Origin of the sequence: Streptomyces sp. NPDC052773 (genome assembly GCF_044547145.1) — a bacterium.
In the GTDB taxonomy this organism is placed as follows: domain Bacteria; phylum Actinomycetota; class Actinomycetes; order Streptomycetales; family Streptomycetaceae; genus Streptomyces.
The window spans coordinates 55886-286571 of the sequence record NZ_JBITZX010000002.1 but is presented as its reverse complement, the minus strand read 5'-3'; the positions used below and the strand labels follow the sequence as shown (position 1 = coordinate 286571).

Genomic DNA, 230686 nt, shown 5'->3' with positions numbered 1-230686 from the left:
CTGTGCACCGCCTCCGCGTAGGCCCAGGAGTCGACCGCGCGCGCCGCGTCCCGCAGGACACGGTTGTGGGGCTCGACCCGGTCCGGGTCGGCGAGCGGGACCCCGGCGCCGCCGAGGTTCCAGAGGGTGGTGAAGGCCGTGAGCAGTTCGTCGGCCGGGGGCAGCGGCAGGGGTGTGGCCACGACGTGCCCGCCGGCCCCTTCGAGCGCCCGCAGGGTGACGTCGACGGCCGCCACGCACGCCGGGTCCACGGCGATCCCGTCGACCGGGGAGTCGGTGAGGACACCGATCCGCAGCCCGGCCGGCAGGTCCTCCGCCCGCAGCGCCGCGGTGAAGGAACGGCGCGGGGCCGGGGGCGACCACCACGCGCCCGGGTCGTGGCGGGCGAGCACGTCGAGGACGGCAGCGGTGTCCGCCACCGAGCGGGTGACCACACCGCTGGTGGCGAGCCCTTCCAGTCCGACCACCTCGTTGGTCACCAGGCCGCGGGTGGGCTTGAGCCCGACGAGGCCGTTGCACGAGGCGGGGATGCGGATCGACCCGCCGCCGTCCTCGGCGTGCGCGAGCGGCGCCATCCCGGCGGCGACCGCGACACCCGCCCCGCTCGACGACCCGCCCGGCGTGCGCTCCGGGTCCCACGGGTTGCGCGAGATCCCCAGGGCCGGGCTCTCGGTGAAGGGCAGGGTGCCGAACTCGGAGGTGGTGGTCTTGCCGAGCGGAATGAACCCCGCGTCCAGGAACCGCCGCACGACCGGGTCCGACGCCGCGGCCGGCGCCCGGTCGGCGCCCGCGGACCCGTGCGTGGTGGGCCAACCGGCCACATCCAGAAGGTCCTTGACCGGCAGCGGAACGCCGAGGAACGGCGGCAGGTCCTTGGAGGAGGATGAGGGTGACCCGGCCCGCGCCAGTGCGTCGGCCGCCTCCGCCGCGGCCTTGCGGACGTCGTCGTCGGCCCGGTGACAGAAGGCGTTCAGGCGCGGGTCGAGCGCGTCCATCCGCTCCAGGAAGACCTCCGCCACCTCCACCGGGCTCACCTCCTTCCGGCGTATCGCCGCGGCGAGTTCGACAGCCGGCGTGAACGGGTCGATCGGCGAGCGCATCACGAACGCCCCTTTCTCCTACGGGTGTTACGGCCGCCGCCAGTGTCCGGGCGCCGTCCCCGCCCCGTCTTGGACGAATGTCCCGTAGCCTGACGCCATGCCATCCGCCGAGCGGGCCCCGGACGCCGCAGCGGTGTGGGACATCGCCACCCCGTCGCGGCCCGGTCGGCTGCCCGGGGTCGACATGGCCGGGTTCCGCGCCCGTACGCCGGACTTCGTCGACCTGAGCGTCGTCCCGTACCCGGCGGTCACGGTGGCCGTCGACCTGGGGGACGGGACGCTCGCCGTCGACGACCCCGGCGGCGGGCGGCAGGCCGGCAGCGTCGTCGTCGGGCTCGGACCCAGCGGGGTCCGGGGGCGCGGTAGTGCCATCGAGTGTCTGCAGGTGCGGCTGTCGCCGCTGGTCGCGCACGCGGTGCTGGGCCCGCCGCCGGAGCCGGCCGGAGCGGTGCTCTCCCTGGACGACTTGTGGGGCCGCGACGGCGCCCGGACCGGGGAGCGGCTGCGCGCGGCCGGGTCGTGGGAGGAACGGTTCGCGATCGCGGAGACCGCCCTCGCCCGGCGTCTCGACGAGGGCCGGTCGGCCGATCCGGAAGTCGCCCACGTCTGGGGGCGGATGGTGGCGAGCCGGGGCCTGGTCCGGGTCGAGCCGCTGGCGGCCGAGGTCGGGTGGAGCCGCAAGCGACTGTGGTCCCGGTTCCGGTCCCAGATCGGGCTCACCCCCAAGCGCGCTGCCCGGCTGGTCCGTTTCGACCACGCGGTCCACCGCCTCGCCGCCGGGCACAGCGCCGCCCTGGTCGCGGCGGAGTACGGCTACGTCGACCAGTCCCACCTGCACCGGGAGGTCCGGGCCTTCGCCGGGGTGACGCCCGGCGCGGTCGCGGACGCACCCTGGCTCGCCGTCGACGACGTCGCCTGGGCCGCACCCGCCTATCTCTCCACGTCACCGGCCACGACTCCGGCCACGGCTTCCTCCATGACCCTGTCCACGGCTCCTGTCATGCGTTCCTCCACGACTCGGTCCACGGCTCCGGTCGCGGCTCCGTCCGCGCCCTGACCCGGCGATCACCCCTCGAAGAAGTCGGTCACGAGCTTGACGAAGGCGTCCTCCTGCTCGAAGAACATCACATGCCCCGCGTCGATCTCGGCGTAGGAGCTGCCCGCGATGGCGGCGTGCAGCGCGCGGCTGTGTTCGACGGGGACGGTGATGTCCTGGGTGGCGCCGACGACGAGGGTGGGGGCCTGGACGCGGGGCAGCAGGTGGCGGATGTCGACCCGCAGGTCGTAGTCGATGTGCCGCAGCGTGCCCTCGGTGGGCGGCATGTTGGGGATCAGCGCCTCGAATCGTTCCCGCCCGATGGCGTTGAGGAAGCCGCGGCTGAACCCGGTCGTCGCCACGGCGCGGCCGAACGCGGCCGGGGAGGCGGTGCCGAGTTCCTGCCAGAGGGTGAACAGGCTGCGCAGATAGGCGTCGCCGTCGGTGTGGGCCCAGCCGGCCGCCAGCACCAGACGCCGTACGAGGTCGGGGCGCAGGGCGGCGACGGCGGCGGTGACGGAGGCCCCCATGGAGAAGCCCAGCAGGTCGACCGGCCCCTCGGCGGCGTCCTCGACGACGGCGACGACCTGCGCGGCCAGCCCCTCCGCGGTCAGCGGACCGCCGTCGTCGACGGTGGCCTCGGTGCCCGACAGATCGGGGGCGATCACCGTGCGGTGCCCCGCGAACCGGGGAGTGATCTGGCCCCAGTTGACGGCCGCGCCCGCCGAACCGGTGCCGTGCACCAGGACGAGCGCGGGGCCCTCGCCGGTCCGGTGGTAGTGGACCCGGGCGCCGTCGACGGTCAGGGTGGGCATGGGACGCTCCTCGTGTCATCCGCCGGGCCTCGTGCTCCGGCCCCGCCCACACTGCCGCCGCGGCGGACGGGCCGGGAGAGACCTCCTCAGCCTGGGACCGGGAATCCCTGGCTGCGCCGACCAGGGGTGCTGCAGGATGGCCGGCATGACGATCGACCGTGCCGGACTCGCCGACTTCCTGCGCCGCTGCCGCGACCGAGTGCGTCCCCAGGACGCCGGGCTGCCGGTCGGTCCGCGTCGCCGCACCCCGGGACTGCGCCGTGAGGAGGTCGCCCAGCTCGCCGGCATGTCGGCCGACTACTACATACGTCTCGAACAGGGCCGCGGCCCCCAGCCGTCCCCCGAGATGCTGACGGCCCTGGCCCGCGCGCTGCGCCTGTCCGACGACGAGTCCGACCACCTCCACCTCCTCGCCGGCCGGCGCCCGCCCGCCGCCCGCGGCTGCGGCGACCGCGTCCACCCCGGCCTGCTGCACCTGCTGGACCAACTGCCCACCACCCCGGTCCAGGTGCTGAACGACCTGGGGGACGTACTGGCCCAGAACCCGATGGCCGAGGCGCTGCTCGGCGGGGTCTGCGGGGTGTCCGAGCACGGCCGCAACATCGTCTGGCGCTGGTTCACCGACCCCGCCCAGCGCGCCGCCTACCCGGCCGACGAGCATGCCTACTACAGCCGGCTGCACGTCGCCGACCTGCGGGCCGCCGTGGGCCGGCGCACGGGCGACCCCGCGGCGGCCCGTCTGGTACGGCGCCTGCGTGAGGCCAGCGAGGAGTTCGGCGCCCTGTGGGAACTGCACGAGGTCGCCGTACGCCGGTCGTCCAGGATGCGGGTCCTGCACCCGCTGATCGGCCCGGTCGACCTGGACTGCCAGGTCCTGCTCGCGCCCCGCGGGGACCAGCGGGTGATCCTCTACACCCCGCCCGCCGGGAGCGACGCGGCCGAACGCCTCGCGCTGCTGAAGGTGGTGGGCAACGGCCAGTTCACCTCCGCGGACAGCGCCTGAGGCGGCGGCAGGGGAGCGTATCGGCCGTGACCGCCCCACGCGGTGGCCCGCCCCGCGAGACCTCAGCCGCCCACCTGGTTCGCGGGGGCAGGCGCGGCGCATATGCCGCTGGTATGGGGATATGGGTGCCGCCGTACGGGTGGGGTGCGCTTGAATCCGGTCCGTCCGGGAATCTGGTCTGCATGGCGCTGGTGAGTGAGGTGACCGACGAGTCCGCGGAACGTCTCGTGTCACCGGTCGGTTCGCACAACGAATGGGATCCGCTGGAGGAGATCATCGTCGGGCGGCTCGACGGGGCACGGATCCCCCCGACCCATCCGGTGGTGACCTGCAACGTCCCGCCGTGGGCCGCGCGGTTGCAGGGGGTCGCCGGCGGGTTCCGGTACCCGCGGCTGCTGCTGGAGCGGGCGCAGCAGGAGCTGGACGGGTTCGTCGCGCTCCTGAAGTCCCTCGGCGTCACCGTCCGGCGCCCCGACGCCGTCGACCACGGACGGCGCTACGGCACGCCGGACTGGTCCTCACGCGGCTTCTGCAACAGCTGCCCCCGCGACAGCATGCTCGTGATCGGCGACGAGATCATCGAGACACCGATGGCGTGGCCGTGCCGGTACTTCGAGACGCACTCCTACCGCCCGATCCTCAAGGACTACTTCCGGCGCGGCGCCCGCTGGACGTCGGCGCCCAAACCGCAGCTCACCGACGACCTCTTCGTCGAGGACTTCCGTGTCCCCGGGCCGGACGAGCCCATGCGCTACATCCTCACCGAGTTCGAACCCGTCTTCGACGCGGCGGACTTCGTGCGCGCCGGGCGGGACCTGTTCGTCACCCGCAGCAACGTCACCAACCGCATGGGCATCGAGTGGCTGCGCCGCCACCTCGGCCCCGGCTACCGCATCCACGAGGTCGAGAGCCGCTGCCGCACGCCCATGCACATCGACACCACGTTCGTGCCGCTGGCGCCCGGAAAGGTCCTGGTCAACCCCGAGTACGTCGACGTCGACCGGCTGCCCGAGGTGCTGCGCTCCTGGGACGTCCTCGTCGCCCCCGAGCCCACCCCCATCAGGGACCCGCTCCTCAAGATCACCTCGATGTGCGGGCGCTGGCTCAGCATGAACGTGCTCATGGTGGACGAGAAGCGGGTGATCGCGGAGCGCCACCACACCGAGATGCTGCGCGCCCTCGAACGCTGGGGCTTCGAGCCGATCCCCTGCGACCTGCTCCACTACGCCCCGTTCGGCGGCTCGTTCCACTGTGCGACGCTGGACGTACGCCGGCGGGGGACGCTGGAGTCGTACTTCGACTGACGGGCCCGCGGTTCAGGTCTCAGTCGCAGCAGGTCCCGCCGGGACGGCAGGCGCACGGGTTCGCCTCGGGTCCGGCGGACGGTGCCGGTGCCGTGGGCGGGGCGCAGCAGCCCTCGCCTCGCCAGGCGGCGCGGCCTTCCCTGACGGCGACGGCGGCGATGACGAGGGCGGCGACGGGGTCGGCCCAGGACCAGCCGAGGGTGGCGTTGAGGAGCAGTCCGGCCAGCAGGGCGGCGGACAGGTAGGTGCACAGCAGGGTCTGCCGGGAGTCGGCGACCGCGCTGGCGGACCCGAGCGCGCGTCCCGCCCTGCGCTGCGCGGCGGACAGGACCGGCATCACGGCCAGGGAGAGCGCCGCCAGCGCGATGCCGGTGAGGGAGCGCTCGGCCTCTCCGGCGCCCAGCAGGGCGCGTACGGCGTCGACGGTGACGTAGACGGCGAGCGCGTGGAAGGACACGGCGATGATCCGCAGCGTGCGCCGCTCCCGCGCCTCCCGCACCGCGTGCTCACGGGCGGAGAACTGCCAGGCGACCGCTGCGGCGGAGGACACCTCGATCACCGAGTCCAGCCCGAAGCCGATCAGGGCGGTGGACGAGGCGAGCGCGCCGGCGGTGAGGGCGACGGCCGCCTCGACGAGGTTGTAGGCGATGGTCGCGGCGACCAGCAGCCGTATGCGCCGGGTGAGCGCGTCACGGCGGTCCGGGCCGGCCCCGAGCGGCGTCACGCTCATCAGCAGCACCCCTTCGCGTCCGCGTCCGCGCACGTCCGGTCCGTCTCGACGGCGACCACCGCGGTCCGCAGGCCGTCCAGAGCCTGCCCGAAGCGGGCGTCGGCCAGCTCGTAGCGGGTGCGGCGGCCGTCGGGGACGGTGACGACCAGGCCGCAGTCCCGCAGGCACGCCAGGTGGTTGGAGAGCCGGGTGCGCGAGACGCCGAGCGCGTCGGCGAGGTCCGCCGGGTACGCGGGGGCGTCGCGCAGGGTGAGGAGGATGCGGCAGCGGATCGGGTCGGCGAGCGCGCGGCCGAACCGGGTCAGCACGTCGATGTCGGAGGCAACGGTCAGCACACCGGGAGAGTACACCGATTGATGAATTCAGGAAATCCTGAATCCTGTGCGCCGCGGCTCAGGCGTAGTGCCGGTACACCGCGCGGGCCACGCACGCGGGCTTGTCGGCGCCCTCGACCTCGACCGTGAAGGTCAGGTCCATCTGCGCCCCGTCGCCCCTGACCTCCGCCACGGAGTCGACCGTGGCGTGCAGCCGGATCCGCGCGCCGACGGGCACGGGAGCGGGGAAACGGACCTTGTCCAGCCCGTAGTTGACGCTCATCGAGATGCCGGTGATCTCCAGCAGCTCGCCGAAGAGCGGGATGATCAGCGACAGGGTGAGGTAGCCGTGGGCGATGGGCCCGCCGAAGGGGCCGTCCTTGGCGCGTTCCGGGTCGGTGTGGATCCACTGGTGGTCGTCGGTGGCGTCGGCGAAGGTGTCGACGCGCTTCTGGGTGACCTCCAGCCAGTCGGTGCGGCCGAGGTCCTGGCCGGCGAGGCGCTTCAGCTCGTCGAGGCCATGGGCGGTGCGGGTCATGAGGGTCTGCCTTTCAGGGGTGCCGGGAGGGGCGGAGAGCGGCTTTGACGATCTTTCCGGTGGCCGTACGGGGCAGGGCGTCCGCGAAGACGAGGGACTTGGGGATCTTGTACTTGGCCAGACGGCCCCGGAGGTGGGCGAGGATCTCGTCGGCGTCGGCCCGGCCGCCGGGCTCGGTGACGACGACCGCGTGCCCGACCTCGCCCCAGACCTCGTCGGGCACCCCCACGACGGCGCACTCGCGCACCGACGGGTGACCGAGCAGCGCGTCCTCGACCTCGGCCGGGTAGACGTTCTCCCCGCCCGAGACGTACATGTCCTTCACCCGGTCGACGATGTAGGCGTAGCCGTCGGCGTCGACGCGGGCGACATCTCCGGTGCGCAGCCAGCCGTCCTCGGTCAGCGCCGCCGCGGTGTCCCGCGGGCGGTTCCAGTAACCCGCCATGACATGGGGGCCGTTGACGAGGATCTCGCCGTGCTCCCCGGGTGCGGCCTCGCGGCCGTCCGGCAGGACCACGCGGGTGTCGGTGAAGAAGTGCGGCACGCCCGCCGATCCGGCCTTCGCCGCGGCCTGTTCCCGGTCCAGGTACAGCACGCCGGGCGACGCCTCGGTCATGCCGTAGCCCTGGCTGAAGGCCAGCCCCCGGGCGAGGTACGTCTCGATGGTGCGGGCGGGCACGGGGGCGCCGCCGCAGTTGAGGGTGCGCAGGCTCGACAGGTCCGCTGTCGCCCACCGGGGCCGGGCGGCCATGGCGTCGTACATCGTGGGGACACCGAACAGGTACGTCACCCGCAGGCGCTCGATGGTCTCCAGCACCCGCTCGGGGTCGAAGGCGCCGAGCAGCACCACCCGGCCGCCCTTGAGGAGGGTCGGCAGACACGTCATGTTGAGCCCGGCGGTGTGGAACAGCGGGGCGACGACCAGGGTGACCTCGTCGCCGGACAGGTCGGTGTCGACGAGGACGTTGACGCTGTTCCAGACGATGTTGGCGTGGGAGAGGACGGCCCCCTTGGGGCGTCCCGTGGTCCCCGAGGTGTACATGATCATGCAGGGGTCGTCCGGGGCGACGGGCTCGTCCAGCGGTTCCGGTTCGGTGCCGGCGAGCAGTTCCTCGTAGCCGAGCGCGTCCGCGTCGGGCGCGCCGACGACCACGCGCCGCCGTACGCCCGCGTCCGCCGCGGCCGTCACGGCGGCCTCGGTGTGCTCGGCGGCGTGCACCAGCACGGTGCTTCCCGAGTCGGCCAGGTTGTACGCCGACTCGGGCGCGGTGTGCCGGGTGTTGAGCGGGACGAAGACGGCGCCGAGCACCCCGGCCGCGAACAGCGTCTCCAGGAAGGCCGGGTGGTTGGGGCCCAGGTAGGCGACGCGGTCTCCGCGGGCGATTCCCAGGGCGCGCAGCGCGTGGGCGAGGCGCAGCACCCGCCGGTGGAGGTCCCGGTAAGTGAGTTCGGTGGTCTCAGAGGTTTTGGTGGCCCCGGTGATCCTGTTGTCCTCGTGGACGATCGCGATTCGCTCCGGGGTCTTGCGGGCCCGGCGTGCGGGCCAGGAGCCGATGCCTTGGTTCAGCACGGCGTGTCCCTCCGTCCTTTCTCACTCCTCGACCAGGCCGAGCAGGCGGGCGGCGTTGTCCTTGAGGATCCCGGGGCGGACCTCGGGCTTGATGTCGAGGCGGGCGAAGTCGGCGAGCCACCGGTCGGGGGTGATCACCGGGTAGTCGGAGCCGAAGAGCACCTTGTCCTTGAGCAACGTGTTGGCGTAGCGCACCAGTTGGGGCGGGAAGTACTTCGGCGACCAGCCCGACAGGTCGATGTGCACATGCCGCTTGTGCGTGGCGACGGCCAGGGCCTCGTCCTGCCAGGGGAACGACGGGTGGGCGAGGATGATCCGCAGTTCGGGGAAGTCGGCGGCGACGTCGTCGACGAGCAGTGGGTTGCAGTACTTCAGCCGGATGCCGGCGCCGCCCGGCAGCCCGGCACCGATCCCGGTCTGGCCGGTGTGGAACAGCGCGGGCACGCCCAGTTCCTCGATGGCCTCGTACAGCGGGTACGCCATCCGGTCGTCGGGGGAGAACGCCTGGAGGCCGGGGTGGAACTTGAAGCCGCGCACGCCGTGTTCCCGCACCAGGCGGCGCGCCTCCCGCACCCCCGCGCGGCCCTTGTGCGGGTCGACGCTCGCGAACGGGACGAGAACGTCGGCGTGGGCGGCGCAGCTCTCGGCGATCTCCTCGTTGGAGATCCGCGGATGGCCGGTGGCGTGCTCGGCGTCCACCGTGAACACCACGGCGGCCATGCGGCGTTCCCGGTAGTACGCGGCCATCTCGTCGACGGTCGGCTGCCGGTGGCCGTGCGCCTTGAAGTACTCCTCGGAGGCGCCGAGGAGTTCGGGGCTCAGTGACGCATGGCCGTCCCGGGAGATCTCGGCGTGGGTGTGGACGTCGATCGCGGTCAGCGCGGCGACGTCGATCGTCCGGCCGGACATGTCAGGCCTCCCGCGGCCGCGGCGCCGGGATGCCGTAGGTCTCGGGCTCGGCGCCCACCCCGCCGTGCCACTGCTCGGCGATCGCGTCGGCGCTCCAGCCACCGTCGGCGAACGCGACGGCCTTCTCCCGCGGATGCGCCCACAGGGCGAGGCGGTCGCCGCCGATGCCGATGGCCTGGCCGGTGACGTCCTTGGCGGCGTCCGAGGCCAGGAAGGTGACGAGGCCCGCGACGTCGTCGACGGTGCCGAGCCCTTCGTCCTTGCGCAGCCAGTCCGGCAGGGGAGCGCCGGTGCGCTCGGACTCCTCGATGACCGGGGCGAAGGCGGGAATGGTCTTGGTCATCTCGGTCGCGGCGACCGGGACGACCGCGTTGACGGTGATGCCGGCCCTGGCCAGTTCCAGGGCCCAGGTGCGCGCCATCGCCACGATGCCCGCCTTGGCGGCGGCGTAGTTGGTCTGCCCGAAGTTGCCGCGCTGTCCGGCGGGGGAGGAGATCAGGATCAGCCGGCCGCCGGTGCCCTGTTCGCGCATCCGGACGGCCGCCGCGCGAGCGCAGGTGAAGGTGGCGCGCAGATGCACATCGACGACCGCGTCGAAGTCGTCGTCCGTCATCTTCCACAGCACCCGGTCGCGCAGGATGCCCGCGTTGGTGACGAGCACGTCCAGGCGGCCGAACTCCCTTACCGCGGTGGCGACGAGTCGTTCGGCCGCCTCCGCCCCGCCCACCGCCGCTACGACGCCCACCGCCCTGCCGCCCTCGGCGGTGACCGTGTCCACCGCCGCGTCGACCGCGTCGGCGTCGACGTCGTTGACGACGACGGCCGCTCCGGCCGCGGCGAGGGCCCTGGCGTACGCCAGCCCCAGTCCACGACCGCTTCCGGTGACGACGGCGACCTTTCCGTGCAGATCCATGCGGGCCTCTCTCGTTGCCGTGCGGGAGTGCCGGCCGGGCGGCACCCTCCGCCTCGATCGCTTGATTGACAGGAATCCTGTTGATTGCGGGCCGCCAGTCTTCTCATCATCAGGATTCCTGTCAATGGCTTAGGCTGGCTTCCGCCAGATCCGTACGGCGGCACTCAGGGAGACGTGGCATGACGAGACCGGCCGAGCCGGGGGGCGAACGCGGCCCCTCGCTGCTCTATCTGCTCAAGCGGGCCGAACTCGTCGTCCGCGCCCGCCTGGAGGAACTGGTCCGGCCCGCCGGTATCACCGCATTGCAGTACACCGCCCTCACCGTGCTGGAGCGGCACGACGGGGTGTCCGCGGCCCAACTGGCCCGGGACTCCTTCGTCACCGCCCAGACCATGGCCGACATGGTGCGCGCGCTGGAGGGTCGCGGCCTCATCCGGCGCGAGCCCAACCCCCGCAACCGCCGGGAGAAGGTCATCCTGCTCGCCGACGCCGGCCGCCGGCTCCTGGCCGAATACGCCGAGCCGGTACGCGCGCTGGAGGAGCGCATGGTCGAGGAACTCCGGCCCGAGGAGGTGGCCGGTTTCCGGGAGGCGCTGAAGAGCGCGCACCGGTCGCTGTCCTGAACTCCAGGGTGACGTGGGCGAGGTGGGGAGGGCGGCTCGGGGCCCCGTACCCCGGATGGCTGCCCCTTGAGAAGTTGAGCGAAATCATCTCTTTACGGGGCATTTTGCGTGAATCATCCCAATCCGGTTGCATGGGGTGGGCGAGGTACACGCAAGCCTCAAGGGAGATGATGCAGGTGGCTTCCGTACACGAGACGATCGAAGAGGTCATCGGGATCCAGGACACCGACATCGAAGCGGCCCTCGACCCGGCCGAGCCCGACGGTGTCTTCCGCGACAGCCGGGAGTGCGGCGCCCTGGCGCTGGATGGCGGCGCAATCTCGCTCCTTCTGTCCCCGCCCACCCCTCGCCCCAAGAAGGGCTGAGCGACGCCGGGAGAGCAGCCGAATGGAGCAATCAGGCACTTCGGCTCTCTTGCAGGGCGCAGTGCAGGATCTCGCATCAGGTGTGGTCTTGGCCCTCAGCGGTGGAGACCACGTCGTCGTGTCCGGCGCCGACGCCGACGACATCCCTTCGGCGGGCCTCGTCCTGCCGGCCGTACGCGTCCTGGGCGCGGACCTGCTGCTGCCGCAGGTGCTCTTCCGCACCCTGCCGGACATGGCGGAACTCGCCGTGTTCCGCAAGGCCGTGGAGAGCTTCCCGCCCCGTGCGGACGCCGCCCCCGCCGTGCGCTGGAGCCACTGGGCCATGCGCCGCACTCTGCGGCGGTTCGAGGCCGCCCCGGACGGCGTCATGCCCGGCGACCGGGCCCAGGAACCCGACGCCTCCTGGCTGGACGGCGCGTCCTGGCAGTTCCTCACGCACCAGCTGGCCGTGCTCGCCCCGCTCGCGGTACCGGGCGAGGACTGCGCGGTCACCCAGGCCGCCCGCCGCCGCCCCGTCGACCTGGCCCGCGGCTTCGTCCGCGCGGTCCGCCGCCGGGACTGGCAGCAGGCCGCCGGAGCCGGACGCTGGCTCACTCTGCTGGACGGGGTGCCCCCGGAGCTGGGCCTGGAGACCGGCCTGGACTTCGTGGAGCTGATGGGCGGCACCGACGCACGCGTCACGCTCCAGATCCGGGCGGCCCGGGTGATGCGCGCCGCCGGAGCCCGCGTATGACGGCCCCGGACGCCGGGGGCATCCGGGCGGCCGGGGACGCGGGGGACGCCAGGGCGGCCGGGGATGCCGGGGACGCCGGGGACGCTGGGAACGCCGGGGACGCCAGGGCGGTGGAGTCCGCCGCGCTCGCGTGGCTGTCCGCGCACCGCGACGGCTTCACCCTGGGAGAGGACGCGCTCAGCGCCGACGGCCAGGTGAACTTCACCTGGAAACCGCTCGGCGAACTGGCCCAGGTCTGCGTGACCGTCCTGCAGCACACCCCGCCCTCCGACCCCGCGCACGCCCGCGCCGACGAGCTGCTGCGGCACGCCTGGGCGCAGACGGACCACGGGGACCTGTTCGTCGAACTGCAACGGCTGGAGCCCTTCGCGACGTACCCCCTGGAGGTGTACTCCGTCTTCGCCACGGCCGGACTGCGCCACCCCGGATTCGAGGCCGCCGCCGCGACCGTCGCCCGCAGCCGGAGCCGGCGGCTCACCGAACAGGAGCCCACCCGGCGGCTCGGCGTGCCGCGCGCCGAGCGGCGCAGCGGCATCCAGCGGCCGGAGGACGCCGAGCGGATCCTGCGCGGCACCTGGCTGGGCGGACTGGCCGAACCCTGGGCCTTCGAACGCGCCGCCGGTTACTCGCTCACCCACGTGGTCTTCCACCTCACCGACTGGGGCCGCGACCCCCAGGGCGTCCCCGCCGACCTGGCCGACTACCTGGCCGACTGGCTGCCGCCCTGGCTCGACACCTGTCTCGACGCCGGGATGTGGGACCTGAGCTGCGAACTGCTGGTCGTCGCCGCGAGCCTGCCCGGCCCGCCGGACCAGGCGCTGCTGAAGGACTCCTGGGCCCGGCTCGCCGTAGCGCAGTACCCGTCGGGCGCGCTGCCCGAGGAGGAACCGGCCCGCGGCCCGGACGGCGAACGAGCCCCGGAGCCCGACTTCCTGCACTGCTACCACTCGACCCTGATGGCCACCTTCGCGGCGTCACTGACCCTCGCGCGCCTCGCCGACGACGCGGACGCCGAGGCGCGCGGTGCCGCGACGCACCGGTACGGCGGACAAGGAGTGCCCGGATGACCGCCACCCGTCTGATCCACACCGTGGGCGTACGCGCCCTCGAATGGCTCTGGGCCCACCGCGACGGGTTCCGCCTGGAACCCGGCGTCGACCCGGACGTGGGCTTCCTGGAGCGGTTCAAGCCGATCGGTGAACTCGCCCTGATCTGCAAGGTGCTGCTCCGCGAGGGCGTCGCCGGATCACGCCAGGCCGAACTGGCGCGCCGGCTGATCGACCACACCTGGCGCGAGACCCTCGACGGCGGCCGGATGCTGGTGCGCGGCCAGCGCACCGAACCGATCTCCCCCATCCCGTTCGAGGTCTACCTCCCCTACAAGGAACTCGGGTACAGCCAGCCCGAGGTGGAGCGCCACACCGTCCTCAACCACCGGCTGGAGAGCTGGACGTCCTACGAGGTGACCCCGACGCGCCGGCTCGGCCTGTCCGCCTTCCAGCGCCGCTTCGGCCTCACGCCCCGCCCGCTCGAGGCCGACCTGATCGACTCCACCTGGCTGGCCCGCACCCCCGAGCCGTGGACGGTCACCGGGCGGATCGCCTACGGCTTCACCCACACCGTGTTCCACCTCACCGACTGGGGCGAGCGGCCCGAGGGACTGCCTCCCCGCCTCGCCGACTACCTGGCCACCTGGCTGCCGGTCTGGATCGACGACTGGCTGAGCCTCGAACGCTGGGACCTGCTCGGCGAACTCCTCGTCGTCGACGCCTGCCTGCCCCGGCCCACCTTCGACGAGCGGGCCTGGGAGACCTTCGCCGCCGTCCAGCAGCCCGACGGCGCCATGCCCGCCGTACGGGAGATGCCCGTGGGCGACCCCGACGAGGTCTTCGACATCGTCTACCACCCCACCCTGGTCGCCGCCTTCGCCTCCGTGATGGCCACCTCCCGCGCCCTCACCGAGCTGGCCCACACGGCGACCTGAGCGCACCCCACGACCGAGCACACCCCACGACCGAGCACACCCCACGACCTCAGCGCACCCACGATCCGAGCGCACACACGAGCGGACGCGACGACATGGGCGAACACGACGACACGAGCGGGCCGAGCGTGCCCTGGCCGGGTGAACCCGGTGAACCCGGTGAACCCGACGACCCCGGTGCCACTCGCCCAGCTCATCCGACGCGGCGTGCTGACCGGCGGGGAACCGGCCGCCACCTGCCTCGATCCGGGCCGGGACCCCGGCGCGCATCCGGTGACGCTCGCGCACCAGATCACCCACACCTCCGGGCTGCCGAAGCTGCCGGGCGACTTCTACGTGCGCTGCCTGCCCGCCCGGCGCACCAACCCCTACGCCCGCTACCCCGCCGACCGGGTCACCGACGCCTTCCTGCGTCACCGGCCGCGCCACCGGCCCGGCACCAGGTGGCGGTACTCCAACTTCGGGGTCGCCGTCCTCGGGCACGCCGTCGCGGCGGCGACCGGAACCCCCTGGGAGGACCTGCTCACCGCGCAGGTGCTGCGCCCGCTCGGCATGCACGGCACCGCGCTGCGCGCCGAGGACCCCGAAGACCGACGCCACCGGGCACCGCCAGGACGGCCGTACGCCCGTGCCCGCGTTCGACGCCGGGGGCTTCGAGGCGGCGGGCGCGCTCCGCGCCACCCCGCACGATCTGCTGACCTTCCTCGAAGCCCATCTCGACCCGGTGGGCGCGCTGCGCGCGGTGCGCACGCCGGTGCTCCGCCGCGGGCTGGGGTACCGGCATGCGCACACCGTGGCCTGGTTCCGTCATCCGACGCCGGGCGGGCCGATGTACTTCCACAGCGGCGCCACCCTGGGCCGGCAGGCGTTCCTCGGCTTCCGGCCCGACACCGGCACGGCCGTGGCCGCGGTGTGCAGCCGCCGCTTCCGGCACGGCGACCCGTTCGTCACCACGGCCTACGGGATCCTCGCGGAGCCGTGAGCCGGCAGCGCCCGGCCGGTCACAGCCGCTGCCACAGCGCAGGGGTCGCCTCGGGCGCCCAGGAGCCCTGCGCCTGGTGCCGCTGCAGGCACTGGTAGCGCACGCCGGCGACGGTCACGGTGGCGCCGACCTCGTAGACCCGGCCCGACTTCCACGCGTCCGCCGCCGTGCCGTCCTGCGGCGCGGGCGCGGCCTGCTGCGAGGCCGTCTTCAGGATGAGGGCGAAGTCGCTCAGGATCGGGTTGACCGGCTGGTAGAACGTCGTGCCGCCGTTGGTGCAGTCGCCGCTGCCGCCGGAGGTCACGCCCTGCGCCTGGACGCCCGCTACGTACGGTCCGCCGGAGTCGCCGGGCTCGGCGCACACCGTCGTCTGGGTGAGACCGTCGACGGTGCCCTCGGCGTAGCTGACGCTGACCTCGTGCTGCTCGACGGTTCCGCAGTGCCAGCCGGTGGTCGAGCCCGAGCGGCACACCGACGCCCCGACCAGCGCCTCGACCGAGCCGGCGACCTGCACCTTCTGGTCGCCCTCCGCCTTCACCTCGGGCCTCGCGGTCCAGTCGGCGTTGGCCGCCACCCACGCCATGTCCTTGCCGGGGAACACGGAGGCCTGGAAGGTGCCCTGGTCGGCCTTGTTGAAGCCGGTGGTCTTCGAACCCTGCTTGCCGCAGTGGCCCGCGGTGACGAAGCCCTGCTGCTGGTCCTTGGTGACGGAGAAGCCGATGGAGCAGCGGGCGGCGTTGTCGATGTAGAAGGCGTCACCGCCGGTGATGTTCTCGAACAGCCGCGGCCGGTTGCCCGTCACCCGGATGGCGACCTGCTCCGGACGGAGCCCGGCGGCCAGGACGAACGCGTCCCCGGAGGCCTTGTCCGCGGCCTCCAGCACCACCCGGTTGCCCGGCACGTCGACGTACCACAGCGGGGTGTTGCGGGTGTCGTACAGGATGTCCGTGCTGTCCAGCCGCGCCTTCACGGCCCGCAGGGCGGCCAGGGTGTTCTTGACGACCACGGGCTTCGCGCCCTCGGCCTCGATGGCGGCCACGTCGTCGGCACTGGTGGTCGCGACGGTCAGCTCGGCGGCGACCGGGCCGCGCAGCCAGGCGCCGGCGAACCGCTCGCCGAGCGCGTTGCGCAGCCGGCCCGCCCGCGTCCCGGCCTCCGCCTCGTTCACCAGCCGCTCCCGCGCCTGCGCCGCCGTCAGCTTCAGGTCGCGCTCCAGTGCGAGGAGCAACTGCTGTGACGGCTTGTCCGCGCCGAGCGTCTGGGCCGCCGTGGCGGTGGACCCGGCGGAGGGCTCCGGATCGGCCGCCTCGGCCGAGGGGATCGCGCCGAGGACGAGCGCGCCGAGCACGGTGAGGGCGGCCCCGTGCCGGGCAACGGTGTGTCTGTGGGCCATACGAGCTGTCTCCTTCGCTCCTGGGGAAGCTGCCGTGAGGCCATAGGCCTTGCCCGGGCGGCCCCAGGGGATGTCGCCGACGGCTCGCTTTCGCGCTTTTGGTGACGCGGCGGCACGCCATGTGCAGTACGCGGCGGAGCCCGCCCGCTCACCCGGGCTTCAGTCCGGGCTGCCCCACCTCGGTGACGAAGGACGCGGAGGTCGTGACGGGCGCCCCGGGTGTGGACACGGCCGGGACGGTGCGGAAGTCGGCTTGCGCCCGGGCCCGGTTCAGATGCACCCGGAGGTAGCCGCGCCTGCCGTCGTAGAACCGCATGTGCGGGTTGGCCCGCAGATGCGACTCCCAGTTGGGCAGCCTGGCGGCGCCGTCCTTGCCGCTGGTGATGGAGGTGCAGGCGAGTTCCGTGCCGAGGGTGCGGGACTGCGGGTCGTCGAAGTCGTCCTTGATGTCGAGGGCGTAGCTCACATGCACGTCACCCGTGAGCACGAGCCAGTTGGCGAGCCCGGCGTCCTTCGCCCCGGCGACGACCCGGTTGCGGGAGGCGCGGTAGCCGTCCCAGGCGTCCATGGAGATCTTCGGCGGATCGGTCACGTCGAAGTTGCGCCGGCAGAACAGCACCTGCTGGGGCACCACGTTCCACAGCGCGTTCGACGCGTGCCAGCCGTCGATCAGCCAGCGTTCCTGCTCGTCGCCGGTGAGGGTGCGCGCCGGGTCGTCGGACTCGGGGCCCGGGACGTGCGGGCGGTCGCCGTAGGCCTGGTCGGAGCGGTACTGGCGGGTGTCGAGCAGGTCGAACTGGGCGAGGGTGCCCCAGTGGAGCCGCCGGTACAGCCGGGCGTCCGGGCCCTGGGGGAGCTGTGCGGCGCGCAGCGGCTGGTTCTCCCAGTACGCGCGGTAGGCGGCGGCCCGCCGCAGCAGGAACTGCTCGGGCGGGCTGCCGTTCTCGTCGATGGCGCCCGCGTAGTTGTTCTCGGTCTCGTGGTCGTCCCAGGTGACGACGAACGGGTGGGTGGCGTGCGCGGCCCGGAGGTCGGCGTCGGTCTTGTACAGCGCGTACCGCATCCGGTAGTCCGCCAGGGTCATGGTCTCCCGGTCGAAGACGTCCGGGAGGGTGCCGTCGGCGTATCCGCGCTCGCCGCCGGAGGAGTTGACGGCGTACTCGTACAGGTAGTCGCCGAGGTGGAAGACGAGGTCGACGTCCTCGTTCGCCAGGTGCCGGTAGGCGGTGTAGTAGCCGTCGTGGTACGCCTGGCAGGCGACGGCCGCCAGCCGCAGCGACGTGACGGGGGTGCGCGCGGCGGGCGCGGTGTGGGTGCGGCCCACCGGGCTGATCCAGGCGCCGGTGCGGAACCGGTAGTAGTACGGCGTGTTGGGGTTCAGGCCCTTGACGTCGACGTGCACGCTGTGGCCGTACTCCGGGTGGGCCGGGGCGACGCCGTCGCGCACGACGATGGCGAACCACTCGTCCAGGGCGACCTCCCACTGCACGGCGATCCGCTGCTGCCCGAGTCCGCCGTCCGGCTCGTACGGGGCGGGCGCGAGCCGGGTCCACAGCACCACCGAGTCCGGCAGCGGATCGCCGGAGGCGACCCCGAGGGTGAAGGGGTCCTCGGTGATCCGGGCGGCGTCGAGCTGCGGCGCGGCCATCGCGCCGCGGGCCGGCAGGCCGGTGCCGAAGGCGAGGGTGGCGGCCGCCGCGGCGACGGTGAAGAAGCGGCGGCGGGCGAGGTGCGGGACCGCGGCACGCCATACGGCGTCGGTGGGGGCCGAGGGGTGCTCGGGCAGGCCTGTGCGACGGCCTGTGGGCGCCATCTGATGTCCTCTCATCACACGGAGTACGCATGCTAAGCAGACAAAATGCGCAATTCGGGTGCGCCTTGCGGGGGCGTCACACGGGGGACGTACGGACTGGTGCTCGAGTGCCTTCGTGACCTTTAATTGCCAACGCTATGCAACAACGTGAAACAGGCAACAAGGGTGTGAGGTACATGACGGCCCGACGGATACGAGGTGCCGCCGTCACGGCGGCGTTGACCGCCGGGGTCGCCGCCTGTTCGGCACCCGGCGCCGCGACGGACGACGGAAAGGCCGCCGACTCCGTCGTGATCGGCGTGGCCACCGAGCCGGAGACGCTCAGCCCGCTGCTGGGCTACGGCAAGGACGGCAACTCCAAGATCTTCGACGGGCTGCTCGCCCGCGACGCCGGCCTGAAGCTGAAGCCCGCCCTCGCCACCGCGCTGCCGAAGGTCACCGACGGCGGCCGTACCTACACGTACACCCTGCGCCACGGGGTCAAGTTCAGCGACGGCGAACCGCTGACCGCCGACGACGTCGTCTTCACCTACCGGACCGTCCTCGACGCCGAGACCAACAACACCGCCAAGAGCGAGCTGGACGCCGTCGACAGCGTCAAGGCACGCGGCGACGACACCGTCGTCTTCCGCCTCAAGTACCCCTACGCGCCCTTTGCCGCCCGCACGGTGCTGCCCATCGTCCCCGAGCACATCGCCGGCAAGCAGGACCCCAACACCGGCTCCTTCAACACCAGGCCCGTCGGCACCGGACCGTACGTCCTCACCGACTGGCGCAAGGGCGAGAAGCTCACCTTCAAGGCCAACCCCCACTACTGGGGCCCCAAGCCGAAGGTGAGCTCGTTCACCATGGCGGTCGTCGCGGACGACGACGTCCGCGCCACCCGGCTGCGCTCCGGCGACCTCGACGGCGCCGTCCTGCCGCCCAACCTCGCCGCCACCTTCGCCGAGGACGGCGACAAGCGGACGTACGAGGCGAAGTCCTACGACTTCCGGGCCGTCACCCTCCCCACCGGCAACGAGGTCACCGGCGACCGCGCGATCCGGCGGGCCCTCGACGCCGCCGTGGACCGCGAGGCCATGGTCGACAAGATCCTCGACGGCGCCGGCCGCCCCGCGTACGGGCCGCTGCCCGCCGACGACCCCGCGTTCGCCCCTGGCATCGAACGCTCCCGGGACCTCGCCAAGGCCAAGAGGATCCTCGACGAGGCGGGCTGGAAGACCGGCGACGACGGCATCCGCGCCAAGGACGGCCGCCGCGCCTCCTTCACCCTGCTCTACCCCGCCGGCGACAAGGTCCGCCAGGACCACGCCCTCGCCTACGCCTCCGACGCCAAGAAGGCCGGCATCGAGGTGAAGGCGGAGAGCGCCACCTGGGAGGTCATCGAGCCGCGCATGGGCGAGGACGCGGTCCTCGCGGGCTTCGGCAGCGTCGGCGACCCCGACTTCGGCCTCTACACCCTGCTGCACTCCTCCCTCGCCGGCGACGGCTTCAACAACATGGCCCGCTACCGCAACCCGGCCGTGGACAAAGCCCTCGACACCGCCCGCCGCACCCAGGTCCCCGACGAGCGCAAGGCCGCCTACGGCACCGTCCAGCGCGCCCTCGTCGACGACCCCGGATACACCTTCCTCACCCACATCGACCACCTCTACGTGCTCGCCGACCGCTGGGACGGCCTGACCACCCAGCTCGAACCGCACGAGCACGGCTTCGCCAGCGGCCCCTGGTGGAACATCGAGGACTGGCGGCCCAAGCGATGACGACGCCCCCCTGGGGGGCGATGGCACGCCTGGCGGGACGACGGGCCCTGTTCGCGGGGCCCGTCCTCCTCACCGTCACCTTCGGCGTGTTCGCCGTCGCCGCCGCCTCCCCGTTCGACCCCGTCAAGGCCTACGGCGGCACCGCCGCGCTCGGCGCCGACCAGGAGACCCTGGACCGGCTGCGCGCCAACCTCGGCGTGGACCAGCCGTTCTGGGCCCGCTGGTGGGACTGGCTGACCGCCGCCCTCACCGGCGACCTCGGCCACTCCAGCGTGCTGCGCCAGCCGGTCACCCAGGTCATCGGCGAGCGCCTGGTGTGGTCCGCGCTGCTGTGCGCGGTCGCGTTCGCCGTCGCCGTACTCCTCGGCACCGTGCTCGGCGTCCTCGCCGCCCGCCGCCCCGGCTCCCTCCCGGACCGGGCCGTCACCTTCCTCGCCTACGTGCTGGAGGCCGCCCCGGTCTTCTGGATCGCCCTGCTCGCCGTCTGGCTGTTCGCCCTGCGCTGGGACCTCCTCCCGGCGGGCGGCCTCACCGACACCGGCAGCGCGCACGTCACGTTCGGGCAGGTCGCCCACCATCTGGTGCTGCCCGCCGGGGTGCTCGCCGTCTCCCAGCTGCCCTGGTTCACGCTCTACGTCCGCCAGGGCGTCGGCGACGCCCTCGCCGAGGACCCCGTGCGCGGCGCCCGCGCCCGCGGCCTCGCCGAACGCACCGTGCTGCTCGGGCACGCCCTGCGCTCCGGACTGCTGCCCGTGCTCACCCTGATCGGCTCCCGCGTGCCCGAACTCATCACCGGCGCCCTGCTGGTGGAGAGCGTCTTCAGCTGGCCCGGCATCGCCGCGGCCACCGTCCAGGCGGCCACCGCCGTCGACTTCCCGCTGCTGGCCGCCCTCACCACGCTCGCCACCGCCGCCGTCCTTCTCGGCAACCTGCTCGCCGACCTGCTCTACGGACTGTTCGACCCGAGGGTGAAGCTCAGTGACATGTGACGCACCCGCGCCCGCCGCCGCCGAATCCCCGGCCGGGCGCGTCTGGCGGTCGTACGGCACGAACCGCCGCACCACCCGCACCCTGCGGGTCCGCGTCTCGGCCGCCGTGCTGGCCGCGACCGTCCTCGCCGTGCTGCTCGTCCCGCCCCTGGTCCAGCTCGACCAGCAGGCCGTCGACCTCGCCGCCGAACTCCAGGCCCCCTCCTGGCAGCACCCGTTCGGCACCGACGACGTCGGCCGCGACCTGCTGCTGCGCTGCGTCTACGGGCTGCGGGTCTCGCTGCTCGTCGGCGTGGCGGCGGCACTCACCGCGACCGTCATCGGCACCGCCGTCGGCGCCACCGCCGGAGCGCTCGGCGGCTGGGCCGACCGCGCCGTCATGCGCATCGTCGACACCGTCTCCTCCGTGCCGCACCTGCTGCTCGGCATCTTCATCGTCGCCATGTTCCGGCCCGGCGTCTGGCCGGTCGTGGTGTCGGTGGCGCTCACCCACTGGCTGTCGACCGCGCGGATCGTGCGCGCCGAGGTGCTGTCGCTGCGCTCCCGTCCCTTCGTCGACGCCGCCGTCAGCGGGGGAGCGTCCCGGTGGCGGGTGACCGTACGGCACCTGCTGCCCGCCGTGCTGCCGCAGGCCGCGCTCGCCGCCGTGCTGATGGTGCCGCACGCCATGTGGCACGAGTCCGCGCTGTCCTTCCTCGGCCTCGGCCTGCCCGCCCACACCGCGAGCCTCGGCAACCTCGTCCAGAGCGCCCGCGGCTCCCTGCTCGCCGGACAGTGGTGGCCCACCGTCTTCCCCGGCCTGTTCCTCATCCTGCCCACCCTCGCCATCGCCGGACTCGCCGGCGCCTGGCGGGAGCGGATCAACCCCCGCCGCCGATCGGAGCTGATGCTGTGACCGAGCGTGCCCCCGCCCCCGTGCTGTCGGTGCGCGGTCTGTCGGTGCGTTTCCTGATGCCCGCGGGACGCCGGATCGCCGCCGTCACCGACGCCCACGTCGACGTGGCGCCCGGCGAGTGCCTCGCCCTGATCGGCGAGAGCGGCTGCGGCAAGTCCGTGCTGGCCTCCGCCCTCCTCGGCCTGCTGCCCGGCAACGCCCAGACCGCCGGGCAGGCCCTCCTCGGCGGCCTCGACCTGCTCGCCGCCGACGAGCGGACCCTCGCCCGCACCGTGCGGGGCCGCCTCGTCGGCCTCGTCCCGCAGAGTCCCGCCGCGCACCTCACCCCGGTGCGCACCATCCGCTCCCAGCTGGAGGAGACGATCGCCGCGCTCACGCCCGTGCGCGGCCGGGACGCCCTGCGCTCCGCCGCCGAACGGGCCGCCGAACGCGCCGCGTTCCCCGCCGGCCACCTCGACCGCCACCCGCACGAGCTCTCCGGCGGGCTCGCCCAGCGCGCCGCCACCGCGCTCGCCCTCGTCGGCGACGCCCCGCTGCTGCTCGCCGACGAACCGACCACCGGGCTCGACCGCGACCTGGTGGACCGCACCGTCGACGAACTGCGGCGACACGTGGACGAGAAGGCCGCCGACGGCACCGGCCGCGCGCTGCTGATGATCACCCACGACCTGGCTGCCGCGGAGCGCATCGCCGACCGGGTCGCCGTGATGTACGCGGGCCGCATCGTCGAACTCGCCGACGCCGCCGCCTTCTTCGGCGCGCCCGGGCCCCGCCACCCCTACAGCCGCGGCCTCCTCGACGCCCTCCCCGACCGCGCGTTCACCCCCATCCCCGGCCTGCCCCCGGAACTCGGCGCCCTCCCCGACGGCTGCGCCTTCGCCGCCCGCTGCACCCGCGCCAGCGACCTCTGCGCCACCCGGCCGCCGACGGCCGGCACCGTCGCCTGCCACCACCCGTACGCCGTGGAGGACGCCCGTGTCTGACCCCCGCTCCCGCGCGGCCCCGAGTGCCGCCCCGAGGAACCCCGTGCTCGAACTGCGCGCCATCAGCGCCGGATACGACCGCCGCGCCCCCGTCGTCCGGAACGTCTCGCTGACCATCGCACCCGGGGAGGCCGTCGGGCTCCTCGGGCCCAGCGGCTGCGGCAAGTCCACCCTCGCCCGGGTCGCCGCGCTGCTGCACCGCCCCGACGCGGGCACCGTCGTGCTCGACGGCACCCCCGTGCGTGGATGGCGGCACCGCGCGCCCCGCGAACAGCGCACCGCCTTCGGCGTCGTCTTCCAGCAGCCGCGGCTTGCCGCCGACCCCCGGCTGCGGCTGGCCGACCTGATCGCCGAGCCTTTGCGCGCCACCGGCCGCCGCGCCCAGGTCCCCGAGCGGGTCGCCGAACTCGCCGCCACCGTCGGCCTGACCGCGGACCTGCTGACCCGGCGCCCGCACGAGGTCAGCGACGGCCAGCTGCAACGCGCCTGCCTCGCCCGCGCCCTGGTGCTGCGCCCGCGCCTGCTGGTGTGCGACGAGATGACCGCGATGCTCGACGCCTCCACCACCGCCGCCCTGGTCGCCGTCGTGGAGGACTACCGGGCCGCCACCGGCGCCGGACTGCTCGCCGTCGGTCACGACCACGTCCTGCTGCGCCGCTGGTGCGACCGGACCGTCCACTGGGACGAGCTGACGGCGGGCTGAACCTCATCGGGCCCCTCCATCACGAGCACCGGCGATTCGGCCAACTCGGGTACGGCGCCCGACCCGAGCGGGGCCCGCCGCGAGATGCGGCGCTCTCCCCGCGGGCGCACCATGGAGGAAGGAGACCCGCGCGGCCGGGCGACGGCGGGCGGCGGGGGTCTCACCTCGCACGTCTCCCGTGGAGACGCCCATGTCGCAGCTCATCCGCACCTCGCACGGGCCGGGCCAAGCGGCCCGGCGGGCGCCCTTCCCGCGGCGGAGCCGCCGCCGGGACGGCCCGACGTGACCAGGCTGTTCCCGCGCGGCGTGGCCGACGCGCCCGGCCTGCGGGCCGTGGTGCACGACCGCCACGGCACACTGACCGCGCTCGACCCGAGGACCGGGCGGGTCGCATGGCGCGCGGGACACCGGCTGCGGCCCTGCGCGCTCGTCGGCCGGACGGTCGTCGCGGTCCGGATCGGCGCCCCCGGCGAGCAGGACGTCCCGCTCGTCGTCGTCCTGCTCGACGCGCGGGACGGCGACGAGCGCTGGACCTCGCAGCCCCTCCCGCTGCCCCCGTGGGCGCGCCCCGCCCTGGACGACACCGACGAGTTCACCCTCGCCGCCGACGACGGCGACGACCACGTCGTCCTGCACTGGACCGCCCGCACCTCCTACCGGGGCGGCGCCGCGCCCGGCCCCGGACGGCTCGCCGCCGCACGGCGCGAGGCGAGCGGCGCCGTCCGCGTCGACCTGGCCGGCCGGCCCGCCGTGACCCCGCTGCCCGAGCCGCCGCCCCGGCCCGCCTTCGCCGGCTTCGCCCAGCGCACCGCCGCCACCGCCCGCGTCGGCGACCTCACCGTCGAACTCGCCGTACGCCCCGGCCCGGCCTCCGGCACCGACATCGTGCTGCGCGGACTCGACCCCCACACGGAGGTCCCCGTGTGGGAGCTGGTCCTCGACGAGACACCCCCGCCCCGCGCGCCCCCGCTCCGGCCCTGACCTGCGCGCCCCCGCTCCGGCCCTGACCTGCACGCACCCCGCCATCCCGAGGACGACACCATGACCATCTCCGACGAAGACCTCGCCCACGCCAAACGCATCAGCGTCGAACAGGTCGCCCTCCTCAGGATGTCCCGGGGCTGCACCAACGAGACCCTCGAAGGGCTCCCCGAGGCGTCGGTGCACCGGGCCCTGCGCCGGCTGGAGTACCCCGACCTGCCCACCGCCCGCGGCATGTTCCGGCTCGCCCAGGAACGCGGCGACGACGGGCAGGTGCCGGCGCACGCCCTCACCGGCGCCCTGGATCAGCTGCACGCCGCCCTCGAGGCCGACCGGCCGGCCCGGTTCACCGCCGGGGTGCCGACCGGCCTGGCCGACGCGGAGGGACGGACGGGACCCTCACCCACGGCCGGTATGTCGCTCACCGCCTGGGACTGGCTCGGCCCCGGCAACATCGGCGGACGCACCCGCGGCCTGGTGATCGACCCGGAGCGACCGGACCGCATGTGGGCCGCCAGCGCCGGCGGCGGCGTCTGGCACACCGAGGACGGCGGCGGCGAATGGCAGCCCGTCGACGACTTCCTCGGCAATCTCGCCTGCGCCTGCATCGCCCAGGACCCCGCCCGCCCCGCCACCCTCTACGTCGGCACCGGCGAGGGCTTCTCCAACGGCGACGCGCTGCGCGGCAACGGCCTGTTCACCACCACCGACACCGTCACCTGGGCACCCGTCGACGCCACCCAGACCCCCGACTTCCGCTTCGTCAGCCGGATCGCCGTGTCCTCCACCGGCGAGGTGCTGCTGGCCGCCACGAACAGCGGCGTCTTCCGCAGCGCCGACCCGGGCCGCGCCACCTGGACGCCGGTGCTCACCGGAGTCGCCGTCGCGGACGTCAAGTTCCACCCGGCCGACGACCGCCTGGCCGTCGCCGGATCCATGCGGGCCGGCGAGGCCTGGTTCAGCCGTGACGGCGGCCGCACCTGGGTCACGGCGGGCCGCGGCCCGTGGGAGGGCCGCGTCGAACTGGCCTACGCCGCCGCCGACCCGGGCACGGTGTACGCCTCGGTCGAGATGTCCCGCGGCGGCCAGATCTGGCGTTCGACGGACGGCGGCGAGACGTACGAGCCCCGCAAGACCCGCGACCCGGCCGGGCGCACCGCCGCCTACCTCGGCGACCAGGGCTGGTACGACAACGCGATCTGGGCCGGCGACCCCACCGACGCGGACCTGGTCCTCGTCGGCGGCATCGATCTGTGGCGCAGCACGGACGGCGGCGACAGCGTCGCCGAGATCAGCACCTGGTGGGAGCCCCGCTCGGTGCACGCCGACCACCACGCCATCGTCTCCCACCCCGGCTACGACGGCCGCACCAACCGCACGGTGTTCTTCGGCAACGACGGCGGCGTCTTCAAGGCCGACGACCTGTTCGCCGTAGGCACCGAGGACGAGCCCCCCTTCGTGCGCGGCTGGACCGAATTGGTCAACAACTACGGCGCCACCCAGTTCTACGGCGGCGCGGGCCACACCGCCGGCGGGAAGATCATCGGCGGTGCCCAGGACAACGGCACCCTGGTCTTCGACCCCGCGCTCGGCACCGAGCGGTGGCGGGAGTTCTTCGGCGGCGACGGCGGCTGGTGCGCGGCCGATCCGGACGACGAGAACGTCTTCTACGGCGAGTACGTCTTCCTCAACATCCATCGCTCCACCGACGGGGGCGCCACCGACGACACCCGCGGCGACCGCTACATCAGCGGCCAGTTCTTCAACCCGGTGGTGCGGGACTGGGACTGGAAGCCGGTTCCCTTCCGCATCCCCGACGCCAAGAACCGGCAGGCCGAGTTCATCGCTCCCTTCGTGATGGACCCGAACAACCCGCAGCGGCTGCTGGCCGGCGGCCGGTCCCTGTGGGTGACGGACGACGCGAAGACCCGCAACACCCCCGGCTCCGGTCCGAGATGGCGGGCGATCAAGGGCAACGCGGGCTCCCTCATCACCGCCCTCGCGGTCTCCCCGCGCGACTCCGACGTCATCTGGGTGGGCCACGAGGACGGCCTGGTCTTCCGCACCACCGAGGGCACGAACACCGCCCCCGCCTGGGACCGGGTCGGCGCGACCGGCGCCCGCCGCCTGGAGCCGCGCCGCTACTGCACCGGGCTCACCGCGCATCCCGACGACCCCGACACCGTGTACGCGACGTTCGGCGGCTTCGAACCCGGCAACCTGTGGGTCACCCGGGACGGCGGCGCCGAGTGGACCGACCTGGCCGGCGGCCTGCCCGCCGTGCCCGTCCGGGCCCTCGCCGTGCACCCGGGGCGCCCCGGATTCCTCTACTGCGGCACCGAGATCGGCCTGTTCGCCAGCGAGGACGAGGGCGCCACCTGGTCACCGACGAACGAGGGACCCACCAACTGCTCCGTCGACGACCTGTTCTGGATGGACCGCACGCTGGTCTGCGTCACGCACGGGCGCGGCATGTTCCGCATCGACTTGTCGGACGTGGCGTGACTGCCGGCTGTCGTCTCAGCAGCCGTCTCAGCTGTCGTCTCAGCTTTCGGCGGTGGTGCCCGTGGTGGCGAACGCGGCCAGGTCCTCCGCCGTGCGCGGGCCGTCCGCCGGGTCGGGCAGCAGGCCCCGCGCGTGCAGCAGCCGGGCCGCCGCGACACCCCACGGCAGTCGCAGACCCGCCTGCTCCAGCAGGTCCGCGCGGGCGAGGAGTTCGGGTGCCGGACCGGTCCGCACGCCCGCCGGGGTGAGCAGGGCCGCGTCGTCGGCCCAGCGCAGCGCCAGGTCCACGTCGTGGGTGGCCATCACCACCGTGGTACCGCTCGCCCGCAGCCCGTCGAGGGTGGCCAGCAGCCGCTCCTGGCCGTCCGGGTCGAGCCCGGCGGTCGGCTCGTCGAGGATCAGCACCCGGGGCCGCATCGCGACCGCGCCCGCGATCGCGGTCCGCTTGCGCTGCCCGTACGACAGCAGATGGGTGGGCCGGTCGGCCAGCGCGGCGATGTCCAGCGCGGCCAGCGCCTCCGCGACCCGCGCCCGCACCTCCGGGTCGGGCAGGCCCAGGTTGAGCGGCCCGAACGACACGTCCTGCGCGACGGACGCCGCGAACAGCTGGTCGTCCGGGTCCTGCACCACCAGCTGGACGGTCGTCCGCAGCCGGGTCAGCCCCTTGCGGTCGTAGCGCACCGGCGTGCCCTCGACCGCCAACTCGCCCTCGCGCGGGCGCAGCCCTCCGCTGAGCAGCCGCATCAGCGTCGTCTTGCCGCTGCCGTTGCGGCCCAGCAGCGCCAGCGCGCGCCCCGCGCGCACCTCGAAGTCCAGCGCGCTGAGCACGGCGGGGCCGTCCTCGTACGCGAACGAAGCGCCCCGCAGGGCGACCAGGACGGCGGCCTCGCTCATGTCAGCGTGCCCTTCCCGTACGCATCCAGTACGAACGTGAGCGCGACCAGCGCCGCCAGCAGGGCGCAGCTCGCGGCGGTGAAACGGACGGAGATCCGGGCCTCGGGGACCAGGACCCGCAGGGTGCCGTCGTAGCCGCGCCCGGCGAGCCCGGCCTGGAGCCGCGTGGCCCGGTCGAAGGCGCGGACGAACGCGGTGGCGCCCAGCCCGCCCAGCGAACGCCAGGTCGCGGCCCGCGTGGTGTGCCCCAGCCGGGCGGCCTGCGCGTCCCGGATCAGCCGCACCGAGTCCAGCAGCAGAAAGCTCATCCGGTACGTCACCAGCGCGACGTCGACGACCGGCGCGGGCACTCCGGCCCGCACCAGCCGGGGCAGCAGATCGGACATCGGCGTGGTGAAGGCGAACAGCAGCACCCCGAGGGAGGCGGCCGAGGTGCGCAGCAGCAGCTCCCCGGCCCGCACCGCGCCACCGGGGGCGAGCGCGACGAACCCCCCGGGCCCGCCGACCTGGACCAGCAGCGTCGCCGCGCCGGTCACACAGAACCCGAGCGGCACCCGGTACGCCCGCCACAGCCGCCGCCCGGGCACCCCGGCCGGGCCGAGCAGCACGACCAGCGCGGCGAGCAGCACCAGCGCCGCACCCGGCCACGGCGGCAGCGAGATCGCGAGCACCGTCAGACCGAGGCCGAGCACGGCCTTGTCCACGGGGTGACGGCGGCGCCAGCGGCTGCCGTGCGCCGCCGCGTCGATCGGCAGCACGCGCGCTCAGGCCCCGGACTCGCGCTCGGCACCCGCGGCGGCGTCCTGCGGCACCCCGGTGTCCTGCGGCACCCCCGCGTCCTGCGGCACCCCGGCGTCCCGTCGGGCCAGGGCGCGCTGCTCGCCCTGGCGCCGCCCGCGCCGCAGCCCGAAGTAGTACGCGAGGACACCCGCGCCGATCGCCGCCTGCACGGCGAACAGCGCCGACTCGATCTCCCCGGACGGCGGCTCGTACAGCGGCGAGAACCACGGCTCGTAGTCCGGGTCGATCTCGGTGATCGCCGTCTCCGCCTGGGCGTCGGCGCCCGTGAACGGCTCCTTCTCGTCGTCGCCGAGGCCGAGTGCCAGCGGCAGCACGGCGAGCGCGACGACGACGAGCAGCAGCAGAACGTTGATCCTCGTGTTCCTGCTCATCCCGCCACCGCCTCGGTCCCAGCCGGCTTCTCCGCGGCCCGCTTGCCCGCCACCAGCACGCCCAGCCGGGTCAGTTCACCCTTGCTGGACTGCACCAGCAGCCGCATGACCAGCACCGTCAGCAGCCCCTCGCTCACCGCGAGCGGGATCTGCGTGACGGCGAAGATGGCACCGAACTTGCCGAGCGCGCCCAGGAAACCGCTGCCCGGGTCGGGGAAGGCGAGCGCCAGCTGGACGCTGGTGACGCAGTAGGTGGACAGGTCGGCGACGAACGCGCCGAAGAACACGGCGACCATCAGCGGCACGTCACAGCGCCGCAGCAGGCGGTAGACGGCGTATCCGGCCCACGGTCCGGCGATCGCCATCGAGAAGACGTTCGCGCCGAGCGTGGTCAGCCCGCCGTGCGCGAGCAGCAGCGCCTGGAAGAGCAGGGTGATCGTGCCGAGCACCGCCATCGCGGGCGGGCGGAACAGGATCGCGCCCAGACCGGTGCCGGTGGGGTGCGAGCAGCTGCCGGTGACCGAGGGCAGTTTGAGGGCGGACAGGACGAACGTGAAGGCGCCCGAGGCGCCGAGCAGCAGCGTGCTCTCGGGATGCTCACGCACCTCACGGGTCAGGGAACGGACGCCGTGGACGACGAAGGGCGCGGACGCGACGCCCCAGGCGACCGCGTGCGCCGGAGGCAGGAAACCCTCGGCTATGTGCATGGCTCGAACAGACCCTCTCCAGCACCTCGTGGATGGTTGACGCGCCTTGGCCGGTCTCCTGGCTGACGGGTACCACCGCCCGAACTCCGCCTTCCCGGGTCCCGGAGGACCCAGTGGCTGCCCGCGAGGGCCGGAGCCGGACTTCCCGATCACAGTGGCGAGGGCCGCACCGGCATCACACCGGATTTCCCGTTCACCAAGGCGTGGTGACAGTAATGCCAGGCTCGGGGTGGTGACAAGCGCACCCCAGGGGCGCCCGGCGGCACCCTCCGCCCACCGGCGCACGCCCCTGGCGGCCCCGAGGCCCGCCCCGCCCGGCCACAGCACGCCCGCCGCCGCTCACCGCGGCGGCGCCGGTGACCACCGCACCACGACCAGCGTGCTCAACACCACACGGCTGTCTCCCCCGAGGCAGGGGGCGCCGGCCTTCGGGCGGCCGTCAGCCGCGCGGAGGGTACTGCTTGGGCAGCCGCATGCCCCGCTCGGCCATCAGCGCCCGCACCCGGTCCGGACGGTTCGTGATGACGCCGTCCACACCCAGGTCCATCAGCGCGGCCACCGTCGCCGGGTCGTCACAGGTCCACGGGATCACCCTCAGCCCGCGCGCGTGGGCGTCGGCGATCATCGCGCGGTCCGGGTAGAAGCGGAAGCCCGGGTCGCCGATCTTCCCGTTCTGCGGGAAGCCGTAGTTCGGAGACAGGGCCCGCAGGCCGGGGACGGTGGCGGCGGCCCTCACGAAGTCGCCGCCGTAGTCGTCGGCGTCGATCCCGCCCAGCCACGGGGAGGCGCCCTCCTTGCCGACCTGGAGGAAGTCGTGGTTGGTGAGGGCGACCAGCGGCCAGTCGGGCGCGAGCCGGTGCATCACCTTCAGCGCGCCCCAGTCGAACGACTGGATCGTGACCTGCTCCTCGATGCCCGAGGCGCGGATCTCCTCGTACACCCTCCGCACGAACAGCTCCCGCGGCGCGGTCTGTTCCGGCGCGCCCGCCTCGACCTTCGTCTCCACGTTGAGCGTGACCTGCCGCGCCTTGGACCGCTTCACCAGGTCCAGAACGTCCCGCAGCTCGATCATCCGGGCGCCCGGGACGCGCTCCTGCTCGGGATGGCCCGGCAGCTGCCGATAGCCGCAGTCCATCGTCTTGATCTGCGCGAGCGTCAGGTCCTTGACGTACTTGCCGACGTACGGGAACTGCGGGTCGCCGGGCACGACCGGGGCGGTGTCCCGGCACTTCTGGGCGCTGACCTGCCGGTCGTGGGTGACGACGACCCTGCGGTCCCGGGTGACCTGGGTGTCCAGCTCCAGCGTCGACACCCCGAGGCGCAACGCCTTCGCGAACCCCTCCAGGGTGCTCTCGGTGGTCATCCCGAGGCCGCCGCGGTGGGCCTGGAGGTCGAAGTGGGTCTTCGGGGGCGGAACGCCGGGGCCGGTGGTCGCGTGAGCGGGTACGACGGCGGGGGCGAGGGTAATCAGGGCGGGGGCGAGGGTCAGCGCGGCGAGGAAGCGCCTGGTGGAATGTCTGGCGGACATCGAGACCTCACTCGTTCGTCGGAGGGGGCGCCTCTTGGACGCTAGTTCGACCTCGGGCGGGCCAGAAGAGCGGGGGAGTGAGGGGGACGTGAACGCTCGGGGAATCCGAACCGGTCACTCCCGCGCCGCCCATATCCCCCGTACATGCCCCAGATGCCGCGTCATCACCTCGCGCACCGCCGTCTCGTCCCGCGCCAGCAGCGCGTCCAGCAGTTCCAGATGCTCCTCGGCGGACGCGCGCAGCCGCCCCGCCTCCGCGAGGGCGGTCAGGCCGTAGAGCCGGGAGCGCCCGCGCAGGTCGCGGACGACCTCCACGAGGTGAGCGTTGCCCACGAGCGTCAGCAGCTGAAGGTGGAAGCGGGTGTCCGCCTCGACGTAAGCGATGAGGTCACCCGCGGCCGCGGCGGTGACGATCTCGCGGGCGGCCGGGCGCAGCGCCTTCAATGCGGCCGGTGCGGCGGTGCGCGCCAGCTCCGCCACGGTCGGGATCTCGATCAGCGCGCGGATGTGCGTGTACTCGTCGAGCTGCCGCTCCGACACGGCCGTCACCCGGAACCCCTTGTTGGGGACCGTGTCGACCAGCCCCTCCTTCACCAGGTCCAGCAGAGCCTCCCGCACCGGCGTCGCCGAGACACCGAACCGGGCGGCCAGCGCGGGCGCGGAGTACACCTCGCCCGGCCGCAGCTCACCCGCGATCAGCGCGGCCCGCAGGGCGTCACCGACGCGCTCGCGGTAACTGCTGCGTCTGCCGCCGAGCACGGGCAGGTCGGGGTCGGAGGGCGCCGGGGTCGCGGGGGTCGGCCGGGTGGGCATCGGAGGTCTCCAACAAGGCGAGGTCGAAACGGTCGTACGACGCATCAGAGCACGGACCGACGGACGGTCAGAGCACGAATCCCGCCGGGAACGGGTCGGTCGGGTCGAGCAGATACTGGGCGGTGCCGGTGATCCAGGCGCGACCGGTGATGCTGGGCAGCACCGCCGGCGTCCCGGCGACCTCCGTGGTGCCGAGCAGCCGGCCCGTGAACCGCGTACCGATGAACGACTCGTTGACGAACTCGGTGTCCAGGGGCAGTTCGCCGCGCGCGTGCAGCTGGGCCATCCGGGCGCTGGTGCCGGTGCCGCACGGGGAGCGGTCGAACCAGCCGGGGTGGATGGCCATCGCGTGCCGGGAGTGCCGGGCGGTGGAGCCGGGGGCGGCCAGGTACACGTGGTGGCAGCCGCGGATCGACGCGTCCTCCGGGTGCACGGGCTCGTCCTCGGCGTTGACGGCGTCCATCAGCGCGAGTGCTGCCCGCAGCAGGTCGTCCTTGCGGGCCCGGTCGAACGGCAGGCCCAGCTCGGTCAGTGGCAGGATGGCGTAGAAGTTGCCGCCGAACGCCAGGTCGTACGTCACCGTCCGCCCGTCCGGGAGCGTCGCCCGGCGGTCCAGGCCCACGCAGAACGACGGTACGTTCCGCAGCGTCACCGCCCGCGCCGCGCCCTCCTCGACGGCGACGTCCGCGACCACCACCCCCGCCGGGGTGTCCAGACGGATCGTGGTGACCGGCTCGGTCACCTCGACCATGCCGGTCTCCACCAGTACGGTCGCCACCCCGATCGTGCCGTGCCCGCACATCGGCAGATAGCCGGAGACCTCGATGTAGACCACGCCCCAGTCGCAGTCCGGCCGGGTCGGCGGCTGGAGGATCGCGCCGCTCATCGCGGAGTGCCCGCGCGGCTCGTTCATCAGCAACTGCTTGACGTCGTCTCGGTGTTCACGGAACCACAGCCGCCGCTCGTTCATCGTCGCGCCGGGGATCGTGCCGATCCCGCCGGTGATCACGCGGGTGGGCATGCCCTCGGTGTGCGAGTCGACGGCGTGCAGGACGATGCTGCTGCGCATGAGCGGGTCCCTTCTGTGCGGCATGCGTGGGGCGTTGCGGGCGGGTGTGCGGCCAGGGGGTGTCTCGCCGATCATGCCGGGCTCCCGGCGCCTGGCACCGCGCCTCGCCGCGTTGTCGTCGGTCGCCAACTCCCCCACGCTCGGCTGCGCTCGCGCGGGGGCACCCCCATCGCGCTGACTCCCTCCTCCGCCTTGCGATGCACGGCACCAGACGCCGCTCGCTGATCCGGCCTGATCGACGAGACACCCCCTAGCTCAGGCCCGCGGCCAAGGCCTTCTCGGTGGCGGCGCGCACGGTGGCCTCCTGCTCCGGAAGCAGCGGCATCCGCGGCGGCCGTACGGAACCGCCGTACCGGCCGGCGAGGTCCATCGACAGCTTGATCGCCTGCACGAACTCCACCCGGGAGTCCCAGCGCAGCAGCGGGTGCAGCTGCCGGTACAGCGGTGTCGCCGTGGCGAGATCCCCGGCCGTGGCCGCGCGGTACAGCTCGGCGCAGGCGCGGGGAAGCGCGTTCGGATACCCGGCGATCCAGCCCTTGGCGCCCGCGACGGCCAGCTCCAGCAGCACATCGTCCGCCCCGGCCAACAGATCCAGCTCGGGGGCGAGTTCGGCGATCCGGTAAGCTCGCCGGACATCGCCGGAGAACTCCTTCACCCCCTGGATCCAGCCCTCGCCGTGCAGCCGCGCGAGCAGCCCCGGTACGAGATCCACCTTGGTGTCGACCGGGTTGTTGTACGCCACGACCGGCAGCCCGGCCCGCGCGACCTCCGCGTAGTGCGCCAGCACCGAACGCTCGTCGGCCCGGTAGGCGTTGGGCGGCAGCAGCATCACCGCCGCACAGCCCGCCTCGCCCGCCTGCTCGGCCCAGCGCCGGGCCTCCGCCGAGCCGTACGCGGCGACCCCCGGCATCACCCGCTCGCCGCCGACCGCCGCCACCGCCGTCTCCACCACGCGGGCGCGTTCCCGCGGCGTGAGCACCTGGTACTCGCCGAGCGAGCCGTTCGGGACGACGCCGTCGCAGCCGTTCTCCAGCAGCCAGGCGCAGTGTTCGGCGTAGCGGTCGTAGTCGACGGAGAGGTCGGGGGTGAGGGGGAGGGCGGTGGCGACGAGGATGCCGTGCCAGGGGCGGCGGGGGCCGGTGGGGCCGGTGGGGCCGGCCGGGGTGGCGTTCGCGGTGCCATTCGTGGCCATGGGCGGGCCTTTCGATGGGTGAGGGGACATGGCACTGGCTGTTCTGTTGTCGGTGTTGTCGGTGTTGTCGATGTGTCGGTGTATCGATATGAGGGCGTCAGTCGTGGCTGCCGCGATTGCGGTGGTCGCCGTGGTCGCCGTGGTCGCCTTGGTCGACATGCTCGTCGTGCTCGCCGTGGTCGCCTTGGTCGACATGCTCGTCGTGCTCGTCGTGCTCGTCGTGCTCGTCGTGCTCGCCGTGTTCGTCTTGTGTGTCGTTCTCGCTGTGCTCGTCGTGCTCGCCGTCGGCCAGGACGCCGAGCGGTACCGGACGGGCGAACGGCCGTCGCGTGTCGGCCGGTTCGCAGCCGGCGAGCGCGGCCACGCCGGGCGCGCACATCCGGCCCTGGCACCAGCCCATCCCGGCCCGGGTCAGCAGCTTGACGGTGCGCAGGTCGCCCGCGCCGAGCGCGCCGGCGGCCTCCCGGACGGCCCCGGCGGTGACCTCCTCGCAGCGGCACACCACCGTGTCGTCGGGGATCAGCTCAGGCCGGGGCGCGGGCGGGACGTACACCTCGTCGAGCGCGGCGAAGAACCGGCGCAGCCGGGTGCGGGCGCGGTCGGCCGCGGCCCACGCGCGCGGGTCGGGCTCGGCGCCCCGCAGCCGCGCGGCGAGGGAGCGCCCGGCGATGTGCCCTTCGGCGAGGGCCAGGGCCGCACCGCCGATGCCGGTGGCCTCGCCCGCCGCCCACACGCCCGGAACGGTGGTGCGCTGTTCGCCGTCGACCTGGACGGCCTGCCCCGCCAGACGGCAGCCGAGGGTTTCGGCCAGGTCGGTGTGCGGCAGCATGCCGTGGCCCACGGCGAGGGTGTCGCAGGCGATGCGGCGCCGCGTGCCCGGTCGCTCCCGGCCCGCCGGGTCGAGGGCGGCGACCGTCGCGGAGCCGAGCCGCTGCCGCCGGTCCCCGTGGGCGGCGACGACGATGTGACGGAACATCAACTCGGTGCGCCGGCCGAGCAGCCGGACCGCGTATCCCGCGCCCTCGACGAGCTTCGCGGGCTCGGCGGCCAGGGTCCGGGCGTGCCGTAGGAAGGCGACCGGGGCGGCGGACTCGACCAGCGCGGCCACCTCGGCGCCCGCCGTGGCGAGCCCGGTCGCCACCGGCAGCAGCAGCGGTCCGGTGCCCGCCACGACCACCCTGCGCCCGGGCAGGACGAGCCCGCCCTTCAGCATGGCCTGCGCCCCGCCCGCGGTGACCACACCGGGCAGCGTCCAGCCGGGAAACGGCAGCACCCGCTCGTACCCGCCGGTGGCGAGCAGCACGGCGTCCGCGCGCACGGTCACGGACTCCGTCTGCGCCGGTCCCGGCAGCGCGTGCACGGCGAAACCCCGGGACTCCCGTTCGGCGAACCAGACGTGATGGTCGCTCAGATGGGTGATCCAGCCGGCGGCCAGGTGCGCGGCGAGTCCGGCCCGCAGCCGCTCCCAGGTACGCCACTGGTGGTGCAGCCGCTGCGGGGCGCGGGCGCCCAGACCGGGGGCGGGCTGCCGGTAGAACTGCCCGCCCGGCTCCCCGCCGGAGTCGACCAGCAGCACGTGGACGCCCCGGGCGGCTGCCGCGAGCGCCGCGGCCAGGCCCGCCGGACCGGCTCCGATCACGGCCACGGACGGCCGCCGCCGCTCAGCCATCGTGACCCGCCCCCTCCTGCCCCGCCCCCTCCTGCCCCGTCCCCTCTTGCCTTGCTGTCCCTTCCTGCCCCGTCCCCTCCTGGGTGCGGACCTCGATGCCGGGCTCGACCGGGACCAGGCAGGCCCGCTGGTTGGGCCGGCCGTCCACCGTCACCAGACAGTCGAAGCACACGCCGATCCCGCAGAACACGCCCCGCGGGTCGCCGGTGTCCCGCGTGGTGCGCCAGCTGGTGACGCCGGACGACCAGAGCGCGGCGGCGACGGTCTGGCCGGGCAGCGCGGGGAGCGTGCGCCCGTCGAAGGTGAAGGAGAAGGCGGCGCCGGGGCGGGCCCGGGCCAGGCGCGGCGGACTCGTACGGCTCCCGCGACCTGGGCGGCCCCACCGGTGACTCATGCTCTCTCCTCCTCCAGGAAGCGGTCCGGGCGGAACGGCGCGAGGTCGAGTTCCGGCCGCTCACCGGCCAGCAGGCGGGCGATCGACTGCCCCGTGCCGGTGGCCAGCCCGATGCCCGCGCCCTCGTGCCCGCAGGCGTGATAGAGCCCCGGCACCCGGGGATCGGGCCCGATGGCCGGTAGATGATCCGGCAGATACGGCCGGAATCCGACGTAGGTCCGCATCGCCCGGACCTCCGCCAGGAACGGGAAGAGCCGTACGGCGCCCGCCGCCAGCGCCCGGACGGCCGGCAGCGAGACCGAGCGGTCGAAGCCGACGCGTTCCCGGCTCGCCCCGATCAGCACCGGTCCGGCCGCCGTCGACTCCACCACCGGCGAGGTCTGCAGGGCCGCCGAGTCGCTGGCCACGTCGGCCACATAGTCGGCGGCGTACACCTTGTGCCGGACGCGCCGGGGCGGCAGCGGCTCGGTGACCAGGACGAAGCCGCGCCGCGGGAGCACCGGCAGCGAGACGCCCGCCAGCGCGGCGACCTCGCCGCCCCAGGTCCCGGCCGCGTTCACGACGGCCGGGGCGTGCAGCTCACCCCGGTCGGTGCGTACGCCGCGCACCACGCCGCCGGAGGTACGCAGCACCCCCGTGACCGTCGTCCCGGTCAGCAACCTTGCGCCCGAGACACGGACCAGATGCGCGGCGGCCAGAGCGGGCATGACCTGCGCGTCCTCGGGATACAGCACACCGCCCGCAAGCCCGGGCGCCAAGTCCGGCTCCAGCGCACGCAGTTCGTCGGCCCCGACGCTTATTGCCCGCACCCCGGCGGCCTGTTGAGCGGCGGCGAAGTCGTCGAGGGCGGCGAGTTCCGCGGGTCCGGTGGCGACGACCACCCCGCCCTTGGGCTCGTACTCGAACGCCGTACCGAACTCCTCGGCCAGCTCCGCCCACAGGCGACAGGAGTGCAGCGCGAGCAGCAGCTCCGGGCCGGGCGCCTTGTCGGACACCAGGAGGTTGCCCTCACCGGCACCCGTGGTGCCGCCGGCCACCGGGCCACGGTCCACCAGGGCCACATCGAGACCCGAACGGGCCGCGTACAGCGCGCAGGCGGCGCCCACCATGCCGGCGCCCACGACGACGACGTCGTAGCTCGGTTGCTTGGCCACGCCAGTAATATGTCACATGGCGCTCCGCGTGGGGAGAGGGCGAAAAGCGCGTGAGGGAACCGGGGGAGCACTGCATCATGACGCGGATGACCGTGAACAACATCCTGCTGTCCGGCATCGTCGGTTCGACCGCGTACGGACTCGCCCACGAGGACTCCGACGTGGACCGGCTCGGCGTGTTCGCGGCGCCCACCGAGTCCCTGCACGGACTGCACGCGCCGAAGGAGTCCCACGTCTCCACGGCCCCCGACCGCACCCTGCACGAAGCCGCCAAGTGGTGCCGGCTCGCCCTCGCCGGCAACCCGACCGTCATGGAACTCGTCTGGCTGCCCGACGAGTTGTACGAGGTGCGGACCCCGCTCGGCGACGAACTGATAGACATCCGCACCTCACTGCTGAGCGCCCGCCGGGTGCGCGAGGCCTACCTCGGCTACGCCACACAGCAGTTCAGGAAACTCCAGAACCGCTTCGCCGCCGACGAGAACGGCACCCCCGTCCGCAGGCGCTCCGCCAAACACGCCCGCCACCTCAAGCGGCTGTGCCAACAGGGCTACGAGCTGTACACCACCGGCCGGCTGACCATCCGGCTCGAAGACCCCGAGAGCTACCACCGCTTCGGCGAGGAGGTCGCCGCCGACCCCACCGCCGCGCTGCCGCTGCTGCGCCACTACGAGGCCGCCTTCGACCGCACCCGCAGCGTCCTGCCGGAACAGCCGGACGAGCACGCGGCCGAGGCGTGGCTGCGGCGCGTCCGGGCGCACTTCTACACACCGGAGACGGCGGAGACCGGCTGAGACCGGCTGAGACCGGCCGAGAAAAACCCGGTGCTCCGCACGGGGCGCCTTCCCTACACTCGCCGGAGTGATCGCGCACCGTCGACTCGTGGTGGTGCGCCGCGTCTCCACGTGAGGCGTCGTCAGTCGAGTGAGGGGAGCCGGGCCGTGCGTGACCGCACCGCTGTCGCCGTTCCCCGCTCCCGCTACGAGGTGATCCTGGTGTCCACGGCCGTCCGGTGCCCGCTGCGCGGCGGCCACCGGATGCCGTGACGATACGAGACGACACGCGACGTAACACTTACGCGATGAGGACGGTGGCGTAGCCACCCCTACGCGCGTGCCGTGCCCCGTCGTGCACCCCTGCATCAGCGGGACCCTCGTTTCCGCCGTCCGGCCAATCGCGCTGCCCTTTCACACGAAACGAACTCCGAAAGGCCACGGGCCGTGCGCACGAACGCCGTCAACACCCTCGCCTCCGTCCGCAACCTGGGCATCCTCGCCCATGTGGACGCGGGCAAGACCACCGTCACCGAGCGGATCCTCTACGCCACCGGCACCACGCACAAGCGCGGCGAGGTGCACGACGGCACCACCGTCACCGACTTCGACCCGCAGGAGCGCGACCGCGGCATCACCATCTTCGCGGCAGCCGTCAGCTGCGCCTGGGACGGCCACCGCGTCAACCTGATCGACACCCCGGGCCATGTCGACTTCGCCGACGAGGTGGAGCGCTCGCTGCGGGTGCTGGACGGGGCGATCGCGGTCTTCGACGCCGTGGCGGGCGTGGAGCCGCAAAGCGAGTCGGTGTGGCGGCAGGCGGACCGGCACGGCGTGCCCAGAATCGCCTTCGTCAACAAGCTGGACCGTGCCGGCGCCGACCTCGACACGGCGGTCGCGTCGATCCGGGACCGGCTGCACCCGGCACCGCTGGTCGTCCAGCTGCCGATCGGAGCGGAGGACGCCTTCCGGGGCGTCGTCGACCTGGTGCACATGCGCGCGCTGACCTGGGACGAGGCCGGCGAGGCCATGGCAGAGGGCCCGGTCCCGGAGGACCTGCGGGAGGAGGCACTGAGGCGCCGACGAACACTGGAGGAGACGGTGGCCGAACTGCACGCGGGCGCGCTGGAGGCGTTCTGCGCCCGCGAGACGCTGTCCTCCACGACGCTGTCCTCCACGACGCTGTCCTCCGCGACACTGCGCGACGCCCTGCGCGACCTCACCCACACCGGCGACGGCGTGGTCGTCCTGTGCGGCTCGGCGTACCGCAACCGCGGCATCGAACCCCTGCTGGACGCGGTGGTGGCGTACCTCCCCTCACCGGCGGACGTCCCACCGGTGCGAGGCGTCAGCGCGGAGGACGAGACGGCAGAAAAGCAGCCGACCGAACGCCCGGCCGACCCCAACGCCCCCCTCTCCGCCCTCGCCTTCAAGGTGAACGCGACCCCCACCGGCCGCCTCACCTACCTCCGCGTCTACTCCGGCACCATCGAGAAGGGAGACACCGTGTGGGACGCGACCGCCCACCGCGCCGAGCGCGTCGGCCGCATCCTGCGGGTCCAGGCCGACCGGCACGCCCAGTTGGACCGCGCGGTGGCCGGCGACATCGTGGCCGTCGTCGGCCTGAAGTCCGCGAAGGCCGGCACGACCCTGTGCGACCCGCACGCCCCGCTCGTCCTCGAACCGCCCAGTGCCGCCGACCCGGTGGTCTCGGTGGCGGTCGAGGCACGCCGCTCCACCGACACCGACCGGCTGGCCACCGCCCTGGCCCGGCTCGCCGAGGAGGACCCGTCCCTGGTGGTGCGGACCGACCCGGAGACCGGCCAGACGGTGCTGTCGGGCATGGGCGAACTGCACCTGGAGGTAGCCGTGGAGAAGATCCGCCGCACCCACGGCCTGGAGGTCGCCATCGGCCGCCCGCGGGTCGCCCACCGCGAGACGGTCGTACGCGGCGTCAAGGGCCACGTCCACCGGCACGTCAAACAGGACGGCGGCGCGGGCCAGTTCGCGCACGTCGTCCTCGACGTCGAGCCCCTGCACCCCGAACCGGGCGGCACCGGCTTCGAGTTCCGCTCCACGGTCGTCGGCGGACGCGTTCCGCAGGAGTACGTCCGGGCGGTCGAGGCGGGCTGCCGTGACGCGCTGGCCGAAGGCCCGCTCGCCGGCCACCTGGTGACGGGTCTGCGGGTGACCCTCACCGACGGAGCGACCCACGTGAAGGACTCCTCCGAGATGGCCTTCCGCACCGCCGGCCGCGCGGCCCTCCTCAGCGCCCTGCGCGCCTCCGCCATGGCCATCCTCGAGCCGGTCGCCGACGTCACGGTGACCGTCCCCGAGGACGCCGTGGGCAGCGTCCTCGGCGACCTCTCCGCCCGCCGCGGCCGAGTCACCGACTCCACCGTCCGCCCGGGCACCGCGGTCGTCACAGCCACCGTCCCCCTGGCCGAACTCTTCGGCTACGCAACCCGCTTGCGCGGCCGCACGCAGGGGCGGGGGACGTTCACGGCTCGGCCGACGGGGTATGCGCCGACGCCGGCGGGGACGCCGACGCGCTAGCGCCGTAGAGGGCACCCCCGAGCGCCTCCCGGGGAGGTCCTTCCCCAGTGGGGGAGGGCCTCCCCGGTCTCCCCGCTCAACCAGGCCCCCCGACCCGTAACCCTGTCGTTGCCCCTCGCAACCCTCCAGGTAGTCTCTAGAGACTCATCGTCATCGCGGCCCGACGGGCTTCCGCTCCGCCTCGGCGGAGTCTCGAAGGACATGCCCCCACCCGCACGAGTCACTTCGTGCTGCCCGGGGGAAGTCTTGCTGTTCCGCGCGTCTGCGAAATCGGTCGCTGCCATGGCGCTCGACAGTTCGCTCTATTTCCACCTCACCGAGCAGTTCGTGCACCTGCACGGTTATCAGCCGGGCCCCTCGGAGGCGCGCTCCTGGCAACGCAGCATTCCCGCGCTGGCCACGGCGCTGAACGACGCGGGCCTCGGCGATGTCGAGGTGATGCTGGAGTATGCCCTGCCGCTGAACAGCAAGCGCGCCGACGCCGTGCTGGCGGGGATCCATCCCCGCACGGGTGAGCCCTCGTACGTCGTGGTGGAGCTGAAGCAGTGGAGCCAGGCCGAGCCGGACGAGGACGATCCGACGCTGTGCCACGTCGATCCCTACGCGCATCCCGTTCTCAACCCGATCGAGCAGGTACGCCGCTATTGCCAGTACCTCGTCGACTTCAACGGCGCGGTGTCCGAGCACCCACACCGGGTCAGCGGAGTGGCGTTCCTCCACAATGCCACCGCGTTCGGTGTCGGTGGCCTGTTCGACGTCGAGTCGGACGAACGAGGCCGGCTCTTCACGAGTGACCGGCGCGGAGAGTTCCTGGACTACCTTCGTGCCAGGCTCAGCGACCGGCACGCCGGTGCCCGCGCCGCCGACGAACTCCTCGCCGGCAAGACGGTCCCGTCGAAGCAGCTCATGTCGGTCGCCGCCAAGGAGGTTCGGGAACGCGAGCAGTTCGTGCTGCTCGACGAGCAGCAGGTTGCCTATCGGATGGTACTCAACGCAGTGCGCAGGGCACGGCGATCCGATCACAAGGAGGTCGTGGTCGTCACCGGCGGCCCCGGCACGGGCAAGAGCGTCATCGCGCTCGCCCTGCTCGGCGAGCTGTACCGGCAGGGCGTGCCCGCTCTTCACGCCACCGGCTCCCAGTCGTTCACGAAGACGATGCGCAAGGTCGCCGGTTCCCGCAAACGGGAGGTCCAGGAGCTGTTCAAGTACTTCAACAGCTTCATGACAGCGGAGAAGAACAGTCTCGACGTGGTGATCTGCGACGAGGCCCACCGCATCCGCGAGACGTCCGCCAACCGGTACACACCGGCCGCCCACCGGACCGGCAAGCGGCAGATCGACGAGCTGATCGACGTGGCGAAGGTGCCCGTCTTCCTGCTCGACGAGCACCAGGTCGTCCGACCGGGCGAGATGGGAACGGTCGGTGACATCCGTGCCGCAGCGGCCCGACGAGGCCTGACCTGCCATGTCGTACCGCTCGACAGCCAGTTCCGGTGCGGCGGGAGCGACGCCTACCTGCGCTGGGTGGTGCGCCTTCTGGGGCTGGAGCCGGGCGGGCCGGTGGTATGGGACCCCGACGACCGCATGCGGCTGCTGCTGGCGGAGAGCCCGGAAGAGATGGAAGCCTTCCTGGACGAGCGACGCGGCCAGGGATACGGCGCCCGGATGTCCGCCGGGTACTGCTGGCCCTGGTCCCCGGAGCCGAAACCGGGTCAGCCTCTCCCCGCGGACGTGCGGATCGGGGACTGGGCGCGGCCATGGAACCTGCGCGGTGAGCGCTCGGTCTCCGGCGCGCCACCGTCGGCCCTGTGGGCGACGGACCCGGCGGGCTTCGGCCAGGTTGGCTGTGTCTACACCGCCCAGGGATTCGAATACGACTGGTCCGGCGTCATCATCGGCCCGGACCTGGTGTGGCGCGGGGACCGCTGGGTCACCGACCGGACGGCTTCGAAGGACCCTGTGTTCAAGCGGTCGACGCCGGACACGGATGTCGACCGGTTGATCCGCAACACGTACAAGGTTCTCCTGACCCGGGGAATGGTGGGGACGGTGCTGTACTCGACGGATCCGGAGACCCAGGACAAGCTCCGGGAGCTGGTGGGCATGCCGCTGGCCGCGGCCATGAGCGGCTGAGTTCTCCGCCTGCGGGCGCGCGTTTTCCGCCAACCTGCCACGTGGCCCGGCACGGACTGTGGTTCGGTGGCCGATCGAGTGGCCCGGCTCCTTAAGATCACTTGTACCTACTGCGGCCCGACGGGCTTCCTCCACACGAGGACACGCCCCCACCCGCACGAGTCACTCGTGCCCTGGGGGAACCACCTCGTGTCCATGCTCCTGCTGAGACTGTCGGCGCAGGATCTGCTCACCCTTGACTCGAGGCGAGCCATGGTGCCTCACCTCGCTGCCCGCTACCGGTATTTCCAGGGGCGCGATGTGTCCGCGTCGGAACGCGAGGCGTGGGCCGAGAGCCTGGTCGAGCTGGCGGAAGACCTGGTCGCGGCCGGCCGGGGAAACGTCGAGATGATCGTCGAGTGCGCGGCGACGGTCGACGAACCGGAGAGAGGAGAGCCACGCCTCATCGATGTGGTGCTCGCCGGACGGCACCCCGAGTCACACCTCCCGTCCTTCCAACTCGTCGAGCTTAAGCGGTGGTCGACGGTCACGCGGGTGGAGGCGGCCACCGCGGAGCTGGTGCGCGTGCCCGGCATCGGGAAACCCAAGCGGCATCCGGCACTGCAGCTGCGGGACACCTTCCAGCTGTTCACCGGGGAGCGGGGACCGCTGCGTGACATCGAGATCGAGTGCGGAGGATTTGCGTACCTGCACAACGCCACCGACGCGTCGGTGCGACCACTGTTGGACACACTGGCACCGACCGGTGCCTACGAGCGGGTGTACACCCAGGACAGCCGCGACCTCCTCTTCGAGGACTTGCGTCGGCATTTCGCGGAGGACGGTGCCGCCTCCGAGGCGGAGCGACTCCTGCGCCTGATGAACCTGCGCAACACCCCACTCCTCGACGCCATGATCCGATCCCGGGGTGAGGACACGGTGTTCACCCTGCGGAGGCAGCAGAAGAAGGTGGCCAGGAGCGTACTGGAACGCGCCGACCGCATCCTGGGCCGACCCGGCGAGGAGACCCCGCCGAACGACGGGGAGCGAGCCGTGTTCATCGTGACGGGCGGCGCGGGCACCGGAAAGAGCGCGGTGGGTCTACAGCTGAGGGCCGACTTCGAGGCGGCCGGCCGAACGGTGAAGTACGCCAGCGGCAGCCGGGCGTTCAACGGAGCACTCAAAGAGCAAGTGGGGTACAGCGAGGACGACTTCAAGAAGAGATTCGCCTACTTCAGCCACTTCGTGACACCCCCGGACCCGCCTTTGGACGTCCTCATCTGCGACGAGGCGCATCGCATCAGGGAAAAGACCGTCGATATCTACCAGCGGGAGGAGATGACCGGGAAACAGCCCCAGATCGACGATCTGCTGGACGCCGCCAGACTCACGGTCTTCTTCCTCGACGAGAGCCAGTCGGTGCGCCCCAAGGAAGTCGGAACGGTGAGTCTGATCGAGGAGGCGGCCAAGGCCCGGGGGATCGTCCCGCTGCGATACGGGCTGCGGGAGGAATGGCGCTGCGGAGGCAGCGACGCCTACATCCGGTGGGTGCGTGCCGTGCTCGGTATCGAACCGGGAAGCACCGAGTGGACCCCCGACGGACTGATGCACGTCGAGGTGGCCGACAGTCCGGAGGAACTCGAGCACATCATCCGGACCGAGGCGGAGGCCGGCGCGACGGCTCGGATAGTGGCCGGTTTCTGCTGGCCGTGGACCGCTCCACGCGGAAAGGGCAAGTCGGCCCGGCTGGAAGCGGACGTCAGGATCGGTGACTGGCACCGCCCATGGAACGCCAAGAGCAGTCACTTCTGTGAAGGCGGAAGGGTCCCACCGTCCACGATCTGGTCCGTGCATCCCTCCGGTATCAACCAGATCGGCTGTGTCTACACGGCCCAGGGCCTGGAATGGGACTGGTGCGGGGTGATCCTCGGCGGCGACATGGTGAGGCGCGGTGACCGCTGGGTCTATCGCAAAGGCAAGTCGTACGAGGAGCCGGAAACAGGTGTGAAGCGTGTCAAGGTTTCCGGTTCCTTCGACAGGAAGCTCCGAGAGGCAGTGGGTGGGGAGGAGGAGAAGGCAGAGGCGTTCGCGCGGTGTGTCCGGCACGCCTACCACGTGCTCATGACCCGGGCGAGCCGGGCGACGGTGCTCTATTCGACGGACGAGGAAACACAGGACTATCTGAAGGCCTGTGTGGGTGAGGTGCAGATTCACGGGCTCCGTCCCACCTGGGAAAGCCTTCCGCCCGAGGCGAGGACGCCGCACCTGCCGAGCCCGAAGAGAGGGGGCAAGGGCATTCCTCCAGGGCAGGAGCCCCTCTTCTGAGCCACCTGTCGCCCTTGGACGGGCATTTCGGTCGGAGAAGAGTGGCGGGCTCGCCGGACCCGCCACATGGTGCCTGCCTCAGATGAGGTGGCGCGCTGCCGCCGCCAGCGTCTCCAGCACGAGGTTGGAGACGACGCCCGCGGCGACGCCGACCAGGATCTCGCGGATCCAGGGTCGACGCGCAGGCTCACACTCGTACGGCTCCATGAGGACCACCCCTGTCGTGGGATCGGAATGGTAGGACCGCCCTACCGGGCATCCGCCTCATTCGTCACTCACGGTCAGTGGGCTGACCCAGGCTCCGCCTTCGTGTCCTCCGGGAAGGTGCGCAGCGAGCAGGAAGCCTATCGCACCAGGCCGGATCGTGATCAACCAATTGCCCAGCCCCGCAACAGCGTTGGAGCCGACTGGCGCGGCATGGTGTCCGAGACAGTCCCGGCGCTCAAGCGGATGGCCTATTGCATATGATGTGCAAGTGCAACGTCGTGACTACACCATCAGGCCGGCCACCCCAGCAGACCTGGACGCCGCCCGGGCGGTGATGCTCGACACCGTGTACCGCGACTTCGGTACGGGGTACGTGCCCCGCTGGCACGGCGACATCATCGATCCGGCCGCCGCCTACCTGGCCCCCGCGCGCCACACCCTGCTGGTGGCGGTCGAAGAGGACAGCGGGGACGTCGTCGCCACCGCCGCGCTCGACGCCCGCGGGCCCGCACATCCGCCGAACCCGAGGGAGGTCGCCGAGCGGTTCCCGTCGGGGACGACCGCGCAGGTGCGGCGGGTGTACGTCCGGCCGGAGCACCGCAGGCGCGGGCTCGCGCGGCGGCTGGTCGCGGAGTTGGTGGCGTTCGCGGAGGCGGACGGCGGGTATCGGGCCGTCTATTTGCACACGGATCCGTCGGTGCCGGGTGCGGAGGGCTTCTGGCGGTCGCTCGCCAAGGTCGTGTGGGACGAGCGCGAGGACGTCGGCGGCGGGCAGGGGATCGTCCACTTCGAGATACCGATGGGGCGGTAAGGTGCTGCGTTCCCAGGGCTTGGGCAGCTGTCCGTGGGGCCGAGACGGCTTCCTCGGCCGCCGGCCCGATCATGCCGGCGGCAGCCCGGCCACCAGCACCCTGCTGGACGCGGGGTTACCCGCGGCCGTGCCGTGGCTGGTGCCGGCCGCCGTACCGGTGGGGGCGGTGGCGCTGCTGCCGCGACGGGCCCATCCGGTCGCTCGCGTAGCATCCGCCGGGTGAAGCGCGATCTGCCCGACGGCCTGACCCGGCGTGCCCGGTCCTTCCTCGGTGCGCACGCGGTCCGCCTTGACGCCAGGCCGATCCGGGAGGAGCGCCAGTGGTACCTGGACCGGGGCGTTCCGGCGGCGGTGGTCGACCGGATGACGGCGTTCCACGAGCGCTGGGGTGGCCTGGTGCTGCCACCCGCCCCAATGTACGACGGCGGCCCTCTGCCCTTGAGCGCCCACTCGCCCGAGGAACGGGCGCCCGACGGCTGGTGGTTCGAGGTCGGGTCACAGCGGACGGCGGTCCCGTACTCCTTCATGATCGGGCCCGCCGGTGAGTTCGGCCTCGACGGCGAGCGATGGGCGCCGCTGCACGCCGGCGTCGAGGGCTGGGTGGAGTCGGTAGCCCTGCACCACCACGCGTCCCTGGAAGCCAAGCGCATCACCCGGGTGGTCGGCGAGGACGTGGAACGTATCGACCTCGACGGCTATGAGCCCGTGCGCGAGGTCCGCGGGCTGGCCGACGCCTGGTGGCGCGGCACGGACACGCTGGTGGCCGTCTACCGAGGAGAGGCCGACTGCCTCGACTTCCCCCGCGGCCGCACCGCCTGGATGTACTCCGGCCTGGACTGGTGGGGGCTACGGGGCGGAGTGGACGACGACGAGGTGGTGGTCTGAGGCCAAAGACATGGCCGTCACCTGTCCCGCCGACTGCACTTGTGCCATGGCCGCCACGGATTCCGCGCCCGCGAGTTGCGTCACGGTGGCCGTCGACTTCCTCTGCGCCGGGGCCGCCACCGGTCCCGCCGAGACTCCCTCCGCTACGGCCGCCACCGGTCCCGCCGAGACTCCCTCCGCTACGGCCGCAGCCGACCCCGCCGACGCCTCCTGCACAACGCCCGCAGCCGACCCCGCCGACGCCTCCTGCACAACGCCCGCAGCCGACCCCGCCGACGCCTCCTGCACAACGCCCGCAGCCGACCCCGCCGACGCTGCCTGCGCCATGACCGTCACCGATCCCGTCGGCGCCCCCTGCGCCACGAACGCCACCGAGTTCGCCGACGCCCCCTGCACCACGCCCGCCGCAGGTGCCCCCGCCCCCGGGTCCCGCCGCACCACCCGCGACCTCCGCCACAACCACCGCACATCGCGCCCGAACGACCACACCAGCAGCCCCAACGCCACCGCCACCACTCCCGCGTTGACCGCGCCGGGCAGCAGACCGGAGGCGGCGATCAGCAGGAACACGCCCTGGATCGCGGCGACCGCCTTGCGGGCGGTGCTCGGGGGCAGGGGGGCGTTCAGCCACGGCTGGACGCGGGCCGCGGCGACGAAGGCGTACCGCATGGCGCCGATCAGCAGCACCCACGGCCCCAGCTCCCGGGAGACGTACACACTCAGCACGAGGATGAGGAACGCGTCGACCTCCATGTCGAAGCGCGCCCCCAGTGCCGACGAGGTCCCCGTCCGTCGCGCCACCTTCCCGTCCACGCCGTCGAGGACGAGCGCGACCGCCGTCAGGCCGACGAGCAGCGCGACGGGCGGCGCTCCGCGGAACGAGTCGGCGACGAGGGCCGTCACCGCGCCGACGAGGGTGGCGCGGCCGAGGGTGACGCGGTTGGCGGGGCCGAAGGAGGCGAGATCGGAGCGGTGGACGGCGCGGGAGAGGACCGCCCAGCCGACGACCGCGAAGAGCAGGCCGGTCAGCCGGCCCGCCGGGCCCATCCCGATCGCCGAGCCGAGCAGGGCCAGCAGCAGGATCTGCAGGCCCGCGCCCACCGCGGCCTCCTGCTGGACCGGCCTCGCACCGTATGTGTTGTTCAGGGCCACCGCACATCCTCCGGCCGTGTGACAGAGTCGATCAACGCCGCGTACTGTGCGCGGCCTGTGCCATCTCGGTACGTGCACCACTGGCCGACCGTTCAGGAGGACCGCCGATGACGCGCACCGCACGTGCGTTCTGGCTCACCGCTCCGGGCCACGGAGAGATACGCGACGCCGAGCTTCCGGAGCCGGTCGAGGGGGAGGTGGTGGTGCGCGCGCTGTGGTCGGGGGTGAGCCGGGGCACGGAGACGCTGGTCTTCCGCGGCGGTGTGCCGCGCAGCCAGTACGCGGCGATGCGGGCGCCGTTCCAGGAGGGCGACTTCCCGGGGCCGGTGAAGTACGGCTACCTCTCCGTCGGCGTCGTCGAGGAAGGGCCGGCCGGGCTGACCGGCCGTACCGTCTTCTGCCTGCACCCGCACCAGACCCGCTACGTCGTTCCCGCCTCCGCCGTCACTCCCGTCCCGGACCAGGTGCCCGCCGAACGGGCCGTCCTCGCCGGCACCGTGGAGACCGCGGTCAACGCGCTGTGGGACGCCGCACCACTGGTCGGCGACCGGATCGCGGTCGTCGGCGGCGGCATGGTCGGCTGCTCGGTGGCCGCGCTGCTGGCCCGCTTCCCGGGCGTACGCGTCCAGTTGGTCGACACCGACCCCGCCCGCGCCGAGACCGCCGAGGCCCTCGGCGTCGGCTTCGCCGCCCCCGCCGACGCGCTCGGCGACTGCGACCTGGTCGTCCACGCCAGCGCCACCGACCAGGGCCTCGCCCGCTCCCTCGAACTCGTCGCCACCGAGGGCACGGTCCTCGAACTCAGCTGGTACGGCGACCGGAAGGTGAGCGTGCCGCTCGGCGAGGACTTCCACGCCCGGCGGATCACCCTGCGCAGCAGCCAGGTCGGCACCGTCTCCCCGGCCCGCCGCGCCCGCCGCTCGTACGGTGACCGGCTCGCCCTCGCCCTGGACCTGCTCGCCGACCCGGCGCTCGACGCGCTCATCACGGGCGAGTGCGCCTTCGAGGAGCTGCCGGACGTGCTGCCGCGGCTGGCCGACGGCCGGATCCCGGCGCTGTGCCACCGGGTGCGTTACCCGGTCTGACCGCCGCTGAACAAGGGAAGGCCATCAGCCGTACTAGTCGGCATCGATGCACCGCACCCGAAGGGGCGTTCCCTTGTTCAGTGTCACCGTCCGCGATCACATCATGATCGCCCACAGCTTCCGCGGCGAGGTCTTCGGTCCCGCGCAGCGCCTGCACGGAGCGACGTTCCTGGTGGACGCCACCTTCCGGCGGCCCGAGCTGGACGACGACAACATCGTCGTCGACATCGGCCTGGCCACCCGGGAACTCGGTGCGGTGGTCGGCGAGTTGAACTACCGAAACCTCGACAACGAGCCCGACTTCGCCGGGGTGAACACCTCCACCGAGTTCCTCGCGAAGGTCATCGCCGACCGGCTCGCCGAGCGGGTGCACAAGGGCGCGCTGGGCGCGGGTGCGCGGGGCATCGCGGGCATCACGGTCACACTGCACGAGTCGCATGTCGCCTGGGCGAGTTACGAGCGTGCCCTGTGACCGACGCGATGACCGAACAGCCCACGCTCGGCTACGTCCCCGTCCAGGCCCCCGCCCTGGTCGGCGCGGAGATCGTCCGGATGTCCCTGCGGACCGTCCACTTCGTCCTGCCGGGCGGCGTCGACGACCCGTCCGCGCCCAGCGGCGGCAACGCCTACGACCGGCGCATCTGCCTGGACCTGCCCGGCTTCGGCTGGCAGGTCCAGCGGCACCCGGTGGCCGGCGCGTGGCCCCGCCCGGACGCCACCGCCCGCGCCGAACTCGCCACCGCGCTACGGCAGTTGCCGGACGGCGCGGTCGTCCTGCTCGACGGGCTCGTCGCCTGCGGCGTCCCCGAGGTGATCGTCCCGGAGGCGGAGCGGCTGCGGCTCGCCGTCCTCGTCCACCTCCCGCTCGGCGACGAGACCGGCCTCGCGCCCGAGACGGCCGCGGACCTGGACGCCCGCGAGCGGGAGGTCCTGCGCGCGGTCCCCGCGGTGATCGCCACCAGCGACTGGGCGGTCCGCCGGCTCGTCGCCCACCACGGGCTCGCCCCCGACCGCGTGCACGCCGCCGCGCCCGGCGCCGACATCGCGCCCCTCGCGCCCGGCACCGACGGCGTGTCACGGCTGCTGTGCGTCGCCGCGGTCACCCCGCGCAAGGGCCAGCACCGACTGGTGGAGGCACTGGCCGCGGTCACCGACCTGCCGTGGAGCTGTGTGTGCGTGGGCGGACTGACCCAGGACCGGGAGTACGTCGCCCGGCTCCGGGCCCTCATCGACCACCACGGCCTCACGCACCGTATCCACCTCGCGGGGCCGCAGTCCGGGGCCGCCCTCGACGCCAGCTACGCCGCCGCCGACCTGATGGTCCTCGCGTCGTACGCCGAGACCTACGGCATGGCGGTCACGGAGGCCCTGGCGCGCGGCATCCCGGTGCTGGCCACGGACGTGGGCGGCCTCCCGGAGGCGGTCGGCCGCGCCCCGGACGGCGGGGTGCCCGGCATCCTCGTCCCGCCCGAGGACCCGGCCGCGCTCGCCGCGGAGCTGCGCGGCTGGTTCGGCGAGCCGGACGTGCGCCGCCGCCTCAAGGCCGCCGCGCGGGGCCGCCGCGCCGCCCTCGACGGCTGGGCCACCACTGCCCGCTCCCTCGCCGGCATCCTCAGCCGGCTCCCCAGCGAACCCCGGAGGGCGGCATGAACGACACCACGACGACGACCCACCCACCCCAGCGGGGCGGCCCGCGCCCGTCGCGACCGGAGCCGGAGGAGGGGGCGGGGGTGATGTCCCTGGCCCCGCCGGTCGCGGGGCCCGGAGACGGTGCCGTCCGAGGCGTGCCGCCGGTCGGTGGGCCGGGGGAGGGCGCGGGTTCGGACGTCTCGCCGGTCGGCGGGCCGGGGGAGGGCGCGGGTTCGGACGTGCCACCGGTCGGTGGGTCGGGGGAGGGCGCAGGTTCCTACGCGTCGCCGGTCGGTGGGCCGGGAGCGGCACCCGTGGCGTCGCCGAGCGCGGAGGCGGGAGGCGCTGTGGGCTCAGAGCTGTCTCCGGGTGCGGACGCCGACTCGGACGGGGCGCCGGGCGCCGGGACGGGGGCGGCGGAGGTGTCCGGGGTCATCGCCGGTGCCGGGCCCGCCGGACCCCCCGTGCGGGGGGCCGCGCGGACGGGGGAGCGGCCCACCGTGCGGTTGCGGGACGGCGGTGACGGTGAGGAGCCGCCGCGGTACGCGCCCGAGTGGCTGCGGCTGCGGGAGGGCGCCGACGCGGTGGCGCGGGCGGCGGAGTTGCTGGATCCGCTGCGGATCCGGCTGGCCAACCTGCCCGGCCGGGCCGGCGGGCTCGTCGTGCACGACCTGGGCTGTGGCACCGGCTCGATGGGCCGCTGGCTGGCGCCCCGGCTCGACGGCGCCCAGCACTGGGTGCTGCACGACCGCGACCCCTATCTGCTGCACTTCGCCGCCGTGGCCTCCCCGCGCTCCGCCGCCGACGGCAGCCGCGTCACCGTGGAGACCCGGCGCGGCGACCTCGCCCGGCTCACCGCCGACGCCCTCGCCGGCGCCTCCCTGGTGACGGCGTCCGCGCTGCTCGACGTCCTCACCCGCGAGGAGGTCGACACGCTCGCCGCCGCCTGCGCGGACGCCGGGTGCCCGGCGCTGCTGACGCTGTCCGTGGCCGGCCGGGTCGAACTGACCCCGCAGGACCCGCTGGACGGGGACATCACCGAGGCGTTCAACGCCCACCAGCGGCGTTCCGGACTGCTCGGCCCGGACGCCGTCGAGGCGGCCCGCGAGGCCTTCGCCGACCGGGGTGCCACGGTGCTGGTGCGGCCGAGCCCCTGGCGGCTCGGCCCCGGCGACGCGGCGCTGATCGTGCCGTGGCTGCGCGGCTGGGTGGGCGCCGCCGTCGAGCAGCGCCCCGAGCTGGCCGGGCCCGCCCAGAAGTACCTGGCGGCGCGGCTCGCGGCCTGCGCGGCGGGGGAGTTGCGGGTCACGGTCCACCACAGCGACCTGCTGGCGCTGTCCCGCCCGGCGAGCGGGGCGTCGTGACGCCGTCCCGCACCCTGCGCACCCACCTCGGCACCCTCGCCGGCACGGCCCTCCTCGCCGTTCTCGTCTGGCGGCTGGGCACCGGCGCCTTCCTCGACGGACTGCGGCGGATCGACGGGACCGCCCTGCCGGCGGCCGTAGGCATCGGTGTGGTCACCACCGCGTGCAGCGCGTGGCGCTGGCAGTTGGTGGCCCGCGGGCTCGGCATCCGGCTGCCGTACGGGCCGGCGGTGGCCGACTACTACCGGGCGCTGTTCCTCAACGCGGCCCTGCCCGGCGGCGTCCTCGGCGATGTGCACCGGGCCGTACGGCACGGGCGCGACGCGGGGGACCTCGGCCGGGGGGTACGGGCGGTGGTGCTCGAACGGGCCGCGGGGCAGGTGGTGCTGGCGGTGGCCGGTGCCGGGATCCTGCTGGTCGTGCCGTCCCCGGTGCGCGCGGAGGCCCGCCAACTCGCCCTGCCGGTGGCGGTCGCCGCGCTGGGCGCGCTCGCGGTCGGTCTCGCCGTACGGCTGAACCGGGGCCCGAAGGCCCGTACACGCCGCCGACTCGGGGCGGAGGTTCGGGCGGCGCTGTGCTCGCGGCGCAACGGGCCGGGAGTCGCCGTCGCGTCGGTGGTCGTCCTGGCCGGCCACCTCGCGATGTTCCTGCTGGCGGCCCGGATCGCCGGCAGCGACGCCTCCGCGCCGGTGCTGCTGCCGCTCGCGGTGCTCGCGCTGCTCGCCATGAGCCTGCCGCTGAACGTGGCGGGCTGGGGCCCCCGGGAGGGCGTCACCGCCTGGTCGTTCGGCGCCGCCGGACTGGGCGCGGCCGACGGCCTCACGGTCGCCGTGGTCTACGGCGTGCTGAGCCTCGCGGCGAGCCTCCCCGGCGCCCTGGTGCTCGCCGTCCGCCGCCCGGCCACCCGTCGCGGGCCCGTCCGCCGCCCGGCCACCCGTCGCCGGCCCGTCCGCCACCCAGCCGCTCGTCGGCCGCTCGTCCGTCCCCGCCCCGCGGGCCGCTACGCCCGGTCCGCCTCCCCGGCGGTGGACGGCTCGGAGGTGAGCAGTTCGAAACACGGGGCGAAGGAATCCCCCAGGCTCGCCAGCAGTTCCTTCCCCTTTTCCGCGGTGCCCAGGGAAGGCCGCCCGATGACCCCCGAATCGGTATAGGCGGACATACCGGTGGTGAGCAGATGACGCCGGTCGTCGGCGATGAAATCGGCCGTCTCATATCCGGGCCGGACCGATTCCGGATGAGTGTGCAGCAGGATGGAGGTCTCTATTTCGCCCGCGTGCATGTCGGTGAGCAGCGAGGTCACCACCTTCGCGCGTTCCCGCGCCGTCTCCCAGTCCTCCGGGGCCGGGAAGAGGGCCATGCGCTCGCCGCGCGCGGTGGACTCCTGGACGACGTTGCCCAGGACGTAGTTCCCGCCGTGCCCGTTGACCAGCACCAGCGCCTCGACGCCGGACCGGCGCAGCGAGGCCGCCATGTCCCGTATCACCGCGTGAAGGGTCACCGAGGAGATGCTGACGGTTCCCGGCCAGGCCGCGTGCTCGTGCGAGCAGGAGACGGTCACCGGAGGAAGGAGGTGCACCGGGTACGCGGCGGCGATCTCCCGGGCTATCGCGCAGGCGACGAGCGTGTCGGTGGCCAGCGGAAGGTACGGGCCGTGCTGCTCGAAACTCCCGACCGGAAGAACGGCGACCTGCCGTGGCACACCGGCCCCCCTGGCGCGCACGTCCTCCGTGGTGTCCGCCGGCAACAGACCCGAACCATTCATTTCTTCACGGCCTTTCGTCTCTGTTTGAGGAACTCAGATCATGACAGAAAACATCGGCGTCATCGGCGGAAAGCCGACGCACCGCACCGGCGTGGAACGCGTGGTGAATGCCCCGCTGCCGACCGTGTACGGACGATTTCAGGCGATCGGATATCTCGACCACGACCGCGGTGAGGAGCAAGTCGTCCTCGTCCACGGTGACATAGGCGCCGACGATGTCCTCACCCGGCTGCACTCGGAGTGCCTGACCGGCGACGCGTTCGGCTCGCGGCACTGCGAGTGCGGCGACCAGCTGGCGTCGGCGCTGCGCGCGGTCGTGGCCGAAGGGGCCGGCGTCGTCGTCTACTTGAGGGGACACGAGGGCCGTGGCATCGGGCTGCTCGGCAAGTTGCGAGCGATGGCGCTGCAGGCGGAGGGGCTGGACACGGTCGAGGCGAACCTGGCGCTGGGCCTGCCGGTGGACGCCCGCGACTACGGGGTCGCCGCCGGGATCCTCCAGGACCTCGGGGTGCGGTCGGTGCGGCTGATGTCCAACAACCCGCGCAAACGGGAGGCGTTGGTGCGGCACGGCATACAGGTCGCCGAGCAGGTCCCGCTGCTCATCCCGCCGTGCGAGAACAACATCACCTACCTGCGTACGAAGCGGGAGCGGATGGACCACCATCTGCCCCACCTGGACGCGGTGGCCCACTGGTCCTGAGCGGTCCCGGGCTCGCGGGACGAGGCGCGGCAGGGACGGCCCCGTCGGGGGGCGGGACCGCCCCTGCCGCACCGGTCACCGCGGTCCGCCCCACCACCGGGGGCCGGCTACCGGCGTGACGACGGTGACGACAGCGGCGCGACCGCCTCGTGGACCAGCCGCTTCAGATCCGGGTAGACGGTGTGCGAGCGGCGTGGCCGCAGCTGGGTAAGGAACTGCACGGTCAGGTCCCGGCCCGGGTCGACCCAGAACGTCGTCGTCGCCACCCCGCTCCAGCCGAAGGTGCCGAGACCGGACGGCGCCTGGGTGCGGGACGGGTCGATCACCACGGACACGCCGAGCCCGAAGCCGACGCCCTCGTTGCCGGGCTCGTCGTGGGCCGGGCGGCTGCCGAAGGAGCGCAGGTCGGCGCCGCCGGGCAGCTGGTTGGAGGTCATCAGGCCGACGGTGTCGGGGGCCAGCAGCCGCACCCCGTCCAGTTCGCCGCGGCGGCGCAGCAGCTCCATGAACCGGTGGATGTCGTACGCGCTCGCCACCATGCCCCCGCTGCCGGACAGGAACCGCGGCCGGCCGTGCAGCGGTAGTCCGGGGATCGGTTCGATCCCGCTGCCGTCCTCCTTCTCGCCGTACAACTCGGCGAGCCGGCCCGCCTGTTCGTCGTCGACCTCGAACCCCGCGTCCGGCATGCCGAGCGGCCGGAAGATCCGCTCGGCGAAGAACACGTCCAGGGACGTGCCCGACACGACCTCGATGACCCGGCCGAGTACGTTGCTGGCCACCGAGTAGTTCCACTGGCTGCCCGGTTCGAACTGCAGCGGCATCCGCGCGTACACCTCGACCGTGCCCGCCAGGTCGGTGCCCGGCGCCACCGACGAGTGCAGGCCGGCCTCGCGGTAGAGCGCGTCGACCGGGTGGGTGTGGTAGAAGGCGAAGGTCAGGCCCGCGGTGTGGGTCATCAGATGCCGGATCCGTATGGGACCGGCGGCGGGGCGGGTGCGTACGTCGTCGCCGGAGCCCTCGACGTAGACGCGGGCGTCGGCGAACTCCGGCAGATACCGGGCGACCGGGTCGTCCAGCGCGAGCCGCCCCTCCTCCATCAGCAGCAGCGCGGCCACCGCGGTGAACGGCTTGGTCATCGAGTAGATCCGCCACAGCGTGTCCGGCCGCACGGGCAGTCCCGCGGCGATGTCCCGGTGCCCGTACGTGGTGAGGTGGGCGACCCGGCCACCGCGCGCGACGGCCACGAGGAAGCCGGGCAGCCGCCCGTCGTCGACCTGACGGGCGAAATGCCGGTCCAGCCGCTCCAGCGCCCGCGCATCCAGTCCCGCGGCCTCCGGTTCGACCTCTTGTCGCAGCTGTGCCATCGCTCTCCTCCGATCGCGTTCGTCGAGGTGCGATCGGGCATACCCCGTGCAGAAGCCCTCAGACCTCATGGTCCCCCAGCCACCTGCCGAGCTGCAGCGACAGAGGGCGTCCGCCGACGCCTCGCGCCGAGGGCCGTGCCCTCCCGCACGGCCACACGTGGCCTGCGGCCTGCGGGCGTCCGGGTGACTGGCAGTCGCCGTGGCGCGGGTGCGGGTGCGGGTGCGGGTCCGAGCCCGGGGCCCGGCGGCTCACCGGGTCTCATGTCCGGCAACCGCCGCCGCATGGCTCCGCGTCGGTGTCCTCACCGGCCTGAGCCCGGCAGTCGCCGTCGCGCGGGTGCGGGTCCGAGCCCGGGTCCCGGCGGCTCGCCGGATCTCACGTCCGGCAACCGCCGTCGCGCGGATGCGGGCCCGAGCCCCGGCCCGGCGGCTCACCCCGCCTCACGGCCGGCCGTCGCCGCTGTAGCGCCACCCCGCTCGGGCCGTTCCTCGGCCTTCGCCGCCGCCCGCCCGGGCAGCGCACCGCCCATCACCGCAGCCACCGCGCCCAGCAGCGCCAGGACCAGCAAGGGGGTGCGCAGGGAGCCCACGTGGATGAGCAGGGCTGCTGCGGCGACGCCCAGGGCGGGGCCGGTGTTCAGTGCGGTTTGCTGGAGGCCGCCTGCCACTCCGGCCGACTCCGCGGGGGCGTGTCGTACGACGACGTGGGTGGCCGCGACCATCACCGTGCCGAATCCGGCGCCGACCAGGGCGAAGCCGGTGCAGAGGGGGAGGGGGGCGGATGCGGTGGAGAGGATCGCGATGCCGGAGGCGAGGACGAGCATGGCCGTGACGGTTGTCCGCCGGGCTCCGGACCGCCGTAGCAGGACCGCGCACACGGGTGCCGCGGCGATCATGAAGACGGCCAGGGGCAGGCTGCGCAGGGCGGTCTGGAAGGGGGTGAGGCCGAGGGTGTCCTGGAGGAGGTACACGCAGACGAACAGCGTGCCGTGCAGCGCGGCGGAGGCGGCGATGAGCACACCGAGCGCGGAGCCCACGGACGCCGACCGGATCACGTCGGCGGGCAGCAGCGGGTGCGCGGTCCGCCGCTCGTGCCGTACGAACACCATCCCGGCGACGACGGCGACCTCGAGAGCCGGTGCCGCCGCGGCGAGGCCGCCCGAGTCGGCGACGCCCCCGAGGCCGTGCACGAGGGCGGCGAGGGTCAGCGCGAGCAGCAGCGCGCCGGGGAGGTCCAGCCGCACGGCGGTGCGCGGCGGCTCGGGCCTGCGCGTGGCCAGGGCGAGCAGCCCGAAGAGCGCCGCCGGCGCGACCTGCGCGAAGAACACCGCCCGCCAGCCCAGCTCCGTCACCAGCACCCCGCCGAGAAGCGGCCCGGCGGCGGCAGCCACCCCTATCGCGGCGGTACGCACGGCGAGCGGCCGGCGCAGCCGGTCCGGCGGGTAGGCGGCGCGCAGCATGCCGAGCGTGGCGGGCTGGAGCAGTGCCCCGAACACGCCCTGGGCGACCCGCAGCGCGATCACCCAGCCGATGCCGGGCGCCAGCCCGATCCCGGCCGACGCGGCGGCGAAGCCGAGCATGCCGAGGCCGAAGAGCCGCCGGTGCCCGTACCGGTCGCCGAGCCGCCCCGCGAACACCAGCAGCGCGGCCACCGCGACGAGATACCCGGTGGTGGTCCACTGCACCTGTGCGAAGGAGGCGTCGAGATCCCGTTGCAGGGTGGGCTGGGCGATCGTCAGGACGGTGCCGTCCAGGGCGACCACCACCGCCCCGGCCACGCTGCTCGCCAGCGTCAGACGGCGGTTCACCGGCCGGACCCGGGGCCGAGGTGGGCGTCGAGGGCGGTGCGCAGCAGCGGGTCGAAGTGCTCGGTGCCGGTGGCGAGTTGGAGGCTGCCCCAGCCCCACAGCTGGGCTATGCCGTGCAGGTTCGCCCACAGCGCCGCCGCCACGGCACGGGCGTCGGCGGCGTCCGGACGCGCCCGGCCCACCAGCTCCACCAGGAGGCCGAAGAGGGGAAGGCTGGTGTTCCGCAGGCCCAAGTGCTCGCTTTTCAAGAGATCGTGACGGAACATCAGCTCGTACATGCCGGGACGGTTCAGCGCGAACTCCAGATACGCCCGGCAGAGCGCCGCCACCTGCTCGCGCGGGCTCGCCGAACCGTCCCCGAGCGCCTCCCGCGCCCGCTCGCCCAGCGCTTCGAAGCCCCGGCGGGCGATCGCCGACAGCAGTTCGAGATGGGTGGGGAAGTGGCGGCGCGGTGCCCCGTGGGAGACGCCGGCCCGGCGGGCGATCTCCCGCAGGGTCAGCGCCTGGGCGCCCTCCCGGTTCACCAGGTCGACGCCGACTTCCACCAAGCGGGCACGCAGGCCCGGCTCCTGATCCTCCGCAGCAGTCATAGACAGTGTCTACCAGGTGGTCGTAGACACTGTCTACTCCCTGTGGTCAGCGGGGAATGCGGGTCCATGGTCGGCAAGTTGTACCGAGTCATGACCCAAGACCCCCTGCTGACCCTGCTCTCCGAAGGCCACGACGGTGTGCTCGTCACCCTCAAGCGCGACGGCCGCCCCCAGCTGTCCAACGTCAATCACGCCTACGACCCGGACGAGCGGATCCTGCGTGTCTCCCTCACGGACGACCGCGCCAAGACCCGCAACCTGCGCCGCGATCCCCGTGCCTCGTACCACGTCACGACCACCGACCGCTGGGCCTACGCGGTCGCCGAGGGCACGGCCGATCTCACCCCGGTCGCCCGGGACCCGCACGACGAGACGGTCGAGGAACTGATCCGCCTGTACCGCGCCGTCCGCGGCGAGCACCCCGACTGGGACGACTACCGCGCCGCCATGGTCCGCGACCGCCGCCTGGTGCTGCGGCTGAGGGTGGAGCGGGTGTACGGCATTCCCCGGCGCTGAGGCGAGCCCCCCGGCGGCGTTCCGCCGGAGGGCTCTGGGGGGCGACGCGTTGGCCGGATCAGGCCGCGACCGTCTCCCGGCCGGGCGCCTCCGCGAGGGTCCGCTCGCCGAGGCGTTCGGTCGGCACCCGGTGCGTCTCGCGGGCCGAGAGCGCGGCGACCATCGGCGGCACGCACAGGGCGGCGGTGAACAGGGCCACCGAGAACCAGTCGTCGCCGTCCGGACCGGCGATCCGCGCCGCGAACGTCACCGCGAAACCGGCGACCGCGAACCCGATCTGGGTGCCGATCGCCATGCCGGACAGCCGCACCCGGGTCGTGAACATCTCGCCGTAGAACGCCGGCCACACCCCGTTCGCCGCGCTGTAGACGACACCGAAGGCGACGATGCCGAGCAGGAGCGTCAGCGGGTAGGAGCCGGTGGAGATCGCCCACAGGTACAGGAACATCGCCACCGCGCTGCCCGCGGCGCCGATCAGGAACACCGGGCGGCGGCCGACGCGGTCCGACAGCGTGGCCCACAGCGGGATGGCGGCGAGCGCCACCACGTTGGCGAGCGCGCCCACCCAGAGCATCCCGGAGCGGCTCATCCCGACCGCGTCGCTCGTCGCGTACGCCAGCGCCCACACGGTGAAGATCGTGCTGACCGAGGCGACGAGAGCGCCCGCGACCACCCGCAGCACATCCGCCCAGTGCTCGCGCAGCAGGATCGCCAGCGGCAGCTTGGCGACGCCCTCCGTCGCCGCCTGCCGGGCGAAGGCCGGGGTCTCGTCCAGCTTGCGGCGGATCACCCAGCCGACCACGGCGACCGCGACGCTCAGCCAGAACGGCACCCGCCAGCCCCACGCCAGCAGATGCTCCTCGGGCAGCGCGGCGACCGGGATGAACACCAGCGTGGCCAGCAGCTGGCCGCCCTGCGTGCCGCTCAGGGTGAAGCTCGTGAAGAAGCCGCGCCGGCCCGGCGGCGCGTGCTCCAGCGTCATCGAGTTGGCGCTGGCCTGCTCGCCCGCCGCCGAGATGCCCTGGAGCACGCGGCACAGCACCAGCAGGACCGGGGCGAGGGTGCCGACCTGGTCGCGGGTGGGCAGACAGCCGATGAGGAACGTCGACAGGCCCATCAGCATCAGCGTGAAGACCATGATCTTCTTACGGCCCAGCCGGTCGCCGAAGTGGCCGAGGACGAGCGCGCCGACCGGCCGGGCCGCGTACGCCACGCCGAAGGTGGCTAGCGACAGCAGGGTCGCGGTGGCCGGGTCGGACTCGTCGAAGAAGATCTCCGGGAAGATCAGGGCGGCCGCGCTGCCGTAGATGAAGAAGTCGTAGTACTCCAGCGCGCTGCCGATCCAGGCGGCCGTGGCCGCCTTCTTCGGCTGGCCGGGCGGGGCGGCGGAGGCAGGGGTGGGGACGGACACGGCGGCTCCTTCGGGGGGCTCCAACGTAAGCGGAGTGCGGCGAGAGGGGAAGTGCCGGAGCTCGGCTAATTAACCCACTGGATAGTTAATCCGGGTTGGTTAGGGATGCTGCGCCCGTGTGTCCTGGGTGTCAAGGGTGCGTGCACGGAAGATTTCGCGAGCGGGCGCGCCGGGGATGCCGCACGGAGGTGCCGCACGGAGGTGCGCTGCGCTGCCGCCGGACTCAGTCCTCCGCGCGGTCCGCCGTCAGATAGGCGATCACCATGTCGCCGAGCATCGTGCGGTAGTGCTCCCGCTGTGCCGGATCGACCAGGTCCCGGCCGAACAGCGCGCCGAACGTGTGCCGGTTGGCGACCCGGAAGAAGCAGAACGAGCTGATCATCGCGTGCAGGTCGACAGCGTCCACGTCGGCCGTGAACAGCCCCGACTCCTGGCCCGCCGCCAGGATCCGGCGGATCACGTCGAGGGCCGGCGAGCCGATCCGCCCCAGCTCCTCGGACGCGGCGATGTGCTGGGCGTCGTGGATGTTCTCGATGGTCACCAGGCGGATGAAGTCCGGGTGCTGCTCATGGTGGTCGAACGTCAGCTCGGCGAGGCGCCGGATGGCCGCGACCGGGTCCAGATGCTCGACGTCCAGCTGCTGTTCGGCCTCGCGGATCACGCCGTACGCGCGCTCCAGCACGGCCGTGAACAGCTGCTCCTTGCCGCCGAAGTAGTAGTAGATCATCCGCTTCGTCGTGCGGGTGCGGGCGGCGATCTCGTCGACCCGGGCGCCGTCGAAACCGGCACGGGCGAACTCCTGCGTGGCCACGTCGAGGATCTCGGCCTTGGTGCGGGCCGCGTCGCGGATGCGCCCGTTCGGTCGTGCCGGTTCGTCGACGCTGGTCATCGGGATCCTTCGGGCGAGGGGCCAGTGCCGAGATTCTAGAAGGCCCTCGGCCGGGGCTTCCCCTCCCGGGGTACGACTGCTATGACTAACGTACTAGTTCGTACATTAGCTGGCCGTCGGCGCCCCACAGCCGTCGGCGGCGACCCGCACAGGAGGTCCGCGTGCCCCAGGAGTCGTATCTCGTCGGACTCATCGGATCCGGCATCGGACCCTCGCTCAGCCCGGCGCTGCACCACCGCGAGGCCGACCGGCAGGGCCTGCGCTATCTGTACCGGCTCCTCGACCTCGACACCCTCGGCCTGCCCCCCGAGGCCGTCGGCGACCTGGTGCGCGCCGCCCGCGACCTCGGCTTCGACGGCCTGAACATCACCCACCCCTGCAAGCAGCTCGTCCTCGGCCACCTGGACGCGCTCGCCCCGCAGGCCGAGGCGCTCGGCGCGGTCAACACCGTCGTCTTCGACGGCGGGCGCGCCGTCGGCCACAACACCGACGTCACCGGCTTCGCCGCCTCCTTCGCCCGCGGCCTGCCCGACGCGCCGCTGGAACGGGTGGTCCAGCTGGGCGCCGGGGGCGCGGGCGCCGCCGTCGCGCACGCCCTGCTCACCCTCGGCGCCGAGCGGATCACCGTCGTCGACGCGCTGTCCGAGCGGGCCGCAGCCCTCGCCGCGTCCCTCACCCGGCACTTCGGCGACGGCCGCGCCACCGCCGGCACCCCCGACCGGCTGCCCGGGCTGCTCGCGCGGGCCGACGGCGTCGTCCACGCCACCCCCACCGGCATGGCCGCCCACCCCGGACTGCCCTTCCCGGCCGCCCTGCTGCGCCCCGAGCTGTGGGTCGCCGAGGTGGTCTACCGGCCGCTGGAGACCGAGCTGCTGCGCACCGCCCGCGCCGCCGGTTGCGCCACGCTGGACGGCGGAGGGATGGCCGTATTCCAGGCAGTGGACGCCTTCCGGCTGTTCACCGGACGCGAGCCGGACAGCGCCGCGATGCTGGCGGACATCGCCGAACTGGCCGGGGCAGTGACCACCGCCCCGTAGCGGGTCCGCCCTGCCGTGGGCCCGCCTCGGAGCGGGTCCCGCGCCGTCGCCGGGCCGGCACCGATTGCAGGGCCGCCCCCCCATGGCGGGACCCCCCATGGATGGACCACCTGGAGGGACCCTCCATGGCGGGACCCCCCATGGAGGGACCACCCCCTCATGGCGGGACGGCACCCACGGTCAGGACCGGCGCCACAGCCGGGCCGGCACCCCCAACGGGGACCGGCACCCACAGCCGGGCCGGCACCCACAGCCGGGGGCCGGCACCCCCAGGGGGACCGGCACCCCAGCAGGTCCCGCCTCCCGGCAAGGCCCGCGCAGAGAAGAACGTGAAGAGAAGAAGAGGTACCGCCGTGCGTACGTCCATCGCCACCGTCTCCCTCAGCGGACCCCTCACCGAGAAGCTGACCGCCGCCGCCCGGGCCGGTTTCGACGGTGTGGAGATCTTCGAGAACGACCTGCTGGCCAGCCCCCTCGGCCCCGAGGAGATCCGCAGCCGCTGCGCCGACCTAGGCCTGAGCATCGACCTCTACCAGCCGATGCGGGACGTCGAGGCCGTGCCCCCCGAGGAGTTCGCCCGCAATCTGCGCCGCGCCCGGCGCAAGTTCGAGCTGACCCGCCGGCTCGGCGCGGACACCGTGCTGGTGTGCTCCTCGGTCTCCCCGCTGGCCGTGGACGACGACGCGCTCGCCGCCGAGCAGCTCAGCGCCCTCGCCGACGCTGCCCGGGAGTACGGGGTGCGGGTCGCCTATGAGGCACTCGCCTGGGGACGGCACGTCAACACCTACGACCACGCCTGGCGGATCGTCCAGGCGGCCGGGCATCCCGCGCTCGGCACCTGCCTGGACAGCTTCCACATCCTCTCCCGGACGTCCGGCCCCAAGGACCTCGACGGCATCGCCGACATCCCCGGCGAGAAGATCTTCTTCCTCCAGCTCGCCGACGCCCCGCTGCTCGCCATGGACGTGCTCCAGTGGAGCCGCCACTACCGCTGCTTCCCGGGGCAGGGCGGATTCGACGTCGCGGACCTCGTGCGCCGGGTCCTGGCCACCGGCTACGACGGCCCGCTCTCCCTGGAGGTCTTCAACGACGTCTTCCGGCAGGCCGAGGCCGGACCGACCGCCGTCGACGCCCGCCGCTCGCTGCTGGTCCTCCAGGAGGCCGTCGGCGCCGCCGCCCTCCCCGAGCCGGTCGTGCCCACCGGGATCGCCTTCGCCGAGCTGGTCACGCCCGACCCGGAGCCCGTCGCCGCGCTGCTCACCGCGCTCGGCTTCGCCCGGACGGCGCGGCACCGCGGCAAACCCGTCGATCTGTGGCAGCAGGGCGAGGCCCGCGTCCTGGTCAACACCGGCCGGGCGGCCCTCCCGCACTCCCGGCGCCCGAGCGGCGGAACTCCCGTCGACGGCGCCGGACTCGCCGCCGTCGGCCTGGAGTCACCCGACCCGGCCGGTGCCGCCCGCCGCGCCGAGGCCCTGCTCGCCCCCGTCCTGCCCCGCCGCCGCGCCACCGGCGACGCCCCACTGGACGCGGTCGCCGCCCCCGACGGCACCGAGCTGTTCTTCTGCGCGACCGGCGACCCACGACTCCCCGACTGGCTCGACGACTTCGAGCCCACCGCACACGAGCCGGCCGCCCCCGACATCCGCCGCATCGACCACCTCGCCCTCACCCAGCCCTGGCACCAGTTCGACGAGGCCGCCCTCTTCCACCGCAGCGTCCTCGGACTGCGCGCCCAGGAGAGCGTCGACGTCGCCGACCCGTACGGCCTGCTGCGCAGCCGCGCCGTCACCAACGACGACGGCAGCGTCCGCATCGCGCTCACCGTCGGCGCGGCGCCCACCGACGACACCCTCCGCGCCCAGCACATCGCGCTCGCCACCGACGACGTGGTCGCCGCGGCCCGCCGCTTCCGCGCGGCCGGTGGCCGGCTCCTGCCCGTCCCCGCCAACTACCACGACGACCTCGCCGCCCGCTTCGACCTGCCCGACGAGGAACTGGACACCTACCGCGACCTCGGCATCCTCTACGACCGCGACGCACACGGCGTCTTCCGCCACTGCTACACCCGCACCGTCGGCCGGGTCTTCTTCGAACTGGTCCAGCGCGACGGCGGCTACCGCGGCTACGGCGCCCAGAACGCGCCCGTCCGTCTCGCCGCCCAGCACGCCGTGCGCCACCTCACAGGCGGTTGAACGTCCGGGACACACCGGCGACCACGGCCGTCGCCAGAATCCAGCCGGTGACGACCAGGACGTACGACAGCGCCTGGTGCCAGCCCTCGGGCGCGAACGCGGCCTCCTGCCCGAAGGAGATCACCGGCAGCAGCAGGTCGAGGGTGTAGAACACCGGGTTGAAGTCCGGGGCCTCGCCCGGCTTCAGCGGCGGCGGATGCTCCAGCGCGTAGGCGACCGAGCCGACGGCGAGCAGCGACAGCAGCCAGCCGAAGGCCCGCATCGGCCGGAAGCCGTAGCCGACGGCGGCGTCCTGGACATGGCCCCACAGACGGCCGTACCAGGGGAGGGTCGAGCGGTGCCGGCGCTGCTTGGCGAGCTGGACCAGCCGGGCCGCGTGGTCGTCGCCGATCCGCCGGTAGGCGGCGGTCAACTGCTCGTAGGCGTGCGGGACATAGCCGTCGCCGTCCCGCTCCAGCATCGGCAGCCGCCGCTCGGCGGGCTCGTGCGGGGTGAGGGAGGTGTAGCCGAGGCCGCTGATCAGCACCCGCTGCGGCAGCATCTCCGGCTCCACGAACAGCACTTCCACCTGGGCGCGGCGCAGGTTCAGGGTGCCCTCCATCGCCGGGCCCCTGCGCAGCCACAGCTCCCCGATGGTGGCGCTGGTCGCCCGCAGCGCCGCGCCGGAGGGGTTGGACAGATGGGCGTACGACAGGTCCAGACGGCCCGCGATCCGCGCGCCGCGCAGGCCGACCCAGCCGCGCACCCGGGCCTGCCGCAGCAGGAAGTCCCCCTCCACGGCGAGGGTCTGGGCGTCGATGACGAGGCCCTGGTCCCGGTCGAGCCGGGCCTCCCTGAAGTTGACCGAACCGGTGACCGAGGCGCCGTTGAGCCGTATCTCACCGCGCGCGTGCAGCCGGGGCGCCCACAGGTCGTCGTTGATCACCGCCTGGTTGAGCTTGAGCACCGGTCCCGCGCCGTCCGGGGCGGCCAGCTCTGCGTCCTCCAGGAAGAGCGCGCCGGATATCTGGGTGCCCGCGAGCTGCACCGGCCCGGAGATCCGGCAGCCGCTCAGTCGCAGGGTGCCGTCGACGCGGGCGCTGCCGAGGCCGAGTCCGGGCAGGACGGAGCCGTGGAGGCTGAGGCGGCGCAGCTGGATGCCGTACAGCTCGGGCCGCTCGGTGAAGTGGCAGTGGCTGAGGCGGACCGGGTGGGAGTCGAGGAGGGCGTGGGTGAGGTCGAGGGGGCCGGTGATCCGGGCGCCGCTGACCTTCATGGCCGCGATCTCGCCGTCCTCCTGCGGCGCGTGCAGCAGGAGGGCCTTCAGCACGGAGGCGCGGAGAGTGCGTTCGGGACCCCAGGACGCCCCGTCCGTGGCGTCCTCGCCCTCATGGGTGCGGAAGTCGACCCGCTCACCGCGGGCGAAGGCCCGCCAGACGCGCAGTTCGGCCGGTGTCAGATCGTTGATCTCCATCAGCCGCGACTCTGGCGGGCCCGTTGACCAGTGTCAACTCGCGCTGTGCGGACGGACGTTCCACTCGGTGACGACCGGCCGCCCGTGTTCCGTGGACGGCCGGCTCACGGTGCCCGTCGCGAGCTGGAACAGCCGCCCCTCCGCGGACCGCGGACCCAGGTGACGGGCCGTCAGGACACGCGGGAAGTGGGCGTGGGCGACGAGGACCACGTCACCACAGCAGATCCCCCACTGCGGTCGCCTACTTCTTCGCCGACTCGACGGCGTGCCCGCCGAACTGGTTGCGCAGCGCGGCGATCATCTTCATCTGCGGGGAGTCGTCCTGGCGGGACGCGAACCGGGCGAAGAGCGAGGCGGTGATCGCGGGCAGCGGCACGGCGTTGTCGATGGCGGCCTCCACCGTCCAGCGGCCCTCGCCGGAGTCCTCCGCGTAGCCGCGCAGCTTCTCCAGGTGCTCGTCCTCGTCGAGGGCGTTGACCGCGAGGTCCAGCAGCCAGGAGCGGATGACCGTGCCCTCCTGCCAGGAGCGGAAGACCTCGCGGACGTCGGTCACCGAGTCGACCTTCTCCAGCAGCTCCCAGCCCTCGGCGTAGGCCTGCATCATGGCGTACTCGATGCCGTTGTGGACCATCTTCGCGAAATGGCCCGCGCCGACCTTGCCCGCGTGGACATAGCCGTACGGCCCTTCCGGCTTCAGCGCGTCGAAGATCGGCTGGACCCGCTCCACGTGCTCCTTGTCGCCGCCGACCATCAGCGCGTAGCCGTTCTCCAGGCCCCACACACCGCCGGAGACACCGGCGTCGACGAAGCCGATGCCCTTGGCGCCCAGCTCGGCGGCGTGCTTCTCGTCGTCGCTCCAGCGGGAGTTGCCGCCGTCGACGACCGTGTCGCCGGGCTCCAGCAGGTCCGCCAGCTCGTCGATGACGGACTGGGTGGGGGCGCCGGCCGGGACCATCACCCACACCGTGCGGGGCGCGTCCAGCCGCTCGACGAGTTCGGCGAGGCCGCTCACGTCGGACAGGTCGGGGTTGCGGTCGTAGCCGATGACGGTGTGGCCCGCGCGGCGGATCCGCTCGCGCATGTTGCCGCCCATCTTGCCCAGGCCGATGAGTCCGAGTTGCATGATGATTACTTCTCTTCCTTGAGGTCGCGGTACGCCGCGACGAGAGCGGCGGTGGAGGGGTCGAGGCCGGGGACGTCGGCGCCCTCGGTGAGCGCCGGCTCGACGCGCTTGGCGAGGACCTTGCCCAGCTCGACGCCCCACTGGTCGAAGGAGTCGATGTTCCACACGGCGCCCTGCACGAACACCTTGTGCTCGTACAGCGCGATCAGCTGGCCCAGCACCGACGGGGTCAGCTCGGGGGCGAGGATCGTGGTCGTCGGGTGGTTGCCGTGGAAGGTGCGGTGCGGGACCTGCTCCTCGGCGACGCCCTCCGCGCGGACCTCGTCCGCGGTCTTGCCGAACGCCAGCGCCTGCCCCTGCGCGAACAGGTTGGCCATCAGCAGGTCGTGCTGCGCCTTCAGGTCGTCGCTCAGCTCGGCCGCGGGGCGGGCGAAGCCGATCAGGTCGGCGGGGATGAGCTTGGTGCCCTGGTGGATGAGCTGGTAGTAGGCGTGCTGGCCGTTGGTGCCGGGCGTGCCCCACACCACCGGGCCGGTCTGCCAGTCGACCTCCCGCCCGTCCCGGCCGACGTACTTGCCGTTGGACTCCATGTCCAGCTGCTGGAGGTAGGCCGTGAACTTCGACAGGTAGTGGCTGTACGGCAGGACGGCGTGCGACTGGGCGTCGTGGAAGTTGTTGTACCAGATGCCCAGCAGGCCGAGGATCAGCGGCGCGTTGGCCTCGGCGGGGGCGGTGCGGAAGTGCTCGTCGACCGTGCGGAAGCCGTCCAGCATCTCCCGGAAGCGGTCCGGGCCGATGGCGATCATCAGGGACAGGCCGATCGCCGAGTCGAAGGAGTAGCGTCCGCCGACCCAGTCCCAGAACTCGAACATGTTGTCCGGGTCGATGCCGAACCCGGTGACCTTCTCCGCGTTCGTCGACAGGGCGACGAAGTGCCTCGCCACGGCCTTCTCGTCGCCGAGCCCGGCGGGTCCGTTCAGCAGCCAGTCGCGGGCCGAGGTGGCGTTGGTGATCGTCTCGATGGTGGTGAAGGTCTTCGACGCGACGATGAACAGCGTCTCCGCCGGGTCCAGGTCGCGGGTGGCCTCGTGCAGGTCGGAGCCGTCCACGTTGGACACGAAACGGACCGTCAGATCGCGTGCGGTGAACGGCCGCAGTGCCTCGTACGCCATGGCGGGGCCGAGGTCGGAGCCGCCGATGCCGATGTTGACGACGTTGCGGATCCGCTTGCCCGTGTGACCCGTCCACTCACCGGAGCGGACCCGCTCGGCGAAGGCGGCCATCCTGTCGAGCACCGCGTGCACCCCGGGCACGACGTTCTCGCCGTCGACCTCGATCACCGCGTCGCGCGGCGCGCGCAGCGCGGTGTGCAGCACCGCCCGGTCTTCCGTCGTGTTGATCCGCTCACCGCGGAACATGGCGTCCCGCAGCCCGAACACGTCCGTGGCGGCGGCGAGTTCGCGCAGCAGCGCCAGCGTCTCATCGGTGATCAGGTGCTTCGAGTAGTCGATGCGCAGGTCGCCGACGCGCACCACGTACCGCTGCGCGCGGTCCGGGTCGGCGGCGAACAGCTCGCGAAGATGCGCCTGCCAGGCGGCGCGGTGGTCCTCCAGGGCCGTCCACTCGGGACGCCGGGTGAGCCAGGGGGAGTCGGACATCTCAGGCGTTCTCCTTGGTGTCCTCGCCGCGCAGGGCGACGGCGTACATCTCGTCCGCGTCGAGGCGCCGCAGCTCCTCGGCGATGAGTTCGGAGGTGGGGCGCACCTTCAGGGCGAGGGTGCGCGGCGGCTGGCCCGGCAGGGTGAGGGTGGCGAGCGGGCCCTCGGGCCGGTCGATGACGATCTCGCCCTTCTCGGTGCCGAGCCGGACGCCGGTGACGACCGGGCCGGCGGTCTCCACCCGCTCGACCCGCACATGCAGCCGGGCCTCCAGCCAGCGGGCCAGCAGTTCGGCGCTGGGGTTGTCGGCCTCGCTCTCCACGGCCGCCGAGGTGATCGTCAGCTTGGCCTGGTCGAGGGCGGCGGCCAGCATCGACCGCCACGGGGTGAGCCGGGTCCAGGCGAGGTCGGTGTCGCCGGGCGCGTACGAGCGGGCGCGGGCCTCCAGGGCCTCCAGCGGCCGCTCGACGGCGTACATGTCGGTGATCCTGCGCTGCGCCAGCGCGCCCAGCGGGTCCTTCGCGGGGACCTCGGGGGCGTCCACCGGCCACCACACGACGACCGGCGCGTCCGGCAGCAGCAGCGGCAGCACCACCGAGTCGGCGTGGTCGGAGACCTCGCCGTAGGTGCGCAGTACGACGGTCTCGCCGGTGCCGGCCTCGGAGCCGACCCGGACCTCGGCGTCCAGCCGGGACCGGGTGCGCTCGCGCGGGGTGCGGGCGTGCCGCTTGATCACGACCAGGGTGCGCGAGGGGTGCTCGTGGGAGGCCTGCTCGGCCGCCTTGATCGAGTCGTAGGCGTTCTCCTCGTCGGTGACGATCACCATCGTCAGGACCATGCCCACGGCCGGGGTGCCGATGGCGCGGCGGCCCTGCACCAGTGCCTTGTTGATCTTGCTTGCCGTGGTGTCGGTCAGGTCGATCTTCATGGCCTGCGCCAGCTCCGTCCGTCTCGTGCGAGCATCTCGTCGGCTTCCTTCGGTCCCCAGCTGCCCGACGCGTACTGGGCGGGCCTGCCGTGCGTGGCCCAGTACTCCTCGATCGGGTCGAGGATCCTCCAGGACTCTTCCACTTCCTGGTGACGGGGGAACAGGTTCGCGTCGCCGAGCAGCACGTCCAGGATCAGCCGCTCGTACGCCTCGGGGCTGGACTCGGTGAACGACTCGCCGTAGGCGAAGTCCATCGTCACGTCCCGGATCTCCATCGAGGTGCCCGGCACCTTGGACCCGAACCGGACCGTGACGCCCTCGTCGGGCTGGACGCGGATGACGATGGCGTTCTGGCCCAGCTCCTCGGTGGCCGTCGCGTCGAAGGGGGAGTGCGGCGCCCGCTGGAAGACGACCGCGATCTCGGTGACCCGGCGGCCGAGCCGCTTGCCGGTGCGCAGATAGAACGGGACGCCCGCCCAGCGGCGGTTGTCGACGCCGAGCTTGATCGCCGCGTAGGTGTCGGTGGTGGAGTCGGGGCTGATGCCGTCCTCCTCCAGATAGCCGCGCACCTTCATGCCGCCCTGCCAGGCCGGCGCGTACTGCCCGCGCACGGTGTGCCGGCCCAGGTCCTCCGGGAGGCGGACGGCCTTCAGCACCTTCAGCTTCTCGGTGAGCAGCGACTCGGCGTCGAAGGCGGCCGGTTCCTCCATGGCGGTGAGCGCCATCAGCTGGAGCAGGTGGTTCTGGATGACGTCCCGGGCCGAGCCGATGCCGTCGTAGTACCCGGCCCGGCCGCCGATGCCGATGTCCTCGGCCATCGTGATCTGCACATGGTCGACGTACGACCGGTTCCAGATCGGTTCGAACATCTGGTTGGCGAAGCGCAGCGCCAGGATGTTCTGGACGGTCTCCTTGCCCAGGTAGTGGTCGATCCGGAAGACCTGGTCCGGCTCGAACACGTCGTGCACGATCGCGTTCAGCTCGCAGGCGCTCTTCAGGTCGTGCCCGAACGGCTTCTCGATGACGGCCCGCCGCCAGGCCCCGTCCGGGGCGTCCGCCAGACCGTGCTTCTTCAGCTGCTGCACGACCTTCGGGAAGAACTTCGGCGGTACGGAGAGATAGAAGGCGTAGTTGCCGCTGGTGCCGCGGGAGGCGTCCAGCTCCTCCACGGACTTGCGCAGCTGCTCGAACGCCTCGTCGTCGTCGAAGTCGCCGGGGATGAACCGCATGCCCTCGGCGAGCTGCTGCCAGACCTCCTCGCGGAACGGGGTGCGGGAGTGCTCGCGCACCGCGTCGTGCACCACCTCCGCGAAGTCCTGGTTCTCCCAGTCCCGGCGGGCGAACCCGACGAGGGAGAAGCCCGGTGGCAGCAGACCGCGGTTGGCCAGGTCGTAGACGGCCGGCATCAGCTTCTTGCGGGACAGGTCGCCGGTGACGCCGAAGATGACGAGCCCGGACGGGCCCGCGATCCGCGGCAGCCGGCGGTCGCGCACATCGCGCAGCGGGTTGGTCCAGCCGACCGCCGGTGCGGTCGGCGCTTCGAGCGGGTTCTCGCTCATTTACGCGTCAGCTCCCTTGCTCAGCAGGGACTTCGTCACCGCGTCCAGCAGGTCCTGCCACGCGGTCTCGAACTTGGCGACGCCCTCGTCCTCCAGCTGCTGGACGACCTCGTCGTAGGAGATGCCCAGCCGCTCCACGGCCGCGAGGTCGGCGCGGGCCTGGGCGTAGCCGCCGGTGACCGTGTCGCCGGTGATCCGGCCGTGGTCGCGGACGGCGTCCAGGGTGGCCTCGGGCATGGTGTTGACCGTGCCCGGGGCGACCAGCTCGTCCACGTACAGGGTGTCCTTGTACGCCGGGTCCTTCACCCCGGTCGACGCCCACAGCGGGCGCTGCTTGTTGGCCCGCGAGCCGGCCAGGGCCAGCCAGCGGTCGCCGCCGAAGACCTCCTCGTACGCCGCGTAGGCCAGCCGCGCGTTGGCGAGCGCCGCCCGGCCCTTGAGGGCGAGCGCCTCGTCGGTGCCGAGGACGGTGAGCCGCTTGTCGATCTCGCTGTCGACGCGGGAGACGAAGAAGGAGGCCACGGAGTGGATGGTGCTCAGGTCCCGGGCCGCGGCCTGCGCCTTCTCCAGTCCGGCGAGGTAGGCGTCCATGACCTCGCGGTAGCGCTCCAGGGAGAAGATCAGCGTGACGTTGACGCTGATGCCCTGGGCGACGACCTCGGTGATGGCCGGCAGACCGGCCTTCGTCGCCGGGATCTTGATCATGACGTTGGGGCGGTCCACCAGCCAGGCGAGCTGCTTGGCCTCGGCGATCGTGGCCGCCGTGTCGTGGGCCAGCCGCGGGTCGACCTCGATGGAGACCCGCCCGTCCCGCCCGCCGGTCGCCCGGTACACGGGCTCCAGGACGTCGGCGGCGGCCCGCACGTCGGCGGTCGTCATCATCCGCACCGCCTCGTCGACCGTCACGCCCCGCACGGCCAGCTCGGCCAGCTGCTCCTCGTAGCCCGCGCCGGAGCCGATGGCGGCCTGGAAGATGGACGGGTTGGTGGTCACGCCCACCACATGGCTGGTCTCGACGAGTTCGGCGAGGTTGCCGGACGCGATCCGACCGCGGGACAGGTCGTCCAGCCAGATCGACACGCCCTGGTCGGACAGGCGCTTGAGGGCTCCCGCGGGCGCGGTTGCTTCGGTCACTGTGATCATCTTCTTTCTGCGGTCGGATCAACCACGTGCGGCGGCCAGGGATTCCCGGGCGGCGGCGGCGACGTTGTCGGCGGTGAAGCCGTAGGCGGCGAACAGGGTCTTCGCGTCGGCGGAGGCACCGAAGTGGTCGAGGGAGACAATGCGTCCTGCGTCACCTGTGAACCGGTACCACGTCAGGCCCACCCCGGCTTCCACCGCGACACGAGCCCGCACGGACGGCGGAAGGACGCGGTCGCGGTAGTCCTGGTCCTGCTCCTCGAACCACTCCACGGACGGCATCGACACCACCCGGGCGCCGATCCCCTCGGCCTCCAGCGACTCGGCGGCGGCGACGGCGAGCTGCACCTCGGAGCCCGTGGCGATGAGCAGGACGTCCGGGTCGCCGCCGGCCGCCTCGCGCAGCACATAGCCGCCCTTCGCCGCGTCCTCGTCGGGCTCGTACGTCGGTACGCCCTGACGGGTGAGGGCGAGCCCGTGCGGGGCCGGCTGGGTGGCGTGCCGGCGCAGGATCTCGCGCCAGGCGATGGCGGTCTCGTTGGCGTCGGCCGGGCGGACCACGTTCAGGCCCGGGATGGCGCGCAGCGAGGCCAGGTGCTCGACCGGCTGGTGGGTCGGGCCGTCCTCGCCGAGGCCGATGGAGTCGTGCGTCCACACGTACGTCACCGGGAGCTGCATCAGCGCGGACATCCGCACCGCGTTGCGCATGTAGTCGGAGAAGACGAGGAAGGTGCCGCCGTAGATCCGGGTGTTGCCGTGCAGCGCGATGCCGTTCATCTCCGCGGCCATCGAGAACTCGCGGATGCCGAAGTGGACGGTACGGCCGTACGGGTCCGCCTCCGGCAGCGGATTGCCCTCCGGCAGGAAGGAGCTGGTCTTGTCGATCGTCGTGTTGTTCGAACCGGCCAGGTCGGCGGAGCCGCCCCACAGCTCGGGGATGACCTCGCCGAGCGCCTGGAGCACCTTGCCGGACGCGGCACGCGTGGCGACGGACTTGCCCGGCTCGAAGACGGGCAGCTTCTCCTCCCAGCCCGCGGGCAGCTCGCCCTTGCTGATCCGGTCGAACTCGGCCGCGCGCTGCGGGTGGGCGTTTCGCCAGGCGGCGATCCGCTTGTCCCAGGCGGCGTGCGCCTCGGCGCCCCGGTCCAGCGCCCGGCGGGTGTGGGCCAGCACCTCGTCGGCGACCTCGAAGGCCTTCTCCGGGTCGAAGCCGAGGATCCGCTTGGTGGCGGCGACCTCCTCCTCGCCGAGGGCCGAGCCGTGCGAGGCCTCCGTGTTCCGCGCGTTCGGCGCGGGCCAGGCGATGATCGTGCGCATCGCGATGATGGACGGCCGCCCGGTCTCGTCCCGGGCGGCCTTCAGCGCCGCGTACAGGGCGTGCACGTCGATGTCGCCGTCCTCGGCGGGCTCGATCCGCTGGGTGTGCCAGCCGTAGGCCTCGTAGCGCTTCAGCACGTCCTCGGAGAACGCGGTCGCGGTGTCGCCCTCGATGGAGATGTGGTTGTCGTCGTAGAGGAAGACCAGGTTGCCCAGCTTCTGGTGCCCGGCGAGCGAGGAGGCCTCGGCGGAGACGCCCTCCTGGAGGTCGCCGTCGGAGACGATCGCCCAGATGGTGTGGTCGAACGGGGACTCGCCGGCCGGGGCGCCCGGGTCGAACAGGCCGCGCTCGTAGCGGGCGGCCATCGCCATACCCACGGCGTTGGCCACGCCCTGGCCGAGCGGACCGGTCGTGGTCTCCACACCGGCGGTGTGCCCGTACTCGGGGTGCCCGGGCGTCTTGGAGCCGTGGGTGCGGAACGCCTTCAGGTCGTCCAGGGTCACCTCGTACCCCGCCAGGTACAGCTGCGTGTAGAGCGTCAGCGAGGTGTGACCGGGGGAGAGGACGAAGCGGTCACGGCCCGTCCACTCGGGATCCGCGGGGTCGTGCCGCATCAGCTTCTGAAAGATCGTGTACGCGGCGGGGGCGAGGCTCATGGCCGTGCCCGGGTGCCCGTTCCCGACCCGCTGCACGGCGTCCGCCGCCAGCAGGCGCGCGGTGTCGACGGCCCGCCGGTCGAGTTCGGTCCACTCGAGGCCCTCGGTTGTCTGCGCGCTCATCTGATCGCAGTCCCCTTAAAAAGTCATCGAATTCAGTGTCTTCGCTGGTCAGCCGCGTTCGACTCTAAAAGTCTGACTTTTTCGCGTGAAGGTCCGGGTGTGTCAGCCTGTGGTGAAAGTGGGACACCCCGACGGCACAGCGCGCGACCGAGGCGGCACAAGAACGACATGGCGGACAGAACCCAGCACGGCGACGACGACGGCATCAGAACCTTCGCCTTCCCCGCCGACCGCAGCATCAGCGGCGTCGGCATGCAGGTGGGGCCGATGGGCGCCGGCCACACCTGGCACTCCGAGGCGCCACTCGGCCGCGTCCACCGCATCGACTTCCACGTCGTGATGGTCTTCGCCGCCGGCCCCGTACGCCACATGATCGACTTCACCGAGTACGAGGCGACGGCCGGCGACGTGCTGTGGATCCGCCCGGGACAGGTGCACCGTTTCACGACCACGAGCGAGTACCGCGGAACCGTCCTCACCATGCAGCCCGGTTTTCTGCCGCGCGCCACCGTCGAGGCCACCGGCCTCTACCGCTACGACCTGCCGCCCCTGCTCCACCCCGGCCCGCCGCAACTCGCCGCCCTGGAAGCCTCCCTCGCCCAGCTCCGCCGCGAGTACGAGGACACCGCCACCCTCCCCCTCGGCCTGCACACCGCCGTACTGCGCCACTCCCTCACCGCGTTCCTGCTGCGCCTCGCCCATCTCGCGGCAGGCTCCGTGGAGGCGTCCCCGCAGCACTCCGACACCACGTTCACCCTCTTCCGCGACGCCGTCGAGGCGGGCTTCGCCACCAACCACAGCGTCAGCGCCTACGCCGACGCCCTCGGCTACTCCCGCCGCACCCTCGTCCGCGCGGTCCGCGCCGCGACCGGCGAGACGCCGAAGTCCTTCATCGACAAGCGGGTGGTCCTGGAGGCCAAGCGCCTCCTCGCCCACACCGACCTCCCCATCGGCCGGGTGGGCGCGGCGGTCGGCTTCCCGGACGCGGCGAACTTCTCCAAGTTCTTCCACCAGCACACGGACATGACACCGGCGGCCTTCCGCGCGGAGCTGAGATAGGCGAAACGGGGCCCCACGCGCGCGTGGAGCCCCGTTTCAGGGGAGGCGGGCCGCCGTCAGCGGCCGAAGTGGAACCAGTTCACGTTCACGAAGTCCGCGGGCTGTCCGCTGGTGAACGTCAGATACACGTCGTGGGTGCCGGTGACCGAGGAGATGTTCGCCGGGATCGTGCGCCACGACTGCCAGCCGCCGGTGTTGCCGACCGCGAAGCTGCCGATCGGCGGGTTGCTCCGGCTGTCCAGCCGCACCTCGACCAGACCGCTCACCCCGGAGGCGGCCCCGCTCGCGACCCGGGCGACGAACTGACGGGCGGGCGTGGACCCGAAGTTGACGCCCCGGTAGAGCGTCCAGTCCCCGTTGGCGACGGCGCCGATGTTCTGGCCGCCACCGGTGTCGGAGGTGGACTCGGTGATCACACCCGACTGGCCGTCGAACGACTCGGCCTGGATGGCGCTGTAGGCGTCACGGTTGCCGGTCGGCGGGGGAGTGGTACCGCTCCCACCGGACGACAGCACCTGCACGTAGTCGACGACCATGGAGTGGCCGGGAACCGTGCCCGCGTCCGGCCCGCCGCCGAAGGCGTCGGGGAAGCCGCCGCCCATCGCCACGTTGAGGATGATGAAGAAGCCGTGGTCGGTGGCGTTGGACCAGGTCGTCGCGTCCACCTGGTTCTCGCGCACGGTGTGGTAGTTGACGCCGTCGACGTAGAAGCGGATCTCCTCGACGCTGGTCGAGCGGTCCCACTCCATGCGGTACGTGTGGAAGCCGGCCTGGCAGGTGGTGCCGGGGCAGGTGGTGGAACCGCCGATGCCGCTGGTCTCGTTGCACGGGCCGCCCGGCGAGGTGCCGCAGTGCATCGTGGCCCACACGGTGTTCAGGCCCTGGGTGTTCTCCATGATGTCCAGCTCGCCGACCGCGGGCCAGTTCCAGTAGTTGCCCCGGTACGGCGCGCCGAGCATCCAGAACGCGGGCCAGTAGCCCTTGGCGGCGGCGCCGGTGACGTTCGGCACCTGGATACGCGCCTCGACGCGCAGCTTGCCGTTCGCCGGGGGCTGGAAGTCGGTGCGGTTGGTCTCGATCCGCCCGGAGGTCCAGCGGCCGGAGGCGTCGCGGCGCGGGGTGATGCGGAGGTTGCCGTTGCCGTCGAGGGAGACGTTGTCCCTGCTGGACGTCATCGTCTCGATCTCGCCGGTGCCCCAGTTGGCGGGACCGCCCGGATAGCCGGTGCCGGTCGCGTACTGCCAGTTCGCGGTGTTCACGCCGCTGCCCGCGGCGCCCTCGAAGTCGTCGACGAAGACCTGCGTCCAGCCGGACGGGGGCGGTGGGGCCGCCGCCGTCGCGGAGGGCGCGGTGACCGTCGCCGCTGCCGCCGCCAGGCCGAGGACGCCGGCGACGGCGGTCAGTGCCCGCCGCAGCGGGCGCCGTCTGTGCGGTATGCCGGAGGTTGCACTCATGTGGGGGTGCCTCTCGGGTACGGAAGTGGATGCGCGGGTGTCCACGAGAGCGCCCTCGGCATGCTGAGAGCGCTCTCAGGGTGCGCCCAATGTGCTCGCCGCCACCGTCGGCGTCAAGAGGTGAAACCGAGAAACTCCTTACCCGCCAGGGGAGTTCACTCCCTGAAGGAGGGAGCGCACTCCCCTGAAGTCCCCCGAACGGGGCAAACGGGTGCGCGTCAGCCGGTGGCCGCGCGGTACGCGTACACGGTCGTCGACACCGCGCACACCCCGGGCTGGATCATCTGCACCCGCAGTGTGCCGCTTCCGGCGTCGTAGTCGACGCCTTCCGTCTCATAGGCGTCACCCGTGCACACGCTGCGCTGCGGCAGGGCGAACAGGCTCGTCACCGTGCCGGTGACGGGGCTGCCGTCCAGCGCGCGGGCCAGATCGACCTGGAGCAGCGGACGCACCTCGGGGAAGTGGGCGCCGGTGGCGTCGTTGGAGGCGCACACCAGACGGGTGGCGGTCACGAAGTCGCACCCCTGGATGTCCCGCACCGGCCGGTCCAGCGTGATCTGCCCGGCCTCCGGCAGCGTGCCGCCGGTCGCCGGGGTGCTCGGGTTCAGCAGCGGGGCGGGGAAGACCTGGAGCCGGCGCTGCTCGCCCCATTCCCCGGAGACCAGCCACCGCGCGTCGGGCGAGACGGCGGCGAAGGAGTTGTTCACCTTCTCGCCCTGGCCCAGCGGATGGACGTACTCGTAACGCTTCCCGGCCGGGGTGGTCACCGCGAACATCTTCGACGAGGCCGTGTCCGCCCCCTGGTAGGCGTCCACCACATGCCCGCGCGCGATGTCCGGGTCCCCGACGTGGTTCCAGCCCTTCAGGCGCAGGCTCAGCGGGATGTCGGCGAGCCCCCGGTACAGCAGGGAGCCGTCCGCGTGGCTGGCGAGGCCCTGCCCGCCGCCCAGGGTGTCGGTGTACGCCGTCGCGGTCTCCGTCCAGGACGGCGCGCCCGCCGCGGAGGCGGTGCCCGCGCCCAGGGCGAGGGCGGCGGTGACGGCGGCGAGGCTGAACAGATGACGTCTCATCAGACTCCTGTCCGAACGTGGGAGATGGCGTTCGCATCGAACCACGGACCGGCCCCCCGGTCACCGTGGCGGGGCGGGCGAGGACACGGCGAGCGCGGACACGACGAGTACTGTGCACACCGTGCCGGGCGCGGCAGGTGGGCCCGGCGAGTACGTGCGAAGAAGGCGGGAGCGGCGTGAGGCTGACGATTCTGGGCGGCGGCGGATTCCGGGTGCCGCTGGTGTACGGGGCGCTTCTCGGGGACCGGCGCGAGGGTCGGGTGAGGGAGGTCGTCCTCCAGGACACCGACGCCGGCCGGCTCCGCGCGGTCTCCCGGGTGCTGGCGGAACAGGCCGCCGACGTCCCGGACGCCCCCGCGGTCACCGCCACCACCGACCTCGACGAGGCGCTGCGCGGCGCCGACTTCGTCTTCTCCGCGATCCGCGTCGGCGGCCTCGAGGGACGCGCGAACGACGAGCGGGTCGCCCTCGCGGAAGGAGTGCTCGGCCAGGAGACGGTCGGCGCCGGAGGCATCGCCTACGGTCTGCGGACGGTCCCCGTCGCGGTGGACATCGCCCACCGGATCGCCCGCCTCGCCCCCGACGCCTGGGTCATCAACTTCACCAACCCGGCCGGACTGGTCACCGAGGCCATGTCCCGCGCGCTGGGCGACCGCGTGATCGGGATCTGCGACTCACCGGTCGGCCTCGGCCGCCGTATCGCCCGTGTCCTCGGCGTCGCCAACCCGGCCGAGGCGTGGATCGACTACGTCGGCCTGAACCACCTCGGCTGGGTGCGCGGCCTGCGGGTGGGCGGACGCGACCAACTGCCGCGCCTGCTCGCCGACCCCGCGCTGCTGGGCTCCTTCGAGGAGGGCAAGCTGTTCGGCGCCGACTGGCTGCGCTCGCTCGGCGCGATCCCCAACGAATACCTGCACTACTACTACTTCAACCGCGAGACCGTCCGCGCCTACCAGGAGGCCGAACGGACCCGCGGCGCCTTCCTCCGCGAACAGCAGGCCCGCTTCTACGCCGAGGCCGCCGACCCGGCCGTCTCCGCGCTGGCCGCCTGGGACCGCACCCGCGCCGAACGCGAGGCCACCTACATGGCGGAGAACCGGGAGGCCGCCGGGGCCGGCGAGCGCGACGCCGACGACCTGTCCGGGGGCTACGAGAAGGTCGCCCTCGCCCTGATGCGGGCCATCGCCCGCGACGAGCGCACCACCCTCATCCTCAACGTCCGCAACCGCTCCACCCTCGCCGTCCTCGACGCCGACGCGGTGATCGAGGTGCCCTGCCTGGTCGACGCAAGCGGCGCCCACCCGGTCGCCGTCGACCCGCTGCCCGGCCACGCCACCGGCCTGGTCTGCTCGGTCAAGGCCGTCGAACGGGAGATCCTGACCGCCGCCGAGACCGGCTCCCGCGCCACCGCCGTCAAGGCCTTCGCCCTGCACCCACTCGTCGACTCGGTGACCGTGGCCCGCAGACTGGTGGACGGCTACACGGCGGTCCACCCGGGTTTGGCGTACCTGAAGTAGCGGTGCGGGACCACCGCGGAGGAGGTGAGCCAGGGGCGCGGGGAACCGCGCGACCAGCCCTCACGACCCGCACCCGGCCCACGCCCTAAAGCGACACCACCTCGGCCGCCAGACCGACGGAGTCGACCCGCTGCTGCGGCAGCGAGAACTGCCGCAACGGCCGAGGCCCCGCCACCACCGTGTAGTCCTGCCCCAGGAACGGCGGCGTGATCTCGCCGGGGTCGTCTCCGAGCGCCAACCGCACCGCGGCCCACGGCGCGTTCACCCCGCACAGCGACAGCTGGTGCAGCCCGCCCGCGGGCCGCGTGTTCACATCCATCAGCACCGGACGATCGCCGAACATCCGGAACTGGATGTTGGACAGATAGTGCAGCCCGAACCCCTCCGCGATCCGCCGCGCCGGCTCCAGCCACTGCTCGTGCAGGGTGAACCCGCGCCGGCGGCCGTTCTTGGTACGGCCCACGGCCAGCCGCACCAGGTTGTCCGGGCCGGTGAGGCAGTCCACCGACACCTCCGGCTGCTCCAGCCGGGGCATCACCAGCCAGTCGACCGGCTCCTCGGCCTGCCGCATCGCCTCCACCACCAGGTCGAGCGGGACGTAGGGGCCCGGGAACCCGTTGAGGTGAAGGAGTGAGAAGGGGGCGCGCGTGACGACGCGGAAGCCCACCCCGCCCGCGCCGGACACCGGCTTGAAGCACGCCTTGTGCCCCGCCGCCTCCAACTCGTCGACGGCGGTGACGAGTTCGTCGGCATCGCGGACCCGCCACCACGGCGGCACCGGCACCCCGATCGCCTGCACGGCCTCGTAGGCGATCGCCTTGTCCTGGAAGACGGCCACCGCCTCCGGCGGCGGCGCCAGCAGCGCCGTACCGACCGCCTCGAACTCGGCGCGGTGCGCCACGATCGCCGCCTGGTGCAGCCGCGGCACGAACACGTCGATCCCGCGCCGCGCGCACAGATCGAGGGCGAACTCCACATACGCCGCGGGCGACAGGCCCTCGGGCTCCAGATCAGCGGTGTCGGCCGCGGCCAGCACCGGCGAGTCCGGGTCCCCGTGGGTCGCATGGATCTCCACCGCCCGGTCGCTGGGATTTCGGCGCAGCTGATCCATGAAGAACACGTTCTCCGCGTACGTGCGGTTGAGCCAGACGCGTACGCGAGAGACCATGCAGGCCGCCTTTCACGGTTCGCGGGCACGGCGAAGCAGGGCCGGGCCCGGCCAGAGGGATGAAGGGAGGGACACCAAACCGCCCCCGGAAAGGGGGTTCAGGCGGTGGTGTTGGGGCAGATCATACGGCTTTCCGGAGCCCTCGCGTGCAACGCGTGCGTTACGGATTATCCGATCATGCACACTCGGACCGCCGGTTCCTGATATCTCTCCCGCACCACCTCCCGCACCGCGCCCCAGACGTGCTCCCGGGACCCCGCCCCCTGAGCACCCCCCTGTCCCACCGGTGGGGCGCGCCGAGCGCGTGGTCGCCCTTGCCCGACGCCGCGCGGGTGTGTTCTCGTGGTGCCGTCCGCGTGATCGCGTGATCGGAGGGGGCGACAGGTGACATCGACGGCCGGTGGTGCCGGGCAGCTGCTGGCCATCAGCGACCTGCACATCGGGTACGAGGACAACCGGGCGCTGGTCGAGAAGCTGCGCCCCGACACCGACGACGACTGGCTCCTGGTGGCGGGCGACGTCGCCGAGAAGGTCTCCTCCATCGAGTGGGCCCTGAAAACCCTGGCCGGCCGCTTCCGCAAGGTCGTCTGGGTTCCCGGCAACCACGAACTGTGGACCCACCCCTCGGACCCGGTCACCCTGCGCGGCGCCGCCCGCTACGAGCACCTGGTCGAGATGTGCCGCGGCCTCGGCGTCGTCACCCCCGAGGACCCCTACCCGGTCTGGGAGGGCCCCGACGGCCCCGTCGCCGTCGCCCCGCTGTTCCTCCTCTACGACTACTCCTTCCTCCCCGCGGGCTGCGCCACCAAGGAGGAGGGGCTGGCGTACGCCCACAAGACCGGCGTCGTGTGCAACGACGAGTACCTGCTCCACCCCGACCCCTACCCGACCCGCGACGACTGGTGCCGGGCCCGGGTCGCCGAGACCGAGGCCCGCCTCGCCGCGCTCCCCGGGGACCTGCCGGTCGTCCTGGTCAACCACTGGCCGCTGGACCGCCATCCGACCGAAGTGCTGTGGTACCCCGAGTTCGCCATGTGGTGCGGCACCCGGCTGACCGCCGACTGGCACCGCCGCTTCCCGGTCGCGGCCATGGTCTACGGCCACCTGCACATCCCGCGGACCACCGTGCACGAGGGCGTCCGCTTCGAGGAGGTGTCGGTGGGATACCCCCGCGAATGGCGCAAGCGCCCGCAACCGCCGGGCCGGCCGCGCCGCATTCTGCCCACGGAGGCCTGAGCCCGGTGATCGAGGAACTGCTGCCCGACACGGTGGTCGCGGTCGAGGCCCATGGCACCGACGAGGCCGGTTTGGCCCCGCTCTTCCCCGAGGAGGAGGCGTTCGTGGCGCTGGCCGTGGCCAAGCGGCGCCGCGAGTTCGCCACGGTACGCGCCTGCGCCCGCCGCGCCATGGAGAAGCTGGGCGTGCCCCCGCAGGCGATCCTGCCCGGTGAACGGGGCGCGCCCCGGTGGCCCGACGGGCTGCTCGGCAGCATGACCCACTGCGACGGCTACTGCGCCGCCGCGCTCGTACGCGCCACCGACCTCGCCTCCCTGGGCATCGACGCCGAACCGCACGCTCCGCTCCCGGACGGCGTGCTGGAGGCCGTGGCCCTGCCCGCCGAGCAGCAGCGGCTGCGCCGGCTGGCCGCCGCGCTGCCCGAACTGCGCGGCGACCGGCTGCTGTTCAGCGCCAAGGAGTCCGTCTACAAGGCGTGGTTCCCGCTCACCGGGCGGTGGCTGGAGTTCTCCGAGGCCGACATCGACCTCACCGTCGACCCCGGCGACCGCACCCGCGGCGGGTTCCGCGCCGAACTCCTCGTCCCCGGACCGCTGCTGGGCGAGCGCCGCGTCGGCCACTTCGAGGGCCGCTGGATCGTGAGCCGGGGCCTGGTGGCCACGGCGGTGACGGTGCCGAACCCCTGACACGCGACCCCGGCCGGAGCGCCCGCCCCGCACCCCCTGACCTCCGCCCCGAGGTTCAGGAGTCGGTGCCGTACGCCTCGCGCACCACCGGGACCGGCGGGCACCAACCGTGCAGCAGCCGGAAGAACGCCTCCTCGTTGCCGCTCAGGCCCGCGTCCGCCAGCGCCTGCTCCGCCTCGGCGAGCACGGAGGGCGGCACGACGGGTGGCCGGGGCGCCCCGTGCGGGCCGGGCGCGCTGTCGAAGGCCGCCCTGACGGTGTTCAGCAGACGCAGATAGGCCTGGACGGCGGCGCGCTCGCGGTCGGTCGGTACGGCAGTGGACATCGGTCGGCTCTCCCCGTCTCGACAGCGTGCCCCGCGCGGCGCGGGGTCTGTCTCCAGCTTGCCGCCCACCACTGACAATCGGGCCTCACGCCCGCGCGGTTCGCTCGCTCAGCGGAGCCGAGAGCACGGCGGAGCGAGCGGGGAAAGCCTCTCCACGCCGGGCCGAACGGTCGATCTTCCGCTCACCCGGGGTTTCGGCGCCCACGCTGACGTCGTGTCAGCTCTCCGGCCGCCTGACGCTCTCCAGGAGCATGTCCAGCCATTCGGCGACCTTGTCGCGGTGCTGGTCGGTGGGGAGCTGGGCCGCCCGCCAGGCGATCCCGCGCACACCGTGGTCCTGGAGCAGCCGCTCCAGCGGGTCGTCGGCGGAGGCGGCCGCCGCCGCGCGCTCACGGTCGGCGAGCTTCTGCAGCAGCTCCTGCTCCGTGCGTTGCAGGGCGCCCGCCAGTGCCTCGGGGTCCTCGGCGGTCAGAAAGCCCGCGTGCACCCGGAAGAAGCGCTGGATGGCGTCGCAGTGCTCCATGGTGGGGCGGCGGTCGCCGTTGATCAGTGCCCCGGCCTGCTGCCGGGACATGCCGGCCCCGTCGGCGATCTCCTGCTGGGTGTACCGGCGGCCGTTCGGCTTCAGCCGGGTGCGCCGCAGCAGGTCCAGCCGCTGCAGGAAGCGCGCCTGCACATCGGGCTCCCCGGCGGGCCGGCCGCGCAGCAGCTCCTTGACCACCGGCTCGGGGACACCGCAGGCGACGGACAGCCGGGCGGTGTCGAAGACCTCGGAGTGCGGCACGCCGAGCCGGTCGGCGAGCGCGGTGACGCGGGCGACCACGGCCGGCAGCACAGCCGTCGCCGTGGCGCCCGGAACCTCGTAGCCATCCGTCACCGACAGGTCTCCTACGTCTCTCACAGGCTTCTCACAACTGGTTGCCGTGAACTTCCCGGAGATTAGCCGGTGCTTCGAACTCACATCCAGGTCTCGCCACAACTGTGGCCAATTTCAGCCGTCAACAGGCATGAAATGCCACGATAGTTGACACGCCTCGCGTCGGGGCATCAGGATCAAGGCGCCGCGTGAAGGCCGCAGAGGCAAGAGGGGTGACCTCCCGATGGCATATCAGGCAGGAGGGCAGCGGTCCGAGCTGCGGCCCGTACCCGAGTGTCCCGAGGCCCAGGCGTATCTGGAGGACTACGCCGCACTGCTCCAGAACGTCCCCTTCCCGTCCGTCGTCGTCGACCAGGGCTGGGACGTCGTCCTGGCCAACAACGCCTTCGAGACACTTTTCCGAGGCGTGGGACCGCACCCGACGGCCATGCCGTGGGACAACTTCCTCAGATTCGTCCTGTTCCACCCGGACGCCGGCACGGTGCTCGGCGAGCACGAGGCGCGCTGGTGCCTGCCGATGCTCGCGCACTTCGCCGCCGCCGTGGAGCGGCACGCGCAAGACGCCCGGCTCCAGGCGATCCGCCGCGAGATCGCCCAGGACCCCATCATGGAGGCCGCCTACCGGCAGGGCCTTCCGCACTGGATCCGCGCGGTCGGTGAGGCGGCCGTCGAGCACGACGGCGCGATCCGTCCGCTGCTGCACCCCGACCCGCGCTGGGGTGCCACCGACTGCCGTATCGTCGGCGAAACCCCCCGAATGTTGCAGAAGCTGGGCTACACCCGGCTGACGCTGGTGCTGCGCGAGCCGCGCCGCCCGGCGTCCGCCCCGCGCCGGCGCGTCGGCGCCCGCCGCGCGGCGGGCCACCTCAGCGTGGTCCCCGCCCCCGAGGCCTGACCGGGCACCGTCGGCGTTCAGGTCGCCGACGGCGCCACGGTCGGGCCGGGGCGCACGCCCTGTCGGCCGCCCGCCGTGACGCCCGCCTGCCGTGGCGCTGCCCTTCACGACGCCACCCGTCATGCGGTCCGGCTGGAAACACACCCCACGTACCCACGACTTTCACACGGGCGCCACCACACCCTTCCCTGACGTTTGGTGCTCTTGGAACACTCCTTCCGCGCGCATTCCGTCATGTCCATCCGGCCGGTCGAACAACGTCAGGACGAGAGGTCCCCACTCATGCCCGAAGTCAACCGGCGCAGATTCCTTCAGATAGCGGGCGCCACCACGGCGTTCAGCGCGCTCGCCAGCAGCATCGAGCGGGCCGCCGCGCTCCCGGCGAACCGCCGCTCGGGGACGATCGAGGACGTCGAGCACATCGTCGTACTGATGCAGGAGAATCGTTCCTTCGACCACTACTTCGGGAAACTGCGCGGTGTCCGCGGCTTCGGCGACCCCCGCCCGGTCACCCTCCCCAGCGGCAAGCCGGTCTGGCACCAGCAGGACAGAGGCAAGGAGATCCTGCCCTTCCACCCGGACGCCGACGACCTCGGCATGCAGTTCCTGGAAGGCCTGCCGCACGGCTGGACCGACGGCCAGCAGGCCTACAACGGCGGCAGGTACGACAAGTGGATCCCCGCCAAGGGCACCACGACCATGGCGTATCTGACGCGCGAGGACATCCCGTTCCACTACGCCCTCGCCGACGCCTTCACCGTCTGCGACGCCTACCACTGCTCCTTCATCGGCTCCACCGACCCGAACCGCTACTACATGTGGAGCGGATACACGGGCAACGACGGCACGGGCGGCGGCCCCGTCCTCGGCAACGACGAGCTGGGCTACGGCTGGACCACCTACCCCGAGCGGCTGCAGAAGGCCGGGATCTCCTGGAAGATCTACCAGGACATCGGCGACGGCCTGGACGCGGCCGGCCACTGGGGCTGGATCGAGGACGCCTACCGGGGCAACTACGGCGACAACTCCCTGCTCTACTTCAACAGTTACCGCAACGCCCGGCCCGGCGACCCCCTGTACGACAAGGCCCGCACCGGCACCGACGTGAAGAACGGCGACGGTTACTTCGACCGGCTGCGCGCCGACGTCCAGGCCGGCACCCTGCCGCAGATTTCCTGGATCGCCGCCCCCGAGGCCTTCTCCGAGCACTCCAACTGGCCGTCGAACTACGGCGCCTGGTACATCGCCCAGGTCCTGGACGCGCTCACCTCCAACCCGGACGTCTGGGCGAAGACGGCCCTGTTCATCACGTACGACGAGAACGACGGCTTCTTCGACCACGTGGTGCCGCCGCTGCCGCCGAAGTCCGCCGCGCAGGGCAAGTCGACGGTCGACGTCTCCCTCGACCTCTACCCGGGCGACGCAGGGCGCCCGGCCGGCCCCTACGGCCTCGGGCCGCGCGTGCCGATGCTGGTGGTCTCGCCGTGGAGCAAGGGCGGCTGGGTCTGCTCCGAGACCCTCGACCACACCTCGATCATCCGGTTCATGGAGCGCCGCTTCGGCGTCCACGAGCCGAACATCTCGCCCTGGCGCCGGGCGATCTGCGGCGACCTCACCGCCGCGTTCGACTTCTCCCGCAAGGACAGCGAGCCCGCCGCGCTGCCCGACACCGACGGCTACGCGCCGCCGGACCGCGAACGCCACCCCGACTACCGGCCGACGCCGCCCGCGCACCCCGACATGCCCCGCCAGGAGCGCGGGTTGCGCCCGGCCCGCCCGCTGAAGTACGCGCCGCTGGTGGACGGCTCGGCGGACACGGCGGCGGGGAAGTTCACCCTCACCTTCGCCTCGGGGACGAAGGCGGGGGCCGCCTTCCTCGTCACCTCCGGCAACCGCACCGACGGGCCGTGGTTCTACACCACCGAGGCCGGCAGGAGCGTCTCGGACACCTGGAACTCGGTGTACTCCAAGGGGGCGTACGACCTGACCGTGCACGGCCCCAACGGCTTCCTGCGCGCCTTCAAGGGGCGCAACAAGGTGGCCGGCCCCGAGGTGACCGCCCGGCACACCGGCGACGACGTCGAGCTGACCTTCACCAACAAGGGGTCCGGCACGGTCGGGCTGAAGCTGGCCGACGGCTACACGGGCACCGCGCGGAGCGTGCGGGTGCGGCCCGGCGAGGTCGTCCGGCACACCGTCGACCTGACGGCGACCCGGCGCTGGTACGACCTCACGGTCACCTCCGACGCCGACCCGGCGTACCTGCGGCGCTTCGCCGGGCACGTCGAGAACGGGCAGCCCGGGGTGAGCGACCCGGCGATCGCCACCGAGTAGCCGCTCACAGCGGAGTGAGGTGCCCCGGACCCGGCTGCGGTCGCCGCTGCGACTGCCGGGGCACCATCGGCGGCTCGGTCGGCGCTGCGGCGGGCAGGCTCGGCCCGGTCAGTGGTACGGCGGGCAGGCTCGGCTCGGTCAGCGCTGCGGCGGGCAGGCTCGGCCCAGTCAGGGATACGGTGCGCGGGGCCGGCTCGGGTGTGGGTGCCGGCTCGGGTGTCGTCCGGGCGAGCAGCACCACGCCCCACGACGCCAGCGCCGCGCCCGCCAGCGCCAGCAGCACCCCGGCGGGTCCGCCCTGGAGGCGTTCGCCCAGCAGGGACAGGCCGATCACCGCGGCGGCCACCGGGTTGGCGAGGGTCACCATCGCCAGCGGCGCTCCCAGACCGCCCCGGTAGCCGGTCTGCGCCAGCAGCAGCCCGCCCGTCGCGAACGCCGCGACCAGCAGCGCCACGGAGACCACCCGGACGTCGAGCACGGGTCCCGCGTGGTCGGTGGCGGCGACCGTCACGGTCTGGGTGAGGGCGGAGGCGACACCCGAGGCGATCCCGGAGGCGGTGGCGTGCCGAAGGCCGGGCCGGGCGCCGGGCCGGGCCAGCGAGCCGATCAGCACGGCGGTGACGCCCGCGACCACCAGCGCCTCGGGCACGCTGAGCACGTCGTCGGGCGCGGGCCCGGACGCCGTGACGAGCACCGCGGCCAGCCCGGCCAGGGTGAGCGCGGTGCCCCGCCACTCGGCCGCGCTGACCCGCCGCCCGGCGATCCGCGCGCCCAGCGGCACCGCCGCGACCAGGGTGAGCGCTCCCAGCGGCTGCACCACGGTCAGCGGGCCGTACTTCAGGGCGACCACGTGCAGCAGCGCGCCGGTCGCGTTGAGCGCCACGGCCACCCACCACGCGGCGCTGCCGAGCAGCCGCAGCGTCCCGGCGCCGGAGCTGCGCGCGGCCAGCCGTTCCTGGGCGACCGCGGCGGCGGCGTAGGCGACGGCGGAGAACACCGACAGGACGAGGGCGAGGACGGTGGCGCTCATCGGCCCGCCTCCACGAGCGCGGTCCGCGGGGCGGGCGCGCTTCGCCGGGCGGGCGTGGTCTGTGGGGCGGGCGCGGGGCCGGGCAGCACGGGACGGGCCGCCGCGTCCTCGGCGCGAGCCTCGGCCCCCACCGATACGGCCGTACGCCGCGGCGGACGCAGCACGGCCAGGGCGAGGCCGAGCAGCGCCGTGGCCACCAGGGCGTCGAGCCAGTAGTGGTTCGCGGTGCCGACGATCACCAGCAGGGTCAGCAGCGGGTGCAGCAGCCACAGCCGCCGCCACCGCGACCGGGTCGCGGCGATCATGCCGATCGCCACCATGAGCGCCCACCCGAAGTGCAGCGACGGCATCGCCGCGAACTGGTTGGAGAGGGTGTCGGTGGCGGGCGGCCCGTACACCGACGGCCCGTAGACCTGCCCGGTGTCGACCAGCCCGGCCGCCGCGAGCATCCGCGGCGGGGCGAGCGGGAACGTGAGATGCAGCACCAGCGCGGCGGCGGTCACGGCGGCCAGCACCCGGCGCGCCCAGACGTAGTGTCCGGGCCGGCGCAGGTACAGCCAGACGAGGAAGGCGGCCGTGGCGGGGAAGTGCACGGTCGCGTAGTAGGTGTTCGCGATCCGTACGAGGGTGTCGCCGTGCAGCAGCAGTGACTGGACCAGGTCCTCGCCGGGCAGATGGACCGCTCGTTCCCAGTCCCACACCCGGTCCGCGTTGCGGTGGGCCTCCCCGGTGTGACCGGTCGCCAGCCGGCGGCCGAGTTTGTAGACGAGGAAGAGCCCCGCGACGAGCAGGAACTCACGGACGAGCGGCGGCCGGGCTATCGCGTCGGGCTCCGCCTCTTCAGGCTCGGTGCGGGCATTCATCCCCCGGCCCTTTCGCTGACGGTGGTGCATGAGTGGCAAGCGCGGAACCAGAGGCTCCGGATACTGGACCGCCATCCTATCGATACGGTCGCGTACCGATACGCCAGTGTACCGATACGGTTCAGTACCGGTACACTGGTGTATCGACAGGGATGAATCACACCCGCGCAGCCAGGGAGAACCGCCGATGACGTCGCAGGCCGCGGACCGACCGGAGACGGTCGTCGCCTCGCGCCGCTCCAAACTCACGCCTGAGCGTGAGCAGGAGTTCTTCGACGCCGTCCTGGAGCAGATCCGCGAGTGCGGCTACGACGCCGTGACCATGGAGGGCGTCGCCGCCAGCACCCGCTGCAGCAAGTCCACCCTGTACCGGCAGTGGAAGACGAAACCGCAGTTCGTGGCGGCCGCCCTGCGCTCCAGCCGGCGGGTGCGGTTCGCCGGCATCGACACCGGCTCGCTCGCCGGCGACCTGCGCGAGGTCGCCCGCTGCGCCGCCGCGTGGTCCGCGAAGGACACCAAGCTGCACCAGGCGCTCGGGCACGCGGTGACCCAGGACAAGGAACTGGCCTGCGCGCTGCGCGAGGCGCTGGTCGAGCCGGAACTGGCCGCGCTGGAGGAGATCCTGCGCCGGGGCGTCGAGCGCGGAGAGGTGCCCGCCGGGCATCCGGCGCTGCCGTTCGTGCCCGCGCAGCTCTTCGGCGTCCTGCGGGTCAGGCCCGTCCTGGAGGGCGAGTACGCCGATCCGGACTACCTGGTCCGGTTCGTGGAGGCCGCCGTGCTCCCGGCGCTCGGCCTCGACTGAAGACCCAGGCCGCGCCGTCCACGGGATGACTGGACGGCCGGTCTGACCGCGCCGCACCGTGGGGACGGGGGCGGCGCGCACCCCCCGGCCGGGTGGGGTTCCTCTGGAGCGGAGAGGCGCCCCACCCGGCCGACTCGTCGGTGCGGGACGGTCAGACGTCCTGCCCGTAGCCGCCGCCGGGGGCGGCCTTGATGCTCTTCGTGATCTCGTCGATGAGGGACACCGTCTGGTCGTCGTCCACGCCCACGCGCACCACGACGATCCGCTCGGCGTCCGCCGGGGAAGGGAAGGCGATCGACTGGACGAGGCCGTCGGCGCCCTTGCTGGTGACCGCCTTCCAGCGGACCAGATAGCCCTTCTGCCCGGCCACGGTCACCGCCTTCGAGGCGAGCACCTGGTGGGAGGTGATCTTGCCGTAGGAGGGGCCGCCGTAGGACTCCTCGGCGTTCTCCGCGATGTCAGCCTTCGCGACCGCCTCCGGGGTGCTGCCCTTCGTCTTCAGCAGCTCGGCGGGCGCCGAGTACGCGCCGCCCTTGGTGCACGTCTGGGAGGTCTGGCCGGGGCAGGGGTAGGTGTCGTCGGACGCCAGCTGCGCGCCCACGGCCATCGCCCGCCCGGTCCAGCCGTCCGGCACGCGGATGCTGATCCCGTTGACCGGGTCGGACACCGTGCCGCCGGCCTCCACCTCCGGCTGCCCGGGCCCCGACTCGTCGCCGTCCTGCCCGCCGGAGCCGCCGTCACCGCCGTCGTCGCCGAACGGGCCGTCCTGCCCGCCGGAGTCGTCGCCCCGGCCGTCGGGCCCCTGCTGGGAGTCGGCGCGGCTCGCCCCGCCGCCCCCGTCGTCCTTGGTCAGCGCGTACACACCGACGCCTATGCTCGCCAGCACCGCGGCGGCCACGGTGACCGCGATCCCCGTCCGCAGCCACCGCCGCGGCGCGGGCGGCTGCTGGGCGGGATACCCCGGGTAGCCGGGGTGCGCGGGGTAGCCCGGCTGCGTGGGGTAGCCGGACTGTGCCGCATAACCCGGCTGCGTCGGATGGGCGGGGTACCCCGGGTAGCCCTGGGGCGCTGGATGGCCGGGCTGCGCCGGGTGGCCCGGCTGGGCCGCGTAGTCGGGCTGCGCCGGGTAGCCGGAGTACGTCGGCTGGCCGGGCTGGGCCGGGTAGCCGGGGTACGCCGAGTGGCCCGAGTGGCCCGGGTGGCCCGGGTGGGCCGGGTGGGCCGGGTGGGCCGCATGGGGCTGGCCGGGATGGGTCGGGTGGACGGGGTGGGCCGGGTGACCGGGCTGCGCGGCGGCGGGTTGTCCTGCGTCGCCGCCCTGTCCTGCGCCGGCCGCGCGCCCGGCGGTGGGTTGTACGGCGACTTGTCCGGCGCCCTCGGCCCGGCCCGCCTCAGCGGTCTGCTTCGCGCCGCCTGCGTCGGCTTCCCCTGCGGAGGCGGTTCCACCGGCGCCCCCGGCCTGTGCCGCGTCGGCGGCGCCCTTCGCGCCAGCGGCCTGCTCGGCGCCACCAGGCCGCGCCGCGTCGTCGGCCGTCACCGCGTCTCCTGCTTGCCCAGCGGAGGCGGATCGACCGGTGCCCCCGCCCGGCCCCGCCTCGGCGGGCTGCTCCGCGCCCCCGGCCTGTGCCGCCTCAGCGGCCTGCCCTGGGCCGTCGCCCCGCCTGGCGTCACCGGTCGACACCTCGTCGTCGGCCCTCACCGTGGCACCGGCTTCCACCGCGGAGGCAGGTTGCCGCGCGCCGCCGGCTTCTCCCGCGGCCCCGTTCTCTGCCGCGTCAGCGGCTCGTTCCGAGCCGATGTTCCGCACCGCGTCAGCGGCCTGCCCCGTCTCGCCGGACCGACCCGGCTGGGTCGGCTCTTCCGGCTGGGCCTGTCGGCCCGCCGCCGGTGGACCCCAGGCGGCGGCCGACCCCGCGGGACGGATCTGGTCCGTCCACGCCTTGCCGTCCCACCAGCGCTCGGTGGCGGGACCGTCACTTGTCTGCCCGGGGTCGGGATACCACCCGGGAGGAGTCACCTGCGTCATGACCCCACCGTATGAGGCGACGGTGAAAGCCGGATGAGAGGGATCCGGCCCCGTGACCACCGATAACGGACACACCGTCATGTACCGCTCACACCACCCCGGACATTCCGGCCGTCACCGCTCACACAGCCCCGCCGCTCACCTCGCCTCCGGCCGCTCCACCCCCGGCCGCTCCACCCCCGGCCCCTTCACCTCCGGCCGCTCCACCTCCGGCCGCTCCGCCCCCGGCCGCTCCACCCCCGGCCCCTCCACCACCAACCGCTCCGGCGCGCGCCGCGCCGCCCTCGGCAGGCGCAGGCCGAGCCGCCCCGGGGTCACCGAGCCCAGGACGCTCGCATGCCGGGCGCCCGTGCTCGCCGGGACGGTGCCCGGCAGGCCGTGGACGGTCAGGAAGCCGAGGACGGCGAAGGCGTACGCCTCCTTCGCGTCCGCGGGCAGCCCCAGTTCGTCCGAGGTGCGCACCGCGACCCCGGCCAGCCGCTCGCGCAGCATCCGCATCAGCTCGGGGTTGCGGGTGCCGCCGCCGGAGGCGATCACCTCCGTGCCGCCGACCCGCCGCACCGCGTCGGCGACCGTCTCGGCGGTCAGCAGGGTCAGCGTGGCCAGGACGTCCTCGGCGGGCAGCGCGCCGAGACCGGACAGCGCCCGTCGCAGATGGCCGGCGTGGAACAGTTCCTTGCCCGTGGTCTTCGGTGGCGGCAGCGCGTAGTACGGCTCCGCCAGCAGCCGCCCGAGCAGCTCCGGCCGGACGGTGCCGCGGGCCGCGAGGGCGCCCTCCGCGTCGTAGGGCAGCCGCCCGTCGCCGAACTCCCGGGCCGCCGCGTCGAGCAGTGCGCACCCCGGCCCGGTGTCGAAGGCCGTGCCGTCGGGGGCGGTGAGGTTGGCGATGCCGCCGATGTTGAGTGCGACCGGGGTGCCCGGCCGGCCGCGCAGCCACAGCAGGTCGACGAGGCTGACCAGCGGCGCGCCCTGGCCGCCCGCGGCGATGTCGCGGGGCCGGAAGTCGGCGACCACAGGCAGCCCGGTGGCCTCCGCGATCCAGGCGGGCTGCCCCAGCTGGAGCGTGCCGTGCACCTGCCCCGCCTCGGCCCAGTGGTACACGGTCTGTCCGTGCGAGGCCACCAACTCCCCTAGCTCGCCGCACAGTTCACGGTCGGCTCGGACGGCCGCCGCCGCGAAGGCCTGCCCGATCCGGGTGTCCAGCCGGCACACCTGCGCGAGCGAGCAGGTCCCCGGCGGCAGCGCCGCCGCGAGCGCCGCCCGCAGCCCGGCATCGTACGGCTCGCTCACCATGCCGAGCGGCCTCAGCACCAGACGGTCGTCGACGAGACGCAGCTCGGCCGCCGCCGCGTCGATCGCGTCGTACGACGTACCGGACATCATCCCGATCACCCGCATACGTTCACCCGCAAAGGGTCAGACCGCATTCGATCACCCGCATTCGATCACCCGCATACGTTCACCGCGCCTCCGTAGCCGGGGCCCGCGCCGGTGTCGCCGCCAGGGCGAGCGCGCTGACCGCGCAGGCCGCCGCCGCGTAGTAGGCGGGGACGTCCACGTTCCCGGTGCGCTCCACGGTCTCGGTGATGACGAGCCCGGCGCAGCCGGAGAAGACCGCGTTGGACAGGGCGTAGGCGAGCCCGAGGCCGGTGTAGCGCACGGTCGTCGGGAACATCTCGGCGAGCAGCGCCGGACCCGGACCCGCCATCAGGCCCACCACCGCGCCCGCCACGCACACCGCCAGGCCCTGCGTCACGCGTGACGCGTCCGGGTCCTGGAGCAGGTTCAGCAGCGGCACCGCGAGGACGGCCACGAGCAGCGCGCCGGTCAGCATCACCGCCCGTCGGCCGACCCGGTCGCTGAGCGCGCCCGCCGGGAGGATCGCCGCCGCGAAGCCCGCGTTGGCCAGGACCGTGGCGATCAGCGCCTGCTGAAAACTCGCGTCGAGGGTGCTCTGGAGATAGGAGGGGAGGACGACGAGGAAGGTGTACCCGGCCGCCGCCCAGCCCATGATCCGTCCCGCGCCGAGCGCGATCGCCCGCCCGACCTCCCGCCCCGGCGGCCGGACCACAGCGCCCCGGCCCTCCGCCCGGAACGCCGGCGTCTCGTCCAGCCGCAGCCGCAGCCACAGCGCGCCCAGCCCCATCGGCAGCGCCAGCAGGAACGGCAGCCGCCACCCCCAGGCGCTCACCTGCCCCTCGCTCAGCACGGTGGCGAGCAGCGCGGCCACGCCCGCCCCGCCGAGCAGACCGAGCGCCACCGTGAACGACTGCCACGCCCCGTACAGCCCACGCCGCCCCGGCGGCGCGAACTCCGTCATCACCGACACCGCCCCACCGAACTCGCCGCCCGCGCTCAGCCCCTGAACCACCCTCAGGAACGTCAGCAGCCAGGGCGCGAGCGCCCCGGCGGTGTCGTACGTCGGCAGTACCCCGATCAGCGTCGTCGCGGCCGTCATCAGCACGATGACGAGGATCAGCACCGGACGCCGGCCGATCCGGTCGCCGAGCCGTCCGAACAGGGCCGCGCCGACCGGCCGGAAGAAGAAGGCCAGCGCGAACGAGGCGTACGTCCGCACCAGGCCCTCGATCTCGCTGCCGCCCTCGGGGGTGAAGAAGCGCGCCGCGATGACCGTGGCGAAGTAGCCGTAGACACCGAACTCGTACCACTCGATGAAGTTGCCCACCGAGCCCGCGACCAGTGCCCGGCGGGACCGCGTCGGTGTCTCAGCCATGCGAACCAGCGTCGGCAGCAAGGCATCTGACTGTCAATCACTTTCACTGGACCAGCCGAAACCATCCGCCGGGCCGCCCCCTATACCCGCTGTTCACCCGTGACGGCAAGAGGTCGTACGACCCTCCACCGCCAACCGGCCAGTAGGGCTACGCTCGCCCTGTACGTCGTTCGGGCGACTTGGGGAGGTAGCGGGATGACGGAGGTACGGCCGACGACGGCCGCCTCGGCTTCCCTGTGGGAGCGCGACCGGGAGATCGACGCCATCCGGCGGGCCGTCGACGCCCTGTGCGCCGACCGGTCGTCCGCCGGCAGCCTGCTGGTCTTCCGCGGCGAGGCAGGCCTCGGCAAGACCGCGCTGCTCGCGGAGACCCGCCGGATCGCGGAGGAACGCGGCTGCACGGTGTGGTCGGCGCGCGGCGGCGAGACCCTGAGGTCCGTGCCCTACAACGTGGTACGGCAACTGCTGCAGCCCGCGCTGGTGACGATGCTGCCCGAGGAGGCGCGCGACTACCTCGGCGACTGGTACGACATCGCCGGACCCGCCCTCGGCATAGCGGACCCCGGCGAGCGCCAGCCCGACCCGCAGGGCGTGTGCGACGGCCTGGTCGCCGCCGTGCGCCGGCTGGCCCGGCGGGACTGGCCGCTGGTGCTGCTGGTCGACGACGCCCACTGGGCCGACCAGGAGACCCTGCGCTGGCTCGCCGCGTTCGCCGAGCGGCTGCACGACACGCCCGTGCTCCTCGTGGTGGCCCGCCGCCCCGGCGAGGCCACCGGCGCCCGCGCCCGCCACCTCGACGCGATCGCCACCGCGGCCGCCGGGACCGTCACCACCCTGAGCACCCTCACCCCCGAGGCCGTCGCCGGACTGACCCGAGCCACCGTCGGCGCCCACGCGGACGGCCCGTTCTGCCGCGAGGTCTGGGCGGTCACCGACGGCAACCCGTACGACACCGTCGAACTCCTCGCCAAGGTCCTCGACAGCGAGCTGGACCCGACCGAGGCCTCCGCCGGGGAACTGCGCGCCCTCAACCGCTCGGCGCGCGGCGGCGGCCTCGTCGCCCGCCTCGAGGAACTGGGCATCGACGCCACCCGGTTCGCCTGGGCCGCCGCCATCCTCGGCACCGGCATCACCGTCGACCTGGTCGCCAAGCTCACCACCATGAGCCTGGAGCAGGCCGAGCGCTGCGCCGGGCTGCTCACCAGCGCCCGCATCCTCACCGCGCCCGACCCCGCCGGCGCCCGGGCGGCCGACGGCGACCTGGAGTTCGTCCACCCGCTGATCGCCACCGCCGTCTACCACTCCATCCCCGACGCGCTGCGCCGCGCCATGCACGGCATCGCCGCCCGCATCGTCACCGACCTCGGACTCGGCGCGGCGGCCGCCTCCCGGCACCTGCTCCAGGTCCACCCCGACGACGACGCCGAACTCGTCGACCAACTGCGCGAGGCCGCCCGCGAACACCTCGCCGTCGGCGCGCCCGACGCGGCCCGGCAGTGCCTGGAACGCGCCCTCCAGGAACCGCCCCGGCCCGAGGTGCAGGCCCACGTCCACTACGAACTCGGCTGCGCCACCCTGCTCACCGCGCCGGCCAAGACCGTCGACCACCTCCAGACCGCGCTCGCCCTGCCCGGCCTCGACGGCGCCGAACGCGTCGACGCGGTATTCCGCCTCTCCCAGGCACTCCTCCACAACGACCAGCTCGAACAGGCCGTACGCACCGTCGAGGCGGAGGCCGCCCGGCACGAGGAGGGGCCCGCGCGGATGCGGCTGCGGGCCGTCCAGTACATGTGGGAGGGCATCTACGCCGGCGAGTCCGCCACCCCGGGCCGCTCCGAACGGCTCGCCGCACTCGCCCGCCATTGCACCGGCCGCGACAACTCGGAGCGGGCCCTGCTCATCCTGCGCGGCTTCGACGCCATGACGCACGGCGAGAACGCCGAGGAGGTCGTCGAGGTCTGCGACCGCGCTCTCGTCAACGGCCGCCTCGCGCCCGGCCTCGGCTGGACCGACACCGAGTGGGGCGTCGAACTGCTGATGATGCTCGGCAGCTCCTACGCCTACACCGACCGCCTCGACCGCGCCGAGAACCTGTTCTCCGAGGCCCTGCGCACCTACACCACGGCCGGCTGGAGCGGCGGCCACCTCGCCCTCGCCCACGCCTTCCTCGGGCTCGCCTTCCGCCGGCAGGGCCGCCTCAAGGACGCCGAGCAGGTGCTGCGCGAGTCCCTGCGGATCGCCGAACGCGTCGGCCGCGGCCTGCCCCTGTACTGGTCGGCGACCTGCGGACTGGTCGACACCCTCCTCGCCCGCGGCCACGTCGACGAGGCCTGGACCGTCGCCGAGCAGTACGGCTTCGCCCCGCCCTACCCGTCGACCATCGTCCTCCCCGACACCCGCTCCGTGCGCGGCCGGCTCCTGCTCGCCGTGGGCCGCACCGAGGAGGGGATCAACGAACTGGAGGCCGCCGAGAAGGCCGCCGCCGCGCGCGGCGGACACAACCCGGTGCTGGCACCCTGGACCGTCGACCTCGCCCGCGCCCTCGCCGTCCAGGACCCCGGCCGCGCGGCCCGGCTCGCCGCCGACGTCCGCCGCCAGGCCGAGCGCTTCGGCACCGACACCGCCATCGGCGAGGCCCTGCGCTGCGCCGCCGCCCTGGAGACCGGCCAGCGCCAGGTCCGCCTCACCGCCCAGGCCGTCACCTACCTGGAAGCCTCCCCCTGCCAGTACGAACACGCCGCCGCCCGCATCGAACACGGCCTCGCGGCCCGCTCGGTCCCGGAACTCAACCGCGGCCTGACACTGGCACGTTCGTGCGGCGCGGACGGGCTGGTGAGGCAGGCGGAGGAGGCGCTGGCTGCGCTGGCACGGTGACGGGCAGCCGGTGGCGGCGCATGCCGGGTGGCGGGGCCGACCGGCTACGGCGCTCGCCGACAGGCGGGGGAGGCTGGATGCGGAACAGAACCCGGCGTACAGCCCGACTCGTCTGTCACCCCTTATTTTCGCAGGTCATAGGCCATCTTCTCGGAGTGGCAAAGCCACTCGGGTCGATTCCGGGTCGGATTCGCCCCGGACACAGGGGAGTCAAGCTGACGATGTACGCCGTGTACTGCCCGTCTTGTCTCATCCATAAGGGATGAATGGGGCATTTCAGGTGCTGAGCAATTGCATGGTGCAGTCGAGAATGGCTGCAAGACACCATCGCTCGACCGGGAAATACTGTCCGACATGTCGCCTCGGCGCGCCCTCGCCTGTGGTAAGCCGACGTCTGATTCTTTGGGGGATGCTGATTCCGGCATGGTCCTGAGGCGTAGGAACATCGTCTGGGTGCTGCCAGCCACTGGGGTGGTCGTCGGACGATGGCTCTGCGTAGGCGTTCCTCACCCTGGCTTTGCTCCACCTGCACGGCACCCTCCGCCATCCAGCAGAGGCCCTGTCCGGGGACTCCAGAGCTCCCAGCCGATCAGGCCCCAGCCCACCATCAAGACGCCAAGATCACCAGTGCAGTGGCGTAGATCACGAGGATGCTCAGCCGATGGCGATCCGGGGATGGGCGGACGGTGTGATCCAGCCCATGATGCGGTCCATGGTGGCCCGGGGCACCGACACACAACCAGCCGTAGCGCCACTGCCGTTGACGTGCAGGAAGATGCCGGCGCCAGCGGCCCGGGGTGGCGGGCCAGCGGTTGAAGTTTATGACCAGTGCCTTGGCGTACTGGACGGGGTAGTTGATGAGGTGCTCACTGCCACGGTCGCCGGACTCGGTGAGCGGGATGACCGGGGCTGCCGCTGCATCGCCGGAGCCCGCCCCTGTGCCGCTTGCGGATCCGGTGGTCTCTTTCGCAACGCTGCCTGGTGTGGAGGCGGATGCCGAGGCTGAGGCGTGGCCGGAGGCCGTGGTGGAGGGGCTGGCGGAGGGGGAGCCGGAGACGCTGGGCGAGGCGGTGCTGAAGGTGTCGGTGGTGGGGTCCTGCGGGGACTGTGACACCTCCATCGAGTCGGAGGCCGCCGTCTGCTGGTCGTCGTGCCCGCCGCAGGCGGAGGTCACAGCGAGGGCGCTGAGGACTGCGGCGGTGATCAGAACCTGCCGGGGAAGGGCTTGCGCGCTAACTCCTTGCATAGCGGAAAAGGGCGAGGTCAGCTCGTGGTCGCGGCTGAGGTGGCCAAGGCGCCGGTGCGGGAGGCGCGGCCGAACACGCCGGTGGCGGTGGCGCTTTGGACGTGCTTGGCGCGGATGGCGAGGGCGCAGCGGGCCTGGCCGCCTTTCTCGCCGAGGACGATGCTGACGATCGGGTCCTTGCCGAGCGGAACGTGGACGGTCTTGCGCCACGGCAGTGCGGCCGCTTTGACGACGACGGCCTGGCCGGTTTCGCTGCGCGCCTGGTAGGTGATGTCGGCGGTGCCCTGACCGGTTACTTCGTAGGTCACCGCGGCGGCGGGCACGCGGCGCTCCGGCGCGTCGTCAGCGTCACGAGTGTCGAGCACGCTGTAGACGAAGAGACCGCCGCAGGCGGCTAGCGCGGCGCCGGCCACCGACAAGCCCGCCCGGTCCGCCCGCCACGGTGGGAGGGCTCGCGGTCCGCAGGTTCGGCGTGCTCCGAACGCCTGCCCTGCTCGTCGCCGACCGAGGCCACGTCGTTCGGAGTGTCGTCCGGTTCCGCATCGGCCTGCGTTTCCGGTACCCCCGGGTCCGAGCGGAGTGCAGTGGATTCCCGGATGTCTCCGGCCATGAATTAACCCCCTCAAAATCGGAGTACTCGGGATTTGATCCGGGCGGTTATATCGGATGCCGCGAACCGATGGCAAGCGAACGGAAATAACGGGCACCCGGCGCTTCGTTTGGCCCCAACTGTCTTACATGTCTGGTCACTTGACACGAAGACAGTGGAATGAATAGAAACCCGGCGCCGCCGCTATGGCATTCATCCATGCAGGTGGAGGCGGTTTCCAGTGGCATGTTCGGGCCGTGAAATTTCGAGGAGAGGTTTGGCGTGAGACCCAGACTGGGCAGGCTTGTGGCGTGCCTGGTGGTATCCGCGGTGACAAGTACCGCGCTGCCCCAGGTCGCGTATGCGGCGCCCGCTGATGATGATGACGGCAAGGGGATTGTCGACACCATCAAAGGCTGGTTCGAGGACGATGACGAGGGAGACGGAAATCCTCCGTCGTATGACGAACTGGAGATAGCCGACCGGCAGAAACTGTCGAGGGGCAAGGTTGCTCCGCGGGCGAAGCGCGTGAAGGAGCTGACGGGCCGGCGGACGGCGCACGCGCGGTTCTGGCAGTTGTCGGACGGCCGGGTCGAGGCGGAGTTGTCGGCGGTGCCGACGTCGTACCGTTCCGGTACGGGCAAGAAGGCGACCTGGAAGTCGATCAGCACCGCTGTGCGTGGCACGAAGGCGAAGGGCTTCGAGTTCGCCAATACCACGAACAACGGGCGTAGCTGGTTCGGTGGGGACGCTGACCGGCTGGTGCGGTTCGAGTCGCCGAGTGGCCGTTCGGTCGCCCTTGGTCTCGAGGGAGCGAGCGGTTCGCTGAAGCCCACGGCGAAGGGCTCGACCGTCACGTACAAGGACGCGGTCCACGGCGCGGATCTGGAGTACGCGGTCGGTCCGGGCCAGGTGAAGGAGAACATCATCCTCGCCGAACGCCCCGACGGGCCGGTGAGGTTCACCTTCACGCTGGACACCGACGGGCTGACTCCGAAGGCGCGCAAGGACGGCTCGATCGCGTTGTACGGCGAGTTGCCGCACACGCCGGAGCTGGTGATCCCGGCGCCGTACATGACGGATGCGAAGAAGGCGAATCGTTCCGTCTTCGGTCAGACCTACAGCACCAAGGTCACCCAGAAGCTCACCAAGGACGGCGACTCCTGGAAGCTGACGGTCACACCGGACGCGAAGTGGCTGGGGGCGAAGGAGCGGCAGTATCCGGTCGTCATCGACCCTACGATCACGATCGCGCCCAGCCCGTCCGCTTCTCAGGATGTCATGGTTCTGTCGGACCAGGCGTCGGTCAACTTCAACACCAGCTGGAAGCTTTCGGCGGGCAGGACCGACACGGGCACGGCCCGGTCGCTGATCAAGTTTCCGCTGAGTGAAATCCCGTCGGGTACGCAGATCGACTCGGCGCGTCTGGAGATGTACTTCGACCAGGCGCACACCACCAACGCCAACAACGTCACCATCGGCGCCTACCGGGCGACCGGGTCGTGGAGTGAGTCGACGGCGACCTGGTCGAATACCAGTTCGCTGGTGGGCGAGTTGTCCGGGACCAGCGTGCAGGTGGACGACGGTGATCCGGGGACGACGGCGGCGGTCGGCTCGTGGAAGCCGGGGTCGCAGACGTACGGGATCGACGGCGACTACCTGTACAACAAGGACTCGATCACCACTGACACTTACACCTGGCAGCCGAGGATCCCGGAGACGGCTTCCTACCGGGTGGACGCGCACTATGTGACTGCCTCGGACCGGTCCACGGCCGCCCCGTACACGGTGACCGGTCAGGACGGCACCGCCACCTACACCGTGAACCAGACGGCCGGTTCGGGCGGGGTGTGGGCCTCCCTCAACGGCGGCGCGCAGATCGACTTCGCCAAGGGCACGGCCGGCAAGGTCGTTCTCGGGGACACCGACAGTGCGACCGCGGTGATCGCGGACGCGGTGCGCTGGGTGAACCCGGCGACGATCGTGAAGAACACCGGCGAGTACAACCAGTGGCACAAGTTCCCGGTCACGGACACCGTGCAGAAGTGGCTGGACGGCACGGCCACCAACCACGGCTTCGTGCTGAAGGCCACGGACGAGTCGTCGACGGCCCCGACCGGCGGCCCGCGCTACGAGGCGGGTGACGGCAGCGACTACGGCGGCGAGACGTCCACGATCCCCCGGCTGACGGTGACCTACGGCAAGGTCGGCACGACGCTGAACTCCCCGACTGTGGTGCATTCCACCGGCCCGGAGTTGTCGTGGAAGGCGTACTCCAACACGACCGGTGACTCGGGTCTGGACATCGTGGAGTACCAGCTGCACCGCTCCACGCAGCAGGCGTTCACGCCGTCCGCGGCGACCCTCATCGCGCCGATCGACAAGTCGGCCACGACGTACACGGACACCACCGCGACCCCGACTCCGAACTCCTACAGCGGGGAGATCGGTCGGTCGTACTACTACCAGCTCGCGGTCAAGACCGCGGACGGCCAGCTGCTCGGCTCGCCCACGCGCATCGTGGGCGTTCCCAAGACCGGCCGCACCATGCGGCTGATCCAGGGCACCTCCGGCGTCACCGACACGACGCTGTCCTCGGCCCAGCCGACCACCAACCAGGACACCATCCAGTCCTGGGGCGTCGGCCAGAAGTGGCTGAGCGTGGGCAACAACTCCTCCACCTACGGCAAGACCCGCGCGGTGATGAAGTTCACCACGTCGGACATCCCGACCACGGCCACGGTGACGGAGTCGCGGCTGTTCATGTGGGGCGCGGAGACCACCACCGGAACCGACGGCGCGATCTACGAGCTGCGCGGTTTGAACCGGGACTTCTCCGAAGCGTCGGCCACCTGGAACAACGCCACGTCCACCACGGCGTGGACCACGGCGGGCGGTGACCACTCCGGTACCGTCTCCGACACCGTCGCGCAGGTGTCGGAGGTGGGCCGCCACTGGTGGGACGCCACCTCGCTCACCCAGGGCTGGATCAAGACCCCGACCTCCAACAAGGGCGCGATGGTCAGGCTGAAGGACGAGTCGTCCACCGGACCGCAGGAGCGCACCCTGTTCCTGGCGTCGGAGGCCTCCGACTACCAGCTCGGCCCGCTGCTGCGCATCATCTACGTCGACTCCACCACCGACGACACCTACTACGCGCCGCAGACCCCGGCACGCATGACCCCCAACTCCACCTACACGGTGGACTTCACGGTCACCAACACCACCGCCAGCGCGTGGGCCGCGGGTGAGCGGCAGCTGTCGTACACCTGGAAGCTCCCGGACGGCACGGACGTCACCAACGGCGGCAACCAGGCCGCCACGGCCATCCCGGCCCTCAGCCCCGGCCAGTCAGCCGTGCTCCAGGCGCAGGTCAAGACGCCGATCAACTCCGATTCCGGCAACAAGCGCACCGAGTACGTGCTCGGCTGGGACGTGCGCAAGGTCTCCGACGGCACCTGGCTGTCCGCCGGCACCGGCGGCATCCCGCCGCTGAAGCAGAACGTGGCCGTCGAGGACCCCACCTCCAACGCCCTCGGCCTGGAGAAGTTCTACTCCTACACCGGCAAGAACACCGGCGCCGGCTCGACGGTGATGAACAACCTCGCCTTCGGCAACAGCGTCTGGTCCTACAACGCGTTCACCAACCCCGGCCGCGGCCTGACCACGTTCGCGCGGTTCGCGTACAACTCGCTGGACACCTCCGACACCGTCTCCGGTCCGGGCTGGTCGGCGCAGCTGGCCGGTCCGATCCGGCTGGGCGGGCACCTGGACTTCCACCCCAACCCCAACGCCAACGCCACCGAAATCCGCCTCCCCGACGGCGACGGCACCACACATACCTTCCGCAAGCAGGCCGACGGCACTTGGAAGGCCCCGGCCGGCGTCCACTACCGCATCACCATGAAGGCGGGCCTGGACTGCACCCCCAACAAGGACCCGGTCCCGGACGCCTGGACACTGCTGCGCCCGGACGGCACCCGCTTCCTCTTCGGCTGCGACGGCTACCTGACCTCGGTGGTCGACAAGAACGGCAACACGCAGACCTACACCTACGAGGAACGCCAGTCCAACCACAGGCCGACGAAGTTCCTCAAGTACATCACCGACCCGGCCGGCCGCAAGTCACTCCGCATCGGCTACTACCTCAGAGGCGACGCGACCTACTCGTACGTCAATGACAGCGGCGCCCTCGTCTCGGGAACCAACCTCACCGACCCCCACATCTACGACCACGTGGCGTCCATCACGGACATCTCCGGACGCCGGATCTCCTTCTACTACACCGACACGGGCCTGCTCGGCCGCCTCGTCGACGGCAACGGCTCCAGCCAGCCGAAGACCTTCAAGTTCACCTACGATGCCATCCAGGGCAACAAGAACGTCAAGCTGGTGACCGCCACCGACCCGCGCGGCAACAGCACCCGGCTCGCCTACAACCAACCGCCGACGGACGACCCGAAGTACCACTGGTGGACCAAGACGATCACCGACCGCCTCGGCGGTGACACCGGGTTCGTCTACGCGGCCAACGCCACCAACACGAAGTTCACCGATACGACGATCACGGATGCTGAGTCCCACACGACGAAGTACGTCACCGACGACTTCGGCCGCCCGGTCCAGACGACCAACGCCAAGTCCCAGACCACGAAGATGAGCTGGGACGCGGACAACAACGTCACGTACCTGGAGGAGGACAACGGGGCGAAGACCGCGTACTGCTACGACCACAAGACCGGCTATCCGCTCTGGCAGCGCGACGCGGAGAACAACAAGACGGGCGTGCCGGACCAGGCGACCTCTTGCTGGACGGGCACGTCCAACGTGACGGACCCGTCCAAGTGGCCGGCCAACGCGGCGAAGTACGAGTACCAGACGCGCGCGGACGGCTACTCGGCCGACCTGGTCCGCAAGACCTCCCCGGAGGGGCGCGCCTGGAAGTTCGGTTACGACTGCTTCGGCAACCTCAAGACGGTCACCGACCCCAAGGGCACGGCCACCTGGACCACGGGCGTCTGTGAGCCCACCACCAGCGGCTACACCACCAAGTACACCTATGACTCCTACGGTCAGCTGACCAAGGCCACCGACGCCAACGGCAACCCGACCACGTACAGCGACTTCGGCCCGACCGGCTACCCGAACACGATCACCGACGCGAAGAACAACGCAACGAAGTTCGAGTACGACGAGCGTGGCCAGGTCACCCAGGTCACCGACGCCTACGAGAAGGTGACCACGCAGACCTACGACGTCTTCGGGCGTCCGCTGGTCAACACGGCGCCCAAGGACCAGGACGCGGGCGTTCTGATCACTACTCCGGCTCCGGAGTACGACGCCAACGACAACATCACCAAGTCGACGGCACCCAACGGAGCCGTCTCGACGGCGGTGTACGACAACGCGGACCAGGTCACTTCGGCGACGGCGCCGACGAACAACCAGACCGCCCCGCGCACCACAACGTACACCTACGACAAGGTGGGCCACCTCAAGACGACGACAGAGCCCAAGGGCACGGCGACGACAACGGACACGACCGACTACATCACGACGAACCACTACAACGAGATCTACCAGCTCACCTCCGTCGTCAACGCGAAGGGCGACAAGGTCTCGTACGAGTACGACAACGTCGGCAACGTCACCAAGGTCATCGACCCCAAGAAAAACGCGACGGCCGACACGACCGACTACACCACCAAGACCGACTATGACCTGAACCACCGCGTCACGGTCGTCACGGACGCGGCCGGCAAGACCACCAAGCGGGGCTACGACAAGGACTCGCTGGTCACGTCGACCACGGACGCGGAGAACAACACCACGCTCATCAGCTTCGACGAGCGCGGCAAGAAGACCGAGGTCAAGGTCCCGCACGACGGCACGTCGACCATCACGTACCGCACGACGAAGTACGAGTACGACCAGGTCGGCAACACCACAAAGGTCATTACCCCGCGTGCCGTCGCGGCCGGCACGACCACCGCTTTCACCGCCCGTACCGAGTACGACGCGTTGAACCGTCCGTTCAAGCAGTACCTGCCCTACGACCCGGCGGACACCCGCTACAACGATCCCAACGTCTACACGGAGACCACGTACGACAAGGTGGGCCGGGTGGCGAAGACCTCGCTGCCGCCGTCAGACGGCGAGACGGTCCGCAACGACACCAGCTTCAGCCACTTCGACAACGGCTGGGTGAAGTCGTCCACGGACCCGTGGGACATCGTCACGACCTACGACTACAACGAGACGGGTCAGCAGACCAAGCGGACCCTGACCTCGGCGGGCGGCTCCTCGGACCGCACCATGACCTGGTCGTACTACCCCGACGGCTCGCTGAAGTCGCGGTCCGACGACGGCGTTCCGATGGGTAAGTCGGTCGTCCTGGTGGACAACTCAGACACCCAGAACACCTCGAAGACCGGCACCTGGGCGAAGGGAGACATCGCCGGCCAGCAGGGCTACAACCACGAGACCCACACGGCGGGTACCGGTACCGGCGCCTTCACGTGGACACTCAACATCCCCAAGGACGGCACGTACACGGCCTACGTGAAGTTCCCGAAGGTGACGGGCGCCGCGACGACGGCCAAGTACACGCTCACCCATGGGACCGGAACGGTCGACAAGACGATCGACCAGAACGCGACCGCGAACCAGGGCACATGGGTCGCGCTGGGCTCCTACTCCTTCAAGCAGGGCAACACGGCGAAGCTGCAACTGTTCCAGAACAGCGGCGGCGTGGTGGTCGCGGACGGCGTGAAGCTCGTCCGTGACACCAGCGGCGACCCGGCCGACACGGAGAAGAACAACTTCGCCTACTCCTACGACCTCAACGGCAACCTCACGTCGATCGACGACACCTCGTCGACCGCGAAGATCGACGCGTATGCGATCACCTACACGGGCCTCAACCAGGTCCAGAAGGTGACCGAGTCGCTGTCCGGCACGGAGAAGAAGTCCACGTCGTACACGTATGACGCGAACGGCCAGCCGGAGACCGTTACGCACCCGGACCAGTTCTCCAAGTACACGTACGACCTGCGTGAGCTGGTGAAGACGGTCTCGGTCGGCAAGACGGCGACGGACACCAACGCCAAGGTGTCGTCATACACCTACACCGACCGTGGTCTGAAGCTCCAGGAGACCAAGGCCAACGGCAATACCGTCGACTACACGTACTACCTGGACGCGGCGCTGAAGTCGACGACGGAGAAGAAGCCCAACGGCACTCTCGTCAACTCGCACACCTACGCCTACGACCCGAATGGGAACAAGGCGCAGGACGTCGCAAAGAAGATGAACGCCGACGACAAGAGCACGTACCTGTCGTCCACCACGGACTACACCTACGACCCGGCCGACCGGTTGAAGAAGGTGGTGAAGACCGGCAACGGTGCGGGCACCGAGACCTACGTCCACGACGACAACGCCAACGTCATCAGCCAGACCGTCAAGAACGTCACCACCACCTACGACTACGACCGCAACCGCCTGCTGAGCGCCACGGCTGTCGGAGGGACGACGTCCACCTACAACTACGACCCGTTCGGCCGCCAGGAGTCGGTGACGTCGGGCGGCAAGGTCGTCGAGCGCAGCGTGTACGACGGCTTCGACCACGTCGTGGAGTCCCAGAAGATGGACGCCACGGGTGCGATGAAGTCGACGACCTTCACGTTCGACCCGCTGGACCGCACCGCGTCCAAGACGGCTGACGGCAAGACCACGACCTTCCAGTACCTGGGCCTGTCCAGCGAGGTCCTGGACGAAAAGGTTGCCGGCGAGCTGACCAAGTCGTATCAGTACAGCCCCTGGGGCGAGCGTCTGTCGCAGGTCAAGCACAACAGCGACGGCACGACCGAGGACGGCTACTACGGCTACAACGGCCACACCGACGTCGAGACCCTCACGGACAAGAACGGGGACGCCAAAGCCACATACGGCTACACGGCCTACGGCGCCGACGACACGTCGGAGTTCACGGGCATCGACAAGCCGGACGCGGCCGATCCGACCAAGGAGGTATACAACCCCTACCGCTTCAACGCCAAGCGGTGGGACGCCCAGTCCGGCACGTACGACATGGGCTTCCGCGACTACAACCCGGGCCTGAACCGCTTCACCACCCGGGACATGTACACCGGCGCCCTCGCCGACATGAACCTGGGCGCGGACCCCTTCACCGGAAACCGCTACGCCTTCACCGGCGGCAATCCGGTAACGAACGTCGAGATCGACGGCCACTTCTTCGCGCTTCCAGCGATCGCCTACTGGGCGGCGGGAGCCCTGGGCCTCTCCGCCTATGCCGCGACTCCGGAGGGCCAGCAGGGCCTTCGGGACGCGGGGCAAGCCATAGGCGACATGCTGAGGCCGTCCGCGGACGAGGCAAGTTCCACCGAATCATCCAGCAGACCACGCCCGGGTCCCACCCCCCAGCCGTCGCCGGGTCCCGGGCCCAGGCCTCAGCCGCGGGGTACCGACACGGATGACAGCCCTTGTACGTCGTCTCCCTCGATAGACGGGAGCCGGCTGTACCTTCCGCTCGAGGAGTTCACGGACAGGAACGGAGCCACGCAGTGCCGGGCGACCGGCGCGATGGCCCTGGTCGGCCCGGGTGACTACACAAAGCGTGGCACCTGCTACAAGTGCGAGACGGGATCCTACTCGCCCCCGGGCATGGACGAGATCCGGGCTTCGGGAGGCACCCCGCAGATCGGGCACCTGATCGGCTACGTCACGGGCGGTTCCGGTAGGGATCCCCGGAATCTGGTTCCGCTGCACAAGAACACGAACCACCCCGACATGTACAACAAGGTGGAAAAGCCGATACGTGATGCCTTGCTGGCCCGTAAGTGGGTCGCCATCAGCGTCACGCCGATCTACGGAAACGCCAACTCCGGCGTCCCAACCAGCCTCAACTACACGTATACGATCCTCGGGTCGGATCCGGTGCACTGCAGGATCATCAATCAGCCGGCGAAGGGAGGTACGACGTGCACGTGACGGCTACTTTCGACGACCTGCGGGAACTGCTGGGCGAGCCGCGTTTCCTGTGGACCGATCCGGAGCCGTGGTCCAGCCTCGAGCGGGAGCTCGGCATCCGGTTCCCGGAGGACTACCGGAAGTTCGTGGACGCCTACGGACCGGTGCTGATCAACAATCAGCTGACCGTGTTCCACCCGGCGACGGTCTGGTACAACCTGGGAGAGGCGATCAGGGAAGAACCAGACAATTGGACCGACTTCGCAGAGGAGGACTTGCCTCCGTATCCGTTCGGCACCGGTCCGGGCGAGCTCTTCCCCTGGGGAAACTCGGCCTCGGGGGAGGCGGTCTACTTCAGAGTGCCGCGAGAGTCCTCTGAGCAATGGGCTATCGGGGTCATCGAGCACGACGAATCCGGATACCATGAGTATGCGATGACATTCAACGAGTGGATGCTGGCGTACCTCAGAGGTGAGGAACTGACCATCTGCTCACGAAATTTCGCGCCCGACCGCCCCTTCTTCAGTGAACTGCCACAGCCCTAGCGGCTGGTACCGGCAACGAACACAGCGAAGGCTCGTCAGGAACTCCTGACGAGCCTTCGCGATCCTTCGGACGGGCGACTCCTTGCAAAACTCCTCCCATTACCGAGCAGCGGCTTCTGTTCCCGCACCGCAGTGCACGGGGCTCGGAAGAGGACGATCTGCGTCCGCCTTGACCGAGTCCGTCAACGGCAACATCGACTCGACGACGCACGACGTGACCTGGTCGGCGTTCGACTACGACGTCCGCGACATGATCGACAAGATCACGAACGTGGGTTTCGCCAACCGCGGGCAACCAGCAGATCAGCACCTTCACCTCCACCGACCGCGGCCAGCCGCTGAAGCAGGTCGAGCCGAACGGCACCACCGTCGACTACGCCTACTACCTCAACGACGCGGTGAAGTCCCATCTGGAGAAGAAGTCGGACGGGACCACGGTGGTGGCCCGGCACGAGCTGGAGTACCACCTGAACGGGAACACACCAGGGCCTCCCGACCGCGAAGATCGACGCGTATGCGATCACCTACACGGGCCTCAACCAGGTCCAGAAGGTGACCGAGTCGCTGTCCGGCACGGAGAAGAAGTCCACGTCGTACACGTATGACGCGAACGGCCAGCCGGAGACCGTTACGCACCCGGACCAGTTCTCCAAGTACACGTACGACCTGCGTGAGCTGGTGAAGACGGTCTCGGTCGGCAAGACGGCGACGGACACCAACGCCAAGGTGTCGTCATACACCTACACCGACCGTGGTCTGAAGCTCCAGGAGACCAAGGCCAACGGCAATACCGTCGACTACACGTACTACCTGGACGCGGCCCTGAAGTCGAAACCGAGAAGAAGCCCAACGGCACCCTCGTCTCCTCACACCTACGCCTACGACGCCAACGGCAACAAGGCGCAGGACGTGGCGAAGAAGATGAACGCCGACAACCACGCGGCCTACCTCGAATCGAACACCAACTACACCTACGACCCGGCCGACCGGCTGAAGCAGTCCGTCAAGACTGGCAGCGGCGCGACGACCGAGACATACGTCCACGACGACAACGCCAACGTCATCACCCAGACGGTCAAGAACGAGACCACGCGGTTCGAGTACGACCGCAACCGCCTGCTGAAGGCAACCGTCGGCACCTCCGCGGCGACCTACAACTATGACCCCTTCGGCCGCCAGGAGTCGGTCACCTCGGCCGGCCAGGTCATCGAACGGAGCGTGTACGACGGCTTCGACCACGTTATCGAGTCCCAGAAGATGGGCGACTCCGGTGCGATGAAGTCGACGAAGTACACCTTCGACCCGCTCGACCGCACCACGTCGAAGACCGCCGACGGAAAGACCACCGAATACAGCTACCTAGGCCTGTCCAGCGAGGTCTTGGACGAGTAGGTCGCCGACGAGTTCACGAAGTCCTACCAGTACAGCCCGTGGGGTGAGCGCCTGTCTCAGGTCAAGCACAACACGGACGGTAAGACCGAGGACGGCTACTACGGCTACAACAGCCACACCGACGTCGAGACCCTCACGGACAAGAACGGTGACACCAAGGCGACGTACGGCTACACCGCCTACGGATCGGAAGACACCTCCGAGTTCACCGGCATAGACAAGCCCGACGCTGCGGACCCGACGAAGGAGGCGTACAACGCCTGCCGCTTCAACACCAAGCGTTGGGATGCCCAGTCCGGCACCTACGACATGGGCTCCCGCGGCTACAGCCCGGGCCTGAACCGCTTCACCACCCGGGACATGTACAACGGCGCCCTCGCCGACATGGGCCTCGGCACCGACCCGTAGACCGGCAACCGGTACGCCTTCACCGGCGGCAACCCATCAGCGGCATCGAGATCGATGGCCACTTCTCATGGGACGACATCAAGGGCGCGTTGAAGACCGGCACCAAGTTCGCAGCCAAACGAAACCCGATCGGCATAGGGCTGGACTTGGGCAGCTTTGTGTTCGGGTACGAGAACCCGATCGACAAGGGGATCGACAAGGGGATCGATAAGGTCTGCGATCTCTTCGAGGAAGGGAACGGTCGATTCAGGACGTTCCCGAGAGGACCTGGCGGTTGTAATGCCGGGGGCAGCGGCTGGCAAAACCCGGGAAGCCTCGACAGCGCGCACGGCAACCGCGCGACGTTGTTCGAGGCAGGCATCACCCGGGCGGACCTTCGGACAGGATCCGGTACAGACGTACGAAAGGTGATGCCGCCCCGTTACCGCTGGACCGGTCGCACCGCCCGGCATCACGGTCTCACCTCCCGCGAAAACATCAACGCCTGCCACCTGCTTTCTGATGTTCTCGGCGGAAGTGGCCTGGATCTGCGGAACCTGGCCACGTGTTCCCGAGGAGCCAATACGGTCCAGGATGGTTCCACTCAGGGCGCCAACAACATGTACACCTACGAAACGCAGGTGAAGAACGCGATCGAAAAAGAAGGGCAAACCGTTTACTGCAAGGTCACCGCGAACTATCAGGGTGTTCGCGCGGTGGCGACAGAGTTCCATATTTTCGCCATCGACTACCTTCCCGACGGAAGCCCCGGGCTCAAAATCGACAGAACAGTGCCGAACGAGCTCATCAGCGGCCGGAACCTGGGAACCTACCTCGATCCGACAGCCGGACAGCCTGTTCCCATAGCAGGGATGAATTGACGCCTCCACTGGCTCAACTTAGATTCCCTGCTGTCCTACTGTCGCGAAAAGACCCAAAAGGATGCACTCAATGTCAGCTCTGGGCGAACTCGCCGCGATGATGCCGTCGCCGCAGGACGGTGGTCCGTCGGTGCCTTGGGAGGAGCTCGAAGCGTCCTGGGGTGCTCCCTTCCCCAGCGACTACCGTGCCTTCATGGAAACCTACGGTCCCGGCGCGATCGAGGACTACCTGGAGATCCTCCAGCCGGCGACGTGGGATGCGCAGCGGACCGGCAGCGGAATGTCTCCGGGGACGAAGAATGCGCGTAAGGGCTGGGACTTGGAGCCTACGAAGGCCTTCTCGGTTGTCTCTCCTCCGGTCCTTATCGCATGGGGAGTCGACGCGAGCGCGGACGTCCTCTGCTGGGACGCCTCGGGTCCAGTCCCAGATGAATGGCCCGTGCTGGTGTGGAAGCGCGGCGCACATGAGTGGCGTCGTTATGAGTGCGGCATGGTGGAATTCCTGCGCCGCACGCTTCAGGGAGAACTGGAAAGTAACCCACTTGGTGACGCAGCCCTCTGGGGAAGGCAACGTGCCAAGTTCCTGAGCAGGGAGGAGGAAGAGCGACTCCTCGACGAGGGGATCGATCCGTGGGAATGACCGGGTAAGCGGTTCCAGGGCGCGACGGTCCGTCAGCATCCTCGGGCGGCCGCCGTGCCTTATTTCCGCGCCCCTATGCGGGCAGTGCGCACGGAGCGTCATAGCGCCTTGCCTCTGAGTCCAACATCCCATCTCGTCCGTCCGGGGTGCCTGACGAGTTGTTCCGCAACCTCATCGATCGGGGTGTCGCACAACCGCGGCCGCTTGTGGGCGGCGTCCTGGATGCGGGCGTCGCGAGGCCGAACAGTTCGCGGCGCTCCGGCCTCCATAGCCCGCAGGGCACCGGCGAGTTTGGTGGCGCGGTGGCTACTGGGACCCAGTTGACGGTGCACGGCGGTGTTCGCGCCAAGGCGGCGGCATGTTGCGCCGACCAGGAGTTCCGTCGGACGACGCCACGGGACTTGGCCGAGCGACTGGGTGTGCAGCTGCGCGCCTGGGACGACGGCCGCACGCTTCTGGAGAACCCGGCGTACAGCCCGACTCGCCGACTTCGACGCCCCGGGCGGGCGGGTTGGTCACCCCGCGGCCCCGTCCTCCTCCGCCAGCACCCGCTGCGCCGCCGCGAACGCCGAGTTCGCCGCCGGGACTCCGCAGTACACCGCCGTCTGGAGGAGGACCGCGCCGATCTCCTCGGGGGTCAGGCCGTTGCGGCGGGCCGCTCGTACGTGCATGGCCAGTTCCTCGTAGTGGCCGTGGGCGACCAGGGCGGTGAGGGTGATCATGCTGCGTTCGCGGCGGGTGAGGGTGGGGTCGGTCCAGATCTCGCCCCAGGCGTAGCGGGAGATGAAGTCCTGGAAGCGGGCGGTGAACGGCGTCTGCCGGGCCTGGGCGCGGTCCACGTGGGCGTGGCCCAGCACCTCGCGGCGCACCTCCATGCCCCGCCGGGCGTCCCCGTCGAAGTGCGAGCGGAGAGCCGTCAGTACGGCTTCGGGGCGTTCCGCGGGCGCCAGATGGGAGGCGCCGGGGATCTCCGTCAGCGCGGCGTCCGGTACGGCGTCGGCGATCTCCCGCAGATGTGAGGGCGGGGTCGCCGGGTCGTCCCGGCCGGCGATCAGCAGCGTCGGCACGCGGATGGCGGCGAGCCGGTCCCGCAGGTCGAACGCGGCGAGGGCGTCGCAGCAGGCGGCGTACGCCTCGGGGTCGGCCTCGCGGTGGTCGCGCACCAGCTCCGGGACGGTGAACCCGCGTGTGAACCAGCGGGCGTCCGCGGTCTCCGCCAGGTACGCCAGGCCCTCGCGGCGGACCAGCGCGGCCCGCTCCTGCCAGGGCTTCGCCCCGTTGAAGTGGGCCGAGGAGCAGATCACGGCCAGGGACGACAGCCGCTCCGGGTGATGTACCGCCAGGTGCAGTCCCACCGCGCCGCCCAGTGACACGCCCGCGTACGCGAACCGCTCCACGCCCAGCGCGTCGGCGAGCGCCAGCACCAGGTTCGCGAGGTCGCCGACGGTCGCCCCTGCGCCGATCAGGTCGGCGGCGGAGCCGCCGTGGCCGGGCAGGTCCCAGCGGATCACCCGGTGGGTGGCGGACAGTTCGGGCGCGACTTTGTCCCACAGGGCGTAGGAGGTGCCCAGGGACGGTCCGAGCAGCAGCGGGGGAGCGGACGGGGCGCCTTCGGCACGGTGGTTGAGCAGCTTGTCGGTCACTCTCGCTCCAGAGCGCGGTCGGTGAGGGCTCCGGCGGAGCCGGTGTAGTGGGCCGGGTCGAGGTCGGCGTCCGCCAGCTCCGGCGCCTCGGCGAGCGGGCGGCCCTCGGACGCAAGCCGGGTGAGCAGCTCCTTGGCGCGGGCCCGGCCCAGGGCCGGGGTCAGCTCGGCGGACAGCCGCTCGGAGACGATCGATCCGTGGGTCAGGTCCAGGTGCTCGCGCATGACGTCGGGGCGGACCCGCAGTCCCTCCGCCAGTGCGGCGGCGTCCTGGGCCGCGCCGCCCACCAGCCGCAGCAGGTCCCTGAGCGGTTCCCATTCGGCGTGCCAGGCTCCGGCCGGGCGCTCGTCCTCCGCCGCCAGGGACCCGTACAGCGTGGCCGCGAGCTGGGGCGCCCGGCGGGCGGCGGCGGCGAGGAGGGTGGACCGCACGGGGTTCGACTTGTGCGGCATGGCGGACGAACCCCCGCCGCTGCCCTCCGCCACCTCGGCGATCTCGGTGCGGGAGAGGGTGAGGACGTCCACGGCGAGCTTGCCGAGCGCGCCCGCCGTGAAGGCGAGGCACCCGGCGAGGTCGGCGATGGGCGTGCGCAGGGTGTGCCAGGGCAGGCCGGGCGCTCGCAGGCCGAGTTCACGGGCGTACTCCGTCGGCAGCGCGGTCGGATCGCTCGCGCCGTACGCCCCGAAGGCCGCCAACGTGCCCGCCGCCCCGCCGAGTTGGGCGGGCAGGGAGTCCCGTACGGCGCTCACCCGGTCCCGCGCGTCCAGCACCAGCGAACGCCACCCGGCCGCCTTCAGACCGAACGTCGTCGGGACGGCGTGCTGGGTGAGGGTCCGGCCCGGCATCGCGGTGTCGCGGTGCTCGGCGGCGAGGCGGGCCAGCGCCCGCTCGGTGCGGGCGAGGCCGGCCAGGACCAGGTCCAGGGTGCGCGCCGCGACCAGCATCGCCGCCGTGTCCATGATGTCCTGGCTGGTCGCGCCCCGGTGCACGTACGGGCCGTGCTCCTCGCCGACCGCCGCGGTCAGGTCGGCGACCAGCGGGATCACCGGGTTGCCGCCGCCGCGGGCGCGCTCGGCCAGCGACGCCACGTCGAACCGGCCGGGGTCGGTGGCCTCGGTGACCGCCGTCGCCGCCTCGGCCGGGACGAGACCGAGCGCGGCCTGGGCGCGGGTGAGTGCCGCCTCCGCGTCGAGCAGCGCCCGCAGATACGCGGCGTCACTCGTCGCGGAGGCGGCCGGGGAGCCCGCCCATCCGGGGGCGAGCAGACCGGTGTCGGAAGCGTCGGATGTCACTGGAACTCCAGGAAGACCGTCTCGCCTTCGCCCTGAAGGCGGATGTCGAAACGGTAGGTGCCCTTGCCGTCGTCCTTCGCGATCAGCGTGTCGCGGCGCGCCCCGTCGAGCCGCGCCAGCAGGGGGTCGGCGGCCAGCGCCGCGTCGTCGCCCGGCAGATAGATCCGGGTGAACAGGTGGACGAGCAGCCCGCGCGCGAACACGCACACGCTGAGGTACGGCGCGCTGTGCCCGCGCGCGCCGGGCCGCAGGGTCCGCGCGGACCAGTGGCCGCCTGCGTCGGTCTGGACGCGGCCCCAGCCGGTGAACTCCACGCCGTTGCGGCCGAGGAACCCGCCGGTGGCGGGGTCGCGGCGCATCGAGCCGTCGACCCGCGGCAGCTCGCCGTCCGGGTCCGGTCCCCACAGTTCCAGGAAGGCGTCCGGCAGCGGATTGCCCTCGCCGTCGTACACGTACCCCTGGAGGACGATGGTGTCCGGGTGGCCGACGGGCGCGATGTCGCCGCCGCCGGGGAACGGCAGGGCGTGGCCGTAGAAGGGGCCCACCGTGTGCGACGGGGTGGGCAGCACGGTCTCCGGACGGCTCGTGTCGATCTTCGTCATGGCGGGTCAGCGCCCTTCTTCCAGCCAGGTGGCCCGCGGGCCGTCGAGCACGATGTCCCAGTGGTAGCCCATCGAGAACTCCGGCACCGACAGGTCGTGGTCGTACGTCGCGATCAGCCGCTGCCGGGCGGCGTCGTCCGTCACCGACTGGATGATCGGGTCGTACGGGATGAGCGGATCGCTGGGGAAGTACATCTGCGTCACCAGCCGCTGGGTGAACGCCGTACCGAAGATGGAGAAGTGGATGTGGGCCGGGCGCCAGGCGTTGAGGTGCTGGCGCCACGGGTAGGGGCCCGGCTGGATGGTGGTGAAGTGGTAGCGGCCCTCGGCGTCGGTGAGGGTGCGGCCCACGCCGGTGAAGTTGGGGTCGAGCGGGGCGTCGTGCTGCTCGCGCTGGTGGGCGTAGCGGCCCGCCGAGTTCGCCTGCCAGATCTCGATGAGCTGCCCGCGGACCGGGCGCCCGTCGCGGTCGAGCAGGCGTCCGGAGACGGTGATGCGCTCGCCGATCGGCTCCCCGGTGTGCTGCCGGGTCAGATCGTTGTCGATCTCCGTGATGTCGCGCTCGCCGAAGGCGGGGGAGGACAGCTCCACCAGCTCCGGGTCCTTGGTGACGTCGATGGTGACCGGCGGCTGCTTCGGGTGCCGCAGCACCGAGGAGCGGTACGGCGCGTAGTCGCGGCGCGGGTGGTGCTCGACCGGGGCGCCGTCGGCGACGCGCTTCTCGTACGCGGCGCGCTCGGCCGCGATCTCCCGGTCGATGTCGTGCTGAGTGAGTGTCATGGGCGGTTCCTAGCGCTCCAGGACCAGGGCGAGTCCCTGGCCGACGCCGATGCAGAGGGTGGCGACACCGACCCCGCCGCCCTTGCGGGCGAGCTGGTGGGCGACGGTGCCGGCGAGGCGGGCGCCGGAGGCGCCGAGGGGATGGCCGAGGGCGATGGCCCCGCCCTGCGGGTTGAGGATCGCGGGGTCGAACGCGGGCCACTCGGCGACGCAGCCCAGCACCTGGGCGGCGAACGCCTCGTTCAGCTCCAGCACGTCGAGGTCGGCGAAGCCCTTGCCCGCCTTGGCCAGCGCCCGGTTGACGGCCTCGACCGGGGCGAGACCGAAGTAGTGCGGGTCGGTCGCAAAGACGCCGGTCGCCGAGATGCGGGCGAGCGGTTCGCGGCCGGTGGCCCTCAGGCCCTCCTCGTCGACGAGGAGCAGCGCGGCGGCGCCGTCGTTGAGCGGGGAGGCGTTGCCCGCGGTCACCGTGCCGCCGTCCTTCCGGAAGGACGGCTTCAGCCGGGCCATGGCCTCCAGGGAGGCGTCGGGGCGGACGCACTCGTCGGCGCCGACGACCACCGGGTCACCCTTGCGGCGGGGGACCGGCACCGGAGTGATCTCCGCGTCGAACCGGCCCTCGGCCTGCGCCCGGGCCGCCTTCCGATGGCTCGCCAGCGCGAACTCGTCCTGCTGCTCGCGCGTGATCTTGTGCTTGTCCGCGATGAGTTCGGCGGACTCGCCGAGCGGGATGGTCCACTGCGGGTCCATCCGCGGATTGACCATGCGCCAGCCGAGGGTGGTCGAGTACAGCTCGGTGTGGGCGGCGGGGAAGGGCGTGTCGCTCTTCGGCAGCACGTACGGCGCGCGGGTCATCGACTCGACGCCGCCCGCCACGGCGATGTGGGCGTCGCCGACGGCGATGGCGCGGGCCGCCTGGATCACGGCCTCCAGACCGGAGGCGCACAGCCGGTTCACGGTCACGCCCGGCACCGAGGTGGGCAGGCCCGCCAGCAGCGCGGCCATGCGGGCGACGTTGCGGTTCTCCTCACCGGCGCCGTTGGCGTTGCCGAAGTAGACGTCCTCGATCCGGGACGGGTCCAAGTCGGGTGTACGGCCGAGGAGTTCGCGCAGCACGTGGGCGGCGAGGTCGTCCGGGCGGACGGCGGCGAGGGCGCCGTTGTAGCGGCCGACGGGGGTGCGGACGGCGTCGATGACGTAGACGTCCCTGAGGGTGCTCATGACGCGGCGCTCTCCTCGCTGACCCGGACCTTCGCGGCGGTCCTCGCGGTGATCTCCTCGGGGGTGACGCCGGGCGCGGTCTCGACGAGGACCAGGCCGTCGGCGGTGACGTCGAGGACGCCGAGGTCGGTGATGATCCGGTCCACGCACGCCTTGCCGGTGAGCGGCAGGGTGCATGCGTCGAGGATCTTCGGTGAGCCGTCCTTGGCGGTGTGGGTCATCACGACGATCACCGTGCGGGCGCCGTGGACCAGGTCCATCGCCCCGCCGATGCCGGTGACCAGCTTCCCCGGCACCGCCCAGTTCGCCAGGTCCCCGCGGGCGGAGACCTGCATCGCGCCCAGCACGGCGACGTCGATGTGGCCGCCGCGGATCATGGAGAACGAGAGCGCCGAGTCGAAGAAGGACGCGCCCGGCAGGACCGTGACGGTCTCCTTGCCGGCGTTGATCAGATCCGGGTCGACGGCGTCCTCGGTGGGGTAGGGGCCGGTGCCCAGGATGCCGTTCTCCGACTCCAGGACCACCTCGACGCCCTCCGGGAGGTGGTTGGGGATCAGCGTGGGCAGGCCGATGCCGAGATTGACGTACTGCCCGTCCTTCAGCTCGCGCGCCGCGCGGGCCGCCATCTGCTCACGTGTCCAGGCCATCAGCCGCTCACCGTCCGCCGCTCGATCTTCTTGTCCGCCGCCTGCTCCGGGGTGAGCGCGACCACGCGCTGGACGAAGATGCCCGGCAGGTGGACCGCGTCCGGGTCGATCCCGCCGGGCTCGACCAGCTCCTCCACCTCGGCGATGGTGATCCGCCCGGCCATCGCCGCGAGCGGGTTGAAGTTCCGGGCGGACTTGTTGAACACGAGGTTGCCGTGCCGGTCGCCCTTCGCCGCCCGGACCAGCGCGAAGTCGGTGCGGATGCCGCGTTCCAGCACGTACTCCACGCCGTCGAACTCCCGCACCTCCTTCGCGGGCGAGGCGAGGGCGACGCCGCCCTCACCGTCGTAGCGCCAGGGCAGTCCGCCCTCGGCGACCTGGGTGCCGACACCGGCGGGGGTGTAGAAGGCGGGGATGCCGGCGCCGCCGGCCCGCAGCCGCTCGGCGAGCGTGCCCTGCGGGATCAGCTCCACCTCCAGCTCTCCGGCCAGGTACTGGCGGGCGAACTCCTTGTTCGCTCCGATGTAGGAGCCGGTCACCCGGGCGATCCGGCCGGCCGCCAGCAGCACGGCGAGGCCGGACTCCATCGCCCCGCAGTTGTTGGAGACCACCGACAGCCCCCCGACACCCCGCTCGTACAGGGCCTCGATCAGCACGTTCGGCACACCGCTCAGCCCGAAGCCGCCGACCGCCAGCGACGCGCCGTCACCCACGTCGGCCACCGCCTCGGCGGCGCAGGCCACCACCTTGTCCATCCGAGAAGTCCCATCTCTGCACCCGAATAGTCAGGGCACTGACTATTTCAACGAGGTGCTCGACACGCTGCCACTGGGCCGCCAGCCTCGTCAAGACCGGTATCGTTCAGTGCACCCACGAATTGCCAACGAATTCTCCAGCGATGTCGAGCACCCGGGAGCGCACATGGTCGCGGTGGACCTCAATAGCCAACTCGGGCATCTGGCCCGGCGGCTCCAGCAGGCGCACCACCTGCTGTGGAACACGATGGTGTCCGAGGAGATCACCTCGCCCCAGTTCGCCGTCCTGAACACGCTCGTCACCGAGCCGGGCCTGGACCAGCGCACCGTGGGGGAGCGGGTGGGCCTCGACCGGTCCACCATCGCCGAGGTGATCGGGCGGCTCGTCTCCCGGGGGCTGCTCGGCAAGGTCCGCGACCCGCAGGACGGCCGCCGCTTCCTGCTGCGCCTCACCGAGGAGGGCGAGCGCACCCAGCGCAAGCTGGCGGTGCGCGCGGCCCGCATGAACCAGGTGTTCCTCGCGCCGCTCTCCGAGGAGGAGCGCAGCCAGTTCCTCGGGCTCATCCAGCGGGTGTCGGACGGGGCGGAGGGGCTGCGGCATGCGGGGGAGCCGCTGACGGCCGGGCGGTGACGGTGCGAAAGGGCCGCGGCGGCCGGTGCCGTTGGGCCGCCGTGACCCGCGCTGATGGGCTCAGGCCTTGGCGAACACCACCCAGACCTGCCCCTTCGCGAAGTTCACCGGCGCGCCGTCGTTCGTCGTGAAGTGCGTCCCCTCGGACGCCGACCCCCGCTTCCACCGCACCTCGTGGACCTTGCCGTCGCGCAGCACCTCGGCCCGGCCCGAGCCCACCGTCTCGGTGAACGGCGTGTTGTTGCCCAGCGAGTCGTAGTAGTCCGACTTGCGCAGGTTCACGTACTGCACGACGACCGTCGCGGGCGCCACCGGACCCGCGTCCGTGGTCGTGGCGGCCGTGCCGTCCATCGACACCAGCCAGCGGCCCCACCGCTCCGACCAGGTGAACGTGAACCGCGCCGCCGGGTACGTCACGGTCCGCGAGGCGGTCTCCGTGCCGCCGGAGGGGGCGGCGCCGTAGCGGAAGCCGGTGGTCAGCGCGGCCGGGCCGGCGGGCTCGGGCAGCAGGGCGCCGGGGCGCAGATAGAGGTTGTGCGGGGCGGGCCGGCCGGTGCCCCGGAAGTAGGCGCCGGGGGTCAGGCCGGGTGGCTCGGCGCGCACCGGCGCCTGCTCGATCAGCGGCAGCAGCTTGCGCTGCGCACCGGAGAACGCCAGCGTCGGCCGGTCGAACTGGCCCAGCAGCTCCAGATCGGTCTCCCGGGCGCTGCGTACCGGGCCCACGGCCTTCGGCAGCCGGGTCGCGTACACCGCCATCAGCCGGCTCAGTCCGCCCTCGACCTGCTCGACGTAGACCACGTCCGCGGCGTTCAGTCCGGTGTGCGGGCGGGCCCGGCGGACGTTGTCGATCTTCACGGCGAGCACCGAACCCTTGCCGGGACCGCTCTCCGGCGGCTCCGTGGACTCGGTGGCGCCGGGCTCCCGGTCGCGCCCCCGGCCGTCGTCGGCGGGGCCTTCGCCGCCCGTGCACCCTGCCGTCAGGGAGGCCGCCAGCGCGACGGCCAGCAGCGCCGCCGCGGTGCCGAGGCGCCCCCGGCGCGCCCGGGGCCGTGCCGTCGCCTCGTCGGGCCGCCCCCGGCGCGCTTCCCCCGGTGCCGCCGTCGTGCCGACGCGCCTCAGGGGTGCTCTTCGTGCTGTGCCCACCGTCGCCACCCGCCCAGTCCCGTGTCCTCGATTGTGCGCTTATCGGCTCATCTATGGTCATACCCGATCATTTCGGAAGTTCCGCCCCGCTCGCGTCGGTGGCGCGCGCGGAATGCGCCGATCGGCTCACGCCCGCGGTTCGGCGGGGCGCGTCCGGGTACCCGGGGCGCTGCCAACCGCAGGACAGGCCCCCGGGGCGCGAGAGAGGGAGCGCGGACGATGAGGGCAGTGACATGGCAGGGCAAGCGGAAGATCAGCGTGGAGAGCGTGCCCGATCCACGGATCGAGGAGCCGACCGATGCGATCATCCGCGTCACCTCCACGGGGCTGTGCGGCTCCGATCTGCATCTGTACGAGGTGCTCACCCCGTTCATGACCCCCGGCGACATCCTCGGCCACGAGCCCATGGGCATCGTCGAGGAGGTCGGCGCAGGAGTGCCCGACCTGATGGCCGGCGACCGGGTCGTCGTCCCGTTCCAGATCGCCTGCGGCAACTGCTGGATGTGCCTCAACGCGCTCCAGACCCAGTGCGAGACCACCCAGGTCAGCGCCGAGGGGATGGGCGCCGCGCTGTTCGGCTACACCCGGCTGTACGGCGCGGTCCCCGGTGGCCAGGCCGAGTACCTGCGGGTCCCGCAGGCGCAGTACGGCCCGATCAAGGTGCCCGAGGGCCCGCCCGACGACCGTTTCGTCTACCTCTCCGACGTGCTGCCCACCGCCTGGCAGGCGGTCGCCTACGCCGACATCCCGCAGGGCGGCAGTGTCGCCGTGCTCGGCCTCGGACCCATCGGCGACATGGCCTGCCGGGTCGCCCAGGTGCGCGGCGCCGGCCGCGTGTTCGGCGTGGACCTGGTCCCCGAACGGCTGGAACGGGCCCGGGCGCGCGGCGTCGAGACGTACGACCTGAAGAGCTTCGACAACGAGAAGGAACTCGTCACCGCCATCCGCGACGAGACCGACGGGCGCGGCCCCGACGCCGTGATCGACGCGGTCGGCACCGAGGCGCACGGCAGCGCGGTCGCCAAACTCACCCAGCAGGCCGCCGCCCTGCTGCCCCGGTCCCTCGGCGGCCCGCTCGCGGAACGCTTCAGCGTGGACCGGCTCGCCGCCCTGTACACCGCGATCGAGCTGTGCCGCCGCGGCGGCACCCTCTCCCTCGTCGGCGTCTACGGCGGTATGGCCGACCCGCTGCCCATGCTGACGCTGTTCGACAAGCAGCTCCAGATCCGGATGGGGCAGGCCAACGTCCGCCGCTGGACCGACGAGATCATCCCGTACCTCACCGACGAGGACCCGCTCGGCGTCGACGACTTCGCCACCCACCGCGTCCCGCTGGAGGACGCCCCGCACGCCTACGAGATGTTCCAGCGCAAGCGGGAGGGCGCGGTCAAGGTGCTGATGACGCCCTGAGGGGCGGGAGCCACCTGAGGTCCCCAGGGCTCACGCCTCGCCGAAGATCTCCGCGAGGTCGTACCGCACCGGCTCCTCCAGCTGGGCGTATGTGCAGCTGTCCGGGGTCCGGTCCGGGCGCCAGCGGCGGAAGCGGGCCGTGTGCCGGAACCGGGCGCCGTTCTCCATGTGGTCGTACGCCACCTCCGCGACCCGCTCCGGACGCAGCGGCACCCACGACAGGTCCTTCTTGCCCGACCAGCGGCTCGGCGCGCCGGGCAGCCGGGCCGACTCGTGGGCGGCCTCCTCCGCCCAGGCCGCCCACGGATGCCCCTGGACGTCGTCCATCCGCAGTGGCTCCAGCTCCTCCACCAGCGCGGCGCGCTGCCGCATCGGGAACGCGGCGGACACGCCCACGTGCTGGAGCACGCCCCGGTCGTCGTACAGCCCGAGCAGCAGCGAGCCCACCACCGGCCCGCTCTTGTGCAGGCGGTACCCGGCCACGACCACGTCCGCGGTCCGCTCGTGCTTGATCTTGTACATGGCGCGCTCGTCCTGGCGATAGCGCAGATTGCGGGGCTTGGCGATCACCCCGTCCAGGCCCGCCCCCTCGTACTGCTCGAACCAGTGCCGAGCCACCTCGATGTCGGTCGTCGCCGGCGCCACATGCACCGGGGGCGTCGCCTGCGACAACGCCCTGACCAGCAGCGCACGCCGGTCCTCCAGCGGCACGTCGAGCAGTGACTCGTCGTCAAGGGCCAGCAGGTCGAAGGCCACGAAGGAGGACGGCGTTTTCTCCGCCAGCATCCGCACCCGCGAGTCGGCCGGATGGATCCGCTCGGTCAGCGCGTCGAAGTCCAGCCGCCCCTCCCGCGCGATCACGATCTCCCCGTCCAGCACGCAGCGCTCGGGCACCCGCTCCTTCAACGCCCCCACCAGCTCCGGAAAATACCTGGTCAGCGGCTTCCCGGTACGACTGCCCAGCTCCACCTCGTCCCCGTCCCGGAACACGATCGCCCGGAACCCGTCCCACTTCGCCTCGTAGTGCATGTCCGGCGGGATCTTCGCCACGGACTTGGCGAGCATCGGCTTCACTGGGGGCATCACCGGCAGATCCATGCTCCGATTCTGCGCTGATACGCGCCTGTATGCCCGGTATGCGAGAAAGGTCCGGCACGCCTACCGTGGCTGCATGGGTGAAGCGGTGGAACTCGAGGTGGGTGGCCGGACCGTGCGGCTGACCAATCCGGACAAGGTGTTCTTTCCGGAGCGCGGGTTCACCAAGCTGGATCTCGCCCGGTACTACATCGCCGTCGGCCCCGGGATCCTGCGTGCCCTGCGGGACCGGCCCACCACGCTGGAGCGCTACCCCGACGGGGTGACCGGGGAGTGGTTCTTCCAGAAGCGGGCGCCGAAGAGCATGCCCGACTGGATTCCCACCGCGCACATCACCTTTCCCAGTGGCCGCACGGCCGACGAGATGTGTCCGACGGAGGAGGGCGCGGTCGTGTGGGCCGCGCAGTACGGCACGCTCACGTTCCACCCCTGGCCGGTGCGCCGGGATGACGTCGACCGCCCCGACGAACTGCGCATCGACCTCGACCCGCAGCCCGGCACCGACTACGACGACGCCGTGCGCGCCGCCCACGAACTGCGGGCGGTGCTGGAGGAGTTCGGCGGGTTGCGCGGCTTTCCGAAGACCTCCGGCGGGCGCGGGCTGCACGTCTTCGTGCCCATCGAACCGCGCTGGACCTTCACCCAGGTCCGGCGCGCCGCCATCGCCGTCGGGCGGGAGATGGAGCGGCGGATGCCGGACCAGGTGACCATCAAGTGGTGGAAGGAGGAGCGGGGCAACCGCATCTTCCTGGACTACAACCAGACCGCCCGGGACCGCACCATCGCCTCCGCCTACTCCGTACGGCCCCGCCCGCACGCCCCCGTCTCGGCGCCGCTGCGCTGGGAGGAGGTCGGCGAGGCGCACCCCCGGGACTTCGATCTCGCGACCATGCCCGCGCGCTTCGCCGAGGCCGGCGACGTGCACGCGGACATGGACGAGCACCGCTACTCCCTCGACGCCCTGCTCGACCTCGCCCGCCGCGACGAACACGACCACGGGCTGGGGGACCTGCCGTACCCGCCCGAGTATCCGAAGATGCCGGGGGAGCCCAAGCGGGTACAGCCGAGCAGGGCGAAGAAGACCTGACCTCCTGCCTCCTAGAGTTCCCTGATCCTGATGTCCCGGTACGAGATCACGTCCGTCGTGCCGTGCACCTGGAGCCCGATGTAGCCGGAGGAGAACCGCCGCCCGTCCGTGCCCGGGTCGTCGGCGCGCGGCGGGGAGAACTCCTGGCCGCCGATGTTGTCGAACTCGTTGATCAGCACGCCGTTGCGGTAGACCGAGTAGTGCTGGTCGACCACCCGGATCTCGTAGTCGTTCCAGGTGCCCTTCTGGGTGACGCCCGCCCCGGCCAGCCCGACCCGGTCGAAGCCGTAGACCGAGCCCGTCTTGTACATGTCGCCGTCGGGCCGGTCGAGCACCTGCACCTCGTGCCCGTACTTGATGGCGACCCACTCCGGCCGCGGCTCCTCCGGGTGGTCGTGGACCCAGGGGAAGCGCACGAAGACACCGGAGTTGGCGTTGCCGGTGCCGGGGGCGTCGTCGCGCCACTGCAGGCGCAGCGAGAAGTCGCCGTACTTGCGCTGCGGGAACCACAGCATCCCGAGCCCGGCCTTGGTGGTGCCGCTGGTCATCGACCCGTCGGCGTTCAGGGCGAAGGAGCCGCCGCCGACGTGCTGCCAGGCGGCGAACGACTCCGCGCTGCCGTCGAAGATCTTGCGGTAGCCGTCAGTCTGGCCCGGCTTGCCGATACCGGACTGGCGGGCCGCCCGCTGGATCGCGTTGTACTCGCGCTGGTCGACGACCCCTTCGCGCAGCAGCCTGTCGAGGACCGTCTTCACATGCTTGAGGAACAGCGCGTGCGAGGACCACTCCTTCTCGTCCTCGATCAGCTCGTTGATCCGGCACCGGTTGTTCGTGACCCGGTTGGGCACGCCCGAGTCGACGGTGCCGACGATGACCGTGAGGCGTTCGTCGTACTCGGGGCAGTCCGGGGCCGGTACCTGGCCCGAGACCACGGTGAAGCTCACGGTGCGGGCCGGGGAGGTGTTGCCGGCCTTGTCGGTGGCGCGGTAGGCGACGGTGTGCGCGCCGGCGCGGTCGACGACCAGCGGTGCGGTGTAGGCGAGATACGGTCCGCCGTCGAGCGAGTACTCGATCCGGTCGACGCCCGACCCGCCCGCGTCGGTCGCGGTCACGGTGACCGTGGCCCGGTTGACGTACGCCCCGTCGGAGTTCTGCGTTCCCTCCACGGTCACGCCGGTGACCGGTGGCGTGGTGTCCTGCGGCGGCGCGGCGACCACCGTGAACTCGACGCTCTTGACCGCCGCCACGTTGCCCGCCTTGTCGGTGGCGCGGTAGCGGACCGTGTGCGTGCCCGCCTGGTGCACCATCACGGGCGCGGTGTACGGCTGCCAGGCGCCGGACGCGCCGAGGGCGTACTCGATGGTGTTCACCCCGGACCCGGTGTCCGAGGCGGTGACGGTGACCGTCGCCATGTCGACGTACGCGCCGTTCGCGTCGCGTTCGCCGCTGACCGTGGCCGAGGTCTCCGGCGGCGTGGTGTCGTCCGACGGCGGGGCGACGACGGTGAACTCGACGCTCTGCTCGGCGGAGACGTTGCCGGCCTTGTCGTAGGCGCGGTAGCGGACGGTGTGGGTGCCCACCTGGTCGACGACGACCGGGGTCGTGTACGGCAGCCAGTCGCCCGTCGCGCCGATCGCGTACTGGACGCGGTCGACCCCCGACCCGCCGGCCTCGTCCGTGGCCCGGACGGTGACGCTCGCCGACCCGACGTACTGCCCCTGCCCGTTCCGCGTCCCGGTCACCTCGGCGGTGGCCTCCGGCGGCGTGGTGTCCTCGCCACTTCCCTCGGTCACCACCAGGATGCCCTGCATGGAGCCGTGGCCGGGGATCGTGCAGTGGTAGAAGTAGCGGCCCGGGGTCAGGGTGACCTCGGCGGTGTGCCGGCCGCCCATGTCGTCGTTGGGGCTCGCGAGGATGTTCAGCGGGACGTCGCCGTTGAACTCCGGGTCGTTCGTCGCGAACGTCAGGGTGTGCGGCATGCCGGTGGTGTTGCCGGTGGCCGCGCTGTTCTCGAAGACGATCGTCGCCGGGCCCGCCACCGCGGTCGCCGGTGCCGAGGTGTACTTGGTGATGTCGTCGCCTGCCGTCCAGGTGAGCACCTGCGCGGCTTCGGGCGCGGCGGGCGGTTCGCTCTGCCCGAGCGCCGCCGGGGCCGCCTGCACCCCGAGCAGCAGGAGCAGCCCCGCCAGCAGGGCGGCCACCGCTCTTCGTTGACGTCGTACGGTTCTCACGACTGCGACCCCCTCGCCAGCTGGTCGGCGGACGGAGTCGGACCGCCGCCGGTGTACGTCACCCGCCACAGGGCCGACTTGGCGTCCGAGGTGAAGAAGCCGCGGCCGTAGTCGAGCACGTACAGCGCGCCGTCCGGGCCGAACTTCCAGTCCATCAGGTTCTTGATGCCGTCGTTGCCGACCGGGACGATCTTCTTCAGCGACTCGGAGTGCACCGGCAGTCCGCCGTCGCCCTGCGTCCTCGGATCCATCAGCACGGCGTTGCGCGGCTGGTCGGCGTCGTAGAAGTCGCCGACGAACCACTTGCCGTCCCAGTACGCGGGCCAGGCGACGTCGCTTCCGGGCGTGACGTCGGCGTGCCGGTAGACCGGCCCGTTCATCGCGGCCTGCCCGCCGCCCTTCAGCCACGGCAGCCGGTAGGTGGCCTCCTCCGGCTTGTACGACGGGACCCCGGCGGCGTCGCGCGGGAAGTCCGGGCCGCCTCCCTGCGGGGAGTACCAGATGTTGTTGCCGGTGACCGGCGGGAGATTGACCAGGCCGTCGTTGTTCGGCGACTCGTTCCTCGGGTGGTCGCAGTCGTACCAGCCGAGCGGCTTGGACGGGTCCGGCAGGTTCCGGTCCCGGTAGGGCTGCTTGTTGCCCATGCAGTACGGCCAGCCCCGGTTGCCCGCCTTGGTGATGACCGCGAACGTGTCGTACTTCGCGGGGCCCCACACCGGGGACGGCGCCGAGGCGTCCGGGCCGACCCAGCCCGCGTAGAGGATGTCGGTGGTCTTGTCGACGAAGATGCGCGCCGGGTTCCTGACGCCCATGACGTAGATCTCGCCGCGGGTCTTGCCGCCGCCCTCGTCGGTCTCCCTGCCGGTGAAGAGGTTGCCCTCGGGGATCGTGTACGTCCCGTCGGGCTCCGGGTGGATGCGCAGGATCTTGCCGTTGAGGTTGTTGGTGTTGCCGGCGGTGCGGCGCGCGTCGGCGAAGGACACGCCCTTGTAGTTGGGCTCCGGGTTGTTCCCGGAGTAACCGTCGCTGAAGCGGCTGGAGTTGTTGTCGCCGGTCGCGATGTACAGGTTGCCCTTGGAGTCCCAGGCCATGCCGCCGCCCGCGTGGCAGCAGCTGTGGATCTGCACCGGCCACGCGAGCAGCACCTTCTCGCTGCCCAGGTCCAGCTTGTTCGTGGCCCGGTCGAGGGTGAAGCGGGAGACGCGCCGCTCGGCCATCCGGGTCTCGCGGTCGATCTCGGAGTGCGGGGTGTAGTGCAGATACACCCACCCGTTCTCCTCGAACCGCGGGTCCAGTTCGATGCCGAGCAGGCCCTCCTCGACCTTGACCAGTTCGTCGCCGCCGCCCTTGTTGCCGAAGACGGTGAGCGCTCCGGCGAGGGTTACCTGCTTGGTCCTCGGGTCGTAGACGTGGATCTCGCCCTTGCCCTTGCCGATGTCCGGGTTGTTCCAGTCGGTGATCACCGGCTGGGAGGAGTCGGCGCCGCCGCGCCCGATGTAGAACACCCGCCCGTCGGGGGCGGTGACCAGGCCGTGCGGTTCGCCGATCTGGTCGTTCTGGCCGGGCTGGTTGGGCTTGGTGAGCCGCTCGGCCTTGTAGTTGCCGTTGATCGTCGCCTTGCAGTCGGCCTGCACGAGGCGGGTCGTCCACAGCAGGGCGCCGCGCAGATGGGTGCGGAAGTCGGTCTCGTCGTACGACGACACCGTGCCGCCCATGCCGGTGTAGAAGGACCGGCCGCCGTCGTAGTCCCGGCACCAGCTGACGGGATGGTCCCAGCCGTTGGCGCCGGCCCCGGGCCGGTAGGTGGACTCCCGTACCCGGGCGACCGTGTGCACGGCACCGGACGGGTTCTTCACCCAGTTGAACCACCGGTCCGGGCGCTTCCACTGCACCGGCAGATCCTTGGTGGCCGGGTGCCGGCGGTCGCCGACCTCGACCGTCGCCCGCTGGACGGCGGTCGGGCTGGAGGCGGCCGGGCGGGCGCCGATCAGTCCGGTGAACCAGTCCGAGTACGGCTCCGCGCGGGCCGCGTCATGGAGACCGACGAAGCCGCCGCCCGCCTCCATGTAGGCCTCCAGGCCCGCCTCCTGCTCCGGGTCGAGGACGTCGCCGCCCCCGGTGAGGAACACGATGGCGTTGAACCGGCCCAGCTTGGCCTCGTCGGTGAAGACCGAGGCATCGTCCGTGGCCTCGACCTTGAATCGCTGGTTCACCGGACCGGACAGCCCGATCCGCTCGATGGCCTCGATCCCGGCGTTGACGAGGGGGGATTCGCCCCCGGCCGCCGCCGAGCCGTAGAAGATCAGCACCCGTACGTTCGCGCCGCCCGGGGGCGACTTGACGGACATCGTTGTCAGTGACGGCTCCGGCGCCGGGCGCGCGTTCGCGGCGGTGCCGGAGAGGAGTCCGGCGGTGAGGAAACCGGCGGTCAGGGCGGCTGTCGCAACCCGTCTGCCGGTCCTCGACCGTCGTCGTTCCCTCGGTCTGTGGTGCGATGTGGACCGCATGTGGTCACCCACCCCTCGTCGGTCACAGCAACAGCGCCAAGGAAGTTAGACCTCTTTGCGCGGTTCGCCAATAGGTATGACCGGGAAGGGTCGAACTTTGTCCTGGGTGTGGATAAACGCGGTGCGCCCCGCTACCGTCTCGAATTCCGTACCGGAGTGGGGAGTTCGGCATGGACAGACGTGGGTTCAACCGGCGGGTGCTCCTGGGCGGCGCGGCCGCCGCGACATCGTTGTCCCTGGCGGCGGCGGTCGAGGCCACCGGCGCCGGCGCCGCGGAGCCGGTGAGGACGGCGCCGGCCGGCGGCGAGGTGCGGCGGATCCGGCTCTACGCCGAGCGGCTCGCCGACGGGCAGATGGGCTACGGCCTGGAGAAGGGCAAGGCGACGATCCCCGGGCCGCTGATCGAGCTGAACGAGGGCGACACCCTGCACATCGAGTTCGAGAACACCATGGACGTGCCGGTGAGCCTGCACGTCCACGGCCTGGACTACGAGATTTCCAGCGACGGCACCAAGCAGAACAAGAGCGACGTCGAGCCGGGCGGCACCCGCGTCTACACCTGGCGCACCCACGCCCCCGGCCGCCGCAAGGACGGCACCTGGCGGGCGGGCAGCGCGGGTTACTGGCACTACCACGACCATGTCGTCGGCACCGAACACGGCACCGGCGGCATCCGCAAGGGCCTGTACGGGCCGGTGATCGTGCGCCGCAAGGGCGACATCCTGCCGGACCGGACCCACACCATCGTCTTCAACGACATGACCATCAACAACCGGCCCCCGCACACCGGTCCGGACTTCGAGGCGACGGTGGGCGACCGGGTCGAGTTCGTGATGATCACGCACGGCGAGTACTACCACACCTTCCACCTGCACGGTCACCGCTGGGCCGACAACCGCACCGGCACGCTGACCGGCCCGGAGGACCCCAGCCCCGTCATCGACAACAAGATCGTCGGCCCGGCGGACTCCTTCGGCTTCCAGGTGATCGCGGGGGAGGGGGTGGGCGCCGGGGCGTGGATGTACCACTGCCATGTGCAGAGCCATTCCGACATGGGGATGGTCGGGCTGTTCCTGGTGAAGAAGACGGACGGCACGATTCCGGGGTACGAGCCGCACGACCCCCACGAGCCGCACCAGCACTGACGTCAGCCGATGTCCAGGACGGTCCACTCCGTGCCGGGCCGCTCCTGGACGTAGAGGCGAGGGCCGCGGCAGACCAGCCGGCGGCGGTCGAGCCGGCCACCACCGGGACCGAGCAGACGGCCCTCGGTCACCGGTCGCACCGCGGTGTCCGTGAGACGGCAGTCGACGAGCCGGTCGTGGTCCTCGCCGTAGCCGCCGAACAGCACCGCGCGATCGCCGTGCACGGCGAGGCCCTTGACCCCTTGCACGGGGTTCTTCCGCACCCGGATCGCGTGCCCGGCACCGATCTCCAGCAGCGGGAAGTCCGTGTAGGTGCAGGCCCACGCGGTGTGCCCCGACACGTTCAGCGCGTAGCAGTCGGAGATCCAGTCCGCTCCGTCGACCGGCTGGTACGACCACACGCTCTCGCCCGTGCTGCTCCAGTGGCGCAGGCCGGGAGCGCTGAGCGGGTCGTCGCCGTAGACGCCCTCGTCGAAGTAGCCGACCCACAGGCCGCCCGCCGCGTCGGTCAGCAGATGCTCGATGGCGTCGCCGACGCGGAACGTCCGGGAGGGGCGGCCCAGCGCGTCGAAGACCTGCACCTGCTCGTCGCCCTCCCGGGACCGGCTGTCCGCCACCAGGAAACCGCCGTCGGGGAGGGCGGCGAGGTGCGGGAAGCGGGCGGTGAGGGCGCTCAGGTGCGTCTCGTGAGGCGGCCCGTCCCCGACGGTGACCACCACGGCGTCGTACGGCTCACGCGCCGCGCCGCGCGGTCGGTGCTCCCCGAGGAGCCAGTGCGCACGGCCCTCGGCGTCCACCGTGCTGTGCAGGACGGTCCGGTCGTGATGGCCGCGCGGCAGCCGTGCGTACGGCTCGAGCCGCGTCTCGGCGGGGCTAGGGGGCATGGGCGCCTCTCGTCGTCATGCCGTGATCGTCATCGGCCGACGCCCCGCGCGGCAAGGGATTTTGCGGTGCCGATGCCGCCGTCCGCCCGCGCGGGGGCCGTGGTTATCCTGATCGGCAACCGCCGAGGAGGAGCCCCGAAGTGACCGAGGGAGCGTCGCGTCCCACGCTGGAGGCCGTGGCCGCGCGGGCGGGCGTGTCGCGGGCCACCGTCTCCCGGGTCGTCAACGGCGGGGAGGGCGTCCGCGAACCCCTCGTGGAGCGGGTCCGCCAGGCCGTGGAGGAACTCGGGTACGTCCCCAACCAGGCGGCCCGCAGCCTGGTGACCAAGCGGCACGACGCGGTCGCCGTCGTCATCGCCGAACCGGAGTCCCGGGTCTTCGCCGACCCCTTCTTCGCGCTGCAACTGCGCGGCATCAGCAAGGAGCTGACCGCCCACGACAACCAGCTGGTGCTGCTGCTGACGGAGGGCCGTGCCGACCACGCTCGCGTGGGCCGCTACCTCGCGGGCGGCCATGTCGACGGCGCGCTGGTGTTCTCCCTGCACCTCGACGACCCGCTGCCCGGCCTGATCCAGCGCGCCGGGGTGCCGACGGTGTTCGGCGGACGGCCGGGCTGGAGTGACGCGACCCGGCAGGCGGTGTACGTCGACAGCGACAACCGGGGCGGTGCCCGCACGGCCGTGGACCACCTCGTCGGCCTCGGCCGCACCCGGATCGCGCACATCACCGGGCCCCTCGACCAGACCTCGGCGGCGGACCGGCTCGACGGCTACCGGGACGTGGTCGGGGACGCCGATCCCCGGCTGGTCGTGGAGAGCGACTTCACCCCGGCTGGTGGCGAGCGTGCCATGCGCGAACTCCTCGACCGGGTCCCCGACGTGGACGCCGTGTTCGCCGCGAACGACCTGACCGCCGCGGGTGCGCTGCGCGTGCTGCGGGAGCGCGGGCGGCGGGTGCCCGAGGATGTCGCCGTGGTCGGGTTCGACGACATGCTGCCGCTGGCCGAACAGACCGACCCGCCGCTGACGACGGTCCGTCAGGACATCGAGGAGATGGGGCGGTTGATGGCGCGGCTGCTGCTGCGGCGGCTGGACCGCAGGTCGCCGGGGGAGGCGGGGCGCGGTGCGGCCGGGCCGGACGCCGCTGCCGGGGCGGACGTTACGGCCGGGGCGGACGTCAGGGCCGGTTCGGATGCCTCGACCGGGGTGGTTCTGCCGACGACGCTGGTGCGGCGGGCGTCGGCGTAGCCTCGGTTGACTCCCGCTGCTGCTCCTCTGTCGCCTTCTACGGCTGCTCCTCCTGCTGCGGCACGCTCTTGATCACCGCGAAGCGGGCGCCGTACGGGTCCGCCAGCTTGGCGATACGGCCCACGTCCGGCATGTCGGTGGCGGGCATCCGGACCGTGCCGCCCAGCCGCTCGGCGTCGGCGACGGCGGCGTCCGTGTCCTCGACCTCGAAGTACGGCAGCCAGTACGGGTCCGCGTCCGCCTCCGTCGGGTCGTCGGACAGCGGCACCATGCCGCCGAACATGGACTCCTCGCCACCACCCGCGGGGTTGACCGTGGTGTAGACGCCGCCGGGGAAAGGCACGCCGAAGGTCTCCAGGCCCAGCACCGCGCGGTAGTACGCGGCGGCGGCCGGCAGGTCCTGGGTGTACAGCTCCACCCAGCACAGCGAGCCGGGTTCGCCCGCCACGCCGATCCCCTCGGTCCCGCCCGGCTGCCAGACGCCGAAGCGCACGCCCGCCTTGTCGGTGAGGAGCGCCATGCGGCCCTGGCCCAGCACGTCCATGGGCCGCAGCAGCACGCCGCCGTGCGCCTGCTCGGACGCCTGCGCGGTGGCCTCCGCGTCGGGGCTGAGGAAGTACACCGTCCAGGACGGCGGGCCCTGCTCCGGCGTGGTCCGCATGCCGCCGGCCACCGTCCGGCCGTCGAGCTGGAAGAAGCCGTAGCCACCGGCCTCAGGGCCCGCCGGCCGGAAGCGCCAGCCGAAGAGACCGCCGTAGAAGGAGACGGCACCGTCCAGGTCGGGGAAGCCGACGTCGACCCAGTTCGGAGCGCCGTCGACGAAACGGGTGGTGAGCATCCTCGCCCTCCTCGTAAAGGGGCCCGTTGCCTGCTCTGCCGAGTCTGGCACCGCCCACTGACACTCGCCGCCGGAAACCCCCGTCAATGGTCACGTTAAGTGACGGTTCGGGCCGTGACTGTTGGTGCCGTCTCCGCGTGCCGCCGTGCGCCGGACGCGCCCGCGCGGCATCATCGGGGCGTCCGACGGCTCCCGGAGCGCCGCGTTGATCCGTCGTTGATCGAACGTTTTTCGTCCTCGGCCAGGCTCGGGGACATGCACTTCGAAACGATCACCCCGGCCTTCTCCGCCTGGCAGTCGCAGGCCCTGTGCGCGCAGACCGGGGCCGACTTCTTCTTTCCCGAGCCCGGCAGCTCGGTGCGTGAGGCGAAGCGCATCTGCGGCATGTGCGAGATGCGCGCCGCCTGCCTCGAGTACGCCCTCACCCACGACGAACGCTTCGGCGTGTGGGGCGGCCTGTCCGAGAAGGAACGCCTCCGGCTGCGCCGCACCTCCCACTGAGCCGGTGCGACCGTCCGGTTAGGATCCTCGGGCGCGCACAGGGGGAGAGGCGGATGACGGACGCGGTCACGGAGGAGGAACTGGCGGCCTTCCACCGGGTGGTGGGCAAGCTGCGGGCCCTGCCCATCGACGACCCCGTACGGCTGCGCACCGAGCAGGTCGCCGCCTCCTTCGCCCGGGACGGCCGGCTCCGCCGCCGCAAGGCCCGCGGGGCCGAGACCTCGGCCGCCGACGCCTCGGTGATGGCGGCGACCGCGACCGGCGCCCTCGACCGGCGCGAGGACGCGCCGCTGACCGCACCCGGCTCCGGCGGGGCCTTCCGCAAACCGCGCGGTTGCTATGTCTGCAAGTCGCCCTATCGCCAGGTCGACTCCTTCTACCACCGGCTGTGCCCGCGCTGCGCCGCCGACAACACCGCCCGCCGCGCCCTGAGCACCGACCTGACCGGCCGTCGGGCGCTGGTCACCGGCGGCAGGGTGAAGATCGGCTTCCAGCTGGCCCTGATGATGCTGCGGGACGGCGCGGAACTCCTCGTCACCTCCCGCTTCCCGCACGACACCGTGCGCCGCTTCCGCGCCGCGCCGGGCAGCGAGCGCTGGCTCGACCGGCTCACCGTCCTCGCCGTCGACCTGCGCGACCCCCGCCAGGTGCTGGGCCTGTGCGAGGAACTGCGGCAGGAGGGCCGGCCGCTGGACATCCTCGTCAACAACGCCGCCCAGACCGTACGGCGCCCACCGGAGTCGTACGCGCTGCTGGCCGCCGGCGAGCGCGACACGCTGCCCGAAGGCGCCCGCCCGGCGCCCGGCTTCCGGCCGATGCGGATGATCGAGGGCGGGGCCGCCGCGCTGCCCGTCGTCCTGCGCGAGGCCGACGAGGCCGGGCTGCTGCCCGACCCGTCCCCGGAGAACTCCTGGTCCGCCCGGCTCGGCGCGCTCGACCCGGCCGAAGTCCTGGAGACCCAGCTCGTCAACGCCCTCGCCCCGGCGCTGCTGTGCGACCGGCTGCTGCCACTGCTGCTCGCCGCCCCGCACCCGCGCCGCTACGTCGTCAACGTCACCGCCGTCGAGGGCCGGTTCGCCGTGCGCAACAAGACGGCCGGCCATCCGCACACCAACATGGCCAAGGCCGCGCTGAACATGCTCACCCGCACCAGCGCCGCCCAACTCGCCGGGCACGGCGTCCACATGTGCGCCGTCGACACCGGCTGGATCACCGACGAGAACCCGGCCCCGAAGAAGGCCCGGATGGCCGGCTCCGGTTTCCGCACCCCGCTGGACGTGGTGGACGGGGCGGCCCGCGTCTACGACCCGATCGTGCGCGGCGAGGCGGGGGACCCGGTGTCCGGGGTGTTCCTGAAGGACTACCGCGTGGCCGAGTGGTGACGCGTGGCCGAGTCGTGACGTGGGTCGAGTGGTGACGCGGGGCCGAGTGGTGACGTGGGCGAGTGCTGACGCGGGGCCGAGTGGTGACGTGGGCGAGTACTGACGCGGGGCCGAGCCGGGGCCGGGGGCGGGCCGGTCAGCGCCGCATCGCCATGAACACCTGCGTCCAGAACCGCTGCTGCTGCTCCGACGCGCCCACCAGATAGGTGGCGCGCAGCTTCGGCGGCAGCCACGCCACCAGCCGGGTCACCGCCTCCCGGTGCTTCTTCAGCTGCGACAGCTCCGCGTTGGCGATGATCTGGTGGACCACGTCACTGTCGTTCCCGCCCTCGTCGGACCGCTCGGCGGCCCGCCGCAGCCGCCGCTCCCAGGCGTCCACGTCCCGCGCCAGCTCGCGCAGCCCCGTCACCGGGCGGCCCCGCAGCCGGTCGATCAGCGCGGTGAGCGGCACCGGGGCGTACTCGCCGTCCCCGAGGTAGACCGTCGCCATCTCCAGCGGCAGCCCCCGCCGGTGCAGCTTGATCAGCCGCTCCATGGTGCGCTTGGTGATCCAGGCGCGGCCCTCCTCGTCGATGTCGTGCTTCCACCACTCCAGCACCGTCTCCGCGTCCGCGCCGTACCGGTCGATCAGCCACTCGTTGGCCGGTATGTCCTCCGGCTCCACGGTGAGCGAGGCGGTGAAGCGGGACGCCTGGGCGATGTTGTTCCGCGCCACGAGCAGCTTGCGGCCCAAGTGGTACGGCGGGTTCTGGACGGCGACCTGGGCACGCAGGTTCTCGATCCGCCGGCCCGCCAGCGACCACTCCTGAGTGATCTCCATGAGCTTGGCGAACGCCGCCTTGTCCTTCGGCCGGTTGTACTCGTCCCACACGATCGCCTTGGGCTCAGGCCCGGTGAACCGCGCGGCCAGCAGATGGTCCAGGGTGCCGTCGGCCGAGGGCACCGGCGCGCACAGGTCCTCCACGTTGGTCACCGGCAGCGAGAAGTACAGCGGGTCCCGGCCCAGGCCCTCGCGCAGCGTCTGCCGCACCAGCTCCGTCTTGCCGCAGCCGGGCGGGCCCTGGAGCAGCACCGTCCAGCGGTTGCGCAGCGCGGCCCGCACCACCCGCCGCACCGGGTCGGGCACGGTCGCCGGGTTGGGCACGCCCAGCGCGGCGGCGATCCGGTCGAGGATCTCCGCCGTACGGTCCTGTCCCGGCCGCCCGTCCGGGTCGCGTTCGACGAGCCGCAGCCGCTCCCCGTCGAGCAGCGGCAGCCCCCAGCGCAGCGGGAAGCCCTCCCGGGCGTTGGCGAGGACGTGGTCGAGGGTGCGCGGGGAGAGCAGGGCGCGCAGCTCGGGGGAGAGCGACGCCCACACCGAGAACACCGGGTCCAGGTCCCAGCGGCGGTACTTGGCCGCGAGATTGCGGCGCCAGGAGGTGTCGTTCGCGGTGATCCGCATCGTCACCATGCGGTCCAGCAGGGCCAGGTCGCCGCGCCGGGCGGAGGTCTCGGACAATGACTCGTTGTCGGTGAGGAAGACGCCGATGCAGCCCAGGGCGCGCAGGTCGTGCTCGCCGAGCGTCCAGTCGCAGGCGATCTGCATCAGCTGCGACTGGATGGTGTCGCCCGCCTGGAGCGAGTCGTCGATCAGCAGCACGAACGGCCGGCCCGGCTTGAGCGCGCTCATCACCAGCTGCCGCAGCACCAGTTCACCACTGCGCGGATCGCGCACCGGGGCTCCGACGAGCAGGTCGTCGGGGGTCAGGTTCGCCGCCGGGACGTATACCAGGGTCGCCTCGGGATGGGCGCGGGCGATGTGCGAGAAGAACGTCGCCGTCTTGCCGATGCCGTGCTCGCCGAAGACCTGACCGGTCTGGCCGAGGTCGATCATCGCGTCGATGAAGGCCTCCAGCCGGGACACGCCCGTGCCGTCGTGCGGGGCGTGGCGCCGCGCGGAGGGGGCCGTCCGCTGCGCTTCCGTGGTCATCTATCGCGTTCCCGTCGTGACGCGATGGCAGGCCATCGCGGGTGTGTGCGTCTCGGGCCAGTCGGAGCCGCCCTCCGTGATCAGCCAGATCCACCGATCCGGCTCGGCGGGGGTGATCGGCGGCGCGTACCCGTCGGTGACGACGACCACGGCGTCCGGAGTGACGTCCAGTCGGCGGCCGTTCACCTCCGTACGGCCCTCCACGTAGTCCGCGACGGCCTGGAAACTCGTCCCGCCCCCGCCGTAGACCCTCCCCCAGACTTCGTCCGGGGGGACCCCCATCTCGCTTCGCTCGCCGGGCCGGAAGGGCATCACGACAGCGTCGAAGGAGAGCCAGTGCGCCACCACGCCGTCGATGGTGCCGACGAGTTCGGTGAGCCAGGACACCACGTGGTCCGGCATCGAACCGGAGGTGTCCAAGGCTATGACCAGCAGCTTCTCCCGGACGGGGCCGCGCCGGGAGAGCATCGGGTCGTGGCCGAGGGCCGCGAGGAGCGCGCCGCGCTTCTTCGGGTACACCAGCCGCTCGCCCTCGCGCAGGCGGGTGCCGAGCACGTCGACCAGCCAGCGCTGCCACCAGTCCACCGTCCGCGTGGCCGTGGTCTGCCCGCGCAGCACGCCCGCGCCGAGGTTCCCCCAGATCCGGGCGGCCCGCGCGGAGCCCTCCTCGGTGCGGCCCATCAGCTCCAGCAGCTCCCGCTCGGCGCCCGTGTGCCCGCGCCGGGCCGCCAGCAGCGTGTTGAGCAGCGCGGAGGAGACCACGCTGTCGATCGTCTCCTGGTCGGCGGGCACCGCGCCCTCCACCAGGCGCGGACACAGCCACGACTCCGGGACCGGCGGGTGGTGCATCCGGCGCAACTCGCCGTGCACCCGCAGGTCCGTGTCGATGAACACGCGGTACGGCACCGGTTCCAGGCCGTGCGCCGTCAGGTCCGCGTGGTACGCCTCGTACACCTTCCGCGGGTCGACGCCGGTCGGCCGGCCGTCCAGCAGGGGCAGCTCGCCGCGGCCGAGCCGGGTCAGCGCCACATGGTTGACGGAGACCTCGGCGGCCAGCGCGAACACCGGGTCGGCGCGCAGCTCGGGTTCGGCGAACAGATGCCGGTGCACGAGGTGGCGGGCTTCGTGGAACAGGACGAACTTCACGCCGTCCAGGCCGAGCCGGACGAAGCGGTCCGGGTTGTACAGCAGCAGGCAGGTGCCGTCGCCGGAGGCGACCACGGCGGCCGTGTCCACCGCCGTGGTCGGGATCTGGTGCGGGCACTTCGCGTACAGCCAGGACGCCACCGCCGACTCCGCCAGGCCGAAGTCCAGCAGCGCGGCCTCCTTCAGCCGGCGCGCCTCCTCGACGACCTCCGGATCCGCCGGCCGGTACCGCTCCAGCGCCCTGCGGTCGGCGAGATCGACGACCGGGGCATGCCGCCCCCGCTCCCCGTACCCCATGTCGTGCTCCCCCGTGGTGCTTCCCCCGCGATGTTCCCCGTGCCTCATTGGTAGCAGGCCCCACTGACAACGGGCCAAGGCATTACGCTCTGCCGCAAGGGCGGGGCCGTAGCGCAGAGGCAGGCGCATGGTCTCCAAAACCGAACACGCTGGTTCGAATCCAGCCGCCCCGCCCCCCTTCCCCTGTCCCGTCAGGCGATGGCGCCCGCGGTGACGATGAGTTCGGGCGCGGTCCCGTAGAAGGTGCCCATGAGCTGCGCGAGCACCGCCCACGCGTCGTCGCGAGCGCCCAGGTGGCCGCGGACGAGCGGACGCAGGGCGTCCTCGGCTTGGCGCACCCGTGTCGGGAACAGGACACGTCCCGTGGACAGCACCGAGAGCACGCTCCGCGCGGGACCGTGCTCCGTCGCGTACTCCGCGGGGCCGGCCAGCACCCCGGCCTGCCGGACCCGGTGGGTGAACTTCGGGTGGGAGCCGAACTGTTCCCGCAGCTCGGGCGGGCAGTCCGGGCGTACCGCCAGCGCCCAGCGGGCGTAACCGGGCAGCGCCCGCTCCGCGTCCGCCTCGGTGACGGACCGCCAGTCCGCGGGCATGACGACCATGGAGGCGGCGGCCCGCCCCGCCGCCATCGTGGTCGCCGCCCGCAACGCGCCGAGCAGACCGTGCCGTCGGTAGGCCTCCGGCACCGCCGGCTCACCCTTGTGGCGCACCAGGGTGTCGACCGGCACCGGCTCGGTCCGCCCCGACCCGAACGGCCTGCCCCGCACGATGGCCCGCCGCAACCCGTCCACGGCGGGAAGATGCCGCCACACCACCGCGTTGCCCAGCGGCTCGTCCTCCTCCAGGACCCACAACAGCACGGAGGCCGGTACGGCCGTATGGGGCGTTGCCTTCGCGCGCGCGGCGCTCGCGGCCCCACCCACCCACCATGATCAGCCCACCACCCAGAAAGCCACCCCCACCAGCCGCCCCGGAGACACTGAAACCTCCGGGGCGGGCCTCGGGCTCTCCCGGCCCGCCACCTGCCCCCGGCTGACCGGCCCCCACAACGAAAGGCTGCCCGTCCCCCGAAACGTCGCCCCGGCCCCCAACCACCAACCGCCGTGCGGACGCCCCGGACGCGTTCCGAGCGGCGGCGGTGGCCTATGTCCCGCGCCTAGAGCATGCTCGCCAAGGCGCGCTCAAGCCGGGCGAGGTGAGGCTGAATCCGCGTGAGGTCAGCCATCACCCGATCCCGCCCGTCCCCGGTACCCGCCCGGCGCTTGCGCTGCGGCAACCCGTGAACCCGCGCCTTCTCATACATCACTTGCGTCCTCCGGTCTGGGGCTCCATCCGCCCCATGAGTCGTTGACTGCCTCCACCAACATCAGCCCGCACCGCGCCCCTCACCGGCGGGCCTCGTGATGCCTGCGGCCACCTCACGCGACCGCCAGCCCGTCCACGAACTGGAGCATCAACGCCGTGTCGGCCATGAGGTGCTGCTCTCCCATCCCGGTCAGAGACGCCGCCAGTACCGCTTCCGGCAACTCGATCGGCGCACCCACAAGCGACACGTCCGGGGGCTTGCCTACGCCCAGTTCCGCATACACGACCTTGCCGCCGGACGCGGGCGCCCACATGTCCCAGCGATCACTGATCGCGTCAACCAGCCACAACCCCCGCCCGCCTTCGGCGTTAGCGCTCGCCATGCGCTGGATGGGTAGCTTCGAGTTGGGGTCCCATACGTCCGTCACGATCGAACACCCCTGGACCCGCACCTGAATGCCAACCAGCGCCCCGTCAGGGTCGCGCGTCGGGCCATGACCGTGCCTGACGGCGTTGGTCACCAACTCGGAGATGATCAGCGTCGCGTCGTCGACTACGTCGTCCACGCCCCAGACCCCGAGCACGTGTGACACGAGCAATCGCCCGAGCGGCACCGCCTCGCGCGTCGCGGGCAACTTCACCGACGCCGCCCCGAGAGGGGCCGGGTACTCGCTCACCCCGCCATCACCCCTACCTCTTCCGCTGGGGCGACCACGGGCCGCCGCTGGCCCACGATCCAGACCCGGCCGCCGATCCGCGCGGCCAAGTCCTGGCACATGAACCGCGCCAGCGCCTCGCACGGGTTCATGTGCGACAGCGACGGAATCACGATGTCGTGGACCCCGAAGACCTGGCAGTCCCAGAGCAGTTCGCACCACACGCCCAAGCGTTGACCAGGCCGCTGGACCGCGAACACGTCCATGAGTGCGAAGCCGCGCCGACCCGCGAAGGCGGCCAGTCTGCGCCGCATGTGGGGTAAAGCGGCGGCGTCCATGCCCGGCACGCTTGCGTAGCCGTAGAGAGTCGGGGTCATCGGGTACGTCCTCTCGGTCGTTCAGGCCACACCAAAAGGCGGGGGCCACCTGCCGCGACGTGCGCACGGCGGCGCTGCGGGGATATCGACCCGAGCTGTCCCGCGAACCCCGTCACTCTCCCGAGGGCACGTTCAGCTCACGGCAACGATCCCGTCACGGCCCGTGCCAAGCTGAGCCCCAGCATGGCCCTGCATCGGGGTCTCGTGCAACCGGTTCGGATGCATCAGCTGCATTTGGGATTTGACTTGGCGATCCGACCCCGCGTGAGCCACACTCGGCCCTGACCCGCTCATGCACATGAAGGGATGTGAGCGTGATCGGAAAGCCACCGACGGTGCGCCGACGTCGTCTAGCAGCAGAGCTGCGACGGCTGCGGAAAGCCGCCGAGCTGAGTCACGAGGAGGTGACCGAACAGACCGGCATCAGCCGCACCACGCTCTATCGCATCGAAAGCGCCCGCGTGACGCCTCAGCCACGCACCGTGATCACGCTCCTGGACACGTACCGAGTGGGCGACGCTGAACGCGGCGAGATCATCGAACTCGCCAAGGTGGCAGATACTCAGGGGTGGACGCGGCCCTATCACGCCGACCTGCGCGAGTCGCTCACGGCCTACATCGCTTTCGAAGCCGAGGCATCTGGGGTCCGCAACTACCAGAGCTTGTTCATCCCCGGCCTGCTCCAGACCGAGCAGTACGCGCGCGCCGTAATCCCCGGCGTGTGGCCATCGGCCACCACCAAGGACATCGACCAGCACGTACAGGCACGCATGGAACGGCAGGCGCTGCTGACCAAGGACAACCCCCTCGACCTCACGGTCGTCATCGACGAGGCCGCCCTACGGCGCTGCGTCGGCGGACCCGCCGTCATGGCCGAGCAGATGCAGCGGCTGCAAGTGGCCGCCAAGCAGCCGCACGTCAGCGTGCAAGTCATCCCGTACGCGGTCGGTGCCCACCCCGGGATGCCGGGGAGCTTCAGCCTGCTCAGCTTCCCCGACCCCGACTATGACGAACTCGTATACATCGACTCTATGGCCGGTGATGTCTTCCTCGAATCCGAAGCCGACATCAGCCAGTACACCAACACCTTCAACACTCTTCGGGCGCTGGCACTCAGCCCCGACGACTCGCTCAGCATGATCGCGACAGCGATGCACGACCTGACGCGAGAACAGGAGACAGCATGAACACCGCCGCCGACCTCGCCAACGCCGCCTGGTTCACAAGCTCATACAGCAGCGGCCAAGGCGAATGCGTAGAGGTCGCGCGCCTGCCCGGCGCGGTCGCCGCCCGCGACAGCAAGAACCCCACCGGCCCGGTCCTGGTGTTCACGCAAGACGGCTGGGCCGACTTCGTCCGGGGCGTCAACGCCGAAGAGTTCCGCCCATAAGACAGACTCCCAAGCCGCCCCCGCTCCGTCACCGGAGCGGGGGCGCTGGCATATTCCGGCGGCATGGAACGCCCGAAGTGGCCGAAAACCCCCGCCCCAAGTGGCCAAGATCCGTCCATAATGGTCGCGTTCGAACACCTGACCTGCAACGCAGCATTCGCGCGCGGCATATGACCCCGGCGGAACCGGACATACCGCATCCGAACCGGCACAAGGCGTAGCGGGCCGCGAAACATCGGCGTTACGTTCGAATGACTCAACCGGCTGCATATATGCGCCGAAGTCCCCCACGGCGCAAGCGGCCTTGGAACCCACGAAGGGACACACCATGTCACGAACGATCCAGCGGGCGTCCGTGCTCGCCGCCACAGTGGCGGCGCTCGGCCTCGTCATCGCCGCCCCCGCCAGCGCGGACGGTGTCGGCACGCAGGCCGTGATCGGCACCGCCTACCCGCAGACCAACTTCATGGGTACGCCGACGGGAAGCTTCGACGACACCTCCGTGGGCTGCACGGACATCCCGAACCTCGACGAGGTCACCAGGGCACGCTCGGCGACGAACATCGCGCCCTCGACCGGGGAGACCATCCAGCTCTACGCGGACTCCCAATGCCTGGTCCTGGTGTCCACGATCACCCCCGGCCAGTCCGATGACGGCCTGGACGCGAACGGCGACCCGAACCAACTCGGCCTCGTCGGGGCGGTGGCCTACATCTCGCTCTGAGCTCGTGACGTCCGTCCGGGCACTTCGCCCGTACCTGCGGGTCGGTGCCGCCGCACTGAGCGCGGCCACGACGGATCACGGTCCGTCTAGTCTGTGCCGTGCCCGGCGGTTCGCGCGCAAAGCGCGGGCCGCCGGGCACGGCCTTCTTGTGCGGCACCACAACGGGGGAGCCGCAACGGCGCGGCGGACGCGCGACGGCGGCAAGCGACGACGGCGGGAGCGCGGCGGCAGGAGCGGCGGCAGGAGCGGCGGCGCGCTGTTACGAGGACCCGCGACGGGCGGTCAGCGAACCGTCAAACGCCGGGGCATCCCCCCGTATGGCCCCAGCCGGCGTCCAGCCGGTGCGGCACGGCAGGGGAGCCATCGGGCCCCGCGGGGAGCCCGACCCGCCGCCGCACCCGCGCGGCGTCCTCATCCTCGATCAGACTCAGGAGGAAGCCGACCGCGTGTTCCGACGTGCTGTTGTACGACATGGCGTGCATGATGCCGCAGTCCGAAGGGCCGGCGCACGGCCGATTCGCAGGGTGGGCGGGGACGGTGGGGTCGGTCGCCCGCGTGGGGCGTGCGGAGGGTTTCCCGCCGCCTGCTGGGGGAGGGGGAGCGGCGTCGACGCGTTCGGCCTCCGGCGGGGACGGCTCGGGGGTTCGGCCTTCCGCGCGGTGACGCCTCCGGCGCTTCACCCTCCCGCGTCCCGCGTGGAGCGGCCTCGGGGGTTTCCGCCGCCCCCTGGGGGAGGGGTGCCCGATGGGACAAGCCCGCACCGGAGGAGGGCGCCCCGACGCCTTCGCCGCCCGCGCGTCTACATCCCCGACGGGTCAGCGGCCCCGCCCGGCTACATCCCGGACGGGTCAGCCGCCCGTGCGGGGGCGCCCCGACAGGGCTTCAGCCGTCCAGGCGGGGCACCCCGACAGAGCTTCAGCCGTCCAGGCGGGGCACCCCGACAGGGCTTCAGCCGTCCAGGCGGGGCACCCCGACAGGCCTTCAGCCGCCCGCGCGGGCCGCCATGCGGGCCTTGCGGGCCGCCAGCTTCTCGTCGAACTTCGAGGCCTCCGCATCCAGGCCGTCCAGGAAGAGGCCCAGCTCCTCCTGGGCCTGCCGGCCCTCGGGGCCGAGGCCGTCGATCTCCAGGACCTTCAGGAACCGCAGCACGGGCTGGAGGACGTCGTCGTGGTGGATCCGGAGGTTGTAGATCTCGCCGATGGCCATCTGCGCGGCGGCCCGCTCGAAGCCGGGGATGCCGTGACCGGGCATACGGAAGTTCACGACCACGTCCCGCACCGCCTGCATCGTCAGGTCGGGGGCCAGCTCGAAGGCCGCCTTGAGCAGGTTCCGGTAGAAGACCATGTGCAGGTTCTCGTCGGTCGCGATGCGCGCCAGCATCCGGTCGCAGACCGGGTCACCGGACTGGTGACCGGTGTTGCGGTGCGAGATACGGGTCGCGAGCTCCTGGAAGGCGACGTAGGCGATCGAGTGCAGCATCGAGTGCCGGTTGTCGGACTCGAAGCCCTCGCTCATGTGGGCCATCCGGAACTGCTCCAGCTTGTCCGGGTCCACCGCGCGGGAGGTGAGGAGGTAGTCGCGCATGACGATGCCGTGGCGGCCCTCCTCGGCGGTCCAGCGGTGCACCCAGGTGCCCCACGCGCCGTCGCGGCCGAAGAGGGTGGCGATCTCGTGGTGGTAGCTGGGCAGGTTGTCCTCGGTCAGAAGGTTCACCACCAGCGCGATCCGGCCGACCTCGGTGACCTTGGACTGCTCCTTGTCCCAGGCCTCACCGTCCTCGAACAGGCCGGGGAAGTTCCGGCCGTCCGACCACGGCACGTACTCGTGCGGCATCCAGTCCTTGACGACCTTCAGATGGCGGTTAAGTTCCTTCTCGACCACTTCCTCCAGGGCGTACAGCAGCCGGGCGTCGGTCCAGACGGAAGGGCTGCCGAGATGGGGGGAGGTGATCGTCACGGGTACTCCAGGGGGACGGGCTTCTACGTACAGTGGGCCGGCGGGCGGCACCAGAACCTACGGAATCGTAGGCTACGAATCCGTAGGTTACGACTCCGTAGGTTAAGGGCGCTGTAAAGACCGCTGATCAGACCCGCTTCCCAAGCGACGCCCCGGTGTGCACGAGAGCCCCGGGACCCGCAGGTCCCGGGGCTCGAGCGGTGAATCCGCCAGCCGGTCAGGCGTACAGCTCACGCAGCCGCACCGAGAGACATGTCACACAGCCCTCGAGCTTCTCGAACTCGCCGATGTCCACCACGACCGGCTCGTAGCCGAGGTCCGCGAACAGCTCGGCCGTCTTCGGCGCGCTGGCCGCCATCAGCAGCTTGTGACCGCCGAGCAGCACCACATGGGACCCGGACTCCTCCGGCACGTGCAGAAAGCGCCCGAACAGCGACGGCGTGTCCATCAGCGGGATGTGCCCGATCACCGTCCCGTCGGGCAGCGCCGTGACCGCGGACTTCAGGTGCAGCACCTTGCTCACCGGCACGGACACCACCCGCGCGCCCAGCGGCTCGAACGCGGCCCGCAGCTGCTGCACGCCGACCGCGTTGGTACGCCCGCCCCGGCCGACGTAGATCGTGTCACCGATCTTCAGGACGTCGCCGCCGTCCAGCGTGCCGGGCTCCCAGATCCAGTTCACCGAGCAGCCGAGGCTCGCCACGGTCTCCTCGACGGCGATGGTCTCGGCACGGCGGGACTGCGCGCCGGGCCGGGTGATCAGGGCGACGTTCTTGTACATGACCACGGTGTCCTCGACGAACACCGAGTCGGGGCAGTCGTCGGCCGGATCGACCTCGATGGTCTCCCAGCCGTGGGCGCGCAGCGCCTCGACGTACGCCTCCCACTGCTTCACCGCGCGGTCGAAATCGACCTCCGTACGTGCGACGTGCGTGACGAGGCCTTCGGCCAGGCGGGGGCTCGGGCGGCGGATGAGGGCCTTCTTGCTGGGCACGGGGGTCTCCGTATCGGATGGGTGTTTCCGGTCGTGGCCGAAACCCGTCGGGGTGTCGGCGCACATCATGCAGGCCCATTGTCGGAGAGGACGGCGCGGACCGGTGCGCACGGGGTCCGTGTGACCGTCCCGGCGCCCCACGCGGCCGACGCCCCGGCGCCGCGCGGCCGAGGCGTTCGACCTTGCGTACGAGGAGACCGCCCGGGCCTCGACCGGCCCCTCACGGCCCGGTCCCGACTCACCGCACACCCACCACCCGCCGCAGATGTTCACCGGTGAACGACCCTTCGGCGGCCAGCAGCTCGCGCGGTGTCCCCTCGAACACCACCCGCCCGCCGTCCCGGCCGCCGTCCGGGCCGAGGTCGACGACCCAGTCGGCGTGGGCCACCACGTCCAGGTTGTGCTCGACGACCACGACCGTGTTGCCCGCGTCGACCAGCCGGTCCAGCAGCGAGAGCAGTCCGTCGACGTCCGACATGTGCAGCCCGGTCGTCGGCTCGTCCAGGACGTAGATCGCCCCGGTGCGGTGCAGCCGGGTCGCGAGCTTGATCCGCTGCCGCTCGCCGCCGGAGAGCGTCGACAGGGGCTGGCCGAGGGTCAGATAGGTGAGACCGACGTCGCGCAGGGCGCGCAGCCGCCGCCGTACGCCGGAATCGTCGAAGAAGTCCAGGGCCTGCTCGGCGGTCATCTCCAGGACGTCGGCGACGGAACGGCCGCCGACCGTCAGCCGCAGCACCTCCTCCCGGAACCGCCGCCCCTCGCACACATGGCACGTGGTCGTCACCGGGTCCATGAAGGCCAGGTCCGTGTAGATCACCCCGCGGCCCTCGCAGGTGTCGCAGGCGCCGGCCGAGTTGAAGCTGAACAGGCCCGGGTCGGCGCCCGTCTCCCGGGCGAAGATCCGCCGTACGGTGTCCATCACCCCCAGGTAGGTCGCGGGCGTCGACCGCGCGGAGATGCCGATGGACGACTGGTCGACCACGACGGCCTCCGGATGCGCCTCGGTCAGCTCCGCGACCAGCGTGCTCTTGCCGGAGCCGGCGACCCCGGTCACCGCGGTGAGCACCCCGGCCGGGAAGCGCACGGTGACGTCCCACAGGTTGTGCCGGTCCGCGCCCTTGACCCACAGTTCGCCGCTCGCCGCGCGGGTGCGCTCCTTCACCTTCGTACGGCGTCCCAGGCACCGCCCGGTCAGCGTCCCGGACGCGGCCAGCTCGCGCGGAGTGCCCTCGAACACCACCCGCCCGCCGCCGGTGCCCGCGCGGGGGCCCATGTCGACCACGTGGTCGGCGATGGCGATCACGTCCGGGTCGTGCTCCACGACCAGCACGGTGTTGCCCTTGTCGCGCAGCCGCAGCAGCAGATCGCCGAGGCGGCCGACATCGCGTGGGTGCAGTCCGACGCTCGGCTCGTCGAAGATGTACGTCATCCCGGTCAGGCTGGAGCCCAGGTGCCGCACGGTCTTCAGCCGCTGCCCCTCGCCGCCGGAGAGGGTGGCGGTCTCCCGGTCGAGGCTGAGATAGCCGAGGCCGATCGCCTCGATGCGCTCCAGGGCGGCGACGGCGGCGCCCGCGATCGGCCGGGCCACCGGGTCGTCGATCTCCCGCAGGACCCCGATCAGATCGCCGACCTGCATGTGGGTGCAGTCCGCGATGGACAGCCCGTTGATCCGGGTGGCGAGCGCGGCGGCGTTCAGCCGTGCCCCGTGGCACTCCGGGCAGGTGTCCTCCACCAGGAAGCGCGCGACCAGATCGCGGGTCTTCTGGCTGAGCGCGGACAGGTCCCGCTTCAGATACAGCCGTTCGAACCGGTCGGCCAGGCCCTCGTAGTCGTGGGCCCAGGAGCCGCCCGAGCCCTCGATGGTGACCGTCGCGCCGCGCCCGCGCAGCAGGAACTCCCGCTCGGCGCCGGTGAACTCGCCGACCGGCTTGCGCGCGTCCAGTTCGGTGGCGTTGGTGTACGTCTTCCCGTGCCAGGTGCCCGGGGCGAACGGCGGGAACCGGATCGCCCCGTCCGCCAGTGACCTGGCGGGGTCGAGGATGCGGTCCCAGGCGGGCTGCACGGTCCGGCCCAGCCCGTCGCAGCGCGGGCACATGCCCGACGGGTCGTTGAACGAGTACGCCGTCGCGGGACCCGCGCTGGGCGTGCCGTGCCGGGAGAACAGCACCCGCAGGACCGAGTAGACGTCGGTCATGGTGCCGACCGTGGACCGCGAGTGACCCCCGATCGGCCGCTGGTCGACGACGATCGCGGGCGACAGGTCCCGCAACGCGTCCGCCTGCGGCTGCTCGTACTTCGGCAGCCGGTTGCGCACGAACCAGCTGAACGTCTCGTTGAGCTGGCGCTGCGACTCGACCGCGATCGTGTCGAACACGACCGACGACTTCCCCGATCCCGAAACGCCGGTGAACACGGTCAGCCGGCCTTTCGGGATGCGCAGGGTGACGTCCTTGAGGTTGTTCTCCCGGGCTCCGACGATGGTGATGAACTCGCTCATGCCTTCGAAGCTAGGCGGGATACCCGACAGCTTCTGGCGTGATTTCCGTGAGTTCCCCGTCCAGCATCAGCCAGCGCGTGATGCCGATGGACTCCAGGAACGGCAGGTCGTGGCTGGCCACGATCAGCGCCCCCTCGTACGACTCCAGGGCGGTGACGAGCTGGCGTACGCTCGCCATGTCCAGGTTGTTCGTCGGCTCGTCCAGCATCAGCAGCTGCGGCGCCGGTTCCGCCAGCATCAGCGCGGCCAGCGCAGCCCGGAAGCGTTCGCCGCCGGACAGGGTGGCCGCCTTCTGGTCGGCGCGCGCGCCCCGGAACAGGAAGCGGGCCAGCCGCGCCCGGATCCGGTTGTTGGTGGCGCCCGGCGCGAACCGGGCCACGTTCTCGGCGACGGTCAGCTCGCCGTCGAGGACGTCCAGGCGTTGCGGCAGGAACCGCAGCGGGACGTGCGCCGTCGCCTCGCCCGACACCGGCGTCAGCTCGCCCGCGATGGTGCGCAGCAGCGTCGTCTTGCCCGCGCCGTTGCGGCCGATCAGCGCGATCCGCTCCGGGCCGTACAGATCGAAACCACCCGCCACGCGCGCGCCGTACGCCAGTTCCAGCTCGCGCAGGGTGAGCACGCCGCGGCCCGGCGGTACGGCGGTGTGCGGCAGGTCGACGCGGATCTCGTCGTCGTCCCGTACGGCCTCCACCGCCTCGTCGAGCCGTTCCCGGGCCTCGGCGAGCTTCTCCTCGTGCATGATGCGGTGCTTGCCGGCCGAGATCTGGGCCTGCCGCTTGCGCTCGCTCATGATGATCTTGGGCTCACGCTTGTTGTCCCACATCTTCTGCCCGTACCGCTTGCGGCGGGCCAGCTTGACCTGGGCGTCGGCCAACTCCCGTTTCTGCTTGCGGAAGTCGGCCTCGGCGACCCGCACCATGCGCTCGGCCGCCTCCTGTTCGACGGCCAGCGCCTCCTCGTACGCCGAGAAGTTCCCGCCGTACCAGGCGATCTCCCCGGAGCGCAGATCGGCGATCTGGTCGACGCGTTCGAGGAGTTCGCGGTCGTGGCTGACCACGACCATCACGCCCGGCCAGGACGCGACGGCCGCGTACAGCCGCCGCCGCGCGTACAGGTCGAGGTTGTTCGTCGGCTCGTCCAGCAGCAGCACGTCCGGGCGGCGCAGCAGCAGCGCGGCCAGCCGCAGCAGCACCGACTCGCCGCCGGACACCTCACCGGTGGTGCGGTCGAGGTCGATGTGGCCGAGTCCGAGTTCGCCGAGGGTGGCCAGGGCGCGCTCCTCGACGTCCCAGTCGTCGCCGACCGTCTCGAAGTGCTCCTCGGACGCGTCGCCGGCCTCGATGGCGTGCAGGGCGGCGCGCCGCTCGGCGATGCCCAGCGCCTGGTCGACCCGCAGGGTGGTGTCGAGCGTGACGTTCTGCGGGAGGTAGCCGATCTCGCCCGCGATTCGCACGGTGCCGTCGGTCGGGGTCAGCTCACCGGCCATCAGCTTCAACAGGGTGGACTTACCGGACCCGTTGACGCCGACGAGCCCGGTGCGGCCGGGGCCGAAGGAGGCGTCGAGGCCGTCGAAGACGGAGGTGCCGTCGGGCCAGGTGAAGGACAGGGAGGTACAGGTGAGGAATGAATGCACAAGGGCCTCGCGGTTGCGTGATGCGGTCAGGGGCAACGCGTGTCGAGACACCGGGGAGCGGCGACCGTCGGAGGGGTCCGTGAAGGGCGGCAGGCCGGAGGTGGAATCCGGGGGGCCCTGTTCGTCGGCCAGAATGATGGGGACGCTTGGAACGCCTGGACTGGCTGGACGGCTCGACTGCCGAGGTCGCACGCGACGTACACACCTGTGTGTGGTGTGTGACGCGGTGTCTCAGGACCTCAGAGGAGCAACGTCCTTCTCCAATCGACGGCAACAGAACGCTGTACACCGTACGAGCGGCCGTCGGAGGGTGTCAACGCATTTACCGGCCGCCCGCGCGCGCGTCCCCCGCGCCGCGGGGGAGCCGCCGGGCGCGGGTACGGCGAGGGTGCGGCGCGAGTGCGACGCGGGTACCGCGGGACCGCTTCGGCTCGCGGGCCGCGTCACGGTGCGGACCGCCTCAGCAGGCGTCCCGCATCAGCACCGCCAGATCGTGGTCCAGGTCGAGATACGCGTCCTCAAGACCCTCCGGCACCAGGCGGCGCGTCGCCTCCAGGAAGCGGCGCACGTCGGCCGAGCGGACGTGCACCACGGCGGTGCCCTCCGGAGCGTGGAACTCCAGGACGGTGCGGTCGTAGCCGTACGGCCGGACCCGGACGTCCCCCTGGCCCTCGGGGCCTTCCTGACCGGCCGCGAGGAGTTCGCGGGAGAAGGTCCAGCAGACCTCCACGCCCTCCAGGGTGGCCTGGGCGGGGAAGGTCATCCGGACGGCGAACGGATCGCGCCGGTCGTAGTACAGCGTGGCCGGGATGTTCGGCATCCGCGGCGCGGCGGCGACGAGGCGGGCCTCGACGGGCTGCTCGATAACGGTGGACAACGCCTTGCTCCCTTGTGACGGCCGGACGGACTTCCGGGGATGAGGCCGGGCACAGGGAGAGACGCCGGAATCGGCGCGTCCGTGCATCTCCGTGCCGAGTGACCTCCGTCACCGTGTTCCATCCCGGCCGTGATTCAGTCATACGGATGTGCCGCGCGGTGCCTCATGTGGGAACCCCGGGGAGGCCCTCTGGACGCCCCCTCGGAGGTCCGCTAGCTTCGCCCGCCATGAGGCGCTGGGGGAGCACGCGACGCACGGTACCCGCGGTACGGGCCGACCGAGGGGCAGGCGCGGTACGGGCCGAACGAGGGGCAGGGACGGGGCGTGGTGGACGGGCACCCGCGGTGATCGCCGCCGTCGCGGCACTGGCGGCGCTCACGAGCGCCGCCCCCGCGCGGGCCCACGACACGGCCCCGACGACCCCGCCCCGGTCCTCGTCCTGGTCCTGGTCCCTGAAGGACACCGGCACCACCGACGTGCGCTTCCGCGGCCTCGCCGCCGTAGGCCGGGACGTCGCCTGGGTGTCCGGCACCGGCGGAACGGTCCTGCGGACCACCGACGGGGGAGCGAGCTGGCGGAACGTCTCGCCGCCCGGCGCCACTGGCCTCCAGTTCCGGGACATCGAGGCGTTCGACGCGCGGCGGGCGGTGGTGCTGGCCATCGGCGAGGGCGAGGCCTCCCGCGTGTACCGCACGGACGACGGCGGAGCGACCTGGACGGAGTCCTTCCGCAACACCGACCCGCGCGCCTTCTACGACTGCATGACGTTCTTCGACCGCCGCCACGGCCTGGCGATGAGCGACCCGGTGGACGGCAGATTCCGCATCCTGTCCACCCGCGACGGCGGCCGGTCCTGGACGGTGCTGCCCGACGCGGGCATGCCGCCCGCCCTGGAGGGCGAGGCCGGGTTCGCGGCGAGCGGCCAGTGCCTGGTCACCTCCGGCCCGCGGGACGTGTGGCTGGCCACCGGCGGGGCCGCACGCGCGCGCGTGCTGCACTCCGGGGACCGCGGCCTGACCTGGACGGCCACCGACACCCCGCTCCCGGCCGGCGACCCGGCCCGCGGCGTCTTCGCGCTCGCCTTCCGCGACCGCTCCCACGGCCTCGCGGTCGGCGGCGACTACCGAGCCGACCAGACGGCACCCCGCGCCGCGGCGCACACCGCCGACGGCGGCCGGACCTGGCGCCCCGCGGCAGCGGCACCGCCCGCCTACCGCTCGGGCGTCGCCTGGCTCCCGCACCACCGCTCCGCCGCCCTCGCCGTCGGCCCCACCGGCACCGACCTCACCACGGACGCCGGCCGCACCTGGCGCACGGTCGACGCCGGCTCGTACGACACCGTGGACTGCGCGGCGGACGGCGGCTGCTGGGCCTCGGGGGAGAAGGGCCGCGTGGCACGCCTGGAGCAGTGAGCGCGCGGGTGGGCCCATTCGTTGGCAATGTGGGTACCCGTTCACTCATCGTGAAAGGAAGTGAGCGGACATGCCTCGCGGTTCGAGCTCCAAACGGGAGCGCCAGTACGAGCACATCAAGAAGAGCGCCGAGGACCGGGGCGAGAGCACCGGGCGGGCCAAGGAGATCGCGGCGCGCACGGTGAACAAGGAACGCGCCCGCTCCGGCGAGTCCAAGACCGCCAGCCGTACCTCCACACAGGACATGTCGTCGTCCAAGCGGGGCGGCCAGCGCTCCGGCAAGGGCTCCCAGGGGCCCACCTACGACCAGCTGTACCAGGAGGCCAAGAAGCGCAACATCCATGGCCGTTCGGACATGAACAAGGCGCAGTTGCAGCGCGCGCTCGGCAAGTGAGCCGTACCGCCGGCCCGCGCGGGCGGCCGGCGCCGTACGCTCGTCGCCACCATGACGATCGTACGCATTCCCGCGGGCTGGCCCGCGACCGAGGAAGAGGCCCGCGCCGTCCAGGACGAGCTGCGGGCGCGGGTGGTGCTGGACGAGCCGGGGCCGCCGCCCGGCACCGGACACGTCACGGGGGTCGACGTCGCCTATGACGACGAGCGGGACGTCGTCGCGGCGGCGGCCGTGGTCCTGGACGCGGCGACCCTGGACGTCGTCGCCGAGGCCACGGCCGCCGGCCGGATCTCCTTCCCGTACGTTCCGGGCCTGCTCGCCTTCCGCGAGATCCCGACCGTGCTCGCCGCCCTGGACGCGCTCCCGTGCCCGCCCGGTCTCGTCGTCTGCGACGGCTACGGCCTCGCCCACCCCCGCCGCTTCGGCCTCGCCAGCCACCTCGGCGTACTCACCGGCCTGCCGACGATCGGCGTCGCCAAGAACCCCTTCACCTTCACCTACGACGAACCGGGCACCCCGCGCGGAGCCTCGACACCCCTCCGCGCGGACGACGAGGAAGTAGGCCGCGCCCTGCGCACCCGCGACGACGTCAAGCCCGTCTTCGTCTCCGTCGGCCACCGCGTGAGCCTCGACAACGCCTGCGCGCACACCCTGGCACTCACCCCCCGCTACCGCCTCCCCGAAACCACCCGCAAGGCCGACGCGTTGTGCCGCAGGGCGCTGCGCGAGGCGACGGGGGTCCAGAGCTGACGCGTACGCGCGTCCGGACGCTGAGTACGTCGCCTGAGTACCCGTACGGATGTGCCCGCGCCGCCCCCGTCGGCAGGCTTGCCGCATGACTTCGCACCGTGCTCCCAAGCCGCTCACCGACCCCCACCGCCCCATCGAGCGTGCCGTGACGGTCGCGCTCGTCCTCGCCACGCTCGCGGGTCTCGCGTGGATCGCCGGGATGGTCTACACGGTCGCGGAGTGGCCGTGGTAGGCAGACGCCGACGGGGTGCGGTCGCGCGCCGGTTGATCGGCGCGCGACCGCATCGCCTGCGCGAGCAGCGGGCATCCCCGGCCGCGGGCGGGTGCCGTCTCAGCGGCGGGCCGCCACCCGGAAGGTGATTCCCGCCGCGCGCAGCCGTTCGGTCAGTGCGTCGCCCATCGCCACCGCCGTGGTGACCTGGCCGGAGGTCGGCGGCAGGTCGTCGAAGGCGAGGCAGAGGGCCGACTCGGCGAAGATCTTCGCCGTCTCGTCGTAGCCGGGGTCTCCGCCGGAGACTTCGGTGAACACCCGCCGGCCGGCGCCCTCGCCGACGAAGCGCACCGAGAACCAGCTCCGCGCCCGCTTCTCGGCGCTCGGCCCGTCACCCGGCTTCAGCCGGTCGGACAGCCAGCGCCGCGCGGGCGGCACCTGGGCCGCCGCGAACAGCGCGCCGACGGCCGCCGCCCCGCCGACCGCTACCGGCAGCCGTCGCACGGCGGCGTAGTGCCGGTAGCGGAAGTCGGGCCCGTAGCGCTCCAGGGCCTTGGCCGAACGGCGCACGATCTGCGGATCGATGGTCGGCAGCGGCAGCGCCCAGGCGCCGACCTCCGGCGCGAACCGCGGACCGCCGGTCGGGGTGACCGCGCGGCGCCCCACCAGCCGCGGCTCGTGCCGGCGCCGGTCCCGCGCGGCGGCGACCATCTGCCGGCCGCGCGCGAACTGGTTCAGCGCGGAGGCGAACGTGCCGCCGGAGAAGGCCGCGTCCACCCGCACGAACCCGTCCACGGTCAGCGGCACCCCCTCCGGCAGCTGCCGGACCGTGAAGTACACGCCCAGATCGTGCGGCACCGAGTCGAAGCCGCACGCGTGCACCAGCCGCGCGCCGGTCTCCCGCGCGCGTGCGTCGTGCCGGACGTACATCAGGTCCACGAACTCCGGCTCGCCGGTCAGGTCGAGATAGTCCGCGCCGGTGTCCGCGCAGGCCGCGACCAGTTCCTCGCCGTACGTCACGTACGGGCCGACCGTCGTGGCCACCACGCGCGCGTGCTCCGCGAGCCGGCGCAGCGAGGCCGGGTCGGCGACGTCCGCCACCAGGACGCCGATCTCCGCGCCGCCGGGCAGCCGTTCGCGCAGCCGGTGCAGCTTGTCCTCGCTGCGGCCCGCGACGGCCCAGCGCAGCCCCTCGGGCGCGTGCGCGGCCAGGTACTCCGCGGTGAGCGTCCCGACGAACCCGGTCGCCCCGAAGAGCACGATGTCGTACGGACGGTCCGCCCTGTTCAGCCTGCTCATGACACCTCTCGCTCACCATCGAGCCTCGCAGCCCGCGCCGCTGTCGGTGGCTGAGGCTAGCGTGAGGGGTGCGAAGCCCGACGACGAGCCCGGAGGTGGACCATGGCGGTGGCCGCGCATGCCCTGAAGAAGTGGGAGAAAGTACGCGAGTTCGCCCTCTCCCTCCCGGGCGCCGCCGAGGAGTTCCCCTGGGGCGAGTCCGTCGCCAAGGTCAACAAGAAGGTTTTCGTCTTCCTCGGCGTCGACGACGGCAGCTATCCCCTCGGCGTCACCGTCAAGCTCACGGACGACACCGCCCACGCGCACGCCCTGACCGCCCCGGGCGCCGAGCCCGCCGGCTACGGCCTCGGCAAGGCGGGCTGGGTCAGCATCCCCCTGGAGCCCAAGGGTTCACCCCCGGCCGAGCTGCTGTGCGACTGGGTGGAGGAGAGCTACCGCGCGATCGCCCCGAAGCGGCTGATAGCGGACCTGGACGGCCGCTGAAGCCCGAGGCCGCCACGCGCGGCCGTGCAGCGGCCCCGCACAACCCTCCGCGCGACCGCCCGCCCGACGCCGCCGTCCCCGGTCGGCCCGACGCCGCCGTCCCCGGCCGGCCCGACGCCGCCGTCCCCACCCGGCCGAAAATGGCTAAGCGCTTGCTCGTTCAGGTCTTGTGTGGACTGAAACCCGTTCTTACCATCACCGGTGTTACATCAGTTGTGTCACAGCGAGGGGGCTGGATGACCACGGCCACGACGGCACCGCGCGGACCGCTCACCGGCGTCCGGGTCATCGAGCTGGCCGGCATCGGCCCCGGGCCCTTCGCCGCCATGCTCCTCGCCGACCTCGGCGCCGACGTGGTCCGCGTGGACCGCCCCGGCGGCCCCGGCCTCGCGATCGACCCGGCCTTCGACGTCACCCACCGCAACAAGCGCTCGGTGATCGTCGACCTCAAGGCCCCCGACGGCCCCGCGCGCGTCCTCGACCTCGCCGAGCGCGCCGACGTCCTCATCGAGGGCTACCGCCCCGGCGTCGCCGAACGGCTGGGCGTCGGCCCCGACGCCTGCCACGCCCGCAACCCGCGCCTCGTCTACGGCCGCATGACCGGCTGGGGCCAGGACGGCCCGCTCGCCCACCGCGCGGGCCACGACATCACGTACCTCGCGCTCACCGGCACCCTCGGCATGATCGGCGTCCCCGGCGCACCGCCGGCCGTCCCCGCCAACCTGCTCGGCGACTACGCGGGCGGCTCCCTCTACCTCGTCGTCGGCGTCCTCGCGGCCCTCCACCACGCCCGCGCCACCGGCACCGGACAGGTCGTCGACGCGGCCATCGTCGACGGCGCCGCGCACCTCTCCGCGATGATCCACGGCATGCTCGCCGCCGGCGCCTGGCAGGACCGCCGCGGCACCAACCTCCTCGACGGCGGCTGCCCCTTCTACGGCACCTACGAGACCGCCGACGGGCAGTACATGGCCGTGGGCGCGCTGGAACGGCAGTTCTACGACGAGTTCATGGCCCTCCTCGGCATCCCGGACCGGGCCCCGGCCCGCGACGACCTCGCGCGCTGGGCCGAACTGCGGGAAGCCATCACCGCGCGCTTCAAGTCCCGTACCCGGGAGGAGTGGACGGCCGTGTTCGAGGGCTCCGACGCGTGCGTGGCGCCCGTGCTGTCGCTGCGCGAGGCCCCGCACCACCCGCACCTCGCCGCCCGGTCCACCTTCACCGGCCACGGCGGCATCACCCAGCCCGCGCCCGCCCCCCGGTTCTCCGCGACCCCCACGGCGGTCCGCACCGGCCCGGCCCGCCCCGGCACCGACACAGCCTCCGTGGCCCGCGACTGGGACGTGCCGCGTCTCGTCTCCCAGCCGGCCGAGGCGGACACTGAGACCGGGAGCGACACCGACACCGGGGCCGCGACCGACACCGTGACCGGTACCGGGACCGTGACCGGTACCGGGACCGTGACCGAGACCGACGCCGGGGCCGCGACCCAGCCCCGGAATCCCTCCCCGCCGACCGAGCCCGTGCCCCGAAACCCCTAGCCCTCCCAGCCGGCCGTCCCAGCCCCCCCCGAGCCCCCCAGCCCCCAGCCCCCGAGCCCCGAGCCCTCGAGCCCACCCTCAGTGAAAGGCCCCCTCGTGAGCACCGAAGCGTACGTGTACGACGCGATCCGCACCCCGCGCGGACGCGGCAAGGCGAACGGCGCCCTGCACGGCACGAAGCCCATCGACCTCGTCGTCGGACTCATCCACGAGATCCGCGACCGCTTCCCCGGCCTCGACCCGGCGGCCGTCGACGACATCGTCCTCGGCGTCGTCGGCCCGGTCGGCGACCAGGGCTCCGACATCGCCCGCATCGCCGCCATCGCCGCGGGCCTGCCCGACACGGTCGCCGGCGTGCAGGAGAACCGCTTCTGTGCCTCCGGCCTGGAAGCGGTCAACCTGGCCGCCGCCAAGGTCCGCTCCGGCTGGGAGGACCTGGTCCTGGCCGGCGGCGTCGAGTCGATGTCCCGGGTGCCGATGGCCTCCGACGGCGGCGCCTGGTTCAACGACCCGATGACCAACCTCGCGGTCAACTTCGTGCCGCAGGGCATCGGCGCCGACCTGATCGCCACCATCGAGGGCTTCTCCCGCCGCGACGTCGACGAGTACGCGGCCCTGTCGCAGGAGCGCGCGGCCACCGCCTGGAAGGAGGGCCGCTTCGAGCGCTCCGTCGTCCCGGTGAAGGACCGCAACGGACTCGTCGTCCTCGACCACGACGAGCACATGCGGCCCGGCACCACCGCCGACTCCCTCGCCAAGCTCAAGCCGTCCTTCGCGGACATCGGCGACCTCGGCGGCTTCGACGCCGTGGCGCTGCAGAAGTACCACTGGGTGGAGAAGATCGACCACGTCCACCACGCGGGCAATTCCTCCGGCATCGTAGACGGCGCCGCCCTCGTCGCCATCGGCTCCAAGGAGGTCGGCGAGCGCTACGGCCTCACCCCGCGCGCGCGGATCGTCTCCGCCGCGGTCTCCGGCTCCGAGCCCACCATCATGCTCACCGGCCCCGCCCCCGCCACCCGCAAGGCCCTCGCCAGGGCGGGCCTGACCATCGACGACATCGACCTCGTCGAGATCAACGAGGCCTTCGCCGCGGTCGTGCTGCGGTTCGTGAAGGACATGGGCCTGTCCCTGGACAAGGTCAACGTCAACGGCGGCGCCATCGCCCTCGGCCACCCCCTCGGCGCCACCGGTGCGATGATCCTCGGCACCCTCGTCGACGAGCTGGAGCGCCAGGACAAGCGGTACGGCCTGGCCACCCTCTGCGTCGGCGGCGGCATGGGCATCGCCACCGTCGTCGAGCGCCTCTGAACTCCCCGCGGACACCAGACTTCTACGGAGACCCCTGTCATGACCGAGAGCACCACGATCCGCTGGGAACAGGACGACACCGGTGTCGTCACCCTCGTCCTCGACGACCCGAACCAGTCCGCGAACACCATGAACCAGGCGTTCCGCGACTCCCTCGCCGCGGTCACCGACCGCCTGGAGGCGGAGAAGGACTCCATCCGCGGCGTCATCGTCACCTCCGCCAAGAAGACCTTCTTCGCCGGCGGCGACCTGCGCGACCTGATCCGCGTCACCCCGGAGACCGCCCAGGAGCTGTTCGACGGCGGCATGGCGATCAAGCGGAACCTGCGCCGCATCGAGACCCTGGGCAAGCCGGTCGTCGCCGCGATGAACGGCGCGGCCCTCGGCGGCGGCTTCGAGATCGCCCTCGCCTGCCACCACCGGATCGCCCTCGACGCCCCCGGCTCCAAGATCGGCTGCCCCGAGGTCACCCTCGGCCTGCTCCCCGGCGGCGGCGGAGTCGTCCGCACCGTCCGGCTGCTCGGCATCGCCGACGCGCTGCTGAAGGTGCTGCTCCAGGGCACCCAGTACAACCCGCGGCGCGCCCTGGAGAACGGCCTGGTGCACGAGGTGGCCGAGACGCGGGAGGAGATGCTCGCCAAGGCCCGAGCCTTCATCGACGCCCACCCCGAGTCCCAGCAGCCCTGGGACAAGCCCGGCTACCGCATCCCCGGCGGCACTCCCGCCAACCCCAAGTTCGCCGCCAACCTGCCCGCCTTCCCGGCCAACCTGCGCAAGCAGACCGGCGGCGCCCCCTACCCGGCGCCGCGCAACATCCTCGCCGCGGCCGTCGAGGGCTCCCAGGTCGACTTCGAGACCGCCCAGGTCATCGAGGCCCGCTACTTCGTGGAGCTGGCCGCGGGGCAGATCTCGAAGAACATGATCCAGGCGTTCTTCTTCGACCTCCAGGCCGTCAACTCCGGCGCCAACCGCCCGAAGGGCGTCGAGCCGCGCCAGGTCCGCAAGGTCGCCGTCCTCGGCGCGGGCATGATGGGCGCCGGCATCGCCTACTCCTGCGCCCGCGCGGGCATCGACGTCGTCCTCAAGGACGTCTCCCTGGAAGCCGCCCTCAAGGGCAAGGGCTACTCCGAGAAGCTGTGCGCCAAGGCCGTCTCCCGCGGCCGTACCACCCAGGAGAAGGCGGACGCGCTGCTCGCCCGCATCACCCCCACCGCCGACGTGCAGGACCTGGCGGGCTGTGACGCGGTCATCGAGGCGGTCTTCGAGGACACGGCCCTCAAGCACAAGGTGTTCCAGGAGGTCGAGCAGATCGTCGCCCCGGACGCCCTGCTGTGCTCCAACACCTCCACCCTGCCCATCACCACCCTCGCCGAGGGCGTCGAACGCCAGGCCGACTTCATCGGGCTGCACTTCTTCTCGCCGGTCGACAAGATGCCGCTCGTCGAGATCATCAAGGGCGAGCGCACCGGCGAGGAGGCGCTGGCCCGCGCCTTCGACCTGGTCCGGCAGATCAACAAGACGCCGATCGTCGTCAACGACTCGCGCGGGTTCTTCACCTCCCGCGTGATCGGCCACTTCATCAACGAGGGCGTGGCGATGGTCGGCGAGGGCATCGAGCCCGCGTCGGTCGAGCAGGCCGCCGCGCAGGCGGGCTACCCGGCCAAGGTCCTGTCCCTGATGGACGAGCTGACGCTGACCCTGCCCCGCAAGATCCGCAAGGAGACCAGGCGGGCCGTCGAGGAGGCGGGCGGCACCTGGACCCCGCACCCGGCGGAGGCCGTCATCGACCGCATGGTCGACGAGTTCGGCCGCACCGGCCGCAGCGGCGGCGCCGGCTTCTACGACTACGACGAGAACGGCAAGCGGGCGGGCCTGTGGCCGGGGCTGCGCGAGCACTTCACCAAGCCCGGCCACACGATCCCCTTCGAGGACATGCAGGAACGCATGCTCTTCTCCGAGGCGCTGGACACCGTCCGGCTGCTGGAGGAGGGCGTCCTGACGTCCGTCGCCGACGCCAACATCGGCTCCATCTTCGGCATCGGCTTCCCCGGCTGGACCGGCGGCGTGCTGCAGTACATCAACGGCTACGACGGTGGCCTGCCCGGCTTCGTGGCCCGCGCGCGGGAGCTGGCCGAGCGTTACGGCGACCGGTTCACGCCGCCCGCGCTGCTGGTCGAGAAGGCGGAGAAGGGCGAGCGCTTCACCGACTAGCCCGGCAGCGGTCCGAGTGGCTCACCTCGCGCCCGAGCGGGTGAGCCACTCGCCCAGTTCCTCCCTGAGCGACCGCTGGAAGGTCGTCAGCAGCGCCTGCACGACCAGGGGCTGCATGTGCGCCGACAGCGACCGCGCGTCCCGCGCGTCCCGCTCCGACACCTCGCCCCGCAGCAGCTGGGACAGCTCACGGGCCGCGGCGCGCGAGTGCTCGATGAGGACCGCGCGCGCGGCCAGGATCGCCTCCTGCGACATCGGTACGTCCAGCAGCCGCACCCCGAGCCGGAGCAGGCCGAGGTCCACGCGGTAGCCGTCGCCGTCCGGCCGTACGACGTCCATGGCCACCAGGCGCTCCACCTCGTCGTCCCCCAGCGCCCGCCCGGCCCGCCGCTCCAGCTCCTCACGGCTCACCGTCTCCACGGTGTCCGGCGCCCAGGAGGCCACCACCGCGCGGTGGATCGCCAGATCCTGGGGGCTCAGGTCCGGCGGAAGCTGCTGCAGATAGCGCTCGATCCCGGCGAGCGTCATCCCCTGGTGCTGGAGCTCCTCGATGAGCGCGAGGCGGGCCAGGTGCTCACGGCCGTAGTGCCCCACCCGGCGCGGGCCGATCACCGGCGGCGGCAGCAGACCCCGGGTGCTGTAGAAGCGCACCGTCCGCACCGTGACACCGGCCCGCGCGGCCAGCTCGTCTACGGTGAGGGGCCGCTCCTCGGCGTGGCTTGTCATGCGCAGCAGTATCGCTGTCTCACCAGAAGTGTGAAACCGCTGCGGATCCTGTGAGAAGTAACGCTCTGTGACCTGGCTCACCGCGCGTGACCGGACCTTGTGGGAAGGTGCTGCCTTGGTCTGTGCCGCAACACCCAGGGTGGTGCGGGCCGAGTCACCGTACGGACACCCGGGACGTATCCCGCCCCGGGCGCACCAGAGAGTGGAACCACCCGTGAGCAAGGACGCCGTGGAAACGGCACAGGTCGCCGCACACCCCGAGGCGACCCAGGCGCCCGCGGACGCGGGCGACGCCGGTTACAGCAAGGACCTCAAGGCCCGCCACGTCAACATGATCGCCATCGGCGGCGCGATCGGCACCGGACTCTTCCTCGGCGCCGGCGGCCGCCTGCACAACGCGGGCCCCGCGCTCGCGCTGGCCTACCTGGTCTGCGGCATCTTCGCCTTCTTCGTCGTCCGGGCCCTCGGCGAGCTGGTCCTGTACCGGCCGTCGTCCGGCTCGTTCGTGTCGTACGCGCGCGAGTTCCTCGGCGAGAAGGGCGCGTACGTCGCCGGCTGGATGTACTTCCTGAACTGGTCGACGACCGGCATCGCCGACATCACCGCGATCGCGCTCTACACGCACTACTGGAGCGCCTTCACCGACATCCCGCAGTGGGTGCTCGCCCTGATCGCCCTCGCCGTGGTCCTCGCGGTGAACCTGATCTCCGTGAAGATCTTCGGCGAGATGGAGTTCTGGTTCGCGATCATCAAGGTCGCGACCCTGGTCGCCTTCATGTTCGTCGGCATCTTCCTGCTGGCCACCCAGCACGAGGTCGGCGGCCAGACGCCCGGTCTGCACGTGATCACCGACAACGGCGGCGTCTTCCCGCACGGCCTGATGCCCGTCGTCCTCGTCATGCAGGGCGTGATCTTCGCCTACGCCGCGCTGGAGCTGGTCGGTGTCGCCGCGGGCGAGACCGCCGAGCCGGAGAAGGTCGTCCCGCGCGCGGTGAACTCGATCATGTGGCGCGTGGGCCTGTTCTACGTCGGCTCGGTCGTCCTGCTGGCCCTGCTGCTGCCCGGCTCGGTGTACTCCGCGAACGAGAGCCCCTTCGTCACCGTCCTGTCGAAGATCGGCGTCCCCGCGGCCGGCGACGTGATGAACCTGGTGGTGCTGACGGCCGCGATGTCGTCCCTGAACTCCGGCCTGTACTCCACCGGCCGCATCCTGCGCTCCATGGCCATGGCGGGCTCCGCGCCCAGGTTCACGGCCCGGATGAACCGCAGCCAGGTGCCCTACGGCGGCATCCTGCTGACCTGCGCGGTGTGCGTGCTCGGCGTCGGCCTGAACTTCGTCATGCCGCACCAGGCCTTCGAGATCGTGCTGAACGTCGCCTCGCTCGGCATCATCTCCACCTGGGTGATCATCATGATCTGTCACCTGATCTTCGTCCGCCGCGCCAAGGCGGGCCTGGTGCAGCGCCCGTCCTTCCGGCTCCCCGGCAGCCCGGTCACCGAGATCGCCACGATCGCGTTCCTGCTGGTCTGTCTCGGCATGATGGGCAACGACCCGGAGGTCGGCCGCTGGACCCTCCTCCTCGTCCCGTTCATCGCCCTCGCCCTGGTCGCCGGCTGGTTCGGCGTCCGCCGCCGCGTCTCCGAGACCGCGGACCAGGAGCTGACCAAGCTCGTGAAGTAGCGGCGAAAACGGCAGCTCAGAGCCACTGTCAGTGGCATCGCCTACGGTGGCGTCATGTCGGAGATCGTTTATGTCCGGGGTGACGCCACCGTGCCGTCCGCGAAGGGCGTCAAGCTGATCGCCCATGTCTGCAACGACATCGGCGGCTGGGGAAAGGGCTTCGTCCTGGCCCTATCGCGCCGCTGGCCCGCACCCGAGGCCGCCTACCGCGCCTGGCACCGCGAGCGCGCGACGAACGACTTCGGCCTCGGCGCCGTCCAGTTCGTCCAGGTCGAACCCTACGTCTGGGTGGCCAACATGATCGGCCAGCGCGGCATCAGAACCGGCAGCAAGGGCGTCCCGGTGCGCTACGAGGCCATCGACACCGCCCTCGGCCGGCTCGCCGACAAGGCCCTGGAACTCGGCGCGTCGGTCCACATGCCCCGGATAGGGTGCGGACTGGCCGGGGGAAAGTGGTCCCGTGTGGAGCCGCTGATCATCGAGCGGCTGGTGCGGCGGGGCGTCCCGGTGACGGTGTACGACCATGGGGAGGGCCGGAGTTGAGCCGCGACACCGACGTACTCGTGCTGGGCGGCGCGGGCGTGGACACCATCGTCCACGTACCGGAGCTGCCGCTCCCGTACGCCGACAGCTACCTGATCCACGACGGCATCCGCACCCGCGCCGGCCAGACCGGCGACTTCACGGCCCTCGGCCTGGCCGCCCTCGGCCTGCGCACCCACCACCTCGACTTCCTCGGCGACGACCCCGAGGGCGACCTGGTGAGAGCCCTGCACCGCGAGCACGGCATCGCACTCACCGCGATCCCGCAGCCCGCGGGCACCAAGCGTGCGGTCAACCTCGTCGGCCCCGACGGCCGCCGGCTGTCCCTGTACGACAGCAGCCGCGGCCGGCCCGACGACCGCCTCCCCGAGGACACCGTCCGCGACCTGGCCGCACACAGCCGCCACGTCCACGTCTCCATCACCCAGCCGTGCGCCCACGCCCTGCCCACGCTGCGCGAGACCGGCGTGACGATCTCCACCGACCTCCACGACTGGGACGGCGAGAACCCGTACCACGAGCCGTTCGCCCTCGCCGCGGACCTCGTCTTCGTCTCGGCCGCCCGCCTCACCGACCCCGAGCGCACCCTGCGCCGCGTCGCCGAGCGGGGCCGCGCCCGCGCGGTCGTCGCCACGGCCGGCGCCGAGGGCGCCCACCTGCTCGCCGACGGCGAGCTGACCCACGTACCGCCGGTGACGCCCCCCGCGCCGGTGGTGGACTCCAACGGCGCGGGCGACGCCTTCGCCGCCGCCTTCCTCTTCGGCTTCCTGAACGGCGAACCGCCCCTGCGCTGCGCCCGCTACGGCGTGATCGCCGGCGCCCACGCCTGCACGGTGCCGTCGACGCGGGTCGACGCCATCGGCCGGGAGGAGTTGCTGCGGAGGGCGGCCGAACCGGACCCCTCGGTGACGGTCACCAGCCCCTAACGCGCGTGCCCGTGCCCGTGCCCGTTCTCGTGCACACCGTTCGTCGCCGCGATCTTCTTCCACGACTTCGGCTGCGCGACGGCCTTCGAGGTGCGGGTCGCGATCGAGGCGTCCCGTGCCGCCGTCACACCCGGCTTCGACGGCTGGTACAGCCAGGTGTCGAACAGCGCGGCCAGCGGCTTCCCGGACACCTCCTCCGCGTACCGCCGGAAGTCGGCGACGGTCGCGTTGCCGTGCGCGTACCGCTTCGGCCAGCCCTTGAGGATCGCGAAGAAGTCCTCGTCGCCGATCTCGTTGCGCAGCGCCTGCAACGCCAGCGCGCCCCGGTCGTAGACGGCGATGTGGAACTGGTTCTCCGGACCCGGGTCGCCGGGCTCGACCGTCCAGAAGGGGTCGTCGGCCGGGCGCGAGGCGTACACGTAGTCGGCGATCTCCTGCGCCGTCCCCTCGCCCTCGTGCTCGGACCACAGCCACTGCGCGTACCGCGCGAAGCCCTCGTTGATCCAGATGTCCTTCCACTGCCGCACGGACACCAGGTCGCCGTACCACTGGTGGGCCAGCTCGTGCACCACCACGGACGTGTTCGTGCCGTTCGCGAACTGCCGCGGGCTGTAGAACGGCCGGGTCTGGGTCTCCAGCGCGTACCCGGTGTCCGTGTTCGGCACGTAACCGCCGAGCGCGTTGTACGGATACGGCCCGAAGTACTCGGTCAGCCAGTCGGCGATCTCCCCGGTCCGCTCGATGCTGGCCCGCGCGGCCCCGTAGTGGTCGCCGAGGTCCTTGCTGTAGGCGTTGACGACCGGGATGCCGCTCTCCGTCTTCCCGGTGGTGACGTCGAACCGGCCCACCGCGAGCGTGGCGAGATACGTCGCCTGCGGCTTGTTGGAGCGCCAGTTCCAGCGGGTCCAGCCGAGGCGTGAACTCGTCGACTGGAGCGTGCCGTTGGAGATGGCCTGGGTGCCGTCCGGGACCAGCACCGACACGTCGTAGGTAGCCTTGTCCAGCGGGTGGTCGTTCGAGGGGAACCACCACCAGGCCGCCTCGGGCTCGTTCGCCGCGACGCCGCCGTCCGGGGTGCGGTGCCAGCTGGTGAAGCCGTACGCCTCCTTCTTCGACGGCACCTCGCTGTAGCGGACCACGACGGTGACGGCCGTGCCCTTGTCGAGCGGGGTCTTCGGCGTGATCTCCAGCTCGTGCTCGCCGGTCGCCCGGAACTTCGCGAGGGCGCCGTTGACTCGGACCTCGCTCACGTCCAGCAGGAAGTCCAGGTTGAACTTCGAAAGGTCCTGGGTGGTCCGGGCGAGGAGGGTCGCCGTGCCCTCCAGCCGGTCGGTGGCCGGCTGGTACTTCAGCCGGAGGTCGTAGTGGGAGACGTCGTAGCCGCCGTTGCCGTACGCCGGGTAGTAGGGGTCGCCGATGCCCGGTGCGCCGGGGGCGTGACTCGCGGCCGATGCCGGGATCGCCAGCAGGAGGGAGGCCGCGGCCAGCGCGCCCGGAGCGGTGATTCTGCGGTGCACGTCAGCTCCAAGTCCTAGGTGCGGAAACTTTGTTCGGATGTGTTCGGAGCCTATTCAGTCCCCGTATCACCGAGCATGTCCATGGCCACCCCTGTCACACGATCGCCATCCGGCCGTCACGATCACCCCCGCCGCGACGGCGGATTTCGGCCACACCCGTCCCGTACGACACGCCATCCGCCCTCTTCTGCGCGGGAGTTGATCCCCTGTAGCGTCCGCGGCATGCCGATACGCACGCGCTTCACGATCTGGAGACCGTTCGCGACGGCGGCCACCGCCGCCCTGATGGCCGGCTTCCTCACCCCCGCCACGGCCCAGGCCGCACCCCGCACGGACCAAGCCGCACCCGGCACGACGGCCCCGGCCACCTCCGCAGCGACTCCGGCCCCTTCCGCAGCGGCTCCGGCCGCCGCCCCCGCCAAGGCTTCCGCCGCCCCCCGCACCAGCCAGCCCGTCTACTCCTACGACAACGCCATCCGCGAGGCCGTCTGGGTCGACACCCGCCTCGACGGCGACGGCGACGGCCGCACCGACCGCGTCGCCGTGGACATCGTCCGCCCGCGCGAGGCCGCCCGGCAGGGCCGCAAGGTCCCCGTCATCATGGACGCCAGCCCGTACTACGCCTGCTGCGGGCGCGGCAACGAAAGCCAGAAGAAGACCTACGACGCGGCCGGGAACGTCGTCCAGATGCCGCTGTTCTACGACAACTACTTCGTCCCGCGCGGCTACGCGGTCGTCGGCGTCGACCTGGCCGGAACCAACCGCTCCGACGGCTGTGTGGACGTCGGCGGCCGCTCCGACATCCAGTCCGCGAAGGCAGTCGTCGACTGGCTGAACGGCCGCGCCAAGGCGTACACCACCCGCACCGGCACCACCCGCGCCAAGGCGACCTGGACCAACGGCAAGACGGGCATGATCGGCAAGAGCTACGACGGCACGATCGCCAACGGCGTCGCCGCCACCGGCGTCGAGGGCCTGGAGACCATCGTCCCGATCGGCGCCATCTCCTCCTGGTACGACTACTACTTCGCCAAGGGCGCCCCGCTGTTCGACTCCGGCCCGGACGGGCTGGCGTACCGCGTCGAGAGCCCCGAGGCCCGCGCCCGCTGCGCCGCCGTCAAGCAGCGCATCGTGGAAGGCGCCCCGCGCACCGGCGACTGGACCCCGCTGTGGACCGAGCGCGACTACGTCCGCCACGCCGACCGCGTCGAGGCCAGCGTCTTCGTCGTCCACGGCATGCAGGACCTCAACGTCCGCGCCAAGCACTTCGGACAGTGGTGGGACGCGCTCGCGAAGAACGGCGTCGAGCGCAAGATCTGGCTCTCCCAGGTCGGCCACGTCGACCCCTTCGACTTCCGGCGCGCCACCTGGGTCGACACCCTGCACCGCTGGTTCGACCACGAACTCCTCGGCTACGACAACGGAGTCGACGACGAGCCCATGGCCGACATCGAGCGCGCGCCCGACCAGTGGGTGACCTCGGCCGTGTGGCCGCCGCGGGCCACCCAGGCGGCCATCCTCCGGCCCGCCGAGGGCGACCTCGACGGCGTCGGCACCCTCGGTCTGCGCCCCGGCACCGGCACCGAGACCTTCACCGACAACCCGGAGCACGACGAGACCGACTGGGCCGCGCACATCGACCGGCCCACCCCCGACAAGGCGGGCTTCACCACCGCGCCGCTCACCCGCGACCTGCGGCTGTCCGGCTCCTCGAAGGTGACCGTGACCGCGACCCCCAGCACCTCCACCGCCCACCTCAGCGCCGTCCTGGTGGACCTCGGCCCCGGCACCATCCGCGACTACGCCGACGCCGGCGAGGGCATCACCACCCTCACCGACCGCACCTGCTGGGGCGCGAGCACCACGGGTGACAGCGCCTGCTTCAAGGAGACCTCGGCGAAGACCGCCGACGTCGACTACACGATCGTCAGCCGCGGCTGGGCCGACCTCGGCAACCACGCCTCCGCCACCGGCGTCCCGCTCATCCCGGGCAAGCCGTACACGATCACCCTCGACCTGGCCGCCACCGACCACGTCGTGCCCAAGGGCCACCGGCTCGCGCTGATCGTCGCCGGGACCGACAAGGACCTGATCGAGCCCCCGTCGAGCACCCCGACGCTCAGGCTCGACCTGTCCCGCACCTCCGCGCGCGTCCCGCTCGTCGGCGGCGCCACCGCCTTCGCGCGCGCCACCGCCGGTACGGCGATCGCGCTGCCGGAGACCGCACGGCTGGACGCCGCCCCGCTCGACGGCGTACGCGAACCACGCCCCGCCCACCCCGTGCCGTAACCCGGCCCCACGCGGAGCCCCACTACGCGAAGTCCCGCCAGGTGAAGGCCCGCTACGCGGAGGAGGCGCCGAAGGCCAGTCCCGCCGCCTCCTCCGCGCACCCCCACGCCACGGTGACGCCCGCGCCGCCGTGGCCGTAGTTGTGCACCAGCAGCCGCCCGTCCGGCAGCGTCTCCCGCTCCAGCCGCACCGCGTCCCGCGCGGGCCGCAGCCCCACCCGGTGCCCCAGCACCCGCGCCCCGGCGATCTCCGGCCGCAGCGCCGCACACCGCCGTACGATCTCCGCCGCGACCGCCGGATCCGGCTCCGCCGACCACACGTCCTCCTCGGCCGTGCCGCCGAGCAGCAGCCGGCCGGGCTGCGGGAAGAAGTACGCCAATTCCCCGTCGGCGCCGGTGGACACCGTCCACGTGCGGATGCCGGGGTTCTCCACCACGACCAGCTGCCCGCGCACCGGCCGCACCCCCGGATCGGGGACGAGCGTCCGGGCGCCCAGCCCCGTGCAGTTGACGACCACCGGCGCGTCGGGCTCGCTCAGCGCGGACACCGCGCGCTCCTCGACCACCCCGCCCGCCGCCCGCAACCGCTCCCGCAGCCACGCCAGATGAACCGCCATGTCGACAAGCGGCAGCCGCGCCCACAGCCCGGCCCCCGCGTACTCGTCCGCCGTCGCCGCCCGCAGCCCGGGCAGCCGCGCCGCGGCCCAGCCGCCCACCTCGTCCAGATCGGTCTCGCCCAGTACCCCTTCGACCATGCGTACGCCGGTCACCTCCGGCCGCTCGGCCAGCTCCTCGTAGACCGCAAGCGAGCGCAGCGCCCAGGCCCGTGCCGCCGCGACCGGCCGGATCCGGTACGGCCACCACAGAGCGCCCGCGACCGCCGAGGTCGTCCGCTCCACCGGCTCACGCGACCACAATCGGACCCGCCGCCCGCGTTCGGCCAGCACCACGGCGGTCGTCAGCCCGATGACCCCGCCGCCCACCACGACCACGTCGTCCCGCACGTCACCGTCCACGCGGGGGACGGTAGCGGAATGTGTCATGCCGCGCTCAGGACTGTGCCGGACTGGGGATACTCACAGCATGTCTGCCGCGTATGCGACCTTTGGCCTGGCACCGGCGATGCGCGCCGGAGGCGTCCTCGCGGACGGCGCGTACCAGGTGCACCGGGACTTCGTCGACTTCATCGTCGACGGACGCCCCCTGCTCTTCCGGCTCTCCGACCTGGACGCCGTGTCCCCGCTCGCCGCCGACGTGCCGCCCGCCATCTTCACCGCGCAGGTGCGCGCCCTGCTGCTGGAGGCCGAGGCACCGCTGCCCGGCGGCCGGTACGTCGTCTACGGCTGCCCCGAGTGCGCCGACCTCGCCTGCGGCGCGGTCACCACCGTCATCGAACGCGACGGCGACGACTACGTCTGGCGGGACTTCGCCTGGCAGACCGAGGAACGGGTCGACCTCGAACTCAACGGCTACCACGGGATAGGGCCGTTCCGGTTCCGCGGCGAGGAGTACCGCGCGGCCCTGCGCTCCCTCCTCGACGACGCCGAACCCGCCGCCGCCCGCCGCCGCGTCCTGCTCATCGGCGCCCGCGTCGCCCTGCTCGCCAAGCTCGCCGCGGCCCTGCGCACCATCGGCATCGGCGCCGACATCGCCCACGACGCCGACCACGTGCCCCCGGAGGAGCTGCGCGCCTACGGCGCCGTCGTCTTCGGCCGCGCGGTCGGCGCCGAGGAGCGCGCCGCCGTCCGCCGCGCCTTCGAACGCGCCGGGGTATCCGTCGCCTACGTCGACGGCCTCGCCCCGATCGTCCCGCTGCTCGTCGCCCAGATAGAACACGCACTCGACCGCAGCCCCGTGGAGCGGCGCCGCCTGACCCGGCTGGTCGCCGCCGACGGCGAGGCCGGAGTCGAGGTCACCTCACCCTGCCGGGTCGTCCTCACCGCGTACCGCCTCGACCGCCTCTACCGCACCCACACCCGCGAACTCTTCGACGGCGTCCTCGAACCGGGCCGCCACCGCATCCCCCTGGACGCCAGGGCCGTCAAGGGCGAGGCCTTCGTCGTCGCGCGGACGGCGGGAAGCGTGCTGGTGGAGGCGATGGCCCGGTGAGGAACAGGTGCCCGGCGGGGGAGGGCGGCCGTTAGGATCGGCGGTCTGATGACTGCCACCCTCGTCGCCAAGAACCTCGCCGCCGGCCACGGCGACCGCTCGCTGTTCACCGGCCTCGACCTCGTCGTGGCCCCCGGCGACGTGATCGGCCTGGTCGGCGCCAACGGCGCCGGGAAGTCCACCCTGCTGCGCCTGCTCGCCGGCCTCGACACCCCCGAGCAGGGCGAGCTGCGGCTCTCACCGCCCACCGCGACGGTCGGTCATCTGCCGCAGGAGCCGGAGCGCCGGCCGGGGGAGAGCGTGCGGGAGTTCCTGGCCCGCCGCACCGGCGTGGCCGCCGCCCAGCGCGCCATGGACGAGGCGACCGAAGGCCTGGTCGAGGGGAGGCCGGGCGCGGACGACGCGTACGCGGCGAGCCTGGAGCGCTGGCTCGGCCTCGGCGGCGCCGACCTCGACGAACGCGCCGAGGAGGTCGCCGACTCCCTCGGCCTCGCGGTCGGCCTCGACCAGCCGATGACCTCCCTCTCCGGCGGCCAGGCCGCCCGCGCCGGACTCGCCTCCCTCCTGCTGTCCCGCTACGACGTCTTCCTCCTCGACGAGCCCACCAACGACCTCGACCTCGACGGCCTGGAGCGCCTCGAACGCTTCGTCGGCGGGCTGCGCGCCGGCACCGTCGTCGTCAGCCACGACCGCGAGTTCCTCACCCGCACCGTCACCAAGGTCCTCGAACTCGACCTGGCCCAGCGGCAGATCAACCTCTACGGCGGCGGCTACGAGGCCTACCTCGAGGAACGCGAGGTGGCCCGCCGCCACGCCCGCGACGACTACGAGGAGTACGCCGACAAGAAGGCCGCCCTCCAGGAACGCGCCCAGATGCAGCGCGCCTGGATGGACAAGGGCGTGAAGAACGCCCGGCGCAAGGCGGGCAACGACAACGACAAGATCGGCCGCAAGTTCCGCAGCGAGGCCAGCGAGAAGCAGGCCGCGAAGGCCCGCCAGACCCAGCGCATGATCGAGCGCCTGGAGGCGGTCGAGGAGCCCCGCAAGGAGTGGGAGCTGCGCATGGAGATCGCCTCCGCCCCGCGCTCCGGCGCCGTCGTGGCCACCCTGCGTGACGCCGAGGTACGGCGCGACGGCTTCACCCTCGGCCCGGTCACCCTCCAGATCGACTGGGCCGACCGGGTCGCCGTGACCGGCGCCAACGGCGCGGGCAAGTCCACCCTGCTCGCCGCCCTCCTCGGCCGCGTCCCGCTCGACGCCGGCCACGCGGCCCTCGGCTCCGGCGTCCTGGTCGGCGAGGTCGACCAGGCCCGCAAGCTGTTCCACGGCCCCGAACCCCTGCTGGACACCTTCCGCGCGGCCGTCCCCGACACCGAACCCGTCGAAGTGCGCACCCTGCTCGCCAAGTTCGGCCTGAAGTCGGACCACGTCCTGCGCCCGGCCGCCACCCTCTCCCCGGGCGAACGCACCCGCGCCGCCCTCGCCCTCCTCCAGGGCCGCGGCGTCAACCTCCTCGTCCTCGACGAGCCGACCAACCACCTCGACCTGCCCGCCATCGAACAGCTCGAGTCCGCCCTCGACGCCTACACCGGCACCCTCCTGCTGGTCACCCACGACCGCCGCATGCTCGACGCGGTCCGGGTGACCCGCCGCCTGGAGGTCGCGGCGGGCAAGGTCACCGAACGCTGACCGCTCGGGGGGCCGCACCGGGTCGTGCAGCGGAAGATGGCGAGCCCCGCGTCGTTGCGCCCCGGGCCGGCCGGTTCGGAGGCCCCGCCGGGGATCCAGCGGCGCCGCTCCCGGACGACATCACGGCCGTACAGCGCGCCCCCGGCGTAGCCGCGGATGAAACGGGTCATGTCGGCGGGCGTGGGGACGATGCCACCCGAAGCCCACACCCCGGACATGCTCAGCACCTCGCTGACGTCCTCCGGGGGTTCGGGCGGGTCCACGGCGTACCCGTGCAGATACGGCTCGGGCAGCTCCCAGCCCTGCGGCAGGCTGGTGTTCCGCAGGCCGAGCGGTGGGTACACCAGCTTCTCCAGCAGCCGCTTCCGCCCAACTAGCCGAGCCGCGTCGCCAGCTCGGGGTAGTCGACCACGAATCCGTCGGCGTCGAAGAGAAGACCGTCTGCGGTGTCGAGGACGTACGAGATCCAGTACGGCTCCGGCACCGTGCCGACCGCCCGGCCGCGGGCCCGCAGCGCGTCCCCGGAGAGCACGGCCCAGGCGGTCTCGTAGCCCCGGCTCGCCATGACCTCCCAGGTCAGTACCCGTGCAGTCGTCATGGCGTGACCCTAGGGGCGAAACGGGCCCGGGCCCCGGCATAGCGCACCGGGGCCCGCGCCCGCGTGTCTCAGCTCCTGCCGCCCTGCTTCGGGTCGAGCAGGCCCGCGCGGCGCAGCGCGTCGGCCATGGCGCCGTTGACCGGTGCCGGAGCGGCCTGGCGTCCGCCGCCGCTCCCGCGACCGCCACCGTTGCCACGTCCGCGACCGCCGCCCCCGCCCTGCCGCTGCTGCGGCGGACGGCCGCCCCGCGGCTGGCGGCGCTCACCGGACGGCTGCCCGTCCTGCGGGGCCGCCTCGTCGTCCAGCCGCAGCGTCAGCGAGATCCGCTTGCGCGGAATGTCGACGTCGAGCACCTTCACCTTGACGATGTCGCCCGGCTTGACCACGTCGCGCGGGTCCTTGACGAACGTCCTCGACATCGCGGAGACGTGCACCAGACCGTCCTGGTGGACGCCGACGTCGACGAACGCGCCGAACGCGGCCACGTTCGTGACGACGCCCTCCAGGACCATGCCCGGCTCCAGGTCGGAGATCTTCTCCACGCCCTCCTTGAACGAGGCCGTCTTGAACGCGGGCCGCGGGTCACGGCCCGGCTTCTCCAGTTCCTTGAGGATGTCGGTGACGGTCGGCAGACCGAACGTCTCGTCCACGAACTCCTGCGGCCGCAGCGAGCGCAGCACGGCGGTGTTGCCGATGAGCGCGGCCACCTCCTGGCCGGTGGTCTTCACCATGCGCCGCACCACGGGGTACGCCTCGGGGTGCACGCTGGACGCGTCCAGCGGGTCGTCGCCGCCGCGGATCCGCAGGAAGCCCGCGCACTGCTCGTACGCCTTCGGGCCGAGCCGCGGCACCTTCTTCAGCTGCGCGCGGGAGGTGAAGGGGCCGTTGGCGTCGCGGTGCGCCACGATGTTCTCCGCCAGGCCGGAGGAGATGCCGGAGACCCGGGCCAGCAGCGGCGCGGAGGCGGTGTTCACGTCCACGCCGACGCCGTTCACACAGTCCTCCACGACCGCGTCCAGCGAGCGCGACAGCTTCACCTCGGACAGGTCGTGCTGGTACTGGCCGACGCCGATCGACTTCGGGTCGATCTTCACCAGCTCGGCCAGCGGGTCCTGGAGCCGGCGCGCGATGGACACCGCGCCGCGCAGCGACACGTCCAGGTCGGGCAGCTCCTGGGAGGCGAACGCCGACGCCGAGTACACGGAGGCGCCCGCCTCGGACACCATCACCTTGGTGAGCTTCAACTCAGGGTGCTTGGCGATGAGTTCACCGGCGAGCTTGTCGGTCTCGCGGGACGCGGTGCCGTTGCCGATCGCGATCAGCTCGACCGCGTGCTCCTTCGCCAGCCGGGCCAGCTTGGCGATCGCCTCGTCCCACTTGTTGGCCGGGACGTGCGGGTAGATCACGTCGGTCGCGACGACCTTGCCGGTCGCGTCGACGACGGCCACCTTCACGCCGGTACGGAAACCGGGGTCCAGGCCCAGCGTGGCGCGCGTGCCCGCGGGGGCGGCCAGCAGCAGGTCCCGCAGGTTCGCCGCGAAGACCTTCACCGCCTCGTCCTCGGCGGCCGTGCGCAGCCGCAGCCGCAGACCGATGCCGAGGTGGACGAGGATGCGGGTGCGCCAGGCCCAGCGGACCGTGTCCGTCAGCCACTTGTCGGCGGGGCGGCCCCGGTCCGCGATGCCGAAGCGGTTCGCGATGATCCCCTCGTACGACGACGGGCCCTCGGTCGGCTCCTCCGGCTCCAGGACGAGGTCCAGCACCTCTTCCTTCTCGCCGCGCAGCATCGCGAGGATGCGGTGCGAGGGCAGCTCGGTGAAGGGCTCCGCGAAGTCGAAGTAGTCGGAGAACTTCGCGCCGGCCTCCTCCTTGCCCTCCCGCACCTTGGCGGCGAGCCGCCCGCGCACCCACATGCGCTCCCGCAGCTCGCCGATGAGGTCGGCGTCCTCCGCGAACCGCTCGGTGAGGATGGCGCGGGCGCCGTCCAGCGCGGCCTGCGGATCGGCGACGCCCTTGTCGGCGTCCACGAAGGCCGCGGCGGCGGCCAGCGGCTCGACGGTCGGGTCGCCGAGGAGCCCGTCCGCCAGCGGCTCCAGACCGGCCTCGCGGGCGATCTGCGCCTTGGTGCGCCGCTTGGGCTTGAACGGCAGGTAGATGTCCTCCAGGCGCGCCTTGGTCTCGGCGCCCCGGATCCGGGCCTCCAGCTCCTCGGTCAGCTTGCCCTGCTCGCGCACCGAGTCCAGGATCGCGGCGCGCCGCTCCTCCAGCTCCCGCAGATAGCGCAGCCGCTCCTCGATCGTGCGCAGCTGCGCGTCGTCGAGCATCTCGGTCGCTTCCTTGCGGTAGCGCGCGATGAAGGGCACCGTCGAACCGCCGTCCAGCAGTTCCACGGCAGCCCTCACCTGCCGCTCCCGTACGCCGAGCTCCTCGGCGATCCTGCCTTCGATGGACCCTGCTCCGAGGGACCCCGGTGTCGTCACGATGCCGTACCGCCTTCTCCGCTTCGGGTTGCGCGGCAATTGTGGCAGGTGGCACCGACAACAGGGGATCAGGGCGGGTCATGGGCGCGGCAGGCCGTCACCGCCTGGGGCGTCACGCCCCGGGGCCGTCACGCCCGTCGGGTGCTCCGGCCGGAGGAGGAGGCTCCGCCGAACAGCCGGGCCAGCGCCCGGAAGGGCAGCGTCACGACCGTGGCGATGGCGCCACCGATCTGCCGCAGTACGTCCGCAATGGCACGGAACACGTGAATCTCTCCTTCGTCGCCTTGATTCGAACGTTCGCGCATGACTTGGGTACCTCGCCGAAGCCCCGGCACACATGGCAGGAAAGGTGGGTTCCTCGTCATTGCGGCCCTCCGCCGGGCCCCGAAGAATCGACGGTATGGCGCAGCGAACCGTGCTCGTCGTCGTCTTCGACGACGTGCAGAGCCTCGATGTCACCGGCCCCGTGGAGGTCTTCACGGGCGCCGAGCGGCGCACCCCCGGGTCCTACCGCATCCGCACGGCCTCCCTGGACGGCGGCCCGGTCCGCACCTCCAGCGGCCTGACCCTCGTACCCGACGAGGTCCTAGCGGACAGCGCCGGCCCGCACACCCTGCTGGTCCCCGGCGGACCCGGCACCCGCGCCCCGGACCCGCGGCTGATCGACTGGCTGAGGCGCACCGGGCCGCGCGCCGAGCGGCTGGTGTCCGTGTGCACGGGCGCGGTGCTGCTCGCCGCGGCGGGCCTGCTGGACGGGCGGCGCGCCACCACGCACTGGGCGTTCTGCGACACCCTCGCCCGCAACCACCCGGCCGTCGAGGTCGACCCCGATCCGATCTACGTCCGGGACGGCAACGTGGCCACCTCCGCCGGGGTCACCTCCGGTATCGACCTCGCGCTCGCGCTGGTCGAGGAGGACCTGGGCCGCGACACCGCCCTCACCGTCGCCCGCCACCTGGTGGTGTTCCTGCGCCGGCCGGGCAACCAGGCCCAGTTCAGCGCCCAGCTCGCCGCCCAGACGGCCCGGCGCGAGCCACTGCGCGACGTCCAGCAGTGGATCACCGAGCACCCGGCCGCCGACCTCAGCGTGGAGGCGCTGGCCGCCCGCGCCCGGCTCTCACCCCGCCACTTCGCCCGCGCCTTCCGCGCCGAGACCGGCACGACCCCCGGCCGCTACGTCGACCGGGTCCGCCTCGAACACGCCCGCCGTCTGCTGGAGGACACCACGGACGGCGTCGAGGAGATCTCCCGCGCCAGCGGCTACGGCACACCCGAGGCGATGCGCCGCGCCTTCGTCCGCGCGCTGGGAACCTCCCCGGCGGAGTACCGCAGCCGGTTCCGCCCGGCCCTCGCCCACTGAACCGGCCGCTGCAGCCCGGCTCTCGCCCACTGAACCGGCCGCTCCAGCCCGGCTCTCGCCCGCCGACCCCACCGCCTCACCCGTCCACCACCGAAGGGCCCCCATGCAGATCGCCATCGTCCTCTACGACCGCTTCACCGCCCTCGACGCCGTCGGACCGTACGAGACCCTCGGCCGTCTCCCCGGCGCCGAGCTGGTGTTCGTCGCCGAGCGGACCGGTCCCGTCCGCAGCGACACCGGGACCCTCGCCCTCACCGCCGACAAAACCCTCGCCGAGGTGCCGGACCCGGACATCGTGGTCGTCCCCGGCGGCCCTGGGCAGACCCCGCAGATGGAGAACACCGCCCTGCTGGACTGGCTGCGGGCCGCCGACGCGACCAGCACCTGGACGACGTCCGTGTGCACCGGCTCCCTGCTGCTGGCCGCCGCGGGCCTGTTGCAGGGCCGCCGGGCCACCTCCCACTGGCTGGCCCTCGACTTCCTCAGAGGCTTCGGCGCCGAGCCCACCGGCGAGCGGGTCGTCTTCGACGGCAAGTACGTCACCGCGGCCGGTGTCTCCTCCGGCATCGACATGGGCCTGGCCCTGCTGGGCCGGATCGCCGGCGACGAACACGCCCGGGCCGTCCAGCTCCTGACCGAGTACGACCCGCAGCCGCCCTACGACGCCGGGGCCCCGCACAAGGCCCCCGCGCACCTCGTCGAGGAGTTCCGCTCCAAGAGCCGGTTCATCCTGACGTAGTCCAGGTGAAGCGCGGCGAGCGGCGCTCCAGGAACGCGGCGACGCCCTCCGCGGTGTCGCCGCTCTCGCGCGCCCGCGCCGCCCAGTGCTCGTCCCGGTCGGTCCGCCCGTTCGCGAACTCCTTGGCCGCCGCCTGCGTCAGCTGCGAGCGCGCGGCGAGGATCCGGGTGAACTCGGCCACCCGCTTGGCGAGTTCGCCCTCCGGCAGTACCTCGTCCACCAGACCCGTCCGCAGCGCCCGCTCCGCGTCGATCAACTCGCCCGAGAAGAGGAGGTACTTCGCGGTGGCCGGGCCCACCAGCGACACCAGCCGCCGGGTGGAGGGCGCCGGGTAGACGATCCCCAGCTTCGCCGGCGTCACCCCGAACAGCGCGCCCTGCTCCGCGAACCGCAGATCGCAGGCCGCCGCGAGCTGTGAGCCGCCGCCCACGCAGTGCCCCCGGATCGCCGCCAGCGTCGGCTTCGGGAACGCGGCCAGCGCCTCCTCGGCGGCCACGGCCAGCCGCTGCGCCTCCTCCGGCGAGCCCTGGAGGGTGGAGATGTCGGCGCCCGCGCAGAAGGTGGCGCCCTCGCCGGTCAGCACCAGCGCGCGGACCTCCGGATCGGCGGCCAGCGAGTCGAGCAGCGGCGGCAGCGCCCGCCACATCGCGGCGGTCATGGCGTTCCGCTTGGCCGGGTGGTGGATGACGACGGTGGCGACCGAGTCGGCGACGCGGTGCAGCAGCTGGGGCTCCATGCGCGGGATGCTAGCCGCCCGGGGCGTACGTACGATCGGCAAGGGCCTGGTCTCCGGTCGCCCCGGCAGCCGGCCGGAGGGGGGACGACAAACCCGTACAACCCGAATAGTTCGCAAAGTCGGCACGGGCGGGACAGGAGCAGTCCTCCAACTGACGGTGTCATACGCCAACGGTTCAAAAACGTTCGATAGTCGCTGACTTGTGTTCAGTTCCTCGGCACGGGCGGGCCCGTTGTCACCATTCGACGTGTGGTGACAATCGAGCGCGAGGGTGGCGACCGGACGATGGCAGGCGGCGCAGAGGCACCCCTTGAGGAGAAGACGCCCGATCCGCTGCCGTACGAGGGCGTCTGGAGGTTCACCGCCCCCGCCGTCGACGCCTCGGTCCCGCAGGCCCGGCACGCCGTCCGGGACCTGCTGCTGCGTCAGTCCGTCCCCATCTGCGACGACACGGCCCAGGGACTGCTGCTGATCGTGTCGGAGCTGGTCACGAACGCCGTACGGCATGCGGCGCTGCTGTCGCCGATGCTCGCCGTGGAGATCGCCGTGGGCGCCGAGTGGGTGCGGGTCTCGGTGGAGGACAACCACCCCTACCGCCCCACCGCCCTGGAGGCCGACTGCGCGCAGACCGGCGGCCGGGGACTGCTCCTGGTCCGGGAGATCACCCGGGAGGCGGGCGGCGTGTGCGACGTCGAGCACACGGCGAGCGGCGGCAAGGTGATCTGGGCCGCCCTGCCGCTCGCCCCCACACGTCCGGCCTGAGCACCGAGGCCCCCGCCGGGATTCGCCGGGTCGGTGAAGGTGGGTTCCCGCGGTCGGAAGTGCCTACCAGCCCGCCGACGGCCCGGTCAGCTCCCTGATCGCCGGGCGGGCGGCGTCCAGCACCGTCATGAACCACGCCGAGAACGGGTCCCCGGCATGCCGCTTCGCCAGCTCCTCCGGGGTCACGAACGCGGTGGCGCCGACCTCCTCCGGGTCCGGCGCGAGCGGCGACTGCACCAGGCCCACGAACAGATGGTTGTACTCCTGCTCCACCAGACCGGACGCCGGGTCCGGGTGGTTGTAGCGGACCGTGCCCGCCTCGGCGAGCAGCGACGGGGAGACCCCCAGCTCCTCGTACGTGCGCCGGGCCGCCGCCGCGAACGGCGCCTCCCCGGGGTACGGATGACCGCAGCACGTGTTGGACCACACGCCGGGGGAGTGGTACTTGCCCAGCGCCCGCTGCTGGAGCAGCAGCCGGCCCCGCTCGTCGAACAGGAAGACCGAGAACGCCCGGTGCAGCTGCCCGGGAGGCTGATGGGCGGCCAGCTTCTCCGCGGTGCCGATCGTGACGCCGTTCTCGTCGACCAGTTCCAGCAAGATCGCGTCCGCGGTGCCGCTCGACGTGCTGTGCGTCGCGGTGGCAGGTGTGATCGGCATACCCATCCTTCGCCTCGTTCCTCGCGCCCCAGTCTGCCGTACGAATCCGGCACTCCCGGCACTTCCCGGCACGACCCGCATGTCCCGTCCGGGACGCCACCGGAAGAGGGGCCCGGTAGGTGATCGTGCCCTGGGCGATGCGCCAGGAACCGTCCGTACTGGTGTGCGGTCACCCGGGTCGGTGCCGCGGCTGCCTCAGTGGCAGAGCCGGGCCTCATGTTCCGCGTGGCCGCTAGGCTCCAGCTGGAATGTGCAGTGCTCCACGTCGAAGTGGTCGCCCAGGCACCCCTGCAACTCGTGCAGCATCTTCTCGTTGCCGATCGCGCCGAGGACGTCGGGACGGACGACGACGTGCGCGGACAGCACCGGCATGCCCGAGGTGATCGTCCACGCGTGCAGATCGTGCACGTCCTCGACGCCGTCCAGCGCCAGTATGTGGGCGCGCACCTCCGCCATGTCGACGCCCTTCGGCGCCGACTCCAGCAGCACGTCCAGCGTCTCGCGCAGCAGCTTCAGGGTGCGCGGCACGATCATCAGTCCGATGACCAGCGAGGCGATCGGGTCGGCGGCCTGCCAGCCGGTGGTGAGGATCACCGCCGCCGAGATCAGCACCGCGACCGAGCCCAGCGCGTCCGCCGCCACCTCCAGGAAGGCGCCGCGCACGTTCAGGCTCTCCTTCTGGCCGCGCATCAGCAGGGTGAGCGAGATCATGTTCGCCACCAGGCCGATCCCGCCGAACACCAGGGTCAGCCCGCCCTCGGTGCCGGCCGGGGTGATGAACCGCTGGATCGCCTCGTACAGCACGTATCCACCGACGCCGAGCAGCAGCAGGCAGTTGGCGAGCGCGGCGAGGATCTCGGCCCGGGCGTAACCGAAGGTCCGCTTCTCGGTCGGGGGCAGGTTGGCGAAGTGGATGGCCAGCAGGGCCATACCCAGGCCCAGCGCGTCCGTCGCCATGTGGGCCGCGTCGGCGATCAGCGCCAGCGAGTCCGCCAGCACCCCGCCGACGATCTCCACCAGCATCACGGTGATCGTGATCGCCAGCGCGATCCGCAGCCGGCCCCGGTACGCCGCGGCGGCCGTACCGGAGGCCGGTGCGGCGTGCGCGTGTCCGTGGTCGTGCCCAGCCCCCATGAAAGCCGCCTCCCGTACTCGGTCCGGATCACAGTGAACTACGGGTGGGGGGTATCCGGCAACGCGGCACTGAACACCGTTGTCATATGCCCTGACCTGCGGAAACGAACCGCAGGTCAGGCGGGTCGAACAGTCCGGCGGATCGCCCGGCCGGGTCAGCGGCCTTGGTGCAGCCGCCAGCCCCGCCACGCCGACTCGACCATCTCGCGTACGTCGCGCCGGGCCCTCCAGCCCAGTTCCGCGGCGGCCCGCTCGGCGGAGGCCACGGCGCGCGGCGCGTCCCCGGGGCGACGCGGCTCGACGACGGCCGGCCGGGCATACCCCGTCACCTCACCGATCAGCGTGACCAGCTCGCGCACGGAGACACCCTCGCCACGGCCGATGTTCAGGGTCAGATCGCCCTGCGCGTCCCCGGCGGACAGCCGGCGGGCCGCCGCGAGATGGGCCTCGGCGAGATCGGCGACATGGATGTAGTCGCGCACACAGGTCCCGTCCGGCGTCGGATAGTCGTCGCCGAAGATCCGCGGGGCCTCACCGCGGGTGAGCCGGTCGAAGACCATCGGTACGACGTTGAAGACGCCGGTGTCGGCCAGCTCCGGGGCCGCCGCGCCGGCCACGTTGAAGTACCGCAGGCAGACGGTCGCGATCCCGTGCGCCTGCCCGGCCGCGCGCACCAGCCACTCACCGGCGAGCTTGGTCTCGCCGTACGGGTTCACCGGCGCGCAGGGGGTGTCCTCCGTGATGAGATCCACATCCGGGTTGCCGTAGACGGCGGCCGAGGAGGAGAAGACGAACCGCCGGACCCCCGCCTCCGCGACCGCGTCCAGCAGCGTCGCGAGCCCGCCCACGTTCTCCCGGTAATACCGCGTCGGCTCGGCCACCGACTCGGCGACCTGCTTGCGCGCGGCGAGATGCACCACACCGGTCACCTCGTGCTCGCCGAGGACCCGCTTCAGCAACTCCCCGTCCAGCGCGGAGCCCCGCACCAGCGGAATCCCGGCCGGCAGCCGCGCGGGCATACCCGCGGACAGATCGTCCAGGGCGACGACCCGCTCCCCGGCCTCGGTCATGGCCCGCGCCACATGAGCCCCGATGTATCCGGCCCCGCCGGTGATCAGCCACGTCATGGTCGCCCACCCTAATCCCGGCGCCCGCCGCGAGCCGAGTCCGCACCGTGCCGCCGGCGCGGGCCGCCACGCTCCGGAACCGCGCCCTCACCCCCGCCGCGCGCCCTGACCGTCGTATGTCATGAATGTCCGTTCTGGGCGTACGGTTTTGTGCCCCGGCCCCCGGAGCCCTCATGATGATCACGGCGGAGCGGCGTGCAGTGCGGGGCGTCCGGGCCGTGAACAGGCGGTGAACACGGGCCTCCGATCATCCGATAGCCTCTGCCGACATGCCGCCGCCTGGTGCAGCCGATGGGCAGCCAAGGGGCGCCCCCACCATGTTCAGGCCCGGCGCCGTCCGCGTCGGCACGCAGGGAGTGAGTTCGGTTGTCGACCGCCATCCTCACCGGTCAGCCGGTCCCCGGATCGTCGATCGAGGGCGATCTGCGGTCCCTCGGCTTCGAGGTGCGCACCGCCGCCGACGCCGCCGACGCCGAGACACTGCTCGCCCAGGTACCCGGTGACCAGCGCGTCGCGGTCGTCGACGCCCGGTTCGTCGGCCATGTGCACGCCCTGCGCCTCGGTCTGACCGACCCCCGCTTCCCGCTGGCCGCCATCCCCGGCGCCGTCACCGCCCAGCCGGCCGGCCGCCAGGCCCTGACCCGCGCCATGGCCCGCGAGCACTCCGCCGGCGGCGGCGCACCCGCCGACGGTGACACCGCGCTCGCCGTGGACAGCCTCGCCGACCGCGTGGTCACCGCGCTCGACGCGGACGGCGCCACCGTGCACCGCCCCGAGCTGGGCAGCCTGGTCGCCACCGTCCCCACGGACCCGCAGACCCGCAACGAGGCCCGCCAGGCCATCGCCGCCGTCGACGACGAGGCGATCCGGCTGAAGTCGGCCGTGAAGGCCCGCGACGGCTTCTTCACCACCTTCTTCATCAGCCCGTACTCCCGCTACATCGCCCGCTGGTGCGCCCGCCGCGGCCTGACCCCCAACCAGGTCACCACCGCCTCCCTGCTCACCGCGCTGATCGCGGCGGGCTGCGCGGCCACCGGCACCCGCGGCGGCTTCGTCGCGGCCGGCGTCCTGCTGATCGCCTCCTTCGTGCTGGACTGCACCGACGGCCAGCTCGCCCGCTACTCCCTGCAGTACTCCACGCTCGGCGCCTGGCTGGACGCCACCTTCGACCGCGCCAAGGAGTACGCCTACTACGCCGGCCTCGCCCTCGGCGCCGCCCGCGGCGGAGACGACGTCTGGGCGCTCGCCCTCGGCGCGATGGTCCTCCAGACCTGCCGGCACGTGGTCGACTTCTCCTTCAACGAGGCCAACCACGACGCCACCGCCAACACCAGCCCCACCGCCGCCCTCTCCGACAAGCTGGACAGCGTCGGCTGGACGGTGTGGCTGCGCCGCATGATCGTGCTGCCGATCGGCGAACGCTGGGCCATGATCGCCGTCCTGACGGCCGTCACCACCCCCCGCATCACCTTCTACGCCCTGCTCATCGGCTGCGCCTTCGCCGCCACCTACACCACCGCGGGCCGCGTGCTGCGCTCCCTGACCCGCAAGGCGAAGCGGACGGACCGCGCGGCCACCGCGCTCGCCGACCTCGCCGACTCCGGCCCCCTCGCCCAGGCCCTCGCCAGGGCGCTCAGGAACCCCGCCCGCCGCCTGCCCGGCTTCGCCGTCCCGGCGCTCGCCCTGCTCGGCGGCGCCGCGGTCGTCGCCACCGCCGCGCTCACCGAGTCCGGCAGCCCCTGGCCGGCCGTCGCCGCCCTCGGCTACGCCCTCACCTCGGGTCTCGCCGTCGCCCGCCCTCTCAAGGGCGCCCTCGACTGGCTCGTCCCGCCGTTCTTCCGCGCGGCCGAGTACGGCACGGTCCTCGCGCTCGCGGTCAACGCGGGGGTGAACGGAGCGCTGCCGGCGGCTTTCGGCCTGGTAGCGGCCGTCGCCTACCATCACTACGACACGGTGTACCGCATCCGCGGCAACGCCGGCGCGCCCCCGGCCTGGCTGGTGCGCGCCACAGGGGGGCACGACGGGCGGACCCTGCTCGTCACCGTCCTGGCCGCGGTGCTCACCGCCGCGCAGTTCAAGGTCGCGCTCACGGTCCTCGCCGTGGCCGTCGCCCTGGTGGTGCTCGTCGAGAGCATCCGCTTCTGGGTGGCTTCCCATCTGGGAGGCGCGCCCGCCGTACACGATGAAGGAGAACCCGCATGATCGGCCTCGTGCTGGCGGCCGGCGCCGGACGGCGTCTGCGCCCCTACACCGACAGCCTGCCCAAGGCGCTGGTGCCGGTGGGGCCCGCGGGCATAGAGGGCGAACCGACGGTTCTCGACCTGACCCTCGCCAACTTCGCCGAGGTCGGCCTCACCGAGGCCGCCATCATCGTCGGCTACCGCAAGGAGGCCGTGTACGAGCGCAAGGCGGCCCTGGAGGCGAAGTACGGCCTGAAGCTCACGCTCATCGACAACGACAAGGCCGAGGAGTGGAACAACGCCTACTCCCTGTGGTGCGGCCGTGACGCCCTCAAGGACGGCGTGATCCTCGCCAACGGCGACACCGTGCACCCGGTCTCCGTCGAGAAGACGCTGCTCGCCGCCCGCGGCCGGGGCAAGAAGATCATCCTCGCCCTCGACACCGTGAAGAGCCTGGCCGAGGAGGAGATGAAGGTCGTCGTCGACCCCGAGAAGGGCATGACGAAGATCACCAAGCTGATGGACCCCGCCGAGGCCACCGGCGAGTACATCGGCGTCACCCTCATCGAGGGCGACGCCGCCCCGGAGCTGGCCGACGCGCTGAAGACGGTCTGGGAGACCGACCCGCAGCAGTTCTACGAGCACGGCTACCAGGAGCTGGTGGGCCGCGGCTTCCGCATCGACGTCGCGCCGATCGGCGAGGTCGACTGGGTCGAGATCGACAACCACGACGATCTCGCCCGGGGACGGGAGATCGCGTGCCGGTACTGACCAGGCTGATCCCCTCCCCGCTCGTCGTCGACATCCGCCCGGGCGCCCTCGACGACCTGGCCTGCGTCCTCGCCGACGAGCGCATCTCGCACTCCGGCCGGCTCGCCGTCGCCGTCAGCGGCGGCTCCGGCGCGAAGCTGCGCGAGCGGGTCGCCCCGCAGCTGCCCGGCGCCACCTGGTACGAGGTCGGCGGCGGCACCCTCGACGACGCGGTCCGGCTGGCGAGCGACATAAAGGCCGGCCACTACGACGCGGTCGTCGGCCTCGGCGGCGGCAAGATCATCGACTGCGCCAAGTTCGCCGCGGCCCGCGTCGGCCTGCCCCTGGTCGCCGTGCCGACGAACCTCGCGCACGACGGCCTGTGCTCGCCGGTCGCCACCCTCGACAACGACGCCGGACGCGGCTCCTACGGTGTGCCCAACCCGATCGCCGTCGTCATCGACCTCGACGTCATCCGCGAGGCCCCGGTCCGCTACGTCCGGGCCGGCATCGGCGACGCCGTCTCCAACGTCTCCGCCATCGCCGACTGGGAGCTGGCCAACCGGGTCAAGGGCGAGAAGATCGACGGTCTCGCCGCGGCCATGGCCCGCCAGGCCGGCGAGGCCGTGCTGCGCCACCCCGGCGGCATCGGCGACAACGACTTCCTCCAGGTGCTCGCCGAGGCACTGGTGCTCAGCGGTATCGCCATGTCCGTGTCGGGCGACTCCCGCCCGTCCTCCGGGGCGTGCCACGAGATCAACCACGCCTTCGACCTGCTGTTCCCCAAGCGGGCCGCGGCCCACGGCGAGCAGTGCGGGCTGGGCGCGGCCTTCGCGATGTACCTGCGCGGGGCCCACGAGCAGTCGGCGTACATGGCCGGGGTGCTGCGCCGGCACGGACTGCCGGTGCTGCCCGAGGAGATCGGCTTCACCCCGGAGGAGTTCGTCCGAGTCGTCGAGTTCGCCCCGGAGACCCGGCCCGGCCGCTACACGATCCTCGAGCACCTCGACCTGAAAACCCACCAGATCAAGGACATCTACGCCGACTATGTCAAGGCCATCGGTAGCTGAACTCCGGCCGGTCGTCCACCCCCCGGGGGTGAAGGACCGGCGCAGCGGTGAGCACTGGATGGGACGCCTCTACATGCGTGAGGTGTCCCTGCGGGTCGACCGCTACCTGGTGAACACCAGGGTCACGCCCAACCAGCTCACGTACCTGATGACCGTCTGCGGCGTCCTCGCGGCCCCGGCACTGCTGGTGCCGGGGATTCCGGGGGCGGTGCTCGGCGTGATCATGGTCCAGCTGTATCTGCTGCTCGACTGCGTCGACGGCGAGATCGCCCGCTGGAAGAAGCAGTACTCGCTCGGCGGGGTCTACCTCGACCGCGTCGGCGCCTACCTCACCGACGCCGCCGTCCTGGTCGGCCTCGGCCTGCGCGCCGCCGACCTGTGGGGCGAGGGCCGGATCGACTGGCTGTGGGCCTTCCTCGGCACCCTGGCCGCGCTCGGCGCCATCCTGATCAAGGCCGAGACGGACCTCGTCGGGGTGGCCCGCCACCAGGCGGGCAAGCCGCCGGTGCAGGAGTCCGCGGCCGAGCCGCGCTCCTCCGGCATGGCGCTGGCCCGCCGGGCCGCCGCCGCGCTGAAGTTCCACCGGCTGATCCTCGGCATCGAGGCGTCCCTGCTGATCCTGGTCCTCGCCATCGCCGACCAGGCGCGCGGCGACCTGTTCTTCACCCGGCTCGGCACCGCCGTCCTCGCGGGCATCGCGCTGCTGCAGACGGTGCTGCACCTGGTGTCCATCCTCGCGTCCAGCAGGCTGCGGTGAGGCCCGTGGACACATCGGGGGCCTCCCTGAAGGTCGGCGCGGTGATCATCACCATGGGCAACCGCCCGGAGGAACTGCGCGCGCTGCTGGACTCGGTCGCCAAGCAGGACGGCGACCCCGTTCAGGTCGTGGTGGTCGGCAACGGCTCGCCCGTGCCGGACGTCCCCGAGGGCGTGCGCACCATCGAGCTGCCCGAGAACCTGGGCATCCCCGGCGGCCGCAACGTCGGCATCGAGGCCTTCGGACCCGGCGGCCGGGACGTCGACGTCCTGCTCTTCCTCGACGACGACGGGCTGCTCGCCCGCACCGACACCGCCGAGCTGTGCCGCAAGGCGTTCGCCGCCGACGACCGGCTCGGCATCATCAGCTTCCGCATCGCCGACCCCGACACCGGCGTCACCCAGCGCCGCCACGTGCCCCGGCTGCGCGCCTCGGACCCGATGCGCTCCTCCCGGGTCACCACCTTCCTCGGCGGCGCCAACGCCGTCCGTACGAAGGTCTTCGCCGAGGTCGGCGGGCTGCCGGACGAGTTCTTCTACGCGCACGAGGAGACCGACCTGGCCTGGCGGGCCCTCGACGCGGGCTGGATGATCGACTACCGGTCCGACATGGTGCTGTACCACCCGACGACCGCCCCGTCCCGGCACGCGGTCTACCACCGGATGGTCGCCCGCAACCGGGTCTGGCTGGCCCGTCGCAACCTGCCCGCCCTGCTCGTCCCCGTGTATCTGGGCGTCTGGCTGCTGCTGACCCTGGCGCGCCGCCCCTCGCGGCCCGCGCTGAAGGCGTGGTTCGGCGGATTCCGGGAAGGCTGGACGACGCCGTGCGGTCCCCGCCGGCCCATGAAGTGGCGTACGGTGTGGCGGCTGACCCGGCTGGGCCGGCCCCCGGTGATCTGACAAGCTCGTCCCTGAGCGTCCGGGCCGGGCCGCGACCCGGCCCGGCTCACGCCAGGCCCGCACCGGCTGCGCATCTTCGAAGACGAAAGTTTCCAGTAGTGAGTGAGACAACGCAGGACGGCGGAGTCGCCGTGACCGAGCCACCGTCGCCCGACGAGCGGCTGACGCCGGCCGAGCTCGCCGCGAAGTACGGCCTGACCGTCAGCGGCGCCCGGCCCTCGCTCGTCGAGTACGTCCGCCGGCTCTGGGGACGGCGTCACTTCATCATCGCCTTCTCCCAGGCCAAGCTGACCGCCCAGTACAGCCAGGCCAAGCTCGGCCAGCTGTGGCAGGTCGCCACCCCGCTGCTGAACGCGCTCGTCTACTACCTGATCTTCGGGCTGATCCTGAACGCGGGCCGCGGCATGTCCCGGGACGTGTACATCCCGTTCCTGGTCACCGGCGTCTTCGTCTTCACCTTCACCCAGTCCTCGGTGATGGCCGGCGTCCGCGCGATCTCCGGCAACCTCGGCCTCGTGCGCGCCCTGCACTTCCCGCGCGCCTCGCTGCCGATCTCCTTCGCGCTCCAGCAGCTCCAGCAGCTGCTGTTCTCGATGATCGTGCTGGTGGCGGTGGCCTGCGCCTTCGGCAGCTACCCGGACCTGTCCTGGCTGCTGATCGTGCCGGTGCTGGTGCTGCAGTTCCTCTTCAACACCGGCCTCGCCCTGGTCGTGGCGCGGATGGGCGCGAAGACCCCGGACCTCGCCCAGCTGATGCCGTTCGTCATGCGCACCTGGATGTACGCCTCCGGGGTGATGTTCTCCATCCCGATCATGCTCCAGGACAGGCCGGCCTGGATCGCCGACGTGCTCCAGTGGAACCCTGCCGCCATCTACATGGACCTGATGCGCTTCGCGCTGATCGACGGCTACGGCTCCGAGAACCTGCCCCCGCACGTCTGGGCGGTCGCCCTCGGCTGGGCGCTGCTCGTCGCCGTCGGCGGGTTCGTGTACTTCTGGAAGGCGGAGGAGAGGTACGGCCGTGGCTGAGCAGCGCCCGGGGGAGCGGATCCCCACCGTCATCGCCGACGACCTGCACATCGTCTACCGCGTCAACGGCGCGAGGACCGGCAAGGGCAGCGCCACCGCCGCGCTCAGCCGGATCCTGAAGCGCGGCGAGGAGCGCGGGGTGCGCAAGGTGCACGCCGTGCGCGGAGTCTCCTTCGTCGCCTACCGCGGCGAGGCCATCGGCCTGATCGGCTCGAACGGCTCCGGCAAGTCCACGCTGCTGCGCGCCATCGCCGGTCTGCTCCCCGCCGAGAAGGGCAAGGTCTACACCGACGGCCAGCCCTCGCTCCTCGGGGTGAACGCGGCGCTGATGAACGACCTGACCGGCGAGCGCAACGTCATACTGGGCGGGCTCGCCATGGGCATGTCCCGCGAGGAGATCAAGGAGCGCTACCAGGAGATCGTCGACTTCTCGGGCATCAACGAGAAGGGCGACTTCATCACCCTGCCGATGCGGACGTACTCCTCCGGCATGGCCGCCCGGCTGCGGTTCTCCATCGCCGCCGCCAAGGACCACGACGTCCTCATGATCGACGAGGCGCTGGCCACCGGCGACCGCAAGTTCCAGAAGCGCTCCGAGGAGCGCATCCGGGAGCTGCGCAAGGAGGCCGGCACGGTCTTCCTGGTCAGCCACAACAACAAGTCCATCCGCGACACCTGCAACCGCGTGCTCTGGCTGGAGCGCGGCGAGCTGCGCATGGACGGCCCGACCGACGAGGTGCTGAAGGAGTACGAGAAGTTCACGGGCAAGTGACCCCGTGCGCCCTGGGCCCCGCCGGAACCGCTCCGGCGGGGCCCGGCGTGTGCAAAGGAAACGTCAACTCTGGCTCGCCGTAGGAATCTTGAGGCCAATCGGTGTGTTGTTGTGATGCGCAGGACACCCCCACGGTCCCCCCTGCGTTGTACAACGTAAGCTGTACCGGTGCCGAATCACGGCAAGTGGGGAGATAATGCGCGCCTCCCTCCGGAGGGCGGCCGTGCGAATGCCGGGCGGCGTGTCCGAAATAGTGTGAATTGGGTCGGCAGTGTAGAACGGGAGATGTGACGGCAATGGCTACGGAAACTCCCCGGCTCCCCGAAGCATGTGCCGTCCCCGCCCGAGGCAGCACGCGGTGACGGCGGCCGACACCGCGCACCGTGCCGCCCCGGAGCGCGCCACGCTCGACAAGGCCGCGGCCGAGAACTTCCCCGTGGCCCCGTTCTTCCTGCCCCGGGCCTGGCGCACCGACCTGATGGCGGTCTACGGCTTCGCCCGCCTCGTCGACGACATCGGCGACGGCGACCTCGCCCCCGGCGGCGCCGACGCCCGCCTGCTCGGCGTCTCCCCCGAGGAGGCCGAGGACCGGCTGCTCCTGCTCGACGCCTTCGAGGCCGACCTGCGCCGGGTCTTCGACGGCGAGCCCCGCCACCCGCTGCTGCGCCGGCTCCAGCGGACCGTGCGCCTCCGCTCGCTCACCCCCGAGCCGTTCCTCGGCCTGATCGCCGCCAACCGCCAGGACCAGCTGGTCGGCCGCTACGAGACCTACGACGACCTGCTCGCCTACTGCGAGCTGTCCGCCAACCCCGTCGGCCGCCTGGTCCTCGCCGTCACCGGCACCGCCACCCCCGAGCGGATCCGCCGCTCCGACATGATCTGCACCGCCCTGCAGATCGTCGAACACCTTCAGGACGTCGCCGAGGACCTCGGTCGCGACCGGGTCTATCTGCCCGCCGCGGACATGAAGCGTTTTCACGTCCGGGAGGCGGATCTCGCCACCCCCTCGGCGGGTGCGTCAGTGCGCGCACTGGTCGCGTACGAAGCGCAACGCGCCCGCGATCTGCTGAATGAAGGCGCCCCCCTCGTGGGTAGCGTGCACGGCAGGCTCAGGCTGCTGCTCGCGGGGTTCGTGGCGGGGGGAAGGGCGGCGCTCGACGCGATCGCCGCCGCCGACTACGACGTACTTCCCGGCCCGCCCAAGCCCGGCAAGCTCCGGTTGCTGCGCCAGGTGGGCGTGACTCTGCGAGGAGAGGGGTGATCCGGACCGTGGAGTCGGAACCACACGTGTCCGCACCGGTACTCGCCGCCTACCGCTACTGCGAGGCCGTCACCGGACAGCAGGCCCGCAACTTCGCCTACGGCATCCGGCTGCTGCCGACGCCCAAGCGCCGCGCGATGTCGGCGCTGTACGCGTTCTCCCGGCGCGTCGACGACATCGGCGACGGCGCGCTCACCGACGAGGTGAAGGCGGCCCGGCTCGAGGAGACCCGGGCGCTGCTCACCCGGATCCGCGAGGAGGACATCGACGAGGACGACACCGACCCGGTCGGCGTCGCCCTCGCCCATGCCGCCCGCACCTTCCCGATCCCGCTGGGCGGCCTGGACGAGCTGATCGACGGCGTGCTGATGGACGTGCGCGGCGAGACCTACGAGACCTGGGACGACCTCAAGCGCTACTGCCGCTGCGTGGCGGGCGCCATCGGCCGCCTCTCGCTCGGCGTATTCGGCACCGAACCGGGAGCGCGCGGCGCGGAACGCGCCCCCGAATACGCCGACACGCTCGGCCTGGCCCTCCAGCTGACCAACATCCTGCGCGACGTCCGCGAGGACGCCGAGGACGGGCGCGTCTATCTGCCCGCCGACGACCTCGCCAAGTTCGGCTGCTCGGGCGGCTTCGCCGGACCGACCCCGCCGGAGGGCTCCGACTTCGCCGGCCTCGTCCACTTCGAGGTCCGCCGCGCCCGCGCCCTGTTCGCCGAGGGCTACCAGCTGCTCCCCATGCTCGACCGGCGCAGCGGCGCCTGCGTCGCCGCCATGGCCGGCATCTACCGCCGCCTCCTGGACCGCATCGAACGCGACCCGGAGGCCGTGCTGCGCGGCCGTGTCTCCCTGCCGGGGCGCGAGAAGGCCTACGTCGCCGTCCGCGGCCTGTCCGGCCTCGACGCCCGCCACGTCACCCGACGCACCGTCAGGAGGCGCGTCTGATGCAGCACTCGGCCGCCAGCGAGGCGACCTCCGCGCACTCCGGTGGGACCCCGGCCCACCCCGGGCGCGCCGCCGGAGGCGATCGGGAGGCAACCCTCCGCCGTGAGGGCGCGTCCCTGTCGGCGGTGGTCCGTACCGGAGGCTTCCCGCTCGGCGCGGGCACGGGGGAGGGCGCACGATGACCGACGGCGCGAGGAGTGGACAGGTGCCGGTCGACCTCCCCCCGGGGCAGGGCCGGAGCGCCGTGGTGGTCGGCGGCGGGCTCGCCGGGATCACCGCCGCGCTGGCGCTCGCCGACGCGGGCGTCCGCGTCACCCTGCTCGAGGGCCGGCCCCGCCTCGGCGGCCTCGCCTTCTCCTTCCGGCGCGGCGAGCTGACCGTCGACAACGGACAGCACGTCTACCTGCGCTGCTGCACCGCCTACCGCTGGTTCCTGGACCGCATCGACGGGGCGGCGCTCGCCCCGCTGCAGGACCGTCTCGACGTACCCGTCCTCGACCTCGCCAAGCCCGAGGGCCGGCGGCTCGGCAGACTGCGGCGCGACCCGCTGCCCGTCCCCCTGCACCTGGGGCGCAGCCTCGCGACCTATCCGCATCTCTCGCTCGCCGAGCGCGCCAAGGTCGGCCGGGCCGCGCTCGCGCTCAACGGGCTCGACCTCGCCGATCCGGCCCTGGACACCCAGGACTTCGGCAGCTGGCTGACCGCGCACGGCCAGTCGCCACGCGCCGTCGAGGCCCTGTGGGACCTGGTCGGCGTCGCCACCCTCAACGCGGTCGCGGACGACAGCTCCCTGGGGCTCGCCGCGATGGTGTTCAAGACCGGTCTGCTGTCCGACCCGGGCGCGGCCGACATCGGCTGGCCCCGCGTCCCGCTGGGCGAACTGCACGACCGGCTGGCCCGCAGGGCGCTCGACTCCGCGGGCGTGCGCACCGCACTCCGTACACGCGTCACCTCCATCTCCCAGTACGGCAACGGGCGTTGGAGCGTTCAGGTTCCCGGCCGGACCATCGAGACGGACGCGGTCGTACTCGCCGTACCCCAGCGCGAGACGCACGACCTGCTGCCGGCCGGCGCCCTCGACGCGCCCGAGCGGCTGCTCCGGATCGGCACCGCGCCCATCCTCAACGTCCACGTCGTCTACGACCGCAAGGTGCTGAACACCCCGTTCCTCACCGCGCTCGGCACCCCCGTGCAGTGGGTCTTCGACCGCACCGAGGCGTCCGGGCTGACCGACGGCCAGTACCTCGCGCTGTCCCAGTCGGCCGCGCACGACGACATCGACGCCCCGGTGGCCGCCCTGCGCGAGCGGTACCTGCCCGAGCTGGAGCGGCTGCTGCCCCGCACCCGGGGCGCCGAAGTGAAGGACTTCTTCGTCACCCGGGAGCGCACCGCGACCTTCGCTCCCGCCCCCGGCGTCGGGCGTCTTCGGCCCGGCGCCCGCACCAAGGCCCCCGGCCTGTACCTGGCCGGAGCGTGGACCGCCACAGGGTGGCCCGCGACCATGGAGAGTGCGGTCCGCAGCGGCATCAGCGCGGCGGACGCCGCGCTGCGTGCCCTCGGCCGGCCCCGCCCCCGTCACCTCTTCGACGTCGAGGAGGCGGCCTGATGAACACGGTGAGCGGCGTGGCAGGTCCCCGCACCCCCGGTACCGCAACAAGAGGAGAGACTGTGCCCACTGTGCCCCCGGCCTCGAAGGCCGCTCGCGAGACCGCGGTGGACGTGACCGCGCTCCTGGAGCGCGGCCGGACCCTGGCCACTCCGGTACTGCGGGCGGCCATCGACCGCCTGGCGCCTCCCATGGACACGGTTGCCGCCTATCACTTCGGCTGGATCGACGCCGAGGGCAACCCGGCCTCCGGCGACAGCGGCAAGGCCGTGCGCCCCGCGCTGGCCCTGCTGTCCGCCGAGGTCACCGGGGCCGCCCCGGAGATCGGCGTCCCCGGAGCCGTCGCCGTCGAACTGGTCCACAACTTCTCGCTGCTGCACGACGACCTGATGGACGGCGACGAACAGCGCCGCCACCGCGACACCGTCTGGAAGGTGCACGGCCCCGCCCAGGCGATCCTGGTCGGCGACGCCCTGTTCGCCCTCGCCAACGAACTGCTGCTGGAGCTCGGCACGGTCGAGGCCGGCCGCGCCACCCGCCGGCTGACCACCGCCAGCCGCGCCCTGATCGACGGCCAGGCGCAGGACATCTCCTACGAGCACCGCGACCGGGTCACCGTCGAGGAGTGCCTGGAGATGGAGGGCAACAAGACCGGCGCCCTGCTCGCCTGCGCCTGCTCCATCGGCGCGGTGCTCGGCGGCGCCGACGACCGCACCGCCGACACCCTGGAGAAGTACGGCTACCACCTCGGCCTCGCCTTCCAGGCCGTGGACGACCTGCTCGGCATCTGGGGCGACCCGGACGCCACCGGCAAGCAGACCTGGAGCGATCTGCGCCAGCGCAAGAAGTCGCTGCCCGTGGTGGCCGCGCTCGCCGCGGGCGGCAGCGCCTCCGAACGGCTCGGTGAGATCCTCGCCGCCGACGCCAAGAGCAGCGACTTCGCGAACTTCTCCGAGGAGGAGTTCGCCGCCCGCGCCGCCCTCATCGAGGAGGCGGGCGGCCGCGAGTGGACCGCCGAGGAAGCGCGCCGCCAGTACGCCATCGCCATCGAAGCCCTCGACGCCGTGGACATGCCCGACCGGGTACGGGCGCAGTTCGCGGCGCTCGCCGACTTTGTCGTCGTACGAAAGAGATGATCACTATCGGTCGAATAGCCCTCGCGTAGTCGCCGGCCGGTGTGCGCGCAGACGCGCACCGGCCGACGGCGGACCCACAGCAGACAGCACGCCTTGCAGGACTGCACGAAGGGGAAGCCATGACAGCGACGACCGACGGAAGCACCGGGGCGGCCCTGCCGGCCCGCGCTGCCGCGGCCAGCGACACCGACATCACCCCCGAGGCGGCCGGGGTCCACGAAGCCGCCGTCCGCGCCACCTTGCGCGCCACCGACTTCCTGCTCTCCCGGCAGGACGCGGAAGGCTGGTGGAAGGGCGACCTGGAGACCAACGTCACCATGGACGCCGAGGACCTGCTGCTCCGCCAGTTCCTGGGGATCCGCGACGAGGAGACCACCCGGGCCGCCGCCCTCTTCATCCGCGGCGAGCAGCGCGAGGACGGCACCTGGGCCACCTTCTACGACGGGCCCGGTGAACTGTCCACCACCATCGAGGCGTACGTCGCCCTGCGGCTGGCCGGAGACGCCCCCGACGCCCCGCACATGGCGAAGGCCTCCGCCTGGATCCGCGCACAGGGCGGGATCGCCGCCGCCCGGGTCTTCACCCGGATCTGGCTGGCCCTGTTCGGCTGGTGGAAGTGGGAGGACCTGCCCGAACTGCCGCCGGAGCTGATCTGGTTCCCGTCCTGGTTCCCGCTCAACATCTACGACTTCGGCTGCTGGGCCCGGCAGACGATCGTCCCGCTCACCATCGTCTCCGCCAAGCGCCCGGTGCGCCCCGCGCCCTTCCCGCTGGACGAGCTGCACACCGACCCGGCCCGCCCCAACCCGCCGAGGCCGCTCGCCCCGGCGGCGAGCTGGGACGGCGCCTTCCAGCGGCTCGACAAGGGCCTGCACGCCCTGCGCAAGGCGATGCCGAAGCGGCTGCGCAAGGCGGCGATGAACGCCGCCGCCCGCTGGATCATCGAGCGGCAGGAGAACGACGGCTGCTGGGGCGGCATCCAGCCGCCGGCCGTGTACTCGATCATCGCCCTGCACCTGCTCGGCTACGACCTCCAGCACCCGGTGATGCGGGAGGGCCTGGCCTCGCTGGACCGGTTCGCCGTCTGGCGCGAGGACGGCGCGCGGATGATCGAGGCCTGCCAGTCCCCGGTCTGGGACACCTGCCTCGCCACGATCGCCCTGGTCGACGCCGGACTCCCCGCCGACCACCCGCAGTTGGTGAAGGCCGCCGACTGGATGCTGGGCGAGGAGATCGTCCGGCGCGGCGACTGGGCCGTACGGCGTCCGGAACTCCCGCCGGGGGGCTGGGCGTTCGAGTTCCACAACGACAACTACCCGGACATCGACGACACCGCCGAGGTGGTCCTCGCGCTGCGCCGGGTCAAGCACCCCCAGCCGGATCTGGTGGAGCGCGCCATCGGGCGCGGGGTGCGCTGGAACCTCGGCATGCAGTCGAAGAACGGCGCCTGGGGAGCCTTCGACGTCGACAACACCAGCCCGCTGCCCAACCGGCTGCCGTTCTGCGACTTCGGCGAGGTCATCGACCCGCCCTCCGCCGACGTCACCGCGCACGTCGTCGAGATGCTGGCCGTCGAGGGCCTGGCGCACGACCCGCGCACCCGGCGCGGCATCGACTGGCTGCTCGCCGAACAGGAACCGGACGGCCCGTGGTTCGGCCGCTGGGGCGTCAACTACATCTACGGCACCGGGTCGGTGGTGCCCGCGCTCGTCGCGGCCGGACTGCCCACCGCGCACCCGGCGATCCGCCGCGCGGTGACCTGGCTGGAGCAGGTCCAGAACGACGACGGCGGCTGGGGCGAGGACCTGCGCTCCTACAAGTACGCCAAGGAGTGGCGCGGCCGCGGCGTCTCCACCGCCTCGCAGACGGCCTGGGCGCTGATGGCCCTGCTGGCGGCGGGGGAGCGGGAGTCCCAGGCCGTCGAGCGCGGCATCGCCTGGCTCGCCGCGACTCAGCGGAAGGACGGCTCCTGGGACGAGCCGTACTTCACCGGCACCGGCTTCCCCTGGGACTTCTCCATCAACTACCACCTCTACCGGCAGGTCTTCCCGCTCACCGCGCTCGGCCGGTACCTGCACGGCGAGCCGTTCTCCGGCAAGCAGCGGGTCAAGCCGCTCGCCCAGGCCAAGGGGAGCTGATGACCGTACCGCCCGCCCCGGCCCCGCTGCTGATCGCCTGCGCGCTCGGCATCGAGCACCTGGCCCTGCGCCTGGGCGACCGCAGCGGCTCGGGCGGGCCCGTCACGGTGCTGCGCACCGGCATGGGCCCGAAGGCGGCCGAGCGCTCGGTCGCCCGGGTGCTGGCCGACCCGGCGCTCGCCGGTGCCGCCGTCCTCGCCACCGGCTTCTGCGCGGGACTCGCCCCCGGCATGCACCCCGGCGACCTGGTCGTCGCCGAGGAGACCCGCGACCCGCGCGGCGGCACCCCCTGCGTGGGCACCGACCTGCTCGTCAAGGAACTCACGCGCGCCGTGCCCGGCCGCACCGTCCACACCGGCCCCCTCACCGGCTCCGACCACGTGGTCCGCGGCCCCGAACGCGCCGAACTGCGGTCGACCGGCGCAATCGCGGTCGACATGGAATCGGCGGCCACGCTTCTGAGAGCCGTGCGCGCGGGCGAGCGCCCGGTTGCGGCCGTCCGGGTGGTCGTGGACGCTCCAGAACATGAACTCGTCCGTATCGGCACGGTGCGCGGTGGAATATCGGCTTTCCGCGTCCTACGTTCCATCCTTCCCGCTTTCTTTGAATGGCACCGTAATGTGCTGCTCCCCAGGAGGTGAGCCCGATGGCCATGCCGCTGCGCCAGTCCATCAAGGTCGCTACATATCTGGCTGAACAAAAGCTCCGCCGACGCGACAAGTTCCCGCTCATCGTCGAACTGGAGCCGCTTTTCGCCTGCAACCTCAAATGCGAGGGCTGTGGCAAGATCCAGCACCCGGCGGGGGTGCTCAAGCAGCGGATGCCCGTCGCCCAGGCCGTGGGAGCGGTGCTCGAATCCGGTGCGCCGATGGTGTCGATCGCCGGCGGCGAGCCGCTGATGCACCCTCAGATCGACGAGATCGTCCGGCAGTTGGTGGCGAAGCGGAAATACGTCTTCCTGTGCACGAACGCCATGCTGCTGCGCAAGAAGATGGACAAGTTCACCCCCTCCCCGTACTTCGCCTTCGCCGTGCACATCGACGGGCTGCGCGAGCGGCACGACGAGTCCGTCGCCAAGGAGGGCGTGTTCGACGAGGCGGTGGAGGCCATCAAGGAGGCCAAGCGGCGCGGCTTCCGGGTCACCACCAATTCGACCTTCTTCAACACCGACACCCCGCAGACCGTCGTCGAGGTGCTGAACTTCCTCAACGACGAGCTGAAGGTCGACGAGATGATGATCTCGCCCGCGTACGCCTACGAGAAGGCGCCCGACCAGGAGCACTTCCTCGGTGTGGAGCAGACCCGCGAGCTGTTCAAAAAGGCCTTCTCGGGCGGCAATCGGCGCCGCTGGCGGCTCAACCACTCCCCGCTCTTCCTGGACTTCCTGGAGGGCAAGGTCGACTTCCCGTGCACCGCGTGGGCGATCCCCAACTACTCGCTCTTCGGCTGGCAGCGCCCCTGCTACCTGATGAGCGACGGATACGTCCCGACCTACCGCGAGCTGATCGAGAAGACCGACTGGGACAAGTACGGTCGCGGAAAGGACCCGCGGTGCGCCAACTGCATGGCCCACTGCGGCTACGAGCCCACCGCCGTCCTCGCCACCATGGGGTCCCTGAAGGAGTCCCTGCGGGCCATGCGCGAGACGGTCTCCGGAAACCGGGAGTGACCTCATGACCGCCGTACCCCTGGGCATCCCCGAGGTGCCGGTCCGGCCGATCGCCGAGCGGCGCCCGTCGCGGCGGATCCAGGTCGGACCGGTGCCGGTCGGGGGCGGGGCCCCGGTGTCGGTGCAGTCGATGACGACGACCCGTACGTCGGACATCGGCGCCACCCTCCAGCAGATCGCCGAGCTGACCGCGTCCGGCTGCCAGATCGTCCGCGTCGCCTGCCCCACGCAGGACGACGCGGACGCCCTCGCGACCATCGCCCGCAAGTCGCAGATCCCGGTGATCGCCGACATCCACTTCCAGCCGAAGTACGTGTTCGCCGCGATCGAGGCGGGCTGTGCGGCCGTACGCGTCAACCCGGGCAACATCAAGCAGTTCGACGACCGGGTGAAGGAGATCGCGCGGGCCGCGAAGGACCACGGCACGCCGATCCGGATCGGGGTCAACGCCGGTTCGCTGGACCGGCGGCTGCTGCGGAAGTACGGCAAGGCGACGCCGGAGGCGCTGGTCGAGTCGGCGCTGTGGGAGGCGTCGCTCTTCGAGGAGCACGGCTTCCGCGACATCAAGATCTCGGTCAAGCACAACGACCCGGTCGTGATGATCGAGGCGTACCGGCAGCTCGCCGCGCAGTGCGACTACCCGCTGCACCTCGGGGTGACGGAGGCGGGCCCCGCCTTCCAGGGCACGATCAAGTCGGCGGTCGCCTTCGGCGCGCTGCTCTCCGAGGGCATCGGCGACACGATCCGGGTCTCGCTGTCCGCCCCGCCCGCCGAGGAGGTCAAAGTCGGCATCCAGATCCTGGAGTCGCTGAACCTGCGGCAGCGGCGGCTCGAGATCGTCTCGTGCCCGTCCTGTGGCCGCGCTCAAGTCGATGTGTACAAGCTCGCCGACGAGGTCACCGCGGGCCTCGCGGGCATGGAGGTGCCGCTGCGCGTCGCCGTCATGGGGTGCGTGGTGAACGGCCCCGGGGAGGCCCGGGAGGCGGATCTCGGTGTCGCCTCCGGCAACGGCAAGGGGCAGATCTTCGTGAAGGGCCGGGTCGTCAAGACCGTACCCGAGTCGAAGATCGTGGAGACCCTGATCGAGGAGGCGATGAGGATCGCCGAACAGATGGAGCAGGACGGCGTCGCGTCGGGGGAGCCGGCCGTCACCGTGAGCTGACACAGCACGGACCGAAGGGGGCCGAGCGTGACGATTCTGGAGACCATCCGGCAGCCACGCGACCTGAAGGCGCTGTCCGAGGCGCAACTGGCCGAACTGTCCGACGAGATCAGGGACTTCCTGGTGCACGCCGTCGCCAGGACCGGCGGCCATCTCGGGCCCAACCTGGGCGTGGTGGAACTCACCATCGCCCTGCACCGGGTCTTCGAGTCACCGGTCGACCGCATCCTGTGGGACACCGGCCACCAGAGCTACGTCCACAAGCTGCTGACCGGGCGTCAGGACTTCTCCAAGCTGCGCGGCAAGGGCGGCCTGTCCGGCTACCCCTCGCGCGAGGAGTCCGAGCACGACGTCATCGAGAACAGCCATGCCTCCACCTCGCTGGGCTGGGCCGACGGGCTCGCCAAGGCCCGGCAGGTGCAGGGCGGGAACGGCCATGTCGTCGCGGTCATCGGCGACGGGGCGCTGACCGGCGGCATGGCCTGGGAGGCGCTGAACAACATCGCGGCCGCCAAGGACCGCCCACTGATCATCGTCGTCAACGACAACGAGCGCTCCTACGCCCCGACCATCGGCGGCCTCGCCAACCACCTCGCCACCCTGCGCACCACCGACGGCTACGAGAAGGCGCTGGCCTGGGGCAAGGACGTACTGCTGCGCACCCCCGTCGTGGGCCATCCTTTGTACGAGGCCCTGCACGGCGCGAAGAAGGGCTTCAAGGACGCCTTCGCCCCGCAGGGCATGTTCGAGGACCTGGGCCTGAAGTACGTGGGCCCGATCGACGGGCACGACATCAGAGCCGTCGAGTCGGCTCTGCGGCGCGCGAAACGCTTCCACGGGCCGGTGCTGGTGCACTGCCTCACCGAGAAGGGGCGCGGCTACGAGCCCGCACTCGCCCACGAGGAGGACCACTTCCACACCGTGGGTGTCATGGACCCGCTCACCTGCGAGCCCCTGGCACCCGCCGGCGGGCCGTCGTGGACCTCGGTGTTCGGCGACGAGATGGTGCGGATCGGGGAGGAGCGCGACGACGTCGTGGCGATCACGGCGGCCATGCTGCACCCCGTCGGCCTCGGCACGTTCGCCGAGCGGTTCCCGGACCGGGTGTGGGACGTCGGCATCGCCGAGCAGCACGCCGCGGTCTCCGCGGCCGGCCTCGCGACCGGCGGGCTGCATCCCGTCGTCGCCGTCTACGCCACCTTCCTCAACCGGGCCTTCGACCAACTGCTGATGGACGTGGCCCTGCACCGCTGCGGGGTGACCTTCGTGCTGGACCGGGCCGGGGTGACCGGGGTCGACGGCGCTTCCCACAACGGCATGTGGGACATGTCGATCCTCCAGGTCGTACCGGGCCTGAGGATCGCCGCGCCGCGCGACGCCGACCAGCTGCGGGCCCAGCTGCGGGAGGCGGTCGCCGTCGACGACGCGCCCACCCTGGTCCGCTTCCCGAAGGAATCGGTGGGACCGGTCGTCCCCGCGGTGGACCGGGTGGGCGGCATGGACGTCCTGCACCGCGACGAGAATCCCGAGGTGCTGCTCGTCGCCGTCGGGGTGATGGCGCCCGTGTGCCTCCAGGCGGCGGAGCTGCTTCGGGCACGCGGCATCGGCTGCACGGTCGTCGACCCCCGCTGGGTCAAACCCGTCGACCCGGAGCTGCCCGGCCTCGCCGCCCGGCACCGCCTGGTCGCCGTCGTCGAGGACAACAGCCGGGCCGCCGGCGTCGGATCGGCGGTCGCGCTGGCCCTGGGCGACGCCGACGTGGACGTCCCGGTACGCCGCTTCGGCATCCCCGAACAGTTCCTCCCCCACGCCAAGCGCGGCGAGGTGCTGGCCGACATCGGGCTCACCCCGGTCGACATCGCGGGCCGCGTCAGCGCCAGCCTGGCGGCGCGGGCGGTGGCGGAGCAGTCGTCGGCGATCGCGTGGGCGGAGCAATCGTCTGCGATCTCGGGGGCGGGGCATCCGCCGGCGAGGGCGGGGACGGGGGCGGGGGCACGGGTGGACGCCGAGAGCGTGCCCGCACAGGGGGGCGTTCCGGACATTCCGGCCGGGAGCGCCGCCGTCGAAGTACCGCCGTCCAAGGAGAGCCACGCATGACCACCGCGGAATCCGCGTCCCAGCCCCCGGAGCCGGCGCCCGCCGGGGAGTTCGACCTGAGGGCGCTGCTGGCCGAGCGCGGCGCCGAGCGCTACGAGCTGCACGCCCGCCATCTCAACCACCAGTTGCCGCGCATGCTGCACACCATCGGCTTCGACAAGGTCTACGAGCGGGCCGAGGGCGCGTACTTCTGGGACGCGGACGGCAACGACTACCTCGACATGCTCGCCGGGTTCGGGGTGATGGGCCTCGGCCGCCACCACCCCGTCGTCCGCAAGGCGCTGCACGACGTCCTCGACGCGCACCTCGCCGACCTCACCCGCTTCGACTGCCAGCCCTTGCCCGGGCTGCTGGCCGAGCGGCTGCTCGCGCACAGCCCGCACCTGGACCGGGTGTTCTTCGGCAACAGCGGCACGGAGGCCGTCGAGACCGCGCTGAAGTTCGCCCGGTACGCCACCGGCAGACCGAGGATCCTGTACTGCGCGCACGCCTTCCACGGGCTGACCACCGGCTCGCTGTCCGTGAACGGCGAGTCCGGCTTCCGCGACGGCTTCGCCCCGCTGCTGCCGGACACGGCCGTCCCGCTCGGCGACCTGGACGCGCTGGCCCGGGAGCTGAAACGGGGCGACGTCGCCGCGCTGATCGTCGAGCCGATCCAGGGCAAGGGCGTCCACGAGGCGCCGCCCGGCTATCTGCGCGCCGCCCAGGAGCTGCTGCACCGCCACAAGGCCCTGCTCATCGCCGACGAGGTGCAGACCGGACTCGGCCGGACCGGCGACTTCTACGCCTACCAGCACGCGGAGGGCGTCGAGCCGGACCTGGTGTGCGTGGCCAAGGCGCTCTCCGGCGGCTATGTGCCGGTCGGCGCCACCCTGGGCAAGGACTGGATCTTCAAGAAGGTGTACTCGTCGATGGACCGGGTCCTGGTCCACTCGGCGAGCTTCGGGTCCAACGCCCAGGCCATGGCGGCCGGCCTGGCGGTGCTGTCGGTCATGGAGAACGAGCAGATCGTCGCCGGGGTCCGCGCCACCGGCGAGCTGCTGAAGTCCCGGCTCACCGCGCTGATCGACACGTACGAACTGCTCGCCGACGTACGCGGCCGTGGCCTGATGATCGGCATCGAGTTCGGCCGGCCCAGGTCGCTGAAGCTGCGCGGCCACTGGGCCATGCTCCAGGCGGCCCGCAAGGGCCTGTTCGCACAGATGGTGGTCGTCCCGCTGCTCCAGCGGCACCGGATCCTCACCCAGGTCTCCGGCGACCACCTGGAGGTGATCAAACTCATCCCGCCGCTCATCATCGGGGAGCGGGAGGTGGACCGGTTCGTGGACGCCTTCACGGCCGTGATGGACGAGGCGCACAGCGGCGGCGGTCTGATGTGGGACTTCGGGAAGACGCTGATGAAGCAGGCGGTGGCCAACAGGTAGCTTCCGAGGGCCCGGGGTGACTTTCCTGATTTTGCCCCTGAGGCAAGAAATTTGCCCCATGGGCAATGCCCCGGCTGAATGGAGTGGTGAACTCCTCTCCCGCCGAACCCGAGCCCGAGGCCGGCCCCGAGCCGTCCGGTGACCTGTCGGCCATGGCCCCGCAGCTACGCGCCCTGCGCCGCCGGGCCTCCCTCACCCTGGAGGCGGCGGCGCGCGCGGCCGGGCTGTCGCCCGCCCACCTCTCCCGGCTGGAGACCGGGCAGCGCCAGCCGTCGCTGCCGATGCTGCTCGCCCTCGCCAGGGTCTACGGTACGACCGTCTCCGAACTGCTCGGCGAGACGGTCGCCGACCGGGACGCCGTGGTGCGCGGTGCCGCGATGGAACCCACCGCGGCGGGCGGCTGGACGTACTGGCCGGCCGGCGCACCCGGACGCGGCATGCAGGCGCTGCGCGTGCACGCCCCCTACGGCTCCCAGGGCGACATCGTGCGCGTGCACCCCGGGGAGGAGTGGCTGTACGTCCTCAAGGGGCGGCTGCGGCTGAGCCTCGGGGACACCACGCACCGGCTCGGCCCCGGCGACAGCGCGCACTTCGACTCCCTGACCCCGCACCGCATCGCGGCGCAGGACCAGGACGGGGTCGACCTGCTCTTCGTCCACACCCTGCTCCAGAGCCCCACGGCCGCGCTGTGCCTCGGCCCCGCCACCCACCTCACCGGAGAGACGTCATGAGCCGTGTCCAGCAGAAGTTCGACCGCCAGATCTGGGTGCGGCTGTTCATCTACGTGGTGGCGGGGCACGCCTTCGCCGCCTTCCTCTACCTGCTGTTCGCGCTCGGCGGGAAGTAAGGCCGAAGGGAAGCGGGGCCGAAGGGCAGCAGGGCCGAAGCAGGGGGGCCGGGCGCGGGCGGCATCCGCGCCCCGGTTCGCCCCGGCTCAGTCGAGCAGGCGCTCCCGCAGCCGCTCCCGGGTCTGCGGGGTGACCTTCAGGCCCTGTTCCAGGTACGCGTCGACGCCGCCCCAGGTCTCCTCGATGGTGTCGAACGCCGCCGACAGATACTCGGCGCGCGCGTCGAAGAGGGGGCTCAGCAGCTCCATGACCTCGGGGGAGTAGGCCGCGGCGGAGCTGCTGCTGCGGTGCACCTTGTAGCGGCGGTGCTTGGCGTTGGACTCAAGGTAGTCGGCGAGGATCGCCTCGCGCTCGACGCCCAGGGCGAGCAGCGTCACCGCCACCGACAGACCCGCGCGGTCCTTGCCCGCCGCGCAGTGCATCAGGGCGGGCACGCTGTCCTCGGCGAGGGCGTGCAGCACCCGGGAGTGCTCGGCGGTGCGCTCCTTGATGATCATGCGGTACGAGCCGATCATCCGGTCGGCCGCCTTGCCGTCCCCGAGCAGGTCCCGCAGCTGGTCCAGATCGCCGTCGCGCACCATCTTCCAGAACTCGGCGCCGTCGGCCGGGTCGCTCAGCGGCAGGTTCACATTGCGCACGCCCGGCAGCTCGACGTCCGGACCCTCCAGCTTCTGGTCCGCCGCGTTGCGGAAGTCGAAGATCGTGTGCAGGCCCAGGGAGGAGAGGAAGGCCGCGTCCTCGGCGGTGGCGTGCGCGAGGTGGCCGCTGCGGTAGAGCACGCCGTACCGCACCCGGCGTCCGTCGACGGTCGGCAGGCCGCCCACGTCTCGGAAGTTGCGCACTCCGGCCAGTTCGGGCTCGGTCGACGGGACCTGCTGCGTCACGTGGGCTCCCTCCCAGTCGGCGCCGCCGGCGCTGGTCGTCGGCGGGCACGCCTCCGACCATACGACATGGATTCCTGAGGCAATGAGTTGTCCACAGGGGGCATACCCGGCCGGGGTCCGGTTGTCCACAGGCGTTGCCGAGAGGCCTCTCACGCCTTGATGATGTCGGGGCTTGAGCGGGGCTGTCGGAATCTGTGGGGGGCGTGATGCTGGACATCGCCGAGGACGGGCGGACGTGGCTGCTGTCGGGACCGAGGAGCGGTTACGCGGTCCATCTCACCGAGGACGACGAGCTGCTGCACCTGCACTGGGGGCCGAGGATCGCCCTCGCCGACGCGGAAGCCCTCGCCGCCCGCCCGCTGCCGGACGCCTGGCCCTTCGAGTCCGCGCTCGACGGCCGCGAGGAGTACCCGGTCGAGGGCGGCCCCCGGTTCGTCCGCCCCGCCCTGTCGGTGCGCACCGAGGAGCGGCGGGGCACCGAGTGGGCCTTCGAGACGTACGAGATCGCGCACCCCGGGAGCGCGGACGAGGAGCTGCGGCTGCGGTTCCGGGACGCGGGACTGACGATCACCCTGCACTACCGGATGCGGGACGACGTCGTCGAACGCTGGGCGACGCTGCGCAACGAGGGGCCCGCGGTGGAGTTGCTGCGCGCCGACTCCGCCACCTGGACGCTGCCCGAGCGCGACGGCTGGCGGCTGTCCCACCTGCACGGCCGGTGGGCCGCGGAGTCCCGGCTGACCACCGCGCCGCTCACCTACGGCGAGCAGGTCATCGGCAGCCGCCGCGGCCACACCGGGCACCAGCACCTGCCCTGGGTCGCCCTGGACACCGACGCGACGGAGGAGCGCGGCGAGGTCTACGGCTGCGCGCTCGGCTGGTCCGGCTCCTGGCGGATCGCCGTTGCCCTGCTGCCCGACGCGCGCGTGCAGATCACCGGCGGCGCCGGACACGACGACTCGGGGCTGACGCGGCTCGCGGCGGGGGAGTCCTTCACCACACCCGTCTTCGCCGGTCTGTGGAGCGACGAGGGCTTCGGCGGCGCGAGCCGCGCCTGGCATGCCTACCAGCGCGCCCATGTCATCCCCGACGCGGACCGGGACCGGCCGGTGCTGTTCAACTCCTGGGAGGCCACGGGCTTCGACATCTCGGAGGACGGGCAGCGCGCGCTCGCCCGGCGGGCCGCGGAGATCGGCGTCGAGCTGTTCGTCGTCGACGACGGCTGGTTCGGCGCCCGCACCAGCGACCGCGCGGGCCTGGGCGACTGGACGCCCAACCCGGACCGCTTCCCGGCCGGTCTCAAGCCGCTCGCCGAAGAGGTGCACGCCCTCGGAATGCAGTTCGGGATCTGGGTCGAGCCGGAGATGGTCAACCCGGACAGCGAGCTGTACCGGGCCCACCCGGACTGGGTGCAGCACCAGACGGGACGAAAGCGGACGGAATTCCGCAATCAGCTCGTACTGAACCTGGCTCGGGAGGATGTCCAGGAGTATCTGTGGGAGCAGCTGCACACGCTGCTCTCCAGTGCCCCCATCGACTATGTGAAGTGGGACTTCAACCGTTGCTTCACCGACGCGGGCTGGCCCGGCGAGCCCTATCCGCAGCGGCTGTGGACCGACCACGTGCGGGCGGTGTACGCCCTGCTGGACCGGCTGCGCGCGGCTCACCCCGGTGTCGCCTTCGAGTCCTGCTCGGGCGGCGGCGGCCGGATCGACCTCGGCGTGCTCAGCCGCACCGACCAGGTGTGGACCTCCGACAACACCGATCCCCTCGACCGCCTCGCCATCCAGCACGGCTTCAGCCAGATCCACCCCGCGCGCGTGATGGCCGCCTGGGTCACGGACAGCCCCAACACCCAGCTCAACGGCCGGGTCAGCTCGCTGCGCTTCCGCTTCGTCAGCGCCATGGCCGGGGTGCTCGGCGTCGGCGGCGACCTCACCCGCTGGAGCGACGAGGAGCTGGCGGAAGCGCGCGACTGGGTGGACCTCTACAAGGAGATCCGGCCGCTGGTCCAGCGCGGCGACCTGTACCGCCTGCGGCCTCCGGGCGGCGGGCTGAGCGCCGTCCAGTACGTCCTCGGGGAGGAGGCGGTCGTGCTCGCCTGGCTCCAGGCCCAGCATCACGGGGAACCCGTACCGGCGCTGCGGCTGCGCGGCCTCGACCCGACAGCGTCGTACGAATGCCGTGAAACGGGCGAAGTGCACCGAGGTGGTGTGCTGCTGCATCACGGTGTGCGCCTCGGACTGAGAGGTGACCTCGATGCGACGGTTCTCCGGCTCCGTCGTATCTGAGCGATCTGTCCGAATTGCAGCCTTGGTCGTAACTCGCTCTGGAATAAAGAGTTCTGGAGCGGTGTCACGTGAGCAGGCTCATATCCGTGACCGTGAGTCGTCGGTCATGTTCACGTAATTCAGGCGGTTTTCAAGGGCGTTCGCGGAAAAGGAAGGCTCCGTAATCGACGCAGTGTGACCGTGAATTCCGGGGCGGAAGAGATCGAAAAGGACCAGAGCGCAACCTTTCGCTTGTCCCCGTGCGTCCAGGTCGCTTACGTTCCACACCGATCCAGGCGGAACGCCGAATCCTGCCGCCGCCTGGTGCCCGCGCCAACCCACCCGTGCACGGCAGGAGCGGGGGACCCACAGGTTCACCGCCTGTTCCGGTCCTCGGAACAGGCTTGGGGTAAAGCCGCGTCTCGACGCGGCCGGGCATCTCCAGTCCGCACCCGACAGCTCACCTCGCAGGCGCCGGAGAGGAATTCGCCATGCCCGCGAAGGGTAAGCACCGCCGTCCGAAGACCCAGCGCTTCACCCGTTCCATCGCCGTCGCCGGCACCGGTGGCGCCGCGCTCGCGCTGCCCCTGATGGGGGCCGCCGGCGCCTACGCCGCCACCCCGCAGTCCGTTTCCGAGAAGGCCCCGTCCGTCGCCTCCGTGCAGCAGGCACCGGAGAAGAAGGCCGCCGAGAAGAACTCCGGGGTGCGGTTCTACACCGTGAAGTCCGGCGACTGCCTCTCGAAGATCGCCGAGGACCAGAAGGTCGACGGCGGCTGGCAGAAGCTCTACGCCGACAACCGCGCCGTCGTCGGCGAGGACCCGTCGCTGATCCACCCCGGCCTGAAGCTCTCCCTCGGCGAGAAGGCCACCGCGACCGCGCCGGAGAGCTCCCCCGCGGAGGAGTCGAAGCCGTCGCAGTCCTCCCAGGGACAGCCGCAGCAGTCGGCGCAGAAGTCGTCCGGCTCGTCGAAGGCGTCCGAGTCGTCGGAGTCGGCCCAGTCCTCGGCGTCGACCCCGTCGTCCTCCAAGCCGGCCGATTCCTCGTCCGCGCAGGCCTCCACCGCCGCCCAGACCACCACCTCCGCCACCCACACCGCCCCGGTCGCGGGCGCCGGCGTCGGCACCGCCTACAAGGTCGCGGGCAGCATGTGGTCCAGCGGCTACCACACCGGTGTCGACTTCGTCGTCCCCACCGGCACCTCGCTCAAGGCCGTCGGCGCGGGCACCGTCGTCTCCGCCGGCTGGGCCGGCGCGTACGGCAACCAGGTCGTCATCAAGCTCGCCGACGGCTACTACGCCCAGTACGCCCACCTGTCCTCGCTGTCGGTGTCGGCCGGCCAGTCCGTGACCGCCGGCCAGCAGGTCGGCCTCTCCGGCTCCACCGGCAACTCGACCGGCCCGCACCTGCACTTCGAGATCCGCACCACTCCGGACTACGGCTCGGACGTGGACCCGGTGGCCTACCTCCGCTCGAAGGGCGTCTCCCTCTGACGCCTCCCCGCCGCGCCGGTTCCTGACCCCGGCGTACACGCGCCGCCGATGGCCGGACCCCGATCCCCGGGTCCGGCCTTCGGTGTGTGCCGGGCTCCCGCGCGTTTCGGCGACGTTCCGGTGGTGGCTTATTCCGTAGTTGACCAATCCTTGAAGAGTGGCTTATCTCACCGCCCGTCAACCCCTGCCTACGGTCGCGTAAGTCACATTCAAAGGTGAATCATGGGCCGTTGTGGCAGACGATTCGAAGAATGACAGCAGATCAGTGATCGGGTCGTACGTGGCGGTGGGGGACAGCTTCACCGAGGGCGTCGGCGACCCCGGCCCCGACGGGGCGTTCGTCGGCTGGGCCGACAGGTTCGCGGTACTGCTCGCGGACCGGCGGCCCGAGGGCGACTTCCGGTACACCAACCTCGCCGTGCGCGGAAAGCTGCTCGACCAGATCGTGGCGGACCAGGTGCCGCGGGCCATCGAACTGGCGCCCGACCTGGTCTCGTTCTGCGCCGGCGGCAACGACATCATCCGGCCCGGCACCGACCCCGACGAAGTCGCCGAGCGGTTCGAGCGGGCGGTCGCCGCGCTGACCGCCGCCGCGGGCACCGTGCTCGTCACCACCGGCTTCGACACCCGGGGCGTGCCGCTGCTCAAGCACCTCCGCGGCAAGATCGCGACGTACAACGGGCATGTGCGGGCCATCGCCGACCGGTACGGCTGCCCCGTACTCGACCTGTGGTCCCTGAAATCCATTCAGGACCGCCGGGCCTGGGACCACGACCGCCTCCACCTCTCCCCCGAGGGGCACACCCGCGTGGCCCTGCGCGCCGGCCAGGTCCTCGGCCTGCCCGTCCCCGCCGACCCCGAGCAGCCGTGGCCCCCGCTGCCGCCGCGCGGCACCCTCGAGGTCCGCCGGGACGACGTGCACTGGGCCCGCGAGTACCTGGTGCCCTGGATCGGCCGCCGCCTGCGCGGCGAATCCTCCGGCGACCATGTCACCGCGAAGGGCACCCTGTCGCCGGACGACATCAAGATGCGGATCGCGTCGGTGGCGTGAGGTGACATGAGGTGGCGTCAGGGCGGGGCGGCTGCCGGTCGGGGGGCGGGGTACCGCGGCGTCGATGTCGCAGGGGTGACGGGGTGCCGGGGCGCCGACGTCAGCCGCATGACGGTCCGTTGACGCGGTAACCGGACCGTTGGCGCGGTAGCCGGTCCGGTGCCGGGCCCGGGACCTGCCCTCGCGTCCACCGGCGGGTCGTGCCCGCCCCTACGGCGCCCCGCGTCCCCCGGCCGGTCCGGGCCGCCGGGCGCCCTGGCCCTGCGGCAGCCCCAACTCCCGGGCCAGCGCCTCGTCCACCCACTGCTGGGCCCGTGTACGGGAGACCGTGCCGCCGTACGACGTGAGCTGTATGGCGAGCCCGTCGAGCAGGGCGGTGAGGCGCAGCGCGGTGGCCTCGGGGTCCGGGCAGTGGAACTCGCCCGCGGCCACGCCCTCGGCGACGACCTCGGTCAGGGCCGCCTTCCACCGCCGGTCGAGGTCCCGGGTGACCTCCCGCAGCGCGGGCTCGCGCAGCGCCGCCGCCCAGCCCTCGATCCACAGCCGCCAGCCCTTGTCCCGACGCGTGGGGGCGTACCACCGCAGGGCCGCGCGGAGCCGGCGCAGCGCGGTGGTACGGCGGCCGAGCAGCGCGCGCAGCCGGGCCAGATCGTCCTCGGCGGCGTACGCGAACGCGGCGGCGACCAGCTTCTCCTTCGTCGAGAAGTGATACAGGACCAGCGCGTTGCTCACCCCGAGCGCCGAGGCCACGTCCGCGATCCGTACCGCCGCCAGGCCCCGCGCCTCGATCTGCTCCACCGCGGCCCGCAGCAGCTCCTCCCGCCGCTGTTCCACGCTCAACCGCACTCTCGCCATCCGGTCACCCTAACGGCCCGTAACCGGCATCCCCGAAGCGCGCCGTACTGAACAGCGAGTCAGTACACGAGTCGGTACCGGGCCCTCGTCCGGCCGGGCCGACCCGTTGTCGGTGGGGCGGACCATAATGGAAGGCCTCACCGACTCCACCTGGAGGTACCGTGGCCGCTTCCCGTTCCCTGAGCTCCGGGCTCCGCGCCCTGCGGCCCGCGGCCTTCGGCGCGGACCCCGGCGGTGAGCGCCTGGCCCGGATCCGCAGATCGCCCCACTTCAAGGACGGCGTCTTCCAGAACCCCGGCGGCCCCTCCCGGATCCGCCCCTCCGGTTCGGCCCGCGACTTCGCGAAGGTCTACTTCGACAAGGACGCCCGCCCCCGCCGCACGCCCGAGAGCCGGGTGCCGGTCCACCCGACCACCCTCGCCGACCTCGCCAAGCCCCCCGCCACCGGACTGCGGCTGACCTGGATGGGACACTCCAGCGTCCTCGCCGAGATCGACGGACAGCGGGTGCTCTTCGACCCGGTCTGGGGCGAGCGCTGCTCCCCGTTCCCCTTCGCCGGTCCCCGCAGGCTGCACCCCGTGCCGCTCCCGCTTGCCGCGCTCGGCCCGGTCGACGTCGTCGTCATCTCGCACGACCACTACGACCACCTGGACCTGCCCACGATCAAGGCGCTGGCCGGCACCGACACCCTGTTCGCCGTGCCGCTCGGCGTCGGCGCCCACCTGGAGGCCTGGGGCGTGTCCCCCGCCCGCCTGCGCGAACTGGACTGGCACGAGTCGACCCGGGTCGGCGGCCTCACCCTCACCGCGACCCCGGCCCGCCACTTCTGCGGCCGCGGCCTGCGCAACGCCCAGCACACCCTCTGGGCGTCCTGGTCCGTCGCCGGCGAGGAGCACCGCATATTCCACAGCGGCGACACCGGCTACTTCTCCGGCTTCCAGCACATCGGTGCCGCGTACGGTCCCTTCGACGCCACGATGATCCAGATCGGGGCGTACAGCGACTTCTGGCCGGACATCCACATGACCCCCGAGGAGGGCGTACGCGCCCATCTCGACCTCCAGGGCGGCAGCCCCGCCGGGGTGCTGCTGCCGATCCACTGGGGCACGTTCAACCTGGCGCCGCACGCCTGGGCCGAGCCGGGGGAGTGGACCAAGGACGCCGCGGAGGAGGTCGGCCAGGCCGTCGCCCTGCCGCGCCCCGGCGAGCCGTTCGAACCGGCCGGGAAGCTTCCGGCGGACGCCTGGTGGCGGGCGGTGTCCCGGCCGATCGCCCACCCGTGGCGCCGGGCCAGGCCGGTGGAAACTCCTGCCGGTGACCGGGTGGACGATCTCGACCTCGCGGCTGAGCGCTGACGGCGGGTGACGATCACCTCTGCGGGATCGTGGGCGCCGAGCTGGGGTTGCGGCGACGGCCGCCTCAGCGTGTGAACTCGTCGGCGGTGACGGTCAGGCAGACGGCCACCAGGACGAGGTTCTTGAGGACGTACTGGCCTTCGAGCGTGGGCACGCCGTGGTGCCACATCTGTCCGGGCAGCAGGGCGAGGGAGGTGAAGACACCGGCCATGTGCGCGAAGAACAGGGCCAGGGCGGGCCGGAGCAGCAGGCCGGTGATCAGGGCGAGTCCGATCAGGCTCTCCGCGGCGCCCAGCAGCGGCATGGACACGGACGCGGGCAGCAGACCACCGGTGAGCTTCGTCATGGCGGCGGCCGCGATCTCCTCGGCCGGACTCCCGGCGGGGAAGAGCTTGAGCACCCCGAACCAGCAGTAGACGACACCGACGCTGATGCGCAGAACGGCGATGCCGCGCGCCCGGTAGTACTCGGCCGCGCGCTGTGCGGTCGTCCGGCGGGCCGAGGAGGTGCGCACGGCGGGAAGGAGCCGGTCGCGCAGCGCGCGGCGGGGGTGGCCGGGCAGGAACCAGGGGGTGTGGGGGTCGAGCATGTGGGGCCTCCGTACGGCGACCGGCCCGGGCGGGTGGCGGCCGAGCCGGTGACAGGGCGAGGGGAAAGACCCCGCGAGGTGGGCACCTCGCGGGGCCGGTGTGCCGTGGTGCCGGCTCAACTGCGTCCCGCTGGTGTCAGTTGAAGTTGACGTCGCTGCACAGGAAGTACTTCTGGTCCATGTGCGACGCCTTCCAGACGGTCACCACGACGTGCCGTCCGCTGTAGCCCGACGTACTGACGTCCGTGACGTAGTGGGCCTGGTAGGGATAGCGGCCGGTCCTCTTCACCAGTTCGAGGTCGTCCCACCCGATCAGCTCGTACTCCGGGTTGAAGCCCTGCTTGGTGACGTAGATCTCGAGCCAGTCCGCGCCGTGCCGGGCCTCGTCGTAGAGGTCGACGGTGAAGTCGTCGCCGATGTCGGTCGTCTTCCACGGGCCGGGGCGGTCGAGCGGGCGGTAGTTCGTCTCGCCCTGGCCGCCGGCGCTGCAGATCTGGCCGTCGGGGATGACCTGCTTGTAGTTGTCCCCGGTGTTGTTGGCGTAGACGGCCTTCCACGCGGTGATGGCGTTCGGGTTCTCGTGGTAGGTGCGGTAGCACATGGGGTCCTGGGCCTCGTCGGGCTCGTTGTGGCCCCACCGCTGGAGGCAGCCGTAGTTGCGGGTCTCCGGGGTGATCACCGTGCCGTGGGCGGAGGCCGACGGTGCGAGCGGAAGCAGGCACAGCAGGCCGGTGGCCAGCACGCCGGCGCCGAGCGCGGTGCGGCGCGTGGGTGTTGCGGGTGCGTGGTTCATGGTGCTCTTCCTCCGGTTGTTCCGGGACCACGGGCGGAGGTCTCCGACCCGTGATTTACGTGCTCATGACATTCCATGGGTCAGGCGTCGTGCGTGCCTGCCACCTCCTTCCTCGGGGCGGACCGCGTGCCCGCGCGGTGGGCGAGCAGCGTCGTCACCGGCCAGCGACCGGGGCCCAGGGCGGCGATGAGGAGGAACGCCCAGCAGAACAGGGCCGCCTTCTCGCCGCCGTTCTCCAGCGGGACGAGGCCGTCGGGCTGGTGGTGGACGAAGTAGGCGTAGGCCATCGACCCCGAGCAGAGGGTCGCGGCCGTCCGGGTGAACAGCCCGGCGAGTACCAGAGTGCCGCCGGCGAGCTGGATCACCGCGGCCCACCATCCGGGCCACTGCCCCGGCCCGGGTGCCGAACCTCCCTGAGGCCCGCCCAGGACGCCGAACAGCGTCGCGGCCCCGTGGCAGGCGAACAACAGCCCCGTGACGATGCGGAACAGACCCAGGACGGCGGTTTCGTGACGCGAGGGGAACTGCACGATGGCGCGCTCCTTCCAGGGGTGGCCGGTGTGAGGTGGCCGTCGGCGGTGCGGGTGCTCCGACGGCCACCGGTCGCGGTCAGCCGGTCAAGGTCAGCCAGTCAGGTCAGCTGGTCAGGTCAGCCGGTCAGGGTCCACTTCTGGCTGGCCCAGCCGCCGCAGTCCCACAGGTGCAGGCGGGCGCCGTCGGCGGTGCTCTGACCCTCGATGTCCAGGCAGCGGCCGGACTTGAGGTTCTTCAGCGTGCCATCGCTCTGGAAGGCCCACTTCTGGCTGTCCCAGGTGCCGCAGTCCCACAGGTGGGCCTTGGTGCCGTTGGCGGTGGCTCCGCCCTCGACGTCGAGGCACTTGCCGCCGGACTTCAGCTGCTGACCCTCGAGCGTCCAGGTCATGGAGGGCACATCCGCGCAGGCCCACTGCTGGATGCGGGTGCCGTTGGCGGTGCCGCCGGCGGCGCGGTCGACGCACTTGGAGGTCGCGCCGTTGACGATCTTGCCGCCGGTGCCCGGGCCGGGACCGGGATCGGGGTTGGTGCCGCCCGGTCCCCAGGCGTTCCAGTTGTCCCAGTTCTCGGCGTCGAAGCCGAGCCGGCCGAGCTTGTCGGCGGCCCAGTTGGTGCCGGACTTCTGGATGACGGTGCCGCCGACGGTGTAGTTCTCCAGCTTCAGGCCGCGGCTGTCCCGCGTCTCGTTGCCGAGCGTCACCTTCTGCCCGGCGCTGTTGCTGTACCGCTTGAGGAGGCTGACCTGCGAGGACGGGTCGAGCTGGTTCCACGCGTCGATCTTCAGGTTCTTGACGTGGATGTTCTCGGTGCTGGAGAGGGCGAAGACACGGATCGCGCAGTTGGTCATGCCCTCGACGGTGATGTTCTCGAACGTCATGTTCCGCACCCACGCGCCCGGATCGGCCTTGGTGGTCGAGCCCATGTCCTCCCAGTGGGAGGAGGAGTTGAGGATGCAGGTGTTGTACTTGACGTCCTTCCAGTACATCCGGTTGTGGATGACGTGGGTGTTGCTCACCCGGACGTTGTCGATGTTGCGCGGGGTCCAGCCCCACTGGATGACGGGACCGTTCTCGTTCTTCCAGACGACGGTGTTATCGATGCTGACGTCGCTGTGGTACATCTTCAGCACGTCGTCGTTGGCGTTGAAGAACGTGTTCTTCATGGTGCTGCCGCGGTACAGCTCGATGCCGTCGGTCTGCCAGTACCAGGACCCGACCTGCTTGTAGTTGTCGACCCGCATGCTGAAGGTCTGCTCGTCGCCGTAGACCACGAACGAGTGGTACGGCGGCTCGTTGATGGTCACACCCTGCAGGTCGAGGTGCTGCTGGCGGCCCGGCGCGGACTGGAACTGGAGCATCTTCACACAGCTGGAGTGGCAGTTGGACGCGCCGCTGAGGTGGTCGTAGTTGTTGTTGGTGTCCGCCTCGTAGACGTACTGCTCACCGGAGAGCACGCCGTAGCCGGTCACCTTGTACAGACCCTGGCTGTCGTCGGGGAAGCGGATGGCACCCTTCACATACGCACCCGGCGCCAAGTAGACCCACTTGACCTGCTTGGGCAGCAGCGCGTGGTACTTGGAGGTCATGTAGTAGGTGCCGGGACGGAAGTAGACGACCTCCTCGCTGATCGTGTTCAGGTTGGTGACCTGGCCCTGCGGCGGGTAGTGGATGCTGCCCGAAGACGCGGTCGGGATCAGCCGGTCCGCCTCCGCGCCCGTCGGCGCCGGCTCCGCGAAGATCATCATGGAGTTGCGGGGCTCGGTGTGGACAGCCCGGTTGCCGCCCCCGCCCTGCGTGGTGAGCTTGCCCGCGTCGTTCGCGGGGCCGGACATGTCGTTGTAGGCCGTGTAGAGCTGCGGGTCGAACTCCACCGAGAACCGGTAACCGGCCGAGCTGTAGGGAACCTTGACGCGGACGGTGTCACCGTCCACGAGTTCCTTGGCGAAGTTCAGGCTGCTGGGCTTGATCTTCACCTGGTCGGCCGACGAGATCGTCTGCCCCGTCTTGAGTGAGACGTCCACCCATACGTCGGTGGCGTACTGGAACGACGACCAGCTCATCGTCAGACCGGCCGACGAGGAGAACTCGGCGCCGTCCTCCTTGGTGTAGCCGATCTTGCCCTTGCCGCTGCGGGGGATGCTCATGTACGTGAACGAGTCGAACCGCGCCGCGGGGGCCGCGGCCGTGGCGACGTGCACGTCGTAGTAGGACGAGCGGCGCACCTTGTCGTTCGCGACGGGGCTGGTGGTGTTGTACTCGTGGTTGTCGTGCCACCACGTCTTGAGCTGTGGGCTGTCGGCGGTGGTGACGGCCGCGGCCTCGGCGGCGGGTGCCGCCTCGACGGGGAGTGGTCGCGCGCTCGCCGTACCGGCCGGCACGACGGCGCCGGCCAGGGCGAGAGCCAGGCCGGCGGCGAGCGCCGCCAGCCGGCTCAATCTTGCTGCGGGCATGACAAAGTCCTCATTCCGTTGCTGGGGAAGCGGCGCCCGTGGGCGCCGGACCTGCCGCACCCCACGCCCGCCGGGGCGGGCGCAGCGCTGGGGGCAGGTGGCGACAAGGCAGGAGTACGGCATCCGGCACCCTGCGGTGCCGAGGCCGGGTCGGACACAGGTGGCCGAGCCGCGCGCCGCCTGAGCGAGCTTCGCGCGGCCTGGCGCGATCAGGACTCCCTTCGAACCGGTGCTGGATGCGTGAGGGGTATCCGGGTCGTCCGGGGCCGGGGCGGGATGCGTCTCCGGAATCCCCGGGCCTCGGATGCCCCCTGGATACGGGACGGACGGGCCGGAAGGGCGGCCGGGCCGTTCGGGCCGTGGGCGCCGTGGGCGCCGTGGGCGCGGTGGGCGCGGTGGGCGCGGTGGGCGCGGTGGGCGCGGTGGGCGCGGTGGGCGCGGGAGGTGCGATGTGCGCCGGTGGGTGCGCCCGGCCGTCCGGCGGTCGTTCGCCGTTCTGCGGTCGCGAGATAACGTCGCGTCATTTCTTCGCCGTGTCAATGAAATGAACAAGATCTCTTCAAGTGCGCGCCTCGACGGTGCCCCGGATGCAGGGCAAAGCGGACCAAAGCTCGGATAGGTCACGCCGAGAGGCGGGGGTCACGGTTGCGTAACGCGCATTTTTCTTTCTTGACGCATGAAATAGGCGCGGTCAGACTCCTGTCAGACGCAGTCCGAGCAACGGTTCGCCGCCGGACCGTACCGACCTCTCCCGACCTCTCCCGTCCTCTCCCGCCCTCTCCCGACCGATCACCGCTTCGGAGGCATGTGTGATGACCCCGTCCAAGATCCGCTTCTCGGAGCTTGTCGGTGAGCAGACCCGCGCGGAGATCTTCGCGACGGTCCTCACCGCGGGGCCCATCTCGCGCACCCAGCTCGCCCAGCGGCTCGGGCTGGTGCCCTCCAGCGTGACGCGCATGCTTCCGCCGCTGCTGGAACACGACTACCTCCGCGAACTCGACACCGCCCCCCGAGGGCGGGGCCGACCGCAGAAGATGCTCCAGGTCAACCCGGACAAGCACATCGTGGTCGGCGCCAAGATCGGCCCGGCCCAGGTGTCCGCGGTCGTGACCGACATGGCCGCGGGGGTCCTGGCGCGCGCCGAGCAGCCGATCGCCGACCGCACCCCCGAAACCGCCCTGTCCGCCGTCGCCGACCTGACCCGGCGGGTTCTGGCGGAGGCGCCCGAAGCGGCGGACAGGGTGCTCGGACTGGGAGTCGGGGTCAGCGGTCACGTCGACTCCCATGCCGGAGTCTGCCGCTACTCCGCCCTGCTGGACTGGAACAAGGTCGACGTGGCGGGCCCGCTGCGCGAGGCGACGGGGCTGCCGGTCGTCGTGAACAACGACGTCAACACGCTGGTGGTGGCCGAGCGCTGGTTCGGTCAGGGCCGGGACGTCGACTCCTTCGCCGTCGTCACCGTCGGTCCGGGCATCGGTTGCGGACTCCTCCTCGACGGTGCTCTGTTCTCCGGCGCCACCGGCCTGGCCGGAGAGCTCGGCCACCTGCCGCTGGACCCGGGTGGCCCGATGTGCAGCTGTGGCCGCCGAGGCTGCCTGGAGGCCCTGGCCGGCGACCGCGCCGTCCTGCGCCACCTCCAGGACGCCGGAGTGCCCTGCGCGGGGATCACCGAGGCGATGGAGCTGGCCCGCTCGGGCACCGGCGCGGCACAGACCGTGGCCCGCTCCGCCTTCTCCGAGGCCGGAGCCGCCCTGGGCAGGGGCCTGGCGGGCATGTGCAACCTGCTGAACCTACAGAAGATCATCATCGCCGGTGAGGGCGCGGTGGCCCACGACCTGTTCGGCCCCGCCATGTCCCAGGCGCTCCAGGCCCACGCCTTCTCCACCGCCGCCCACGACTGCGACATCCACGTCGACCCCGTCCACCACGACCTGTGGGCCCGGGGCGCCGCCTGCCTCGTGATCCAGGACGCGGTCGGCGCGGCTCTGTCCTGACACACAGCTCCTCTCACACAGCTCATCTCCACGACACCAAGTACCCGACACACACGACGAGGTTTTGACGTGCCCGAAAACGCGGCCGGTCCCGCCGACTCCTGGTGGAGCAACGCGGTGGTCTACCAGATCTACCCCCGCAGCTTCGCCGACTCCGACGCGGACGGCATCGGGGACCTCCAGGGCATCATCGAGCGACTCGACTACCTGTCGCAGCTGGGTGTCGACGTGCTGTGGCTCTCCCCGGTGTACCCCTCCCCGCACGACGACAACGGCTACGACATCAGCGACTACCAGGACATCGACCCCCTGTTCGGCACGCTCGCCGACTTCGACCGCCTGCTGGCCGGCGTACACGAGCGCGGCATGAAGCTGGTCATGGACCTGGTCGTCAACCACACCAGCGACGAACACCCCTGGTTCACCGCCTCCCGGGACGCCGGACCGGACGGCGACAAGCGCGACTGGTACATCTGGCGCCCGCCCCGGGCGGGCATGGAGCCCGGCACACCGGGAGCGGAACCGAACAACTGGGAGTCGTGGTTCTCCGGCCCCGCCTGGACCTACGACGAAGCCTCCGGCGAGTACTACCTGCACACCTTCTCCCGCAAGCAGCCCGACCTGAACTGGGACAACCCCGATGTCCGCCAAGCCGTGTACGCCGTGATGCGCTGGTGGCTGGAGCGCGGGGTGGACGGCTTCCGCATGGACGTCATCAACCTGATCTCCAAGGACCCGGCCCTGCCCGACGGAATCGTGCCCGAGGGCGCCCGCTTCGGCCTCGGCCACCCGTACTACGTGTGCGGCCCGCGCATCCACGAGTACATCGCCGAGATGCACCGCGAGGTCTTCGCCGGTCATCCGCGCCCGCTGCTGACCGTCGGCGAGATGCCCGGCGTGACGGTCGAGGAGGCACGGCTGTTCACCGACCCCGCCCGCCGCGAACTCGACATGGTCTTCCAGTTCGAGCACGTCGGGCTCGATCAGGGCCCCGGCGGCAAGTTCGACGTCCGTCCCCTGAAGCTCACCGACCTCAAGGCCAGTCTCGGCCGCTGGCAGACCGGCCTCGGCGAGAGCGGCTGGAACAGCCTGTACTTCAGCAACCACGACCAGCCGCGTGTGGTCTCCCGCTTCGGCGACGACTCCCCGGCCTACCGCGACCGGTCGGCCAAGCTGCTGGCCACCGTGCTGCACCTGCACCGCGGCACGCCGTACGTCTACCAGGGCGAAGAACTGGCGATGGCCAACGCCCCGTTCTCCTCCATCGACGACTTCCGCGACATCGAGTCCCTCAACCACTACCGCGACCAGATCGCCCTCGGCACCGACGAGGCGCACATCCTCGAGGGGCTGCGCCACCGCAGCCGCGACCACGCCCGCACCCCGATGCAGTGGGACGCCACCGAGCACGCCGGCTTCACCGCCGGCACACCCTGGATCGCCGTCAACCCCGACTACGTCGACGTCAACGCCAAAGCGCAGCTCGCCGATCCCGACTCGGTCTTCCACTACTACCGGCGCCTGATCGAACTGCGCCACACCGAGCCCGCCATCACCCACGGCGACTTCCACATGCTCCACCCCGACCACGAGCAGCTCTACGCCTTCACCCGGCACGACGCCGCGTCCGGCACCGAACTGCTGGTGCTCGCCAACTTCGGCGCGTCCGACCTCACCGTCGACCTGCCCGACGGCTGGGAGGACAGCGACACCCTCATCGCCAACCTTCCGGCCACCTCACCTCTCACGAGCACCTGCACCCTGCGCCCGTGGGAAGCCCGCGTCCACCGCCGCCGTACCGCCTGACACCGCCCGCCCTTGTCGCAACGACGCACATCGAGGAACCAGCCATGAACAACCCGCGCACCCGCACCGTCCTGCGCAGAAGATCCCTCCTGCTCGCGACCTCCGCCTTGGCCCTGCTGGCACCGCTGACCGCCTGCGGCGGATCCGGCACCGCCGAGGGCGACGGCAAGACCCTGCGCCTGTGGCACTACGAGCAGCAGGACGGCGCCCTGAGCAAGGCGTGGGACGCCGCCATCGCCGAGTTCAAGAAGACCCACCCGGACGTCGAGGTCGTCTTCGAGCGCAAGACGTTCGAGCAGATCCAGCAGAACGCGGGCATGATCCTGAACTCCGACAAGGCGCCCGACGTCATGGAGTACAACAAGGGCAACGCCACCACGGGCCTGCTCGCCAAGCAGGGCCTGCTCACCGACCTCACCCCCGTCGTCGAGGAACGCGGCTGGGACAAGAAGATGAGCGAGAGCGCGTCCGTCACCGCCCGCTACGACGAGAAGGGCGAGATGGGCGGCGACAAGTGGTACGGCGTACCCAACTACGGCGAGTTCGTCCTCACCTACTACAACGACGACCTCTTCGAGAAGCACGACATAGCCAAGCCCACCGACTTCAAGAGCTTCGAGGCCTCACTGGCCGAGTTCAAGGCGGCCGGCATCACCCCGCTCGCCAACGCCGGCAACGACCACCCCGCGGGCCACTGGCTCTACCTGCTCGCCCTGTCCAAGGCGAACGACACCTGGGTCGACGACTACCAGCTCTACATGGGCAAGGTCGACTTCCACGGCCCCGAGATGACCTTCGCCGTGAACAAGTACAAGGAATGGCTCGACAAGGGCTACTTCGAGAAGAAGGACGTCGGTCTCAAGGGCAGCGACATGACCGAGCAGTTCGTCTCGCAGAAGCGGCCGATCATGGTCGGCGGCAACTGGTGGTTCGGAAGCCTGACCACGGACATCGAAGACTTCAAGTGGTCCACCGCCCCCTTCCCGGGCAGTGAGAAGACCCTCGGCTCCGGTGGCAACCACTGGGTCATCCCCACCAAGGCGAAGAACAAGAAGCTCGCCGAGGACTTCATCGACATCACCATGTCGGACAAGATCCAGAAGCTGATCGGCGAGCAAGGAAACGTCCCCCTCGCCGCCCAGGCGGACACGATCACCAACCCCAGGGCCAAGGAACTGATCACCGCCTTCGACACCTACCAGTCCGACAACGGCCTCGCCTTCTACCCGGACTGGCCCGTCACCGGCTACTACGACACGTGGCTGGCCGCCACCCAGAACCTGATGAACGGCGGCAAGCCCGACACGGTCCTCGACGAACTCGCGGCCCCCTACGAGAAGTACGTGGCCGGCCGGTCCTAGCACCACCGCGGCCGTCGTTCAGGGGACGGCGCCCCCGGCTTGCCGGGACGCCGTCCCGCCCACCTAGGAGCAACCGTGAAAACCACACGTCACCGGCGGTCCACGGGCTACGCCGTCTTCCTCGCACCGGGCCTGCTGCTCAGTCTGCTCTTCCTCGTCGTCCCGCTGGTGATGACCTTCTACTACAGCCTCACCACCTGGCAGGGCATCGGCACCCCCGCCTTCACCGGCCTCGACAACTACACCCGCCTCTTCCAGGACGCCGACTTCTGGGCCTCCTTCCGCAACATCGCCTTCGTCATCGTCGGCATCGCCATCGTGCCCACCGTCCTGGGCCTGTTCCTGGCCGCCCTGCTCTTCGACTACATCGGCAAGAAGCACGGCGACGGCATCGTCAGCGTCTTCCGCTCCGGCCTCTACCTGCCCCAGGTCATCCCCGTCGCCGTCACCGGCCTGATGTGGGGATGGATCCTCGCCCCCGAAGGCGCGATCAACAGCATCCTCGACACCGTCGGGCTCTCCTCGCTCGTCCAGAACTGGCTCGGCGACCCCGACCTCGCCCTGTGGGTCGTCCTCGGCGTCCTGGTCTGGATGCAGCTCGGCTACCCGCTCGTGCTGTTCATGTCCGGCCTGCAACGCATCGACCCCGAACTCTACGAAGCGGCCTCACTCGACGGCGCGACCTGGTGGCAGCGCTTCACCCGCATCACCGTCCCCATCCTGCGGCCCGAGGTGTACGTCGTCCTGGTCACCACCACCATCGCCGGCCTCAAGGTCTTCGCCCAGATCTTCGTCCTCACCGGCGGCGGCCCCGGCAACTCCACCCTCGTCCCCGCCTACTTCGCCTACCAGAACTTCTTCGAACGCGCCGACGTCGGCTACGGCTCCGCGATCTCCAGCACCATCACCCTCCTCGTGCTGCTCATCGCCGGAACGATGCTCACCCGCCAGGCCCGCGAGGACGGATGACCATGAAGACCGCCACGACCCCACCCGTAACGTCAGCCACCGAAAAGACCGCACCTCCGGCCCCCGCCCGGCCCACGGGGCAGCGCAAGCAGCGACCGGCCGGCAAACGCGGGGCGGGCTCCTACGCCGTCGTCGCCGCCGTCACCGTCTTCGTCCTCGCCTTCCTCGCACCCTTCCTCATCATCCTGGTCAACTCCTTCAAGACCAGCGCCGACTACCGCGCCAACGGTTCCCTCTCCTGGCCCGAGCAGTGGAACTGGAGCATCATCGGAGACGTCTGGGAACGCGTCGACTTCACCCAGAAGCTGGTCAACAGCATCCAGATCAGCCTCGGCGTCGTCGTCATCGCCGTCGTCCTGGCCCTCTTCAACGCCTACGCCATCGGAATCGGCCGCATCCGCTGGCGCACCGCCTTCCTGGTGTTCTTCCTCGGCGTCAACGTCCTGCCGCAGGAAGGCCTGGTCTACCCTCTCTACTACCTGTTCAAGGAACTGGGCCTCTACGACGGCAAACTCGGCTACACCATCCTGGTCGGCATCACCTACAGCGCCTTCGGCACCTACCTGCTCTCCTCCGTCTTCAGCACCTTCCCCCGCGAACTGATCGAGGCCGCCTCCCTCGACGGCGCCGGCCGCTGGACGATCCTGTGGCGCATCGTGCTGCCGATGAGCTGGCCCACCCTGTCGGTGATGTGCGTGTTCTTCTTCGTCTGGAGCTGGAACGAGTTCCTCTACCCACTCGTCCTGCTCATCTCCAACGACCAGCAGACCGTCCCCCTCGGTCTGTCCGTCATGCAGGGCCAGTACACCAGCGACCCCACCGCCATGAGCGCCGCGGCCCTCCTCGGCGTCATCCCGATGATCGTCTTCTTCCTGATCTTCCAGCGCTCCCTCACCCGCGGCCTCACCGCCGGCGCCGTGAAGTAACCCGGCACGGCCACCAGCCACCCCGGATCCGGAACCCAGTCGCCCCGCAACCGGATCCGGGGTACGGCCATCACCTCGAAGAGCGGTTACCTCTCCACTCCTACTTCTTCGGGATCGTGCGGGGCGTTCCATGAGTCGGCGAAAACTGGTAACGCAGCCCCCGCCCCACCACCCGGAACCGGTTACGGCCGGCCGCCGCGAATGGGTTGGGCAGCTCGAACACCCGTCGCCGTTCCGGATCGAGGGCAGAGGTGATCAGCAAGATTCGATAGCGGGTGCCGAGGGCGTACTCCCGCGCCGCCCTCTCCTCCGAGACACCCAGTTCGAACTCCATCCGCTCCGTGTCGGACTCGCTGGTCGCCTTCACCTCGTACAGGCGTGTGGTGCCGCGGCAGGCAACCTCGAAGTCATAGCCGTGGCCGTCGGACGCTGCCGCGTCCTCGTTGAGGACCGCGGCATAACCCGAGACCCAATGAACCTCGGCGTACCGGCGCTCCAGCCAGGCGCGTGCGGAGACCTCTCCCACCAGGCCGATGGCCGCTTTCTGTTCCTCGCTCAGCTGTGCCTTGCGCGAGACGACGATCCTCGGTGTCCTCGCGTCCGGTGTGCGGCGGGGTTGCGGTACGGGCGCCATCATGTCGAGACGAACCTTCCCGGATTGCCCGAGGAAGGTCTCGTCGACCGTCCGCGCCGCCAGGTCGGCGATGGCTGCGAAGTGGTCTCGCCCCACGACGATCTCTTCCTCGCCGATCTTGATCGTGGGCTGGACGGACCCGCGGGGTCCGACGATGCCGGGTGACGGCACGGGCGGCTGTGCGAGGTCGCGGGCCGTGAGACCCAGGAAGCCCGGGTCGGCGCTGAGCGGCATGCCGGCCGGCCAGCCTACACCGCGGGCCACCTCGCTCAGGAGCCGCTCCTCGCTGAGGAGGAGAAGGTCGGCCAGCCCTGAACCGTGCACTGCGGTCCGTGCTTCCAGCATGGGGGCGCTGTTCCAGCCGGCCGGTACGGGGACGCGGTGACGACGGCACCAGGCAGGCACCAGTTTCGTCAGCACGGAGACGAAGCGGTCGAGCGCTGCCGTGTTGACGCTGCGCAGCTCTTCGACGGGCTGGAGATCGCCCGGGCGCTCCAGGTCGTCTTCGGCGCCGTGCGACCGCAGCCAGTGGGCGACTCGTGCGCGCATCTGCTCGTCGGGAGGGGAGACGAAGCGGGGCAGCCAGTCCGGGTCGGGAGTGAGGTCGTCCAGATGTCGGGCCGCCGCGTACGCGGTCACGTCGCCTCCTCCTGCGGCCTGTGGCGCGTATCGCTCGCGCAGGCGGTCCAGGACGGCATCGGCGTGTGCGCGGACGAACTGGCTGAACGTCCGCTCGTGGAGGTCCGGGTCGCAGACGGGCTTGTAGGGGGCTCCGAGGGCGGCGAGCGCCTCGTTGAACGCCTGGTAGTCCAGCCCCAGGGCCTCGCGCAGCTCGGCGGGCTTCGAGGATGTGCGGGCGACGGCGAGCAGTTCGGCGGCCGGGAGCGGGAGGGTGCACGGGAACCTGTCGAGGACGGCGATCAACTCGTCCTCGCCGGTGGCTTCTTCGAGGGCCTCGGAAACCGCGCCGGCCCGGTCGGTGCCGGCCAGGCAGACCAGGACGGGGCGGAGCTGCCGGACCGTGTGGTGCAAGTCGTTGGTGAGGCTGCGCCGCAGTTCCGAGATCCTGGACTCGGTGGTGTCGAGCGACAGCGCGAGTGTGCGGTCGTCGATGTGGTCCGGCATCTCGCCGCCCGAGTGCCGCTGCAGCTTGACGAGAGCGAGCTCCATCGCGTCCTGCAAGGAGGGCTGGTGGAGGAGCTGCGCGACCGCCGATGTGCACGCCTGCAGTTCGTCCCAGTCACCGTCACCATCGAGGTCGCCGTTCCAGACGACGACCGTCGGGTGGGCGGGGTGGGGCAGCGGCAGGCTGCGGGTCGTCGGCGGGGGTTCCACGCGCTCGCCGGCGATCAGGATCTCGATCTCCTCGGTCCGGACGATCCGGATCGCGCGCAACCGGTCGAGGAGGGAGCGCACCGTGCGTTCACTACGGCGCAGGAACGCGCCGGACTTGAGCTCGACCACCAGGGCCACCACCAGGACCAGCCACTCCCGGCCCTCGGTCAGCCGGGCATGGTCGTCCGACGGCGTGATCGCCTCCTTGTCACGGTTGTTCACCTGCACCCGTGCGTCGGACAGCCGGGCCACGCGCACTCCGCCCGACTCCAGTTTCTTCGCGATGCTCGAACCGTCGTCGGATCCGGCGATCAGGACGGGGTGACCCGCCAGTTCGACGAGTGTCTCCTTGAGCGGGTCGGACTCGTCGCAGACGTAGACCGGCTCCTCCTCGGAAGAGGGCGTGAGAGTGGTCAGGGCGTGCTCGCGGACCACCGCCAGGCGGACCGGCTCTCCGGCCGACCAGGGCCAGCGCCCGCCTTCCGCCACGTGGGACCACGCCCTCCCGTAGTGCTTCTTGAACGAGACGCTGAGGTTGTCGGGCACGCCACCCGCGGCCACGATCGCGCCGAGGTCCAGCACAGCCGCCCCGGCGTGTTCGGATTCGTCCCAGAACCGCAGACCGCAGCGGCGCAGACGCTCGGACACCGCCTTGTCGGCCAGGACCCGACGGACCGAGAGGGGGAGCGAGGGGACGAACGCCGGAAGATCTCCTTCGGCGCTGAACCAGGCACGGTCGGGCGGGACGAAGGCCGGACCGTCGGTGTCCCTGCCCTCCACCGGAAGCCAGGGCATGAAGCGCAGGAAGGACGCGAGCGGGCTCGGCCAGGTGTGGGGGTCGGGATTCCGGTCGTGGTACGGACGGTGAAGGGGGACGGTGAAGGCCGTGTCCCCCCAGGTGCGGAGCCCGATGAGCAGCAACTCCGCGAACTCTCGGCGGGCGGCCGGGCCCAGCCCCGCGACCTCGACGGCACCGGGCAGGTGAGCCATCGTCCGGCGGAACTCGTACGGCGTCCACGGGTGGGCGAAGCCGTTCCACGTACGGTCGACGTCCTTCGCCCAGGCCTGTCCGAGCTTGTCGCCGAGCGGCAGCCTCCGGGCCACGACTCCCGGTTCCATGTCCCGGCCGTTGGCCGTCCCGAGCCTGCCGCCGACCCAGGCAAGGGGGAGACCGTCGCCGACACCGATGGCCTTCAGGAAGTCGATGTAGGCCGCGAGGTCGCTGACCGGAACGGGCCAGTCGTCCGGGTCTCTGAGCCGGCGTTTACGCAGGGCCGCCAAAGGCGGGATCTCGTCACCACCCGCGTCCAGGAACTTCGCCAGGCGCCGGCCTCCCTCGGTGCCCCAGGCGGGGGAGAAGAGGCAACGTGCCGCCTTGATCCAGTCGCCGTCACCGGTGGGCAGGCGGAAGCCCGTCTGGGGGAGCCGACGGCGCTCGCCCTCGGTGAGTGAGGGGAAGAGACGGAAGGCGAAGGCCAAGGCATCGCGGCACAGGGCGTCCGAGGGGTTCTTGGCGAGGAGATCCCTCAGTGCCTCGAAGACCCGGCCGGGCCGGTACGGGCGTACCAGCCGGTGGGTTTCGAGAAAGGTGCGTCCAGGACGTCCCCAGGCGATGCCGGGATGGGTGAAAGCGATACGCCGGCGCAGGGCCTTCAGCGTCTTCGGTACCTGAGCGGTGCCGTTGCCGCCTTCGTCCTCGGGATGGAAGAAGACGGTCTGCTCGCTCTTGCCGGCCGCCTCCGCACCCCCGAGCGCGGGTCGGAGCCGGCCGTCCTGATCGAGGACGATCCGCCGGCCGCGAAGGTCTTCGGGGCGGTCGGTGAACGCCTGCGCGAGGTCGTCGTAGAAGTCCGCCCACAGGGGGACCGGCTGTGCCTCTCCGGCGGGCTGCAACCGTTCGGCGACGCGCTCCACCCATGCCGCAGCCGTCCGTGACGAAGGGCGCATGGACCGTACGAGAAGGTCCTGGTGGAGTTTGAGGAGACGGGCCTCCCGAAGTGGCCCGACGGAAGGATCGAGGAGGCACGCTCCGGCCTCGGCCAGGACCTCGGCGGTGAGGACGGTCCAGGGTCGCTTCCCGTCGGGCCATGCGAACGAGTTCCGAAGGCTGCCCCACGAGTCGGCCCCGACCAGGGGAACGATCGGCTCGTCCGCGAGCCTCCCGTCGAGCACCCTGTCGATGCGGGTTGGGACGTCCCAGCACACGAGGTCCAGGACGAGATGCCGGACTGCGGAACACGGACCCTGGTCCCGCAGTGCCGACACCAACCGGAGGCACAGCTCGGCCAATTGGTCCAGAAGGAACGCGTTCAGGCCGACGGCCTCGCTGATGTGAAGCCGGGCCAGCTTGGTGAAGAACGGAGCATGGGCATGGCCACGGAACGGGGCACGGGCCGCATCCGACATCGGGAGAAAGGTGTACAGCAGCCCGCGTTCCAGGTCTTCGTCCAGCCGAAGCGCGATCCCGACCCAGGCCTCGCCTTCCCACTTCAGCCACTTCGCGTCGATCTCCCGTGCCTCGACGCTCCGCTCGATCACCCGTCGCAGTGCCTCGGGGGCAAGAGTGCGGCGGGCCAGCAGATAACGCCCGCTTTCCGCGAGGTCGACTTCGTCGACCCACCCTGCCTCCTCCCGGGAAACCAGCGTGGACGGGGCCACCGAGCGAGTCAGCACGCGGCGACCGCCCCGGTCCCCGCTGTCCTGGACGTCCACGATCAGTTCACCGACCCGGTCCAGGAAGAGCAGGAGCGGTGCCTCGCCACTGATCGCCTCCGTGGCTTGCGCGATCGCGGCCTCCACCGCGTGCTCGTTGCGGAGCGGCAGGCGTACGACCGTGGAGAATCCCTCCGCCGCCAAGGCCGCGAGGGTGGCATCGGTGACCTCGGCCGGGACAGGCAGGGCCAGCGGCGAGATGTCCTCGATCACCCGGTCTGCCAGCTCCGGGTCGTCCACCAGCTTGCGCACGTCCTCAGGACGCGCGAACCGGAAGCAGAAGCCGTCGAACTCCGCCGATGACGGTGATGCCTTGGAGTAGACCTCGGGCCAATCCGTCAGCTGGAGCACACTGCGGAATCCGAGCCCCTTGTTGCCGATACCCTCCCCGGCGCCCTTGTCCGACAGGGCGAGTTCCGTGATCGCGCGGAAGTTGCTGTCGGTGAATCCCGCACCCTCGTTGGCGACGTACAGGACACCGTTCTCGCCGGCCTGCGGGCAGACCAGGACGGCGATCCTTCCGGCGCCGCCCTCGGCCAGGGCATCGTGCCCGTTCTGGACGAGCTCCAGTACGGCGCGCCCCTCGTACTCCTGGGCCGTGTCCTCACTGACCGACTTCAGGCTCTCGGCGAAGCGCCAGTCCTCGCCCGCCTGGTCGTAGAGCTGAATGCGCCGCCGGGTCAGCGCCGTGATGACGTTCTGGAAGGCCATGCCGGCCTCCGCGTCTCCCATGGATGAGATGACTTCTCCCCTCTCAGTGACCACGCGCCCAACCGGCGCGTGCCGAAACCATGGCGCTCGCTCCGGGCCCTTCGCAGCAAGGCTCGCTCTTTCCGGCCAACCTCGGTGGTGAGCCACGGGTCGGCCGAAGACGGCTGCGTGGTGGCATCGGAGCTGACGTCACCCGATGTGAGGAGGCGTTTGATGGCTCAAAGAAATACTTCGCACGCCCTGATTGTCAGTGGCTGATGGTAGGGCCGCGCGTGCTTCCCGGCGTCTCGCTGAGCAAGCGGACCGCCGGTACGGGTGCCGGAGGCGCATCTAGAGGTATCCCGGCTCGCCGTCGGCGGCGAACCGTGTCAGGGACCGCTCCAGCAGCTCCAGAAACCGCCTCAGGTCATCAGCCACTCTGTCGAGTTCCGGGTCATCGAGCGACGCCGTCCGCGTGCGATAGACCGCTCCGCCGAGGCCTGCGATGTAGGACAGACCGCCACCGTTCGAGCCGATGACCAGGCCATGGGCCCTCTGGTTCGCGCCCATGTCGACAGTGCCGTACTCCTGGAGCCGCAGCAGGACGTCGCTCGCCTGGTCGATGAAGCAGCCGTTGCCGATGTCCTCCCAGGTGATGTCGCCGATGCTCTCGTAGAAGGTGACCAGGTCAGCCGGGACGAGGCTCACTTGGGCAAGTGCGCGAGCCGCGGCGTGATCGTCGTGGCCGGCCGACCGGACCTGGTTGGTGCCAGGGGGAAAGCCGTGCCGACGTTCGAACTCGGCTGTCATCACTGTCAGGGTCTCCGAGACTCTGTGGGTCCACGAGGCCAGCCAGGAGGGGGAAAGCGAGCGGTCGACCATGAGGTCGGATCATGACATGCGGTCGGGAAAACCGGTTGAGGTGACCCGTGTTCGGCTCTCTACGATGAGCGGCGGCAGCCTCGTGTGAGGGAGGCATCGGAGTTCGGAGAGGGAGTCGGTGCAGTCGGCGCGACGGGTCACCGGTGGTGAGCGGGCGGGGCGTGGGCCGCGTAACGCTCACGGTGTCTGGTGGCCGCTGATCCGAAGACCTCGGACGCACCGCTGAGCCGTACCGCAGTGCGGACGGCTCGGCTCGACGTGCCCTTTTTCCTTCCCTCACCCGACCGGCGCCCTCGTGTGCCCTCGTGTGCCCTCGGCGTCGGTCGGGTCCGTCCCGTACGAGGTCATGAGAGACACCCGAGACATCAGATTCCTGCCCGCGCTGCTGGTCATCGCGCTCAGCGGCGCCATCGTCGAGCTGGACATGTCCGTGCCCGGCTTCCCCGACATCGCCCGGGCGCTGCACGCGTCCGAGTCCACGGTCCAGCTGACCGTCACCTGCAACTTCCTCGGCTACTGCCTGGGAGCCCTCGTCCACGGCCCGCTGTCGGACCGGTTCGGCCGGCGTGCCGTCATGCTCGCGGGGAACACCGTGATGCTGATCGGGGCGCTGGGCTGCGCCCTCGCGCCGGACATCGGGTTCCTGCTCGCGTCCCGGTTCGTCCAGGGCATCGGCGCCAGCACCTCCGTCGTCCTGGTGTTCGTCATCATCGCCGACGTCTACGACGGCCCCCGCATGCTGCGCATGTTCGGTCTCACCAACGCCGCCATGTCCGCGCTCATGACGGCGGCGCCCGCCCTCGGCGGCGTCGTCAACCGCACCCTCGGCTGGCGTGGCACCTACGCCGTCGTCTTCGCCGTCACCCTGGCGGCGCTCGTGCTGATGGCCCTGTTTCTGCCCGAGACCGGCGGTGAGCGGGTGAAGGGCGGTGCGCGACGGGTCGCCGCCGACTACCGCAGGCTGTTGTCCAGCCCGCGGTTCCTCGCCGCCTCCCTGGTGCCGAGCCTGCTCTTCGCGGCGTACATGGTGTTCATCGCCGCCAGTTCGTTCCTGTACATGGACCGCTTCGGGCTGTCCACGTTGGGCTTCGCGGCCCATCTGCTCGTCGTCGTGGCGTCGTTCGCGGTCACCAGCCTGTACGCCACCAGGCTCATGTCCCTGCTCGGCGGCCCGGAGCGGACCGTCGCCGCCGCGATCGCGGTCACCGTCGCGGGCGTCGGCCTCTTCCTGCTGCTCGGTGACGGGCCGGTCGGCACCACGGCCGCGCTCGTGGTGTTCTGCGTCGGCTTCGCGGCCCTCTACCCGGTGGTGTTCGGGCGGTCCCTCCAGGTCTTCCCCGCACTCCAGGGCGCGGCCTCCTCGCTCACCATGAGCGGCCGTGCGCTGCTCGTGACGCTGTTCACCGGTGTCGCGAGCAGGCTGTTCACCGGGGACGCCACGGTCACCGCCGCGGTGATGGCCGCGGCCACCCTGGTCGCCGCGCCGCTCGCCTTCGTCAAGGCGGGAGGGGGCCAGGGTGTGGGCGCCGGC

The 230686-nt window shown here is 71.9% G+C and carries 185 protein-coding genes, 1 tRNA gene, 9 pseudogenes and 2 riboswitches (2 of these 197 cut by a window edge); of the genes and pseudogenes, 102 read left to right on the top strand and 93 right to left on the bottom strand.

Annotated features, from left to right (window positions below; all coding sequences use genetic code 11):
• Positions 1-1100: the 5' portion of an amidase gene (locus ACIG0D_RS06375; RefSeq protein WP_399796645.1), read on the bottom strand. Its footprint begins 352 nt before the window's first position; the window shows 1100 of its 1452 coding nt (coding positions 1-1100); it begins with the start codon at positions 1098-1100; the stop codon falls past the left edge of the window.
• Between the two features lie 97 nt (positions 1101-1197).
• On the opposite strand from ACIG0D_RS06375, the gene ACIG0D_RS06370 reads away from it, so the two are divergent.
• Positions 1198-2157, top strand: coding sequence for a helix-turn-helix domain-containing protein (locus tag ACIG0D_RS06370; protein ID WP_399796644.1), 960 nt, complete (start codon positions 1198-1200; stop codon positions 2155-2157).
• An 8-nt stretch (positions 2158-2165) separates the two neighbouring features.
• On the opposite strand, the gene ACIG0D_RS06365 is transcribed toward ACIG0D_RS06370, so the two are convergent.
• Positions 2166-2951, bottom strand: a complete 786-nt coding sequence (locus ACIG0D_RS06365; protein WP_399796642.1) for an alpha/beta fold hydrolase — start codon at positions 2949-2951, stop codon at positions 2166-2168.
• A 136-nt stretch (positions 2952-3087) separates the two neighbouring features.
• Between ACIG0D_RS06365 and ACIG0D_RS06360 the strand changes: the two genes are divergently transcribed.
• Both ACIG0D_RS06360 and ACIG0D_RS06355 read left to right on the top strand, forming a co-directional pair.
• On the top strand, positions 3088-3954 hold the full coding sequence (locus ACIG0D_RS06360; protein ID WP_399796641.1) for a helix-turn-helix transcriptional regulator: 867 nt from the start codon (positions 3088-3090) through the stop codon (positions 3952-3954).
• A gap of 182 nt (positions 3955-4136) precedes the next feature.
• The gene (locus ACIG0D_RS06355) at positions 4137-5258 is read left to right on the top strand and encodes an amidinotransferase (RefSeq protein WP_399796640.1); all 1122 of its coding nucleotides are present in this window, start codon (positions 4137-4139) and stop codon (positions 5256-5258) included.
• Positions 5259-5277: 19 nt separating this feature from the next.
• On the opposite strand, the gene ACIG0D_RS06350 is transcribed toward ACIG0D_RS06355, so the two are convergent.
• The 6 genes from ACIG0D_RS06350 to ACIG0D_RS06325 are packed head-to-tail and all read right to left on the bottom strand — an operon-like array spanning position 5278 to position 10232.
• Positions 5278-5988, bottom strand: a complete 711-nt coding sequence (locus ACIG0D_RS06350; RefSeq protein WP_399796639.1) for a cation transporter — start codon at positions 5986-5988, stop codon at positions 5278-5280.
• A complete protein-coding gene (locus tag ACIG0D_RS06345) occupies positions 5988-6323 on the bottom strand; it encodes an ArsR/SmtB family transcription factor (RefSeq protein ID WP_399796637.1) in 336 nt (111 codons plus the stop codon). Before ACIG0D_RS06345 ends, ACIG0D_RS06350 begins: the two co-directional genes overlap by 1 nt.
• Before the next feature lie 58 nt (positions 6324-6381).
• Complete coding sequence (locus ACIG0D_RS06340) at positions 6382-6840, bottom strand: MaoC family dehydratase (protein WP_399796635.1); 459 nt, start codon at positions 6838-6840, stop codon at positions 6382-6384.
• 13 nt (positions 6841-6853) lie between these two features.
• Positions 6854-8410, bottom strand: coding sequence for a long-chain fatty acid--CoA ligase (locus ACIG0D_RS06335; protein ID WP_399796633.1), 1557 nt, complete (start codon positions 8408-8410; stop codon positions 6854-6856).
• 21 nt (positions 8411-8431) lie between these two features.
• The gene (locus ACIG0D_RS06330; protein ID WP_399797072.1) at positions 8432-9304 is read right to left on the bottom strand and encodes an amidohydrolase family protein; all 873 of its coding nucleotides are present in this window, start codon (positions 9302-9304) and stop codon (positions 8432-8434) included.
• A gap of 16 nt (positions 9305-9320) precedes the next feature.
• The gene (locus tag ACIG0D_RS06325) at positions 9321-10232 is read right to left on the bottom strand and encodes an SDR family oxidoreductase (RefSeq protein WP_399796631.1); all 912 of its coding nucleotides are present in this window, start codon (positions 10230-10232) and stop codon (positions 9321-9323) included.
• 179 nt (positions 10233-10411) lie between these two features.
• Here ACIG0D_RS06325 and ACIG0D_RS06320 point away from each other — a divergent pair, with 179 nt between their 5' ends.
• The 6 genes and pseudogenes from ACIG0D_RS06320 (at position 10412) to ACIG0D_RS06295 (ending at position 14919) form a co-directional block, all read left to right on the top strand.
• Positions 10412-10855, top strand: a complete 444-nt coding sequence (locus ACIG0D_RS06320) for a MarR family winged helix-turn-helix transcriptional regulator (RefSeq protein WP_399796630.1) — start codon at positions 10412-10414, stop codon at positions 10853-10855.
• Between the two features lie 176 nt (positions 10856-11031).
• Complete coding sequence (locus ACIG0D_RS06315; RefSeq protein WP_399797111.1) at positions 11032-11220, top strand: hypothetical protein; 189 nt, start codon at positions 11032-11034, stop codon at positions 11218-11220.
• Between the two features lie 22 nt (positions 11221-11242).
• A complete protein-coding gene (locus ACIG0D_RS06310; RefSeq protein ID WP_399796628.1) occupies positions 11243-11953 on the top strand; it encodes a hypothetical protein in 711 nt (236 codons plus the stop codon).
• The gene (locus ACIG0D_RS06305) at positions 11950-13020 is read left to right on the top strand and encodes a DUF6895 family protein (protein WP_399796626.1); all 1071 of its coding nucleotides are present in this window, start codon (positions 11950-11952) and stop codon (positions 13018-13020) included. The genes ACIG0D_RS06310 and ACIG0D_RS06305 overlap by 4 nt, the downstream gene beginning before the upstream one ends.
• Positions 13017-13937 (top strand): DUF6895 family protein, encoded by a 921-nt coding sequence (locus ACIG0D_RS06300; RefSeq protein WP_399796624.1) that lies wholly within the window; start codon positions 13017-13019, stop codon positions 13935-13937. The genes ACIG0D_RS06305 and ACIG0D_RS06300 overlap by 4 nt, the downstream gene beginning before the upstream one ends.
• Positions 13938-14078: 141 nt before the next feature.
• Positions 14079-14919: pseudogene (locus tag ACIG0D_RS06295) on the top strand (serine hydrolase domain-containing protein).
• Positions 14920-14938: 19 nt separating this feature from the next.
• On the opposite strand, the gene ACIG0D_RS06290 reads toward ACIG0D_RS06295, so the two are convergent.
• Together ACIG0D_RS06290 and ACIG0D_RS06285 are read right to left on the bottom strand one after the other, a co-directional pair.
• A complete protein-coding gene (locus ACIG0D_RS06290) occupies positions 14939-16312 on the bottom strand; it encodes a trypsin-like serine protease (protein WP_399796622.1) in 1374 nt (457 codons plus the stop codon).
• Positions 16313-16460: 148 nt separating this feature from the next.
• Positions 16461-18125, bottom strand: coding sequence for an alkaline phosphatase D family protein (locus tag ACIG0D_RS06285; protein WP_399796621.1), 1665 nt, complete (start codon positions 18123-18125; stop codon positions 16461-16463).
• Between the two features lie 176 nt (positions 18126-18301).
• Here ACIG0D_RS06285 and ACIG0D_RS06280 point away from each other — a divergent pair, with 176 nt between their 5' ends.
• The 7 genes from ACIG0D_RS06280 (at position 18302) to ACIG0D_RS06250 (ending at position 26944) form a co-directional block, all read left to right on the top strand.
• On the top strand, positions 18302-19888 hold the full coding sequence (locus ACIG0D_RS06280; RefSeq protein ID WP_399796619.1) for an ABC transporter substrate-binding protein: 1587 nt from the start codon (positions 18302-18304) through the stop codon (positions 19886-19888).
• Positions 19889-19908: 20 nt separating this feature from the next.
• On the top strand, positions 19909-20877 hold the full coding sequence (locus ACIG0D_RS06275) for an ABC transporter permease (protein ID WP_399797071.1): 969 nt from the start codon (positions 19909-19911) through the stop codon (positions 20875-20877).
• On the top strand, positions 20867-21772 hold the full coding sequence (locus tag ACIG0D_RS06270; protein WP_399796618.1) for an ABC transporter permease: 906 nt from the start codon (positions 20867-20869) through the stop codon (positions 21770-21772). The genes ACIG0D_RS06275 and ACIG0D_RS06270 overlap by 11 nt, the downstream gene beginning before the upstream one ends.
• A gap of 56 nt (positions 21773-21828) precedes the next feature.
• Positions 21829-22755 carry an ABC transporter ATP-binding protein gene (locus tag ACIG0D_RS06265; protein ID WP_399797069.1) on the top strand — a complete coding sequence of 309 codons (927 nt, stop codon included), beginning with the start codon at positions 21829-21831 and terminating at the stop codon, positions 22753-22755.
• Positions 22756-22798: 43 nt separating this feature from the next.
• Positions 22799-23458 (top strand): ABC transporter ATP-binding protein, encoded by a 660-nt coding sequence (locus ACIG0D_RS06260; RefSeq protein WP_399797067.1) that lies wholly within the window; start codon positions 22799-22801, stop codon positions 23456-23458.
• A 282-nt stretch (positions 23459-23740) separates the two neighbouring features.
• A complete protein-coding gene (locus ACIG0D_RS06255; RefSeq protein ID WP_399796616.1) occupies positions 23741-24439 on the top strand; it encodes a hypothetical protein in 699 nt (232 codons plus the stop codon).
• A 60-nt stretch (positions 24440-24499) separates the two neighbouring features.
• Positions 24500-26944 carry a WD40/YVTN/BNR-like repeat-containing protein gene (locus tag ACIG0D_RS06250; RefSeq protein ID WP_399796614.1) on the top strand — a complete coding sequence of 815 codons (2445 nt, stop codon included), beginning with the start codon at positions 24500-24502 and terminating at the stop codon, positions 26942-26944.
• Between the two features lie 39 nt (positions 26945-26983).
• On the opposite strand, the gene ACIG0D_RS06245 is transcribed toward ACIG0D_RS06250, so the two are convergent.
• The 11 genes and pseudogenes from ACIG0D_RS06245 to ACIG0D_RS06195 all read right to left on the bottom strand — a co-directional run bounded on the left by ACIG0D_RS06245 (position 26984) and on the right by ACIG0D_RS06195 (position 37536).
• Entirely contained in the window at positions 26984-27838 is an 855-nt protein-coding gene (locus ACIG0D_RS06245; protein WP_399796612.1) for an energy-coupling factor ABC transporter ATP-binding protein, read from the bottom strand.
• Positions 27835-28596, bottom strand: a complete 762-nt coding sequence (gene cbiQ, locus ACIG0D_RS06240) for a cobalt ECF transporter T component CbiQ (RefSeq protein ID WP_365761514.1) — start codon at positions 28594-28596, stop codon at positions 27835-27837. The genes ACIG0D_RS06245 and cbiQ overlap by 4 nt, the downstream gene beginning before the upstream one ends.
• A 6-nt stretch (positions 28597-28602) precedes the next feature.
• Positions 28603-29010: an energy-coupling factor ABC transporter substrate-binding protein gene (locus tag ACIG0D_RS06235; protein ID WP_399796610.1), complete on the bottom strand. Its 408-nt coding sequence runs from the start codon at positions 29008-29010 to the stop codon at positions 28603-28605.
• Positions 29007-29717: an energy-coupling factor ABC transporter permease gene (locus ACIG0D_RS06230; RefSeq protein ID WP_399796608.1), complete on the bottom strand. Its 711-nt coding sequence runs from the start codon at positions 29715-29717 to the stop codon at positions 29007-29009. Before ACIG0D_RS06230 ends, ACIG0D_RS06235 begins: the two co-directional genes overlap by 4 nt.
• A 30-nt stretch (positions 29718-29747) precedes the next feature.
• Positions 29748-29933, bottom strand: a riboswitch (cobalamin riboswitch).
• Positions 29934-30156: 223 nt separating this feature from the next.
• On the bottom strand, positions 30157-31245 hold the full coding sequence (locus tag ACIG0D_RS06225) for a glycerophosphodiester phosphodiesterase family protein (RefSeq protein WP_399796606.1): 1089 nt from the start codon (positions 31243-31245) through the stop codon (positions 30157-30159).
• A gap of 114 nt (positions 31246-31359) precedes the next feature.
• Positions 31360-32058 (bottom strand): GntR family transcriptional regulator, encoded by a 699-nt coding sequence (locus ACIG0D_RS06220; RefSeq protein ID WP_399796605.1) that lies wholly within the window; start codon positions 32056-32058, stop codon positions 31360-31362.
• Positions 32059-32125: 67 nt separating this feature from the next.
• A complete protein-coding gene (locus tag ACIG0D_RS06215) occupies positions 32126-33127 on the bottom strand; it encodes a proline racemase family protein (RefSeq protein ID WP_399796603.1) in 1002 nt (333 codons plus the stop codon).
• A gap of 250 nt (positions 33128-33377) precedes the next feature.
• Complete coding sequence (locus tag ACIG0D_RS06210) at positions 33378-34319, bottom strand: dihydrodipicolinate synthase family protein (protein WP_399796602.1); 942 nt, start codon at positions 34317-34319, stop codon at positions 33378-33380.
• A 97-nt stretch (positions 34320-34416) separates the two neighbouring features.
• Positions 34417-35988: an FAD-dependent oxidoreductase gene (locus ACIG0D_RS06205; RefSeq protein ID WP_399796600.1), complete on the bottom strand. Its 1572-nt coding sequence runs from the start codon at positions 35986-35988 to the stop codon at positions 34417-34419.
• 61 nt (positions 35989-36049) lie between these two features.
• Positions 36050-36382 (bottom strand): annotated as a pseudogene (locus ACIG0D_RS06200) ((2Fe-2S)-binding protein); the annotation flags it as partial.
• Positions 36379-37536 carry an NAD(P)/FAD-dependent oxidoreductase gene (locus tag ACIG0D_RS06195; protein WP_399796598.1) on the bottom strand — a complete coding sequence of 386 codons (1158 nt, stop codon included), beginning with the start codon at positions 37534-37536 and terminating at the stop codon, positions 36379-36381. The gene ACIG0D_RS06195 and the pseudogene ACIG0D_RS06200, both read right to left, overlap by 4 nt.
• A gap of 86 nt (positions 37537-37622) precedes the next feature.
• Between ACIG0D_RS06195 and ACIG0D_RS06190 the strand changes: the two genes are divergently transcribed.
• From ACIG0D_RS06190 to ACIG0D_RS06175, 4 genes are all read left to right on the top strand, one after another.
• Positions 37623-38330, top strand: a complete 708-nt coding sequence (locus ACIG0D_RS06190; RefSeq protein WP_399796596.1) for a DNA polymerase beta superfamily protein — start codon at positions 37623-37625, stop codon at positions 38328-38330.
• Between the two features lie 426 nt (positions 38331-38756).
• A complete protein-coding gene (gene fusA / locus ACIG0D_RS06185) occupies positions 38757-40865 on the top strand; it encodes an elongation factor G (RefSeq protein WP_399796595.1) in 2109 nt (702 codons plus the stop codon).
• A gap of 246 nt (positions 40866-41111) precedes the next feature.
• Positions 41112-42998, top strand: a complete 1887-nt coding sequence (locus ACIG0D_RS06180) for a DNA/RNA helicase domain-containing protein (RefSeq protein ID WP_399797065.1) — start codon at positions 41112-41114, stop codon at positions 42996-42998.
• 195 nt (positions 42999-43193) lie between these two features.
• Positions 43194-45302, top strand: coding sequence for a DUF2075 domain-containing protein (locus ACIG0D_RS06175; RefSeq protein WP_399797063.1), 2109 nt, complete (start codon positions 43194-43196; stop codon positions 45300-45302).
• A gap of 78 nt (positions 45303-45380) precedes the next feature.
• On the opposite strand, the gene ACIG0D_RS06170 is transcribed toward ACIG0D_RS06175, so the two are convergent.
• A complete protein-coding gene (locus ACIG0D_RS06170) occupies positions 45381-45509 on the bottom strand; it encodes a DUF6408 family protein (RefSeq protein WP_399796594.1) in 129 nt (42 codons plus the stop codon).
• A 268-nt stretch (positions 45510-45777) separates the two neighbouring features.
• Here ACIG0D_RS06170 and ACIG0D_RS06165 point away from each other — a divergent pair, with 268 nt between their 5' ends.
• Entirely contained in the window at positions 45778-46320 is a 543-nt protein-coding gene (locus tag ACIG0D_RS06165) for a GNAT family N-acetyltransferase (protein ID WP_399796592.1), read from the top strand.
• 219 nt (positions 46321-46539) lie between these two features.
• Entirely contained in the window at positions 46540-47205 is a 666-nt protein-coding gene (locus ACIG0D_RS06160) for a hypothetical protein (protein ID WP_399796590.1), read from the top strand.
• A 438-nt stretch (positions 47206-47643) separates the two neighbouring features.
• Here the strand turns inward: ACIG0D_RS06160 and ACIG0D_RS06155 are convergent.
• Positions 47644-48357, bottom strand: a pseudogene (locus ACIG0D_RS06155) (CDP-alcohol phosphatidyltransferase family protein); the annotation flags it as partial.
• Positions 48358-48464: 107 nt separating this feature from the next.
• On the opposite strand from ACIG0D_RS06155, the gene ACIG0D_RS06150 reads away from it, so the two are divergent.
• The 5 genes and pseudogenes from ACIG0D_RS06150 to ACIG0D_RS06130 all read left to right on the top strand — a co-directional run.
• Positions 48465-49442 (top strand): zinc-binding alcohol dehydrogenase, encoded by a 978-nt coding sequence (locus tag ACIG0D_RS06150; RefSeq protein ID WP_399796589.1) that lies wholly within the window; start codon positions 48465-48467, stop codon positions 49440-49442.
• A gap of 73 nt (positions 49443-49515) precedes the next feature.
• Positions 49516-49914, top strand: coding sequence for a 6-pyruvoyl trahydropterin synthase family protein (locus ACIG0D_RS06145; protein ID WP_399796587.1), 399 nt, complete (start codon positions 49516-49518; stop codon positions 49912-49914).
• A gap of 8 nt (positions 49915-49922) precedes the next feature.
• Positions 49923-51092: a glycosyltransferase family 4 protein gene (locus ACIG0D_RS06140; RefSeq protein WP_399796585.1), complete on the top strand. Its 1170-nt coding sequence runs from the start codon at positions 49923-49925 to the stop codon at positions 51090-51092.
• 401 nt (positions 51093-51493) lie between these two features.
• On the top strand, positions 51494-52435 hold the full coding sequence (locus ACIG0D_RS06135) for a class I SAM-dependent methyltransferase (RefSeq protein ID WP_399797062.1): 942 nt from the start codon (positions 51494-51496) through the stop codon (positions 52433-52435).
• A pseudogene (locus ACIG0D_RS06130) lies at positions 52432-53241 on the top strand (lysylphosphatidylglycerol synthase transmembrane domain-containing protein); the annotation flags it as partial. The gene ACIG0D_RS06135 and the pseudogene ACIG0D_RS06130, both read left to right, overlap by 4 nt.
• 194 nt (positions 53242-53435) lie before the next feature.
• Here ACIG0D_RS06130 and ACIG0D_RS06125 read toward each other — a convergent pair.
• Entirely contained in the window at positions 53436-54197 is a 762-nt protein-coding gene (locus ACIG0D_RS06125) for a creatininase family protein (protein ID WP_399796584.1), read from the bottom strand.
• 40 nt (positions 54198-54237) lie between these two features.
• On the opposite strand from ACIG0D_RS06125, the gene ribA reads away from it, so the two are divergent.
• Positions 54238-54897 (top strand): GTP cyclohydrolase II, encoded by a 660-nt coding sequence (gene ribA / locus ACIG0D_RS06120; protein ID WP_399796582.1) that lies wholly within the window; start codon positions 54238-54240, stop codon positions 54895-54897.
• A gap of 107 nt (positions 54898-55004) precedes the next feature.
• On the opposite strand, the gene ACIG0D_RS06115 is transcribed toward ribA, so the two are convergent.
• From ACIG0D_RS06115 to ACIG0D_RS06105, 3 genes are all read right to left on the bottom strand, one after another.
• Positions 55005-56261, bottom strand: a complete 1257-nt coding sequence (locus ACIG0D_RS06115) for a serine hydrolase domain-containing protein (protein ID WP_399796580.1) — start codon at positions 56259-56261, stop codon at positions 55005-55007.
• Positions 56262-56692: 431 nt separating this feature from the next.
• A complete protein-coding gene (locus ACIG0D_RS06110; protein WP_399796578.1) occupies positions 56693-58069 on the bottom strand; it encodes an MFS transporter in 1377 nt (458 codons plus the stop codon).
• Positions 58066-58659: a TetR/AcrR family transcriptional regulator gene (locus tag ACIG0D_RS06105; RefSeq protein ID WP_399796576.1), complete on the bottom strand. Its 594-nt coding sequence runs from the start codon at positions 58657-58659 to the stop codon at positions 58066-58068. Before ACIG0D_RS06105 ends, ACIG0D_RS06110 begins: the two co-directional genes overlap by 4 nt.
• A gap of 90 nt (positions 58660-58749) precedes the next feature.
• Here ACIG0D_RS06105 and ACIG0D_RS06100 point away from each other — a divergent pair, with 90 nt between their 5' ends.
• Entirely contained in the window at positions 58750-59175 is a 426-nt protein-coding gene (locus tag ACIG0D_RS06100; protein ID WP_399796575.1) for a PPOX class F420-dependent oxidoreductase, read from the top strand.
• A gap of 58 nt (positions 59176-59233) precedes the next feature.
• On the opposite strand, the gene ACIG0D_RS06095 is transcribed toward ACIG0D_RS06100, so the two are convergent.
• Complete coding sequence (locus tag ACIG0D_RS06095) at positions 59234-60586, bottom strand: MFS transporter (RefSeq protein WP_399796574.1); 1353 nt, start codon at positions 60584-60586, stop codon at positions 59234-59236.
• Positions 60587-60809: 223 nt separating this feature from the next.
• Positions 60810-61475 (bottom strand): TetR/AcrR family transcriptional regulator, encoded by a 666-nt coding sequence (locus tag ACIG0D_RS06090; RefSeq protein WP_399796572.1) that lies wholly within the window; start codon positions 61473-61475, stop codon positions 60810-60812.
• Positions 61476-61636: 161 nt separating this feature from the next.
• Between ACIG0D_RS06090 and ACIG0D_RS06085 the strand changes: the two genes are divergently transcribed.
• Together ACIG0D_RS06085 and ACIG0D_RS06080 are read left to right on the top strand one after the other, a co-directional pair.
• On the top strand, positions 61637-62512 hold the full coding sequence (locus tag ACIG0D_RS06085) for a shikimate dehydrogenase (RefSeq protein ID WP_399796571.1): 876 nt from the start codon (positions 61637-61639) through the stop codon (positions 62510-62512).
• A 353-nt stretch (positions 62513-62865) separates the two neighbouring features.
• Positions 62866-64704: a bifunctional sugar phosphate isomerase/epimerase/4-hydroxyphenylpyruvate dioxygenase family protein gene (locus ACIG0D_RS06080; RefSeq protein ID WP_399796570.1), complete on the top strand. Its 1839-nt coding sequence runs from the start codon at positions 62866-62868 to the stop codon at positions 64702-64704.
• On the opposite strand, the gene ACIG0D_RS06075 is transcribed toward ACIG0D_RS06080, so the two are convergent.
• The 8 genes and pseudogenes from ACIG0D_RS06075 to tkt all read right to left on the bottom strand — a co-directional run bounded on the left by ACIG0D_RS06075 (position 64691) and on the right by tkt (position 74662).
• Complete coding sequence (locus ACIG0D_RS06075) at positions 64691-66157, bottom strand: membrane-associated oxidoreductase (protein WP_399796569.1); 1467 nt, start codon at positions 66155-66157, stop codon at positions 64691-64693. The two genes, ACIG0D_RS06080 and ACIG0D_RS06075, sit on opposite strands and share 14 nt — an antisense overlap.
• Positions 66158-66190: 33 nt before the next feature.
• A pseudogene (locus ACIG0D_RS06070) lies at positions 66191-66373 on the bottom strand (histidine phosphatase family protein); the annotation flags it as partial.
• Between the two features lie 25 nt (positions 66374-66398).
• Positions 66399-67280: a phosphogluconate dehydrogenase (NAD(+)-dependent, decarboxylating) gene (gene gnd / locus ACIG0D_RS06065; RefSeq protein WP_399796567.1), complete on the bottom strand. Its 882-nt coding sequence runs from the start codon at positions 67278-67280 to the stop codon at positions 66399-66401.
• A gap of 5 nt (positions 67281-67285) precedes the next feature.
• Positions 67286-68938, bottom strand: a complete 1653-nt coding sequence (gene pgi / locus ACIG0D_RS06060; RefSeq protein WP_399796565.1) for a glucose-6-phosphate isomerase — start codon at positions 68936-68938, stop codon at positions 67286-67288.
• 1 nt (position 68939) lies between these two features.
• Positions 68940-69866 (bottom strand): glucose-6-phosphate dehydrogenase assembly protein OpcA, encoded by a 927-nt coding sequence (gene opcA / locus ACIG0D_RS06055; protein ID WP_399796564.1) that lies wholly within the window; start codon positions 69864-69866, stop codon positions 68940-68942.
• Positions 69863-71425 carry a glucose-6-phosphate dehydrogenase gene (gene zwf, locus ACIG0D_RS06050; protein WP_399796562.1) on the bottom strand — a complete coding sequence of 521 codons (1563 nt, stop codon included), beginning with the start codon at positions 71423-71425 and terminating at the stop codon, positions 69863-69865. Before zwf ends, opcA begins: the two co-directional genes overlap by 4 nt.
• Positions 71426-72568 (bottom strand): transaldolase, encoded by a 1143-nt coding sequence (tal, locus tag ACIG0D_RS06045; protein ID WP_399796561.1) that lies wholly within the window; start codon positions 72566-72568, stop codon positions 71426-71428. It lies immediately after the preceding gene.
• An 18-nt stretch (positions 72569-72586) separates the two neighbouring features.
• A complete protein-coding gene (gene tkt / locus ACIG0D_RS06040) occupies positions 72587-74662 on the bottom strand; it encodes a transketolase (protein ID WP_399796558.1) in 2076 nt (691 codons plus the stop codon).
• Between the two features lie 168 nt (positions 74663-74830).
• Here tkt and ACIG0D_RS06035 point away from each other — a divergent pair, with 168 nt between their 5' ends.
• The gene (locus tag ACIG0D_RS06035) at positions 74831-75721 is read left to right on the top strand and encodes an AraC family transcriptional regulator (RefSeq protein ID WP_399796556.1); all 891 of its coding nucleotides are present in this window, start codon (positions 74831-74833) and stop codon (positions 75719-75721) included.
• A 56-nt stretch (positions 75722-75777) separates the two neighbouring features.
• Here the strand turns inward: ACIG0D_RS06035 and ACIG0D_RS06030 are convergent, their stop codons facing one another.
• Together ACIG0D_RS06030 and ACIG0D_RS06025 are read right to left on the bottom strand one after the other, a co-directional pair.
• The gene (locus ACIG0D_RS06030) at positions 75778-77175 is read right to left on the bottom strand and encodes a glycoside hydrolase family 16 protein (RefSeq protein WP_399796555.1); all 1398 of its coding nucleotides are present in this window, start codon (positions 77173-77175) and stop codon (positions 75778-75780) included.
• 218 nt (positions 77176-77393) lie between these two features.
• Entirely contained in the window at positions 77394-78245 is an 852-nt protein-coding gene (locus ACIG0D_RS06025; protein ID WP_399796553.1) for a hypothetical protein, read from the bottom strand.
• Between the two features lie 176 nt (positions 78246-78421).
• Between ACIG0D_RS06025 and ACIG0D_RS06020 the strand changes: the two genes are divergently transcribed.
• On the top strand, positions 78422-79762 hold the full coding sequence (locus ACIG0D_RS06020) for a 6-phospho-beta-glucosidase (protein ID WP_399796552.1): 1341 nt from the start codon (positions 78422-78424) through the stop codon (positions 79760-79762).
• Positions 79763-79847: 85 nt separating this feature from the next.
• On the opposite strand, the gene ACIG0D_RS06015 is transcribed toward ACIG0D_RS06020, so the two are convergent.
• Positions 79848-80930: an ATP-grasp domain-containing protein gene (locus tag ACIG0D_RS06015; RefSeq protein WP_399796551.1), complete on the bottom strand. Its 1083-nt coding sequence runs from the start codon at positions 80928-80930 to the stop codon at positions 79848-79850.
• 384 nt (positions 80931-81314) lie between these two features.
• On the opposite strand from ACIG0D_RS06015, the gene ACIG0D_RS06010 reads away from it, so the two are divergent.
• Together ACIG0D_RS06010 and ACIG0D_RS06005 are read left to right on the top strand one after the other, a co-directional pair.
• A complete protein-coding gene (locus ACIG0D_RS06010) occupies positions 81315-82166 on the top strand; it encodes a metallophosphoesterase family protein (protein ID WP_399796549.1) in 852 nt (283 codons plus the stop codon).
• A 5-nt stretch (positions 82167-82171) separates the two neighbouring features.
• Positions 82172-82852, top strand: a complete 681-nt coding sequence (locus tag ACIG0D_RS06005; protein ID WP_399796547.1) for a 4'-phosphopantetheinyl transferase — start codon at positions 82172-82174, stop codon at positions 82850-82852.
• Between the two features lie 55 nt (positions 82853-82907).
• On the opposite strand, the gene ACIG0D_RS06000 is transcribed toward ACIG0D_RS06005, so the two are convergent.
• Both ACIG0D_RS06000 and ACIG0D_RS05995 read right to left on the bottom strand, forming a co-directional pair.
• Complete coding sequence (locus ACIG0D_RS06000; protein ID WP_399796545.1) at positions 82908-83177, bottom strand: hypothetical protein; 270 nt, start codon at positions 83175-83177, stop codon at positions 82908-82910.
• A gap of 217 nt (positions 83178-83394) precedes the next feature.
• Positions 83395-84054: a helix-turn-helix domain-containing protein gene (locus ACIG0D_RS05995; RefSeq protein ID WP_399796543.1), complete on the bottom strand. Its 660-nt coding sequence runs from the start codon at positions 84052-84054 to the stop codon at positions 83395-83397.
• 223 nt (positions 84055-84277) lie between these two features.
• On the opposite strand from ACIG0D_RS05995, the gene ACIG0D_RS05990 reads away from it, so the two are divergent.
• Both ACIG0D_RS05990 and ACIG0D_RS05985 read left to right on the top strand, forming a co-directional pair.
• On the top strand, positions 84278-84949 hold the full coding sequence (locus tag ACIG0D_RS05990; RefSeq protein ID WP_399796542.1) for a hypothetical protein: 672 nt from the start codon (positions 84278-84280) through the stop codon (positions 84947-84949).
• Positions 84950-85231: 282 nt separating this feature from the next.
• Complete coding sequence (locus ACIG0D_RS05985) at positions 85232-87283, top strand: phosphocholine-specific phospholipase C (protein WP_399796540.1); 2052 nt, start codon at positions 85232-85234, stop codon at positions 87281-87283.
• Positions 87284-87287: 4 nt separating this feature from the next.
• Here the strand turns inward: ACIG0D_RS05985 and ACIG0D_RS05980 are convergent, their stop codons facing one another.
• Positions 87288-88313, bottom strand: a complete 1026-nt coding sequence (locus ACIG0D_RS05980) for a DMT family transporter (protein ID WP_399796539.1) — start codon at positions 88311-88313, stop codon at positions 87288-87290.
• Entirely contained in the window at positions 88310-89176 is an 867-nt protein-coding gene (locus ACIG0D_RS05975; RefSeq protein WP_399796537.1) for a phosphatase PAP2 family protein, read from the bottom strand. Before ACIG0D_RS05975 ends, ACIG0D_RS05980 begins: the two co-directional genes overlap by 4 nt.
• Positions 89177-89363: 187 nt before the next feature.
• Between ACIG0D_RS05975 and ACIG0D_RS05970 the strand changes: the two genes are divergently transcribed.
• A complete protein-coding gene (locus tag ACIG0D_RS05970; protein WP_399796535.1) occupies positions 89364-89978 on the top strand; it encodes a TetR/AcrR family transcriptional regulator in 615 nt (204 codons plus the stop codon).
• 151 nt (positions 89979-90129) lie between these two features.
• On the opposite strand, the pseudogene ACIG0D_RS05965 reads toward ACIG0D_RS05970, so the two are convergent.
• The 4 genes and pseudogenes from ACIG0D_RS05965 to ACIG0D_RS05950 all read right to left on the bottom strand — a co-directional run.
• Positions 90130-91110, bottom strand: a pseudogene (locus tag ACIG0D_RS05965) (hypothetical protein); the annotation flags it as partial.
• Positions 91111-91920: 810 nt separating this feature from the next.
• Positions 91921-92004 (bottom strand): annotated as a pseudogene (locus tag ACIG0D_RS05960) (DUF2510 domain-containing protein); the annotation flags it as partial.
• A gap of 138 nt (positions 92005-92142) precedes the next feature.
• Positions 92143-93402, bottom strand: coding sequence for an anhydro-N-acetylmuramic acid kinase (locus ACIG0D_RS05955; RefSeq protein WP_399796533.1), 1260 nt, complete (start codon positions 93400-93402; stop codon positions 92143-92145).
• 61 nt (positions 93403-93463) lie between these two features.
• Positions 93464-94738 (bottom strand): MFS transporter, encoded by a 1275-nt coding sequence (locus ACIG0D_RS05950; RefSeq protein WP_399796531.1) that lies wholly within the window; start codon positions 94736-94738, stop codon positions 93464-93466.
• A gap of 195 nt (positions 94739-94933) precedes the next feature.
• Here ACIG0D_RS05950 and ACIG0D_RS05945 point away from each other — a divergent pair, with 195 nt between their 5' ends.
• Complete coding sequence (locus tag ACIG0D_RS05945; protein WP_399796529.1) at positions 94934-97612, top strand: ATP-binding protein; 2679 nt, start codon at positions 94934-94936, stop codon at positions 97610-97612.
• Positions 97613-98875: 1263 nt separating this feature from the next.
• On the opposite strand, the gene ACIG0D_RS05940 is transcribed toward ACIG0D_RS05945, so the two are convergent.
• Positions 98876-99271: a hypothetical protein gene (locus ACIG0D_RS05940; RefSeq protein WP_399797061.1), complete on the bottom strand. Its 396-nt coding sequence runs from the start codon at positions 99269-99271 to the stop codon at positions 98876-98878.
• A gap of 1457 nt (positions 99272-100728) precedes the next feature.
• Between ACIG0D_RS05940 and ACIG0D_RS05935 the strand changes: the two genes are divergently transcribed.
• The 6 genes and pseudogenes from ACIG0D_RS05935 to ACIG0D_RS05910 all read left to right on the top strand — a co-directional run bounded on the left by ACIG0D_RS05935 (position 100729) and on the right by ACIG0D_RS05910 (position 112283).
• Positions 100729-108459 carry a DNRLRE domain-containing protein gene (locus ACIG0D_RS05935; protein WP_399797060.1) on the top strand — a complete coding sequence of 2577 codons (7731 nt, stop codon included), beginning with the start codon at positions 100729-100731 and terminating at the stop codon, positions 108457-108459.
• Positions 108450-108983 (top strand): SMI1/KNR4 family protein, encoded by a 534-nt coding sequence (locus ACIG0D_RS05930; protein WP_399796528.1) that lies wholly within the window; start codon positions 108450-108452, stop codon positions 108981-108983. Before ACIG0D_RS05935 ends, ACIG0D_RS05930 begins: the two co-directional genes overlap by 10 nt.
• A 552-nt stretch (positions 108984-109535) precedes the next feature.
• A complete protein-coding gene (locus tag ACIG0D_RS05925) occupies positions 109536-110375 on the top strand; it encodes a hypothetical protein (RefSeq protein WP_399796526.1) in 840 nt (279 codons plus the stop codon).
• Between the two features lie 51 nt (positions 110376-110426).
• Positions 110427-110681 (top strand): annotated as a pseudogene (locus ACIG0D_RS05920) (hypothetical protein); the annotation flags it as partial.
• A gap of 191 nt (positions 110682-110872) precedes the next feature.
• Positions 110873-111643: a DNA/RNA non-specific endonuclease gene (locus ACIG0D_RS05915; protein ID WP_399796525.1), complete on the top strand. Its 771-nt coding sequence runs from the start codon at positions 110873-110875 to the stop codon at positions 111641-111643.
• Positions 111644-111713: 70 nt separating this feature from the next.
• Positions 111714-112283, top strand: coding sequence for an SMI1/KNR4 family protein (locus ACIG0D_RS05910; protein ID WP_399796523.1), 570 nt, complete (start codon positions 111714-111716; stop codon positions 112281-112283).
• A 515-nt stretch (positions 112284-112798) separates the two neighbouring features.
• On the opposite strand, the gene pcaD is transcribed toward ACIG0D_RS05910, so the two are convergent.
• From pcaD to ACIG0D_RS05875, 7 genes are read right to left on the bottom strand one after another with little or no spacing between them, the layout of a single operon-like run.
• On the bottom strand, positions 112799-113926 hold the full coding sequence (gene pcaD, locus ACIG0D_RS05905; protein WP_399796522.1) for a 3-oxoadipate enol-lactonase: 1128 nt from the start codon (positions 113924-113926) through the stop codon (positions 112799-112801).
• Positions 113923-115218 carry a 3-carboxy-cis,cis-muconate cycloisomerase gene (gene pcaB / locus ACIG0D_RS05900; RefSeq protein ID WP_399796521.1) on the bottom strand — a complete coding sequence of 432 codons (1296 nt, stop codon included), beginning with the start codon at positions 115216-115218 and terminating at the stop codon, positions 113923-113925. The genes pcaD and pcaB overlap by 4 nt, the downstream gene beginning before the upstream one ends.
• A complete protein-coding gene (gene pcaG / locus ACIG0D_RS05895; protein ID WP_399796520.1) occupies positions 115215-115820 on the bottom strand; it encodes a protocatechuate 3,4-dioxygenase subunit alpha in 606 nt (201 codons plus the stop codon). Before pcaG ends, pcaB begins: the two co-directional genes overlap by 4 nt.
• Before the next feature lie 6 nt (positions 115821-115826).
• Entirely contained in the window at positions 115827-116600 is a 774-nt protein-coding gene (gene pcaH / locus ACIG0D_RS05890; RefSeq protein WP_399796518.1) for a protocatechuate 3,4-dioxygenase subunit beta, read from the bottom strand.
• Positions 116601-116609: 9 nt separating this feature from the next.
• The gene (locus ACIG0D_RS05885; RefSeq protein ID WP_399796516.1) at positions 116610-117821 is read right to left on the bottom strand and encodes a thiolase family protein; all 1212 of its coding nucleotides are present in this window, start codon (positions 117819-117821) and stop codon (positions 116610-116612) included.
• A complete protein-coding gene (locus ACIG0D_RS05880) occupies positions 117818-118468 on the bottom strand; it encodes a CoA transferase subunit B (protein WP_399796515.1) in 651 nt (216 codons plus the stop codon). Before ACIG0D_RS05880 ends, ACIG0D_RS05885 begins: the two co-directional genes overlap by 4 nt.
• Positions 118468-119223 carry a CoA transferase subunit A gene (locus ACIG0D_RS05875; protein WP_399796513.1) on the bottom strand — a complete coding sequence of 252 codons (756 nt, stop codon included), beginning with the start codon at positions 119221-119223 and terminating at the stop codon, positions 118468-118470. Before ACIG0D_RS05875 ends, ACIG0D_RS05880 begins: the two co-directional genes overlap by 1 nt.
• A gap of 166 nt (positions 119224-119389) precedes the next feature.
• On the opposite strand from ACIG0D_RS05875, the gene ACIG0D_RS05870 reads away from it, so the two are divergent.
• On the top strand, positions 119390-119854 hold the full coding sequence (locus ACIG0D_RS05870; RefSeq protein ID WP_399796512.1) for a MarR family winged helix-turn-helix transcriptional regulator: 465 nt from the start codon (positions 119390-119392) through the stop codon (positions 119852-119854).
• Positions 119855-119914: 60 nt separating this feature from the next.
• On the opposite strand, the gene ACIG0D_RS05865 is transcribed toward ACIG0D_RS05870, so the two are convergent.
• Positions 119915-120862, bottom strand: coding sequence for a DUF3048 domain-containing protein (locus ACIG0D_RS05865; protein ID WP_399797058.1), 948 nt, complete (start codon positions 120860-120862; stop codon positions 119915-119917).
• 354 nt (positions 120863-121216) lie between these two features.
• On the opposite strand from ACIG0D_RS05865, the gene ACIG0D_RS05860 reads away from it, so the two are divergent.
• Positions 121217-122407: a zinc-dependent alcohol dehydrogenase gene (locus ACIG0D_RS05860; protein WP_399796510.1), complete on the top strand. Its 1191-nt coding sequence runs from the start codon at positions 121217-121219 to the stop codon at positions 122405-122407.
• 30 nt (positions 122408-122437) lie between these two features.
• Here ACIG0D_RS05860 and ACIG0D_RS05855 read toward each other — a convergent pair whose 3' ends face one another.
• Positions 122438-123505, bottom strand: coding sequence for an ATP-dependent DNA ligase (locus ACIG0D_RS05855; RefSeq protein ID WP_399796508.1), 1068 nt, complete (start codon positions 123503-123505; stop codon positions 122438-122440).
• Between the two features lie 73 nt (positions 123506-123578).
• On the opposite strand from ACIG0D_RS05855, the gene ligD reads away from it, so the two are divergent.
• Positions 123579-124589, top strand: coding sequence for a non-homologous end-joining DNA ligase (gene ligD, locus ACIG0D_RS05850; protein WP_399796507.1), 1011 nt, complete (start codon positions 123579-123581; stop codon positions 124587-124589).
• An 11-nt stretch (positions 124590-124600) separates the two neighbouring features.
• On the opposite strand, the gene ACIG0D_RS05845 is transcribed toward ligD, so the two are convergent.
• Together ACIG0D_RS05845 and ACIG0D_RS05840 are read right to left on the bottom strand one after the other, a co-directional pair.
• Entirely contained in the window at positions 124601-126790 is a 2190-nt protein-coding gene (locus ACIG0D_RS05845; RefSeq protein WP_399796506.1) for an OmpL47-type beta-barrel domain-containing protein, read from the bottom strand.
• A 26-nt stretch (positions 126791-126816) separates the two neighbouring features.
• Positions 126817-129327 carry a ThuA domain-containing protein gene (locus tag ACIG0D_RS05840; RefSeq protein WP_399796503.1) on the bottom strand — a complete coding sequence of 837 codons (2511 nt, stop codon included), beginning with the start codon at positions 129325-129327 and terminating at the stop codon, positions 126817-126819.
• A gap of 170 nt (positions 129328-129497) precedes the next feature.
• On the opposite strand from ACIG0D_RS05840, the gene ACIG0D_RS05835 reads away from it, so the two are divergent.
• Complete coding sequence (locus ACIG0D_RS05835; protein WP_399796501.1) at positions 129498-130472, top strand: multicopper oxidase domain-containing protein; 975 nt, start codon at positions 129498-129500, stop codon at positions 130470-130472.
• Between the two features lie 2 nt (positions 130473-130474).
• On the opposite strand, the gene ACIG0D_RS05830 is transcribed toward ACIG0D_RS05835, so the two are convergent.
• The gene (locus tag ACIG0D_RS05830; RefSeq protein ID WP_399796500.1) at positions 130475-131356 is read right to left on the bottom strand and encodes a hypothetical protein; all 882 of its coding nucleotides are present in this window, start codon (positions 131354-131356) and stop codon (positions 130475-130477) included.
• A gap of 140 nt (positions 131357-131496) precedes the next feature.
• Between ACIG0D_RS05830 and ACIG0D_RS05825 the strand changes: the two genes are divergently transcribed.
• Positions 131497-132603: a LacI family DNA-binding transcriptional regulator gene (locus ACIG0D_RS05825; RefSeq protein WP_399796498.1), complete on the top strand. Its 1107-nt coding sequence runs from the start codon at positions 131497-131499 to the stop codon at positions 132601-132603.
• A gap of 37 nt (positions 132604-132640) precedes the next feature.
• On the opposite strand, the gene ACIG0D_RS05820 is transcribed toward ACIG0D_RS05825, so the two are convergent.
• Positions 132641-133441 carry a VOC family protein gene (locus ACIG0D_RS05820; protein ID WP_399796496.1) on the bottom strand — a complete coding sequence of 267 codons (801 nt, stop codon included), beginning with the start codon at positions 133439-133441 and terminating at the stop codon, positions 132641-132643.
• 255 nt (positions 133442-133696) lie between these two features.
• Here ACIG0D_RS05820 and ACIG0D_RS05815 point away from each other — a divergent pair, with 255 nt between their 5' ends.
• Positions 133697-133942, top strand: a complete 246-nt coding sequence (locus ACIG0D_RS05815; RefSeq protein WP_399796494.1) for a WhiB family transcriptional regulator — start codon at positions 133697-133699, stop codon at positions 133940-133942.
• A 53-nt stretch (positions 133943-133995) separates the two neighbouring features.
• Entirely contained in the window at positions 133996-135324 is a 1329-nt protein-coding gene (locus ACIG0D_RS05810) for an SDR family NAD(P)-dependent oxidoreductase (RefSeq protein ID WP_399796492.1), read from the top strand.
• A gap of 136 nt (positions 135325-135460) precedes the next feature.
• On the opposite strand, the gene ACIG0D_RS05805 is transcribed toward ACIG0D_RS05810, so the two are convergent.
• On the bottom strand, positions 135461-137293 hold the full coding sequence (locus tag ACIG0D_RS05805; protein ID WP_399796490.1) for an AAA family ATPase: 1833 nt from the start codon (positions 137291-137293) through the stop codon (positions 135461-135463).
• A complete protein-coding gene (locus tag ACIG0D_RS05800; RefSeq protein WP_399796489.1) occupies positions 137294-138736 on the bottom strand; it encodes a hypothetical protein in 1443 nt (480 codons plus the stop codon).
• Positions 138737-138836: 100 nt separating this feature from the next.
• Here ACIG0D_RS05800 and ACIG0D_RS05795 point away from each other — a divergent pair.
• A tRNA-Trp gene (locus tag ACIG0D_RS05795) sits at positions 138837-138910 on the top strand.
• Positions 138911-138927: 17 nt separating this feature from the next.
• On the opposite strand, the gene ACIG0D_RS05790 is transcribed toward ACIG0D_RS05795, so the two are convergent.
• From ACIG0D_RS05790 to ACIG0D_RS05780, 3 genes are all read right to left on the bottom strand, one after another.
• Positions 138928-139596, bottom strand: coding sequence for a hypothetical protein (locus ACIG0D_RS05790; RefSeq protein ID WP_399796487.1), 669 nt, complete (start codon positions 139594-139596; stop codon positions 138928-138930).
• Positions 139597-140154: 558 nt separating this feature from the next.
• Positions 140155-140718, bottom strand: coding sequence for an ATP-binding protein (locus ACIG0D_RS05785; protein ID WP_399796486.1), 564 nt, complete (start codon positions 140716-140718; stop codon positions 140155-140157).
• Positions 140715-141074 (bottom strand): hypothetical protein, encoded by a 360-nt coding sequence (locus ACIG0D_RS05780; RefSeq protein ID WP_399796485.1) that lies wholly within the window; start codon positions 141072-141074, stop codon positions 140715-140717. Before ACIG0D_RS05780 ends, ACIG0D_RS05785 begins: the two co-directional genes overlap by 4 nt.
• A 308-nt stretch (positions 141075-141382) precedes the next feature.
• On the opposite strand from ACIG0D_RS05780, the gene ACIG0D_RS05775 reads away from it, so the two are divergent.
• From ACIG0D_RS05775 to ACIG0D_RS05765, 3 genes are all read left to right on the top strand, one after another.
• Entirely contained in the window at positions 141383-142261 is an 879-nt protein-coding gene (locus ACIG0D_RS05775) for a helix-turn-helix domain-containing protein (RefSeq protein WP_399796483.1), read from the top strand.
• Positions 142258-142464, top strand: coding sequence for a DUF397 domain-containing protein (locus ACIG0D_RS05770; protein ID WP_399796481.1), 207 nt, complete (start codon positions 142258-142260; stop codon positions 142462-142464). Before ACIG0D_RS05775 ends, ACIG0D_RS05770 begins: the two co-directional genes overlap by 4 nt.
• Positions 142465-142792: 328 nt before the next feature.
• Positions 142793-143188, top strand: a complete 396-nt coding sequence (locus ACIG0D_RS05765) for a hypothetical protein (RefSeq protein WP_399796480.1) — start codon at positions 142793-142795, stop codon at positions 143186-143188.
• Positions 143189-143481: 293 nt separating this feature from the next.
• Here the strand turns inward: ACIG0D_RS05765 and ACIG0D_RS05760 are convergent, their stop codons facing one another.
• From ACIG0D_RS05760 to ACIG0D_RS05735, 6 genes are all read right to left on the bottom strand, one after another.
• Positions 143482-143661 carry a hypothetical protein gene (locus ACIG0D_RS05760; protein ID WP_399796478.1) on the bottom strand — a complete coding sequence of 60 codons (180 nt, stop codon included), beginning with the start codon at positions 143659-143661 and terminating at the stop codon, positions 143482-143484.
• Between the two features lie 508 nt (positions 143662-144169).
• Positions 144170-145144, bottom strand: a complete 975-nt coding sequence (locus tag ACIG0D_RS05755; RefSeq protein WP_399796476.1) for an acyl-ACP desaturase — start codon at positions 145142-145144, stop codon at positions 144170-144172.
• Between the two features lie 217 nt (positions 145145-145361).
• Positions 145362-146138 carry a dimethylargininase gene (gene ddaH, locus ACIG0D_RS05750; RefSeq protein WP_399796475.1) on the bottom strand — a complete coding sequence of 259 codons (777 nt, stop codon included), beginning with the start codon at positions 146136-146138 and terminating at the stop codon, positions 145362-145364.
• 238 nt (positions 146139-146376) lie between these two features.
• Complete coding sequence (locus ACIG0D_RS05745; protein WP_399796473.1) at positions 146377-148635, bottom strand: ATP-binding cassette domain-containing protein; 2259 nt, start codon at positions 148633-148635, stop codon at positions 146377-146379.
• A gap of 10 nt (positions 148636-148645) precedes the next feature.
• Entirely contained in the window at positions 148646-150268 is a 1623-nt protein-coding gene (locus ACIG0D_RS05740; RefSeq protein WP_399796472.1) for an ABC-F family ATP-binding cassette domain-containing protein, read from the bottom strand.
• Between the two features lie 460 nt (positions 150269-150728).
• Positions 150729-151145: an SsgA family sporulation/cell division regulator gene (locus tag ACIG0D_RS05735; RefSeq protein ID WP_365762927.1), complete on the bottom strand. Its 417-nt coding sequence runs from the start codon at positions 151143-151145 to the stop codon at positions 150729-150731.
• A 227-nt stretch (positions 151146-151372) separates the two neighbouring features.
• On the opposite strand from ACIG0D_RS05735, the gene ACIG0D_RS05730 reads away from it, so the two are divergent.
• The 4 genes from ACIG0D_RS05730 (at position 151373) to mmpA (ending at position 153933) form a co-directional block, all read left to right on the top strand.
• A complete protein-coding gene (locus ACIG0D_RS05730; RefSeq protein WP_399796471.1) occupies positions 151373-152557 on the top strand; it encodes a WD40/YVTN/BNR-like repeat-containing protein in 1185 nt (394 codons plus the stop codon).
• A 70-nt stretch (positions 152558-152627) separates the two neighbouring features.
• The gene (locus tag ACIG0D_RS05725; RefSeq protein WP_399796470.1) at positions 152628-152951 is read left to right on the top strand and encodes a plasmid stabilization protein; all 324 of its coding nucleotides are present in this window, start codon (positions 152628-152630) and stop codon (positions 152949-152951) included.
• Positions 152952-153002: 51 nt separating this feature from the next.
• Complete coding sequence (locus ACIG0D_RS05720) at positions 153003-153701, top strand: endonuclease V (RefSeq protein WP_399796469.1); 699 nt, start codon at positions 153003-153005, stop codon at positions 153699-153701.
• 85 nt (positions 153702-153786) lie between these two features.
• Complete coding sequence (gene mmpA, locus ACIG0D_RS05715) at positions 153787-153933, top strand: morphogenic membrane protein MmpA (RefSeq protein ID WP_399796468.1); 147 nt, start codon at positions 153787-153789, stop codon at positions 153931-153933.
• A 99-nt stretch (positions 153934-154032) separates the two neighbouring features.
• Here the strand turns inward: mmpA and ACIG0D_RS05710 are convergent, their stop codons facing one another.
• The gene (locus tag ACIG0D_RS05710; RefSeq protein WP_399796467.1) at positions 154033-155211 is read right to left on the bottom strand and encodes a saccharopine dehydrogenase family protein; all 1179 of its coding nucleotides are present in this window, start codon (positions 155209-155211) and stop codon (positions 154033-154035) included.
• A gap of 102 nt (positions 155212-155313) precedes the next feature.
• On the opposite strand from ACIG0D_RS05710, the gene ACIG0D_RS05705 reads away from it, so the two are divergent.
• From ACIG0D_RS05705 to ACIG0D_RS05690, 4 genes are all read left to right on the top strand, one after another.
• Entirely contained in the window at positions 155314-155694 is a 381-nt protein-coding gene (locus tag ACIG0D_RS05705) for an MmcQ/YjbR family DNA-binding protein (RefSeq protein ID WP_399796466.1), read from the top strand.
• A 236-nt stretch (positions 155695-155930) separates the two neighbouring features.
• The gene (locus tag ACIG0D_RS05700; RefSeq protein ID WP_399796465.1) at positions 155931-157235 is read left to right on the top strand and encodes a CaiB/BaiF CoA transferase family protein; all 1305 of its coding nucleotides are present in this window, start codon (positions 155931-155933) and stop codon (positions 157233-157235) included.
• A gap of 96 nt (positions 157236-157331) precedes the next feature.
• Positions 157332-158546, top strand: a complete 1215-nt coding sequence (locus ACIG0D_RS05695; protein WP_399796464.1) for an acetyl-CoA C-acetyltransferase — start codon at positions 157332-157334, stop codon at positions 158544-158546.
• Positions 158547-158585: 39 nt separating this feature from the next.
• Complete coding sequence (locus ACIG0D_RS05690; protein ID WP_399796463.1) at positions 158586-160757, top strand: 3-hydroxyacyl-CoA dehydrogenase NAD-binding domain-containing protein; 2172 nt, start codon at positions 158586-158588, stop codon at positions 160755-160757.
• A 21-nt stretch (positions 160758-160778) separates the two neighbouring features.
• Here ACIG0D_RS05690 and ACIG0D_RS05685 read toward each other — a convergent pair whose 3' ends face one another.
• Positions 160779-161483: a MerR family transcriptional regulator gene (locus ACIG0D_RS05685; RefSeq protein ID WP_399796462.1), complete on the bottom strand. Its 705-nt coding sequence runs from the start codon at positions 161481-161483 to the stop codon at positions 160779-160781.
• Between the two features lie 214 nt (positions 161484-161697).
• Between ACIG0D_RS05685 and ACIG0D_RS05680 the strand changes: the two genes are divergently transcribed.
• The 3 genes from ACIG0D_RS05680 to ACIG0D_RS05670 are packed head-to-tail and all read left to right on the top strand — an operon-like array spanning position 161698 to position 164633.
• Positions 161698-163164: an amino acid permease gene (locus tag ACIG0D_RS05680; protein WP_399796461.1), complete on the top strand. Its 1467-nt coding sequence runs from the start codon at positions 161698-161700 to the stop codon at positions 163162-163164.
• 54 nt (positions 163165-163218) lie between these two features.
• Complete coding sequence (locus ACIG0D_RS05675; protein ID WP_399796460.1) at positions 163219-163707, top strand: macro domain-containing protein; 489 nt, start codon at positions 163219-163221, stop codon at positions 163705-163707.
• The gene (locus ACIG0D_RS05670) at positions 163704-164633 is read left to right on the top strand and encodes a PfkB family carbohydrate kinase (RefSeq protein WP_399796459.1); all 930 of its coding nucleotides are present in this window, start codon (positions 163704-163706) and stop codon (positions 164631-164633) included. The genes ACIG0D_RS05675 and ACIG0D_RS05670 overlap by 4 nt, the downstream gene beginning before the upstream one ends.
• Here ACIG0D_RS05670 and ACIG0D_RS05665 read toward each other — a convergent pair.
• Entirely contained in the window at positions 164630-166150 is a 1521-nt protein-coding gene (locus ACIG0D_RS05665; protein ID WP_399796458.1) for a M1 family metallopeptidase, read from the bottom strand. The two genes, ACIG0D_RS05670 and ACIG0D_RS05665, sit on opposite strands and share 4 nt — an antisense overlap.
• 222 nt (positions 166151-166372) lie before the next feature.
• Here ACIG0D_RS05665 and ACIG0D_RS05660 point away from each other — a divergent pair, with 222 nt between their 5' ends.
• The gene (locus ACIG0D_RS05660) at positions 166373-168439 is read left to right on the top strand and encodes a Xaa-Pro dipeptidyl-peptidase (protein WP_399796457.1); all 2067 of its coding nucleotides are present in this window, start codon (positions 166373-166375) and stop codon (positions 168437-168439) included.
• Positions 168440-168491: 52 nt separating this feature from the next.
• Here the strand turns inward: ACIG0D_RS05660 and ACIG0D_RS05655 are convergent, their stop codons facing one another.
• Positions 168492-169454 (bottom strand): FAD-dependent oxidoreductase, encoded by a 963-nt coding sequence (locus ACIG0D_RS05655; protein ID WP_399796456.1) that lies wholly within the window; start codon positions 169452-169454, stop codon positions 168492-168494.
• 67 nt (positions 169455-169521) lie between these two features.
• Here ACIG0D_RS05655 and ACIG0D_RS05650 point away from each other — a divergent pair, with 67 nt between their 5' ends.
• Both ACIG0D_RS05650 and ACIG0D_RS05645 read left to right on the top strand, forming a co-directional pair.
• A complete protein-coding gene (locus ACIG0D_RS05650) occupies positions 169522-170547 on the top strand; it encodes an oxidoreductase (RefSeq protein ID WP_399796455.1) in 1026 nt (341 codons plus the stop codon).
• A 48-nt stretch (positions 170548-170595) separates the two neighbouring features.
• Positions 170596-172236 carry an ABC-F family ATP-binding cassette domain-containing protein gene (locus ACIG0D_RS05645; RefSeq protein WP_399796454.1) on the top strand — a complete coding sequence of 547 codons (1641 nt, stop codon included), beginning with the start codon at positions 170596-170598 and terminating at the stop codon, positions 172234-172236.
• Here ACIG0D_RS05645 and ACIG0D_RS05640 read toward each other — a convergent pair.
• The 4 genes and pseudogenes from ACIG0D_RS05640 to ACIG0D_RS05625 form a co-directional block, all read right to left on the bottom strand.
• Positions 172131-172601: pseudogene (locus ACIG0D_RS05640) on the bottom strand (serine hydrolase); the annotation flags it as partial. The gene ACIG0D_RS05645 and the pseudogene ACIG0D_RS05640 overlap by 106 nt on opposite strands.
• Positions 172602-172609: 8 nt before the next feature.
• Entirely contained in the window at positions 172610-172834 is a 225-nt protein-coding gene (locus tag ACIG0D_RS05635) for a hypothetical protein (protein WP_399797110.1), read from the bottom strand.
• Between the two features lie 68 nt (positions 172835-172902).
• A complete protein-coding gene (locus ACIG0D_RS05630) occupies positions 172903-175314 on the bottom strand; it encodes a Tex family protein (RefSeq protein WP_399796453.1) in 2412 nt (803 codons plus the stop codon).
• Between the two features lie 128 nt (positions 175315-175442).
• Positions 175443-175577 carry an LPFR motif small protein gene (locus ACIG0D_RS05625; protein WP_399796452.1) on the bottom strand — a complete coding sequence of 45 codons (135 nt, stop codon included), beginning with the start codon at positions 175575-175577 and terminating at the stop codon, positions 175443-175445.
• Positions 175578-175714: 137 nt separating this feature from the next.
• Here ACIG0D_RS05625 and ACIG0D_RS05620 point away from each other — a divergent pair, with 137 nt between their 5' ends.
• A complete protein-coding gene (locus tag ACIG0D_RS05620; RefSeq protein WP_399796451.1) occupies positions 175715-176674 on the top strand; it encodes a GlxA family transcriptional regulator in 960 nt (319 codons plus the stop codon).
• A gap of 103 nt (positions 176675-176777) precedes the next feature.
• Entirely contained in the window at positions 176778-177413 is a 636-nt protein-coding gene (locus tag ACIG0D_RS05615) for a DJ-1/PfpI family protein (protein ID WP_399796450.1), read from the top strand.
• Here the strand turns inward: ACIG0D_RS05615 and ACIG0D_RS05610 are convergent.
• Positions 177400-178149: an enoyl-CoA hydratase/isomerase family protein gene (locus tag ACIG0D_RS05610; protein WP_399796449.1), complete on the bottom strand. Its 750-nt coding sequence runs from the start codon at positions 178147-178149 to the stop codon at positions 177400-177402. The two genes, ACIG0D_RS05615 and ACIG0D_RS05610, sit on opposite strands and share 14 nt — an antisense overlap.
• Positions 178150-178398: 249 nt before the next feature.
• Here ACIG0D_RS05610 and ACIG0D_RS05605 point away from each other — a divergent pair, with 249 nt between their 5' ends.
• Positions 178399-178911 (top strand): ATP-binding protein, encoded by a 513-nt coding sequence (locus ACIG0D_RS05605; RefSeq protein WP_399796448.1) that lies wholly within the window; start codon positions 178399-178401, stop codon positions 178909-178911.
• 63 nt (positions 178912-178974) lie between these two features.
• Here ACIG0D_RS05605 and idi read toward each other — a convergent pair whose 3' ends face one another.
• From idi to galE, 3 genes are all read right to left on the bottom strand, one after another.
• Complete coding sequence (gene idi / locus ACIG0D_RS05600; protein WP_399796447.1) at positions 178975-179568, bottom strand: isopentenyl-diphosphate Delta-isomerase; 594 nt, start codon at positions 179566-179568, stop codon at positions 178975-178977.
• A gap of 195 nt (positions 179569-179763) precedes the next feature.
• Positions 179764-180702: a cation diffusion facilitator family transporter gene (locus ACIG0D_RS05595; RefSeq protein ID WP_399796446.1), complete on the bottom strand. Its 939-nt coding sequence runs from the start codon at positions 180700-180702 to the stop codon at positions 179764-179766.
• 155 nt (positions 180703-180857) lie between these two features.
• A complete protein-coding gene (galE, locus tag ACIG0D_RS05590; RefSeq protein WP_399796445.1) occupies positions 180858-181829 on the bottom strand; it encodes a UDP-glucose 4-epimerase GalE in 972 nt (323 codons plus the stop codon).
• Positions 181830-182195: 366 nt separating this feature from the next.
• Between galE and ACIG0D_RS05585 the strand changes: the two genes are divergently transcribed.
• The 19 genes from ACIG0D_RS05585 (at position 182196) to ACIG0D_RS05495 (ending at position 203572) form a co-directional block, all read left to right on the top strand.
• Entirely contained in the window at positions 182196-184031 is a 1836-nt protein-coding gene (locus tag ACIG0D_RS05585; protein WP_399796444.1) for a DUF5941 domain-containing protein, read from the top strand.
• A complete protein-coding gene (locus ACIG0D_RS05580; RefSeq protein ID WP_399796443.1) occupies positions 184028-184780 on the top strand; it encodes a sugar phosphate nucleotidyltransferase in 753 nt (250 codons plus the stop codon). Before ACIG0D_RS05585 ends, ACIG0D_RS05580 begins: the two co-directional genes overlap by 4 nt.
• Positions 184768-185829, top strand: coding sequence for an iron-containing alcohol dehydrogenase family protein (locus ACIG0D_RS05575; protein WP_365764864.1), 1062 nt, complete (start codon positions 184768-184770; stop codon positions 185827-185829). Before ACIG0D_RS05580 ends, ACIG0D_RS05575 begins: the two co-directional genes overlap by 13 nt.
• Positions 185807-186586 (top strand): CDP-alcohol phosphatidyltransferase family protein, encoded by a 780-nt coding sequence (locus tag ACIG0D_RS05570; RefSeq protein WP_078958078.1) that lies wholly within the window; start codon positions 185807-185809, stop codon positions 186584-186586. Before ACIG0D_RS05575 ends, ACIG0D_RS05570 begins: the two co-directional genes overlap by 23 nt.
• A gap of 26 nt (positions 186587-186612) precedes the next feature.
• Positions 186613-187485, top strand: a complete 873-nt coding sequence (locus ACIG0D_RS05565) for a glycosyltransferase family 2 protein (protein ID WP_399797057.1) — start codon at positions 186613-186615, stop codon at positions 187483-187485.
• Positions 187486-187583: 98 nt separating this feature from the next.
• Complete coding sequence (locus ACIG0D_RS05560) at positions 187584-188513, top strand: ABC transporter permease (protein ID WP_399796442.1); 930 nt, start codon at positions 187584-187586, stop codon at positions 188511-188513.
• Positions 188506-189285 (top strand): ABC transporter ATP-binding protein, encoded by a 780-nt coding sequence (locus ACIG0D_RS05555; RefSeq protein WP_365764870.1) that lies wholly within the window; start codon positions 188506-188508, stop codon positions 189283-189285. The genes ACIG0D_RS05560 and ACIG0D_RS05555 overlap by 8 nt, the downstream gene beginning before the upstream one ends.
• Before the next feature lie 328 nt (positions 189286-189613).
• A complete protein-coding gene (hpnC, locus tag ACIG0D_RS05550; protein ID WP_399796441.1) occupies positions 189614-190546 on the top strand; it encodes a squalene synthase HpnC in 933 nt (310 codons plus the stop codon).
• Complete coding sequence (hpnD, locus tag ACIG0D_RS05545) at positions 190543-191493, top strand: presqualene diphosphate synthase HpnD (protein WP_399796440.1); 951 nt, start codon at positions 190543-190545, stop codon at positions 191491-191493. Before hpnC ends, hpnD begins: the two co-directional genes overlap by 4 nt.
• 178 nt (positions 191494-191671) lie before the next feature.
• Positions 191672-193099, top strand: coding sequence for a hydroxysqualene dehydroxylase HpnE (gene hpnE, locus ACIG0D_RS05540; RefSeq protein ID WP_399796439.1), 1428 nt, complete (start codon positions 191672-191674; stop codon positions 193097-193099).
• Positions 193099-194235, top strand: a complete 1137-nt coding sequence (locus ACIG0D_RS05535; protein ID WP_399796438.1) for a polyprenyl synthetase family protein — start codon at positions 193099-193101, stop codon at positions 194233-194235. Before hpnE ends, ACIG0D_RS05535 begins: the two co-directional genes overlap by 1 nt.
• Before the next feature lie 119 nt (positions 194236-194354).
• Entirely contained in the window at positions 194355-196373 is a 2019-nt protein-coding gene (shc, locus tag ACIG0D_RS05530) for a squalene--hopene cyclase (RefSeq protein WP_399796437.1), read from the top strand.
• Complete coding sequence (locus ACIG0D_RS05525; protein WP_399796436.1) at positions 196373-197014, top strand: 1-hydroxy-2-methyl-2-butenyl 4-diphosphate reductase; 642 nt, start codon at positions 196373-196375, stop codon at positions 197012-197014. The genes shc and ACIG0D_RS05525 overlap by 1 nt, the downstream gene beginning before the upstream one ends.
• Positions 197015-197019: 5 nt before the next feature.
• Positions 197020-198042: an adenosyl-hopene transferase HpnH gene (gene hpnH / locus ACIG0D_RS05520; RefSeq protein WP_365764884.1), complete on the top strand. Its 1023-nt coding sequence runs from the start codon at positions 197020-197022 to the stop codon at positions 198040-198042.
• A 4-nt stretch (positions 198043-198046) separates the two neighbouring features.
• Complete coding sequence (ispG, locus tag ACIG0D_RS05515; RefSeq protein WP_399796435.1) at positions 198047-199204, top strand: flavodoxin-dependent (E)-4-hydroxy-3-methylbut-2-enyl-diphosphate synthase; 1158 nt, start codon at positions 198047-198049, stop codon at positions 199202-199204.
• Between the two features lie 27 nt (positions 199205-199231).
• The gene (gene dxs, locus ACIG0D_RS05510) at positions 199232-201301 is read left to right on the top strand and encodes a 1-deoxy-D-xylulose-5-phosphate synthase (RefSeq protein ID WP_399796434.1); all 2070 of its coding nucleotides are present in this window, start codon (positions 199232-199234) and stop codon (positions 201299-201301) included.
• On the top strand, positions 201298-202725 hold the full coding sequence (locus ACIG0D_RS05505; protein WP_399796433.1) for an aspartate aminotransferase family protein: 1428 nt from the start codon (positions 201298-201300) through the stop codon (positions 202723-202725). Before dxs ends, ACIG0D_RS05505 begins: the two co-directional genes overlap by 4 nt.
• A 152-nt stretch (positions 202726-202877) precedes the next feature.
• Positions 202878-203456 carry a helix-turn-helix domain-containing protein gene (locus ACIG0D_RS05500; RefSeq protein ID WP_399797055.1) on the top strand — a complete coding sequence of 193 codons (579 nt, stop codon included), beginning with the start codon at positions 202878-202880 and terminating at the stop codon, positions 203454-203456.
• A complete protein-coding gene (locus tag ACIG0D_RS05495) occupies positions 203453-203572 on the top strand; it encodes a DUF6126 family protein (protein ID WP_399796432.1) in 120 nt (39 codons plus the stop codon). Before ACIG0D_RS05500 ends, ACIG0D_RS05495 begins: the two co-directional genes overlap by 4 nt.
• 87 nt (positions 203573-203659) lie before the next feature.
• Here ACIG0D_RS05495 and ACIG0D_RS05490 read toward each other — a convergent pair whose 3' ends face one another.
• A complete protein-coding gene (locus ACIG0D_RS05490; protein ID WP_399796431.1) occupies positions 203660-204457 on the bottom strand; it encodes a tyrosine-protein phosphatase in 798 nt (265 codons plus the stop codon).
• A 206-nt stretch (positions 204458-204663) separates the two neighbouring features.
• Here ACIG0D_RS05490 and ACIG0D_RS05485 point away from each other — a divergent pair, with 206 nt between their 5' ends.
• The 3 genes from ACIG0D_RS05485 to ACIG0D_RS05475 all read left to right on the top strand — a co-directional run bounded on the left by ACIG0D_RS05485 (position 204664) and on the right by ACIG0D_RS05475 (position 209271).
• Positions 204664-206748 (top strand): alpha-galactosidase, encoded by a 2085-nt coding sequence (locus ACIG0D_RS05485; protein ID WP_399796430.1) that lies wholly within the window; start codon positions 204664-204666, stop codon positions 206746-206748.
• A gap of 300 nt (positions 206749-207048) precedes the next feature.
• Positions 207049-207214, top strand: a riboswitch (cyclic di-AMP (ydaO/yuaA leader).
• Positions 207215-207218: 4 nt separating this feature from the next.
• Positions 207219-208220 (top strand): peptidoglycan DD-metalloendopeptidase family protein, encoded by a 1002-nt coding sequence (locus ACIG0D_RS05480; protein ID WP_399796429.1) that lies wholly within the window; start codon positions 207219-207221, stop codon positions 208218-208220.
• Positions 208221-208485: 265 nt separating this feature from the next.
• Positions 208486-209271: an SGNH/GDSL hydrolase family protein gene (locus ACIG0D_RS05475; RefSeq protein WP_399797053.1), complete on the top strand. Its 786-nt coding sequence runs from the start codon at positions 208486-208488 to the stop codon at positions 209269-209271.
• A gap of 210 nt (positions 209272-209481) precedes the next feature.
• Here the strand turns inward: ACIG0D_RS05475 and ACIG0D_RS05470 are convergent, their stop codons facing one another.
• Positions 209482-210126 carry a TetR/AcrR family transcriptional regulator gene (locus ACIG0D_RS05470; RefSeq protein ID WP_399796428.1) on the bottom strand — a complete coding sequence of 215 codons (645 nt, stop codon included), beginning with the start codon at positions 210124-210126 and terminating at the stop codon, positions 209482-209484.
• 161 nt (positions 210127-210287) lie between these two features.
• On the opposite strand from ACIG0D_RS05470, the gene ACIG0D_RS05465 reads away from it, so the two are divergent.
• A complete protein-coding gene (locus ACIG0D_RS05465; RefSeq protein WP_399796427.1) occupies positions 210288-211481 on the top strand; it encodes an MBL fold metallo-hydrolase in 1194 nt (397 codons plus the stop codon).
• A gap of 64 nt (positions 211482-211545) precedes the next feature.
• On the opposite strand, the gene ACIG0D_RS05460 is transcribed toward ACIG0D_RS05465, so the two are convergent.
• The 4 genes from ACIG0D_RS05460 to ACIG0D_RS05445 all read right to left on the bottom strand — a co-directional run bounded on the left by ACIG0D_RS05460 (position 211546) and on the right by ACIG0D_RS05445 (position 215846).
• Positions 211546-212070, bottom strand: coding sequence for a DoxX family protein (locus ACIG0D_RS05460; RefSeq protein WP_399796426.1), 525 nt, complete (start codon positions 212068-212070; stop codon positions 211546-211548).
• A 136-nt stretch (positions 212071-212206) separates the two neighbouring features.
• Positions 212207-212863 (bottom strand): lytic polysaccharide monooxygenase, encoded by a 657-nt coding sequence (locus ACIG0D_RS05455; RefSeq protein ID WP_399796425.1) that lies wholly within the window; start codon positions 212861-212863, stop codon positions 212207-212209.
• Positions 212864-212943: 80 nt separating this feature from the next.
• Positions 212944-213393 (bottom strand): DoxX family protein, encoded by a 450-nt coding sequence (locus ACIG0D_RS05450; RefSeq protein ID WP_399796424.1) that lies wholly within the window; start codon positions 213391-213393, stop codon positions 212944-212946.
• Positions 213394-213512: 119 nt separating this feature from the next.
• Entirely contained in the window at positions 213513-215846 is a 2334-nt protein-coding gene (locus ACIG0D_RS05445; protein ID WP_399796423.1) for a family 49 glycosyl hydrolase, read from the bottom strand.
• Positions 215847-216658: 812 nt separating this feature from the next.
• Between ACIG0D_RS05445 and ACIG0D_RS05440 the strand changes: the two genes are divergently transcribed.
• From ACIG0D_RS05440 to ACIG0D_RS05420, 5 genes are all read left to right on the top strand, one after another.
• Positions 216659-217840, top strand: coding sequence for an ROK family protein (locus ACIG0D_RS05440; RefSeq protein WP_399796422.1), 1182 nt, complete (start codon positions 216659-216661; stop codon positions 217838-217840).
• 69 nt (positions 217841-217909) lie between these two features.
• Positions 217910-219646, top strand: a complete 1737-nt coding sequence (locus ACIG0D_RS05435; protein WP_399796421.1) for an alpha-glucosidase — start codon at positions 217910-217912, stop codon at positions 219644-219646.
• A gap of 44 nt (positions 219647-219690) precedes the next feature.
• On the top strand, positions 219691-221007 hold the full coding sequence (locus tag ACIG0D_RS05430; RefSeq protein WP_399796420.1) for an extracellular solute-binding protein: 1317 nt from the start codon (positions 219691-219693) through the stop codon (positions 221005-221007).
• Between the two features lie 75 nt (positions 221008-221082).
• Positions 221083-221976, top strand: coding sequence for a carbohydrate ABC transporter permease (locus ACIG0D_RS05425; protein WP_399796419.1), 894 nt, complete (start codon positions 221083-221085; stop codon positions 221974-221976).
• Between the two features lie 2 nt (positions 221977-221978).
• A complete protein-coding gene (locus ACIG0D_RS05420) occupies positions 221979-222902 on the top strand; it encodes a carbohydrate ABC transporter permease (RefSeq protein ID WP_399796418.1) in 924 nt (307 codons plus the stop codon).
• Between the two features lie 100 nt (positions 222903-223002).
• Here ACIG0D_RS05420 and ACIG0D_RS05415 read toward each other — a convergent pair whose 3' ends face one another.
• Together ACIG0D_RS05415 and ACIG0D_RS05410 are read right to left on the bottom strand one after the other, a co-directional pair.
• Positions 223003-228315, bottom strand: a complete 5313-nt coding sequence (locus ACIG0D_RS05415) for a sacsin N-terminal ATP-binding-like domain-containing protein (RefSeq protein ID WP_399796417.1) — start codon at positions 228313-228315, stop codon at positions 223003-223005.
• Between the two features lie 309 nt (positions 228316-228624).
• Complete coding sequence (locus tag ACIG0D_RS05410) at positions 228625-229083, bottom strand: SMI1/KNR4 family protein (protein ID WP_399796416.1); 459 nt, start codon at positions 229081-229083, stop codon at positions 228625-228627.
• A 418-nt stretch (positions 229084-229501) separates the two neighbouring features.
• Here ACIG0D_RS05410 and ACIG0D_RS05405 point away from each other — a divergent pair, with 418 nt between their 5' ends.
• Positions 229502-230686, top strand: partial view of an MFS transporter gene (locus ACIG0D_RS05405; protein WP_399796415.1) — the 5' portion only. The gene runs 60 nt beyond the window's last position; 1185 of the gene's 1245 nt are visible here — the first part of the coding sequence; its start codon is at positions 229502-229504; its stop codon lies beyond the right edge, outside the window.

What these genes read in the sequence shown, in the direction of transcription:
- ACIG0D_RS06370 (WP_399796644.1), top strand. Translation starts at nt 1,198, where the DNA reads ATGCCATCCGCCGAGCGGGCCCCGGACGCCGCAGCGGTGTGGGACATC.
- ACIG0D_RS06365 (WP_399796642.1), bottom strand. Translation starts at nt 2,951, where the DNA reads ATGCCCACCCTGACCGTCGACGGCGCCCGGGTCCACTACCACCGGACC.
- ACIG0D_RS06360 (WP_399796641.1), top strand. Translation starts at nt 3,088, where the DNA reads ATGGCCGGCATGACGATCGACCGTGCCGGACTCGCCGACTTCCTGCGC.
- ACIG0D_RS06355 (WP_399796640.1), top strand. Translation starts at nt 4,137, where the DNA reads ATGGCGCTGGTGAGTGAGGTGACCGACGAGTCCGCGGAACGTCTCGTG.
- ACIG0D_RS06350 (WP_399796639.1), bottom strand. Translation starts at nt 5,988, where the DNA reads ATGAGCGTGACGCCGCTCGGGGCCGGCCCGGACCGCCGTGACGCGCTC.
- ACIG0D_RS06340 (WP_399796635.1), bottom strand. Translation starts at nt 6,840, where the DNA reads ATGACCCGCACCGCCCATGGCCTCGACGAGCTGAAGCGCCTCGCCGGC.
- ACIG0D_RS06325 (WP_399796631.1), bottom strand. Translation starts at nt 10,232, where the DNA reads ATGGATCTGCACGGAAAGGTCGCCGTCGTCACCGGAAGCGGTCGTGGA.
- ACIG0D_RS06320 (WP_399796630.1), top strand. Translation starts at nt 10,412, where the DNA reads ATGACGAGACCGGCCGAGCCGGGGGGCGAACGCGGCCCCTCGCTGCTC.
- ACIG0D_RS06310 (WP_399796628.1), top strand. Translation starts at nt 11,243, where the DNA reads ATGGAGCAATCAGGCACTTCGGCTCTCTTGCAGGGCGCAGTGCAGGAT.
- ACIG0D_RS06305 (WP_399796626.1), top strand. Translation starts at nt 11,950, where the DNA reads ATGACGGCCCCGGACGCCGGGGGCATCCGGGCGGCCGGGGACGCGGGG.
- ACIG0D_RS06300 (WP_399796624.1), top strand. Translation starts at nt 13,017, where the DNA reads ATGACCGCCACCCGTCTGATCCACACCGTGGGCGTACGCGCCCTCGAA.
- ACIG0D_RS06290 (WP_399796622.1), bottom strand. Translation starts at nt 16,312, where the DNA reads ATGGCCCACAGACACACCGTTGCCCGGCACGGGGCCGCCCTCACCGTG.
- ACIG0D_RS06285 (WP_399796621.1), bottom strand. Translation starts at nt 18,125, where the DNA reads ATGGCGCCCACAGGCCGTCGCACAGGCCTGCCCGAGCACCCCTCGGCC.
- ACIG0D_RS06280 (WP_399796619.1), top strand. Translation starts at nt 18,302, where the DNA reads ATGACGGCCCGACGGATACGAGGTGCCGCCGTCACGGCGGCGTTGACC.
- ACIG0D_RS06275 (WP_399797071.1), top strand. Translation starts at nt 19,909, where the DNA reads ATGGCACGCCTGGCGGGACGACGGGCCCTGTTCGCGGGGCCCGTCCTC.
- ACIG0D_RS06265 (WP_399797069.1), top strand. Translation starts at nt 21,829, where the DNA reads ATGCCCGCGGGACGCCGGATCGCCGCCGTCACCGACGCCCACGTCGAC.
- ACIG0D_RS06250 (WP_399796614.1), top strand. Translation starts at nt 24,500, where the DNA reads ATGACCATCTCCGACGAAGACCTCGCCCACGCCAAACGCATCAGCGTC.
- ACIG0D_RS06245 (WP_399796612.1), bottom strand. Translation starts at nt 27,838, where the DNA reads ATGAGCGAGGCCGCCGTCCTGGTCGCCCTGCGGGGCGCTTCGTTCGCG.
- ACIG0D_RS06235 (WP_399796610.1), bottom strand. Translation starts at nt 29,010, where the DNA reads ATGAGCAGGAACACGAGGATCAACGTTCTGCTGCTGCTCGTCGTCGTC.
- ACIG0D_RS06230 (WP_399796608.1), bottom strand. Translation starts at nt 29,717, where the DNA reads ATGCACATAGCCGAGGGTTTCCTGCCTCCGGCGCACGCGGTCGCCTGG.
- ACIG0D_RS06225 (WP_399796606.1), bottom strand. Translation starts at nt 31,245, where the DNA reads ATGTCCGCCAGACATTCCACCAGGCGCTTCCTCGCCGCGCTGACCCTC.
- ACIG0D_RS06220 (WP_399796605.1), bottom strand. Translation starts at nt 32,058, where the DNA reads ATGCCCACCCGGCCGACCCCCGCGACCCCGGCGCCCTCCGACCCCGAC.
- ACIG0D_RS06215 (WP_399796603.1), bottom strand. Translation starts at nt 33,127, where the DNA reads ATGCGCAGCAGCATCGTCCTGCACGCCGTCGACTCGCACACCGAGGGC.
- ACIG0D_RS06210 (WP_399796602.1), bottom strand. Translation starts at nt 34,319, where the DNA reads ATGGCCACGAATGGCACCGCGAACGCCACCCCGGCCGGCCCCACCGGC.
- ACIG0D_RS06205 (WP_399796600.1), bottom strand. Translation starts at nt 35,988, where the DNA reads ATGGCTGAGCGGCGGCGGCCGTCCGTGGCCGTGATCGGAGCCGGTCCG.
- ACIG0D_RS06190 (WP_399796596.1), top strand. Translation starts at nt 37,623, where the DNA reads ATGACCGTGAACAACATCCTGCTGTCCGGCATCGTCGGTTCGACCGCG.
- ACIG0D_RS06175 (WP_399797063.1), top strand. Translation starts at nt 43,194, where the DNA reads ATGCTCCTGCTGAGACTGTCGGCGCAGGATCTGCTCACCCTTGACTCG.
- ACIG0D_RS06170 (WP_399796594.1), bottom strand. Translation starts at nt 45,509, where the DNA reads ATGGAGCCGTACGAGTGTGAGCCTGCGCGTCGACCCTGGATCCGCGAG.
- ACIG0D_RS06150 (WP_399796589.1), top strand. Translation starts at nt 48,465, where the DNA reads ATGACGCGCACCGCACGTGCGTTCTGGCTCACCGCTCCGGGCCACGGA.
- ACIG0D_RS06140 (WP_399796585.1), top strand. Translation starts at nt 49,923, where the DNA reads ATGACCGAACAGCCCACGCTCGGCTACGTCCCCGTCCAGGCCCCCGCC.
- ACIG0D_RS06125 (WP_399796584.1), bottom strand. Translation starts at nt 54,197, where the DNA reads ATGAATGGTTCGGGTCTGTTGCCGGCGGACACCACGGAGGACGTGCGC.
- ribA (WP_399796582.1), top strand. Translation starts at nt 54,238, where the DNA reads ATGACAGAAAACATCGGCGTCATCGGCGGAAAGCCGACGCACCGCACC.
- ACIG0D_RS06115 (WP_399796580.1), bottom strand. Translation starts at nt 56,261, where the DNA reads ATGGCACAGCTGCGACAAGAGGTCGAACCGGAGGCCGCGGGACTGGAT.
- ACIG0D_RS06105 (WP_399796576.1), bottom strand. Translation starts at nt 58,659, where the DNA reads ATGACTGCTGCGGAGGATCAGGAGCCGGGCCTGCGTGCCCGCTTGGTG.
- ACIG0D_RS06100 (WP_399796575.1), top strand. Translation starts at nt 58,750, where the DNA reads ATGACCCAAGACCCCCTGCTGACCCTGCTCTCCGAAGGCCACGACGGT.
- ACIG0D_RS06090 (WP_399796572.1), bottom strand. Translation starts at nt 61,475, where the DNA reads ATGACCAGCGTCGACGAACCGGCACGACCGAACGGGCGCATCCGCGAC.
- ACIG0D_RS06075 (WP_399796569.1), bottom strand. Translation starts at nt 66,157, where the DNA reads ATGGAGATCAACGATCTGACACCGGCCGAACTGCGCGTCTGGCGGGCC.
- gnd (WP_399796567.1), bottom strand. Translation starts at nt 67,280, where the DNA reads ATGCAACTCGGACTCATCGGCCTGGGCAAGATGGGCGGCAACATGCGC.
- pgi (WP_399796565.1), bottom strand. Translation starts at nt 68,938, where the DNA reads ATGTCCGACTCCCCCTGGCTCACCCGGCGTCCCGAGTGGACGGCCCTG.
- opcA (WP_399796564.1), bottom strand. Translation starts at nt 69,866, where the DNA reads ATGAAGATCGACCTGACCGACACCACGGCAAGCAAGATCAACAAGGCA.
- zwf (WP_399796562.1), bottom strand. Translation starts at nt 71,425, where the DNA reads ATGAGCGAGAACCCGCTCGAAGCGCCGACCGCACCGGCGGTCGGCTGG.
- tal (WP_399796561.1), bottom strand. Translation starts at nt 72,568, where the DNA reads ATGATCACAGTGACCGAAGCAACCGCGCCCGCGGGAGCCCTCAAGCGC.
- tkt (WP_399796558.1), bottom strand. Translation starts at nt 74,662, where the DNA reads ATGAGCGCGCAGACAACCGAGGGCCTCGAGTGGACCGAACTCGACCGG.
- ACIG0D_RS06035 (WP_399796556.1), top strand. Translation starts at nt 74,831, where the DNA reads ATGGCGGACAGAACCCAGCACGGCGACGACGACGGCATCAGAACCTTC.
- ACIG0D_RS06030 (WP_399796555.1), bottom strand. Translation starts at nt 77,175, where the DNA reads ATGAGTGCAACCTCCGGCATACCGCACAGACGGCGCCCGCTGCGGCGG.
- ACIG0D_RS06025 (WP_399796553.1), bottom strand. Translation starts at nt 78,245, where the DNA reads ATGAGACGTCATCTGTTCAGCCTCGCCGCCGTCACCGCCGCCCTCGCC.
- ACIG0D_RS06015 (WP_399796551.1), bottom strand. Translation starts at nt 80,930, where the DNA reads ATGGTCTCTCGCGTACGCGTCTGGCTCAACCGCACGTACGCGGAGAAC.
- ACIG0D_RS06000 (WP_399796545.1), bottom strand. Translation starts at nt 83,177, where the DNA reads ATGTCCACTGCCGTACCGACCGACCGCGAGCGCGCCGCCGTCCAGGCC.
- ACIG0D_RS05990 (WP_399796542.1), top strand. Translation starts at nt 84,278, where the DNA reads ATGGCATATCAGGCAGGAGGGCAGCGGTCCGAGCTGCGGCCCGTACCC.
- ACIG0D_RS05985 (WP_399796540.1), top strand. Translation starts at nt 85,232, where the DNA reads ATGCCCGAAGTCAACCGGCGCAGATTCCTTCAGATAGCGGGCGCCACC.
- ACIG0D_RS05980 (WP_399796539.1), bottom strand. Translation starts at nt 88,313, where the DNA reads ATGAGCGCCACCGTCCTCGCCCTCGTCCTGTCGGTGTTCTCCGCCGTC.
- ACIG0D_RS05975 (WP_399796537.1), bottom strand. Translation starts at nt 89,176, where the DNA reads ATGAATGCCCGCACCGAGCCTGAAGAGGCGGAGCCCGACGCGATAGCC.
- ACIG0D_RS05970 (WP_399796535.1), top strand. Translation starts at nt 89,364, where the DNA reads ATGACGTCGCAGGCCGCGGACCGACCGGAGACGGTCGTCGCCTCGCGC.
- ACIG0D_RS05955 (WP_399796533.1), bottom strand. Translation starts at nt 93,402, where the DNA reads ATGCGGGTGATCGGGATGATGTCCGGTACGTCGTACGACGCGATCGAC.
- ACIG0D_RS05950 (WP_399796531.1), bottom strand. Translation starts at nt 94,738, where the DNA reads ATGGCTGAGACACCGACGCGGTCCCGCCGGGCACTGGTCGCGGGCTCG.
- ACIG0D_RS05945 (WP_399796529.1), top strand. Translation starts at nt 94,934, where the DNA reads ATGACGGAGGTACGGCCGACGACGGCCGCCTCGGCTTCCCTGTGGGAG.
- ACIG0D_RS05935 (WP_399797060.1), top strand. Translation starts at nt 100,729, where the DNA reads ATGGTTCTGTCGGACCAGGCGTCGGTCAACTTCAACACCAGCTGGAAG.
- ACIG0D_RS05910 (WP_399796523.1), top strand. Translation starts at nt 111,714, where the DNA reads ATGTCAGCTCTGGGCGAACTCGCCGCGATGATGCCGTCGCCGCAGGAC.
- pcaG (WP_399796520.1), bottom strand. Translation starts at nt 115,820, where the DNA reads ATGACGAAGATCGACACGAGCCGTCCGGAGACCGTGCTGCCCACCCCG.
- pcaH (WP_399796518.1), bottom strand. Translation starts at nt 116,600, where the DNA reads ATGACACTCACTCAGCACGACATCGACCGGGAGATCGCGGCCGAGCGC.
- ACIG0D_RS05885 (WP_399796516.1), bottom strand. Translation starts at nt 117,821, where the DNA reads ATGAGCACCCTCAGGGACGTCTACGTCATCGACGCCGTCCGCACCCCC.
- ACIG0D_RS05880 (WP_399796515.1), bottom strand. Translation starts at nt 118,468, where the DNA reads ATGGCCTGGACACGTGAGCAGATGGCGGCCCGCGCGGCGCGCGAGCTG.
- ACIG0D_RS05875 (WP_399796513.1), bottom strand. Translation starts at nt 119,223, where the DNA reads ATGGACAAGGTGGTGGCCTGCGCCGCCGAGGCGGTGGCCGACGTGGGT.
- ACIG0D_RS05870 (WP_399796512.1), top strand. Translation starts at nt 119,390, where the DNA reads ATGGTCGCGGTGGACCTCAATAGCCAACTCGGGCATCTGGCCCGGCGG.
- ACIG0D_RS05860 (WP_399796510.1), top strand. Translation starts at nt 121,217, where the DNA reads ATGAGGGCAGTGACATGGCAGGGCAAGCGGAAGATCAGCGTGGAGAGC.
- ACIG0D_RS05855 (WP_399796508.1), bottom strand. Translation starts at nt 123,505, where the DNA reads ATGGATCTGCCGGTGATGCCCCCAGTGAAGCCGATGCTCGCCAAGTCC.
- ligD (WP_399796507.1), top strand. Translation starts at nt 123,579, where the DNA reads ATGGGTGAAGCGGTGGAACTCGAGGTGGGTGGCCGGACCGTGCGGCTG.
- ACIG0D_RS05840 (WP_399796503.1), bottom strand. Translation starts at nt 129,327, where the DNA reads ATGCGGTCCACATCGCACCACAGACCGAGGGAACGACGACGGTCGAGG.
- ACIG0D_RS05835 (WP_399796501.1), top strand. Translation starts at nt 129,498, where the DNA reads ATGGACAGACGTGGGTTCAACCGGCGGGTGCTCCTGGGCGGCGCGGCC.
- ACIG0D_RS05830 (WP_399796500.1), bottom strand. Translation starts at nt 131,356, where the DNA reads ATGCCCCCTAGCCCCGCCGAGACGCGGCTCGAGCCGTACGCACGGCTG.
- ACIG0D_RS05820 (WP_399796496.1), bottom strand. Translation starts at nt 133,441, where the DNA reads ATGCTCACCACCCGTTTCGTCGACGGCGCTCCGAACTGGGTCGACGTC.
- ACIG0D_RS05815 (WP_399796494.1), top strand. Translation starts at nt 133,697, where the DNA reads ATGCACTTCGAAACGATCACCCCGGCCTTCTCCGCCTGGCAGTCGCAG.
- ACIG0D_RS05810 (WP_399796492.1), top strand. Translation starts at nt 133,996, where the DNA reads ATGACGGACGCGGTCACGGAGGAGGAACTGGCGGCCTTCCACCGGGTG.
- ACIG0D_RS05805 (WP_399796490.1), bottom strand. Translation starts at nt 137,293, where the DNA reads ATGACCACGGAAGCGCAGCGGACGGCCCCCTCCGCGCGGCGCCACGCC.
- ACIG0D_RS05800 (WP_399796489.1), bottom strand. Translation starts at nt 138,736, where the DNA reads ATGGGGTACGGGGAGCGGGGGCGGCATGCCCCGGTCGTCGATCTCGCC.
- ACIG0D_RS05780 (WP_399796485.1), bottom strand. Translation starts at nt 141,074, where the DNA reads ATGACCCCGACTCTCTACGGCTACGCAAGCGTGCCGGGCATGGACGCC.
- ACIG0D_RS05770 (WP_399796481.1), top strand. Translation starts at nt 142,258, where the DNA reads ATGAACACCGCCGCCGACCTCGCCAACGCCGCCTGGTTCACAAGCTCA.
- ACIG0D_RS05765 (WP_399796480.1), top strand. Translation starts at nt 142,793, where the DNA reads ATGTCACGAACGATCCAGCGGGCGTCCGTGCTCGCCGCCACAGTGGCG.
- ACIG0D_RS05760 (WP_399796478.1), bottom strand. Translation starts at nt 143,661, where the DNA reads ATGTCGTACAACAGCACGTCGGAACACGCGGTCGGCTTCCTCCTGAGT.
- ACIG0D_RS05745 (WP_399796473.1), bottom strand. Translation starts at nt 148,635, where the DNA reads ATGAGCGAGTTCATCACCATCGTCGGAGCCCGGGAGAACAACCTCAAG.
- ACIG0D_RS05730 (WP_399796471.1), top strand. Translation starts at nt 151,373, where the DNA reads ATGAGGCGCTGGGGGAGCACGCGACGCACGGTACCCGCGGTACGGGCC.
- ACIG0D_RS05725 (WP_399796470.1), top strand. Translation starts at nt 152,628, where the DNA reads ATGCCTCGCGGTTCGAGCTCCAAACGGGAGCGCCAGTACGAGCACATC.
- ACIG0D_RS05720 (WP_399796469.1), top strand. Translation starts at nt 153,003, where the DNA reads ATGACGATCGTACGCATTCCCGCGGGCTGGCCCGCGACCGAGGAAGAG.
- mmpA (WP_399796468.1), top strand. Translation starts at nt 153,787, where the DNA reads ATGACTTCGCACCGTGCTCCCAAGCCGCTCACCGACCCCCACCGCCCC.
- ACIG0D_RS05710 (WP_399796467.1), bottom strand. Translation starts at nt 155,211, where the DNA reads ATGAGCAGGCTGAACAGGGCGGACCGTCCGTACGACATCGTGCTCTTC.
- ACIG0D_RS05705 (WP_399796466.1), top strand. Translation starts at nt 155,314, where the DNA reads ATGGCGGTGGCCGCGCATGCCCTGAAGAAGTGGGAGAAAGTACGCGAG.
- ACIG0D_RS05700 (WP_399796465.1), top strand. Translation starts at nt 155,931, where the DNA reads ATGACCACGGCCACGACGGCACCGCGCGGACCGCTCACCGGCGTCCGG.
- ACIG0D_RS05690 (WP_399796463.1), top strand. Translation starts at nt 158,586, where the DNA reads ATGACCGAGAGCACCACGATCCGCTGGGAACAGGACGACACCGGTGTC.
- ACIG0D_RS05685 (WP_399796462.1), bottom strand. Translation starts at nt 161,483, where the DNA reads ATGACAAGCCACGCCGAGGAGCGGCCCCTCACCGTAGACGAGCTGGCC.
- ACIG0D_RS05675 (WP_399796460.1), top strand. Translation starts at nt 163,219, where the DNA reads ATGTCGGAGATCGTTTATGTCCGGGGTGACGCCACCGTGCCGTCCGCG.
- ACIG0D_RS05660 (WP_399796457.1), top strand. Translation starts at nt 166,373, where the DNA reads ATGCCGATACGCACGCGCTTCACGATCTGGAGACCGTTCGCGACGGCG.
- ACIG0D_RS05650 (WP_399796455.1), top strand. Translation starts at nt 169,522, where the DNA reads ATGTCTGCCGCGTATGCGACCTTTGGCCTGGCACCGGCGATGCGCGCC.
- ACIG0D_RS05645 (WP_399796454.1), top strand. Translation starts at nt 170,596, where the DNA reads ATGACTGCCACCCTCGTCGCCAAGAACCTCGCCGCCGGCCACGGCGAC.
- ACIG0D_RS05635 (WP_399797110.1), bottom strand. Translation starts at nt 172,834, where the DNA reads ATGACGACTGCACGGGTACTGACCTGGGAGGTCATGGCGAGCCGGGGC.
- ACIG0D_RS05620 (WP_399796451.1), top strand. Translation starts at nt 175,715, where the DNA reads ATGGCGCAGCGAACCGTGCTCGTCGTCGTCTTCGACGACGTGCAGAGC.
- ACIG0D_RS05615 (WP_399796450.1), top strand. Translation starts at nt 176,778, where the DNA reads ATGCAGATCGCCATCGTCCTCTACGACCGCTTCACCGCCCTCGACGCC.
- ACIG0D_RS05610 (WP_399796449.1), bottom strand. Translation starts at nt 178,149, where the DNA reads ATGGAGCCCCAGCTGCTGCACCGCGTCGCCGACTCGGTCGCCACCGTC.
- idi (WP_399796447.1), bottom strand. Translation starts at nt 179,568, where the DNA reads ATGCCGATCACACCTGCCACCGCGACGCACAGCACGTCGAGCGGCACC.
- ACIG0D_RS05595 (WP_399796446.1), bottom strand. Translation starts at nt 180,702, where the DNA reads ATGGGGGCTGGGCACGACCACGGACACGCGCACGCCGCACCGGCCTCC.
- galE (WP_399796445.1), bottom strand. Translation starts at nt 181,829, where the DNA reads ATGACGTGGCTGATCACCGGCGGGGCCGGATACATCGGGGCTCATGTG.
- ACIG0D_RS05580 (WP_399796443.1), top strand. Translation starts at nt 184,028, where the DNA reads ATGATCGGCCTCGTGCTGGCGGCCGGCGCCGGACGGCGTCTGCGCCCC.
- ACIG0D_RS05570 (WP_078958078.1), top strand. Translation starts at nt 185,807, where the DNA reads ATGTCAAGGCCATCGGTAGCTGAACTCCGGCCGGTCGTCCACCCCCCG.
- hpnC (WP_399796441.1), top strand. Translation starts at nt 189,614, where the DNA reads ATGTGCCGTCCCCGCCCGAGGCAGCACGCGGTGACGGCGGCCGACACC.
- hpnE (WP_399796439.1), top strand. Translation starts at nt 191,672, where the DNA reads ATGACCGACGGCGCGAGGAGTGGACAGGTGCCGGTCGACCTCCCCCCG.
- ACIG0D_RS05535 (WP_399796438.1), top strand. Translation starts at nt 193,099, where the DNA reads ATGAACACGGTGAGCGGCGTGGCAGGTCCCCGCACCCCCGGTACCGCA.
- shc (WP_399796437.1), top strand. Translation starts at nt 194,355, where the DNA reads ATGACAGCGACGACCGACGGAAGCACCGGGGCGGCCCTGCCGGCCCGC.
- ACIG0D_RS05525 (WP_399796436.1), top strand. Translation starts at nt 196,373, where the DNA reads ATGACCGTACCGCCCGCCCCGGCCCCGCTGCTGATCGCCTGCGCGCTC.
- hpnH (WP_365764884.1), top strand. Translation starts at nt 197,020, where the DNA reads ATGGCCATGCCGCTGCGCCAGTCCATCAAGGTCGCTACATATCTGGCT.
- ispG (WP_399796435.1), top strand. Translation starts at nt 198,047, where the DNA reads ATGACCGCCGTACCCCTGGGCATCCCCGAGGTGCCGGTCCGGCCGATC.
- ACIG0D_RS05505 (WP_399796433.1), top strand. Translation starts at nt 201,298, where the DNA reads ATGACCACCGCGGAATCCGCGTCCCAGCCCCCGGAGCCGGCGCCCGCC.
- ACIG0D_RS05500 (WP_399797055.1), top strand. Translation starts at nt 202,878, where the DNA reads ATGGCCCCGCAGCTACGCGCCCTGCGCCGCCGGGCCTCCCTCACCCTG.
- ACIG0D_RS05495 (WP_399796432.1), top strand. Translation starts at nt 203,453, where the DNA reads ATGAGCCGTGTCCAGCAGAAGTTCGACCGCCAGATCTGGGTGCGGCTG.
- ACIG0D_RS05485 (WP_399796430.1), top strand. Translation starts at nt 204,664, where the DNA reads ATGCTGGACATCGCCGAGGACGGGCGGACGTGGCTGCTGTCGGGACCG.
- ACIG0D_RS05480 (WP_399796429.1), top strand. Translation starts at nt 207,219, where the DNA reads ATGCCCGCGAAGGGTAAGCACCGCCGTCCGAAGACCCAGCGCTTCACC.
- ACIG0D_RS05470 (WP_399796428.1), bottom strand. Translation starts at nt 210,126, where the DNA reads ATGGCGAGAGTGCGGTTGAGCGTGGAACAGCGGCGGGAGGAGCTGCTG.
- ACIG0D_RS05460 (WP_399796426.1), bottom strand. Translation starts at nt 212,070, where the DNA reads ATGCTCGACCCCCACACCCCCTGGTTCCTGCCCGGCCACCCCCGCCGC.
- ACIG0D_RS05455 (WP_399796425.1), bottom strand. Translation starts at nt 212,863, where the DNA reads ATGAACCACGCACCCGCAACACCCACGCGCCGCACCGCGCTCGGCGCC.
- ACIG0D_RS05445 (WP_399796423.1), bottom strand. Translation starts at nt 215,846, where the DNA reads ATGCCCGCAGCAAGATTGAGCCGGCTGGCGGCGCTCGCCGCCGGCCTG.
- ACIG0D_RS05440 (WP_399796422.1), top strand. Translation starts at nt 216,659, where the DNA reads ATGACCCCGTCCAAGATCCGCTTCTCGGAGCTTGTCGGTGAGCAGACC.
- ACIG0D_RS05430 (WP_399796420.1), top strand. Translation starts at nt 219,691, where the DNA reads ATGAACAACCCGCGCACCCGCACCGTCCTGCGCAGAAGATCCCTCCTG.
- ACIG0D_RS05420 (WP_399796418.1), top strand. Translation starts at nt 221,979, where the DNA reads ATGAAGACCGCCACGACCCCACCCGTAACGTCAGCCACCGAAAAGACC.
- ACIG0D_RS05415 (WP_399796417.1), bottom strand. Translation starts at nt 228,315, where the DNA reads ATGGGAGACGCGGAGGCCGGCATGGCCTTCCAGAACGTCATCACGGCG.
- ACIG0D_RS05410 (WP_399796416.1), bottom strand. Translation starts at nt 229,083, where the DNA reads ATGACAGCCGAGTTCGAACGTCGGCACGGCTTTCCCCCTGGCACCAAC.